The sequence below is a fragment of the Sphingomonas sp. IC-56 genome (assembly GCF_021043375.1).
Taxonomy (GTDB): domain Bacteria; phylum Pseudomonadota; class Alphaproteobacteria; order Sphingomonadales; family Sphingomonadaceae; genus Sphingomonas.
The window spans coordinates 1-230,686 of sequence record NZ_JAJNDV010000006.1 but is presented as its reverse complement, the minus strand read 5'-3'; the positions used below and the strand labels follow the sequence as shown (position 1 = coordinate 230,686).

Here is a 230,686-nt window from a genome sequence, read left to right as displayed (position 1 = left end):
GCCAAGAACTTCTGGCGGCTGCACGAGGCCGCGCACATATCGGCGCGGTTCAGACGGGCGAGGCCGATGGCCCCGCACGCTGATCCAGTCCTCTACAGCTTTCGCCGCTGTCCTTACGCCATGCGCGCTCGGCTGGCGCTGACGGTCAGCGGCACACGCTGCGAACTGCGCGAGGTGACGCTTCGCGCAAAGCCTGCCGCGATGCTCGCGGCGTCGCCCAAGGGGACGGTGCCGGTGCTTGTCCTGCCGGGTGACGTCGTGATCGACGAGAGCCTGGACATCATGCGCTGGGCGCTGGCGGCCTGCGACCCCGAAGAGTGGCTCAAACGCGACGATCCGGCGCTGATCGCAGAGAATGACGGCGCGTTTAAGTACGCGTTGGACCGGTACAAGTATCCGGAGCGGTACGCCGTTGATCCCCGTGAATACCGCCAACAGGGATTGGCATTCCTGCGACACATCGATCTACGGCTGGCAAAGGGCGGGCAGCTTTGCGGGCCCGTTGGAGGGCTGCCCGATGCGGCGATCGTGCCGTTCGTGCGCCAATTCGCCGCAGTGGATCGGCTATGGTTCGACCTGCAGCCTCTACCCCACCTTCGAGCCTGGCTCAGCGGCTATCTGGCATCCGACCTGTTCGAGACGATCATGATCCGGACCTCAGCCTGGACGCCCGGCGATCTTCCGGTCTTGCTGCCGAACCTGCGGGAACGCAGCCGGTCATGAGATGAATAAGGGGCGGGCTGGGTGATCAGGTCAGATAGACGGCCGAATTAGCCCAACGCTCTTTGGGGCATGCCGTCCATCCGGCGAGAGGCCACATGAGCTCTTTTTGGGCGGAAGGAAAGCGGGAACAGCCACTGGGAAGAGGTCTCCGTGAACGGCCGTTCGTTCCAGAAGCAGGGCCGGGGGGGCGGGGGCTCGTTGATCCATTCGTGCGGATAGCGCCCGCCCGCTTTCGAACGCGATCCGCGACAGCACTCCTCGTTTATGTGGCGGAGCGGCGGGCTGGAGTCCTGTCCACGATATACCCCGTCTTCGATCACAAGGCGTGTGGCGATGTAATGCCTTTGGAGCGGTCAGCTGCGTTGTGACCGCCCGGCTAAGAGGAAACCGCGCGGCGAATGAGTTCGCCGCCGGCCGCGTCCTTGTTTACAGCCGAAAAGGCTGCAGCCGCTTGAAGAGCGCCTCTCGCGAGGTCACGTTCAGCTTTCGATAAATATTGCGAATATGGCTCCGCGTCGTCGCCATGGAGACGTTCAGCTTCTGGGTGATGTCCTCGGCCGTATCGCCGCTCAGCAGATGGTTCACCACCTGATGCTCTGTTCCCGTCAGCTTGAATGCCACTCCCACATCCATGTAGCGGCCTAGGAAATCTGCCGAGTCTTCGTAGAAGATGAGGCCGACCATAGGGAGTCCGTCAGCCTCGTCGATCAGGCGACCGCGCAGCACCATGTGCGCCCGGCTGGTCTCATCGGCCAGGAAAAAGCCACGGATGTGATCGTCACACTCGGAGACGAACCGCGTCAGCAAAGGAGTCCTCGTCGACTCGGCACAGACGAGCATGCCATTGTGGATCACAAGACCCGTTCGCGCTGCGAGCATATTCCGCGCGGCAGCATTCGCCCATATCAGCCGACATGTCTTCGACACGATGGCACGCGGAAGATGATCGGTGTCGATCCATCTTTCGAGCGCGCGGCCATATGTCTGCTCGTACTCGCCCCCCCCGATCATCCAGCCCCTGCTCACTTCATTATTAGTTGCGGTCTAGCACCGCCGTGCCCCCACGATAGCGTCTATGCCTAAAGACGTTATCCTAACGCAACAAACTCATGTACCATAATATAACAAGGGTTGAGTTTTGTAATGCCGTCGTGAAATACTAGGCGGTAAAAGTGTGCCGATTTGCAACTTTTAATCAATGTTGATGATAGCCCAATTCTCCGAATCGGTTTACGGAAATTTAACCGGCGGGTCGGCCCGCTGAGTTATAAAGGCGCCTTGGGGGGCGGCCGCGTAAACGGGGGAAAGTAGATGCGACGCTTTTTGCGTGTCGGCATGGTCGGGTTCGGGTTGTTCGGAATGAGCAATGCCGCTTCCGCACAAGAAATCGTGCAGCGTTTTGTTAATCCTGGATTTGGCGGCAATCCGTTCAACTCGGATTATCTGCTGGGAACAGCGACGCCGCAGCGTCCCGAACGTAAGACCGAAGGTTCCGCAGCCGAGGAACTGACGGAGGCGCAACTCTTCGCCCGCCAGATCCAGAGCCGTCTTCTTTCGGCACTGTCGTCGAGCTTGGTTGAGGCGATCACCGGGTCGCAACCAGGCACGTCGGGCGAGTTCATCGTTGGCGATCAGACGATCGGGTTCGAGCGTACGCTCACTGAAATCCGACTGACGATCCGCGACAACACCACCGGCGAAGTCACCACGATCGCGGTGCCGACGCTCAACTTCAACAACAATGCCGGTGGCGCTAGCGCCGCGGCGCCGGGGGGGCAGCCTGGCCGGTCGGCGGAATCGCTGATCGCCGGCATGTCGGCTCCGGGAACGGGCGCGTCGTTCGACACGCCATTGACGGGAAAAACCGGGTCGCTTGAGACGCCACTGACCGGCGGCTTCTAAGCGCACTTTCGGGGGGGATTACTGATGGGTATGTTCAAGAACGCCATTCTGGCGGGTGTGGGCGCGTGTGCGCTTACCGGCTGCACGGCGCCGAAGATGACGGAGGCCTTTAGCGGCCCGGCCACCCTGGCACGCGTCACGGAGGTCCAGCGCGACCTCATCTATCTGCCGCCACCGCCCGCTCCGGTCGCGATCGCCGTCTATGGCTTCAACGACCAGACCGGCCAGCTCAAGCCCTCGGAGAACCTGCAGAGCCTGTCACGTGCGGTGACGCAGGGTGCCACTTCGATGCTCGTCCAGGCGCTGCGCGACGCCGGCAACGGCAACTGGTTTACCGTGGTGGAGCGCGAGCGGCTCGACAACATCCTCAAGGAACGCCAGATCATCCGCGAGATGCGCGGCCGCTATCTGGGCGAGGAGCAGACGCCCACCAGCGTGCTTCCCTCGCTCCTGTTCGCCGGCATCCTGCTGGAAGGCGGCATCATCGGCTACGACACCAATGTCGAGACCGGTGGCATCGGCGCCCGCATGCTGGCGATCGGCAGCTCAGCCCAATATCGCACCAACACGGTCACGGTGTATCTCCGCGCGATCAGCGTGAAGACCGGTGAAGTCCTGTCGAACGTCGTGACTCACAAGACTGTCGCGTCGGTGGCGCTCAACTCGAACGTCTTCAAGTTCGTGACGTTTGACGAGCTGCTCGAGTTCGAAGCGGGCGTATCGTCGAACGAGCCCACGACCATCGCCGTGCAGGCCGCGATCGAAAAGGCGGTGTACGCCCTGGTCATGGAAGGCGCCAAGCCCGGCCAGCGCCAGCTTTGGAACTTCAACGACAAGACCGCCGGCGAATTGCTGCTCGCCAAGTACTCGGACGAAAAGCGCCGGATCATGGCGGCCACCTATGCCAAGCATGATGGGCCCCATGGCGGCGCGCTTCCTGCCTATGATCCCAAGGGCAAAGGAGCAAAGCGCCGAGCACAGGCAAGCAAGCGGGCTTCGGGGACGCCGAAGCCGGCCGTACCTGTGAGCACGTCGCAAATGGCGCCGATGCCCGCGCAGAATGCGCCGGTGCAGCAGGTCGCCGCACGGCCTGCGCCTACCCTGCCGATCAAGCCGCAGCGGCCCCAGGCTGCTCCGGTTCCAGCTTCAGGCGCTGCCACCAGCACCGCCAAACCAGCTTCCGCGCCGGCGCTTGTGCCCGCGCGGTCAACCAACTCGCCCAATTAGGGGCGAGCAGAACGACGGACGTGCCCCACTCAGTGGCCAAACCTAGAGGGACACGCCCGCCGACCCCAGCGGCTTTGACGCCGCCGAACCAAGCACTGATCCAGCATCAGTGTGATCGGAGAAGAACGCAATGATGAAGTCTCTTCTGCTCGGCGCCTCGGCGCTAGCATTTTCCGCTACGGCAGCCAACGCCCAGGTTGTTGCGCCGCTTCCTGCAAATCCTGCCGAAGCCTCGGTCAAGGAGAACAACACCACTCCGGTGACCGAGGCGGGCAAGGCCACGCTCGGTACTGCCCTCAACGCACGGGATCGTAACGCCTCCAACTCGTTCGGCACCTGGGAAGGCGCCGCTGGCTCGAAGGTCATCAGCACCGTCGCAGCCGGGTCGCTCGCGCTCAAAGAGACCGGCAACAAGTCGGTTGTTGATCAAGACGGAGACTACAACAACGCCGACGTGAACCAGCAGGACGGCTGGAAGGGTTGGGCCGTCGTAAAGCAGGACGGTGACTACAACAACGCCGCCATTGATCAGGAAGATGCGAAGTCCGGTGCGGTTGGCGCCTCAACCATGAACGCGGCCTTCATCCAGCAGGTCGGCGGCGCGCAGGCGACTAAACAGAGCGCCAAGGTTTATCAGTCGGGTTCCAACCTGACTACCGCTGTGCTGCAGGGCGGGTTCGTTGGCGATGCCGGCGGGAGCAACACCGCAGTGGTCGATCAGAAGGGCACCCGCAACGACGTCTTCATCGCGCAGGGCGTCGGCTCGTCGGCGACGAACCAGAACAACTATGCATATGTCGAGCAGGTCTTCCCCCCGGTGAACCACAATGTCGACAACCGCGTCGGCATTCAGCAGGAAGCCAATGGCGACGCTCGCGTGTACCAGCAGGGTTCGAGCACGTCCGGCGCGTACATCGTCCAGGGCAAGGGCTCTGATCTGGACAGCAAGATCGTGCAGGGCGGCTACCTGAACTATGCCTACACCTATCAGGAAGTTGGTGCGCTCGGCACGGCCGAATCGTTCATCAAGCAGTACGGCGGCGGCAACGAGGCTTTCGTGAACCAGTCAGGAACGCTGACCGACGGAACCTCAGTGGCATACCAGATCGGAGATAATAACAGCCTGCTGGTCCAGCAGACCGCAGCACCGGTATCGGTCTCGCACATCTCGCAGAACGGCAACTTCAACGTCTCGACGGTGCGTCAGTAACCGCTGCTTCGGGAGCGATGCACGCGTCGCTCCCGTCCGGCACAACCACAGATCGCAGCCGAGTCCCTGGAACATCTGAGGGGCTGCGTTTCCAGCTGCACGCACGTGGTTCAGCCAAAACTTAGCCCCTCAATACCAGGGGCAACCTACCAAATAGGGGAAACTACAATGATCAAGTATCTGATCGGCGCTTCGGCGCTGGCTGTCACTGCAACCGCTGCTCAAGCCCAAGTTGGCCCGACCGCGAACCCCGACAGCGTCTCGGAAGTTAGCGTCAAGAAGACGGCTAGCGCACCGGTGTCCAGCTCGTTCCGCAGCAGCGTGAACGACGGCGACAAAGCCGCAACTGCCGCCACCGTCACCGGCGCTGACGCTGTGATCAACAGCGTCAGCGGCACCAACCTCCCTACCCTGAACGCAACCGGCAACAAGTCGGTCGTCGATCAGGACGGCAACGAGAACGACGCTTTTGTCGATCAGCAGGGCGGCACGCGCGGCTGGTCGGTTATCAAGCAGAACGGCAGTGAGAACGTGGCCGACGTCGATCAGGACAACGGCACCGCCAACAGCCTGAACACGCACAACGCCGCTTTCGTTCAGCAGATCGGTAGCGAGCAGACGGCTCAAATCAACCAGGCTCGCGACGGCTCGGGCACCGTTGCTATGAACCGTGCAACGATCCAGCAGGGTGGCTTCACGACCCAAGTTCTCGGGCCTCTCACTTCGACGCCTAGCGGCTTCAATAATGAAGCGCGTATCGATCAGACCGGCAACGGCAATAGCGCAAACATCGCTCAAGGCGTCGGCGCAATCGTCGTAGGCGGTAGCAACGACGCGTTCATTGAGCAGGTTCGCCTGACCATCAACGGCGTTAACTCGGAGAATAAGGCGACAGTTCAGCAACGCTTCAATGGAGATGCCGCCATCTTCCAGCGCGGCGCAGTCAACTCGCAGGCTGTGATCGTTCAGGGCCTCGGCCTGGCCGGTCGTATCGATAGCGACATCGTTCAAACGGGTAACGGCAACCTCGCGGCCAACTATCAGAATGTCGAGCTAGGCAGCGCCGACTCGTTCATCAAGCAGAACGGCAACAACAACGAAGCATTTGTTAATCAGTCGGGCACGGCTTATGGCAACCGTGTCTCGGAATTGTTCCAGACCGGCAACGACAACTTCGCTCAGGTCCAGCAGACGGTCGCTCCCGACTCGCTCTCGCTGGTTTCGCAGAACGGGAACAACAACGTCGCTATCGTGAAGCAGTAAGCTTTGACTGTGTGGGGCGGCTCCGGCCGCCCCACCTTTCTCGGCCGGCAAAGCCGGTTCCTTCGCCTGGGTATCAAGCGAGCCGCACATAGGCGGTAACAGTTTTCCTCTGTCACGGGACAGTTCAATGAAGCGCATCAAGCACATCGCCGGGATCGCAGCGCTCGCCGGAGCCGCTCTCCTTGCACCTTCGATGACGCACGCACAGTCCGCGCCGGATTGTGCCAACAGCGCCGCGTGCATTGTCCAGGTCGGCAACAACAATCGCGCGACGATCGATCAAGTCGGCGCCGTGGACAGCAGCGCGCTGGTGCGGATCGACGGCAACCGCAACGGCGCCGGTACGATCGAGGGCCGCGACAGCGGCATGCTGACGTCGTCGACGAACAGCCGCTTGCGCGTCCGCGGCTTCAGCAGCGATCGCCTGGAATCGGGCCTTGTGTCGCAGCGCGGACGCAACAACGACGCGGTGGTAACAGTCGCCGGCAACAACAACGGCTTCCACATCGCCCAAGACGGCAACAGCAACCAGGCGGTGCAGGCGATCGGCGGAAATCGAAACGCGGCCGCCGCGATCCAGTCGGGCAACCGCAATGAACTGAGCCAAGTTCAACTCGGCACCGACAATTTCGCCTATGCCCGTCAGACCGGGAACAACAACACGGCGGTGCAGACTCAGCTGGGAAGCGCCGAGTCGGCGCTCCTCGGCTACAATGCCGGCGCGATTGCCGCGCGCAACGGCACCGGCACGAACAACTCGATCCTGCTGGAGCAGAATGGCGGCGGCAACACTGCCGCGCTCGCTCAGGTGGGCAGCGATCACATGATTGCGCTGCGTCAGGGTGGCGACGTCACTGCGTCGATTACGCAGCTCGGCGCCAACCGCAGCATCGCCATCGATCAGACCCGCGGGGCGCCGCCGGTGGTTGTGGTACAGGCTGGCCGCTGAGCGCAGGCTGATTTGCGCGCACGCACGATAAGGGAGCAGAGCGTATGAAGCCTGTCATCGCAGCGATCCTGGTGTCGGCTACGCTGCCGACGTGCCTGGCCCTGCCTGCGTTCGCCCAGACAGCGCGGCCGGACGGTCAGGGGCCGAACGGCTCGGCCACGATCATCGACATCATCGTCGTCGACCAGCCAACGGTGGTGGTGGACGAAGGTGTGCTCGAACAAGGCATGCGCCGTTCCAGCAGCTTCGATCCGGCGAAGCAGGACAGTGCAAGCCGCAACGTTACAAAGGGCATGGTTGCGCGCGAGGGCTTTCGACTCCAGGCTCGCGCCATTGTCGAGGAGACGCTCGGCCTGGACGCAGTGCCACAGCTCCAATTCACCGCGCCCGGTAACAAGGCTGCCGCCGAGCAGGATGGTACCCGCAACGCCGCTCGGATCAATCAGTCGCGTGGGTCAGCGGGCTGGGCGGTCGGCAACCAGTTGGGCGAGGACAACCGCATCGACATCGAGCAGGCCGATGCTGCGCGCCCCGGCCAGTATTCGCGTAACCGCGCCTATGTGGGCCAAGTGTCGTTCGGCACGGCGTCCGGCCGGCCCGAATACCGGCAGACCGCGATCATCAATCAGGTTCATCGGGTCGTTCGGCGCGACGTCACGCCGAACAATGCCGCGATCCAGCAGGGCGGCATCCGCGGGCCGCAGGCCGGCAACGAGGTCGCGACGCTCCAGGCCATTGGCGAAAACAATGTCGCGCAGATCAAGCAGAACGGGTCGGGCAACGACGGGCTGATCCAGCAGGGCGCAGAGGATGCGCGGCTCTTCTCGGTCGAATATGGCGACACGGTGGGGCGCAACAACCGCGCGATCCTGATGCAGGTGGGCCTGGGCAATCGGGCCGTGACCTCGCAGGAGGACGACAGCGACGCGATCACACATCAGACCGGTGACGACAACCAGGCGTTCGTCCACCAGGACGGCGATGTCGACAATGCCGCGCAGTTCAGTGAAATCCAGCAGGGCACGTTGGAAAAACCCGGCAACGGCAACTTCGCCGCCGTGCTCCAGCGCGGTCTCGGCCAGCAGTCGCGCATCTATCAGCGTAACAACGACAATACCGCGTTTGTCGAACAGAGCGAAACCGCGCTCTACGCCCGTTCCGAGATCAGCCAATCGGGATCGAGCAACTTCGCGACGGTGCTGCAGGACAATCCTGGCGCGTACACCTCTGATGGCGTATTCAGTGCGGTGTCGCAGGCGGGACAAGGCAATCAATCCTGGACCATCCAGCGGACCGACAGCAGCCGGAGCTTCACCAACCAAGCCGGGCAAGCCAATCTTTCGCGGGTGCAGCAGTGATGATAATGAGTGCGGCGACGATCCTGCTACTGGCTTCGGCACTCGCCATTGCGCAGGACGTGCCGCAGATCAGTGCGCCACCGACCGCCGGCATTGAGCAAATCGCCGCCGGCACCCGTCCGGTTGTGCAGCAAGTCACGCCTGAACGTACATCACCTCAGCTGCGCCAGGTGACCCGACCCGATCAGTCGCGTACCGCTACTGGCCAGCTCTCGGCGCGTGACCGCAATCCTCGGCTAGCCGCCATCCCGCAGGCCATGGTCGACGCGTGCGACGAGGCTGCGCGTAGCAAGCGCCCGGCGCCGGAAGGCGTGGATTGCGCGTCAGTGCTCGAGGCGATTGTTCAGCCCGCGCCCCGCCGCTCGGCGGAGGAAGTGCTGCTGCTCGGCGGCTCGGAGGATGGAGATCCGACCCGGCTCGCGGCCCAGCCGCTGCTGGTGCCGAACGCCGATCAGGTCGCCGAACAGCTCCGCAACGGCGATGTCAGCAATGCCCCCATCGCGCAGGCAGTCGGCAATGCCTTCCAGGCCCCCAACGGCGCGTCGCCGGGTGGCGCGGGCGCGCCGCCCCCGACGATCATTCCGGGCGGCTCGGGTGGCGTGGTCGTCCCACCAGGCGCCGTGAACCCGTAAAATGCCGAAGCGCGCGCAAACGCTAAGTTAAACATTTGTGCCCTACTTCCACAGCGACAGACACATGTTGGTCGCAATGGGAAGAACGGGACATGAAGACTGCTGGCCTACGCGCGCTTTACCTCACGGCTTCGGCGCTGATCACCGCGTCTGTCCCCGGCAGCGCGATGGCTAGTGGCGAGGACGTTGTGATGGAGCAGATCACGCCGGTCGGCGCGGCATTCTCCACGAGGCTCGATCTGCCTCGCGCTTCGATCTCGCTCGATGTCGGCCAGGTCGCTACCCGCTACAACAGCTTCGGACTGGTCAGTGCGTTCGCCGACACGGTCTCGCTTCAGGTTGATCACATTGCGCTTGCATCGGGCTATGTCAGCCACCGCATCGACAATTTGAGCAATGTCGCACAGGTCGTCCAGATGGCGCAGGTTCCTGCTGCCGCATCCGACAGCGGTGCGCCGATTGAACTGGCGCTGTTCGGTTCTCAGCTGAACCTGGGCGGCTTCACGGGCGTTTATGGCGTGGCCGACAACGTCGCCGAGCAGGTCCAGAGCGGCACTGCCAACTTCGTCCGCGCAATGCAGTTCGGCACCAGGAACGCTGCGCGCCAGGTTCAGGATGGCTCGCAACTCGCCTCGGCCATCATTCAGGCTGGGCAGAACAATCGCGCTGAAACGCTGCAGACCGGCCTGCTGAACCAGGCTGCGATCTTGCAATCTGGTCGTGATAATCTCGCCGCGATTGATCAGCGCGGAAGCAATGGCTTTGCGGTCGTCTCCCAAACGGGTGTCGGCAATGTCGCGTTGGTCCGCCAGTAGGCGCCCGATACTCCCCGATGAATAGCCAACGGGTGCGATGAAGGTCGGACGTCGGCAAAGAACAGCTTTGCGCGGCTGTCAGCAAACACTGCGGCGGAGCAGGGGGGCGATCCAAGCTGTTCGAGCGCAGGCTCCAGATCTCCTCAGTAGTCGATAATTCAGATGAACGGGTATCGGGGATCGGTGAGCAGCTCAGCTGTGCTGAACGTCCGCAACTGCGTCTTTAGCGTCTCGGCTACTTAGCTGAGGAGAGCCGGCCTCCTAGCCGCTAAGCGGCGTCTGAAGCAGCGACTGCTACTAGGGGGCGCCATCGCGAATGCCCGGTTGTCGGTCAGCATGGACGCGCTCTGTCCCGAAAGTCTGCCAGTCTGAGCTAGAGCCTAACCTCGTCAGTAACCTGACCTGAGGCAAGCTGTGCATGGGCCGGCGACCCCGAACCCTGTGCCTTGGCAGTGTTGGCCTGCTAGAGTTATCCATATGTCAAACTCCCGACCCAGTGCAGGCGCCGTCAATGTCGATGGCGTCACTTACGACTGGCACCTCCAGCGCGAACCGCATCTGTCGGATGACGAGGGTTGGAAGGGAATGACGGTTTCCCTTCTCCAGCGGGATGCCAAGCGCGAAGCGTTGCTTGAATTTCCGCCGCCCAAGCGGCTATTGAAGGGGTTGCCGCACGGTCGTCTCCAACTCGACGACGCGACGATTTCAAGGTGCGTGCGTGCCGCTTTATCGGCCGGCTGGGAGCCGATGTCGCGCGGCAAGCCGGTGGTGTTCACGGTCGATGCCGAAGGCAATTGAGGCTCCCGACGCGGAGGGGGGTCGAGATCGGCGTGGACACAGTTACGCTGAACTGAAAGCTGAACGTACGTCCGAGGATGAGCCTGAGCGACAACGCACGGGAATCGCAACAACTTGTCCGGATGTGACGGCAGCGGACCACAAGGACGACGTCGCCATTCGCGTTGTGGGCGGGGGCACGATCACGAGATGAGGCGGAAAGCAGTCTTTTGTTCACAGCGCCCCGCGACTTCCGCAAGCCGTGGCTCACTTGCCTTATGTGGTGGCCGGACGATGTGATCCTCGGCGCCGGAGGAAAGGCAGTACTGGTTTCGGCATTAGAAGTCTGCCTTCATTCCGAGAGCAGTCGGAGGGCCTGCAGTGATCGTTCGTCGCATAGCTCTGAGTTCCTCCGAGGTGCAGCGGAGGAACTGCTCGTCAACACGGAAGTGCAAACGAACGATGTCGGCTTGAACCGCTTCGCGTGGGACCGGCACAGGCGCTGTCGCAAGTGAGCCCGGCGATTGCTCGCCGAGCTCCACCAACAGCCGGCGCTCAGCGGCAGACCACCTGACCTTTGTCGATCGCGCGACCTAGCGCAGCGCCTGCCCCAAGGCCGATCAGCGCGCCCAAGGTGTCCGAACCGCCGTTCGCCAGCAGCCCGCCGATCAAGCTTCCGGTGAGGCTGCCGACGATCAGCCCCGTCGTCCCGTCGCTGCGCCGGCAATAATAGCGCCCGTTAGATCCGCGATAGATGCGATCACCCCGTCCAAGGCGGCGGGGCCGATAATAGCGGCCATCACGATAAAATTGATCGGCATAATACCATGATTGACCGGGTGGCGGTCGATTATAGTTCCAGCGGTGCCATTGGTTCCAGTTCCTGGACCAGCTTGGCGGTGGCGGGGGAGGCGGCCGCGTCGAGGTGGGCCGCCTCCAGCCCGTCCCGCTGGGTGGGCGGCCCACGCCAGCGTTTGGCGGCCGCGCCGGTGGGCGCGCCTGGGGCGGCCGGTTCACATTAGGGCTGGGCGGGCGACCGAGTCCTGGACGCGGCGGACTTGCCTGAGTGCCGCCCGGCCTACCCGGTCCACCAGGCGGCGACCCGGAAGGGTTCTGCGCCATCAACGGCGCGGTGGTGAAGGTTATCGCGACTAGTGCGGCAGGGGCGAACATACGCATATTCTTCTCCCGTCTTGCGTGCGGAAGAACATCAGGGTTCTTGTCGTCTTCGCCAATACGGCAACTTACCTATCATCTTTATGTAAGGTGGCGATCACTTCGATTTTAAGTAAGCCGACACCGCGCGATATGCCGGCAGGGAGGTCGGATCGTTGAGGGAGTTCGCCGCGTTGGGCATCGAAGCGAACCGCACGAGGACCATGTCCGAGCCCCAGTCCACATAGATGGTCTGACCATAGACACCGCGCGCGGCCACCACTCGGTTGGCGCCCGGATAGATCCACCACAAGCCGGTATAGCTGCCGCCGATCAGCGCCTGATATTCGGTTCCGAACTTCTTCGGATCACCCCCAGCGCGAAGCTGCTGCACTGCCTTGGCTGGGAAGAGCCGCTTCCCGTTTATCACGCCCTCGTTGAGGACCAGCAGCCCAATCCGGCCCACGTCGCGCAAGCTCGCGCTAAGCCCCCCGCCGGCAAATGCCGTTCCGAGAGAATCCACCGTCATATAGGCGTCCTGCTCGGCGCCCATTGGCCGCCACAGCCGCTCGGAGGCCAGCTCGGGGATCGACTTGTTACTGACCCGCGACACAAGCCATCCCACCATGTCGGCATTCGGTGTCCTGTAGTGAAAGGCGTCGCCGTTGCGCCCTTGCGCCTGGATCTGCTCCAGGAACTCATAATAGCCGACCGGCCCCGTGTACCCGGTAGGCTTTGGCAATGGGCTGGCCGCGGTGGAATATTTCCACACGCCGGCATTGGGGTCGCTGTAATCCTCCGAATAGTCGAGCCCGGTTGTCATATCCATCACTTCCCGGACGGTTGCCGTGCCAAAGGCGCTGTTCGCCACTTCGGGAACATAGCGGGTGACGGGTGCGCTGGGATCCAGCTTGCCCTCTGCAACCATGATTTCCGCCAGCAATCCGGTCAGCGACTTCGTCATCGACATGGCGGCGTGCTTCCCGGCCTGATCAAGGCAGCCGGAGTAATGTTCATATACCACCCGCCCCTTGTGGATGATCAGCATGCCGTCGGTGTAATTCGCGGAAAGCGACTGTTTCCAGGTCATCGTCTGGCTGGAGTTCAGGGGAGTAAAGGTGAGCGCATCGATCTCGCGGGCGGTCCGCTCCAGCTCTGGCGCCGACAGATATCGAAGGGGAACCGCTGGCTCCAGGCCCCGGCTGATCTGGATCGTCGGCAGCAGCTGGCGGATGTGACAGACTGACCAGCGCAGCTTGGGAAAGCTGAAATAATCCGACTCCGGCTGCATGATGCGCTTGTCCCTGGGAGGCGGGAACCCCTGCATCCAGCCCATCACCCTCGGATCGGAGGCTTCCGCAGACAGCGGATTCTTCTGCAGGGCGCCAACCGTCGAGGGGGTCTCCTGCTGGTGGGCGGCCACGGTGGTGCCCAGCATCAACGCGAAGGTGGAGGCTGCGATCGGACGCGATGCCCTAATAATTGACCACGACATTGACGAATGCTCCTGTCCATGTGGGCGCCTTCCCAGGAAATGACGCCTTGATTCCGGCACCGGGGAAAGAAGCGCTGACCCCCGCGGTTAAAAAAACATGCTGGCTGAAGATGTGATTGTATTCGAGGAACAGATCATCGGAGAGATGATGCTTCGTCACCCCGGCGATCAAGTTGAACCCGCTGGGCGTCGAAATCAGGCGCGTTGCCTGTCCGAACTGTATCGGACTGGCGAGCTTGTCCGCCCGGATATGCGCATAGCGCAGGGTGAACGCGTCCTTCCTGGACGGCTGCACGGCGAGCGCCAACTCCATGGCCTGAAGGTTCGAGTTGATGAAGACCATCGACGACTTCGAGCCCGTCGCCCACGCCCCCGGCGATCCTTCGTAGTAAAGCGGGTCAAACCGCTCGAGCCGCGCCGTGGTCGGGTCGTCGCCGGAGAAGATCTTGAATGTGGAGGTAAGCGAAGGCCGCCACCCCGTTTCCGAGATTAGGTAACCGATCTGGGCGCGGGCGCCCCACGCCGACAGGTCGACGGGGTTGTTCCATTCATAGGCAAGGTCTCCGGTCGCAAACAGATTGCGGAGCGGGCCTTCGCTGGCGCTGGCGCGAAAATACAGGTTGACCACGTTCGTCTTGTCGCGGCCGTCCGGAATGATCGTCGGTGGTCCTAGACCCCCGGCGGCGGCGCGAGCGTAGGGAGAGTGGGAACGCAGGACGTTGATGTACGTGAAACCGAGATAATCCCCCGACTTGGCGTCGTACCTCATATCGAAGCCGGCCAGCTGATTGTCGCCATCGTTGGAGCGTAATTCCCTGGGCTGGACGAAGTAGCCCGTGAACGTCGCCTCCCCAGTAGTCATGCGCCCGATCACCGCCTGCTCCCAGGCCTTGCGCGGTCCGAACTTCAGCGCGCCGCGCTCGAAGCCGCTGACGCCGCCGTTCGCGATGAGCATGCCGGTGCCAAGCTTCAACTCACGTGGACCGGCTGAGAAGTCGTAATTGGCGGGACGATCGGTGGTGCGAAGGCCGAGATAACCTTCGTCCAGTGTGACAGCGCCCTCGTCGCGCGCGTCGAACGCGTCGGTGCCAAAGGTGCGCGACGCCACCCCGGAGAGCCGTCCATAAAGAACACGACCGCTCTCGAAGCGCTGATCGAAGGAAACGCCCGGCTTTGCATAGGCTTCCAGCCAGGTCTCATCGGAATTGAAGCCGGCGGTCGGCGCGTAGACCGATGCGAAGTTCCAGAACAGGTCCTCTTCGCTGACAAGGTTGAGGCCTCCCTGGAAGCTCCAGTGAACGGTCAATCCACCCTTGTCGTAGATGGTGGTGACATCCCGCTGGTTCGCGGATGTGGAGGGCCCCGACAGTTGCGCATCGCTCGCTGACGATGGGCCTCCTTCAGGCAGACTTCGCCTTGTGTCGCCGCCGGCGGTGCCACTCGGCGTTGCGCCTCCGCTTTGCTGAGCCGAGGCGGTCTGGCGACGTGGCGCTTGTTCGCGTACCCCTTCGACCTGAACCAGGGGAGGAGGTTCGGGCATGTCGAGCACGTTCGTTCTCCACTCGCGTGTCTGGCGTGGCGCCGCATCGACGACAGCAATCGCCTTCTGCGGCGCCGGCCGCCATCCGCGACACTAAGCCCGCCTCGCAATCTACGGCATAGGTAGATAAACTGACGCAGCTTCTGCAGTCCGGTGGCAGGCGTCTGGCGAGGTTCGGATGTCGAATGCCGACATTCGTCGCTTGGCGACAGATTGTTCGAAGTTGGCTGTGAGTAGGCGACGTGGAGTGTTCGTACCGTCGCGGTGAGGCACGCGCCTGCCAGCAAGGCATGCCCATCAATTCTATATCTGCATTTTTAGATTAGGCGCTATGGCGATGAATGACAGAGAAGTACCCCTAGGTACGTCTACGGATTGTTTCATCTATATCAAACAACCGACATTTAAAGCGAAATTGAACCGCGCATGATCGTCGTGGCCTCAGTTTTGTTAGGCGGGACTTTGTGATGTGCAGCCGGTGTGTTCTTTACTTCATCGGTGTCCCATGTTCCGGACATGCAGCTTCGCAGCCGATCACTACGGGTGAGCTGGAGACCAGCCTCCCCGGTGCCGGGCCGTGTGGGGTCTCGGGCTCCGCAACCGGGGCAATTGACACCGCGCTCCTCGATGCCGGCGCCGCATCGCTCCTGTTGAACGCAATGGATGCGGATCTCGGAACTTCGAGCGTTGACGTGTCTGAGGTCCATTGTAACCCCGCTGTCGCCTACGCGGTCGTATCCGACGTGGGTCAGAACGCGCCCGTAGTCGCCGACTGGGCGATGAAGCGCACCGGCGAGCTCGAACCTGTCGCCTGCCAGATCTATTCCGATGCCCGGCGCGCCAGGATGCTGACCAGCGTCGCCGGGACAGGAACCAGCACGCCATCGGCCAGTCGTATGTACGGCCGGGTGCCGCCCCAGGCCGCGCCCCAATTCGGCGCATACCGGGATGTGGTGACTGCCACGGTCGGCGTCTGAGGGAGAGATGTCGACCCGCGCTTGCTTGATGCTGCCGGATCACACGCCTCGTCTGGCCAACCGACCAAGCCCCTGCTGGAAGGAGAGTTAAGCCAATGAATTTGATGAAAGCAGCTGTCGCACGGAGTTTCGGAACGCCGTTGCAGATTCAGGAGTGTGCCATCCCCACACCTGGGCCGGACGATGTGTTGGTCAAGATCGAGGCAACTGGCGTCTGCCATACAGATCTCCATGCCGTCGATGGCGACTGGCCGGTCAAGCCGGTGATGCCCTTGATCCCCGGGCATGAGGGCGTCGGCTATGTCGCCGCGCTCGGTTCGCGGGTCGCCGGGATCAAGGAGGGCGATGCCGTCGGCATTCCGTGGCTCTATGATGCTTGCGGGCGCTGCGAATATTGCCAGACCGGATGGGAAACGCTGTGCGAGAGGCAGCACAACAGCGGTTATTCCGTAAACGGCACCTTTGCGGAATATGCGGTGGGCAGCGCGAAGTACGTCGGACTTCTTCCGCCCAAACCGGATTTCGACGCGCTCGCCCCGATTCTATGCGCCGGCGTCACCACCTACAAGGGCCTTAAGGAAACCGAGGCGAAGCCGGGAGAATGGGTCGTTGTTTCCGGAGTTGGCGGGCTGGGCCACGTAGCGCTCCAGTACGCCAAGGCCATGGGTCTGCACGTCGTGGCGATCGACGTCGCCGACGCAAAGCTGGAGCTTGCCCGGTCGCTCGGCGCCGATGTGGCCGTCGACGGATCGAGCGGTGATGCTGTGGCGCAGGTGATCGCGGCGACCGGGGGCGGCGCTCATGGCGTGCTCGTGACAGCGGTTTCCCCAATGGCCTTTTCCCAAGCGATCGCGTGCGCGCGGCGGCGCGGAACGGTTGCCCTGGTGGGCCTGCCGCCAGGGCACTTCCCGACGCCTATTTTCGATGTCGTGCTCAAGCGCATCTCCGTCCGGGGGTCGATCGTCGGCACGCGCCGGGATCTGGCCGAGGCGCTGGCGTTCGCCGCCGAGGGAAAGATCCGCACAACCATTTCGGTGGAGCCGCTGGAGTCGGTGAACGACGTGTTCGACCGGCTGCGGCGCGGCCAGGTGAACGGACGCATCGTGCTGCGGCCGTGACGCCGCCTTTTCGGACGGCGAACTAAGGGATCCATGACCCGATGTCCGGTGACGATGGCTATCCACTGCTGGGAAGTGCGAACCTAGCACTGCGTACGGAGTTGATCTTCCGCGGCGATCCTTCGCGCGTCGTGCTGCGTCCGTTCACGCCGGCGGATAATCCGTTTCCGACCGAGAACGCGCCCCGATCCCGCATCGGCGGGCTGGTGGCCAGAATCTGCGCACTGGACGCGGAAACGACCAGTCGTCGGCTTGCCGCGATCATGAAGCGGCTCGACCACCGGCATGACGATTGTGCGATGCTGCTTTCCAGGCGTTACCATGAGGCGATTGCGCCGCGTGGCGGTGCGGATACCCTGACCGATGATCAGATCAAGCTGATCGGAAGCTATCTTCTGGAAGAATATGCGGTCGAGGCGGCGGCGCTGTTCAACCCCAGTATCGTGGCGCACCACGATCAGGCGGGGGTAGCGGAAGGGGATTTGCGTGTCCTGCTTTCGCTACGCGCGGTAGGGGAGGGGCACGTGTCGTCGATCGTCTTCCGGGTGGGGACGGTCCATGCCGGCGGCAGCGTGGCGTTCGGGGCGCCGGCACCCCGGCTCATCTCGGGCAAGGCGACCTGGACACCCGGTGGAGGCGAAGGCGACGCAGCGGTCCGGCTGGATTTCGGTAAAGACCGCGATCTTTCGAGCCTGGTGCTGTTTCCGGTGGCGGAGCGTCACCGCAACGGCCTGGAGGATCTCAGGCTGACGCGGTTCACCGAGGACGACGGCGCGATTACCTATTTGGGCACCTATACCGGTGTCGGGCGCGAGCGGGTGCGGGAGGAACTCCTGCGGACCACCGACTTCCGAACATTCGATCTGATCGCGCTGCAGGGGCGATACGCGGGCGGCAAGGGGATGGCGCTCTTTCCACGGCGGATCGGCGGTTATTACGCCATGCTGGGGCGCCAAGATCACGAAAATATCTGGCTGCTGACTTCCAATGATCTCAACCGCTGGGACTCGGGCGAGGTGATCATCCGCCCGCGCTGGCCCTGGGAGTTCGTGCAATTGGGCACCTGCGGCCCCCCGATCGAACTCGAGGAGGGATGGCTGGTCATCACGCATGGGGTGGGCGCCATCCGCAGCTATTGCCTGGGCGCTTGCCTGCTGGACAAGGCCGATCCGACGAAACTCCTCGCGCGGACCCGCAATCCCATCGTCATGCCGGCCGAAGGCATGCGCGACGGATATGTTCCCAATGTCGTCTATAGCTGCGGCGCGCTTGTTCACGACGGTTGGCTGATCCTGCCCCATGGTGTGGCGGACAGCTATGTCACCGTGGCGAGCGTAAAGATCGCTGAACTGCTCCGCGCAATGGAGTGATGCTCGGTATGCGTACGGATGCCAGCGGCCGTGGCGACGGTTAATCTGCGGCAAGGAGCCTGAACACGATCGTCCGGCCTTCGCGGAGCGAAACCTGCGAGGGTTGTCGGGTCCGGACACGCAACTCCCCACGTGGCTCGGGCCCCGTAGAAGGGCTTGCCGGTAAACAAGCGGAGCGATCCACTCGCCATGATGTTATCTTCGTGAGGCCTGATCCGGCGAACCCCCACCAGCTGCCGTGGCACGTTCTTTCACCGTCGGAATGCCTGGCTCGGCTTGAAGCGAGCGATCATGGTCTGAACGCGAATCAAGTCGCCGAGCGGCGCGAACGCTGGGGACGCAATGCGTTACCGCAGGGGGCGCCCCCCAGCTGGCTGACCTTGCTCATCCGTCAGTTCCAGAACCCGATGATCTATTTGCTGCTGGTCGCGGCAGGGATATCGCTGTGGATGGGGGAGCGAACCGATGCGCTGTTCATCGCCGTCGTCCTCGTGCTCAATGCCGTGGTTGGGGCGGTTCAGGAGGGGAAGGCCGCGGCGAGCGCGGAAGGGCTGCAGCAGTTGGTGAAGCGTGTCGCCCGGGTGGAGCGCGCCGGCCTTGTCGCGGATATCGACGCCGAGGAACTGGTGCCCGGCGACGTGGTGCTGCTCGAGTCCGGGTCGGGCGTTCCCGCCGATCTCAGGCTGTTGTCGGCCATGGACGCAGAAGTGGACGAGTCGCTGCTCACCGGGGAGGCGATGCCGGTCGCCAAGGACGTGCATGCCCGGGTCCCTGAGGACGCCGCAATCGCCGACCGGCAGACCATGGTCTACGCCGGCTCGACGTTTCTTTCGGGCCGGGCGAGCGGCGTCGTGGTCGCCACCGGAAAGTGGACGGAGCTTGGCAGGATCAACAGCGCCGTGCGCCACGCGCCCGCGGCGCCAGCGCCGCTTATCCTCTATCTTGCCAGGCTATCGAAACAGATTGCGCTCGGCATGGCGCTGCTCGTGGCTGCACTTGCTTTGATCCTTTTGCTTCGCGGAACGGCGCCGGCCGAGATCTTGTTGATGGCAGCCGCCCTTGCCGTATCGGCGATACCGGAAGGTCTGCCGGTCGCCGTTACCGTCGGGCTGGCCGTCGCCACGAGGCGAATGGCCGCCCGCCAGGTGCTGGTGCGCAACCTGCCGGCGGTCGAGGGGCTGGGAGCCTGCACGGTCATTGCCACCGACAAGACCGGTACGCTGACGATTAACCAGCTCTCGGTCGAGGCGATTCTGACGCCTTCCGGCGAGCGTCTGCGCGAAGAGTCCTGGTCACCAGTCGACACACGGCTCACCATGCTCGCCCAAGCGGCGGTGGCTTGCAACGAAGCGAACTGGGCGTCCGATGACGAAGCCGTGGGGGACAGCGTCGACGTCGCCTTGTTGCACTTTGGCAGAAAGCATGGCGTCGATGCCGCGCCCGAGCGCGTCGCTCAGTTCCCCTATGAATCCGTCAACTGCTTCGCCAGCGTTCTGGTGCGGGGCGAGGACGAGTTCGTTCTCATCGTCAAGGGCGCGGTCGAGACGGTTGCGGCAATGTGCGATGCGCCGACCGGTACACTCGTTCGGGCCGCCGACGCGCTGGCGGCGGATGGCTATCGCGTGCTGGCGGTGGCCCATCGCCGTGTCTCGTCGCCGGGGGAAATCGATCTGGCACGCCCGCTGGGCCTGACTCCGCTGGGATGTGTCGGACTGATCGACCCCCTGCGCCCGGAGGCCGCGCCGGCGGTGGCCGCGTGCCACGCCGCCGGGGTTCGGGTGTGCATGATCACCGGGGATCACCCGGCGACCGCACTCACCATCGCGCGGCAACTCGGCCTTGCAGAGAGCAGCGACCAGGTGCTGACCGGCGCGCAGATCGCCGAGGTGGAACGCCAGAACGCGCTTGTCCCGGCGATTGACCGTGCCACTGTCTTTGCCCGTACCGATCCGCTGCAGAAGCTGCGGATCGTCGAGGCGTTCCGCGCGATGGGCCATTTTGTCGCCGTCACCGGCGACGGGGTGAACGATGGGCCCGCGCTCCATGCCGCCAACATCGGCATCGCGATGGGAAAAGGGGGCACCGATGTCGCCCGCGGGGCCGCCGACCTGATCCTGGTCGACGACAATTTCGCCTCGATCGTCGCGCGCATCGAGGAAGGCCGCGTCACGTTCGGCAACCTGCGCAAGATCACGATCTTCATGCTTGCCACTGGCCTGGCAGAGATCGCGCTGTTCACCGTCACTATCGCCATCGGCCTTCCTGCGCCGCTGACCGCCGTGCAACTGCTGTGGGGCAACATCATTACCGAGACACCGCAAGCCGTGACCCTTGCGATGGGGCGCGGTTCTGGCGCCGAACTCGATCGCCCCCCGAGCGCGACCGACAGGCAGCTGATCAACCGGTCGGCATTGATACTGATGGCGGTTCCCGCACTGGCAATGGCGCTTTTCGCAACCGGCCTGTTCGGTTGGGAGTTGGGGCGCGGGAAGGCGATCGATGAGGCAAGGAGCAGCGTGCTGCTGGCGCTGGTCCTGTTCGAGAACGCCTTCGTCCTTGCCGTGTCTCGCAAAGTCGGTTCTACCTGGCTGCGATCGTTCGCGCGAAATCGATGGCTTCTGGTGGGTGTCGGCGGCGCGCTGTTCCTGCACCTCGTCGCGATGGCCTATGCGCCCCTGCGCGAGATCCTGGGGCTGACGCCGCTCGATGCGTACAGCATTCTGGCTTGCGTTGCGGGCGCGGCGATCACGCTGATCGGCACGATCCTGGCACAGCGCTGGATCGCGCGACAGGGAGGTGGCCAGAGCGGGGGGTAGCGCGAGGTCGGCTCGGCAATCGCCGCGGACGTCCCGCTTCCGCCATCCGCAGAGGCTTGGATCTGGGGCAAGCAACAAAAGTCGTCCGCATTCGCCGGCGCTCGCACAATCTACGAAGATCGCTGGTGCCGCAGCGAAGTAGGCTGCGTCCTCGTCTCCGTCGTCGACGGCCAGGCCACCAATGTTCCAGGCGTACTCAGGGCGGTTCCGTATACAAACGCGCAAGGAGCGGGCGCATTCAACTGGCTTGTCGCACTGGGAGCTGGCGAAAATGCGATCAATTCTGCTCTATGCAAATGAAGATGCCTGGACGTTGCAGCGCCTTGAAGCGGCGTTGAGAATTGCGACAACCTGCGACAGTCACGTCCATTGCCTGCAACTCACCTCCGCCGACGAATATGTCTTCGCCGACTCGTTCGGAGGCGTTTATCCGATGCTCGACCTGCTTCGCGATGTACGCGCGCAGGAGGAGGCGTTTCAGCAGCAGATCGAGGCGCGCTTGTCGAGGGAAGGGGCGCGTTGGACCTGGATCAATGAGGCCCGTGTTCCCAGCGGCGCGCCGCTCAAGAGGCTGAACCTGATCGATCTGTCGATCGTGAGCTTGGTGAACGAACCCGAAACGTCGGGATCGACACCGGCACCGGCCCGGCTCGCCATGCAATCCGACACGCCGATCCTGGCCATTCTTCCGCATGGTCGGCCTTTCGATACCCGGGGCGATGTAATGGTCGCCTGGAACGGCTCGCCCGAGGCAGCCCGTGCGCTGCGCGCGGCCGTGCCGCTGATCCGGTTCGCGTCGAGCGTCACGATCGTCGAGGTGATCGAACATCGCGGGCAGCGAAGTGCGATCGATGCAGCGGAGTATCTAGGCTATCATGACATAAAGGCCGAGGTTCGTGAGCATTTGATCGACCAAGAGGCCGTCGCCGACGCCCTGCGACGAGCCGCGATCGAAACAGCCGCTTCGTACATTGTGATGGGTGCTTACGGAAAGTCGCGTTTGCGCGAGCGCGTTCTCGGCGGTGTCACGGCCAGTCTCACGAAGGATAGCCCATGCAGCCTTCTGATGAGCCACTGATAATGAGAAGGAGCAAGTCGATGACGAGCACTTGTAAAAGGCAAATGGGCCAGGCCGCCATTATAGTGGTGCTATTTGCACTGACGAGCTGCGCCACGCCGACGCCCTATCAGCCGCTTGGTAGTGGCGCCAGTCGCGCAAGCGGCGGCTATTCGGATCAGCAGCTTTCTCCCGACCGGTTCCGCGTCACGTTCACAGGCAATACATTGACGTCGCGACAGACGGTCGAGAATTACCTGCTCTATCGTGCGGCCGAGCTCACGCTTCAGGAGGGATTTGACAGCTTCACGATCGTTAATCGTGCGACCGACCGGGATGTGCAGACGCGGGTCAACGCCGACCCCACCTTTGCTGGCCCGTATGGCTGGTGGCGCCCGTCATGGCGCTATTACGGCGGTGGGGCCTGGCGCAGTTGGAATCCTTGGTATGGCGATCCGTTCTGGGCGGACAGGATCGATATCAGCACTGTGAGCCGCTACGAGGCGACGGCCGAGATTTTCATGAGCAAGGGCGCGAAGCCCAGCGAACGATCGACATTTGACGCACGGCAGGTGATCGCGAGCCTCCGCAGCACGGTGCGATACCCGCGCAACTGACACGCGAAACGTGGGGGCCGCACCGGCGGTCCTCACCCGCACCACCGCAAATGGTTCACTTCAGGCCTAACAGCCGCTGGCAATGGCGCGCGATCACCGCCTCTTCGTCGGCCGCGATGATGCGCACGACGACCTTGCTGTCGCCGGCGTTGATTAGCGCTCGCGGTGCGCCCGCGCCGCAGCAATAAGCTGGTGATATGCGGCGCGAAGACGGGCTATGGTGTCTCCGATCGGCGACAGGTCGGTGGGCGATTGGCCGGCGGACGATGCGTCCGATCGCATCGCCACGCTCGGCTAATCGTGCTTGCGGGGCTTGGCCCGCGCGGGTTCAGCCGGCCTCCACCGGGATTTGCTGCTTGCGGCCTTCGGCTGACTTGTCCTTGGGCATGGTGATCGCAAGAACGCCCTTGGTCACACGGGCCTTGATCGCGCTGGTGTCGGCATCGTGGGGCAGCGCGATCTCACGCTCGAAACGGCCATAGGAGCGCTCCGAATAACTGTAGTCGGACGCCGACTCGGCTCGTTCCTCACGCTTCTCGCCAGCGATTTTCAGCATGCCATCGGTCACCGAGATTTCGACATCCTCTGCGTCGATGCCAGGCACCTCGGCGGTCAATTGGTAGCCGTCATCCGTTTCGGTCATGTCGATCGCTGGAGACGACATAGGAAAGCGGATCTGGCCCGCCTGGAGTTGTTGAAGCCTGGCTGGGATATCCTCGAACCAGCGATCCATTTCCGCACGCAGCCGCCCGAGGGGTGCGAGTCGTTGCGAAAAGGGCGAGTGGCGCCCCGAGCTGGATTGCAGAGCTACGTCACGCGTCATGTTAACCTCCGTCTTTCAACTTCGGTGGAAGCTACTTCCGTGCTGGGTTGAAGTGCATAAGTGACACCCCCATCGGGGTTGCCCCGCAGTTGAGCCTTGTCGCCGCAGGGCGAGGGCGCACTTGCGACCTTGCATTGCTGGTGAGGGCCAAGTGCTTTACCCACAGGCACTCTGAGGCGGGACGACTGGCCGCTGTGTTCCTCGAACACATAAAATGCATGAACAGTATTTGTAGGTTTTTCTGCGTATCCACAGCCCCTTGCGGCGCGGGTTACAAGCGCAGTGTAGCCGGGAAAGACCTTCTGAGCGCCGGATACTTGAAATCGCAAGAATCTGGTCGGCTCGGCCGGGTGATTCAACAACAACGTCTGCACCGCTGCGGCGGTGCCGGCACGGCCGAGCCGCCGGCACGCAGGACTCAGGGCAGAGATGGAGGACAGCGGTCTCTGTCATGACGAACGCTCCCGGACACTTGATGACCCGCCGGAACTCTTCCCGCCGCTTGGGAAGAACCGGTCGGAACCTGCACCCCGCCGTTATCCTTCCCCAAATGGCGGGGTGCACTTTTTCGACGCGGCACCCGGGCCTGCTGAGGTCAGACGGGGAACCGGTCGCCCGCAGCGCCATCGAGTGTAGGGCGGGGCCAACAATGGATGCCGCGCCTCCAGGTTAGATGGAACAGAGGAGTAGGAAGATGGCCGAGTTGATTTCAGTCGGATTCGACGACCTGAAGGAAGCCGATAACGTCCTGGCGAGGCTGAATCGCCTGCAGAAAGAGTATCTCATCGACCTGGAAGACGCCGTGGTCGCCATCCGTCAGCCGGACGGCAAGGTGAACCTGAAACAAAGCGTCAATTTGGTTGGCGCGGGGGCAGCGTCGGGCGGGGTTTCCGGCATGCTGTGGGGTACGCTGGTTGGCCTGCTGTTCTTGAATCCGCTCGCCGGCATGGCGGTAGGTGGCGCGGTGGGGCTCGGCGCCGGCGCGCTGTCGGGCTCGCTCGTGGATTATGGGGTCGATGACTCGTTCGTGCGCGAACTGGCTGAGACGTTGAAACCCGACTCGTCTGCGCTGTTCATCCTGGTTCGCCGCGTTCAGCCTGAACGCGTGCTCGCAGAGCTTCGGGATGTTCGCGGACACATTCTGCGCACGTCACTGTCGCACGAGCAGGAGGCGAATCTCGCGGCAGCCTTGGCTGCCCACAACGACGACGTGGCGAGCGCGGCGCGCGAGAATGAAAACGAAGCGGTTCTGTGATCTTCCTCGTCGGGAGGCGCTGATCAGACCAGCGTCTGCCGACACCTACGGCCGGTCGATCGTCCCGGGCGTATCGGATGAGAGGATGCAGCACGTACTGTTCGATGGTCTCGGCACGGCATCATGCCTGGGTGCTCACGCTTGATTCAGTGCAGACTGCGCTTGGTTCCAGCTGGCGGCATAGGCAGCACCTAGCTGGCGGGCACCGCGGTGACGACACAGGGTGGCCAGGAGACATGATGACAGCCTGTGCGACCCGCCGCGCCCTACAGACACGTCAGGGGGCGTGGGCTGCGCAGATACTGGGGCCTGATTAGGAGGGCAGCCGCAATTGCTAGCTCGCCATGCTTTGCATTTGCTGGTGGCAGCGTAGCCAAAGCTCAAAGCGCAGCCGACGCATCTCCTTGCGACATTCCTGACTTACTGCTCAAGCGCCGCAACTGTGCTTCCAACGACTCCCGTCTGTCAGTGTCCCCGAAAGGGGTGGGCGCGTGGCATTCTACCGCTCCCGTAAGAACAGCTACGCCGCCAAGGGACCCGAATTTTGGCCCCGACAGGGTCCCAAAGGAGCGAGCATTATGCGCCGCGCTGATGTCGACTTGGGCTGCCGCAACGCCATAGGTACAGATACTCATTCCATTGATAAGTTAGCGGAAATAACCTGTCCAGATTGGGCAAGCGTGAATCGCGCCAGGCAAACTAATCGAAGATCTGGAGGGCCTGCTTGAGAACGGATTTGGAGTATGTGCGCGCCCGGATTCGAGCCGAGTTGAACGCTGCCGCCTGCGCCAAGTGCGTTGAGGCTCGCGTAATCCATCTCGAAATGGCCAAGCGCTACCGCATGATTGTAGAGGAGGCCGAGGAGGATGGAGGAGTGGCATGAACTATTAACCACCAGATAATGATTACTTGTAAATCAACCAAATTAGGCCTGGCGTGCATGCTTGGCAGGGGGAAGGCATCTTGTTCAGCGAATTTTCAGTAAACGATGGCGCTTCCAGGAGGGTTCACAATCGTGCAATAATTGCGCTGTATTCCGGATTGTGCGGTCCTACCCCTCTGTTTTCCGCGATTTCGCCTAAGTTTGCCGCTGTCGTTTTCTCGCCAGCTGAAAGCATCAACGCTGATTGAATGAGCCCGAGTGCATAGTGCGCGGCGGGACGGTAGTTGGTTTGTGTTTAGTAACCCCTCTGCGCCTGACGCCCGGCATCAACAATGATGCGAGCGATCAGGTCGAAAATGGGAGCGTAGCATGCAGGTACATGTGGTCGATGAAGAGATTGCAAGCCGGCGATCCTTGGGACTGATCCTTCAGCGACTTGGTCACAGAGTCAGGTTTTTTGTATCGGGACATGCTCTGGTGACCGCTCAAGATGTCGAGCCTGGCTGCGTCTTGCTCGATCTGTGCACATCAGATCTCGCCGCTCTGGATGTGCTCAACGAACTGAGCGATCGCCGAGATACCTTGCCGGCTATCATCATCGCGCGACTTGATGATTTCGGTACTGCGGTGAGCGCTATGAAGATGGGGGCGATCGATGTGCTTGCGAAACCCGTGCAGCCGAACGAATTGGCTACGTCAATCGAGCTTGCAGAATCCACATTGCAGCGTGCGTCCCGCCGCCAGGATCTCGCCAAGCGGGCCGAAACGCGGCTGCAGCGGCTAACACGGCGCGAGCGCGAAGTGCTAGCGGGAGTCGCTCGAGGGCAGACCAACAAGACCATCGGGGTGGACCTAGGAATAAGTCCGCGGACCGTGGAGATCCATCGCGCGCATCTCACCGAGAAGCTGGACGTTCACAATCTCTCCGAGCTTTTACGCCTGGTCTATGAGTCCGAACTCGGTGACGACGACGCTGCGGCGTGAGTATGCGGTTTGGTCGCGCCCCAACAGCGAATGCTGCTCTACGGCAAGCTTTCGCTATTCGCCCGATGATGCTCTGCTCACGGTCATTGACCAAAACGCAGGGCTATTCTCGCCCGCGGTTTGGGGCAGGGATTATGCGGCAATGTCTTGATATCAGCGCAACTTATCTGTTTATCGACGTGTTAGGTACGACTGATCTATTGTCGAAGTAATCTGCGGAACACGCTCAACGAGATGGTTGTTCTAATGCGGACAGACCGCTTTCCGCTCACAAGCCGACCCTGGCTCAGGCTCCCTTCGGAGCGGATGAGAATCGTGAGTTCGACCCAGGGCGGTGACAGAGAACTCAGATTGCGCGGTGGCTCTTGTTTCGCCGGAGCGGAGGCGGCAGCTGCGCGCCCAATAGATGGTGCCTCAAGCGGCTGACCTGGGAGCTTCCGCGCCGGCCGGCGTTCCGCACCGGCCGGGAAAGCGTTGCGAACACACGGCGGTTCAAACGCTTGCCTGGTGAGCGCGGTGATCGCCCCTAGAAGGGACTATAGCACCTGACACGATATCGCGTATCCAACGGTGTATTTGCCCGTATGCGCTTAGTATGTTGACGGCGGCGGGGAGGGACGTGCCAACGCTGTCCCTCCTGCTGGCTTGTGCGTCCTAAGAACAGGTCTAGGGCCGATGGGAGATGGACGCGTGCAGCAGGAAAGGGTCAGTGAACAGACGCATCTGCATCACCGCTGGCGTCCGGCCCTGATGGCGTTCTTTCTGCGCCGCGTGCGCGACCATGGTGAAGCCGAGGACCTGACGCAGGAGGTGTTCGTACGGCTGCTCGATATCGATGCGCAGGCCCGATCCGCCGATGCCTATGTCTTCCAGATCGCGGCGAACCTCATCATCGATCGCGCGCGCCGTGCGCGGGTCCGTGCGGAATTCCGCGAAGCAGCCGGTAGGCATGACGACCGCCATGTCGAGCCGCTCGATCCCCATCGCATCGCGGCCGCACGCGGGCAACTCGCCACGATCACTGCTGCCCTCGACAGTCTGCCGGAGCGAACCCGCACGATCTTCATGCTCTATCGCCTTGAGAATATGAGCCAGCAGATGATCGCCGACAGCTTCGGCATCAGCCCGAGCGGGGTGAAGAAGCATGTCGCCAAGGCGATGGCATGCCTGATGGCGCGTCAGCGGGATCTGTCATGAGCGTGTCCGAGAGCAGCCACGCGCCGACCCGCGACGAACAGGCGGCCTATTGGTGCATCACCCTTGCAGAGGGCGAGCTTGAGGCCGCCGAACGTGCCGAGTTCGGTGTCTGGATCGACGACCTGGCCAATGCGCGGGCGCTGGACGAGGCGACTGCGGTGTGGAACGCCACGGCGGAACTGGGCGAGACGCCCGAACTGATCGGGCATCGGGCTGCTGCGCTGGAAAGCCTCCAACGCGTCAATGGCCGCCGCTGGGCGCGACCGATCTCCGGAGGATGGCGATGGGCCGCCGGAATGGCGGCCATGCTGGCGGTCGTGCTGCTTGGCACCCTGTTTCTGCGCACGGCGACGACCGAGTACCGCACCGGAATCGGCGAACGCCGGGTCGCGATCCTGGCGGACGGATCGAGGCTGTCACTGGACGCGGACAGCGTGGTGCGGGTGCGGCTGCTGAAGGAACGACGGGAGCTGACGCTGGTGCGCGGGCGCGCCAAGTTTGACGTGGCGAAGGACCCGCTGCGGCCGTTCGCCGTCACCGTGGGTCCCCGGATGGTCGTCGCCACCGGCACGTCCTTCAGTGTCGAAATGCGCCGCGAGCAGATGCGCGTGGTCTTGTACGAGGGGCGGGTGGCCGTGCTCGACACGGCCGGAGAACGGCCACGGCCCGACCATAAGCGGGTTAACGCGTTGGCGCAGGGCTCGGCTGAGATGATCCTGACCCCAGGTCGCGAACTCGTCGCACCGCTAAGGCGGATCGGCGATGCTCGGGTGACGAGCGCAGATCCGGTGCGGTCGCTTGCTTGGGAATCCGGCCAGTTGAGCTTTGACGATGAGCCGCTCGCCTCTGCGGTGGCCCAGGTCAATCGCTATGCGCGCGAGCGGATCGTGATAGGGGATCCGCGGCTCGCCGATGTTCGGATCAGCGGCTTCTTCACCGCGGGCGACACCGGAGCCTTTCTCGATGCACTCGCTGAACTGTCGCCGGCCCGGGCACGGCGGCAGGGATCGGAGATCGTCCTGCGGCACGAATGACCCGGCCGGGTTGCCGCTGATCCTTCGCCCGTGCGAGTCCGGATAGGAAATCGCAAACCGTAACGAACTTTTCTGCTGTCCCGTCGCGGCTCCCGTGCGTCCTACATCAACGGCAGGGGGTGCCGGAAGAAGGGGGCAGAATGTTCGATCGAGTGCTTCGCAGCCAATTCGCGTCCGTGGCCATGGTCGCGCTGTCGGTCGCTATGGTGGGCGGACACGCAGCGCCAGCCATGGCGCAGGAGCAGAACTTCGCGCTGGACATGCGCGCGCAGGACCTCGCCGACGCACTGCGCGATTTCGCCAGGAACACTCGCCAGCAGGTCGCTTTCGACGCGCGCACGGTAGCAGGCAAGCGTGCGCCCGCAGTGCGCGGCCGCTATTCGACCGGCACGGCTCTGGAACTGCTTCTGCGCGGCTCTGGGCTGCGATTTCGAAAAGCCGCGTCGGGCGTGATCATTATCAGTGCTCCGGCGCGGCGTGACGCAGCGAGCGACCTCGAAGCAGAGTCAGCACCGGCGCAAGCGCCGGCCGTGCCGGTCGGCGCGGACGATAACCCCGATGCTCCCGCGGTGATCGTCGTCACCGGCACGCGCATCGCCTCGGGCGTCGCGAATACCCCCAATCCCGTCGTGTCGCTCGATCGCAGGGTGATCGAGGCGTCTGGGACGACAAACATCACCGACGTCCTGGCCGGCTATCCCGCGCTCCAGGGATCGTCCACCTCGGCGCAGAACAGCGGACAACGCGCCCTCGCCAACGGGCAGACCGGGCTCAACCTCCTCAACCTCCGCAACCTGGGTGCCGAGCGCACCCTCGTCCTGGTGAACGGGAGGCGCCATGTCGCGTCGGTTCCCGGCAGCCAGGCGGTCGACATCAATACCATCCCAAGCGATCTGGTCGAGCGGGTCGACATCCTCACCGGTGGCGCCTCCGCCGTCTACGGCGCCGACGGCGTGACCGGCGTGGTGAACTTCATCATGCGACAGGACTTCGACGGCATCTCGGCGCGTGGGCAGGCCGGCATTTCGGAGCGCGGCGACGCAGGACAGCGCCTGTTTGCCCTCACGGCCGGCAAGAATTTCGCCGAAGGCCGGGGCAACATCGTCCTCGCCTATGAACATGGCGAGGAAGACCGGCTGCTGAATGCCGACCGACGGCAGTTGAGCGGGCCGGGAAAGCGCACCTTCTTCCTGAACCCCGACGATCCGGAAAACGCCTTCGACTATGCCGGCCCGAACGACAACGGCATCCCGGACAATGTTCCGCTGGCCAATGTCCGCTACATCGATAGCGCGCGCGAGGGCGGCATCGACGTCGATTTCGACGGCATGCCCGATTATCTGGTGGACGGCACCGGTGCCGTGCTTCCGTTCCGGTCCGGAACATTCGTCCCCTATTCGTTCACCCAGGGTGGCAGCGGCACGCTTGTGGCCGACTTCGGTGACGATCTTCTACCCGGAAACCGCCGCGACATCCTGTCCGCCAATGCACGGTTCGAGGTGTCGCCCGCGCTGACCCTGTTCGCCGAGGCCAAGGTCGCACAGACCAAGGCCTTTTCCCTTTCGCAGCCGACCTACGACATCTACCTGTTCCTTCCAGCAGATAACGCCTTTATTCCCGACGCCATCCGGCCCCTGATCAGCCCGGACATCGGCGGAGTCCTGCTGAACCGCGACGAGTTCGGCCTCGGGCGGCCGGATCAGGATATCCGCCGCCGCACCTATCGGTCCGTAGTCGGCGCGCGTGGAGCGATCAGCGATCACGCCCGCTACGAGGCGTCCTATACCTTCGGACGAACCGACATCCGCAGCCGGTCGCGCAATGCCGTGCTCAGCGACCGGTTCTACGCCGCAATCGATGCCGTCACCGATCCCGTCACGGGCCAGCCGACATGCCGGGTCAATCTTGATCCCAGCTGGACGCCCGACCAGCCGATGGCCTTCCCGCGCGTGGCGCTCCCCCCCACGACTTTCCGACCCGGCGAATGCGTACCGCTCAACCTGTTTGGTGAGAATGCCGCGTCCAGCGAGGCGCTCAACTTCATTCGCCAGACCACCGACGACCGCGCGCGGCTCGAACAGCATGTCGCAACCGCATCGGTGTCCGGCGACTTCGGCCAGCTCTTCACCCTGCCCGGCGGAGCGGTCGGCTTCGCCATCGGCGCGGAATATCGGAAGGAAAGCAGCCGCTACGCGCCCGACGCGCAGAAGGTGGGCGGCAACACTTTCGGCGGCGTGGTGACGGCCAACCGCGGCGCGTTTGACGTGAAGGAAGCCTTTGCCGAGCTTCGCGCGCCATTGCTCAAGGACGTGCCCTTCGCCGATCGCCTGGAGTTCGGCGCGGCGCTTCGCGTCTCGGATTATTCGACGATCGGCACCGCCACGACCTGGAAGGTTGACGGTCTCTATTCACCGATCCGGGACATCGCGCTGACCGGCACCTATTCCGTGGCGATCCGCGCGCCCAATGTCGGGGAACTGTTCGCCGGGCAATCGCAGACCTCGGCGGCGATCGCCGATCCGTGCAACGCCAACGAGATCCAGAACGGTACCGCCAATCGCGCCGCGAATTGCGCAACCCTGCTGCAATCCCTCGGCGTCGCCGATCCGACCCGCTATCGCGACGCCCGCGGCGTCGTGCTGCCCGGGCTGACGCAGGGCAATCCCGACCTCAGCGAGGAAACCGCAAAGACTTGGACCGCAGGTATCGTCCTGTCGCCCAGCTTCGTGCCCCGGCTCACGCTGCGGGCGGACTGGTATGACATCAGGCTGAAGCAGGCGATCAACACTGCCGACCCGGCGACCATCGCGCAGCTCTGCGTCGATCAGCCTTCGCTGGCCAATCCGTTCTGCGCCGCGATCATCCGCCAGAACGGCACGGGCGGGGGTGCTGGCCCGGGCAACATCGTCGGGTTCTCGGTCCAGCCGTTCAACGTCTCGCAGTTCAGTACCGCTGGGCTGGACGTCGCACTCAACTATCGCCTGCCGACCTCCCGCCTGGGCACCTTCAGCCTGAACGTCGTCGGCAATTACCTCGATCGCCTCCAGGGCATCGAGACCCCGGGGGCGGAGACCACCGACCAGCGGGGCGAACGCTTCGCGCCGAAATTCTCTGCGAACGCCGACCTTTCTTGGACCCAGGGCCCGGTCACTGTGAACTACGGTCTGAACTGGATCGACAAGACCTCGCGCTTCACCAACCGCCAGATGGCGGGCAATCCGGACATCGTCGACCCCAAGTATCGCTACCTGAAGCAGCGGTGGCAGCATGACCTTTACGTCGCAGTCGACGTCGAGCAGCGCCTGGAGGTGTATGCGGGCGCGAACAATCTGTTCGACCAGAAACCGGAACTGGATACGCTGATCTACCCGGTCAGCCCCGTGGGACGCTTCCTGTATGCCGGGTTCCGCATGAAGCTGGACTGACCTATCCTCCGGCGCCCGATGGACGTTGATGTCTTCTCGGGCGCTTCCGACGCTCTGTGCTTCGGCTCAAGCCGCTAATCGTGCTGGCGATGATGCTCGTCATCGCCGGTAGGGGACTTGGTGGTGGGAGCGGCGGATGCTGCGGCAAACTCACCCGAATGCTTGCACTACCCCAAATCGACAGTTGCGCCGCTCGTATGTAGGCTGGGCAAGCCGCCCCAGGTCACCCGAGCGGTAAAACGCTACGCAAATGCTATGGCGGACGGCCTTCCCCTGTCTCGAATTGCTATGCGGAAGGGCATAATTCCGCTTGTGCATGAACAACGGCCATTCTCGTGCGAGCAGCCCTGATGCTGACGGCTCCTGGCTCGGTCGATCCGTCCATGCTGGTGCAACACTATCAGGAGCGTCCCAAGTGGCGTCGATCAGCGATCCGGAGCCCGACCAACGCGGCTCGATCTTCTTTGTAGGTCAGGATGAGGCCGGCCATTGGCTGGTTCAGGAAAGTACGGGGCAGATGGAGGGCCGCTTCGTGTCCTTCGCCGCCGCGATGGGGTTCGCGCGCGCCGAGCGGTATGCGTTCCATGCCGAGGTGGTGGTCTCCACCGCACCGCTCGTGCCGCACGTCCCTTTCATGCCGGCCGGCGCGGACGAACGCGCAACCGCCCGCGCCGCCTGAGTCTGCCGGCAGCCCTCCACGAGGAAAACCAGTCATGATCGCCAAGCCATCCCGCACAGCGCGCGCGCCGCGCCGTGCATCACCGCCTGCAAATTCCCATGGCATCGGACAGGGGGGCCGCGCCGCGCACGATAGCCGCTGGACAGCGCTCGCCCAGCTGCTCGAAGAACTGCGCGATGCGGGTCGCCGCAGCATCCGGATCATCGACGCGGACTGCGGCGCCGGCTGCCTGCTGATCCATGCCGCACACCATGCGCGGGCGTTCGGGTTCACTGCGGTCGAAGGGCGCGGCATCGATGGCGTGCCGCAGCTCGTCGGCCGCGCGCGTGCCGCTGCGGCACGGCTTGCCAATCCCGGGGTCGGCCTGCGCTTCGAAATGGCGGACCTGCTTGTCGCGCTGGATCAGGAGGCCGAATTCCCGGCCGACATCGCGCTTTGGCGCGGCAAGCCGGCGGGGTTGGAAGAAGCCCGGGTCGTTGAGGCACTGCACCGCGCGGCACGTCGGGTGATCACCGATCGCAGCGTCGACGCGGAGACGTACGCATGACCGGCCGAGACTTGCACTGGCGGCTGGGCGGGCTTGCGCTTTTCGCTGCCGCGGCGGGCCTCGTGCTCGTCTCCAATGTGGACGCCGTGAAATCCAATGCCGGTCTGAGCGCGCCGCTCGGGCTGGTCGCGTTCCTCCTGTACCTGGCCGGCGCGGTGCTGGTGATCCAGGGCGAGCGCCTGCCGCGTGCCTGGGCTGCCCGGCACCTGGCGCGGCCGCAGCGCCCTGCGGCCCGGCCAAGGGTCAAGTCCAGGGTGGGCGGTCGCACCCGCCCCTGATCGCCTGCGGCCAGCAAGAGCTATCCAAGACATCTGGAGAGATCATGTCGTTCTTCGAACATCGCCAGGGCGTGTTGCACGCCGAAGACGTTTCGCTTGCCGCGATCGGGCGGGAGGTCGGTACGCCGGTCTATGTCTATTCCGCCGCGGCGATCCGTTCCGCGGCACGCGCCTTCCGCGACGGCCTGCACGGCATCGCCCGCAAGCACATCGCCTTCGCGGTAAAGGCCAATCCCAACGTCGCGATCCTGCGGCTGCTCGCTGACGAGCGCTATGGCGCCGACATCGTCTCCGAGGGCGAGCTGCGCCAAGCGCTTGCCGGGGGCATGCGGCCCCAGGACGTGCTGTTCTCCGGCGTCGGCAAATCCAATGGTGAGATGATCGCCGCGCTCGACGCGGGCATCTGCCAGTTCAACATCGAGCTTGAGGAAGAAGGTGTCTTCCTGTCCTCGCTTGCGCAGGCGCAGGGAACGCGCGCCTGTGCCGTGCTGCGGATCAATCCCGATGTCGCGGCCGGAACCCATCCGAAAATCTCCACCGGCCAGAGCGCCAACAAGTTCGGGGTGCCCATCGCCGACGCCCGATCGATGTACCACCGCCTGTCGCGGCTGCAGGGTCTCCGGCTTCGAGGCATCGCACTCCATATCGGCAGCCAGATCAGCGATCTCGGCCGCCTTGAGGAAGCCTATGTGGCAGCCGGTGCGCTGGTCGCCGCGCTGCGGGCGGACGGTCATGCCATCACCCATGTCGATCTCGGCGGCGGGCTCGGCATTCCTTATCGGCAGGAGGATCAGTTTCCCTCACCGGCTGCCTATGGCGCAATGGTCGAGCGGGTCACGCGTACCTGGGACGTGACCCTGATGTTCGAGCCCGGCCGCCTGATCGCGGGCGCAGCCGGCGTGCTGCTCACCCGCGTGCTGTGGGTCAAGCCGGGGGTCGAGCACCCGCACGTTATCGTCGATGCGGCAATGAACGACCTCGCACGTCCGGCGATGTACGACGCCTATCACCGTTTCGCCGCCGTCGCCCCGGACGGAGAGCGGTTGGTCGCCAATATCGTCGGCCCAGTCTGCGAAAGTGGCGACACCTTTGCCAAGGCGCGCGAAATCGATGCCGTGTCCCGTGGGGACCTCGCGGTGTTCCACACCGCTGGTGCCTATGGCGCCTCGATGGCCTCGACCTACAACAGCCGCGCGCTGGTGCCAGAGGTACTCGTCGACGGCGGCCGCTATAGCGTCGTCGCGGATCGCGGAGACGGGAGCCAGTCGCTTTCGCGGCAGCATGTGCCGGCATGGCTGGACGCGCCTTTGCCGGCACTCGCCCGTGCCTGAAACCGATTGGACAGCATCGAGGCGCGCGATGATCAGGCCTCGATTGGGGGCTGTATTTTTATTGCATTCTCACAGTGTCCGAACCTGCCAAACACGCTTGAGACTCAACGCTCCGGATCGGTCATGAGGCGGTAACCGACGCCGAGCTCGTTGAGCACAATCGATGGGCGCGCGGGATCGGGTTCGACCTTCTGGCGCAGGTTGCGCACAACGATGCGAAGATAATCGACGCGGCGGTCATGTTCGAGTGGCCACGCAGCTTCCAAGATCCGCTGATGGGTCACCACGCGGCCTGGGGTGAGCGCGAGTTGCCGAAGCACCTCATACTCCTTGCGCGTAAGGCGGATCTCTTCGCTATCGCGCGTGATCGTTCGATTGACGAGATCGATCCTGAGCCCGTGCGTATGAAGAACTGGCGAACCGCCCTGGGCAGCGACATAGTGGCGCAGAGACGCGCGCACTCGCGCGAGCACTTCCTCGCTGTCGAACGGCTTGGTGACATAGTCGTTTGCGCCAAGGTCGAGGGCCGTAACCTTCTGGTCGGTCCCGTCCCGCGCAGAAACCACGAGGATCGGCGCCTGAGTGTACTTGCGGAGCAGCGGTACGATTTCGAGCCCGTCGCGATCCGGCAAACCCAGGTCCAGCAGGATCACGTCTGGCGATGCCGTCTTTGCCTGCTCGATCGCTTCCGCCGCGGTGGTCGCCTCAATTGGCTGATAGCCGCCGCGCACCAGCGTTGCCTGCAGCAGCCTGCGAATGTGCAGGTCGTCGTCCACCACCAGGACGCGCTGGCCGCTCATAATTCAATCCCTTGATCGGTTCCGCGCACCAGCAGGCGCTCGGGGAAGTGAATGCTGAACCGCGCGCCTGCGCAATCCTCGCGATTGGCGGCTTCCACCGTCATGCCCATCGCTTCGGCAAAAGCCTTGATGATCGCAAGCCCGAGGCCCGTGCCGCTGATGGCGCGGTCCGACCCCTCGAGCCGCTTGAACGTCTCGAAGACCTCGGCCTCGCGTCCAAGGGGCAGGCCGGGCCCCTGGTCGATCACGGATAGCAGGAGCGCGCCAGGCTTTCGCTCGGCACGTACGATGATCGGCGTGCCTGGGTCGCCATAGCGGCCGGCATTGTCGAGCAAGTTGAGCAGGCAGTGGTGGAAGAGCTGCGGGTCCACTTTGACCAACGGGAGGTCGGGGAGGACCTCGAGCTGGATCTCATGGCCCTCCAGCGAACGCCTTGTGTCATGCACTGCAGCCGCAACGGCGTCGGTGAGGTCGGCGGCCTCAAGGTTGAGCCGCAGCGCGCCGGCCTCCACACGTGCCATGTCGAGCAGGTTGGCGACAAAGCGGTTGAGCCGCATCGCCTCGCTCTCGATCGTGCCCAGCAGGGGGTTGTCAACGCTGCGGCGCAGTTCGCTGGCGGCTGCGAGCACGGAGGTGAGCGGGGTGCGAAGATCGTGGCTGACAGAGGAGAGCAGGGCCGCGCGCAGTCGATCGCGCTCGCGCACGGCGTCGACATCGCGCATCTCCGCCTGAAGCCTTAGCCGTTCTAGCGCGAGCGACGTCTGGTCGAGCAGGCTGCCGAGCAGCGCCAGCTGGTCCGGGCGGACCGGATCGCGGCCATCATCGCGCGCAACGCCCAGTACCGCGAGTACGCGCTTCCCGCCGAGCAGCGGCTGGAACTGCCAGTCCGATGCCGTCAGGGTACCGGTGCCGCGGCCAGCGGGCTGGGCGGTGTCCCACACCCATTGGGCGGCGGCGAGCTCCATTATTTCCAGCCGGGTGCCCGTTTCGCTCGCCGCCAGCACCGACAGCCCCGTATCAGCCTCCTGGAGCAACGCTACCCGAACCCCGAGAAGGTCAGCGATCTCGCCACATGCGGCGCGAGCGACTTCAGTGACGTCATTGAGCCGGGTAAGCTGGCGGAGGTAACCGGCGAGCGCGGCATTGCTCCGCGCGCTGATTGCCGCGATGTCAGCCTGTGCCCGGACGCGTGCGGTCAGCTGGCTGGTCGCGACTGCAACACCGAGCAGCACGAAGACCGAGATGATGTTCTCCGGGTTGCTGACGGTAAGCGTGCCGGTCGGCGGTAGGAAGAAGAAGTTATAGCCCAGGCTTGAGACCAGCCCCGCATAAAGCCCGGTGCGCAGCCCGAACAGGCTGGCGGCGGTCATCACCGGCAGCAAGTAGAGCAACGCCACGTTGCCGAGGTCGAGCACGTGGAACAACGCCAATCCGAGCGCGGTAATGGCGGCGACCATCAAGGTCGTCCAGACATAGCCGCTGGGCCGCCCCCAGCTCCCGCGTAGCCTCGCGCGGCGAGCCTCACCAACCGATGTAGCGCCTAGTGGCAGGACATGCACCGCGACGCCGGGCGTCTCGCGGGTTAGCCGGTCAACAACCGACCCATGGCGCAATTCGAACCAACGCGAGCGCGCAGACTTGCCGACCACCAGCTGGGTCGCGCGGGCATCGGCGGCGTAGCTCTTGAGGCCCTCGACCACGGAACCTGCGGGAACCGAGGCGACGGCTGCACCCAAGGTCGAAGCAAGGTTGAGCGCCGCCGCGATGCGGCGCAGCGCCGGTTCGTCGAGGGTGCGCGTCCGGGGCGTCTCAATGTGGATTGCTGTCCAGCTTGCATGGGCGGCGTCGGCGATGCGCTTGGCCGCACGCACCAGCTCCTCAGACCCTGGAAGCTCGCTTACCGCCACTAGGATGCGCTCACTGCCTGCCCAGGTGCCACCCAGCGCATTGGCGCGCAGATGGTCGAGCATCTGCGCGTCGACCGCCTGCGCGGCGCGGCGCAGCGCCAATTCGCGCAACGCCGACAGGTTGGACTTGGAGAAGAAGTGGGAGAGCGCTCGCGTCGCTTCCTGGGGCAGGTAGACTTTGCCCTCCTTGAGCCGCTCGATCAGCTCGTCGGGCGGAATGTCGACGACTTCGATCTCGGCGCGCTCAAGGATGCTGTCGGGCACGGTCTCGCGCACGCGCACGCGCGTAAAAGAGGCGACGACGTCGTTGAGACTTTCGACGTGCTGGATGTTGATCGTGGAGTAGACGTCGATACCGGCGTCGAGCAGTTCCTCGACATCCTGATAGCGTTTGGGATGGCGGCTGCCCGGCGCGTTGGTGTGAGCGAGCTCGTCGACCAGCGCGAGAGCGGGGCGCCGCTCAAGCAGCGCGTCGAGGTCCATCTCGGTGAGGGTTCGCCCCTGATAGTCGATCGCGCGCCGCGGCAGGATCTCGAGGCCGCGGGTAAGCGCCTCCGTCTCGGCGCGGCCATGGGTCTCGACCACGCCAACAACGACATCGGCGCCCGCTTTCTGCCGCGCGGCGCCTTCGGAAAGCATCTCGAACGTCTTGCCGACCCCCGGCGCCGCGCCGAGGAATATCTTCAGGCGTCCTCTGCCTTCCTCCGCAGCGGCGCGGAGGAAGGCTTCAGGTGTCGGTCGCCCATCACTATTGACGCGATCGTTCAACGGCCCGCGCCGAGCCGATCAAGCTGTTGGTTCAGTGCAAGCACGTTGACGCGGGGCTCGCCCAGAAAACCCAGAAACGGGCGCTCGATATTGTCGTCGACCAGCTTGGCGAGGCGGGTCGTGGGGATGCCCCGCACCCTGGCGACCCGTGCCACCTGAGCGCGTGCCGCTTCTGGCGAGAGGTCGGGGTCGAGCCCAGAACCGCTTGCCGTCACCAGGTCGGCCGGAACCGGCCCGGCGACACCTTCCGACTGCCGCTTGTCAACATCGGGTTTTACCCGATCGACGAGCGCCTGCGAAGTTGGCCCCAGGTTCGAGCCGGACGAGGCGAGCCCGTCATAGCCCTTGCCGGCTGCCGAGGGACGCGTCTGAAAGTAGCGATCCGAGGTGAAGGCCTCGCCGACCACGGTGGAGCCGATCACGCGGCCCGCGGCGTCGCGGACGAGGCTGCCATTGGCCTGGGAGGGGAAGATCGCCTGTCCGATACCGGTCATTGCAAACGGATATACCAGTCCTAGCAAGAGTGCGAACAGGATCGTGAGCACGATTGCCGGTCGCAGCGAAGTGATGAAGTCTTTGCCCATCGAAGATGCTCCTCAGGCGAGACCCAGGCCGTTTACGGCCAGGTCGATCAATTTGATGCCGATGAACGGCGCGACGAGGCCACCCAGGCCATAGATGGCCAAGTTGCGGGCGAGCAGCGGGCCTGCCCCCATCGGCTTGTACGTCACGCCCCGAAGCGCGAGTGGCACCAGCAGCGGGATGATCAGCGCGTTGAAGATGATCGCCGACAGGATCGCGCTTTCGGGTGTCCCGAGCCCCATGACGTTGAGCACGCCAAGGCCGGGGTAGAGCGCCACGAACATCGCCGGGATGATGGCGAAATATTTAGCGACGTCGTTGGCAACCGAGAAGGTCGTCAGTGCCCCGCGGGTCATCAGCAGCTGCTTGCCCAGACCGACCACTTCGATCAGCTTGGTCGGGTCGCTGTCGAGGTCGACCATGTTGCCGGCCTCGCGCGCGGCCTGGGTGCCGGTGTTCATCGCCACGCCGACATCTGCTTGCGCGAGAGCGGGCGCGTCGTTGGTGCCGTCGCCACACATCGCCACCAGCTTGCCGCCCTGCTGCTCGCTGCGGATCAGCGCCAGCTTGTCCTCCGGAGTCGCCTGGGCGAGGAAGTCGTCGACGCCGGCTTCGGCGGCGATGGCGGCGGCGGTGAGCGGATTGTCGCCGGTGATCATCACCGTGCGGATGCCCATTTCGCGAAGCTCCCCGAAGCGCTCGCGGATGCCTGCCTTCACCACATCCTTGAGGAAGATCGCCCCGAGCAGCTTGCCGTCCTGCGCCACCGCCAGCGGGGTGCCACCGGCGCGGGCGATCTCGTCAGTGATCCGGCGCAGCTCGGTGGCGGCGGCGGTTTCGCCCAGGCCGGGATTGGCTCGGAGGATCGAATCCACCGCGCCCTTCTGGATCGTGCTGCCGCCGATGGTGACGCCCGAGATGCGGGTCTGGGCAGTGAACGGGATCACCTGCGCATCGGTGGGCAGGGAAGTGGTCGCGACACCGAACTTCTCGCGCGCCAGCACCACGACCGAGCGGCCTTCGGGCGTTTCGTCGGCCAGGCTGGCGAGCAGCGCGGCTTCGGCAAGCTGGGCGTCGGACGTGCCCGCAACGGTGCGGAACTCGCTCGCCTGACGGTCGCCGATGGTGATGGTGCCGGTCTTGTCGAGCAGCAGCACGTCGATGTCGCCCGCAGCCTCGACCGCGCGTCCCGACTTGGCGAGCACGTTGAAGCGCACCAGCCGGTCCATGCCCGCGATACCGATCGCCGACAGCAAGGCGGCGATGGTGGTGGGGATGAGCGTGATGAGCAAGGCCGCAAGGATCGCCACCGGGATGCTGCCGCCGGCATAGCTGGCGAAAGCGGGGATGGTGGCGACGGCGATCAGGAAGATGATCGTCAGGCCGACGAGCAGCAGGGTGAGTGCGATCTCGTTCGGGGTCTTCTGCCGCTCGGCGCCTTCCACCAGCGCGATCATGCGGTCGAGAAAGCCCTGGCCCGGATCGGCGGTCACGCGGACCTTGATCTGGTCGGAGATCACCCGCGTGCCTGCGGTCACCGCAGAGCGGTCGCCGCCGGCCTCGCGGATCACCGGCGCGGATTCGCCGGTGATGGCGGCTTCGTTGACCGAGGCGACACCCTCGATCACTTCGCCATCGGCCGGGATCAGATCGCCGGTTTCCACCAGCACCACGTCACCGGCGCGAAGCTGGCTGGCGGCGACCTGGCTGGTGCGGCCGTCCTTGAGCTTCTTGGCGGTGAGTTCGGCCTTTGTCGCGCGCAGCGAGGCGGCCTGCGCCTTGCCCCGACCCTCCGCCAGCGCCTCTGCAAAGGTGCCGAACAGCACGGTCAGCCACAGCCAGACGACCAATTGGACCTTGAAGTCGAGCGACAATCCATCGCCACCGACATTGATAAGGATGGTGAGCAGCAGCGCCACGCACGCGGTGACGAACATCACCGGGTTGCGGACGAGCTCACTGGGTTTGAGTTTCTTGAAGGCATCCTTGATCGCCGGAACGATCAAGTCTGCCGTGAACAGCGATTTTGTCGCGGTGCGAGCCATGGTGGCGCTCCCGTCAGAACGATTGGCCGCGGATCATCGCGAGATGATCGGCGATGGGACCGAGCGCGAGGCTCGGCAGGAAGGTGAGGCCGCCCAGGATCAGGATGATGCCGACAAGCAGGCCCACCCAAAGTCCGCCGGTGGTCGGGAATGACCCGGCGCTGGCGGGCGTGTACTTCTTCGCTGCGAGCGAGCCGGCGATCGCCAGCATCGGCACGATGATGAAGAAGCGGCCGAGCCACATCGCGACACCCAGCAAGCCGTTATACCAAGGGGTGTTGGCGGTCAGGCCGGCAAAGGCCGAGCCGTTGTTCGCAACGCCGCTGGTAAAGGCATAGAGGATCTCGCTGAACCCATGCGGCCCCTTGTTGAGCGGGCCGGCCAAGCCTTGTTCCGTGACCGCCGACAGCGCGGTGAAGCCCAGGATGATCAGCGGCAGGATGGCGATGGCAAGCACCGCCAGCTTGACCTCGCGCGCCTCGATCTTCTTGCCGACATATTCCGGCGTGCGCCCGACCATCAGCCCGGCGACGAACACCGCGAGAATGGCGAACAGCAGGAAGCCATAGATGCCCGCGCCGACGCCGCCGATCACGACTTCGCCCAGCTGCATGTTGAGCAGCGGGATCATGCCGCCCAGCGCCGTGAAGCTGTCGTGCATCGCGTTGACCGCGCCGCACGAGGCAGCAGTGGTGACGACCGAGAAGAGCGCGCTGGCGGCGATGCCGAAGCGGACTTCCTTGCCCTCCATGTTGCCGCCCGCGACGCCGAGATTGTGGAGCACCGGGTTGCCTGCGGCTTCCTGCCAGTATGCGACGGTGGTGCCGGCCAGGAACAGGATCATCATGGCCGCGAGGATCGCCCAACCCTGGCGTGTGTTGCCGACGGCCTTGCCGAAGCACCAGGTGAGGCCGACGCCGATCAGGAAAATCGAAAGCATCTGGATGAAGTTGGTAAGCGCGTTCGGATTTTCGAACGGATGCGCGGAATTGGCGTTGAAGAAGCCGCCACCGTTGGTGCCGAGCATCTTGATCGCTTCCTGGCTGGCGACAGGCCCGAGCAGGATCGATTGCTGCGCGCCTTCCAGCGTGTTGACGCTCACGGCGCCGGCCATCGTCTGCGGCACGCCGCTGGCGATGTAGAAGACGCTGAGGACCACGCAGAGGGGCAGGAGGAGGTACAGCGTGACGCGGGTGCAGTCCGCCCAGAAATTGCCGATCGTCGCCGCCGAGCGCCGGGCGAAGCCGCGGAACAGCGCGAACGCTAGTGCGATGCCGGTTGCCGCCGAGAGGAAGTTGTGGATGGTCAGCCCCAGCATCTGGCTGAGGTTCGACATGGTCGATTCACCGCCATAGCTCTGCCAGTTGGTGTTAGCGCCGAAGCTGATGGTGGTGTTGAACGCCAGATGCTCGCCGACGCCGGCCAGCCCCTGCGGGTTGCCGGGCAGCATGCCCTGAAGGCGCAGCACCGCGTAGGTGAAGAGCATCAGCACTGCGTTGAAGATCAGCATGTGCACCGCATAGCGGCGCCAGCTCTGCTCGGCGGTGGGATCGATGCCGGCCAGCTTGTAGAAGCCGCGTTCGACGGGGCCGAGCACCACGTGCAGCGGCGTGCGGCGGCCTTCGTACAGCGCGAACAGCCAAGTGCCGACGGGCTTGGCCAGTGCCAGTAGGATGCCGACAAAGGCGAGTATCAGGATCCAGCCCTGGATAGTCATGGTTCCGCTCCCCTCAGAAGCGTTCGGGGCGGATCAGAACCGCCACGAGATAAAGGAGAAGGCCGATCGCCGTCAGGGCAGCCAGCCAGAGGTCGATGGTCATGCTCGCCTCCCTATGCCTTGTCACACAGGCGGACATAGGCCAGCGTCAGCGCCAGCAGCCCCCCCATGATCGCGATCCAGAGCAGGTCCTGCATCGGGGTTCTCCTTGGTCAGAAGGCTGCGGTCAGCGAGATCAGGCCGGTACCTTTGGCAATGCTGCCGGTGCCGTCCTGACCGTTGCTGAAGCTGGGCTGGAGATAGGCCGCATCGCGGTCGCTGATGTCGGTGTCGACATAGGAGATGCCGAGCGTCAGGTTACGCCAGGTCGCGTCGACGCCAATCGACCAGTCCCAGTATTTGCCGGTCGGTGCCACGCTCGTCGCGTTGGGGCCAAGGCCAGGATTGCCGTCCGAATAGCCGATATGCGCTTTGGCGGTGAACGGCGTGCCCGCGATGCCGACGGCGGCGTCACCCCAGAGGTAGAGATTGTCTTCCTTGTCGCCAGGGTTGTTGTAGACGCCCGCTGCGGCATCGGCGCCGGTATTGTACCAGCGGCCGAGCGCTTCCTGCTTGGGCGCATAGGCGACGCCGGCGACCAGGGTAGCGGGGCCGGCGGTGCCCGACAGCTTTACATAGGGCTCGGCGAAATCGGTTTTGTCCGCGCCGCCCGGGTACATGTACCAGGTCACGCCGACGTCCAGCGTGCCGCTGCCCAGATCCACCTTGTAGCCACCGACAAGATCGAGTTCCATGTTGGCGCCGCCGAAGGTGCCCCACCCGGCAAGGTTCGATCCCCAGACGCCCGCATAAAAGCCGCTCTCATGCGCGAGCGTGACGCCGCCCTGCACGGCCATCTCGTTATTGCTCTGCGACACGCCGCGAAACCGATAGTCAGATGCGATCGTCGCAGATCCGCTGACGGTGACCGCTGGCGTTGGCTCGCTTTCGGACGCGCTATCCTGCGCAAAGGCCGGCGCAGCGGTTGCGGAAACAAGCATTGCGGCCGCAAGGGCCGTTACGGACTTCATCTTGATGCTCCCCACGATGATCGCCTGGGCAGGAGCGCCCGGCAGGATCATCAGGGCTGCTCATTAGGCAGAGGCCGCATTGGGATTCGAGACAGGAAACCGGCTATTGCCATAGTATTTGCATAGTGCGCCTAAGCGGGGGCACTCGACGGACGACCGGTTAGCTTCGGCTACCAGCGTCCTCTGCCGGATTGATCAACGATGGCCTTCTGGGTCGCTCAAAAGCGGGTGCAACGACAGCTATGGGGCGCGGAGATGCCTGCCGGGGCGCGATGAATGAACGTCCGAGCTTAATAAGCGGGCAGGGGCCGATTGTCCGCTCTAGGTCGAGGTTTGCCTTGGACCCGTCCAGCACACTTGGCAGGTCACAATGACGCAGAACCTTCGGGTTGATAGTCGGCGCCGGGGGCGCTCACAGCCGCCGACCCGTTCGTGCTGGACGGCACCTGGCGATCACCACATTCCGGGACCGCGCGAACCATCGGAATAAATGGCTGCGCTGCGGATCACTTGTTGGCTTGGGGCCGGCGCGTGAATTGCGGTCGGCCCCAAGCATCGGGTTACTTGGCCGGCTTGATCCAGCCGTGCATGGTCATCCAGCTTGCAAAGGCATCGAACCAGCCAGTGCTGGTGGTCGTCTTGGGATACATGCCGAAGCCATGTCCGCCCTGCTCATAGAGGTGGAACTCGACCGGCTTCTTGGCAGCCTTCCAGGCGTCGATCAGGCCGAACCCGCTATTGGCAAAGAAGGGGTCGTCGGATGCCAGCGCGACGAAGAGCGGCGGTGCGTCGGCAGGTACGGTGACGCTGGCGAGCGGACCGTAGATGTTGGCGATGAACGCGGGCTTGGCATCCTGTCCGGCCATTGCAGTGGCCATGGTAAGCATCGCACCGGCCGAGAAGCCGACCATGCCGACGCGGTTCGGGTCAACGCGCCATTCGCCCGCACGCTTGCGGATCAGAGCGAACGCGGCGCGCGCGTCGGTGATCTGCGGCGCGAGGCCGGCCATCATCTGGTCAGGGTTGGGCCGCGGCGGGTGCGCTGCGGTGGTCGAGTACATCTCTGCCATCGACTTCTCAAAGGCGGCCATCTCACGCGGCGTCTGGTTCAGGCGGTATTTGAGGACGAAGGCAGCGACGCCCCTGGCGGCGAGCGCCTTGGCGACGTCCCACCCTTCATTCTCCATCGACAAGGTGCGGAAGCCGCCACCGGGCGCGACCACGACCGCAGTGCCGTTCGCCTTGGCGGGATCGGGCAGGAAGGGGGTGAGCGTCGCGACCACCACATTGCGGGCGAAGACACTGCCATATTGGCTGTGCCAGGATTCGGGCGTGTTGCCGCCGGGGAGCGGGCCGGTGCCGAGCTCGATGGCAGTGGGCTGCGACGGGATCGCGATCGGGCGCATCTGATCGTCCTGCGCATAGGCCGGGACCGACAGGGCGCAGGCGAGTGCCGCACCGATCAGGGCAGCACGCCGCCCGAGGAAGCTGCGCGAGCGGCCCGTTGCTCGCTGGTTCATTCTGTTCGCCATTCGACCTCTCCTGTTGTTAAGACTTGTTCTTGTTGAAGCTGTTGCGGGGTTGCCGGATCACTTGCCGCCCTGCGCCAGACGCGCTCCCGCGTTGGCGAGCGAGATGTACATGGCGCCTTCCGGCACGACATATTCGTTCTCGCCCCAGAAGAAGGGCCAGTCGTCGCGGTTCTCCGGATAATCGGGCTTGAGCAGCAGGACGCCGGGCACGACCCCTCCAGGGATGAAGGAGAAGTCGGCGCGGTTGCTGCCATAGGCCACTTCCTTCGACAGAGCGCCGACGCCTGAGACGAACGAGCGATCTGACGCCGGATGGTGCCCGTGCAGGAAGTCGAGCGCGCGCGTGACTGGAGCGGTGTCGACCAAGTCCGGGAAGGCCTGGTGCAGGGCATAGGCAGTGAGGCCGAAGTTCAGCACTGCGCCGCTGCCGGCCCAGCCGCCGGCGGTGATCGGCACACCAAAGGGGTTCTCCTTCAGCGCCGCCTGGGCCTTGGTCGCCCAGTCGCGCGCCGCGGGTTCGAGCGCGGCACGGTAGCTTGCCGGCATGTGCGGGATGGCCTTTGCCATGGTCGCCGCCGTGAAGCCGAAGGCACGCAGCATGGCCGGGGTCAGCGCCTGAACCCGGTCGGCATAGCGATTGTCGCCGGTCGACACGAGCAGTTCGACCGCGGCGGTGAACTCCTCCACCTCGAGCGGGCCGCCCGTCGTATTGCCGTGCTGGAATAGGTCGGGCGCGTGGCTGTGCTCGTCGGTCCAGATCTTCTGCGCGAGATCGAGGCAGCGCTTGGCGAAAGCCGCGTCGCGACCCTTCCACGCGCGATAGGTCGCGGCGAGCGCGGCGGCCGAGCCATAGTCGAGCGCCGAAGCCTTGCTGGTGAAGGCCCAGCGATCATCGGGCGTGCCGCTACGCCCGCCCTGCTTGTCATAGGCGCGCTCATAGGGCCTGAGCTTGGGATCGTAGATCAGCCCGTCGGTCTTGCTCGCGGCGTCGCCGAGATGGGTGTACTGGCCGACGTCGGGCTCGACGATGCCGTGAATGGCATGACCAACCGCGTCATACTGCGCGATCAACTGCATGCTGCCGTGGCGGATCTGCTGCAGGATGTCTGGCGTGCCGTCGGGCACATGCATCTCGACCCGGCGCGATGGCCAGTCGACCGACACCGTGTCGCGGTCGATCGCGAAATTCTCCCACGCGTCGACCAGCTGGCGGATGACCTGATATTGCGTCTGGGTGCGGATGTCGAAATCGCCCGCGTCGAGCCAGCCGCCGACCGCGAGGCCAGGGATATGCTCGCCCGGCTTGAACGGCGTGTCGGTGGTCGGCCCCTGGCGATAGAGGTCGATATGCTCGTGGTTGAGCGGGGCCTGGCGCGCGTCGTCGCGATGCGGGTCGCCGTGCCAGACGCGATAGGCTTCGTTCACCGCCATATGGTCCATGGCAATGGGGAAGTAGACGTCGTTGGTCAGCTTCCAGCCATTGTTCAGCACGCCGGCTTCGATCGGGAAGGGCGCGGTGCGGGTGTCGCCATATTCGAGAGCATAGGTACCTGGCGCCGTGACCTTGCTGAAATCCAGCTGCACATAGCGGTAGCGCAGATAGTTGCCCCATTCGCGCGCTGGCAGCGTGCTGACCGGCGTGAAGGTGCCGGCGGCGTTCAGCTTGAGCAGGCGCGGCTGGAGCTTGCGGCGATCGTCTCGGTCCAGTTCGACAGTGGCGATCTTCGCGCCCTCAGGCGAATAGCCGACCTGCGAATGGCCGATCACCGGCGGCCGAAGCCAGCCCGGCACGCTGCTGGCGTCGAGCGTCCATTCGAGCACGCGGCCGGTACGGCCGCCGGGCAGCAGCTGGCGCACCACGAACCAGCCATTCTGTGCCTGGTTGCGGCCGTCGAAGATCGCAAGGCTGCCCTCCTTGGTGGCGATGCTGACACGGCGCGCCGGGTCCTCCGGCGCGAGCACCAGGCTGCGGCCGCTGGCGAAGGGGAGCGGCTCGGCGCCCGGTCCGTCGCTGCGCCCGCTCGCCAGGTTGCGCTCCGGCGTCAGCGCCATCAGGTCGGCGGGATAGCGCGGGAACAGCGCCGCCTTGCCATCGGTGGTGTAGCTGCGGTGGAAATAGGCCGAGGGCACGAATTCAAGGTTGAGGCCGGCCTTGCCGACCTGGGTCGCGGGCAGCGGCTGGTTGAGCAGGACCGACAGCACGATCGATCCGCCGCGGCGCTCCGCGCGGACCGTGTACTGGAAGTCCGGATACTTCATGACCGCTTCGATCACGCCGTTGGCCTTGTCGACGCGCCGGCTTACAAAGGCACCGGCCGGATCCCATTGGCCCGGGGTGGCGGCAAGGCGCACATCGCCGTTGGTGGCGGTGCGGATGCCCTGCTGGATCAGCTCGACGCCACTGATCTTGGCGTCGGCGAACAACCCTTCGTTGACGTTCGAGAAGACAAGCCAGTTTACGCCCGGAGCCTCGAAATAGTCCGACCTATCCAGGCGCAGCGTGGTCTGGGCAAATGCCGGCATGGCCGACGACAAAAGCGCGGCAACAACCACGGCCTTACGATGCAGGGGCATCGGCTATCCTCTCTGATATTCTTCTTATGTGAGCGGTACCATACCCGGCATTTTCACGATGGCAACGGCCTGAATCTGGTGGGACCGGTTAAACCGACGCTGTGTAGCCGCCACTGGGGTGTACCGCCTCGCGTCTCGATCGTCCTCCGGAATGGATCGTTACATGAAAGCATTGACGCGCTGCTCCAGCGTCCATTACTCCTATTAAAAAGCACATGTTCGCCAAGTCAGAGGCAGAACAGCGGGAGAGAGATGTAGCGGTTCAGCTCCTGAAGGTTGCTGAATGTTGTGGCTCGGCCACAGTCCGGCCCTGGGCACCGGGCGCACTTTCCAATCCGCTGTTCCGCTCGCGCGTGGCGACCAATGTTCAAGCACGTGTTCTAGAAAAGGGGTTCAGCATGCGTCGACTGTTCTACTCGTTCGTCCTGGCTGGCACGGCGATGGTCCTTCCCGCCTATGCGCAGGACAGCGACACGCCGCCCGCTGCTGCGACGGTCCGCGCCGACCGCCCAGGCCCGCAGGTGCATCCCGACGTATTCGGCCAGTTCGCCGAACATCTGGGCACCGGCATCTATGGCGGCATCTGGGTGGGACAGGGTTCCAAGATCCCCAATGACGGAGGCTATCGGCGCGACGTTCTGGAGGCGCTGAAAGCGATCAAGGTGCCGATGGTGCGCTGGCCCGGCGGCTGCTTTGCCGACGAGTATCACTGGCGCGACGGCATCGGGCCGCGCGGCAAGCGCCCGGTGAAGATCAACACCAACTGGGGCGGCGTGAACGAGGACAACAGCTTCGGCACGCACGAGTTCATGGGTTTCGTTGAGCGGCTGGGCGCCCGTGCTTATGTCGCAGCCAACCTTGGCAGCGGCTCGCCGGCGGAAACTACCCAGTGGCTCGATTACATGACCAGCCCGCAGGGTTCCACCGTGCTGGCCAAGGAGCGTGCGACTAACGGCCATGCCGCTCCGTGGAACGTCCACTATTTGGGAATCGGCAACGAGCTGTGGGGCTGTGGCGGCAACATGCGCGCAGAATATGCTGCCGATCTCACCAACCAGTTCTCGACCTTTGCTAAGACGGGCAAGCCGCCGATGCTGAAGATCGCTAGTGGTCCGTCCGACGCGAACTACGAGTGGACCGAGGAGATGATGAAGCTGTCGGCCAAGCACATCGATGGGCTGGCGCTGCACTTCTACACGCGGCCGCGCGACGAGAAGTGGGAAGACAAGGGCGCAGCGCTGGGCTTCCCCGAGCGGGAATGGGCGAGCACCCTGGCGCACACGCTGGAGATGGACGAATATATCACCAAGCATTCGGCGATCATGGACAAGTACGATCCCGAAAAGCGCGTGATGCTGGCGGTCGATGAATGGGGCACCTGGTATGATCCGGCGCCGGGGTCTAACCCCGGCTTCCTGCAGCAGCAGAACAGCCTGCGCGACGCGATGGTGGCGGCGCTCAACATCCATATCTTCACCCGCCATGCCGAGCGGGTGAAGATGGCCGCCATCGCCCAGATGGTGAACGTGCTGCAGGCGATGCTGCTGACGGACGGCGCCAGGATGGTGAAGACGCCGACCTATTGGGTGTTCGACCTGTACAAGCCTTGGCAGGGCGCGACCTCCCTGCCGGTGGAGCTGACCTCGCCCTGGTACCACAAGGACGAAGTGGCGATCCCGGCGATCAGCGCCTCGGCGGTGCGGGACACGGCAGGCCAGGTGCATGTCGCGCTAGTCAATGTCGACCCTAACCGAGCGCTGCCGATAACGGTCAACCTGGCGGGCGTACAGGCCGGCAGTGTCGAGGGCCGTATCGTGACGGCCGCGGCAATGGACGCGCATAACAGCTTCGACGCGCCCGAGGTGGTGAAGCCCGCGGCGTTCACGGGCGCCACGGTGTCGGGCGGTACGCTCAGCGTGACGCTGCCCGCCAAGTCGGTCGTCGTGCTGCAGCTGCGCTGACGCTGGATCGTGCTGTCGCGGCGTGCCGTGCTGGAGGGGGGCGCCGCGATGGCGGTGGCCCTCACCCATTCAGACGTCCTGGCGGCGTCGGCTGCCGGGCCGGGCCCGCGCAAGCGGCTTTGGTATCGGCAGCCGGCGTCCGTCTGGACCGAGGCACTGCCCGTCGGCAACGGGCGGCTTGGGGCGATGGTGTTCGGCGGCGCTGGCACCGAGACGCTGCAACTGAACGAGGATACGCTCTGGACGGGTGGGCCCTATGATCCCACCAACCCACTGGCGAATGATGCCTTGCCGGAGGTCCGGCGGCTGATCGCGGCGGAGAAGTTCGCGCAGGCGGAGGCGCTGGCGAACGCCCGGCTGATGGGCACGCCGAAGACCCAGATGGCCTATCAGTCCCTCGGAGAGCTGACCCTGACCCTGGGCGACGCAGGGGCGGGGCAGGCGATCGACTACGAGCGCGAACTGGACCTGGACAGCGCGGTCGCGACGACGTGGTTCACGCTGGACGGGGTGCGCCATCGGCGGGAGGTGTTCGCATCGGCGGTGGACCAGGTGATCGCTGTCCGCATGTCTGCGGACCAGCCGTTCGACATGAGCGTGGCGTTGCAGTCCGCCCAGCCGGGGCTGGCGCGGTCGGCCTCGGGCACTTCGCTGCTCATGATGGGGCGCAATGCCGGACGGGCCGGGGTGGAGGGTGCGCTGCGCTTCGCCGCCCGTGCGAGTGTGGCAACGGAGGGCGGCGCGGTGCGCGCCGAGGCCACGCTGTTGCGGGTGCGCGGCGCCCGCAGTGTGACCGTATTGCTGGCGATGGCTACCAGCTACCGGCGCTTCGACGATGTGGGCGGGGATCCAGAGCGACTGACGCTCGCCACGCTCGACCAGGCGGTGAGCCAGTCCTTCGACCGGCTGCACGCCAGGGCGGTTGCCGACCATCAGGCGCTGTTCCGGCGAGTGAACCTTGATTTGGGGCAGGGGCCGGGATCGGATCAGCCGACTGATCTGCGCATTCGAGCCAATCAGGGGCAGGACGATCCGGGGCTTGCCGCGCTCTACTTTGACTATGGACGCTACCTGCTGATCGCGTCTTCGCGACCGGGCAGCCAGCCCGCTAACCTCCAGGGCATCTGGAACGATTCCAACAAGCCGGCCTGGGAATCCAAGTACACGGTCAACATCAATACCGAGATGAACTACTGGCCGGCGCAGGTCGCGGCGCTGCCCGAGTGCGTCGATCCGCTGATCGCGACGGTGCGCGACCTGGCGGTCACGGGCGAGAAGGTGGCGCGGACGATGTACGGCGCGCGCGGCTGGGTGTGCCATCACAATACCGACCTGTGGCGTGTGGCGGCGCCGATCGACGGGGCGCAATGGGGCCTGTGGCCGACCGGCGGCGCCTGGCTGTGCACCCATCTGTGGGAGCATTACGACTATTCGCGTGACCTGGGCTTTCTGCGTCAGGCTTATCCGCTGATGAAGGGTGCGGTGCTGTTCTTCATCGACACGCTGCAACGCGATCCCGCGAGCGGGAAGCTGGTGACCAGCCCGTCACTGTCGCCGGAGAATGTGCATCCGTTCGGTGCGTCCATCTGTGCCGGGCCAGCGATGGACCAGCAGATCCTGCGCGACCTGTTCGACCAAGTGGCGCGGGCGGCTGGGATCCTAGGCGAGGATGCGAGCTTCGCGGCGATCGTCCGGGAGACGCGGGCGCAGCTCGCGCCGGACCAGATCGGGGCGGACGGGCGGCTTCAGGAATGGCAGGGCGACTGGGATGCAAAGGCGCCCGAGCCGAACCATCGGCATGTGTCGCATCTTTATGGCCTGTTTCCCAGCAACCAGATCGATGTCGATCGCACGCCCGCGCTGGCCGAGGCTGCGCAGCGGTCGCTGGTAACGCGCGGCGACGAGTCCACCGGCTGGGCGACGGCGTGGCGGGCGAATCTGTGGGCGCGGTTGCGCGATGGCGCGCATGCCCACCGCATCCTGACCTTCCTGCTCGGGCCTGAGCGGACCTACCCGAACATGTTCGACGCGCATCCGCCGTTCCAAATCGACGGGAATTTCGGCGGCACCCGCGCGATCGCCGAGATGCTGATGCAGAGTCGGGAGGACGAACTGCTGCTGCTGCCCGCCTTGCCGCGCGCATGGGCGAGCGGATCGGTGTCGGGGCTGCGCGCGCGCGGCGCCTGCACGGTCGACCTGCGCTGGCGCGACGGCGGCCTGGAAGAGGCGGTGCTTGTCGGCCGAATTGCGGGGAAGCGACGAGTTCGGCTGGGCAGCCGGCGGGTCGACGTGGAACTGGTGCCCGGCCGCCCCGTGCGGCTGCGCGGGGCGGATTTCGTCCGGGGCTGAGGTTCCAGGCTCAGCGCGTGAAGGCAGCGTCGGCCCAGCTTGCCGGTTGAGGCGCGGTCTTGCCGGTGCTGTCGCGGGTCACCAGCTCGACGATCCGGATACCGACGATGTTGGCGCGCAGCGGCTCGGCGGGGTCGCCGAACGCCTTGGCGGGCGAGCGAGTGAGCAGCTTGCCGTCGCCCCAGACTTCGAACGTCACCGCGCCCTGTTGCCGCCGGCCGGTGTCATTGACGCCGACCATCGCGGTGAAGGTCGAGAAGCCGGTATTGCGTACCTCCAGCCGCGAATTGGCGAGAACGCCGATGCCGGTGTCGAAGGCGGTGCCTGCGATCCGGAGCGGCAGGCCATAAGGCGCGCGGTCGGGCTCGGCGCCGCCCCAGCCGCCATATTGGGGATGATCGCCGGGGCCGCGGGTCGAGGTCCAAGGGGTGACGGAGTGGTGAATGGTGGGATCGGCCTGCGGCATGGGAATGCCGTCCTCGGCCGGGTTCACGGCGCCGGGCTGTTCCGAGAGATAGAGGCCATTCGGCAGCCGGCGGGTGCCGCTCGCGCGGAAGACAAGCGTTTCGTGTGGGGCGAGTTCGAGTGGCAGTTCCTTGCGGAAGCTGCGCTCCTGCTTGCTCCACAGGTCGCGCAGGCGAATGTCGGCGTCGGCCAGCATCTTGAGCTGCTCGGCGGTGAGCACGACCTTCATCGGGACGGCGGAGCGATTGAACAGCGCGACTGCCTTGTCGCCGCTGGCCAGGGTCTTCACAAAGGTCTGAACGTCGTCGGAGTCATAGGCGAGCACCGCCTGGTTGCCGGCAGGGTCCTGGTTCAGCGCGACGAGGTCGGCGTTGCCGAAGATCGCGAGCAGCTCGGGCGTCAGCTTGCGCAGGTCATAGCCGATGATCAGCGGCGCGTTGAGCATGGCCCAGAGGGTGAAGTGCGAGCGCGCCTCCACCAGATGAGCCTGGTCGAAGTCGCCGGTGCCGACGAACAGCATGTCCGGATCGTTCCAGCTGCCGGGATGAGCATAGAGCGCGCGGTGAGTGACCGTGTCGAGGTTGGTGAGCATCCGCGCCCAGACCGGCTGGATGTCATCGCTGGTTCGCGACAGGTTGCCGACATCCTTGCCCCAGGTGCGGACATCGCCGGCGCCCCAGAGGCAGAGCGAGAAGACATAGTCGCGGCCGGCGGCACGGGTCTTCAAAGCCGCGCCAACTTCTTCATAGAGCTTGCGCACGCCGGCAACGTCGGAGCCGCCGAGCGAGGCCATGTCGACCAGCGGGTTGAGTGTCCTGTAGAGGCCCGAGCGTACTCGTGGAGCATCCTCGGGCAGGCCGCGAATGCCGCAGGCGTCGACCTTGATATAGTCGAAGTTCCACTCGGCGAAGTAGAGGCGGATGTCCTTGTCGACATGGCCGTAGAGGCCCACCTCACGCTCCGCGACGCTGCCCTCGGGCTGGTTCTTGAAGTCGGGCGTGTAGATCTGGCCGCAGCTGTTGCGGCCGATGTCGGAATAGATGCCCGCCTTCAGCCCCATGGCGTGAAGGCGATCGGTGAGCGGGCGAAAGCTGGGGTTCCTGCCGGTCTTGGCAGAGGGAAAGTGGCTGGTGCGGATCAGCATCCGCCCGTCCGGTTGGCGACGCTTGAGCCACCAGCCATCGTCGATGTTGACGTAGCGATAGCCCAGACGGGCCAGCCCCTTGTCGACCAGTGCCTCGGCCGAGGCGAGTACCTTCACTTCGTCGACGTCGCTGTTGAACGCGTTCCAGCTATTCCAGCCCATGGGCGGGGTGGGCGCGTTGCCATCGGTGTTGGCGCTCCACCGGCCAGTGGGAGCGAGCGGATCGTCGGAGGCGCTTGCCGGGCTGGCGAGGGCGAGCAGGGCGCAGGCGGAGAGGAACAGGCGCTTCACTTGGGCAACTCTGCTGATTGATTGGCGGTGAAGGCGGCACTCTGGCCCGCCACGCCGGTTCCGGGCTGACCCGAGCCTACTGTGACGCGATAGGCGCCCTGCATCACCAGCCGCCGACCCTCTGGCGATACGCTGCTGACATCGCGGGGCGACAGGTCGAAGGTCAGCTGCCGCTTCTCGCCGGCCTTCAGCGACACGCGCTGGAAACCGCGCAGCGCAAGGCGCGGGAGGCCCGGCCGGTCGGGGAAGGAGAGGTAGAGCTGCGCCACTTCCTCACCGGCGCGGCCGCCGCTGTTGGTCACGGTGGTGGTCACGCGCAGGCCCTTTTCCGCGCCACCCCGTGCGGGGGTGAGCTTCAGCGGCGCATAGTCGAAGCGCGTGTAGCTGAGCCCATGGCCGAACGGGTAGACCGGGGTGCCCGTGAAATAGCGATAGGTGCGGCCCTTCATCGAATAGTCGCCGAACGGCGGCAGATCGTCGACGCTGCGGTAGAAGGTGAGGGGCAGGCGCCCGGCGGGATTGGTGCGGCCTGACAGGATGTTGGCCACTGCCTGTCCGCCGACTTCACCGGGGTACCAGGCTTCGAGAATGGCGGCGGCGTTGTCCTTGCCCCAGGCGAGGTTGATCGGGCTGCCGTTCATCGCGACGAGCACGATTGGCTTGCCCGTGGCGCGCGCCTGTTCGAGCAGCGCGCGCTGGTCGCTGGGGATGTCGAGCGAGGTCTTGTCGCCGCCCTCGAACCCCTCGACCTTCACGCCATTTTCCTCGGTTTCGAGATCCGAAGTGAGGCCCACCACAGCGACGAGCACGTCGGCGGACGCCGCGGCGCGCTTCAGTTCGGCGGCAGGATTGGGCGAGACGCGCTTCCAGACCAGATCGATGCCGCTGCCTGCAACGCGAATGGCGTAGCGCCGCCCGGCGGTGAGGGTGAGTGTCGTCATGCCGGGCAAGTCGTTCCAGCGCGCCTTGCGCCGGTCCGAGATCATGCGGCCGTCCAGCGTCAGGGTGCCCCCCGCGCCGGAAAGGCCGACGCGGTAGGTGCCGGTCTCGGGCGGGGTGAGGAAGCCGGTCCAGACCGTCTTGTGCACATCGGCGACGGGCGCGAGTTCAAGGTTGCGATTGCCGACATCGGGCTCGACCCGCGTGACGACGGGATCGCTCTGGTACACGACGCTTTCGATGCGCTTCTCGCGGGTGCCCGGGGCGAACAGCGTGGGAAGCGGCGTGGTCGGGTTGTAGTAGCGGGCGAGCACGCCGGGCTTGCCGTCGGGCGTGGTCAGCGCCGAAGTCGGCACGCGGTCACCATCGGTGACGGACTCGCCGAACGGGACCAGGGTGACGTTCGGGGTACCCAGGGTCGAGCGCAGGCCCTCCAGCACAGACACCGGCGGGCCGGACAGTGCCGAGGAGTAGTTGCCGCGCAGCACGCGGGTGGCGTCGCCGAGCGGGCCGATCACCGCCACGCGCAGGCCGGGCTTGAGCGGCAACACGCCGTCGTTCTTCAGCAGCACCATGGTCTTTTCCGCCGCAGTCAACGCCAGGCGACGATGCTCGGGATTGCCGACAGCGCTGGGCGGGATTGCGGCTGGCGCATCCTTCAGCCCGGCAAGGTCGCCGGTGCGGAAGCGGGCGGTGAACAAGCGGATAAGGGCGGTGTCGACATCGGCCTGGGTGATCAGGCCGCGGCCCAGCGCCTCGCGATAGCGGTTTTCCAGGCCGGTGGTGTCGGACAGCGTCTCGCCATTGCACTCGCTGTCGACGCCCGCGCGCATCGCTGCGGCGACGGCGGCAGCGCCGTCGGGGGCGTATTTGTGGTTGTCGGCGATGTCCTTCACGGCGTCGCAATCGGACACGACATAGCCGCGAAAGCCCCAGGCTTCGCGGAGATGGTCCTTCAGCAGCAGATCGCTCGCGCAGGCGGGCTGCCCGTCAATGCGGTTATAGGCGCACATGACCGAGCCGGCGCGCGCATCGACGATCGCGGCACGGAAGGCGGGGAGATAGGTATCCTCCAGGTCGTAGGCGGAAACGAAAACATTGGCTTCGTGCCGCGTGGACTCAGGGCCACTGTGGACGGCGAAATGCTTGGGCGTGGCGATCACGTGCGGGCGATCGGGGTTCGGGCCCTGCATGCCGCGAATGAAGGCTGAGCCCAGGCCGCCGGCGAGGAAGGGATCCTCGCCATAGGTTTCCTGGCCGCGTCCCCAGCGCGGATCGCGGAAGATGTTGATGTTGGGCGACCAGGTGTCGAGCCCGCTGCCCATCCGGCCGGTGCGCCCGGTCTGGCGGGCAAGGGTGTGGAGCGCCCGGACTTCCACGCTGATCGCGGCGGCGACGTCGTGGACGATCGGCGCGTCGAAGCTGGCGGCGAGCGCGATCGGTTCGGGGAAGTTGGTCGCGGGAAGCGGGCCCAGCGCGCCGTGAAGCGATTCCGTCCACCAGTTATAGGCCGGGACGTTGAGGCGCGGGATAGCCGGGGCGACGTTGAGCAGCTGGGGAAGCTTCTCCTCCAGCTTCATGCGCGCAACGAGTGCCTTGGCCTTCGCGATCGCCGGATCGGCATCGACGCTTGCAGCCGGCGCGGCGTCATCGCGCCCGCCGGCGAGCGCCGGAACGAGGGGAAGGGCGAGGGCAAGCGCTGCCGCCGACACCATCAGGCGGCTTGCTTTGCTGGTCATGAATCTGTGCTCCGCAGTGAAGTGGCGTGCCCGGTTGCGTGCACGCCGTGATGGGGCGTTCAGGGGACGGCGATCTCGAACGTGCCGACCGGCAGGTGCGCCTCGTCCCACAGGTTGGTGGCCGGCGCGTCGGCCCAGGCATAGCGCACCCGGGTGACCGGCTTGCCGTCGCCGGTGACGGTCACGTCGCTGCCCGCAGCCCGCGCCGCCGCATAGCGGCAGCTGCCCGGTGCGCTGCCGCAAAGTTCGAAGCCGATCGCCTGGTCCGAGCTGGTGGTGCGCAGCGCACCCTTCACCCCGGAGAAATGCAGCACGATGTTCGTGCCCTGGCGCTCGGCCGAGGCGATGGCAGGGCCTGCCCGGCCACCGGGCGTGCCGGCAATCGCCGCGCGCATCGCCTGGGCAAGCCGCTGGCCGACGAGGCGCTTTTCGCCCGGATGGATGTCCTGTGCGTCGCCGATGTCGAGCGTGACGGCCAGGCCGACATGCGGGTCGGTCGCGGCGACGCGGCGCTGCGCGTCGCGCACATCGCCCCAGCCGCTTTCGGAAGGTGCGGTCGCGGGCCCGCCATAATTGGCGAGCTGCGCGATCGCGAAGGCGGTCGTCGGCGTGCCGAAGCGGGTGCGCCAATCCTCGATCAAGGCGCGCAGGCGCCGGTCATAGCCAGGGATGCCGGTGTCGGACTCGCCCTGGTACCAGGCGAAGCCGGCGAGGCGGATCGGCCCGAGCGGCGCGATCATCGCGTTGAACAAGGTACCCGCGCCGTTGATGTCGTCCCACGGCACGCGCGGCGCGCTGCCGGCCACGCGCTTGGCGATCGCATAGCGCCAGTCGGTGCTGAGTGGCACGCTGGTGCCGTCGGCGAAGGTCAATCGCATCGCTTCCACCGGACCCAGCATGCCGCCGAACGCATACACGTCGTCGTCATTGACGGTGATGACGTTGCGGCCCGGCTTGAGCGTGCCGGCGGGGAGGACATAGACGCGTGGCGCGCCGGCCAGGCTGGTGCCGCCGACGCCCATGCCGTTCACCCAGGTGCGGTCGGCATCGTCGATCATGCCGAGCGACAGAGTCGCGGCGCCGCGAGCCTGCGCATCGGTGAGCTCGACCGTGCGCTGATACCAGAGCATGCCGTTATAATCGGCGAGTTCGGGAACGCCCCAGCTTTCGAAGTTGGTGAAGGCGGGGACGGGCCGCCATTCGAGCGCGGCGCCCGGCTGCCAGGGTTCCTTACCGGCCGCGTCGCCGCTGCCGGCGCGCCACCAGCCTTCCCAGATGCTCGAGGTTCGCCGCGTCGCCGCGACGGGATCGCGGGCATAGAGAGCGAGCAGGTCGGCTTGATCGCCGAGGCCACCCTTGCGCAGGGCGGCGTCGCTCATCCACGCACTAATCCGTGAGCCACCCCAGCTGGAATGGATCGCCCCGACCGGCACGTCGGTATCGCGGCGCAGCGACTGGACCATGTACAGGCAGGCGGCGGAGAAATTGTACGCGGCTTCGGGACTGGCGATTTCCCAGGCGGGCACGGTGTCGAACTTGCTGGCCGGCGTTACCGCGGTCTTCTTGGCGACGGTCAGGAGGCGCAGGCGGGTGTCGAGGGGCGGATGCGCCTCTGGAAACAAGCTCTGCGCTTCGCGGACCTTCATCTCCATGTTGCTCTGGCCCGAGCACAGGAAGACGTCGCCGATCAGGATGTCGTTGAGGATAGTGGCGCCGCTGGGCGCCGCCAGGGTAAGCGTGTAGGGGCCGCCGGCGGGGAGGGCCGGAAGCTGCGCCTTGAACCGGCCGTCGCGGTCGGCGGCGATGCTGACGCTGCGGCCAGCCAGGCTGATCATCACCGTTTCGCCCGGGCTGGCGCTGCCGGCCAGCGTGATCGGCTGGTTGCGCTGAAGGATCGCATGATCGCCGATCGCGCCGTCAAGCCGGGGCCGGGCATAGGCACCCGAGGCTGTGAACAGTCCGGCCAGCAATGCGGTAAGCGCAGTGGTTCGGTTAAGCATCAATTCGCTCCGCGGTTCAGATTGGCTGAAGGCCATGTTGGACGATCTTGTCGATCAGCGCACGGTGCTGGGGCAGGCCGTGCAGCAGGCGATCGGTATAGGCCTTGTTCTCACGGCGGAGGCGCGCGGCCTGTTCGGCATCGGCTTCGAAGCTGCCCGAGGGCACCATGGTGCGATGACCCATGCCGTAGAGGACATATTGGTAGCTGGCGGAGGGAAACACTTCCTCGGCGCGGTCGAACTCGTCGTGGAGCCAGGGCGCGTGATATTCCCACAGCGACATCAGCTCGCGCAGGCGGTCGGGGATCGTCTCGGCACGCTGATTGTCGCGCCAGAAGTCGGTGTCCGTCCGCTTCGTCAGCGAATAGTGCAGCTTCAAAAAGTCGATGATCCGGCCCCAGCGATAATGGGTCGTGTCGTTGTAACGACGCGCGACGGGGTCCATCACTTCCCGGCAGGCGGGAAGCTGCTCGGCGATGATCTTGGCCGAGAGTTCGATCAGGACGATCGCAGAGGCTTCCAGCGGCTCGAGGAACCCCGCGGCAAGGCCCACTGCGACGCAGTTGTTCTTCCAGAAGACCTCACGGTGGCCGGAGCGGATGGCGAGGCGTCGGACCGGCAGGTCGCGCGCAGCGGGGCCGACATACTCGCGTAGTGCCCGTTCGGCTTCGTCCACGCTGGTGTGGCTGCTGGAGAAGACATGGCCGGTGCCACGCCTGGTGGGCAGGCCGATATCCCAGATCCAGCCTGCCGATTGGGCAGTGGAGATGGTGTGGCTGGCGATCGGGTCGTCGGGATGGTCGTAGGGGACCTGCATTGCGAGCGCGGTGTCGCAGAACAGCACGTCGTTGCAGTCGCGGAAGCCGACGCCCAGCGTCTTGCCAATCAGCAGGGCGGCAAAGCCGGTGCAGTCGACGAACAGGTCGCCGGCGATGGTGACGCCCTGCTGCGTCTCGAGGCGGTCGATGTCTCCGCTCTCGGTCAGGTGCACATCGGTGACGTCGGCAAGCACGTGCCTGACGCCCAGCTTCTCGCAGCAATGGCGTTGAAGAAAGGAGGAGAATTTACCGGCATCGAGGTGATAGGCGTAGTTCGCCGGGCCCTCGAACTCCGCAGTGGCGACGGTCTTCGGTGCAAGGCCCGCGTCGCAAATCCGCCCCTGTGGGGTAACGGCGTCGCAGAAGCTTTCGCCGTCCTCGGCCGCCAGCCAGTGCGGGACCAGGTTGGTCTGGGCAAAGCCCTGGGGCAGCATCAGCGGGTGGTAATAGCCGTCGTCGGCTGCGCCCGTGGTCCAGCGATTGAAACGCGCGCCCTGCTTGAAGGCGGCGTCGCACTGGCGGAAGAATTCGGTTTCCGACACGCCGATCTTGCGCAGCGTGGTGCGCAGCGTTGGCCAGGTGCCTTCGCCGACGCCGATGATCGGCACGTTCGGCGACTCCACCAGCGTGACGGTGAAACCCTGCGCACGCCTGCCCTGATGGCGAGCGGCGATGACGCCGGCGGTCAGCCAGCCGGCCGTGCCGCCACCCACGATCACGATATTCTTGATCTCGTGCATAGGCCTGCCCGATGCGAAACAAGGGGCAGGGCGCACCGATGCGCACCCTGCCCAGGTAAGATCAGTACTGGGAAGGATCAGTACCGATAACGCAAGCCCAGCGTGTAGCGCCGGCCATAGTCGAACACGTCGAGCAGCTGGTTGCTGTAGCGGCCATGCGTGCTCTGCTGGTTGTTGTTGAGGTTCAGCGCCTCGGCGAAAACGCTTAAGTTATTCGTGACGTCGTAGCTGGTGGTCAGATCGACCTGGAAGCTCTGGTTCACGAAGGTCGGCTCCGCACCGAACGAACCGGTATTCTGGTTCTGGCCGAACTGGAGCAGGTACTTGTCGCGCCAGTTCACTGCGGCCCGGATCTGGAAACCGGACTTGTCATAGAAGCCGACGAAGTTCGCCGAATTGGCGAGCCCGGTTACCGCAAAGCCGGTCTGCGAGATGTTGGTGTCATCATAGGGCCGGTTGGTGTCGACCAGCGTAGCGTTGGCCTGGAAGCCAAAGCCCGAATTGCCGAACACGTGCTGCCAGGCGAGTTCGATACCCCGTACGGTTGCATCAGGCCCATTGACCTGCTGCGACACTGCGAAGCTTGCTGCCGCCCCCGTGGTCGGATCGACCACGCCGTTGACTGCCTGACGCGTGACGCCGCCAACGATGAAGTTGCTGACGTTCTTCAGGAACAGGCCGGCCGACAGGTAGGAGTTGCGCTGATAATACCACTCCGCACCGATGTCGAAGTTGTCCGCCAGATACGGCCGCAGGTTCGGATTGCCGCCGCTGGCGGACAAGGCGCCGACGCGCTGGCCGCTGCCCACGTTCAACACCGGGTTCAGCAGGTTGAGCGTGGGACGTGTCAGAGTCCGCGATGCGCTGACGCGCAGGACCACGTCGTCTGTGAGTTCCAGTTTCGCATCAAGGCTTGGCAGCAGATACGAATAGGAGCTCTTGTTCGTGACGCCTTGGACGTCGGTATAGGCCGACACGGTGAGCAGCGTCGGATCCGCCGCGCTGGTCACGATTTGCGTCGGGAGTCGGCCCTGTCCGGTCGCAGAGAGGTTCGTGGTCTCGTTGCGAACGCCTGCGTTAACGGTGAACGGCAGGCCGCCGACATCCGTCTGGAAGCTGGCCCGGAGGAACAGCGACCAGGTCTTTTCGCGGACGCGCAGGATGCTGCCGGGATCGACAGCTTCATCGAACGTGCCGGTGAACCCGTTCACGCTGCCATAGTTGAAGCCGGGGACGTTCTGCGCCTGCGGATTGCCGAGACCGGTCAGGAAGTTCTGATACGCCACCGGGCTGAACACGAACACCGACGGCGGCAGGCTGCCGTCGAAGCCGGGTATGAAGTTATCGAGGCTGATCGAGCCCTGGTACAGATTGGCCGGAAGCGGCGCGACGCCGCTGCCGCGTCCAGAGGGTGCACCATAGCCGGCATAGGCCTGCCAAAAATTGTTGGTGAAGGTGCTCTGGTTGCGGAAGTTGAACGTGTCCTGGTAATATTGGCCGCCCGCCTTCAGCGTCAGATTGTCCTGCTTCCAGGTCGCGGATCCGCGGAACTGGACAAGATCATCGGTATTCTTCTGCGTCTGGTTGACCGTGACGTGCGATCCGATCAGCGCCTGGTTCGCCCAGTTCGCGCCATTGCCCGCAGGCCCAAAGTTGCTGATCGTCGGGAAGGCGCTCTTGCTGTCGCCATCGACGGTGAAGCGCAGCGTGTTGCTCAGATCGCCGCCATAACCGATATCGCCATTTTGGCTGCCGATGGTGTCGCCCGGGTTCAGCCAGCTCTTGGCATAGGCAACATCGGCCTCAAGCGTCAGGTTTTCCGAGGCTTTGTACTCGATGTTCAGGCCGGTCTGGTTGGTCTGAAGGATCTGCGTGTTCAGCGCGGCGGTGAAGTCGGTCGGCGTGCCGGCCTGCGTAAAGTCGACGGCGGTGCCGTTCTCATCCAGCGTCACATTGCGCAGGTCGCCCTGGTTGAACCAGACGCCGAACGCGTAATTGTCCTGCGTGACATTCTGACGCGAGAAGTTGTTGTCCAGCGTGACCATCAGGTCCTCGGACGGATGGTATTGCAGCGAGATGCGGGCGTCGACGCGCTCGTCGCGCACGCGCTGCTGCTCAGCACCATATTGCTGCGGGAACCAGCCCGGCAGGGTTCTGTTAGCAGCCTGCGCCGGCGTGCATGCCGCGGTGAGCTGGCACGGGGCGAAGTTGCCGCCCGGCCAACCCGACACATAGACGCGATTGGTGTCGGTGTCGCGGCGGGTGTAGATCACGTCGGCCAGCACGCCGATCGTATCGTCGGCGAAGGTGTTGCTGATCAGCAGCCCGCCGGTTGGAACGATCTTGTCGGCGCGGTCCTGGATTGATCCCGATCCGGTCGCCGCCAGGCGGAAGCCGGGGTGATCGAAGGCGTTCGGGAACTGGATGTCGACGGTGGCGCCGATCGAGCTGGAAGAAAGCGAAACGTCCGGCGTCTTCATCACGCTCAGCTGGCCGATGAAGTCGACGCCCACGGTGCTGAAGTCGATCTGACGTCCGCCAGTCGCGGTCGAGATGCGGCGACCATCATAGAGCGTGGTGTTGAAGTCGCCGCCAAAGCCGCGAACGGTGATGCCGGTGGGCTCGCCGCGCGAGCCAGAGCGTTGAATGGAGACACCCGGCAGGCGCTGGAGCGACGCCGCGACGTTGGAATCGGGGAACTTGCCGATGTCCTCGGCGGAGATCACATCGACCACGCCCGAGGATTCGCGCTTGATATCGAGGTTGCGCTGAAGCGAGCCGCGAAGGCCGGTTACGATGATTTCTTCGGTGCCGCTGTCCGGCCCGGCATCCTGCATCGCGCCGGTCGCCGACGGATCGGTTTGAACCTGCGCATAGGCCGGCGAAGCCGCGGCCAAGGCCAGGAGGCTGGTCGCGCCGGCAAGTGCAGGCAGCGCTCCCGCCCACCCCTGAGTACGCGCACGACTCGAGATCAATAAAGCCATTCCATCATCCCCTCTCTCAGTCGCGCCCCTTCTGCGGTGAGGGATCACGACGGTGAACTTGCCGGCGATTCAGAGCTGATCCCCATCATCTCCGGAGCAAGTTAGCGGTAACAGTATCAAAGCTGCCGGGGGATGCAAGTTTATAGTCTGAGCAATGATCCACCCTTGGCGAGGGCGTAGGGGCGGTGCATGACGTCGCACGCCAGGAGCAAAGTCCGGTCGGAGGGGAAGCGCATTGGAAAACTGGGAAACTTTGAACGTCGAGCAGCACGCCGGGCTTCGCGTCTCGCAGGCTCCGGACGCGAGTCGCCATTTTGCCCAGATCGTGGCCGACGAGTTCATCGCCGCTTCGCACGACTTCCCGATCTTCTTTACCAAACATGCCGAAACCGGTGGCTTCTACGCGGGCGTCGTCCTGGGCTTGAACCCGGGCGAGAATCTCAGTTGCGTTGACGGCCGGCTTCCCGGCTATCGGCCAGCCGATCTGGAACGTCAGGGGTTTTACCTGGTGGAGGACCGGATCGTGATCAATCGTGACCATCCGGTCTTTGCAGGTTCTGACGGAGAGCGCTTGTTCGACGATGCCGGCGAGCCAGGTGCGGCGCTCCGGCGCGTCCAGCAGGCGCTTGGCAGGTTGCAGACAGGTCTTCCCGCGACCGACGCGGTGATCCAGCGGCTTCTTCATCACAAGCTGTTGGAGCCGATCGACGTCAACCTACGCTTCGACGATGGCAGCCACATAGACCTGGACGGGCTCTACACGGTGAGCCTGGACCGCTTGCACGCGCTGCCGGATGCCGCCGTGCTCGACCTGTTCAGGCAGGGGGACCTGCAGCTTGCCTATGCCCAGGCATCGTCCATCATCCATGTTCGCCGGCTTGCCCGGCGGTACAACGACCAGCTGACGAGCGCTCCGGCGTGAACCCGGTCCCGAGCCAGGTTGATGCGTCCGCGCTCCTCGATCCGGCGGCGTTCCAGGCAGCCGTGATGGAACGATGCGAGCCCGTCGTCGTGCGGGGGGCGGCCCGGCATTGGCCGATCGTCTCCTGTGGGGATGTCGGGTCGGCAGCGGAGCAGCTTCTAGCCTTCGACGCGGGCAAGGATGCCGATCTGTTCGTCGGCAAAGCGGAGATCAAGGGAAGCTATGGTCACGCCGATGCCGAGCTTCGCAGGTTCAACTTCGATCACCAGACGCTGCCGTTCAGGGACGCGCTGCGGCGCATCCTTGAGACTGCGGACACGCCGGGCCACGACACCTTGTACATGGGGTCGCTGACCTCAGAGACCTATTTGCCCGGTGTCGAATGCCTGACGCCGCTTCCCTTCATACCGCCACCGGTGCGGCCGCGTTTCTGGATCGGCCATGTGTCGTCGATCCCGTGTCACTATGACACCATGGACAATGTTGCTTGCGTGGTTGCGGGGAAGCGGCGCTTCACCCTGTTTCCGCCAGGCGCAATCAGCGATCTTTATGTCGGACCAATCGACCACACCATGGCTGGCCAGCCGATCAGCCTGGCGGCAGCGAGTAGCGCTCGGGATGAACGATATCCCCGCTTCGAGCAGGCGCGCTACCGGGCGCTGGTAGCCGAACTGGAGCCAGGGGACGCGATCTACATTCCAAAGCTGTGGTGGCACCAGGTGGACGCGGCGGGCAGCGTCAACATGCTGGTGAACTTCTGGTGGGACGGCTTCGCTGCGGGGCCAGACCAACCCTACACGACCATGTTGCTGGCGATGATTGCAATAGCCGAACGGCCGGCGGCCGAGCGCGCGGCATGGAGTGCGTGGTTCGACCACTATGTCTTCCGCCCAAAGGGGCATCCCCTCGCGTTCCTCGACGCCAACCAGCACGGCGTCCTCGGCCCCCTGCGCGAGGGCAATTACGGTCGCATCCGCGCCATGGTGATGCGGCTCCTGCGAGGCGGGTAGGGGCTGCTCTGAAGGTCAGCCTACAGACGCTATTTGATCACGTAAGGCAGCGTCACGCTGAACGAAGATCTGGGCGCGAATGTGCCGCGGGGTTTTAGGCGGATCTTGGTGACCATGGACTGCGAGGCGGCGTCGCCTGGCGTGGGCACGTAGGCCCAGCCCACTCCGGCGCTGAAGAAATCCACATCGTCGCTCATGTCACCGGGGCCGACATAGCTGAAGGCCAGGTTCGAGGCAGTCGCGCCGTCTGCGAACCTGATTGCGCTGCCGCTGCTTGCCCCGTCACCTTCCAGTGCGACCGCCGTGCCCGCCTGCACCGGAAGTTCGATCCGCACCGTGTTCGGGTCTGCCGGGATGATGTCGGGGTTGGTCACGACGATCGTGATGCGCTGCTTCGCGCCGACGATCGCCTTGGGGTTGGTGGTCTGGGTGACGGGGTCCCAGGTGGTGATCGAACTTATCGCGACGGTCAGTGGCTTGGGCGCAACGGTGACGGTGAAGGCGATGTTGGCGCTTTGCGTGCCTTCGGTGCGCGTGCCCAGGGTGCAGCTGTTACCCACCCATACGCCCGAGCAGAACTTCCACGCCCAGGTGACCCGGAAGGCGCCCTGATAGACGCCGGGCATCAGCGCGGTCGTGCTGGTCGGCTTGATGTAGAGCGGGATGCTGCTGGGGCTGTTGCCCAGCAGACCGAGCAGGTCGATCACTTGTGGGTTGAGGAAGTTCACGGCCACATTCTCGGCGAACACCGTCTGGCTCGTGGCGCTGGGATAGACCTGGAACGCCCCGTCGGGCTTGTTCGCCGATGTGAGCTTGAAGCTGTTGGTGTTGCTGATCGTCGCCGTCAGCACGTTGCCGCCGAGCACGGACAGCACGGTGCCGCTGCAATCGATCCCGCCGGACTTGCCGACCCGCGTGACGGCAAGGTCCTTGATCGCGCCGGGAGAATAGCTGCCCAGGTCCGAGGTCGGGGGCGACGCAACGGTGCATGCCGAAGCCGGCATTGCCCAAAGAGCGAGGACGAGCGACAGCAGCCCCAGGCGCTGGAAAAGGGCGATCACAGGCAGAGCTCCCGGAGAGGCGCCCCGCCGCGGCGCATGCAGGTTATTGGCCGGCGGGCTGGCGCAGATGCGTGAAATAGGCGTCTACGGTATTCGTTCCGATTTCCGTCAGCGAGACAAAGGTGCGGCGCTGATCGCGCTCGCAGCGGCGGCGGCTGATCCAGCCGCGCGAGAACAACACGTCCAGCCAACGATTGGTGGTGGCAGGCGACGTGTTCGCAAAGCTGCCAAGGTCGCCAACCGTGCGCTCGACGCCATCGAGATGCGCCTCGTAGAGGTGAAGCAGGATATCCCAGGCCGGATCGGAGAACCAGTTCTCCGGCATGAACTGCGCCCGTGCCTGGCGGCCTTGGATAACCGTTGCGACGCTGGCGCGGTGAGTCATTGCGTCCTTCGCCCGGAGCATCTGTTCCAGACTGCCCTCGGATAAGGCGCGCACGGCCTCGTCGCAAGTCTGCTGCGTTTCGAGGACGCGCGACGTCAGCGCCGGCAGCATCGCATGCAATTGCATGAGACGCTGCGCCAGCACGCCGGAATTCATGTCCAGATCGACCTGACTCATCTTGCCTCACGGTATCGACTTGGCCGCTTCCTTGCACCCCTGCCCGGAAGTATGGCCATTCATCGCCGTGACTTGACGCGATATTTGCGCAGTTCACAATCAGGTAAAAACCCTTATTACTGCAAGTTCCTGTAGTGTTGATGGAGTCATCCGCGGCGATCACTTGCGACCTCCTGCAAACATGTCTCGAATGTTTCCAAGAATAGAGCGGTCGAACTTGGCACGTAGAGTCACGTAGGCCCCGTGCCGCGTGTAACGGTCTTCCTCGAAGTCGCGGTCGCGATAGCCGGCGACGTTATAGCCTGCGCCGACCCACAGGTCCTTGCCGGGTGACACGCCGACCGTGGGGCCGAACGAGAAGGCCGCGGTGCCTTCGGTCCAGCTGTGCTGGACGCTGCCCTGCAAGCCGATGTCGAGATTGCGGCGGATGTCCTTGCGGATCTCCAAACCGACTACGTCGATGAACCCATCCAGCGTCTCGTTGGCATAGCGGCCGCGGACATACTTCGCGCCGTAATAGAGGCTCGCCTCGATCCCGTGCGCGCCGCCCTCGTCGCCCGAGCGATAGCTCACGGCCAGGCTGTTGATCGCACGGAAAGTGGCGAGCGTGCCCTGGGCGAAGGTCGGCACGTCGAGCACGTTGTTGCTGGTGACGCCCTGGTCGGCGCTTTCGTTGCGCAGCGTGACGCGTTCCAGCAGTGACCAGCGGCTGTCGATCGGGCGCAGCGCCAACGCGAGATCGCCGGTGACCGACGAGACCGAGCGGCCGCGTTGGTCGGTGGTGCGATAGGCGCGCAGCGATGAGGCCAGCGTCTTGCCCTCGCCCAGCGGGCGCAGCAGGTTGCTTGTGAAGCCCAGACGCTTCGACACCTCGGACGTGCGGTATTCGGCGCGGCCGTTCCACGACCAGCTCTCGCTGCGATAGCCGGCACCCGCGGTGAGTGCGATGAAGTCGCCTTCGCGGACTTCCTGGCCCAGGATCGAGCTGCCGATCACCGGACGCGCCAGGGTGGTGTCGGGCACCTGACCCGAAACGGTGCGGGCACCGTCCAGCGTGGCGTCGATCGTCCAGTGCTTGCCAAGGGGAAGCGACTGGGCGAGGCCGTACTGCGCAAAGGCGCGGGTGCCGTTCTCGCCGCTGCCGGTCCGGGTCGCCTGGTTGTTGATCGTGGAGAGCAGGCGGGCCCCCGTCCAGGGCGATACCTCGAAGCCGACCCGGGCGTTGTGCGCCGTGTAATCCTGGCCCTGCGCGACTTCGTAGCCGCCGATCAGGCGCACGCCCGGGCGCACGCGCCAGCTCGCAGTGAGCTGCTGGCGGGCAGGGAAGTCCGTGCTGTCATTCTGGCCGCCCAGTGCGAGCTGTGCCTGGCCGGTGAGCTCGAGCTTGTTGTCGAGCAGCGACTGGGTGCCGCCCAGCGTGAGCAGGGTCGACTTGTGATCCTCGCCATCGGCAGTGCGGTCGCCCGCGAGCTGCGCGCCGGCGAACAACATGCTGGAGTCGCGGCGATATTCGATGCGAGCCTCGCCTGCGATGCGACTGGCGTTGCTGGTGAGGTCGTCCTGGTGCCACGCCGAGACGACGGTCGACAGGCCGTTGCCGAGCTGGACGCGCGCGTCGCCGCCGACCTTCTGCGTGCCGGCCTCGCCGCCATTCTGCTGGCCGACGCCGAAGCCGACATCCTGCCGTCGGGCATAGGCGAGCACATCGACTCCGTTCCCGTGATGCTCGACCTCGGCCAGCATGGCCTGTGCCGAGCGGATGCCGTCGCGGCCACCTGTGGCGACTTCAGCGCGGATCTCGACATTGTCGATCGGCTTGGCGCGCAGGTCGATGCCGGCAACGGTCGCGTTCGACTGCGCTTCGTCGTGAAGCACGCTGGCGCCGACTTCGACCCTGCCATCGGCAAGCTTGACCGCACCGCGGCCGCCCGCCGCCAGCTTCTTGCCACGGCCCAGCGTTTCATAGTCGACGACGATGTAGACCGGGTTCAGATCAGCGTCGCGGCTGAGGATCGGCTGGCGGAAGGTGAGGGTGCCCGACAGCGGATCGATGTCATAGTCGATGTGGCGGGTGAGCGACTGGCTGTCGACGATCCGGTCCGAGCGCAGGCGGTCGCGGGTCTCGATCAGCACCTTGTCGCTGTTCGGCACGATATCGCGGGCGCTAAGTCGGTACGGGCCCGACAGGCCGTTGCCGCGGATCTCGTCACGGCCATAGCGGTCCTCGTCATGCGCGGCGAAGGCGCTGAACATCACCGTGTTGCCGGCGGCTTCGGCCTTCACGCCGTTCAGCGTGCGGCTGTAGCGAGTCAGCTGCGTGTCGACGAGGCCGCTCTCAAAGTCGCCGAACAGCGCATAGAATGCCTTGCGCTCAAGCCGCAGGTACAGCTTGCCGCTGGTCGGGGCGTCATAGGCCTGGGCGCTGTTGTCGCCGTACACGGTGTAATAGCGGTTCGGGTCGATCGTGCCGAGCAGGCCGCGATCGGCGTCATAGGCGCGGTCGCTGTCATAGGCCATGGTCATCAGCCACGAACCCTTGATGCGGCCCTTGGCATAGAGCGCGATCTGGCCGTCGCTGGTCAGGCGGTTGCGGTCGCCGCGCGCCAGGCCGCGGCTCTTGGAGCGCAGCATGTCGAAGCCGGCGGTGCCGCGCGCGAAGCCGACCACCATCCAGTCGCGCGCCGGGGCGGCGAGGAATGCCTTGATGTCGCTGATCTTGGTCAGGCCCTCATCGGCCAGCTTGATCGTGATGTGCGCGGTGCCCGCGTGGGTGGTGGGCTGGAGCGCGACAAAGGCGATGCCGTCGTCACCGATCACCCGCGCAGTGGCCTCGGCACGGTTCATGCCGGCAAGCGCGCGGCCCTGCTGTGCTTCGGTTTCCTGCGCGGCGCTATAGGGCTGGTCGACGCGGAAGGGGACCAGCGTGCCGGCGCGCACGGGGCGGCCGTCGCGGTCGGTGACGCGGATCGCCACCAGCGGGCGGGTGAGGCCATCCGCGACGAGGCGCGACTTGCCGGCGGCGTGCTCGGCGTGGAGCGGCACGTTGCCGTAATGGACCGTGCGGTGGAGCGTGGTGACGAGCTTGCCATCGGCATCGAGCACGCGCGCCTGGAGGCGGTTGTCGCGCTCGTCGAGCGGAATACCGGTCCAGCGCGAGATCGCGACGCCGCGTGCGGCATCGGCATCGCTGCCGTCGAAGCTCAGCGTGTCGACCGGCTTGCCGTTGACGGTGAGCGCGACGCGCTGACCGGGGGCGTGACGGATCACGACGCGGACGGCGGGCGAGCGCGGGTTGTGGTCGACCTGCGGGAACAGCCAGTCGGTGCCCGGCGTCGCCTGGTCCAGCCAGTCGCTGCGGTTGCCCGCGGCGGCGGCATCGTCGGCAGCGGTGATCGGCAGGGCATCGGCAGCCTCAGCCTTCACGCCGGTGGGCACCAGCTGGAAGTCGGCACGCTGAAGGCTGCCGCCGCTGCCCTCGACGAAGCGCGAGATGTCGCTGCCGGCGCTGCGGGTGTCGGTGTCGCAGGTGGCGGGCTTGTGCGTCGCCGGAATGCTGGCGGTGTCGAGCTGGACGACATGGGTGCCCGGGCGGACGCCCTCGAAATGGTACAGACCATCGGCGTCGGTGACGGTGAAGCTTCCGTCCTCGAGCACGATGCGGATGCCCCGCACGCCCTTGCGCCCACGCAGCGGATCGCCGCAGCCGCCTTCGGTCACGCGGCCGGTGAGCGTCATTGCGTCGGTCATCAGCAGCGGGCGGATGCGCACGGAGGCACTCGCTTCATTGCCGCGGCCGGCCATGGTGCGGGCGACCGCACGGTTCACTGCCTCGCCCTGACGCGCGCCGGGGGTGACCGACAGGACATAGCTGATCGCCGCCGCCGCCTTGCCGCCCATGCGCGGCAGGGTGAAGCTTAGGGTGCGGCCATCGGCGGAGAGCACGGGCTCGGGTGCGCCGCGGGTGGTACCGGCGCGGTAGCGCAGGCCAGAGGGAAGCGTGTCGTCGATCCGCACTTCGCTGATGGTAGGAGCGTCGAGATTGTTGCTGACGTCCAGACGGTACTGGATGAACTCACCAGGCGACGCTTCGCGCACCGAAGCGGTCTTCTGCAGCACCGGATTGCCGACCAAGCTCCCGGCGCTTGCCGTGGAATCGAGCGGAATGTCGATATAGACTGGGTTGGGATCGACCAGATCGAAGGTGCCGCCATAGGACGCATCGCTGATGCGGAACAGCCCGGGAGGACCGCTGAGCTTGCCAACGACATCGGGCGTCACGATCGAAGGACCGCGATACCCTGCGGGCGGCGTGAACTTCAGGCGATAGGTGCCCTTGGGCGCCAGGGGAAAGCGATAGTTCCCCTTCGAGAACTTGTAGACCTCACCGCTCGCATCGGTGGCGCTGGTTCCCGACACGACCGTGTTGGGATATTCGCTGACGCCATCATCGCCGAACACATGCTCGGCCGGCTTGCCGGTGGCTTCGTCGATCATCGTCACGATGACGCCGTCGATCAACTCGCCGGTGAGCGAGTCGAAGAAATAGCCTTCCGGATCGACCAGGATGAAGGCATCGGAGGTGAAGCTGTCTTCGCTTCCGCTGAACGAAATGCGAATTCTGCCTTTCGCACGCGCTGGAATGTCGCAGGCGCGGTTCGACACGTTCGTTCCAGAAGCCGGGATGGCGCCTGCAAAGATGCCGGTGTTCTCGCCCGTCTCGGTCAACGCCACCTTGATCTGCTCGGAGTCAGACGCGGCGTCGACTAGTGCGACTTCCCGCTTCGTAGGGTCGTGGTTTTCACCGTCAGCGTCGAGTTCCATGATGAACTCCTGCCCTTGCTCGACCGCCACGAGGGGTGACGAGGCGGCGAGCTGGGCAGGCGAGACAAGGCCTGGGGTGAATTGGAGAAACGGGTCGGTCTGACAGGCCATGTTGGCCGAGTAGGTGTAGCCGGGCGGGGTTTCGCGAAAACGCATCTGCGTCGGGCGCTTCGCGCGATCGAGCGTCACGGTATTGGACGCGATCTGCTGCGGGCCGGCGGCGCTTTGAAAATTGAGGGTGGCAGTGTTGCGAATCGTCTGCGCCCCCGCTGTCGGGATCGACAGCGCGGCGATGGCTAGGGCCAGGGCGCGGCCAAAGGCGCGCGAAGGGGCAGGGGTTCGCAGCATGCAGGTTCCCATTCCGGCACGCAGGGGTTTCCTGCGTGCCGGTGGTGGAGGGGGGTAGTTGAAAGACGCGGGCGCTTAGTTGACGGTCACGCGGAACGCGACCGACATGGACGTGCCCGCTGCCACCGTCGGCAGCATCGCCCGCACGGTCGTGCCGTCGAACGAACCGCCATAAAGGTCGGTCTCGTCAGCGCCGGTGTTGTTGTCGTCTTCCGAGGTGCCGAGCAGAATGCAGGCGCCGAGCAAGCCCGATGTGCCGACGGCGATCGAGCCGGGCACGAACGTGCTGTTGGCCGGGACAGCGTCGGCCAGTGCGATATTGCTGGCGGCGCCTGGACCGGCGTTGTTCACGCGCATGCAGTACTCGATCACTGCGCCGGGGATCGGATGCGGGTTGACCAGCAGGTTGACTGGATCGCTGATCGTAGTCGCGCTCTTCACCAGCGACATGACGGCAGTGGAAATCCGGAACGAGTCGAACGCGCGCTGCTGGCCGTTGCGCAGGCTGTCGAGCAGGCCCGTGTCGTCGGCGAACACCGTTTCCACCGTGGTGGGCGAGTCAGCGACCAGCGTGGAACTGGCTGTCACATCGGCGCCGAGCGTGCCGCGATTGCCGCCGGTGGCGACGATGGCGTTCAGCGAGACGATGGCGGTGTCCGCACCCGGCTGGTTGGGCGTGTCGCCAACGATGAAGACGGTGACCACGCCTTCGGGCGCGAGTTCGTCGATGAAGGTCGCAGTGTCGACGCCGGCTTCATAGGTGCCGTTGCCGTTGCTGTCGACGAACGCCCGCAGGTTGTTCATGTCGAAATTATCGGTGCCGAGCAGGGGAATCGACACGAGCTGCTGGTCCGCCTGAAGACGGAAATCCTGCACCGCGTTGGTGAGGTTGGTGACGGTGAAGGTCGTCACCTGATCGCTGGCGTTGATCGACGTCTGCGTCGGCGCGCCGCCGACTTCGGCCACGGTCAAGTTGACCTTCTTATCGACCACGAAGCTGGCGACGTTCGACGACACCGATGCCGATGCGCCGCCGACTTCGTAAGTGACAGTCGCCTGGTTGTTGACGCTAGTGCCGGCGGCGGTCTGCTGTGCCTGAGCGGCATTGGCGGTGATGCTGGCGGCAAATACGACGCCGCCGAGCAGGGTGGTGCGCAAGTTAGGCTTATACATGACGAACGGGACTTTCTTCGTTGCTGGTTAGGGAAATCACTTGAGGACGGCGCGGAAGGCGACCGACCCCCGGGCACCGGGCGCGACCGGCTGGGCGATGCGCCAGCGGACCACGCGGACATCAGCGGCAACGGCGGGACGAACCGCACCGCGATCGCGGACCTTGAGCGTCGAGAGCGGACCAAAGGTGGTGCCGTCGACGGACAGTTCCGGCGCGAGGGAACCCTCGGCCGGGCTGACATATTGCATCGCCGCCGGAACCGGATTGGCGATCACGAGACCGCCAGCGGCTTGCTTGCCGTTGTTGCGGTATTCGATCTGATAAACGACCCGGTCGCCCGGCGTGACGCGGCCGGCGGGGACGAGGCTGACGCGTGTGGTGCCGTCAGCGGCGGCGGCGCGCTTTTCGGCGAGCACCGTGGACTGAATTTCGACCGGACCGGCGATAGCCGGGGCCGCGGCGACCAAGCCGACAAGCAACAGGGACATGCGCATGGAACTACTCCTCACTGGATCGTGACCTTGAATTGGATGGTGCGGGTCTGCGGGGTGGCGATGTCGCCAAGGGCGACGGCAATCCGCGTGCCGTCGAAGCTGCCGGCGTCGCCGTCAGACGCGTCGCTGAGCGCGGCGCCATCAAGGGTCAGGCTGCCGGGAACAAAGGCAGTGCCGGCCGGGATCGGATCCACAACCGAAGCACCGCGGGCAGTGCCGCCGCCGTTGAACTTGGCGGCGAGCGAATAGGTGATGATCGAGCCGCGCATGCCCGTGGTCGCGCCCGTCGACTCCAGCGTCTGCGACTTGACCAGCGTCGCTTCAGGCGAGGCGCCGCGCGCCAGCGCGAACCGGATCGTCGCCTCGGCCGTCGTTGGGCCGACTATCGCATCGGTGCTGCCGTCGCCGCGTCCGGGATAGATGGTGCCGGGGGCGCCCGATCCGGTCTGCGCGCGTGAGAAGATGCTGAGCGCAGCGTTCGCCGGCACGCTCTGCAGCGGCGCCAGCACGGCGAGCAGCCGGATCGCTTCGCCCGGCGCAAGGACCGGCGTGAGGGCGGTGCCGAGCACCGTCTCGCCAGCGTCGAACACGCCGTTGCCGTTGCCATCGATCGCGAAGCCGACCACGGTGCCCGCAACGCCCTCAAGCGTGGCGGCAAGTACGAAGCGCTCAACGCCATTGCCAGCGTTGGTGATGACGAAGGGTGCTGCAAAACCGGCACCTTCAACCGCGATCGCGTTCGTCGATGCCAGCAGGGTGATGCCGAGCAGTTCGTCGATCCGCAGCGTTGCGGCGTTGGAAGCAATCCGTGCCGGACCGCTGTCCATGATCGCGTCGGCGACCGCGACGTTGACGATGGGCGTGCCCGCCCGCTGCTGGGCGAGCGCGGGGGGGGCTCCCGCCAGCACGGCGCAAACGGCGGCGCGCAGCAGCGGGCAGCTGCTACGAGTGCGCTGCGAAGTCCGTGCGTTGGAGATCATGAAGCAAGCCTGTGGTTGGGACGCGGGGGGCCATTCGTGTGAAGCGGAAGCTTCACACGGGGCATTTTCGAGCCGAGAGTTGGGGATCAGTGGAGGGCGTAGGCCCGCGTCGGAGCGGGACGCGCCTGCCAGGCAGGCGCGTGATCGCCGCCGGTTCTGAAGCGCTGCGACTGGCGGGTAAGCGTCGCAATCTCAGCGTCTAGGTTGCGCGCCGCGGCTGACGTTTCCTCGACCATCGCCGCGTTCTGTTGGGTCGAATGATCCATGGTCGAAACGGCTTGGCTGACCTGGCTGATCGCAAGCGCCTGCGCCCGGTTGTCGGTAGCCATGGTGCTGAGCAGCGCATGGACTTCGTCCACGTCGCTCGAAATGGCGGCGAGCGCGCCGTCCACCTTTTCGACCATGCCGACGGCGGTCACGACTTCGCTTTGGGTGACGGTGAGCTGGTCCCGCGCGCGCTTGGCCTCTTCCTCGGCGCGCATCGCGAGGGCAGAGACGAGGTCGGCGACGACCGCGAAGCCCCGGCCCGCCTCACCGGCGCGCCCAGCCTCCACCGCCGCGTTCATCGCGAGAACGCGGGTCTGGAAGGCGATCTTGTCGAGCCCCTCGATCACGCTGTCGATGCCCTTGGCGCTTTCGCTGACGCGGTGCATCGCCTGGACCGCCTCGGCAGTGACGGTGCGGCCGGCACCCACTGAAGTGATGGCACCATCTGCGCGCTCGACGGTACGGGTTGCGGCGGCGGCGGTGGTCTTCAGCCGCCCGTCGATCTGGGCGATCGCGGCGGAGGTCTGCTCAAGGCTCGCGGCATTGGCTTCGGTGCGCCGGGCAAGCGATTCCGACGCTTGCGCGATCTCGCTCGAGCCGTTGCGGATCGTTCCCGCGCTTGCCGTCACCGAACCGATGAGGGTGCGCAGGCTCGACACCGCTTCGTTGAAGTTCAGCTTCAGCTCGGCATACTCGGCCGGGTACTCCGCCGTGATCTCCGCGGTCAGGTTGCCGGCTGCGAGCTCCTTCAGGTTGGCGCCCATGCCGCAGACCAGCGCGCCATGCTTCTGCGCTTCGGCGTTGAGGGCGATCTGCACCTTGGCGGCATCGCGGAAGGCGAACATCGCCTTGGTCATGCGGCCGACACAGTCGCTATGCTCGGTATGAGCGATCGGGCTGTCGAGGTCACCGGCGGCCAGTGCCTCCATGCGCAGCACGGTGCTGACATACGGGTCGGCGATTGCGCGGCGGAACATGAAGCCCAGCACCGCGGCAACACCCGCGGCGCCGAAGCCCAGCCATTGCACGCTCGAGGGTGCGATTAACCAGGCCGCGACTGGCTGCACCGCAACCAGCGCGAACAGGATGCCGAACGCGATCAGCAGCTTCAATCGGATCGGCGCGTCAGCCACGAACCAGGACATGCTTTCACTCGCAAAAAACTGAGGTCCAACCCCGGGATGGGGAGGATCTTCACTCAGATTTTTAGATCAGGCGAAGAAGCTGCATCGCCGATATTGCGCCCAGTGTGATGCCTATTTGCTTTCACGATCGGAGGACTGTCGTTTCACGCTGGCGTGACGGCCCTCAACCGCGGCCCAACGGACCGCGGCTGTGAAGATATTGGTTCTGAAAGCAGAAGGAGGTCGTATCGACCGTCACCCCTTGGAGCACCCCTCCCTGCAAGGGAGGGGGCTAGGGTGGTGCGAGTGCAGCGAGCCCGACGCTAGGCTCGGAAGGGAGCGCTAAGCGCAGCCGAGTGCGGCATAGTCGCCCACTTGAGCGAAATAGTGGTGGTCAGCATCTACGGTAACGGGTGCAAGCAAGTGGCCGAGTGACAGGAGAATCAGACCTCCGGCCAAGCCAGTGCTCGAATTAGGCGATTGCGAACGCGTCCGCTGCAAACCGCTCGCGTCGCCGCCCCTTGGTGGAAGCCAGGCGAGAAGCTTCTTCTTCTACCGCAAACTGGCGCGCCTGCACGGTCAGCTCGCTCACCTGGTGCGCCAGGTTGCGGGCAGCGGCGGAGGTTTCCTCGACCATGGCGGCATTCTGCTGGGTCGCGCGGTCCATAGAATTGATGGCGGTACTGATCTCGGTGATCGCCGAGGCCTGACCCTTGTTGTCGCTCGCGATGTTGCGCAGCAAGGCGTGAACCTCTGTCACGTCGGTGTCGATCTCGGCCAGCGCGCCGTCGACCTTGCCGACCATCTCCACCGCAACCGCGATCTCGCTCTGGGTGGTGGTCAGTTGTTCGCGGGCGCGCTGCGCTTCTTCCTCGGCGCGCATCGCCAGCGAAGCCACCAGATCCGCGACGACGGCAAAGCCGCGCCCAGCCTCTCCGGCGCGGCCTGATTCAACCGCTGCATTCATGGCAAGCACGCGCGTCTGGAAGGCGATCTTGTCTAGCCCCTCGATCACGTCGTCGATCTTCTTGGCGCTGTCCGACACGCTGCTCATCGCGCGGGCGGCGCCGCTCGCGATCGAGCGGCCATTGCCGACCATGGTGAGCGTCCGGTCGGCGCGCTGCACGGTGGCTTCCGCGGCGCTGGCGCCCTTGCGCAGCCGGCCGTCCATCTCGCCGATCGCCGCCGTGCTCATTTGGAGGTCGCTCGCATTCGCCTCAGTACGGCGGGCCAGGTCCTCGGACGCCTGGGCGATCTCGCGTGAGCCCGCATCGATCGTCGCGGCAGTGTGCGTGAGCATGCGGATCAGGTCGGAAAGCGACGTGACCGCGCCATTGAAGTCGCTGCGCAGCTTCTCAAAGGCCGGAGGAAAGGCAACATCGATCGGCCGCGTCAGATCGCCCTCGGCTAGCCGGGTGAGGCCGCATTCCAGGTTGGCGATCACGGTCTTGAGCTCTTCGGTGGTCCGCGTGCGTTCCGCATCGGTTTCGGCCTGAAGCGCCACGCGCTGGCGCTCGCCCGCTTCCATGGTGGCGATCAGGGACACCACGCCTTGCGCGATCCAGGCGAGCGTGCCGGCCTCTGCGAGGAGAATGACCGCATGCATGAGGATGCGCCCGAACGAGCCGCCGTTCAGGAACACCCAGTTCGGCATCGCTAGTCCGACGGTCAGATGGTGCACGGCGACCACCCCGGTGGCGAGCGCAATGGCGCGCCAGTCGCACAGGATCGTCACCATCGCGAGTGCGGCGAAGAAGACCAGGTGGAGGTCCGTCTGCCATGCCGTGCCCTCGAACACGAACAGCATGAGCGCGGGAAGCGCCACGATGCTGGCTGCGACCGAAAGGCGCGCGGTCTGATCGACGCGGCCGCCAAGGGCTGCCAGCACGGGATAGATCGTGAGGCCGATCGCCAGGGCAGCCGCGATCGTCGCGCCGTCGTGGCCGGTCACAACCCCGCCAATGACGGTGATCAGCGCAAGCAGCGCCGTGGTTGCGGAAAGAACCCGCACACCCATCAGGCGCAGCGTGTTCAAGTTCATGGCCGTCATTTCAACTCTCCACTCGATCCGCACCCGGCGAACCCTGCTCGTACGATAACCGCCCGGTTGCGCAGCGCCGCGGCCCATAAGGACGCCGAGGATGCTTCCACCACCAGGCTGCCCGGCACCGGACCTTGCCCGATCAGCCTCGCGCCCGACCGGGTTGCCCAGATGATGGCTGCCTCGGCCCCGGGGGCAACGGGCAGGATCATCATGGTTCCCTGGGCAGGGGGCAGGATCAGCGCGAACGGAACGATGGCGAGAAGCGCAAAGTGGAGCTTTGCGCTCCAGCGCCCGACGCGACCGTCTTGGAGGTAACGCTTCATGCCCGGTCGAACCCATCACTCTCTGATCGGCCGCCGCTCGGAAGCGAGCAGTGCCATCGGATATCCTCCTTTCCGTTATAGAAGGATAAGGTGACGTCTCTCGGGGGGTCAGGAATCGTACGGAGTGACCCGGCGGCTGCGGGGCTGCTTCGCTACACCAGGTGACCGTCGAGCAATTCCACCTGGCGGCGGCACCGCGCGGATATGTGTTCGTCGTGGGTCGAGATCAGGAAGCAGCACCCCGTTTCCGCGTTCATCCTGCTGATCAGGGTCATCACCTGGTCGGCGGACTGGCGGTCCAGGTTCCCGGTCGGCTCGTCGGCCAGGACCAGCTCGGGCTGGTTCATCAACGCCCGCGCCACCGCCACGCGCTGGCGCTGCCCGCCCGACATGGCCGCCGGGCGGTACCCCCTGCGGTCCGCAAGACCGACCGCGTCGAGCAGCTCGGCGGCACGCGATCGCATCGCCCCAGTCTCGCGCCCGGCACTGGCGGCGGCGGGCATCATCACATTCTCGAGCGCGGTAAGGTCGGGGAGCAGATGATGGAACTGGAAGACGAAGCCGATATGCTCGTTGCGAAAGCGCGTCCGCTCGGTGTCGCTGGCCGCGGCAAGATCGACGCCCAGCATCTCGTGCGTGCCGCCGCTGGGCTTCAGCAGGGTGCCCAATATGGTCAGCAACGTGCTCTTGCCCGATCCCGACGGCCCGAGCAGCGCGGCCAGTTCGCCGGGCCGGAAGTCCAGGTCGATCCCGTGGAGTACGGTGGCGCTCGCCTCGCCTTCGCCAAAGGTCTTGGTCAAGTTGCGGACGGTAAGGAGCGCTTCCTGGCTCATTGTCCGATCGCCTCCACGGGATCGATCCCCGCCGCGCGCCGCGCCGGAAGGATCGAGGCGAGCGCCGCAGCGCCGGTGGTCAGCAGCACGGCGAGCAGGAACTGCCCCTGGCCGGTATCGATCGGCAGCCCGCCCTGTGCGACCTCGCTGACCGGCGGGAACGGCGCCAGCGCGGCCCAGGCGAGCAGCGCACCGCCGATCGCCCCGGTGGCCCCGATCAGCGTTCCCTCAAGCACGAAGACGGTCGTCACCAGGCCTTTGCTCGCTCCCATCGCCCGTAGGATGCCGATCTCGGCCCGCCGCCGCACGATCGAGAGCAGCATCGCGCTGGAGATGCCGACGATGATGGTGATCAGGGCAAAGACCTTGATGATCGTGCCCGTGCGCCCCTGCGCGTCCAGCGCATCGAAGAGTTGTGCATTCTCCTGCGTCCAAGGCGTCACCTTTAGCCCCGTCGCCCGGCGCAGCGTCTCGGCGATTGCGGGGGCGTCGTTGACCGGCTCGACCTTCACTTCGATGCGCGAGACGCCCGTGGGCAGATCGAACAGCGCGCGTGCCGCGGTGAAGTTCATGTAGACCGCCTGGCGGTCCGCGCTGGCGATACCCAGGGCAAAGATCCCACCGATCCTGAAGCTGCGCTCGCGCCCACGGTCCGACACCACCCGCAGCACCTGACCCACGCGCACGCCCAGCTCCTCGGCCAGTGTCCGTCCGATCAGGATACCGTCGGCGGGCAACTGCGCCTCGCCACTGACTAGCGCGGCTTCAATATCGGCAATCACCGACGGCTTGCCGGGGGTGACGCCCGTCACCCCCACGGGTGCGACGGCCTGGCCGCGCTCGATGAATGCGCTCCCACGGATTTGCGGCGACACGCCGGTGACGCCCTGGGTCTGTTCGATCACGGGCACGAAGGGCTGCCACACGGCAATCTGTTCGCGGCGGCTGAGGTCCTTCTGGACCACCGTCTGCTGGGTACCGGGCACCGGCAGGACGCGGGGGTCACGATCGCGCATCTCGATGGTGATGTGCGGGATGCTGCCCACCGTGCGCTGGGTGAGCAGGGTCGCAAGGCCGCCGATCAATGCGCTCATGAAGATGAACACCGTCACCCCCAGCGCCACGCCCACCGCAAGCAACGCCGACTGCCCGGGGCTGGACAGCAAGTGGCGCACCGCCAATTTGGTGGCATAGCGCATCGTTCAGCTGCGCGAGCGGACGCGGGTTCCAGGCGTGGCCGCTTGCGGATCGGCCAGCACGCGCGCGCCCGGCTCCAGCCCCTGGGTCACCGTCACGCTCTCCGCCGGCCAGTCGATAAAGCGGATGCTGCGTTCGGCCACTTTCCCATCGGCGTCGACCACGCGCACGCTGGGATTGCTGTCGGGCCGCAGGATCGCGCTGCGCGGGATACTGATCGCCGCGACCTCGCGCTCGATGATGAGGTTGACCGAAATGGTCAGCCCCGACGGCAGCCCGTCGAGCGGCTGCGACGCGCGCAGGCGAACCTCGCGCGCGCCGGTCGAGGGATCCACCCGAGGCTCGACATGCACCACCGTCGCGCGCAGCGGCTGCGAGCGGCCGGGCAGGGCGATCCGTGCCTCGCCCCCGACCGCAATCGCGGCGGCATAGGTTTCGTCGACCTCCGCCGCGATCTCCGGCGCCGACAGGTCCGCCAGGCGATACAGAACCGTGCTCACCCCGATCGTCTGCCCCGGATCCACAGGCCGCTCAAGGATCACCCCGGCAAAGGGCGCGCGTACCGCGTAGCGCTGCTGCACTTCGCGCGCCTGGACCACCACGGCCCGGCGGCGGTTGAGCTCCTGAACACCCTGGTCGACCGCCAGCCGCGCTTCTTCGCGGCGCTGGCGCGTCACGAACTCGCCAAGCGCGACATATCGGGCAAGATCGCGCCGCGCCTGGGCGAGGACCGCCTCCTGCGCAGACACTGCGGCCACCGCCTCGGCAATCGCCGCGCGCTGCGGCGCATCGTCGACCCGGGCCAGCAACTCGCCCGCACGCACCCGTGCGCCTACGTCGAAGGGCAGGGCAGTGAGCGTCCCCGCAACCGGTGCCTGCACCTCCACCGACAGCCGCGGCCGGACCGTCCCGTTGACGGCCAGCATCCGCACCGCGGGCGCGCGCTTCACCTCGATGATCTGGACGGCGACGGCACGGGGCCAGAACAGCCATGCCGCCAGTGAGATCACCCCCAGCAGCACCGCGCCGATCAGCGCAACCCTACGCACCTTCATCTACCGCCGAACCCCTCTCGCATCCTTTTGGGTCCATGTACGGGAGCAACTCCCGAACCGCCCGTCCGGACCGGCATCTGCAACGAATGGCAGCTTCCGGGAATAGCAGCAACCCGTGGCCATCCCCGCTTCAGTTCGGCCTGCTTAGCCGCTAGACAACCGCCGTGACCGTATCCGGTGAGCAATCCACCAGCAGATCCAGCCTCTGGCGGCTGGTGCTCTTCGCGTCGGGCGACTTCGCGTTCAACCTGTACTGGCAGAGCGTCATGCTCTTCCTCCTGTTCTACTATACCGAGGCGCTGGGGCTGCCGGTCGGCTGGGCGGCGGCGACCTACATGGCCGCGCTGGTCTGGGACGGACTGGTGAGCCTCGCCGTCGGTGTGCTGGCTGACCGGCATCGGGAACAGGGCTATCGCCGCTATCTGAGCCTTGGCGCAATCCCACTGGGGCTCTGCTTCGTGCTAGCCTATCTCCCACCGATAGGCAGTGGCAGCTGGGCGCCTGCCATCGTGTTCGTCACGCACCTGCTGTTCCGGACCGCCTACGCGGCCGTCAACGTGCCCTATCTGGCGATGACCGCGCGGGTCAGTTCCCACGCTGGCGACCGCGCGCTCGTGGCCGGGCTGCGCATGCTGTTCGGCACGGCGGCGATGGTGACGGTAAGTCTGGGAACCGTGTCGCTCGGCCGCTGGCTGACCGGCGGCACCGGAGCGAGCGCCTATTTCGCGGCGGCCGCGGTGTTCGGGGCGGTTGGATCGCTTATCCTGTTGCTGGTCGCCTGGCTGGTGCCCGAGCGCGAGGCACCCGCCGCACAAGCGCCGGTCTCGCTCCGCGCCGCGCTCACGGCTCTCGCCGCCAACCGCGCCTTTGTGACGCTGAACGCGGCAATGGCGGCGATCACCATCGCCTCGACCTTTCTGTCCAAGTCGGTGCTCTATTACTACAAGTACGAACTCAGCAACGAAGAGGCCGGGCAAGTGGCACTGGCGGCAATGGGGCTGATCGGCGCGGCGGCGGTGCCGGTATGGACGATCATCTGCCGCAAGGCGGGCGGGCGCGTGACCTGGTTCCTCGCCGCAGCCCCGGCGGTGCTGCTGCTGGGCTTGTTCGCACTGGTGGCGGTGCGGGACATCGGCACCATGCGACTGTTCCTGGTGGCGATCCAGCTGCTGCTGACCGGCGTGCACATCGTGTTCTGGGCCATGCTGCCCAACACGGTCGAGTGGGGCGAGCGAGCGACCGGCGCGCGGCTGGAAGGCGCCGTGTTCGGGCTGGCGGCATTGCTGCAAAGAACCGCCATCGGCGCGGCGACCGGCCTGTTCGGCCTCACGCTCGGGGTGATCGGTTATGAGGCGAACCTCCGGCAGTCCGCGGAAGCGCTGGAAGGATTGCGGCTGGCGATCGCGTTCGTGCCGCTGGCCTGCGTCGCGCTGTCCATCGTCCTGATGATGGCGAACCCGCTGCGCCGCCGGGCCCATGCCGAGATCGTCGCGGAGCTGGCGCAGCGGAGGCGGTAAAGGCCCCCGCTGCGCACGGCCCGCTCCCGTCAGGCGTGCTTACGTACGGGTGAGCTCGAAGCGCCCGGCCAACCCCTCAGCCTCGGCGGAGGGGGCTATCCAAAGGTCGAACGTGCCGGGCTCGGTCGTCCAGCGATTGTCCTGACCTACGAACCTCAGGTCCGAAGCCCGGATGGTAAAGTCCACCTGCCGCGTCTCGCCGGGCTTGAGCGCGATCTTCTGGAACGCCTTCAGCTCGCGGACGGGGCGCGTGATGCTGGCCGTACGGTCGCGCACGTACAGCTGAACCACTTCCTCGCACGCGCGGCTGCCGGTGTTGCGTACCGTCGCACGCACGTTGAGCGCGCCGTTCCAGCCAAGAACCGGATCGTGGCGGAGATCGGCATAGTCCACTTGGCCGTAGGTAAGGCCATGTCCGAAGGGATACAGCGCCGAATTGGGCACGCCGCGATAGTGGGTCTTGTATTCCTGAAGCGCGCCTTCGGGGTTCGGGCGGCCGGTGGATTTGTGGTTATAGTAGTAGGGGACCTGCCCGGCCGCACGCGGGAAGCTGACCGGCAGGCGGCCCGAGGGGCTGTAGGCGCCGTACAGCACGTCCGCCAGCGCCGGCCCGGTCTCGGTGCCCAGGAACCAGCTGACCAGGATTGCCGGCGCAGCCGCCACGGCGCCTTCCAGCGCAAGCGCGCGGCCGTTCTTGAGCAGCACGACGATCGGCTTGCCCGTGGCGGCGACAGCCTCGGCCAGCGCCATCTGCGGCGCGGGCACGACGATGTCGGTCACCGACTGCGCTTCGCCGGACATGCGCGTGCCTTCGCCGATCGCGAGCACCACCACGTCAGCAGCCCTCGCCGCGGCAACTGCGGCGTCGATCCCACCGGCAAGCGGCTCCTCCACGCCTGAACCCGCAGCAATGGTGATCAGCGCCGGATCGGTCGCGGCGGCGCGCATGCCAGTCGCCAGGTCCACCGCCTGCTTGTCGTCGCCATAGACGCACCACGGGCCGACCAAGTCATGCTGTCCGGCGGCGAAGGGGCCGATCAGCGCGATCTTCTGGTTCTTCCTGAGCGGGAGGAGATTGCCGTCATTCTTGAGCAGCACCACCGATCGGCGGGCGGCCTCGCGCGCCAGTGCGCGGTGCGGCTTGGACAGCACCAGCGTCTTTTCACGCCGGGGATCGATGCGGCGGAAGGGATCGTCGAAGAGCCCAAGCTGCGCCTTCACCGCCAGCACGCGGCGAACCGCCTGGTCCAGCCGCGCCAGGGGCACCTCGCCAGCCTGCACCAACGCGGGCAGGTGCTTCATGTAGAGGCCGCTCTGCATGCACATGTCGACCCCCGCCAGGAACGCCAGGCGCGCGGCATCGCGGCCGTCCTTGGCATAGCCATGTGCGATCAGTTCCTCGTCACCGGTGTAATCGGACACGACCAGCCCGCCGAACTCCCATTCGCCGTGCAGGATGTCGTCGAGCAGCCATTTGTTGGCGGTCGCGGGAACGCCCGACAGTTCGTTGAACGAAGCCATGGCCGACAGCGCGCCCGCGCCGAACGCAGCCCGGAAAGGCGGGAAATACACTTCCCGCAGCGTGCGCTCGGAAATGTCGACGCTGTTATAGTCCAGCCCGGCTTCGGCAGCGCCATAGGCGACGAAATGCTTCGCGCAGGCGAGCACGGCGTCGCGGTCGGTCAGGCGCTTGCCCTGGAAGCCGCGCACCCGCGCGGCGGCGAAAAGGTTGCCAAGGTGCACGTCTTCGCCAGCACCCTCTACGCCGCGACCCCAGCGCGCGTCGCGGGCGATGTCGACCATCGGCGCAAAGGTCCAGTCGATGCCGGCCGCCGCTGCTTCGACGGCGGCTATATGGGCGGTGCGCTCGGCAAGCTCGGGCTCCCAACTCGCGGCCTCGCCCAGCGGCACCGGGAAGACGGTACGGTGGCCGTGGATGATGTCGGCGGCGAAGATCAGCGGAACCTTAAGCCGCGACTCCTCCATCGCGACCTTCTGCATCCGGCGCGACATCTCAGCGCCGTTGCCGTTGAAGACGCCGGTGAGTTGCCCGGCGCGAACCTGTTGCAGCTGCTCTTCGAAGCTCGCGCCGGCTGACGGCGGATTGAGTGCGGTTGCGGCGGAGCCGGCCCATGCCGCGGCGTTCAAGGTCAGCTGACCCGCCTTTTCCTCCACGGTCATCCGCGCGATCAGCGCGTCGACAAAGGCAGGAATCCGCTGCGTGTCGGCTGCCTGGATGAGCGCGCGTGCCGGGCTCGCTGCCCAGGCAGCGACCGCACCGGCGCCCAACAGCGCCGCGCGCCGCGAGATCCGTGCATCCACCATGATATTCTCCTCCTAGAACCTTTTTCCGCCTGCGACCGAAGCGGCTGGGGCCCGCAAGCAAATTTCGCTTGGGTCCTTCGATGTAACCGGTTACATAGTATGGCGCACCGTGAGCAACGCAACCGGTTTCATCAGGTGCAACCACATTTAGCCAAAGCGCGGGCACATGCGCGGGCAGGGAGAACGAGTTTCCATGGCGCAAGCCACCATTCGCGATGTCGCACGGGAGGCGGAGGTTTCCGTCGCCTCGGTGTCGCGCGCGCTGAACGGTGCGGAGAACATCCGTGCCGATACGCGCGCCCGCGTCGTCGCGGCTGCCGAAAAGCTCGGCTATGTTCCCCATGCCGGTGCCCGCAGCCTCAGCATGGCGCGCGCGCACGCCATCGGCGTCGTTCTGCCCGACCTGCATGGCGAGTTCTTTTCCGAAATCGTGCGCGGCATGGACAAGGAAGCCAGCGCACGCGGCTTTCACTTGCTCCTGTCCAACATGCATGCCGACCTGAACGACGCCGTCCATGCGCTGCGCGCGATGCGCGGCCGGGTCGACGGACTGGTGGTGATGGCGCCGCATCTCGATGCCGCGGAACTGATGCGCAACATGCCGCAGAACGTGCCGGCAGTGCTGGTGAACTGCCGCGCCGACCAGGGCACGCCCGCGCTGTTGGTCGACAATGTCGGCGGGGCGGACACCATGGTTCGCCATTTGCTGGCGACCGGGCGGCGCGCGATCGCGCATGTGACCGGTCCCTCCGGCAACCTTGATGCCGAGGAACGCTTGGCGGGGTTCCGGCTGTCGATGCGGCGGCACGCGGGCGTGGACGATCCGCTGGTGCTGCCGGGCGACTTCAGCGAAGAAGCCGGTGCCGCGGCGGCCCGGGCGCTGATCGCTGGCGGCCAGCGCGTCGACGCCATCTTTGCCGCCAACGACATGATGGCGATCGGCTGCATGCTGGCCCTGCGCGAGGCGGGGGTGTCGGTGCCCGAACAGATCGCCGTCGCCGGCTTCGACGACATTCCGGTCGCCCGATACCTCCATCTGACCACGATGCGCGTGCCCATTGCTGGCATCGGCGCCCTCGCGGTCACCAGGCTCACCGACCAGCTTAGCGGACGGGGCAACCCCGCCGCGACCGAACTGCACGCGCCCGAGCTCGAGGTGCGCGCCACCACCACTGCACATAAAAAAGAAGAAGGGACCAGAACATGATCGCAAAGGGAAGGGCACTGCGCGCCTATCTGGCCGCAGCCACGATGTTGAGCGCTGGGGCCGTGGTGCTGCCGGCGCCGGCAAGCGCACAGGTCACCACGTCGCAGCTGCGCGGCCAGGTGGTGAACGCCGACGGCACGCCGGCCGCCGGCGCGACGCTCACCGCGCGCAGCACCGCCACCAATCAGACCAGCCGTGGAACCACGCAGGCAGACGGCAGCTACACGCTCTCGGGCCTGCGCGCCGGCGAATATGAAGTCATCGCCACCCTGAACGGCGAAACCGCCAGCCAGGTGATCCGCATCGGCGTGGCCCAGTCCGCCTCGCTCGACCTGACCATCGGGGCGGCAGCGCAAGTGGCAGCCGAAGAGACCGCCGGCGGCGACGAAGTCGTGATCACCGGTTCGCGTCTGCGCGAAACCCGCACCAGCGAAGTCGCGACCAACGTCAGCCAGGAGCAGATCCGCACCCTGCCACAGACCGACCGCAACTTCCTCTCCTTCGCCGCACTCGCGCCGGGCGTCCGCTACAATGACAGCGAGACCGACAAGGGCATCCAGTCCGGCGCCTCGACCGCCAGCCAGGTGAATGTGTTCATCGACGGCGTCAGCCTGAAGAACAAGCTGCGCGAAGGCGGCATCGCCGGCCAGCAGAACAGCCGCGGAAACCCCTTCGGCCAGCTCGCCGTCCAGGAATTCCGCGTCCTGACCCAGAACTACAAGGCCGAATATGAGCAGGCCGGCTCGGCCATCATCACTGCCATCACCAAGTCGGGCACCAACGAGTTCCACGGCGAGGTCTTCGGCCAGTACACCGACAAGGGCCTGACCCAGAAGGGGTATTTCGACAAGCGCGAGAACCGGCCCGAGCCGGCTTTCGAGCGCAAGCAGTACGGCGTCTCGCTCGGCGGCCCGATCGTCAAGGACAAGCTGTTCTTCTTCGCCGCCTATGAAGGCAACGACCAGAACCGCGCGTTCAACGTCGACAGCACTGGCTCGGCCGCGGCCGTCAGCGAGTTTGAGCAGTTCTCCGGCCGCCGCCTCGCCGATTTCGAAGGCGCATTCGTCAGCCCGTTCCGCGGCGACTTCTACTTCGGCAAGCTGACGCTCACCCCCGATGATCGCCAGACCTTCGACCTGTCCTTCAGCCGCCGCGAAGAAACCGACATCCAGGGTTTCGGCGGCAATACCTCGTACGAGGCTGCCGAGAACAAGATCAACCGCGTCGACACCTATCTGTTCAAATGGACCTATAGCGGCGACAACTTCACCAACGAGTTCAACGCCAACTATCTCGACTACACGTTCAACCCGACGTCGCTGAACCCGAACCTTCCCACCTTCGATTATGACTCGGTCATCATCTTCGGCGGCAAGGATTCGACCCGGCGCGAGGTCCAAAAGGGCCACACGCTGCGCAATGACTTCACCTATACCGGCTTCGACGGCCACGCGATCAAGGTCGGCGGTCGCGTCGAGGTGACCGACATCGAGTTCGCCAACCAGGCATACATCCAGCCGCGCTTCACCTTCCGCCGCGAGCCGCAGAACAACCTCAACTTCGCCTTCCCGGCAGAAGCGCGTCTCGGCCTCGGCAACGGCCTGATCCAGGGTTCCAACACCCAGGTCGGCCTGTATGTGCAGGACGACTGGGACATCACCAGCCGGTTGCAGCTGAACCTTGGCGTCCGCTGGGACTACGAGACCAACGGCTTCAACAACGATTACCGCACGCCCGCCAATGCCGCGGCGGCGCTGCGCTCGCTGCCCGCCACCGATTACTTCAACCCCGAAGACTACATCTCGGACGGCAACAATCGGCAGCCGTTCGGCGGCGCCATCGCCCCGCGCTTCGGCTTCTCCTGGGATCTGGCCGGCAACCGTTCCACCGTGCTCTTCGGCGGCTTCGGGCGCTATTATGACCGCAACAGCTTCAACAACACGGTCGACGAGCTGTCGCGCACGATCAATCCGATCGGCGTGTTCCGCTTCTCGCCCGACGGCGCGCCGCGCGGCGGGCTGCCGACGGTCGCCTGGAACAACAGCTATCTGAGCCGCGAGGGGCTGCTTGCCCTGCGCGCCAGCTCGCAAAGCGCCGGCCTGCCGGAACTGTTCGCGGTAAAGAACAACGCGCGCCCGCCGGTGAACGACCAGATCAGCCTGGGCGTGCGCCAGCAGATCGGCGTGTTCCAGGCCTCGGTCACCGGCTCCTATCAGCGCGGCCGCAACGGCTATACCAACCTGTTCGCTACCCGGAACAACAACGGGCTGGGCACGTGCTGCAACACCGCACCCCTCGCGCCCTTCGGCTATGCGAACGCGCTGATCGGCTATGACGGGCTCGATACCCGGTACAAGGCGCTCTTCGTCACGCTGGACAAGAACTATACCGAAGCCTCGGGCTGGGGCCTGAACATCGCCTACACGCTCTCCAAGGGCGAGCAGAATGGCGGCGACCTGTTCAGCCTCGATGCAGTGACGCCGGACGATTATGGCTGGCGTCCCCGCAGCGGCGACGAGCGGCACCGGCTGGTGATCTCGGGCATCGTCGACTTGCCGCTGGGCTTCCAGTTCTCGACGTTGACGACGCTCGGCAGCGGCCAGGCCTTCCGCGTCACCGATGGCACCAACGGCGCGGACTCCGGCTTCAACAGCTTCTCGGCGCGCTATCCGGCGAAGAACTGCATCGAGGGGCTGTTCGCCTTCTGCGAAGTCAACATGACCCTCGCCAAGAACTTCGAAGTGTTCGGCGGTGACCGCGTCCAGGCTGCGGTCGACGTGCTCAACGTGTTCAACAACAAGAACTTCGAAGGGTTCGACGAGTTCTTCAACAACACCATCAACCCGGCAACGGGTGCCGTGACCGATCCGCTCGACCCAGCCGAGATCGGGCGCAACACCATCACCCTGCCGCGCCGTATCCAGTTCCGGCTGGGCTACCGCTTCTAACCAGACCCTCCCCTGGGCGGGGCCGCTCCCCTTGGCGGTCTCGCCTCCTTTTTGGAGATTGATGTTGATCACGCGCCGTTCGCTTCTCGCCTGCACCTCCCTTCTGGTTGCCGGCGGCGCGGCCGGTGCCTGCACCCGTCCGGGCGTGCTTCCGGCGGTACCGGCGCCCAGTTCCGCCCCCGGGCTGATCGACGACGTGTCGGAGCGGACGTTCCGCTTCTTCTGGGAAACCACCAATCCGGCAAACGGGCTGGCGCCCGATCGCTGGCCCAGTGCCGGCTTTTGCAGCATCGCGGCGGTCGGCTTTGCGCTCACTGCCTATCCGATCGGCGTCGAACGCGGCTGGGTGAGCCATCAGGCCGCCGTACAGCGTACACTGACCACCCTGCGCTTCTTCTGGAACGCGCCCCAGGGCCCCAGCGCCTCTGGCACCACCGGGCATAAGGGGTTCTTCTACCACTTTCTCGACATGCAGCAGGGGCTGCGCTTCGGGCGGACCGAGCTGTCCTCCGTCGACACCTGCCTGTTGCTGGGCGGCATCCTGTTCGCCGCCGAATTCTTCGACGGAACCGCCGCGGCGGAGCGCGAGATCCGCGACCTGGCCAGGAAGATCTACAACCGCGTCGACTGGCGCTGGATGCAGGCCCGAGCGCCCCTGGTGTCGATGGGCTGGCACCCGGAAAGCGGCTTCATCCCGTCCGACTGGAAGGGCTATAACGAGGCGATGCTCGTCTATGTGCTGGGCCTAGGCGCACCCGACCCGGCCCGTCGCCTCAGCCGCGACGCCTGGCAGGCCTGGACCGCCACCTATCCCCATAGCTGGCGCGGCGAGGGGCAGGGGAGGCACTTGGCCTTCGGACCGCACTTCGGACACCAGTACAGCCATGTCTGGGTCGACTTTCGCGGCGTTCGCGACGCCACCATGCGCGCCGAAGGCTTCGATTATTTCGAGAACAGCCGCCGCGCCACCTACGCCCAGCGGGATTATGCGATCCGCAACCCTGAAGGGTGGAAGGGCTATGCCGCCGACATCTGGGGCCTGACCGCCTGTGACGGCCCGCTCGGCGGCACGCACCAGGTGAACGGAAAGCCGCGCCAGTTCCGCACCTATTCCGCACGCGGCCCGCTGGGCATGCCCGACGAGTTCGACGACGGCACCCTGGCGCCTACCGCCGCGCTCGGCTCAATCGCCTTTGCCCCGGAAATCGTGATCCCCTGCGCCCAGGCCATGCATGTGCGCTACGGAGGCAGGCTGTATGGGAAATACGGCTTCCTCGACAGCTTCAACCCGACGCTAGCTGGCGCGGGCCTGAAGGTCGAAAAGGGGATGGTCGATCCCGAACTCGGCTGGTTCAACGACGAATATCTCGGCATCGATCAGGGCCCCATCCTGGCGATGATCGCCAACCACCAGGCCGATTTCGTCTGGGGCTATATGCGCAACGCCCGCCCCATCCGCGACGGCCTGCTCCGCGCCGGCTTCAGCGGCGGATGGCTGGCCTGAGGTAGCCGCCACCTAGAACTCCTCTCCCTGAGAGGTCATCTTAATCGAACCTCCCCGGAACGGGGAGGTACTAGGCTGTGTCCACATTCTCCCTCTCAACTCCCCTCCCTGCAAGGGAGGGGCAGGGAGCAACAGGTCGGCCATGCCCCCGGCATGGCCTGAACAGCGCGAGGCGCTGTTCACCTGATGCTGGTGCGAGCGCAGCGAGCCCAGCGAGTTGCTCGGAAGAAAGGGACAAGGCCGGGCATCGAGCCCGCCCTTGCCCGAACCCACCCCTGGCCCCTCCCTGATAGGGAGGGGGAGCCTGCAACCCCGCCCGCGGCGTTGTCGGGCGCTGCGATCAGGAGCGCCGTGTCAGCCCGCCCAAGCGTGGGCGCCTACAGCCTGTCTACGGCCCCCAACCGCTACTGCCGCGGCGCAGGACAGTACCGCGCCAGCGCATCGGCATGCGAAGGCATCTCCCGCGCCGCATGCGCCACGCTGGCGCGTATCCCGGACAGCGCCTGGTCCAGCTCCCCCGCCTGCATCATCCGCGCAAGCTGATGGTGTCCGCGCGGCGCCACGCCCTGGCCTAGCAACACCTGCACCCAGCTATCGACCCGGAACAGGTCGTCCGATGCCTGATATGCCTGTGCGCTCTCCTGGAACAGCGCGATGCGCGCCGCCAGACTGTCGGGGATCGCCATGGTCCGGCACCGCTCCCAGAATGGCCCGTCGCGCGCGTTCAGGTGATAATGGAGGATGATGAAGTCGCGCACGCCTTCCATCTCGTGCCGGAACTGCGCGTTGAAGCGCTCCACCTGCGCGCCGCCGATCCCGGCAAAGGGGAAGGTCTGGATCAGCCGCGTCACCGCCGTCTTGATCAGGTGGATGCTGGTGGACTCCAGCGGCTCGATGAACCCGCTCGACAGCCCCAGGGCGATGCAGTTCCCGTTCCACGCCTTGCGCCGCTGCCCGGTCCGATAGCGGATCAGCCGCGGCTCGGTCAGCGGCTTGCCCTCGACGGCGTCCAGCAATTGCTGCCGCGCGGCGTCGGGGGACAGGAACTCGCTGCAGAATACCAGCCCGTTTCCGACGCGGTGCTGCAACGGGATCTTCCAACGCCAGCCTGCCTGGTGGGCGATGGCGCGCGTATAGGGGACGGGCGGGGCAGTGGCCTCGGTCTGCACGGCAAAGGCGCTGTCGGTGCTGATCCACTGGCCCCAATCCTCAAAGCCGGTTTCCAGCGTCTGCTCGATCAGCAACGCGCGGAAGCCGGTGCAGTCGAGAAACAGGTCCCCTTCGATCCGCTCCCCGGATTCGAGCACCAGCGCGGTCAGGAAGCCGGTCTCGGGTGCCTGCTCGACCCGGGCGATCTTGCCTTCGACCCGGCGGACGCCCGCGGGCTCGCTCAATCGGCGCAGGAACCGCGCGTACAGCGTCGCGTCCAGGTGATAGGCGTATTGCGTGCGCGCGTCCGCGCCAGCCTCGACCCGCCCGGCCTCTGCCGCCTGCGTCTCCAGGCTATATTCGCCAAGCGAGCCGCCAAAGTCCTGCGCCTGCGCCTCCAGCCAGAAATGGTGGAAGTCGGCCATCCAGCTCGCCTGCCGCCCCGTCTGGCCGAAGGAGTGGAAATAGCGATCGCCTTCGCGGGTCCAGTTCTCGAACGAAATGCCCAGTTTTAAGCTGGACTGCGTCTCGCGCATGAAGGTCGGCTCGTCGAGCCCCAGCAACTGGTGAAACCGCCGGGAGGTGGGGATGGTCGACTCCCCCACGCCGACGGTACCGATCTCGTCCGACTCCACCAGCGTGATGTCGAGCAACGGCCCCAGCTGCTTGACCAGCGCCGCCGCCGCGATCCACCCCGCCGTGCCGCCCCCGGCGATCACCACCCGCTTCACTGCCTGCGCGCTCATCGGTTCAACTTGCTCAACAGCTGCGCGCGAAGCCGCCGCGCGGCCAGTTCATCCAGCGTCCCGAGCGGCCCGCGCGCATGTTCCGGCAGGTGCGCGCCGGCCAACTCTGCGGGTCCGAACACATAATAGTCGAACAGCGCCTTCCAAGCCTGCTTCTCCGGCTCGGGCCGGTCGCGCAGGCTGAGCAGCGCGTGCAGCAGCGTGTTCTGCGGCGTGTCCATGAACGCCGGCGAGGTATTCCACCAGTAATTGACGAGCACGTTGAAGGCGTCGAGCGCCTCGACATGGTGCCACCAAAGGGCGGGGTAGAACAGCACGTCCCCCGGCTCCAATTCGGCGATCTCCGCCACCTCCAGTGCCGCGCGGAAGTTGGGGTGCGCGTCGAAATCCGGCGCGACGAAATCCACCATGCTGATCACTTGGCCGCCCGGCGTGGGTTCCAGCGGTCCGGGGTACAGGTTAGCGACCTGATCGGGCGGAAACAGCGTAAAACGCCGCTTCCCGACCGCACAACAGGCTAAATTATGCGACATATCGTAGTGCGCGGAGGCCTTAGTGCGGTTGCCGATCCAGATGCTCGCGATCGGCGGATGCGCGGCAAACATCGGGTGGTTCAACGCCAGGTCGTTCCCCGCCTCGCGAAGGCCAGGCAAGTAGATCCCAAGGTCCGTCGACCCAATGTAGAAGGAAGGCGTTTCCGCGTCGACAAGATGCTGGCCAATCCGCTCGAGCGTAGCACCCAACCCAACCCGCGCACCCTCGAAATTGAACCCGGTCAGTTCGTCATTGTAGAAAAACCGCCCCTTGATATCGGGCTTGCCGGTGAAGCCAACCACCGGCCGCCCAGCATCGAAACCCTGGATATAGGCGATCGCATCGCGCGGTGATTTCAGCCCCTCACCAACGATCGGCCAATGCCGCGCAACGCCCTTCAGGATCGTCGGCCGCTGCTCCGCCATCAGCTGGTCAAAGGGGATCGCGTCTGCAGCCACATCCTCGATCACCCGCGTCCGCCGCGCAACAAGTGCGACGTGGCTCATGCGGCCCTGCGGCGGGCGTTCTTGCGCTCGATCAGCCCGCTGATGTTGCCCAGCGACGCCGCGATGAGGAACGCGCTCGCCAGGAACCCTTCGCGATGCAGCGCCTCCAACTCGGTTCCGCTCAGCGCAGCAAGGCGTTCGCGCGACAACACTTCATGCCCGGTGATCGCGTAGCGCGTCTCGGCGTCCAGCGTCACTTCCAGCGCGATCGGCTGGATGAGACCCGCCGCGTCCAACGCCCCATACATTGCCTGAGCGGTTTCTGCTCCGGCATGGATCAGCCGTAGGACCTGGCTCACATGCTCCAGATACGGCCCGTTCCCGCCATGCGGCAGGAATAGCGGGGCGCCATCGGGCGATCCGACTCTTGGGTCCTCCAGATCGACATGGAGCATCGGCTCGCCCCCATCCGACAGGCCGATTGAGAAGGGGCCGCGCTGCTGCAAGAGCGGGATATGTCGGCTGCTCCAGCGATCTCCGTCCAGGAACAGGTTCTCGTCACGATCCAGCCCCAGCAGGGCCACGGCTTCGATGCCGCCAGCCCGGCGATGGAAGAGGATCGGAAACTCGCGCTGGGCTTCTTCCAGTTCGGTCGGAAGGATCGGCACCTGGTTGACGGCGTCGTCGAAAGCCGCGCCATGGCGGATCGCCACGGTCAGTTCACCATGGTCGATGTTATTGAGCACGACCCTGTTGGGCATCGCTGTCTTTATCCAAGCCTTATCGGGAGCAGCATGGCGCAAAGCCCATCGCTGCTAAACATGCGTGAGGAAGAGGGGCGCCGCTTGCCTCGCCCCTCCACCTCTTCAACGGCCGTTCAGAAGCGGAAGCGTGCGCCCAGCAGGAAGCGACGATCGAGCTCTTGCGCGAACCACAGCTGCTGTTCGTCGCGAGCGTAGGTGCGGACGCTCTCTTCCAACAGGTTGATGCCTTCCAGCGTGATCGCGATCTGCGGCGTGATCTCATAGCTGAGCGTCGCGTCGAGCTGGCCGAACGGAGCCGTGAACTCGGGATTGCGCGATCCCTGGCGATTGATCCCCGACAGGAACTTGTCGCGCCAGTTATACGCAACCCGCGCCGACAACCCGTTCTTCTCGTAGATCAGCGTGCCGCTCACCGTGTCGCTGAGTCCCAGCAGCGCGAACTGATCCTCGCTGGGGCTTGCGCCGATGTTGAAGCCAACGTCGCCGCGCACCAGCGTGTACGCCGCGGCGACACCGAAGCCGGTGGTGCCGAGGAAATACTGGCCCGCGATTTCCAGACCGTAGATCTCCGCGTCGCGGTTGTTGATCGGGCGTGTCACCTGGAACTGGTACAGCGGATCGGAGGGCAGGCCCGCCACGTCGAGCGAGTTGTTGATGCTTTGGACAAAGGCATCGTTCAGCGAGCGGGTGCCGGGGTTGTAGTTGGCGCTGAACTGCGTGGTGGCGGCACCGACCGATCCGGTGGACTGGATCAGCGCGGTCATCACGAACAAATTGGCGTCGCTGATATCGGCGCCGAGGCCCGTGAGTGCCGCGCGGGCATCGCCGGACCGGCTACCCGCCGCGCCCGAGCTCGGGTCCCGCAGACCGTACAGGTCGGAAGTGAACTGGCCGTTGCCGATGAAGTTGCGCACGCGCTTGTCGAACAATGCTACCGACACATAGCTGTCGGGCTTGAAATACCATTCCAGCGAGGCGTCGAAATTGTCCGAGATCAGCGGCCGCAGCCGGGCGTTGCCGGTATTCGCCGTGGCGATGCCGCCATTGTTGATCGGGCGCGGCGGACCGCCCACCGTGGTTGCGGTAAACAGATTGCCGTAGTTCGGGCGTGCGATCGTCTTGCTGTACGACACGCGGCCGATCAGGTTGCGCGCCACTTCGACCTGGAAGTCGATCTGCGGCAGGATGTTGTCATAGCTGCCGCCGTCGGTGACGTAGCGGGTCTGGTCGGAGATCGAAACCGTGAAGTCGTTGTCCGACACCCAGGTGATCGCGCCGGGCACCGCCTCAAGCGAGGTGGTCGTCGACTTGGTGTGCTCGTAGCGGACACCCGCGACGAGCCGCGCATCCGCGCCGCCCAGGTCGCCCTTCCAGGTGACCTGGCCATAGGCGGCCCAGATCTCTTCCTTGACGCGGTTGTCCTGGTTGCCGGTCACGCCGACCGCTCGGCCAAGGCCGGCATAATAGGGCGACAGGATCGAATAGATCGAAGCTGCATTGCCCCGATACGCCGTCTGCAATTCGGGGTCGCCGCCCGGATTATATTGATCGAACTTGCATTCAAGGCAGAAGCCCTGAAGGGCACCGGGGGCAAGCCGCTCGACATCGCCGGGGCTGGTGATGCCCCAGTCGCCCAGCGTCTGCTGCGTCGAGACGGAAGTCTGGCGCATGTCGGCGGTGCGATAATTGCCGCCAAAGTCGAACCGGCTGCCTGCACCCAGGTCCCAGGCGAAGTCGGCGCGGACTTCCTTGACTTCCTGCTGCTGCGTGTTGGTGTAGGTTCGCCCGATCTGCGAACCGACGTCGTTGACGTCCAGCGGCCCGCTCGGGCCGAAGGTGACGTCCTCGCGTGGGATCCCGTTGCTGTAGTCGACCGAGTGCTGCGCGATGACGTTCGCGCCCATACCGACCAGCGTCGACGACACGCCATTGGGATTGTTCGGACGGCTCGACGACTTGGACCAGTGGCCGTCCAGGTTCAGCGAGAAGTTGCTCGCCATCTCCCACTTGGCGTTCAGGCCATAGTCCTCAAGCTTGCCCTTTTGCCCGCGCGACTGCGCTTCGAAGCCGATGTCTTTTTGACCGTTGATGGTTTCGCGAAGATAATTCGCGGTCGCGACCGTCGGGTTGCCGTCGAAGGTCACCACGTCGAAGGGACGGCTGAACCAGTTGGACAGGTCCGACCGGGTCTCCTGCTGGGTGTTCTGCGCATAGAGCGCGTCGGCGGTCAGGGTCAGCGAATCCGTCGGCTTGAACTGCAGCACCGCCTGGCCGTTGATGCGCTCGCGGCTGCCCTCGGCATAGTGGTAGCGGCTGTCGTTCGGGATCGCGACCAGCTGGTTGAGGTCGGTCGGCGCGTTGTTCACCACCGTGCAGGTCGGGGAGGGGGTGCCGCCCACGCACGCGCCCCCGCTGCGGGCGAATCCGCCCGTCAGGAAGGTGCTGTACGGAATGATGTTCCAGTCGTTGGACGTGGCGGCGATCGAAGTGAAGTTGCGCTTCTGATAACTTCCGAACAGCGAGACACCGAACCGCTGCTCGTCATCGCTCCAGCTCAGCACGCCCGAGAATTCCGGCGTGACCTTCGACCCGCAATCGAGGCAGTCGTTGACGCTGGTGTCGTACACCGCCTTGGCGCCGATGCTGCCGTTCAAGCCAGCGTCGCGGTTGTCGAGCGGGCGACGGGTGACGACATTGATGGTCGCGCCAATGCCGCCCGAGGGGATTGCCGCACGGCCGGTTTTGTAGACTTCCAGCGTGCGGACGCCTTCGGTCGCCAAGTTGGAGAAGTCGAAGGAACGGCTGGTGCCTTGCGCGCCGTCGGCGTTCTGGTCGCCGCCGACTACAGAGACGTTGGACGTGGCGAGCTGCCGCCCATTGAGCGTCACAAGGTTGTAGGTCGGGCCAAAGCCGCGAACGGTGACCAGCGAGCCTTCGCCGTTGGTGCGGTTGATCGACACGCCAGGAATGCGCTGGAGCGATTCGGCCAGGTTAGTATCGGGGAACTTGCCGATGTCTTCGGCGGAGATCGCATCGACGATGCCGGACGCGTCGCGCTTGATAGCGATGGAGCGCTCAAGCGCCGCTCGGATGCCGGTAACCACGACTTCGTCGGTGGTTTCTTCTTCTTGCGAGATAGGCGATGCCGCTTCTGGTCCTGCATCCTGTGCAGCCGCCAAGCTGGGCAGCAAGAGCCCTGCCGTCATTGCAAGAATAGAAGCCGAGCGCGCGAACGTCGGCGCCAGTCGTGAACCGTTCATCTTCCTCTCCTGATCTGGCGGCCGCTTCGAGATGCCACCACTGCGCGTGCACCTTTGTGCATCGTCATGACAACGCTAGACTGCTCGAAGAAACTGTCAAGCTGACATTTTCAAAAAGACATCGTGGCGCAAATTGTAATATTTATGCGGACAGTAGGGCGAGCGACGAGCATTTCGGCAGCAAAGTACGGGCCAAGCACACTCTACATCCCCAACTCCGCCGCGCTTCGCACACCGGCGTTGCGCGGCAGGAGGGCGTATCCCTAGCCTGGCATGCAGGCTGATGCCCGCTTCATGCCCGTGTTAGCTGCCGCACAGCATGATCCGCCGCACGGGCAGTCAGCGCCATGAAGGTGAGCGAAGGATTCACGCAGGATGCCGATGCCATCTGTGCGCCATCGGTGACGTACAGGTTCGACGCATCATGTGCCTGGCTCCACCCATTGAGCACCGAGGTGCGCGGATCCGCGCCCATGCGTGCGCCACCCATTTCGTGGATCGCGTCGCCAGGCACGTGTTCCCCTTCCCAGCTCCGAACGTTGGTAAGCCCGGCGCCCTTCAGCATCGCCTCGCCCTGAACCTTGGCGTCGGCCATCATCTTGAGCTCGTTGTCGCGGAAGCGCACGTCGAAGCGCATCAACGGCACGCCGAAGCGGTCGACCTTGCTGGTGTGCAGCGAAACGCGGTTGTCCTTGTAGGGGAGGCATTCGCCAAACGCGCCCATGCTGAACTTCCAGGGTGTATAGCCGCGCATGCCCTGCTTCATCGATGCGCCAAAGCCCACCGGCGCCGCAGGGTCGCGTCGCGCGCTGCCCTGATAGCCATAGCCGCGCTTGAAGCCGACGCCTTCGTCGCCGCCGATGTTGCGGAAGCGCGGTACATAGACGCCCCCCGGGCGCCGGCCATATTCGATATACTCGCTCATGCCGGGGATATCGCCCTCGACGCCCACGCGGAAGATATGGTCCATGACATAGCGGCCAAGCGTACCGCTGCTGTCGAAATGGCTGCGCTCGCTGCCCGGCGCGCGTGAGTTCATCAGGATCTGAGTCGACGCGATCGCCGATGCGCACACAAAGACGAGGTCGGCATTGACCACCTGGGCCTGGCCGGTCTTCGCATCCACATAGCGCACGCCCGTGACGCGCTTTCGGCCTGCGTCATATTCCAGGTTGGTGACCACCGCGTCCGATTGCAGCGTCAGCCGCCCGGTAGCGAGCGCCGCCGGCAGCGTGACTGCCTGGGTGGAGAAATACGCGCCGAACGAGCAGCCATTGCTGCACTGGTTGCGGAACTGGCACTTGGTGCGGCCCTGTTCGGGCTTGTCTTCGGTGATGTTGGACAGCCGCGTGTTGATCAGCTTGCGGCCTGGGAACTTGGTTTCGAGCCGCTCCTTGAGCCACTTCTCGGCCACGTTCATCGGCACCGGCGGCTGGAACTCGCTGTCGGGCAGATAGGGCAGGTTCTCGCGCGAACCCGACACGCCGATATATTTCTCGACATAGCTGTACCACGGCGCAACGTCGTCATAGCCGATCGGCCAGACGCCATCGATCCCGTCGCGCTTGTTCGCCTCGAAGTCCTCGGGCGCCCAGCGGAAGCTCCAGCGGCCCCAGATCAGCGACTTGCCGCCGACCGCGCCCGGACGAATCCAAAAGAACTTGCTGCCTTCGTCATAGGCATACGGATTCTGCTGGTCGTCATTGTAGAAGCGCTGGTTGCTCGGCTGGATATAGCCATGCTTGGCAATGAAATAGTTGCTGTCGACAAGTGCCTTGGGCATGACGTTGCGCGCCGGAACTTCATAGGCGGGCTTGCCGTCATACGGATACCCTTCGCCATGCTCCACCATGACGCCACGGTCCAGCATCAGCACGCGCAGGCCTTTTTCGGTAAGCTCCTTGGCAGCAAAGCCGCCGCTCACGCCTGAGCCGATGACGATTGCGTCGAACCTGTTGGTCGAAGCCATGATCTTCCCCTCCCGGTATTCTTGTCAGAAACGCAGCGCGCGCAGCGTCTTGAAGCTGGTCGTGATGTCCGGAAGATAGGGCGCCGGCGCCTGATCATTCTCGACATAGAAGTGACGCACGCCTGCGCTGGCCTTGCGCTTGAACAGCGCAGCGAAATCGGTCGTCCCGGCGCCTACTGCGGCCATGCTGCGGTCCGCGCGCATGTCCTTGACGTGATAGGCATAGATGCGGCTGCCCAGCCGATCGATCAGTGCCGCGGCGCTTTCGCCCGCATGCGCCGCCCAGTAGAGATCGAGTTCGATCTTCACCAGCGCAGGATCGGTCTCCTTCAGGAACCGCTCGTACAGGCTCACGCCGCCGGGCTTCACCGTGAATTCGAAATCGTGGTTGTGATACGCAAAGCCCAACCCGGCCTTGTTCAGCCCGTCGGCGAAGCGGTTGAAGTTGGGAAGCGCCACCTGCCAGGCCTGCTCGTTGCGGTGCTCGTCCGTCATGTAAGGAAGCACCACCGTGTCGGCGCCCAGCGTCTTGGCCATCGCCACGGACTTGTCGAACTGCCCGAGCAGCGCATCATAGCCAATGTGGATCGAAGGGGAGCGCAGGCCGAGCCGGTCCATGGTCCGGCGCAGCAGCGCGTGATCCATGGCGTCATAGCCGCCACCACCGAACTCGACTTCGCGGTAGCCGATGCGCGCCACCTGTTCGAGCGTGCCGACCGGATCCTTCTGGAAGATGTCGCGCACGGTATAGAGCTGCAGCCCGATCGCGTTGATCTGCGCCGCAGCGGCGGGGGGAGCGACACGTCCGGCAAAGGCGAGCGCCGCGACGCCGCCTGCGCCGCCGAGCAAAGTTCTACGGCTGATCATGCGCTGTACACCTTGTTGACCTGCGAATAGGGGAAGGCACCATTATATTCACCCGGCACGGGCAGATATTCGCGCTCCTGCGTGATGCCCACTTCCGACGTGTAATAGCCGGTGACGACCAGCTGCCGGAACGCCTCGAAGAACGCAGCGCCCGATGGGATCTGCCCGTTCATCGCCAGCGTGAGCAGCGCGTCCTGCTGTTCGGGCGTGGCCTTCGCCGCGGGCACCCGATAGTCCTGAAGGCTGCGCGCCTCGACGGCCTGAAGTCCCGCCAGGATCGGCTTGCGCTCTTCGGGCACCGCCCAGTCGGCCAGCATCTTCTCGATAAATTCCGGCACACCGGCGGCAATGGCACCCGGGGTATCGGTAGTGGGGATCACCCGCTCGCTGAGCGCGCTCACCAGCGCCCGTTGGGCGGGAGTGAATACGGGGGCGCTAGGCGGTCCCTCGCTGATCACGGGGATACGCGAAGCCTTGGCGGCATCGGCAGCGCGGGCGATCGGGGCAAACAGCCCCGCGCCGAACATGCCGACCACGCCGGCGAGCGCAGTTCTACGATCGATCACTTAGCCTCTCCTCCAAGGTCCTGTGCAATCGCTGTCTCTGGCAGCGGCCGGACCCAGATGTTTCGGAACGATACGGGGGAATCATGATCCTGCAACTGGATCGGTGCGGCGTCGGGATGCGCCTGGTATTTCGCGATCTGGCGCCAGGCGGTGGTGCCCAGCATCGCCTGATGGTTCTGGACCAGTACGCCGTTGAGAAACGCGGTGATATAGGCCGGTCGCAACAGCTTGCCGTCCGCCGAAAAGCAGGGCCGCTCGAAGATCACGTCATAGCTCTGCCATTCGCCCGGACGCCGCGCGGCGTTCACCAGCGGCGGCTTCCAGCCATAGACCGCGCCCACCATGCCATCGGCATAGGTCGGGTTCTGATACCCATCCAGGATCTGCAACTCGTAGCGCTGCATGAACCAGATGCCGCTATTGCCGCGATCCTGCGAGGTCTTGGTCGGCGGGTTGGGCGAGCGGAACTCCAGGTGCAGCTGAACGTCGCCAAAGCTCCGCTTGGAGATCAGGTTGTTCTCTCCACCGCTGCTGGCACGCGATGGCACGGTGAAAGCACCATTCGCGATCGGCCAGAGCGTCCGCTCGGCCCGCCATGCATCCAGCGAACGCCCGTCGAACAGCACCACGGCATCGGCCGGCGCACCGCCCGGCTGAGCCGCAGGAGCGACAGCCGCCGGGGCAGGGCGGTCTGCATCATGCACGCGCCAGGTGCCGCCGGGCAGCACTGGCGTATCCTTGAAGCCGGGCTTCTCCTGCGCGGCGGCGGGCAGCGCCAGGATCGAGGCGATGCCGCCGATCAGGACTGCGCTTGTACGGATGAGCGTCATTCTTCTTCCCTCAACCCTTGTCGATGGCGCGGTAGGCGGCAATCAGGCGTTCCTCGCCGGCGCGGCCTTGAACCGAATTGCCATGTTCCATCCCGATCACGCCCGAATAGCGGCGCGCGCGCAGCCATTTGACGATCGGGGCATAGTTGATCTCGCCCGTGCCCGGCTCGTTGCGCCCTGGATTGTCGCCGAACTGAAGATAGCCGATCTCGCTCCAGCAGGTCTCCAGCGTCGGGATCAGGTTCCCGGACTGAATCTGCTCATGGTAGACATCGGCCAGGATCTTCACGCCCGGGCTGTTCGCGCCGCGTGCGACGGCAAAGCCCTGCGCGATGCTCTGCATATAGACGCCCGGATGGTTCGTGCGCGTGTTGAGCGGCTCCATCACCATCGCGATCCCGTGCGGCGCGACAATGTCGCCCGCGCGGCGCATCACGTCGATGACGCGCGCCGTCTGGATGTCCACCGGCACCTTGAGATCGAGAAACCCGGTGACCACGGTCATGTGCCTGGCGTTCAGGCGCTTGGCGACGTCGATCGAGGTGCGGATGTCGGCCAGGAACGCCTCCCGATCGGCATCATCCGCCGCGCCGAGCAACGGCCGCGACTGTGACCATTTGGGCATGCTCGCGACGAACACACCCATGGTCATGTTGCGGTCGGCCAGCGCCTTGGCCATCCGCGCCTGTTCGGCCACGCTGCGGTTACGCGCTTCATTGTCTTCCCAGGCGGTAAAGCCCTGGTCGGCGGCATAGGCGATCTGCTCGATCAGCCCGCCGCGGCTGGCGAAGCTGCCTTCGTGCGGGGCATAAGCGAGCGAGAAGCGCGCCGCGTTGGATGCCGCTCCCTGCGCACCTGCCATACCGGCGGCCAGCGGCGTGACGGCTCCCGCGGCAAGCAGCGTCCGGCGCGAGATCGTCATGCCCGCACCGCCATCACTTCGCGCTTTCCGCCTTGAGATAGGCGATGATCGCGGCGCGCTTGGCGGGATCGGCCATGCCGATTGGCATGCGAGTGCCGGGCACCTTCTTGGTCGGTGCGGCAATATACTGGTTCAGCGTCGCATCGTCCCAGCGCAACTTCGACGCCTTTAGCGCGGCCGAATAGTTGAAGCCGGGGACCGACGCCGCCGGTCGGCCGGGCACGCCATACAGATTGGGACCCACCCCGTTCTTGCCGCCCTTCTGAACCGTGTGGCACGCCTTGCACGCGGCAAAGGCGGGCGGGGGCGTTGTCTGCGCGACCGTGGGTGCGGACGTGACGAAAAGCGCCGCCGCGGCAACCGTTCCTGCCGCCAGGCACATGAGAAGCTTCAACTTTTCTCTCCCGATTCAATTTTGGTCCACTTCTGGTCCGCTGCCGCGTTGGTGACAACAGCCTCGACGAATTTCATGGTGCGCAGCCCATCGGGCACGCCCGGGAACCAGCCCTCGCCATCGCCGCGAATGGCGGCGGCAAAGGCGCGGTAGAGGTTCGCAAACGCCTCGACATAGCCCTCGGGATGCCCGGCCGGAATGCGCAGCAGCCCCGTGGTGCTTTGCTGAAGGCCGGGGCCGTTGGCGCGCACGATCTCGGCCGGGCGATCCAGCCAGCGCAGCGTGAGTGTGTTCGGCTCCATCTGCGACCATTCCAGGCCGCCGCGCTCGCCATGGACGCGCAGTTTCAGGCCATTTTCCTCGCCGGCCGCGACCTGGCTGGCCTTGAGTGTGCCACGCGCACCGCCGTCGAAGCGGAGCAGCGCGCTGACATCGTCGTCGAGCCGCCTGCCGGGCACATGGATAGACAGCTCGGCGGAAAGCGCCTCTGTGCGCAGGCCCGAGACATGCTCGGCCAGGTGAAAGGCATGAGTGCCGATATCGCCCAGGCAGCCGCCAAGTCCGGCGCGCGCGGGATCGGTGCGCCACTCGGCCTGCTTGTTGCCGTCGGTGTCGATCGGCTGGCTCAGCCAGCCTTGCAGATATTCGACCTGCACCAGCCGGACCGCGCCGAAATCGCCGCGGGCGACGCGGGCGCGTGCTTCCTCAACCAGGGGGTAGCCGCTGTAGGTGAAGGCCAGGGCGAAGCGGCGGCCGCTGGCCTGTGCCGCCTCGGCAATTGCCTCTGCCTCGGCGACGCTCATCGCCATCGGCTTTTCGCAGAACACATGGAAACCGGCGCGCAGGGCGGCGATCGCCATCGATGCGTGCAGGTGGTTGGGCGTCACGATCGCGACGGCATCAATGCGCGCCGCGGCGGGGAGGGCGGCTTCCGCGGCCAGCATCTTGTCGACGCTGCCATAGACGCGTTGCGGGTCCAGCCCCAGTTGTTCGCCGGTGCGCCCGTTGCGGCCAATGTCGGTGCTGAACGCGCCGGCGGTCAGGCGCCACTCGCCGTCGAGCGCGGCGGCCATGCGGTGCACGGCGCCGATGAACGCACCTTCGCCGCCGCCGATCATGCCCAGACGAAGCGGTTGGCGGCTCATGCCTCGCCAGCCTCCACAGAAAGCCCGAGCAACTTGCGGATCGCGCCCTTGTCGACGCCGCTGGCGGCGAAATCGTCAAAAGCGCGCTCGGTCACGCGGATCATGTGGTGCTCGATAAAGGGCGCACCCTCGCGCGCGCCATCCTCGGCCCGCTTCAGCGCGCATTCCCATTCGAGCACGGCCCAGCCATCATAGCCATATTGCGCCATCTTGCTGAAAATCGCGCCGAAATCGACCTGACCATCCCCCGTCGAGCGGAAGCGGCCGGCGCGGTTCACCCAGCTTTCATAGCCGCCATAGACCCCCGAGCGCCCGGTCGGGTTGAACTCGGCATCCTTGACGTGGAAGCAGGAGATCCGGTCGTGATAGCGGTCGATAAAGTCGAGATAGTCGAGCTGTTGCAGCACGTAATGCGACGGATCGAACAGGATGCGCGCGCGGGGATGGTTGTCCACCGCCGCCAGGAAGCGCTCCCATGATGCGCCGTCGTGCAGATCCTCGCCTGCATGGATCTCGAACGCGCAATCGACGCCGACGTCGTCGAACACGTCCAGGATCGGCGTCCAGCGCCGCGCCAGCTCCGCAAAGGCCTCTTCCACCAGGCCGGCGGGCCGCTGCGGCCAGGGATAGACATAGGGCCAGGCGAGCGCGCCCGAGAAGGTGGCATGCGCCGACAGGCCGAGATTGGCGCTGGCCCTGGCCGCGAGCTTCACCTGCTCGACGGCCCAGGCCTGGCGCTCGGCCGGCTTGCCGTGCAATTCGGCGGGCGCGAACCCGTCGAACAGCGTGTCATAGGCGGGGTGCACCGCGACCAGCTGCCCCTGTAGGTGCGTCGACAGCTCGGTAGGCTCGATGCCGAACTTGGCCAGCCGCCCGCGCAGATCGTCGCAATAATCCTTGCTCTCCGCCGCCAGCTTCACGTCGATCAGCCGGGTGTCGCACGGGATCTGCACGCCGACAAAGCCCAGGCCCGCCGCCCATTCGGCCAGATTGTCGAGCGTGTCGAACGGGGCGGCATCGCCCAGAAACTGGGCGAGGAAGATCCCCGGGCCCTTCATGCTGGTCATGCGCGTGCCTCTCTGGTGTCGTCGCGGAAGCTGAGCTGGAACAGGATGGCGACCACCGCCGCGGCGATCGCGGGATACCACCACATGCCCTGCCAGTCGGCGATCGTCGCGTTGGCGGGTAGCTGCGCATAAAGCAGGCCGCCGATCTGCGAGCCAAGCAGCATGCCGACGCCATAGGTGAACAGCGTGAGCATCCCCTGTGCCTGTGCGTTCACGCCCTTGGGCGAGGCGATGGTCTGCGTGTAGATCGCACCGGCGACGAAGAAGAAGTCATAGCACACGCCGTGCAGCGCCACGCCCAGATAGATCGCCCACAGCGAGTCACCGCCATCGCCGATCGCGAACAGCGCATAACGCAGCGCCCAGGCGACCATGCCGACCAGCAGCAGCGGCTTCACACCGAAGCGCCTATACAGCCAGGGCATCGAGAACATGAAGGCGAGCTCGGACATCTGCCCGATCGACATGGTGCCGCCGACATTCTCGATCCCCGCCGTGCCGATATAGGCCGAGGCATAGGCGTAATACATCGCCAGCGGGATCGAGATCAGCGTCGCAGCGACGATGAAGATCAGGAAGGAGCGGTTGCGCATCAGGCCGAACGCCTCGACGCACAGCACCTGCCGGAGCACGCTCTCATCGCGCGGCGCATCGGCTGCGACATTGGGGAGCGTGATGCTGTAGAGCCCCAGCGCGATCGAGACGACGGCGGCGATGATGAAGATCTGCGGGCTGGCCGACAGCCCCGCCCAGCCGATGATCAGCCCCGCCGCGATCCAGCCCAGCGTGCCGAACGCGCGCACGAAGGGGAAGCGGTCGACACGTTCGCCAAAGCTCTTGAGCGCGATGGTGTTCGCCAGCCCGACGGTCGGCATGTAGAGGATCATGTAGCCCAGCAGCAGCCACACGAAGCTGTTGCCATGTTCCGGGGTGATCAGGGACGGCAGCACGAACAGCAGCACGCCGCCGACCAGATGCAGGATCACCATCAGCATCTTGGGGCTCAAATAGCGGGCAGCCGCCATGCCGAGCAGGAAGGAGCCGACGATCGAAGCGATCGGCCCGACCGAAAAGGCGTTGGCGATCAGGTTGCCGATGCCGACGGTCTGCATCACCAGGCCGAGCGTGACGTTCCACGCGCCCCAGATGAAGAACTGCATGAACATCAGTGCGCTCAGGCGCCCTGTCAGCAATCCGGACTCCGGACGCGCCGAGCCTGTGAGCGTCCCTTCAGCAGCGACCATGCGCATATCCTCCCCGAGCGCATTTGCTGCGCTTCATTGGGCAAGCCTATGCAGCGGCATTGTCGATGTAAAGGATTACATCGCGCCCTATCGACACGGTTCGTCGCAGCCCACATGAAGGCGCCATGACGACGATCATCCAAGTCGCGGCCGAGGCCGGCGTCTCCACCGCGACGGTGTCGCGGGTGCTGAGCCAACCCGACCGGGTGTCCGCGCCGACTCGCGAACGGGTGCTCGAAGTCGTGGAAGCGCTCGGCTACCGTCCCAATGTCGCCGCGCGCAGCCTGCGCACGCTGCGCGCCGCGAAAATTCTGCTGACGGTGCCCGACATCGCCAATCCCTTCTTCGCCAGCGTGATCCACGGTGCGGAAGAGGCGGCGCGCGATGCCGGCTATGCGGTCGTGGTCGGCGACACCCGCCACGATCCCGAAGTGGAGGACCAATATGCCGACATGCTGTTGCGCCGCGAAGTCGATGGCCTGATCTTTCTGGGCCACCGAATGCCGGAAAGCCTCGCCCCGTTGGCTGGCGGCGGGAGCACGGTGGCGCCGATCGTCAATGGATGCGAATTCAGCGCGGACCTGCAAGTGCCCAGCGTCCATATCGACAATGCCGCGGCGAGCAGCGACGCGGTGGAGCATCTGATCGGCCTGGGCCATCGGCGGATCGGCATCATCACCGGCCCGCCGGTCAGCCCGATCAGCCGCGACCGCCTGGCCGGCGCCATGGCGATGGCAGTGCGGCACGGCCTGGCGGAGATGCTGGAGGTGCGCGTCGGCGACTATTCCGCTCAGTCCGCCTTCGAGCAGGCCCGCGACCTGATCGACCGCGGCGTTACCGCGATCTTCTGCTTCAGCGACGAGATGGCGGTGGGCGCCATGAGCGCGCTGGGCGCGGCCGGTATCGCCTGCCCGGACCAGGTTTCGGTCATCGGCTTCGACGACCTGCCGCTGGCCAGGTTCTTCCATCCGCCGCTGACCACGGTTGCCCAGCCCAAGGGGCTGATCGGCAGGCGCGCGGTGGAGCTGCTGGTGGACATCCTGCGCGGGGTTCAGCATCCGGTCCGGCAGGTGACGCTCGCGCACGAGCTGATCGTGCGCGGCAGCACCGCGCCGGTCCGGCCTGCTTTCCCCTAACTCAGCCCGCGGCCTTCAGGCGTGGAAGGCTGCGGATCGGCTCGACCGTGATACGCCGGAACCAGGTTTCGGCGCCTTCGGACTGGAGCTGGATCTGACCATGGGTCAGCGGCGTGCGGCTGCCATCCGGTCCGATCGTCGCCATGCCCCGCACTTCGGCCACGGGCACACCGTTCACGACGTGAATGGCACGGTCACCAACCACATACAGGTCCAGCGTGTTCCACTCGCCTATCGGACGCTCGGCGTCATTGGCGGCTTCGACGTTCCAGGTGCCGGTGCCGTTCACCATTTCGACGTCGCGGCCGCCGGCCCGGAAGCGAAGATGCGGGGCGATGATCGAGGGATCGGACGCCGCCGAAGTCGTCGCGCGAACCTTCGATCCGACCATGACGATCATGCCGGTCGATCCCTTCATGATCTCGAACTCGACCGAGGGCTGCCACGTCCCGAACACTTCTCCGGGCTTGCCGTGGGTGTGGTAGAGCAGCCCGTTGTTGGGCGGATCGGTCAGGCGCGGCGCCCAGGTCTTGGCGCCCCATTTATACTCCAGCCGAAGATGATAGTCGCGAAGGTCGGCATGGTGGACCAGGCTCCCCCAGGTCTCGCCCTTGATCCAGATTGCCGGCTCGCCATCCGCCTGCCGCACCGCAAAGTCGCCAGAAGTGTCGCGCGTCGTGCCGACCGGCACGCTCGCCGCATCGGCTCTGTAGGTGATGGCGGGATCGGCATAGCCCAGCCACGGCTTCCAACCCTGAAGGCTGCGGCCGTCGAACAGCTGCACGGGCTTGCCCGCAGGAGCGGGGAGGTCGCTCAGCACCAGCTGCTGCGGTCCAGCCGGCGGCTTGCCCGCAATCGCGACGGCCTGGCGAACCGAGTCCTGCGCCGACGCTCCGGCTGGCAGCACAAGCAAGGCCGCTGCGGCTTTGAATGCCTTCATCATCTCTCCCTTGTCCCGCATCTCTCTGCGTTGCGCGACGGATCGAACATACCGCCTGCTTCGGCGCAACCCGGAATTTCGTTCTCGGCCTTGTTTGTTTCGCCTAACCGGGGTGCGCCGCTCATGCGGATAGCGCGCTTGCCATAGACCCCGCCGCCGCCTGACCGATTTGACAAGTCGCTTTGGTTATTGTTGAACAGGTCCAACATAGGACCATCTTAGATCCAACACCGGCATTAAGACCGATGAAGATGGTGGGATCGAGTCGGACGGGCGGCACGCCAGTTGTCAGGCTAAGGGAGGAAGCTGCATGCGCGCTCTACATCTGCACACGTCGCTCCGCGCCCGCCGTGGCGCCCTCGCATCCACGCTGCTGCTATCCACAAGCATGCGCGCCGGCCTGGCTCCCGCAGCATGACGGTAGACCCTATTCGAGCGATCGGGCACCGCCATCGGTCTGGGCCAAAGGGTTTGCCCAGGACCCCAAGCGCACGGATATCGCTGCAACGCTGCGCACCAAGCCGTTCGGCAACGGCACCGTCGCGGCGAATTGGTAGGTGGACTTCAGTCGGGGTTGAGCACGTACGCCGATCCGTACGAGCAATGGACCGCAACGCGTCCTGCCCCAGCACTGAAAAGCGGATGCGCACTGGCTTGATCATCGATCTGGTCAAGTCGGAGGAAAGCCGCCGTCTCGGCATCGAAACCAAGGACCGGTTCACCTACCGGAACTGCTTCGGCCGCCGGACCAATGTTGGTTCTTCCTAGAAATCCTGATCGCGGTCGGCCCCCCCAACCGCGTACTTGGGTGGCTCCTTCGGGAGCCACCTCTTTTTTTCTCGAAAGGCGGTTTCAGATGATGAAGCGGCTCATGCGCCTTGGGCTCGGCACCACCGCGCTGCTCGCCTGCGGTCTTGCGACTGCATCCAACCCGGTCGTCCCCGGCTGGTATGCCGATCCCGAAATCCGGGTGTTCGGTGGACGCTATTGGATCTACCCGACCTATTCGGATCACGCGGAAACGCCCGACGTGACGCCGACTTTCTCTGCCGAGCAGCAGGAGGCCCGCAAGCGCCAGACGGTGCGTCCGTCCTACGGCATGCAGACCTTCTTCAATGCCTTTTCCTCGCCCGACCTGGTCAACTGGACCAAGCACAGCCACGTGTTCGACGTCCGCAACGCCGCCTGGGCCGCTTACGCAATCTGGGCGCCTTCGGTGATCGAGGCGAACGGGCGCTACTACATGTTCTTCAGCGCCAACGACATTCAGAGCGACGCCGAACTCGGCGGCATCGGCCTGGCAGTCAGCGACAAGCCGGGCGGCCCGTTCAAGGACGCAATCGGCAAGCCGCTGATCGACAAGTTCCACAATGGCGCGCAGCCGATCGACCCCTTCGCCTTTCGCGACAAGGACGGGCAGGTCTATCTCTATTATGGCGGGTGGAAGCACTGCAACGTGGTGCGCCTCAGCCGCGACTTGAAGTCGGTGGTGCCGTTCCCGGACGGCTCGACGTACAAGGAGATCACGCCGCCCGGCTATGTCGAGGGGTCGTTCATGATCGAGCGCAAGGGCGTCTATTACCTGATGTGGTCGGAAGGGGGCTGGACCGGTCCGGATTACAGCGTCGCCTATGCGATGGGGCCGGGGCCTACGGGGCCGTTCAAGCCGATGGGCAAGATCCTCAGCCAGGATTTCGCCATCGCGCGCGGGGCAGGGCACCATTCGGTGGTGCAGGTGCCGGGCACCGATGACTGGTACATCGCCTATCATCGCCGCCCGCTCGACACCGACCGCGGCGAGCATCGTCAGGTCGCGATCGACAGGATGACCTTCAACGCGGACGGTACCATCGCGCCGGTCGTCATGACCCGCGAAGGCGTCGCGCCGCGGCCGATCGCGCGCAAGAACTGAACAGGGGAGAGTCAGGGTGAAGAACGCTTGGGGAAAGCGGCTGCGCGCCGGGACCGCGATGTTGGTGACGCTCGGACTGGCGACGCCGGCACCCCTGCTCGCGCAAGCGGCGCAGCGCGAGGCGCTGGTCGATCTGGTCAACCCGCTGATGGGCACGGATTCCGACTACACTTTGTCGTACGGCAACACCTATCCCGCGGTGGCGGTGCCCTGGGGCATGAACTTCTGGTCGCCGGTGACGGGCAAGATGGGCAGCGGCTGGGGCTATACCTATGACGCGAACAAGATCAGCGGCATCAAGCAGACCCACCAGCCCAGCCCCTGGATGAACGATTACGCCGCGTTCGAGCTGATGGCGGTGACGGGTCCGCTGCGGATCAAGCAGGACGAGCGCGCCTCCTGGTTCAGCCACAAGGCGGAAGAGGCTAAGCCCTACAAGTACAAGGTGTATTTCGCCGATCACGATGTGACCGCGGAGGTCGTCCCCACCAGCCGCGCCGCCCAGTTCCGCTTCACCTTTCCGGAAAGCGATGACGCCCATATCGTCCTGGACGCATACAACGAAGGCTCGATGGTCAACATCGACGCCAAAAATCGGCGGATTACCGGCTATGCCCGCAACAACAGCGGCGGCGTTCCGCACAACTTTCACAACTTTTTCGTCCTCCAGTTCGACCACGATTTCACCGTCACCAGAACCTGGGATCAGAACTGGAAACTGAGCGCTTCCGCCAAAAGCGAAGGCGCGCATGTCGGCGCAGTGGTCAGCTTCAAGACCAGGCGCGGCGAGCGGGTGGGCGTAAAGGTCGCCTCCTCCTTCATCAGCCCCGAACAGGCGCAGCAGAACCTGGCCCAAGAGGTCGGCCGCGACAGCTTCTCGCAGACTGAGGCCAAGGCGCGTGCGATCTGGGAGGGCGAATTGTCCCGCATCCGCGTCACCGATCCTGACATCGACGCGCGCCGAACCTTCTATTCGGCCCTCTACAGGATGCTCCAGTTCCCCCGCACGTTCCACGAGGTCGATGCCAAGGGGCAGACGGTCCACTACAGCCCCTATGACGGCAAGGTGCATCCCGGACCGATGTTCACCGACAACGGCTTTTGGGACACATGGCGCGCGGTGTTCCCGTTCTTCGCGCTGATGTACCCTGAGGTGGACGGCCAGATCATGCAGGGGCTGGTCAACACCTACAAGGAATCCGGCTGGCTGCCCGAATGGGCGAGCCCGGGGCACCGCAACGTCATGATCGGATCCAACTCGGCCAACCTAATCGCCGACGCCTATCTCAGCGGCGTGCGCGGCTTCGATGTCGAGACGCTGTATGAGGCTATGGTCAAGAACGCGACCACCTCTCAAGGCCGCCCGCGCGACGAGCGAGGTAGGGTGGTGAATGCGGTCGGGCGCGAGGGCGTCGAATACTATAACAAGCTCGGCTATGTGCCGTATGATGTGGGCATCAACGAGAATGCCGCACGCACCCTTGAATATGCGACCGCCGACTTCTCGCTGTCGCGGCTGGCAGCGGCGCTGGGCAAGACTGAGGATGCGGCCAAGTACGCCCAGCAGGCGCAGAACTATCGCAAGCTCTATGACCCGCAGTCTGGCTGGATGCGCGGGCGCAATCAGGATGGGAGCTGGGCGACGCCGTTCAACTCGCTGAAATGGGGTGACGCTTTTACAGAGGGCAACTCGCTGCATTACAGCTGGTCGGTGATGCAGGACGTGCAGGGCCTGATCGACCTGATGGGTGGCGAGGCCAAGTTCGTCGAGCGGCTGGATAGCATCTTCTATACGCCGCCATTGTTCGACGACAGCTATTACGGGCAGACGATCCACGAGATCCGCGAAATGCAGATCGTCAATATGGGCAATTACGCCCATGGCAATCAGCCGATCCAGCACATGATCTATCTGTATAACTGGGCTGGGGCACCGTGGAAGGCGCAGTATCACGTCAGAAACGTGATGAAAAAGCTCTATGCGCCGACGCCGGACGGCTATCCGGGTGACGAGGATAACGGACAAACTTCTGCCTGGTACGTGTTCTCGGCACTCGGCTTCTATCCCGTCACGCCGACGGTCGGGCAATATGCCATCGGCAGCCCGCTGTTCCGCAACGTCGAGATGACGCTGCCCAATGGCAAGCGGCTGTCGATCGAAGCAACGAACAACGGCCCCGACAACGTCTACATCCAGTCCGTGACCATTAACGGGAAGCGGCACGACAAGAGCTGGCTTTCGCGCGAACAACTTATGGGCGGTGGCAAGATACGGTTCGTGATGGGCAGCAAGTCGAACACGGCCTGGGCGAGCAGCAAGGCGGCGGCGCCATTTTCGATGAGCGCGCCGGCGAAGTAAGGAAAATAGTGATGCGTATGACTCGTCGTGACCTGGTCACGGGTACCGGGGCGATCGCCCTTTCATCGCTGATGCCTGCGCCTGCATCCGCCGCGCCGCTCGTGTCGAAACGGCCGCCGCCGGAGAAGCGGGCGTTCACCAGCCCCGCGGTGGAGGCCGAGATCAAGCGGGTGAAGGCGAAGATCGCCGATCCGGAACTCGGATGGCTGTTTGAGAACTGCTACCCCAACACGCTCGACACGACCGTCCAGCCGGGCACGGTGGACGGCAAGCCCGATACGTTCGTCATCACCGGCGACATCGATGCGATGTGGCTGCGCGACAGTTCGGCGCAGCTGCAAACCTATGTGCACCTGGCGCCCAAGGACGCCGGGCTGCGGCGGCTGTTCCATGGCGCGCTTCAGCGGCAGGCGCGGTGTATCCTGATTGATCCCTATGCCAACGCGTTCCTGAAGGACACCAGCGCCAAGTCGAACCTGGGCGCTGCCGCCGACATGACCGAGATGAAGCCGGGCGTCGCCGAGCGGAAATGGGAGATCGACTCCCTCTGCTACCCGATGCGGCTGGCGCATGCATACTGGACGGCTACGCGGGACAAGGCGCCCTTCGACGACCTATGGGCGCGCGGCATGCAGCAGGCGGTGGCGACGCTGAAGGAACAGCAGCGGATCGATGGGCCGGGACCGTACCGGTTCCAGCGGCGCGAAGTGACGCCGACCGAGACGGTGATGTTCGGCGGACTGGGTTCGCCAACCAGGAAGGTGGGGCTGATCCATTCGGCGTTCCGCCCTTCGGACGATGCGTGCGTGTTGCCGTTCCTGATCCCGTCGAACCTGTTTGCGGTGTCGGCGCTGCGGATGGTGGCGGCGGTGCTGCGCGAGGCGCGGGGCGATGTTGAGGGTGCGCTAGAGGCCGAAGCATTGGCCGCGAGTGTGTCGGCGGCGCTGGAGAAGCACGGCAAGATGCCGGACGGCCAGAGCTGGGCATTCGAGGTAAATGGTTATGGCGACGCGATTTTCATGGACGACGCCAATGTCCCGAGCCTGTCCGCGCTGCCGCTGCTAGGTGCCGCGGACCGCAACGATCCCCTCTATCGCCGCACCGCCGCACTCGCCTGGAGCGACCGCAATCCGTACTTCTTTGCCGGATCGGCCGCGCAGGGGATCGGTGGCCCACATGTCGGCATGGATATGATCTGGCCGATGTCGATCATCACCCGCGCGCTGATGAGCGATGACGACGCGGTGATCCGCCAGTGCCTGAGTTGGCTGAAGAAGACGCATGGCGGTACGGGCTTCATGCACGAGAGCTTCCACAAGGATAATCCCGCCAAGTTCACCCGCAGCTGGTTCGCCTGGGCCAATGGCCTGTTCGGCGACCTGATCCTCGACCTCGAGCGGCGCAAGCCCGCACTGCTCGCCCTCACTTACTGACCTGTACCGGAAGGCCCTGTTCCCATGATTACCGCCAATCGCCGCCAATTGCTGTCCGGAACGGGACTTGCGATCGTCGGCAGCACCGTTCCCGGCACCGCCTGGGCCCAAGGTCCCGTCGCGGCCAAGCCCGACCTGTTCGTTGGCACCGGCGGGCATGGCCACACCTTTCCAGGGCCATCGCTGCCCTTCGGCATGGTGCAGCTGGGGCCGGACACCGACAATGCGCGCTGGGACGCATGCTCGGGCTATCATCGTACCGACGGGTCGATCATGGGGTTCAGCCACACCCACCTGTCGGGCACCGGCATTGGCGACATGCTCGACGTGCTGGTGGTGCCGACGCGCGGCAAGCTGGAACTGAGAGCCGGACCGCTCGACAATGCCGATGCCGGGTACCGGCAGCGCTTCTCCGACGAGCATGCCGAGCCCGGTTACTACCGCGTGAAGCTGGAGTCCGGGGTACTTGCCGAGCTGACCGTGACCGAGCGGGTCGGGCTGCACCGCTACCGCTTTCCGCAGGGTGCCGGGCACATCCTGATCGACTTTGAGCACATGATCCTGGACAAGTGGGATACGGGCGCGCTGATCGCGGGGGCGTCGCTGGCGCTTGGTGCCGACGGCATGCTGACCGGCAGTCGCAAGGTGAACCGCTGGGCCAAGGGGCGCGACATCCACTTCGCGATGCAGCTGTCGCGCAAGCCAGATCGCGTGGAGTTCTTCGACGGCGACGAGCCGGCGGCAAAGGGCGCCCGGAGCATCACCGGCAAGGGGCTGAAGGTAGCGCTGTTCTTTGACGAGGCCGGCGGCGAGCCGATCCTGATCAAGACCGGTATGTCGGGCGTGTCGGTGGACGGCGCGCGGGCTGCTCTGGCGGGTGAAGCGCCGGGCTGGAACTTCGATGGCGCGGTTGCGGCTGCGCGGAAGGTCTGGGCGCGCGAGTTGCAGAGCGTCCGCGTGAAGGGCGGCACCGAAGACCAGCGCACGATCATGGGCAGCGCGCTCTACCACACGCTGCTGGCGCCGACGCTCTTCACCGATCGCGATGGCCGCTACATGGGCATGGACCGGCAGGTGCACCAGGCGCCCAAGGACGCGCCGGCGTTCAGCACTTATTCGACCTGGGATACGTATCGCGCGCTGCACCCGCTGCTGACGCTGATCCGGCCAGAGCATGCCGCGATGTTCACCCGCGACCTGATCCGCCAGACGCAGCAAAGCCCCTATGGCCCGCCGGTCTGGCCGCTTCAGGGGATCGAGACGGGCTGTATGATTGGCTGGCACTCGGTCGTCATCATGGCCGAGGCGCGGGTGAAGGGGATCGAGGCCGACTATGCCGCGGCCTGGCCCAACATCCGCCGCCGCGCGTTCGATCCGAAGTACAAGGACAGCGAAAGCTCGCTGGGCCGCGACCATTACTACACGCTCGGCTACATCCCCGCCGACAAGGTATGGGAGTCGGTCAGCCGTACCCAGGAATATGCCTATGACGACTGGGCGATGGCGGTACTGGCGGAGGCTGCGGGGGCGCATGACGATGCCGCGGTGCTGCGCAAGCGGAGCCTGAACTATCGCAACGTCATCGACCCGCAGGTCGGCTTTGCACGCCCGCGCTTCTCGGACGGGAAATGGTGGGGGGCGCCGTTCGATCCGGTGCAGATCGGGCACATGCCCAAGCCCTGGTGGCGCGACTATACCGAGGCGAATGGCTGGCAGGCGACGTTCTTGAACCAGCACGACACCTATGGATTGATCGAGCATTTCGGTGGCGAGGCGAAGTTCGAGGCGAAGCTGGACGGGTTCTTCAATGCGCCCTCCACGCTGCCCGACAACGCGCCGCCCGACATCACCGGCCTGGTCGGGCAGTATGCCCATGGCAACGAGCCCGATCAGCACGCGGCCTATCTCTATGCTTTCTGCGGCAAGCCGTGGAAGACGCAGGCGATGATCCGCCGGCTGCTGACCGAAATGTACAAGGCCGATCCGGACGGCGTGATCGGCAACGACGATTGCGGGCAGATGAGCGCGTGGTTCGTGCTGAGCGCGCTGGGCTTCTATCCGGTCGATCCGGTGAGCGCGGTATATGTGTTCGGATCGCCGCTGTTCGACGAAGCGGAGATGGACCTGGGACAGGGCAAGACACTGCGGGTCCGCGCGCCGGGGAATGGACCCGACAGCCCCTATGTCCAGTCGGTGCGGTGGAACGGGCGTCCGTGGACCCGCAACTGGATTTCGCATGCCGAACTGGCGAAGGGCGGCGAGCTGGTGTTCCAGATGGGGCGCAAGCCTTCGAAGTTCGGGACGAAGATGGCGGATCGGCCGCCTTCCTTTGGGAAGGTGCCGGGGTGAGGGGGGAGATCTCCTAGCGCTTCCTGGTTCCCCGGCGGAGGCCGGGGCCTAGCTGCAATGCTTTCGCGGCAAGGTTTCTGCGCCGTCGACAGACCACCGCAACTGGGCCCCGGCCTTCGCCGGGGAACTGGGGGGGGCTGGGCGCTTCAGGCTGAGCGGCTGAGCGGCTCAGCGGGTGCGGCGTGGTCGGGAATGCTGCTTATGGTGGCGACAGATTGCCGTCAGCGAGGCTGTCGTCGGCGACATCCTCATGCGGGACATAGCGGGTCACCCATTCGGGATGCCCCTCCGGCGACAGCTCGATATCGGGAAAGCCGATGGGGTCGCTGCCGGTTTCGACCCAGCCGGCGCCGTGACAGCGTTCGCAGATGGCGCGCTTGCAGCGGAAGCTGACCAGGTCGAGTTCGGTGTTCCATTCGCCATGGCCGCGGCAGACCGGGCAGCGGGCATCCAGCGTGCCGTTGCGGGGCTTCAACGGGATGATATCGAACGCGTGCGGGGAGTCCGGACCGGCGGGGTGAACGAGGTTGCTGGCGTGAGGCATGGGGGCCTTAACGTGCGGCGGGGGGGCCGGGTTCTTCGCCGCGTGCCTTGGCCACGACGCCCCGGTGCATGACGAAGTCCACCCGCTCCAGGCGGCGTACGTCCTGCAGCGGGGAGCCGGATACGGCGATGATGTCGGCGGTCTTGCCCGGCGCCAGCGTGCCGAGGTCGTCGCGGCCGAGCAGATCGGCGGCGCTGGTCGTGGCGGCGACGATGGCCTGGTCCGGGGTGAGCCCGTTTCTGACCATGAGCGCGAATTCGGTGGCGTTGTCGCCGTGCTTGGACACGCCAGTGTCGGTGCCGAACGCCACCTTCACGCCGGCGGCATAGGCGCGGCGGTGATTGGCGGCCATGGCTGCGGCGGCTTCCTCTGCCTTGACGATGGTGGCGGGCGGCAGGGCGCCGCCGCGTGCCTGGGCGAGGGCGGCGACGGGGGCGATCTCGGTCGGGACCAGGTAGGCGCCCTTGGCCTTGAACAGCCGGATCGTCTCGTCGTCGAGGAAGGTGCCGTGTTCGATCGAGTCGACGCCTGCCTCCAGCGCGGCGCGGGTGCCTTCGGTCGCGTGGCTGTGCGCGGCGACCTTGCGGCCGAGCGCATGCGCGGTGTCGATGATCGCGCGCATTTCCTCTGGCGTCATGGCGCGGCCCAGGCCGCCGCTGACGTTGGAGAGCACGCCGCCCGTCGCCGCGAACTTGATGACGCGGGCGCCGAGTGCGACCTGCGCGCGCACTGCCCGGCGGCAGTCGTCCGGGCCGTCGCACAGGTTGATTTCCTTGGCATGGACCATGTCGGCGAAATCCTCGGCCAGGCCGTTGCCGTCGTCCCCGTGGCCGCCGGTGACCGACACCATCTCGCCGGCATTGATGATCGTGGGACCATCGACCACGCCGGCGTCGATCGCGTCGCGCAGTGCACGGATGCCGCGCGGATCGCCGCCGAGATCGCGCACGGTGGTGAAGCCTGCAGCCAGCGTGGTCTTGGCGTTGGCGACCGCCGTCATCTGGTTGTCGAAGCGGTCACGCGTCATCGCCTCCAGCCGCGCCCGCATCGGATCGCCGCCGATGCCCCAGAGATGGACGTGCATGTCGATCAGGCCCGGAAGGACGAACGCGTCGCGCAGGTCGATCAGGGTGGCGCCAGGCTCGGGCGTAGCGAAGCCGTCGCGGATCTCGGCTACCTTGCCATCGCGCACGACGATCGTGCTGTTGCCGCGCGGCGGGCGGCCCGGGCGGTCGAGCAGCGTGCCGGCCTGGATATAGGTCGTCTTGGGCGCGGGCGGTTGAACCGGGGCGGTCTGCGCCAGCGCGGGCATGGCGATGGTCGTGGCGAGCGCCACCCAGAACGGCTTGGTCATCGAAATCTCCCCTTTGCCCCATGCTTGCCCAGGCGGGGCGCTTGCGCAAGCCTGGCGTAGCGGAACGAAGCCGATGGCACCCGGTTGTGTAGGCATGCAAACAGGAACCGTGATGCCCAATCGCAAGGAACGGCGGCGCCAGGCGGCGTTGACCAGACAGCCCGCGGCGCCGTCCTGTTCCTGCTGCGGTGGTGGCGAGCGGGCGAAGTCCCAGCGCCCTTCAGATGAAAGCAAGCCGGCGGGCTGATCCAGGCGGCAGCGTCAATCTAATCGTCAGCATTTTGGCGCACCACTGCACCCGTGAAGAGGGTGAGCAGCAACTTCGTTTCGAGAATCGCGGCGGCGGATGATTCCGCTTTGGCGCAGGAATGGGATGCGTTGGCGCGAGAGGCCGGGACGGCGAACCCGTTTTACGGCCGGGCGGCGGTTTTAGCCTGTCTGGCGCTGCCCGAAGCGGGGGTGCCCCGGCTGTTGCTGGTTCGGGAGGCGGGTAGCGGTCAGCTGGCCGGGCTGATGCCGGTGGCGACGCGGCGCAAGCGGGGGCTGGCGCTGTGCGTGGAGAATTGGGACCAGCGGGTGCGGGCGCTTGGCGAGCCCCTGGTGCGGGCAGGGGCGGAGCAGGGCTTCTGGCGCGCGGCGCTGCCGCTGCTGGCGCGGCAGCCGGGATGGTATCTGCGGCTGTCGGGGCTGGATGCGGACAGTGCCTCGACCCGCGCCTTGCTGGACGTGCTGCGTGAGGCGGGGCGCCGGTATTATCTGACGCGCGATTATGGGCGGGCGGTGCTGAACCGAGGCTTGTCGAGCGAGGCGCATGCGGCCGCGCATGTGCGGTCCAAGGTGCTGAAGGAGCATCGCCGCCTTCGTTCTCGGCTGAATGAACATGGGGCGCTGCGGTTCGAGCGGCTGGCGGCCGACGATGCGGTCGATCCGTGGATCGATGCGCTGTTCGCCCTGGAGGCTACGGGATGGAAGGGGCGCGAAGGGGTGGCGGCGAGCGCGGATCCGGCGACCGAGCAGTGCTTTCGCACCATTTTGCGCGCGGCGCATTGCGAGGGGACGCTGGACTTTCATCGCATGATTGTGGGCGACACGGTGGTGGCGATGCTGGCAAATCTGGAGCGAGGGGACGAGGCGTTCCAGCTCAAGATCGCCTATGACGAGGATTGGGCGCGCTATTCGCCGGGCGTGCTGATCGAGATGGCGTATCTGGCGCATGCGCTGGATGTGCGGAACCTGCGGCGGGTGGATAGCTGCGCCCGCGCGGATCACCCGATGATCGACCGGATCTGGCCCGATCGGCGGCGTATCGTGTCCCTGGCTATCCCACATGCGAGCCTTGCGTCGGGACTGGTGTGCGCGGGCGTGGCGCGCGCGCAGGCGGCTCCCGCAGACTCGCTTAACCCTTCGACGGCAGGATGAGCGCCATGACCAGTGAACCATGCTTTGCAGACGATGGGCTTTCGGAGTTCGCGTCGGCCTATCCCGGATCACCCGCGGCGGTGCGACACCGGCTGCACCACCACCCCCTGTTCGGGATCGAGGAACTTGCGCGGCTGGCCGAGCGGCTGCCGGCGAGCCATGTCGAGCACAGCTTCGGCAATCTGAGCGTCGACCAGGATCCAACCGCCATCCGCCAGGCGGAAATGCCGGTGGGCGAGATCGTGCGGACGATCGACCAGAACGGGTGCTGGATGGTGCTGAAGAAGGTGGATGTCGATCCGGCCTATGCCGCGCTGATCGACGCGTGCCTGGGCGAGATAGCGCCGGTGGTGATGCCGGCAACGGGCGCGTATCAGCGGCGCGAGGCGTTCATCTTCCTATCCTCGCCCAACGCCGTGACGCCATTTCACATGGACCCGGAGCACAACATCCTGCTCCAGATCGCGGGCAGCAAGCGGATGCGGGTCTATCCGGCCGGTGATGCCTCGATCGTCCCGCAGGCGACGCATGAGGCGTTCCATCGCGGCGGCGTGCACCGCAACATGCGGCATGACCCCGCATTCGACGCCAAGGCGCGCGACTTCGACATGGCTCCGGGCGACGCGGTGCATGTGCCGGTAAAGGCGCCGCACTGGGTGCAGAACGGGCCCGAACGGTCGATCTCGTTCAGCATCACCTGGCGTTCGCGGGCGAGCGATGGGGAGGCGCGGCTGCACCGGGTGAACCGCCGGCTGCGCGGGTTCGGCATGTCGCCGGCTATGCCCGGAGCGCATCCCGCTGCCGACGCTGCCAAGGTAGCGGGGCACCGGCTGGTCAAGGGCGCCGTGCGAAGCGTCCGGCGCCTGACGGGCAGGCAGGACAGCCGCGAAGCTTATTGAGCCGAAGCGGCGCTTCCGAAGAACAGATCGAGTTGGCGGCGGGTGTTCGCCGCAAGATCGAATTCGCGCTCGACATGGGCGCGGCCACGCTTCGCCATTGCGAGCGCGGCTTGCGGATCTGCGTGGACGCGCAGCAGCGCTTGGGACAGCGCGGCGGGATCGCCGGGAGGAATGAGCAGGCCGGTGTCGCCGTCGCGGATGAGTTCGGGGATCCCGGAAATGGCGGTGGTGATGGCGGGGCGCTGATAGGCCAACGCTTCGATCATCACGTTCGGAATTCCCTCTTGCCGGCCATTGGGACCGATGACGCTGGGCGCGACGCAGACGCTGGCGGTGCGATACGCCTCGGCCACCGTCTCGAAAGGCTGCATGCCGAGGAAGCGGGCGCGTTCGCCAAGACCAAGCGCGTATGCGCGGGCTTGTAGCGATTGCGCGTCGGGTCCGTGGCCGATCAGATCGCAGGTCCAGTCGCCTAGCTGCGGGCCGGCAAGCACCAGCGCATCGAGCAAATGGCTGACGCCTTTCTTGGGTTCGAGCGCGCCGACATAGAGGATGCGAAACGGCGCGGTCGACGGAGCGGCGTCGACGGGGGCGATGCGGCCAACGTCGACGCTGGAATGGATCACGTCGATCTTGCGGCCGGCAAGAGCAGGAACCTTTTCGCGCAGGAAGTTGCGGCCGAAGTCGCTGACGGTGCGGATGGCAGCGGCCTCGCCCAGCTTTTCGGCGAGCAAGGCCTGGGTGCGGAAGATGTCGTGGGCGCGGCAGCTGACCGAATAGGGCAGACCGCCGGCGCGCTGGCCGAGCCATGCGGCAGTGGCGGGATGCCCCGCGAATTCCGCATGGACATGGGTGGCGCCGGCGGCGCGGGCATGTTCAGCGATTGCGAGCGCCTTGGGCAGCAAGGCGAGGGACTTGGCGGCGAGTTTAGGGTGGCGGCGATAGGCCCAGAGCATGCGGGCGATCCCGCAGGCCAGCGCGCGGGGGTGGCGCAGCAGCCCGCGAAGGGAGGGGCCCGGCTGCCAGAAGGAGAGGTCCACTGCGCGATCCTTCAGCGGAGCGGCGAAGCCGTGGAGCGTCTGGCCGCGCCGGAACGGCGTCAGGTGGTACAGGCGGACATCGACACCGGTCTCGAGGAACTTCACCAGATCGCGGTAGATGAAGGTTTCGGTCGATTTGGGGAATTCGGTGACGACGACGGCGAGCTTCACGGAGCAGTTCCTTTGACGGCGCGCAGCCGTCCGGATTGAATGGCGAGGCCGAGGACCAGCCAGAGATAGCGCAGATCCTTGTGCGGCATGAAGAAGCAGGCGACCAGCAACCCAGCAAGCGCGATCCCGAGCGCATAGCCGCACTGGGCAAGGGTCGGATCGGACGAGGCCGCAGCGCGGCGCGCGGAGAGCAGTGCATAGGCGAGCAGGGCGGCGAAGATCAGGAAGCCGACCAGGCCATATTCGGTGGCGGCATCGAGATAGGTGTTGTGAAGTTCACGCGGAAACGGCTCACGTCCCGGCATCCAGCGATAGGGGTCGGTGACATAGTAGAGGGGAAAATTGCCTGGGCCGACACCCCAAATGGGGGAGTGTTCGAGCAGGTCGGCGCCGATGCGGAGGTAGCTGATCCGGCGATAAAGTGTCTGATCCTGTCCGAAGTTGCCAATCGCTGCGAAACGGTCGAGCAACGTGGGGGGCAGGAACGGGATCGCCGCCACGACGGCGACGAGGCCGCCGACAACCAGCAGGGGAAAGATCGGGCGGTGCCGGAAGCGCCAGACCATTAGCGCGACGGCCGCACCCAGGCCCAGCACCGCGCTGCGCGCGCCGCCGAGCACCAAAGCTGCGGCACCGATGGCGAGGACCGCCGCCAGCGCAGGGCGGTATCGGGACTGTCCCGCGAACAGGAGCCCGGCGGCGAGTCCGACCGAGACCAGCAGCATCTGCGCGGCGGTGGTGGGGTTCTCGTCCGACCCGCCCGCGGAGCGTGCGACCCCTTCGAACCCGGCGGTGGTGGCGGCGATGGAGGTGGAGACGATGCGGGTGCCGGTGCGCGATTCGATCAGCACGATCGCGGCCGACACGGCGCCGGCGCCGATGATGGCCCAGAGAAGAAGGCGGAGACGCTCGGGCCGATCGACGATGACCAGCGTGCAGAGCGCGGGCAGGATCGCGATAGCAAGCTGGATCAGATAGGCGAGCCCGGCATCCTTGTGCCGCGACAGGGTCCAGCTGAACACCGCCCAGCAGAACAGCATCGCGATAAGCCGTGCACCGGTGGTGCCGCGCGCGCGCAGCGGCGCGGTGTCGGGGAGGAGGCAGACGAGCAGGGTGGTGCCGAGCAGGGCGGCAAGCGTCAGCTCGGTCGTGCCGATCGGAAGTCCCGCGGAGATGCGGTTGCCGACCGCGTCGAGCTGGCCGAGCACCGCATAGACGAGCAGCGGCACCATCGCGAGCGCGCGCATCGCGTCTGCTTCGGGCGCGCGGATGGCGGGCTCAGCGCTCGAAAGCGACGACATAGGCGCCCTGGGCCGGCGCGTCTTCGGCGCGGGTGCGCCAGTCCGGGTGCGCAGCCTCGTCACCGGCGAGCACGAGGTGCCCGTCGGCGGGCAGATGCGACAGCAGCTCGGGCCGGGCGCTGCCGTCCAGACCGCCGAGATAGACAAAGGGCTTGCCCGCCCCCTCCCAGTGGACGTCGCTTTGCGTCGCATCGATGATCTGCAGCACGGCGCCCGCGCGGCGCAGCAGGCCGTGGAGCAGCTGGGAGAGATATTTGGCGTCGAGGTCGCCGCCGACGCCGCCGACGAACAATGCGCGGCCGTCCGGCGCCAGCGGTTCGGCGAGCCAGGCTTTCAGCGGCTCCATCAGGCCAGCGATTTCGTCGGGCGTGTAGGAGACGCCATTTGCGGGGCGCGGCAGGCGGAAGGGCGAAGGGTGGTCGGCCGGTAGCTGGCGGACCGGCGCTGGCTCCTCCGCGAGCGGGGCTTCGACCAGCGGTGGCGGCGCGGTCGCCGCGAGGGGGAGCGGCTCGGCTTCTGCAGCCTCCGGGCGGGGTTTGCGGGGGCCGAGCAGCAGCAGCATGCAGGCGGCAAGCGCGCAGCCGGCGATGAAGCCGAGCACCGTGTTGAAGAAGATCTTGGGCGAGCTGCGCACCAGCGGCGGGGTCGCGCGTTCGATCAGCTGGATGCGCGGGCCGTTGACCAGGTTCTCGGTGCGGCTGAAACTCACCCGCTCGGTCAAGGCGGCGACTTCCGCCTGGAGCGCGGTGGCGCGGTCGTCGAGCGCCTTGATGCGGTCCTCCGAGCCGCCGAGACCCGCGATCTGCTTGTCGATCTGGCCGATGCGCGCGGTGCGGACCGCGACGCTGCGGGCCAGGCCGGCGGCGCGGGGTCCTTCGACGGCGATCGTCTGTTCCAGCGTCTGCTGGGCGCTCGACAGCTTGCCATTCGCCTGGCTGCGCAGGGCCGCGACCTGGCTGCGGGCGGAATCCAGCGTGGCCTGATCGGTGGTCAACTGCGCCTGTTCGAGCAGGCGTGCCTCGAGCAGGGATTGCTTCTGGCGGTCGATGTCGACCACGCCGATGCCCGACTTCAGATCGCGCGACTGCTTGAGCACGGTTGCGAGCTCGGCACGCTTCTCGTCCAGGCGGTTTTCGAGCGTGCCGGCGAGCTGCTGGCCGGTTTTGCGCGATGCTTCCTCGGCATGGGCGATGATCGCGCCGGAGAGTGCGTTGGCGAACCAGGCGGCGGACTTGGGATCGTCCCATTCCACCGTCAGCCGGACGAGGTAGGTACCCTCTACATTCTCGATCTTCGTATCCTCGACGACCGCCTGGATCATGTCCTCGCGCAGCGGGACGGTCGGCGCCTGGCCATAGTTGAGGATCGAGAGGATGCGGCCGGGCGAGAAGCCAGGCGCACCGGTGTTCGCGGCGATCCAGCGCTCGGCGCTCATGCCCGAGGCGGCGGCCTGTTCGGCGATATAGCGGTCGACGATCGGCTCCACGACCGGGCGCGTACGGGCATATTCGGCATAGGTGCCTAGCAGGACGCTGCCGCCGTCGAAGGTGGAGCCGCGCACGAAGCGGGTGGCGTAGCCGAGCTCTTCGGAGGTCGGCACGATGTTGAGCCTGGCCGCGGCCTCGAACTTGGGCTTTTGCGCGAGATAGAAGGTGCTGAAGGCCCAGGCCGTCACCGTGCACAGCACCACGCTGGCGAGGACCATGCGCCAGCGCGAGAGCACGATGTGCAGATAGGTGAGGCCGAGGCTCATCAGGGCTGGATCAGCGTGACGGACGAGCCGAGGTTGACGCCGTTGAAGCCGATGATCTGGCGGATCTGCCGGGCGCGGTCGACGTCGCGCGCGATGCCGGTCGGGGGCACGATCAGGATGGTGTAGGGCGGCAGATAGTCAATCGGGCGCTGGCTGCCGTGCAGCGTGGCGGACAAGTCGAGCATGCGCGCTTCGAGCTTGTCGCCCACTGGCGTGAGTGCGACCACGCGCGAGAGATCGGCGTCGCGGTTTCCGCCGCCGGCGCGGGCGATGCCTTCGAAGGGCGTGGTGCCGTCGCGATAGGGGAAATTGCCCGGCTTCACGACCTCGCCGAGCACGAAGATCTCGGGTGGGGGTGGCGGGCGGTTATATTCGAGCAGAGAGACGGAGACTTCGGGCCGCGCGAGCTTGGCACGGTATAGCGTCTTTAGCTGCGCCTGGAGCTGCGCCGCGGTGGTGCCGCGGATCGATATGGGGGCAAGCAGCGGCGGGCTGATCGAACCGGAGAGCTGGACCCGCTGATCGGTGTTGAGCTGCGGCATATAGGGGAAGTTCAGCCGTACCAGGTCACCGGGATGGAAGTCGCCATCCTGGTCCAGCCGAGCCTCGACCATGCGGGTAGCCTCACGCGCGAGATCGAGCGAGCCGGAGGTGAGCGCCACCTCGGGCGCGGGCGCATAGCGCACCGGCCCGGCACAGCCGGTAATGAACAGCACGGCGCAAGTCGCGCATAGGAAACGGCGGCGCATCAGTGCCTCACGGGTAAATAGTCGGATCTGTGTATGCACGGCCTACGTAACTTTACTCTTAAGGCGCTGTTGACGGTGTGAGGATCGCGTCGAGCAGGGCGGTGAAAGCGCGGGTGGATTCTTCCACGCCATAGCCGCGTGCAGTTTCGAGCGCGGCGGCGCGCACCGAGAGCCTGCGGTGGGGATGGGACAGCAGGGCCTGGATCGCCTGGGCAAGGGCCGGCGCGTCGTCGGGTTGAACTAGGAAGCCGTTCACGTCGGAGTTGATGAAGGTTTCGGGGCCTCCGGCACGGGTGGCCAGGACGGGCAGTCCTTCGGCCATGGCCTCGATCAGGACGTTGCCGAAGCCTTCGCGGCGGGAGGATGAGACGAGCAGGTCTGCTTCGCGGAAGGCGGCGGGCAGGTCGGCGGTCTGACCGGGGAGGGTTACGCGGTCTTCCAGGCCGTGGGTGGCGATGCGTTGCTGGAGGTCTTCGCGCAGGGGCCCTTCGCCATGGATGGCGAGCGTGAACGGGACACCCTGCCGCGCGAGCAAAGCGGCGGCTTCGATCAGGGTGTCGAAGCCCTTGGCCGGGACGAGGCGACCCGCGGCGACCAGCCTGATGCCCTCGGGCACTCGCGGCGGAAGGTGATCGGGGACAGTGCGCAGCACAGGGTTGGGGAGGACCTGGACGCGAGGGGCGGCGACTTCGGCGGCGATGGCCTGGGTCGGTACGGCGATAGCGGCGGCGCGGCGGTACAGCAGGCTAGTGGCGGCGCGGCGGAGGCGGGGCCACTTCTTTTCGCGGCGAAAGGCGCCGGGCGAGGTATGCTCCGAGACGATGCGCGGCACGCGCGTGGGTGCGGCGAGGAGCGCGAGGTTCATCGCGCTGGTGGCGGAATAGGCGATGTCGATGCGGTGGCGGGCGAGTGCGCGGGCGATACGCAGCGGACGGAGCAGGGCGCGGCGGCCGCCCAAGGCGATCCGCGAAACGTCTGCGGGAAGCAGGTCGAGGAACGCACCTTCCTGGCGGCCAAGCATGAGGACCGGTTGGTAGCGGGTGCGGTCCAGCGCTTCTATCCAGTTAAGCACGACGCGCTCGGCGCCGCCGGTGCGGAAATGGGGGAGGAGAAAGGCGATGCGGCGCGGGGTCATGCGCGGCGGCGGAACTTGGTGGTGAGTGCCTGGGCGATGTCGCGGAGGTTTGCGACTTCGGGGACGCGCAGCATCAAGGCGGCGCCGAGATAAACGAGGACCACGAGCGCGCCTAAGGCGGTGAGCAGGGCGAGTTCGGTCACGACTAACTTCGGGACCGGGACGAGGTGGAGCAGGGCCCAGCCGGCCATGCCTGCAACGGCGGCGCACAGCGCGTTGCGCGCCAGATCGGTGAGCTGGGCGGACAAGTGGAAATGGTGGAAGCGGCGGACGGCGACGATCTGGGCGACGCCGAAGATGATAGCGGTTGCCGCCGCTGCCGCCCAGGCGATGCCGGCTGCGCCCCATAAAGGCGCGGCGACTGCGAGAAGGGCGCTCCGGATTGTCAGACCGAGAATGGCGATGATGCTGAGGTCACGCAGCGAGGGCGCGTGGGGATCGGCATAGATGGCCGAGGTGATCGCACTCATAGGGGCGAGGAAGATTGCTGCTGCGGCGTAGCCGGCGGTGCAGGCGGCGGCGGTGGCGATCGCGGTGGCATCGAAGGCGCCGTGGCCGAACAGCGCGCTGACCATCAGCGGGGCGCCAAGCATCATGCCCACCGACACCGGCAGCTGGGCGAACAGGGCGATGCGCTGGAAACGCTGTATACCCGCCGCGGCTTCGGCCCGGTTGGCGTGCTGAACGGCGCGGATGAGTTCGGGCGCGAGCACGGTAGCGAGGCTGGACATGACGAGTCCAGGCACCAGCGACACCAGGCGCGAGCCATACTCGAGCGCGGCGACGCCGCCGTCCTGGGTGGTAGAGGCGAAGCCGAAATCGAGCAGATTCGATGCTTGGAAGTACAGGTTGATAACGATTGCGGCGGCGAGGCCTTGACTCTTGACCGGGGCGGGCGTGTCTTCGGTCGAGCCGCTGCGCGCCGGTGAACCGCGCGGCCGGACGATCGTCCAGGCACCGGCGAGCAGGATCAGGAAGCCGACCACGCCGCTGACCAGCATGGTCCATGCGCCCGCGACGATGCCGAGCGGCGGCACGAACAGAGCGAGGACGAGGACCAGGATCGCGCGCTGGACCAGGTTGGTGCCCTCGCTGAGCAGATACTTGCGGCGGGCCTGCAGAATGGCAGCGAGCAGCGAGGCGACCACGGCGATGGGGAGCAGCGGCATCATGATGCGCATCATCTGCTCGGTGAGGCTATGCTGCGCGCCTTTGAAGCCCGGCGCGAACAGGGAAACGAGCACGCCCGGAACGAGCATGCCGGCGAGCATCACCAGCGCGAAGGTGGCGAGGAACCAGGCCGAGCGGCGGGGGAGAAGGTGGACGCTGGGAGCGATGCCGCGGTCGACTGCGGCGATCACCGGCGGCAGCACCACTTGGCCGACCAGCTTGCGGATGGTGTCGGCGATGCCGACGGTGGTGCGGCGGGCGAGGAAGAAGGCGTCGAGCTGTCCCGAGGCTCCAAAGCGATTGGCGAGCAGTACCGACACGAGAAACGACAGGCCGAAATCGAGGCCGCGGATGAGGGCCACGACGCCGGCGGAGCGGACCAGCGTCCGTTTCGCGCTGCTGGCCGGCGGGGCGCCGGCGGCCTGGACCGTCATGCGCGCTTGTCCGTCCGCTGTCCGCGGAGCCCCAGCGTGCCCGCATAGCGCGACACGCGAGTCCAGCGTGTGTGGAGGATGCTGAAGTGGCGCACCAGCATGCCGCACTCACGATACCCGAAATAGCGCATCACCTGGTACGAGGCGCGGTTCTGGCGGTCGACGACCCCGAAAAGGCGGTGGATGCCCAGCTCGCGCATCGCCGTCAGTCCAAAGCGCCCGAGCGCGAGGGTCGTGCCGCGCCGGCGTTCGCTTGGCTCGGTGAGCGCGCAGAATTGATACGCCTCCCCGGGGGCGACGGGATAATGTTCGCGCGACCTGGGGTCGTGATGATCCTTCAGCGACAGCCACACACAGCCGACCGCCTGCCCGTCGCGCAGAGCGAACAGGCCGACCTTTCCGCGGGCGAGCATCTGCTGGAAGTCGGCATGTCGCGGGGCAAGCCAGGGGCATAAGGGTGGCAGCGCATCGGTCTGGCGCACCACCAGGAAGTCTAGGCCGGGCACAGGGCGGGCGGGCGCAGCGTTCTGCCATTCGGAGCGGCATTCCAACACCACGCTGGCGCTATGGCGGAAGACGTGATCGCCGAGCAGCTTGCGCACGGTGCGCCCGAGCCCTTGCTCGGCCACGCGCCGGCGCAGCTTGGCGGGGAGCGAGTCAGCCATTGGCCGAATGCCGCAGCCGCTGAAACGTGCGATAGGCGCGGCGCGCGCCGAGCAGCACCGATTGGGGCACCGGGCCAAAGGACGCGCCCTGGGTCGGCGGCATGATGCGCCGGTGTGGGGCGAAGCCGTTCTTGAACTGGACGCGGCCAGCCTCGCCGGGGTCCTGCGGCTCGTCCTCGGGCAGGCCGGCGAGATCATAGCCGACACAGCCCAGCGCGCGGGCGCGGCGCATGCCCTCCCATAGCAGCGGATAGCCTGGCGAGGCGCCGCCGCGGTCTAGCGTGGCGAGCGACAGCCAGATTGCCTCGTCGGCCTGGCGCACAAAGGCATGGGCGCCGACCGCCACGCCGTCGCGCTCGGCGAGCAGCAGGGCGCCGCCGAGGCTTTCCACCAAGGCGGCCTGGCCGCGGGCGTCGGGCTGACCGCGCATGTCATAGTCGGGACGCGCGGCGGCGAAGGCGTCGAGCAGCTGCTGATAGGTGTCGAGATCGGCAGGGCTATCGACCGGCCGCACGGTGATCCCGGCTTTCTCCGCAGCGCGCAGGGCGCGGCGGGCGCGTTGCTTGAAGCCAGCGAGAATGTCGGCTTCGGGCTTGTCGAGCCAGACGATGCCGGTGACATTGTGCAGCGCTTGGTCGCGGGCGTCCACGGGTGCAAAGCCGTGGCTGCGCATTGCCTCTGCCATGGCGGGAAGCGCGCGCCCGCGCACCCGCGGGCCGAGATGGACTAGACAGCAGCCGCTGCGGCGCAGTGCCTGCTTTAGTTCGCCGAGGACGGCGGCGAGGTGGTCGGGGTCGTGAACCATGGGGCCGCGCTGGAGGCTAGCCATCCAGAAGCCCATAGGCAGCTTGGTGCAGCGGATCACTGCGGCGCCGATCATCGTGCCGTTCTGGCGGCAGAGGAAATACCGCCATTGCCGCCGGTCATGGCCCGGCGCGGCCAGTGGCCAGGCGCGCGACTGTTGATAGGCGCTAAAAGGCCCCGCGCGCATGAAGTCGTCGAACGCCGCGGCGTCGCCAGCCTCAAGCATGGATGCGAGATGTGAGACGATCGTCATGTCGGCGACGGGTACCCCAATCCTTGCATTCACGAATTCTTGGTCAACGGCGGTGTAGGTCCTGACTAGCGGCAGCCGATTTCAGAGTGGTTAAATGTTGGCAACGGGAACGGGTGATTGTTTTCACCTGACAGATGGTTGGTTCGACGCGTGGAACGCTGCCTTTGGCGGTGCTTTCCAGCGCGAAGGGCTGACGCTGGTTGCCAAGCGGGAGCGGCTGGGGCCGATCGGCTATTGCGTGCTGGCCAGCGCGACCAACCCGCACAGCGTGAACTATGATGCGGCGCCCGGGGCGATGCTTGGCCCCGACTTGCCCGAGCGGCTGCTGGACGGCGCCGCGATGGTGCGGCTGGAATATCTGCGCGAGGATGCGCGGCTGCTGGAGGCGGCACGCGGCTGGTCGGGGCACCGCGTCCTGATCGCGCCGCATGCGCTGACGCCCGTGGTCGACTGCCGGGGCAGCTATTCAACCTGGCTGGCCGCGCGGAGCAAGCGAATACGGCATCGGCTGCGTCGCGACAGTGGCAAGGCGATGGACGCGATGGGTATGCATTTCGAAGTGACGGCGCAGGACCCTACGGAGGACGGGCTGCTCGAGCGGATGTTCGAACTGGAGCGAGCCGGCTGGAAGGGGCGGGGCGGTACGGCGATCCTGGACGACTCGGTTACCACCAAATTCTACACCGAACTGGCGCGCAATGCGGCTGCGGCGGGGGCGCTTCGCACCGCGCTGCTGTGGCATGGCGAGCAGCTGGTGGCATTTGAATATGGCGTTCTGGGCGGGCGGCGGTTGTTCGTGCTGAAAGTGGCCTATGAAGAGGATTTCGCTGACCTGTCGCTCGGTTATGTCGCCGCTGCACTGCATATTCGCCATTGTTTCGAGGACCCTGCCATCGATTGCTATGACAAGATGGGAAATGGGATGACACCCGCGGCGTACAAGCTGCGCTTTGCCGATTACTGCAAGCCGCTGTTCCGCGTGTCCTTGTTTGCGCCGGGGCTGCTGGGCACGATGCTCTACCTGCGCGAGCGGGCGAAGGCGCGGGCGAAAGCCTGGCGCGACGCGCGGCGAGCGGGAGCTGAGGCGTGACGCGCAAGGCGGAGCGGCGGGCGCGGGTGGTGCGCTGGCTGGCGACGCTTGCCGCAGGCGGCGTGGTCGGACTGGGTGGGCTGATGTTGCTGCCCGCCGCTGCTGGGGTAGCGGTGGCGGTAGGAGCCGTGGGCGTGGCGGCGGCGATCGGTCACCGCTGGATGATCGCCCCGCCCGGCGTGGCGATCCTGACCTATCATTCGGTGAGCCCGGCGCCGGGTTGGCTGCCCTGGTCGCGCGAGATTGCGGTACATCCCGACACTTTTGCGCGGCATTTGCGCACGCTGCGCGCAATGGGGGTGCATGTGGTGGGCAGCCGGGCGCTGGTCGCGCGGCGCCGAGCAGGGTTGGAGGTGCCGCGGGGTAGCGTGGCGCTGCACTTCGACGACGGGTATCTCGACAATCATCTCTATGCTGCGCCGCTGCTGCGGGCGCATGGCTTTGCGGCGACGTTTTTCGCTTCGCTCGATTTTATCGAGCAGGGGGATGCGGTGAGGACTGGCGGCCCACCCGAAGGCTATATGCGCTGGCCAGAGTTGGCCGCGTTGGAGGCTAAGGCGGGGTTCGAGGTCGAGCCGCACGGCGTGGCGCATGCGCGGGTGCCGGTGTCGGAAGCCGTGGTGGGTACGTTGGATGCTAACAACTGGCGGCGCCATGCCTGGCTTCAATGGCATGCGACGCCTGGGCCAAAGCATGACTGGTTCCGGATGACGGTGCCTGCTGCCGTGCCGCTGGGCAGCGCGATCCCGGCTTCGGGCTTGGCGCTGGCGGAGCGGGCGTGGCTGGGCGAACGGCGCGAGAGCGAGGCGGAGCTTGCCGCGCGGATCGAGCGGGATCTGTCGGCGTGCCGCACCGCATTTAGCGAGCGACTGGGTATCGAGCCGCAGATCTTTTGCTGGCCGGAGAACAAGCGTTGCTCTCGGGGGCAGGCGATTGCTGCCGAACTGGGCTATCTCGCCACGACCGGGGGCAAGCGCCGCAATACTTCCAAGGAGCCCGTCGACACGCTGTCGCGCATCCATGTCGGCGATCGGGCGATGGGGTTCCGCTGGCTGGCGGCCGAGGCGCTGCACCTGCGCGCATCGGTGCGGCTGATGCAGGGTAATCATTACTGGTATCTGGTGGTGGCACCCATGAACCTGACGCGGCGGGTGGTGTTTGCGCTCCGTGCCGCTTTGGGACAGCGGTTCGACTGAGCGATGGTAACCATCAATTAAGCAGCTTTTCGCGCGATCAGGCCGCAAGAGCATGGGCCGAGTGCAGCATGTGAGTCGCGTATGACCGACAGCCTTTCTCCGCAGCAGGAGCGCCGCAGCGACCTGGCCCGCCGGGTGCGTTTCGAATGCGACATGCGCGGCGTGCCGCTGCACCTGGAGGTGAAGCGGGGCGCCTATGCGCGCTGGCTGAAGCCGCTGATCGACGGGGTGCTGGCGCTGATCGCGACGATCCTGTTCCTGCCGGTGTTTCTAGCCGTCGCGCTGGCGATCAAGCTGGACGACGGCGGGCCGGTGCTGTTCGTGCAGGACCGCACCGGCTATCTTGGGAAACGGTTCCGGCTGTTCAAGTTCCGCACCATGGTGGTGGAGGCCGAGGCGCTGAAGGAGGCATTGCGGGTCCACAACGTGCATGCCGCGGACTCGCCCGATTTCAAGCTGGCCGACGATCCGCGGGTGACGCGGGTGGGCAAGTTCCTGCGCAAGACCAGCCTGGATGAGCTGCCCAATCTGTGGAACGTCGTTCGCGGTGAAATGGCGCTGGTGGGGCCGCGGCCGACCTCGTTCTCGGCCACGACCTATCGCATGGCGCATCTGCCGAGGCTGGCGGTGAAGCCGGGGCTGACCGGGCTATGGCAGGTGTCGGGGCGGGCGAATATCGACTTTGACGAACGCGCCGAACTGGACGTGCGCTATATCCGCTCGCTGGGGGTGAAGCAGGACATCGGGTTGCTCGTGAAGACGGTCGAGGCGGTGCGCAAGGGCAACGGCGCCTGCTGAGCTAACGGCTGACGGTTACGCGTACATTGTCGAACCAGGCTGTCGCGGGCACGGGGTTGGAGTTGGCGGTGATGCCGATTTGCACGCGGTCGACCGCGAGGCGGGGAAGGCTGGCGAGCGTGGCTCCGCGGGCGGCGAGGACTTCGTTGCCGTCGAGCGTGACGCGGGTCTGGCCGTCGTCCCCGGCGCCTAGGCGGACCTGCCACACGATGCGGTGCCAGCGGTCGTGGATGAGGGCCTGTGCGTCGTCGCGGGTCCAGGCGTGCTGGATCCCGATCTTTGAGCGGTCGATGCGCAGGCGGCCTCTGCGCAAGTAAAGGCGGATGCCGGGATTACCGCCTTCGCCGCAGCTGGCGCATTCCAGGTCGACGAGTTGGAGCGAGTCGAGCGGCGTGCCCGTGGGGACGCGCAGATCGAAGGCAATCGTCATGCGAGTGCCGGCGGAAAGCGGCGTGAGGCGGGCGACCACGTCGGCCTTGGCGACGCCCCCGGACTTGGGTGCGGCGCGGGCGAGCAGTGCCTGGCCGGGGCGGCCCGGCGCGGGAGCGGTGCGGACCGTGCCGCGAACTTCCTGTTTGATCGCCCAGGGACCGCCGCAACTGCCGACGCAGAGGCCGGCGTCGAAATTATCTGCGAAGCTGCCGCGCTGGGGCTGCGCCTGCGAGCGGGCCAGGGTGGCCGCTCCCGCCGCGAGGCCCACCACCACGACCGCGGCGAGCGCGCGCTTCACGCCCCCTGCCTTTGGGGCGTCCACTGCGCGTAGCGGCGGCCGGCGGCGAAGAACAAGGTGCCGAGCGCCAGGCCGGCGAGGTGCAGCATGACGCCGTGGACGAGCTTCAGGGGGCCGCGCAGGCGCATGCCCGCCGCACCGGCAATGGCGATCAGCACGGCGGCCGTGATGCCGGCGGCGACCAGCGCCCACCAGCGACCGCCCTGTGCCGCCAGGATGCCGCTGACCAACCAGAGCGGCAGCAGGGTGAGCGGCGCCAAGCGGCGGGCGACCTTGTGGAACAGCAGGGCAGGCGCATACCAGCCGGTGCGCAGCGGGTTCATCAGCGCGCGGCGGCGCCACAGCGCGGTCAGGCCCCGCACGGTGATGCGGATCCGGCGGCGGAATTGCTGGCGGCCGCCGGGGATGCTGTGCTCCCAGACGCGCGCCTGGTCGGCGAACGCGATGCGGTATCCTGCCGCGACCGCGGCGGTGCTGATGAAGAAGTCGTCGGTCACGTCGGCAGGGACATGGGGGGCGAGGCTCCGGCGGATGGCGTAGACCCCGCCATCGGCGGAGACGCAGCCGAACAGCGTGTCCTCGGCACTGCGCAATGCGGACTCGTAGCGGCGGAACCAGCGATCGGACGTGGCGAAGCGGCCCGGTTTGGTGGAGAGCGTCTCCACTCGACCGGCGACGGCGCCGATGCGCGGGTCGGAAAAGGGGGCGAGCAGGGCGGGAAGCGTTTCTGCGTCGAACAAGGGGTCGGCGTCGGTCATCACCAGCACGTCGCCGCGGCACTGAGGGATTGCCTGGTTGAGCGCGGCAGCCTTGCCGCCGCGCGGGAGGCGGAGGACGCGGGCGCCCGCCTGTTCGGCGAGCGCGGCGGTATCGTCGGCGGAGCCATCGTCGGCGACGAGCAGCTCAATCTGGCCCGACCAGTTTGCGGTGGCGGCGCGTACCGAGGCGAGCTTTTCGGCGATGGTGGCGGCTTCGTTGTGTGCGCAGATCAGGATGGTGGCGGAGGGCGGCGCCTGAAGGGCAGCGATTGCTCGGCGCGGGCGCAGCGCCGCGACGGCGATTACCAGCGCGGGATAGCCGAGGAACACCGCGACGGGGAGGAGGAGCAGGAGCCAGGCGGTGAACTGCATGGCGATGTCCTAGCGCGGGGGCAGTTAGCAGAAGCCTAAGCTGCGGGCTTGTTCCTGCGCCCGTGCGGCCATAGCCTGCGCTTCATGAAGATCCGCACCCTGCTGCTCGGCGCAGCGTTCGCCGCTTTCGCTTCCCCCGCATCCGCGCAGGACAGCGGCGCGGCTGGACGGATCACCGAGACGGTACAGACGCTGGCGTCCGACGCGTTCGAGGGGCGGGCGCCAGGTACCGCGGGCGAGACCAAGACGGTTGCGTATCTGGTGGACCGCTTCAAGGCGCTGGGGCTGGAGCCGGCCGGGCCGAATGGCCAATGGGTGCAACCGGTGCCGTTGCTGCATACCCGATTGGGAGCGGCCACGCGCATGGCGTTTCAGGGACCGAAAGGCTCCATGCCGGTGGTCACGGGGCAGGACCTGTATGTCTCGACGATCCGCCCCGACGAGGTGGCGCGGATCGATGCGCCGGTGGTGTTCGTCGGCTATGGTGTCAACGCGCCCGAACGGGGCTGGGACGATTTCAAGAATACCGACGTACGCGGCAAGGTCGTCGTGTTCCTGATCAACGATCCCGACTTCTACGCCAAGCCGGGTGAGCCCGCAGCGGGCAAGTTCGGCGACCGGACGATGACCTATTATGGCCGCTGGACCTACAAGTTCGAGGAAGCCGCGCGGCAGGGCGCGGTGGGCGCGCTGATCGTGCATGACACGGCGGGCGTAGGCTATGGCTGGAACGTGGTGGTGAGCCCGGGCGGCGAGAACTACGACATCGTCCGCAAACCCGAAGACATCACCAGCGTGCGGCTGCAGGGCTGGCTGGCCGAAGCCGCGGCAAAGCGGCTGTTTGCTTCCGCTTCGCTGGATCTGGACGCGATGAAGGTCGCGGCGCGGTCGCCGGGTTTCCGGCCGGTGGAGCTCAAGGGCGTGCGCTTCCAGGCCGAGGTGCCGGTGACGCAGGAGGTGGTCACCAGCCACAACGTGCTGGCTCGGATCCCGGGCACCAGCCGCGCCGACGAAGTGGTGATGTTCGGCGGGCATTGGGACGCCTATGGCAAGGGCAAACCGGACGCGCAGGGCCGCGTGTATCGTGCCGGCGCCAATGATGATGCGCTCGGCATCGCCGGGCTGCTGGAGATTGCGCGGGGCATGAAGGCAGGGCCGCCGCCGGCGCGTAGCGTGGTGTTCGCGGCATGGACCGCCGAAGAGCGCGGTCTGCTCGGGTCGGAATATTACGCCGCCAATCCAGTCTTCCCCATGAACAAGACCGTGGCCAATCTGACGCTGGACATCCTCCAGACCGGCGGCTTCGCGAACGATGTGGTGCTGGTTGGCAAGGGGCAGAACACGCTGGAAGACGACATGGGGCGCGTGGCTGCGGGCCAGGGGCGGCGGGTTACGCCCGAGGGGCTGCCCGAGCGCGGGTTGTTCTATCGCGCCGACCATTTCTCGTTTGCCAAGCGCGGCGTGCCGGTGCTGCTGATCATGGGCATTGCCGGGGCGTCGGACCTGAAGCAGGGCGGCGTGGCTGCGGGGCAGGCGTGGATCGATGCCTATACTGGGTCGTGCTATCACCAGGCGTGTGATGCATGGAGCCCTGACTGGAAGCTGGACGGGGCGTTGCAGGACATCGCGCTCGTTGGGGCGATTGGCGGGGAGCTTGCCGGGTCCGGGAAATGGCCGGCCTGGAAGGTTGGGTCCGAGTTTCGGAAGCTGCGGCCTGTGCCGGGTTCGTCGAAGAAGTGAGTTAGCTCTAAACGCTATGTTTCCCGGCGGAGGCCGGGGCCCAGTTGCACCGGATTGGCGACGGCGTGGTGTCGTTTCCGAATTTGTTGCAGCTGGGCCCCGGCCTCCGCCGGGGAACATGTTGGGTGGAAGGGCGTGGATTACGCCTTGGGCGTGACCCAGACGAACACCGGGGTCACCACCTTCCCCGGTGCCGGCTTGCCGACTTCGACGCGGTCGGCCTTTACCAGCTCGCCGGTCTCGAGGTTGAAGGACGCCCAAGGCTTGGGCATGCGGCCAAAGCTCATCTTCTGAATCGGCGCGCCGGTGGTCGTGTTCATGATCGTTGCAATAATACCCATGGCGCGAGCGATAGGGGCCGCGCGCAGCCGATGTCCAGACGCTCGCGCCACCAAAGCTGTGGACGACAGGGCGCAGCAAAAAGGGCCGGAAACCCCGCGGTCTCCGGCCCTTTTAGAGAGTGTGGAAAGGAAGGTGCGGCGTCAGTCGAGCCGGCGGGCCAGTTCCTTGTTGAGGCCCAGCGCGATCAGCGTCGCAATTGCGCCGGACAGCAGATAGGCACCGGCCGCGATCAGCCCAAAATGCTGGGCAAGTAGCAACGCGGCCAGCGGAGCGAAGCCGGCGCCGAAAAGCCAGGCCAGGTCCGACGTCAAGGCCGCGCCGGTGTAGCGCGCGCGCTTGGGGAAGTTGCTGGTCACGGCACCCGAGGATTGGCCGAACGACAGGCCGAGCAGCACGAAGCCGCCGACCATGAACAGCGTCTCACCGACCTGTCCACCGTTCAGCAGCTGCGGCGCGAAGCCGGAGAACACCGCGATGGCGGCAGCGGTGTAGCCGAGCAGCGAGCGGCGGCCGATCCGGTCGGCAAGCAGGCCCGATGCGATGATCGCCAGCACGCCGACGACAGCACCAACCATCTCGATCAGCAGGAAGCGCGTGATGCTTTCGCCGGTGAATACCGCCACCCAGGAAAGCGGGAACACGGTGATCATGTGGAACAGCGCGAAGCTGGCGAGCGGGGCGAACGCACCGATGATGATGTTGCGCCACTGCGCCTTCAGCGTTGCCCCGACGGGCGAGGGGGTCAGCTCGCGGCTCTTGAACAGTTCGGTATATTCCGGCGTCACCACGATGCGCAGGCGAGCGAACAGTGCCACCACGTTCACGGCGAAGGCGACGAAGAAGGGGTAGCGCCAGCCCCAGGACAGGAAGTCCTCAGGCGAGAGCGTGCCGAGGAAGAAGGCGAACAAGCCCGCAGCCAGCAGCAGGCCGAGCGGTGCGCCAAGCTGTGGCACCATTGCCCACCAGCCGCGACGCTTGGGCGGTGCGTTCAGCGCCAGCAGCGAGGCAAGGCCGTCCCAGGCGCCGCCCCAGGCAAGGCCCTGACCGATGCGGCCAATGGCGAGCAGCACCGCCGAGGCCGTGCCGACCTGCGCATAGCCGGGCAGGAACGCGATCGCCACGGTGGAGGTGCCGAGCAGGAAGAGGGAAATGGTCAGCTTCGTGCCGCGCCCATGCTTGCGGTCCACCGCCATGAAGATCTGCGAACCGATCGGGCGGGCGATAAAGGCCAGCGGGAAGAGCGCGAACGACAGGATCGTGCCGCCCAGCGGGTCCAGATACGGGAACACCAGCGCCGGAAACACCAGCACCGACGCGAGCGCATAGACAAAGAAGTCGAAGAATTCCGACGTGCGGCCGATGATCACGCCGATGGCGATCTCACCGGGGTGCACGTCATGGTGGCCGCGCGTGTTCACGGTGCGGGCATCACGCTCTAGGGATGCGGAATGGGCGACGGCCTCAGCCATGATTTGTTTTTTCCAACATGTCGAACCTTTGGGACGGGCTGTAGTGCGAGGGGGCGGGCGGTGGGATAGGACAAATTGTCCTATTTCGCAGCCGCACAATCGGGCATAGCTCGCGCCCGTGATGTATCGAGTTTTCCGCTTAACGCCGTTTCTGGCGCTTCCGCTCCTTGGTGGCTGCGATACCGTGGTCATGAACCCAGCCGGGGATGTTGCACGCCAGCAGGCGGACCTTATCCTATGGTCCACCGGGTTGATGCTGCTCATCATCGTGCCGGTGATGATCCTGACGGTGCTGTTCGCCTGGAAATACCGCGCGTCCAACAAGGATGCCGAATATCTGCCCGATTGGGACCACTCGACGGGCCTGGAGCTTATCATCTGGTCCGCGCCGCTGCTGATCATCATCGCGCTGGGCGCGCTGACCTGGGTCGCGACTCACACGCTGGACCCATACCGCCCGCTCGGCCGGATTGCGGCCGGCAAGGCGGTTCCCGCCGAGCAGCGCCCGCTTGAGGTGCAAGTGGTATCACTCGACTGGAAGTGGCTGTTCATCTACCCCGAACAGGGCATCGCCACGGTCAACGAACTGGTCGTGCCGGCGAACCGCCAGGTCCGCTTTCGCCTGACCTCGTCGTCGGTGATGAACACCTTTTACGTGCCCGCAATGGCCGGCATGATCTACACCATGGCCGGCATGGAGACGAAGCTCCACGCAGTGCTGAACCGCACCGGCAGCTTTGACGGCATGAGCGCCAATTATTCGGGCGCCGGCTTCTCCTACATGAACTTCAAGACGCACTCGCTGGACGATGCCGGCTTCGACCGCTGGGTCGCAGGCGTGCGCGGCAGCGGCATGCAGCTGCGCCGCGACGAGTATCTCAAGCTCGAAAGGCCGAGCGAAAAGGTGCCGGTGATGCGTTTTGCCGCAGTGGAGTCGGGCCTGTTCGACCGCGTCGTGCAGATGTGCGTCCGTCCGGGCGAGACCTGCATGGGTGCCACCATGCACCATGGCGGGGACCAGCCGGGCAGCCACCCGCCGGTCAACAACCGTGCGCCAGACGGCAAGACCGAAGGCGCGCTGCAGAAGGACCCGGGCGAGAAGCAGACCAGCCCGCACATCACCGCGCCGCACGGCAGGCCCCAGGGCAACGCCGCACCGGGTGAAGAAAGCAACCGCAACATGACCCGCCTGGAGCTGCCGGCACTGCCCGGCACCGCGCGAAACGCCCAAGGCTGAGACCCAGACCATGTCCGATACGCTTATCAAGACGATCTTCGGGCGGCTTTCGCTCGAAAGCTTCCCGATCCACGAGCCGATCATCCTCGCCACCTTTGTCGCTGTGGCGCTGGGCGGCGCCGTGGTGCTGGGCGCGCTGACCTATTTCAAGCTCTGGGGCTATCTCTGGAAGGAATGGTTCACCAGCGTCGACCACAAGAAGATCGGCATCATGTACATGGTGCTGGGCCTGGTCATGCTGCTGCGCGGCTTTGCCGACGCGATCATGATGCGCCTTCAGCAGGCGATGGCGTTCGGCGCCAACGAAGGCTATCTCAACGCGCACCACTTCGATCAGATCTTCACCGCTCACGGCGTGATCATGATCTTCTTCGTGGCGATGCCGTTCGTCACCGGCCTGATGAACTATGTCGTGCCGCTGCAGATCGGCGCGCGTGACGTCAGCTTCCCGTTTCTCAATAATTTCAGCTTCTGGATGACGGCCGCAGGCGCGGTGATCGTCATGGCCAGCCTGTTCGTGGGCGAATTCGCCCGCACCGGATGGCTTGCCATGGCGCCGCTCTCGGGGCTCGATTACTCGCCCGATGTCGGCGTCGACTATTACATATGGGCCTTGCAGATCGCGGGCGTCGGCACCTTGCTCTCGGGCGTGAACCTGCTCGCGACCATCGTGAAGATGCGCGCGCCTGGCATGACGCTGATGAAGATGCCGGTGTTCACCTGGTCGTCGCTCGTCACCAACGTGCTGATCGTCGCGGCCTTCCCGATCCTGACGGCCGTGCTGGCGATGCTCAGCCTCGACCGCTATGTCGGTACGCACTTCTTCACGAACGACGGGGGCGGAAACCCCATGATGTACGTGAACATGATCTGGATCTGGGGTCACCCGGAGGTGTACATCCTGATCCTGCCGGCGTTCGGCATCTTCTCGGAAGTCGTCTCGACCTTCTCGGGCAAGCGCCTGTTCGGCTACACCTCGATGATCTATGCGCTGATCGTGATCTGCATCCTGGCCTATCTGGTCTGGCTGCACCACTTCTTCACCATGGGCTCGGGCGCCAGCGTCAACAGCTTCTTCGGCATCACCACGATGATCATCTCGATCCCGACCGGTGCGAAGATCTTCAACTGGTTGTTCACCATGTACAAGGGGCGCATTCGCTTCGAACTGCCGATGCTGTGGTCGATCGCGTTCATGCTGACCTTCGTGATCGGCGGCATGACGGGCGTGCTGCTGGCAGTGCCGCCGGCCGACTTCGTGCTCCACAACTCGCTGTTCCTGATCGCGCACTTCCACAACGTGATCATCGGCGGCGTGCTGTTCGGCCTGTTCGCGGGCATCAACTACTGGTGGCCTAAGGCGTTCGGCTTCAAGCTGGACAAGAAGTGGGGTCTGGTCAGCTTCTGGTGCTGGGTGGTCGGGTTCTGGGTGGCGTTCACGCCGCTCTACATCCTGGGCCTGATGGGCGTGACGCGCCGCCTGCGCCACTTCGACGATCCGTCGCTCCAGATCTGGTTCATCATCGCGGGCATCGGTGCTGCGATCATCGCGGTGGGCATCGCTGCGTTCCTGATCCAGATCGTCGTCAGCGTCCGCAACCGCGAGCAGCTGCGCGACTTCACGGGCGATCCGTGGGACGGCCGCAGCCTGGAATGGGCGACCTCTTCGCCGCCGCCGGAGTACAACTTCGCCTTCACGCCGGTGATCCACGACCTCGACGCGTGGTACGACATGAAGAACCGCGAGGCGGCACGCCCGACCGAAGGGTTCCGCGACATCCACATGCCCAAGGGCACGGGGGCAGGCATCATCCTGGCCGGACTGTCGGTGGTCTTTGGCCTGGCGATGATCTGGTACATCTGGTGGCTGGCCGCAGTATCGTTCCTGGGGCTGCTGGTCGTCGCGATCGGACACACCTTCAACTATGACCGGGACTTCCACATCCCGGCCGAGGAAGTAACCCGCGTCGAGAATGCGCGCACGCAGGCGCTGGCGGCGAGGGGCTGAACCATGGCAACCACGATGACGCAAACCACGCCGCCGGGCACGCAAGCGCCCGCTTTCTGGGACACGGACCCGCACGAGCACCCGCCGGGGTCCAGCACCATGCTGGGCTTCTGGCTCTACCTGATGAGCGACTGCCTCATCTTCGCGATGCTGTTCGCGGCATGGGGCGTGTACGGCGCGGCCTATGCCGGCGGCCCGACGCCCAAGGAATTGTTCGACCTGAAGCTGGTGGCGATCAACACCGCCATGCTGCTGTTCTCGTCGATCACCTATGGCTTCGCCATGATCGCGAGCGACGAGAAGCGGCGGAGCGCGGTGCTCGGCTGGTTGGCAGCGACAGGCCTGTTCGGCGCGGCCTTCCTTGCCATCGAGCTCTACGAGTTCTCGCACCTGCTGCATGAAGGGGCGGGGCCGCAGCGTTCGGCCTTCCTGTCCGCGTTCTTCACGCTGGTCGGCACGCACGGGCTGCACGTTACCTTCGGCCTGATCTGGCTGGTGACGCTGATGGTCCAGATCGTTCGTCGCGGGCTGGAGCCTGCCAATCTGCGCCGCCTGCAGTGCCTGTCGCTGTTCTGGCACTTCCTGGACGTGATCTGGATCGGCGTGTTCACCTTTGTCTATCTTCTCGGAGTGATGCGATGAGCGCGGATCCCCATCACGCAGCCGCGCACGGCCATGACGCGCACGGGCATGACGATCATGGCGGCGCCCCGCACGGGACCCGCCGCAGCTACCTGACCGGCTTTGCCCTGTCGGTGGTGCTGACCGCGATCCCGTTCGGGTTGGTCATGGGCGGCTGGCTGTCCAGCGTTGAATGGACGATCGGTATCTGCATGGCGCTCGCCTTTGTGCAGATCATCGTCCACATGATCTACTTCCTGCACATGAACAGCAAGTCCGAGCAGGGCTGGACCATGATGGCGCTGATCTTCACCGCGATCATCATCGTCATCGCCCTCGCGGGCACGCTGTGGGTGATGTACCACATGAACGTGAACATGATGCCGGACATGGGAATGTCCGGCGGCATGTAGGATGCGCGCCCGCCGCCTCGTCGGCGGGGTGCTGGCGCTCGCCACCATCCTGGCGCTGCTTGCGCTCGGCGTGTGGCAGATCGAGCGGCGCACGTGGAAGCTTGCGCTGATCGAACAGGTGGAGCGGCGGCTTGCCGCTTCGCCGGTCCCGGCACCCGGGCCCGCCGCCTGGGGTGGGATCGGCCCTGATACCGCCTATACGCGCGTCACCGTGCGCGGGCGCTTCGTTCCCAATGGCGACAGCTATGTTCAGGCGGTGACCGACCTTGGCGGCGGCTATTGGCTAGTAACCCCGCTGCGCACCGACGCCGGTTGGACCGTGCTGGTCAACCGTGGCTTCGTACCCGCCGACCGCCGCGGCGCCATCCCTGCGCCGCAAGATGTGCCAGCCGCCGTTTCGGGCTTGTTGCGACTTACCGAGCCGGGCGGCGGTTTCCTGCGTCGCAACGATCCCGCGCAGAACCGCTGGTATTCGCGCGACGTCCAGGCGATCGCCACGCGGCAGGGGCTGACCAACGTCGCGCCCTACTTCATCGACGCTGACCGGAGCGGCGACGCCTGGCCGCGCGGCGGACTGACGGTGGTGCGCTTCAAGAACAACCATCTGGTCTATGCGCTGACCTGGTTCGGGCTTGCCGCCCTGGTTGTCGTGTTCGTGTTCATCGCGCGCCGCCGGGTGGCATGACGCCGCTGGTCGCTGGGGACGAGGCCGCCCGCCGCAACCTGCTGCTGCTGACCCATTTGCGATGGCTCGCGGTGGGGGGGCAACTCGCCACGATCCTAGCAGTGCAGATGCTGCTCAGCGTCCGGCTGCCGATGACGCCGATGCTGCTCACGCTGTTCGTGTTGGTGATGGTCAACCTGCTGGCGCTGACCATGTATCTGCGCGGGCCGGTGAGCAATATGACGCTGTTAGCCACGCTCGTGATGGATGTGAGCTGCCTATCGGTGCAGCTGTATCTCAGCGGCGGCGCGACTAACCCGTTCCTCGCGCTGTACCTGCTTCAGGTCGTGCTCGGCGCCGTGCTGCTCGAGGCCTGGTCCAGCTGGCTGCTCGTGGCGCTGACCAGTGGGGCGCTGGCGCTGCTCGCTTTGCATGCGCCGCCGCTGGATCTGCCGAGCGCGCTGCGCATCCGCTTGCCGCAGCCCTATGTGCTGGCACTGTGGATCAACTACACGCTCGCCGCGGTGCTGCTCGAGCTGTTCGTCACGCGGGTGATGCGCAACCTGCGCGCGCGGGACGACTACCTTGCCACGCTGCGCCAGCGTGCGGCGGAGGAGGAGCATGTGGTCCGCATCGGCCTGCTAGCCAGCGGTGCTGCGCATGAGCTCGGCACCCCGCTAGCGTCGCTGTCAGTCGCTCTGGGGGACTGGCGGGGGGATCCGGCAGTCAGCGCCGATCCGCGCCTGTCGGAAGAAGTAGCGGAAATGCAGGCGGAGGTTGCGCGCTGCAAGGACATCGTGGCGGGCATCCTGTTTGCCGCCGGCGAAGTGACCGGCCACGCGCCCGAACGAACCACGTTGCGCCGGTTCCTTAACGGCATTGTCGCAACATCGGTGGCGCGCGATGCCATTCGCATCGAGGACCTGCTTGGCCGCGACGTGCCGATCGTGTCGGACAAGGCATTGGGGCAGGCGCTGCTCAATTTGCTCGATAATGCCGCGGAAGCCGATGCGTCGAACATCCTGCTCTCCGCCGCGTTGAGTGGGGATATGCTGATGCTCACCGTTCAAGACGATGGCCGCGGCTTCCCGGCCCATATTCTGTCGGGGATCGGTCAGCCCTATCAGAGCACCAAGGATCGACAGGGCGCCGGGCTGGGGCTGTTCCTTACCAACAATGTCCTGCGTACGCTTGGCGGCACGCTGGAGGCGCGCAATCGCCCCGGCCGCGGCGCGCAGGTTGCGCTTCGCCTGCCGCTCGAGGCGCTTGCGATCGCGAAACCGCGGGCATGAGCGATCGCCGGCTGCTGATCATCGAGGATGATGCCGTGCTTGCCCGCACGCTGGCGCGCTCATTCGAGCGGCGGGGCTATCAGGCGGTGGTGCTCGGCAGCCCCACCGGCCTTGCCGAAGCGGCCGAGCAGCTGCAGCCCACCCATGCGATCATCGACCTGCGCCTGGGCGGCGCCTCTGGCCTGGGATGTATCCGCACTCTGCACGAGCATGATGAGGGCACCCGGATCGTCGTGCTGACCGGCTTTGCCAGCATCGCCACTGCGGTGGAGGCGATCAAGCTTGGGGCGACCAACTACCTGACCAAGCCGGCGAATACCGACGACATCGAAGCCGCGTTCGACAAGGTGGACGGCGACGAAGACGCCAACATCACCACACGCCCGACGTCGATCAAGACGCTGGAATGGGAGCATATCCACCAGGTGCTGGTGGAAACCGACTTCAACATTTCCGAAGCCGCACGCCGGCTGGGGCTTCATCGGCGGACGCTGGTCCGCAAGCTCGAGAAGCGCCACATCTGACCAGCGCGAGCAGGCGCCATGAACCCTGGCGCGGCGCGGTTCGTTGACCGGAGATGCTGGATGTTCCCGCTTCCCGTGCCGTCGTGTGGCGGCCGCGCCGCGTGCTTGCCACCCGGTCGGCGCAGGCGCTGCCGCATGGACGGTCGATCCTGGAGCGCGCCGCCGGGCAGGGGATCGAGGTGGTCGAGCTGTCATCCGACCGTGTGACGCTATCCTTCCCGGACGACCCGCGCCGCGCCTATGCCGAGGCCAAGTCGACGCTGGCGGTAGTCGTGGCGCCCCCATCGAAGCGGCGGCTGCAGCCGATCGCACCGAGCGCCGACTGGCGGGTGGACCTAGCCGAAGGGTGCCCGGCGCATTGCAGCTATTGCTATCTGGCCGGATCGCTGAAGGGGCCGCCGATCACGCGGGTCTATGCGAACCTGGAGGAGATACTCGACGGGCTGCCCGCCTATCTGGGTCAGGGCACCATCACCTCGCGCAGCGCCGCTCGGGCGCATGAGGGGACGACGTTCGAGGCGTCGTGCTACACCGATCCGCTGGCGTTGGAGCCGCTGACCGGATCGCTGTCAGCGGCGATCGCCTGGTTCGGGCAATGGGATGCTGCGGCGCAGCTGCGCTTCACCAGCAAGTTCGCGGATGTCGAGCCGCTGCTGGGGCTGGCACATGGCGGGCGCACCCGGATGCGCGCTTCGGTGAACCCGCGCGCCTTTGCCCGCTTCGAAGGCGGCACATCACGGGTGGCGGAGCGGCTTGCCGCGCTCCGGCGCATGGCACTGGCGGGCTATCCGGTCGGGCTGACGATCGCGCCGATCATCGCCGCGCCGGGATGGGAACAGGCCTATGGAACGCTGATCGACGATGCGGCGGCGGCGCTGGGCGGTGTCGCCGGCATCGACCTGACGATCGAGCTGATCACCCATCGCTTCACCGCAGGGTCGAAGGCGGTGCTCGACAGCTGGTATCCTGGGTCCGCGCTCGACATGAGCGGGGAGAAGCGCAGTACCAAACGCACCAAGTTCGGTACCGAGAAGCAGGTGTACGACGCGGAGACCATGCGGGCACTGCGGCGCTTTTTCGAAACCCGACTGGGCGAGGCACTGCCGGCCGGACGGATCCTCTACTGGACGTGAGGCTTGGCGCCGCCGGGTTCGCACGGTTACACTGACGCTTGGGGAACCTAGCCACGGTCGGACGGTTCCGAAATGATCCAAGTGGCTGGGCAGGGGATTGGTACGCGATGGAGCCGGCGATCTGGACACCCTATTGCGGCGCGGCGCCTGGGCCGGGCGAGTTGCTGGCGCGGTGGAACTTCGATCCGTTGGTGCTTGTCGGGTTGATCGGCGCGACTGCGGCGTTCCTGCGTTGGGCGCCGGCTGACCGGGCGCAGCGGCGCTGTTTCCTGGCCGCGATGGCGCTGTGCGTGCTGCTGTTCGTTTCACCCTTCTGTGCGCTCACCTCCGCACTGTTCTCCGCGCGCGTCGTCCATCATCTGGTGCTCACCACTGCGGTGGCGCCGCTGCTTGCCTGGTCTTGGTCGAGACGCGTGCCCGGCAGCCTTGGCACCTGGGTCGGCATCCACGCAGTCATCTTCTGGGGGTGGCATTCCCCGCCGGTCTATGGCTGGGCGCTGTCCCACGACGCTCTCTACTGGCTGATGCAGGCCACGTTGCTCGGCAGCGGCTTTGCGCTGTGGAGCGCAGTGCGCCGCGCGACCATTCCGGGCGCCATCGCTGCGTTGCTCGGATCGATGGTGCTGATGGGATTGCTCGGCGCGCTGATCACCTTTGCCGGGGTGCCGCTCTACGCGCCGCATCTGGTCGGGCCGATCGCCTGGGGTTTGACACCGCTGGAGGACCAGCAGCTTGCCGGGCTGATCATGTGGGTGCCAGGCGGCGGCATTTATCTGCTTGCGGCGATGCGCATGCTGGCGCTGTGGTTCGCCCGCGAACAGGCCGTGGCGTGAGCGAACAGCTTCGGGCTTGGGCACGTACCTATAGCGATCGGGGGCGGTACAGCCCGGTCGGCATCGCCTTTCATTGGATCATGGCGTTTCTGGTGCTGTTCCAGATCGGGTGGGGCTATTACACCAGCTGGCTGCCAGCCGGCGGCGACAAGCTGTTCGGCTATCAGGTGCACAGCGCGGTGGGGCTGCCGATCCTGCTGTTGGCGCTGGCGCGGTTCGGGTGGCGGCTGATGATCCCGGGTCCGCACAACGATGCCGACACGCAAGGGTGGCAGACCCAGGCCGCCTATGCGATCCACTATGTGTTCTACATCGCCTTTTTCGGCCTGCCGCTGAGCGGCTGGGCGATGTGGTCGTCGATCGCCGAGCCCGGGCCGCTATATCTGGCCGGCGTGATCCCGTGGCCGCAGCTTCCTTTTGATCAGATGCCGCTTACGCTGCGCTGGAAGATCATGGACGTGGCCGAAGACGTACATTACATCCTGGTTCTCACTTTGCTGGCTGCGATACCGCTTCATATAGGGGCTGCGCTGAAGCATCATTTTTGGGATCGGCACGATGTGCTCCGGGGAATGCTTCCGGAGATCCCGGACGCGGAGGACCCCCGCGGAGGCCCGCAGCATAGCGCGAAAGGGCCGCAGATTCAGTCTGAGACAGCTGCCGGCTGATCGCCAGCATCACATTGCCCCCATCGCTGCGGCGTGCGCTGCGGCGCCATTGATCGAGCTGTTCGGCGAGATAGGGCGCGGGCTGCGCGGCGAGGGGCGGGTTGCCCGCGCCGTTTCCTTCTCCCTGCGCTCCGTGGCACGATGCGCAGGACGGCATGCCCCGCGCCGGGTCGCCTCGGTGATAGAGCGACGCTGCGCGGGGATCATCCACTGGCGTGGTGGTGACCGCCGGGACCGGCAGGGCGGCGTAATACACCGATACTGCCTGGCGCTGTTCGGGACGTAGCTTCTTGGCAATCGACTGCATCTCAGGATGCTGGCGGCGGCCATCGGCATAGGCTTCAAGCTGCGCTTCGAGATAACCCTGGTTCAATCCAGCCAGCCGCGGCGATCCTGCGCCGTTGCCGCGTCCATCGACGTCGTGGCAGCCGATGCAGGCATAGGCTGCCCCCGCATCGCCGCCGCTCATCGCCACCAGTTCGCCGGTCGCGGCAAGCCGGTCGGCACTGGTACGGTCGGCCACGCCGCAGCCGGCGAGCAGCAGGGGCAGGGCGGCTGCGAGCGGGCGTCTGTGAAAAACCATTGCCGGGGGGAACCTGCACCAGACCCAAGTGGTTCCGGAGGTGTAACGCCTAATCTGGGCTGCCAAGGGGGAAGCTTGTCGACTGTCCGCGTCTTGCTGCCGCTGATGCTGGTCGCGTCCTGCAAGCCGCCGCCCGACGAGGAACACCATATGCCCCAGGCTGATCCCGCGCGCGGCGCCCAGGCGATCGAGCGGATCGGCTGTGCGGCGTGTCACCAGATCCCTGGTATCCGCTGGCCAAAGGGGGCTTCCGGCCCCTCGCTTCAGGACTTCGCTAAACAAGGGCTGATTGCCGGGCGGTTGCCCAATCGGCCCGATGTTCTGACCAGCTTCGTTCGCAACGCGCCGGCCACGCTGCCGGGAACCACCATGCCGGCGATGCCGCTCACGAAGGAGGAGGCACGCGACGTGGCAGCCTATCTATATGCAACCGGCAGCCGCTAACACCGGGCCGGGCTGGCCCGCTTCGATCTTCGATCCCGCAGGCCCCTATGCGGGCTCGATCACCACCCTGAGCTGGCTGCTGCTCGCCATGGCGGCCGGCGTGTTCCTGGTCGTGATGGTGGCGCTGTGGGTCGCCTTGTTCGGCAAGGAGCGGCTGCAGAAGCGGCTGGGCGGCACCCGCACCATCTGGATCGGTGGGATCGTCTTTCCCGTCATCGTGCTCTCGGGCCTGCTAGTCTATGGCTTGAGCCTGACCCGCAACCTGGCCGAACCAGTGCCTGCCGACGCGATGCGGGTGCGTATCACCGGCGAGATGTGGTGGTGGCGGGTCGCTTATCTGGATGGCGCCGGACAGGCGTTCCTGACCGACGCCAACGAATTGCACATCCCGGTAGGTCAGCCCGTGGTGCTGGAGCTTGAATCGAGCGACGTCATCCACAGCTTCTGGGTGCCGCAGCTTTCGGGCAAGCTCGACATGATCCCCGGCCGCCGCAACATCCTGCCGATCCAGGCTGACCGCGCCGGCACCTTTGGCGGGCAGTGTGCCGAATATTGCGGCGGGCCGCACGCGCTGATGGGCTTCGTCGTGATCGCGCACGAGCCCGCCGCGTTCCAGCGGCTGATCGCCGCGCGGCGTGCCCCGCGCCAGCAGGTTGCAGGCGATGGCGCGGCGTTGTTCCGCTCAACCGGCTGTGCCGCGTGCCACCGCGTCGCGGGCACCGATGCCAATGGCGTTGCCGGGCCCGACCTTACCCATGTCGGCTCGCGCAGTTCGATCGGCGCGGGCATCCTGCCCAACAATCGCGGGACGCTGACCGGATGGATCGGTGACAGCCAGTCGATCAAGCCGGGCAATCGCATGCCGTCGTACAAGATGCTGTCCGCGCAGGAGCTTTCCGCCATCGCCACCTATCTGGAAGCGCAGAAGTGAAGTCGGAAACCGGCTTCGATCCCGCGCTCTACGATCGTTTTCCCACGCAAGGCGAACGTCCCAAGGAAGAGCTTGAAGAACTGGAGCGGATCTGGTGCGCGCCCAAGGGGTGGCAGCTGCTGGCGGCGGTCAACAACAACTATGTCGGCACCTTCTATGTCGGCACCGCCTTTCTGTTCTTCGTGCTGGCCGGCATCCTCGCGCTGGTGATGCGCGTCCAACTTGCGCTGCCGCTTCAGGGCATATTGCCGCAGGAAACCTACAACCAGTTCTTCACCATGCACGGCACGGTGATGATGTTCCTGTTCGCGGTGCCGATGATGGAGGCGCTGGGCGTGCTGCTGCTGCCCCAGATGCTGGCGGCGCGCGATTTGCCGTTCCCCCGGCTCTCGGCCTATGCCTTCTGGGCGTACTTCGTCGGCGGTCTGTGCTTCTTCGCGTCGATCTTCTTCGGGCTTGCGCCGAACGGCGGCTGGTTCATGTACCCGCCGCTGACCGGGATGGCCTATTCGCCCGGCATCAACGCCGATTTCTGGCTCCTCGGCATCGGCTTCATCGAGATTTCGGCGATCGCCGGCGCGATCGAGATCATCGTCGGCGTGCTGCGCACCCGCGCGCCCGGCATGACGCTCGACAAGATGCCGATCTATGCCTGGGCGATGCTGGTCTTCGCGGCGATGATCGTGATCGGCTTCCCTTCGATCATCCTGGGCACGCTGCTGCTGGAACTCGAGCGCGCGTTCAATTGGCCGTTCTTCGATCCCACCCGCGGCGGCGATGCGCTGCTGTGGCAGCATTTGTTCTGGTTCTTCGGCCATCCGGAGGTCTACATCATCTTCCTGCCCGCCTCGGGCCTGGTGTCGATGATGGTGCCTACGCTCGCGCGCGCCAAGCTGGTGGGGCAAAACCTGATCGTGATGGCGTTCCTTGCCACCGGCTTCATCAGCTTCGGCGTGTGGTCGCACCACATGTTCACCACCGGCATGCCGCGCCTCTCGATCGGCTTCTTCTCCGCCGCCAGCATGGCGGTCAGCGTGCCGGCGGGAATCCAGGTCTTCTCCTGGATTTCCACCTTCGCCGTCGGCAAGCCGAGCTTCAACACCCCGACCCTGTTTGCGCTGGGCGGCCTCATCACCTTTGTGATCGGCGGGTTGACCGGCGTGATGGTAGCGATGGTGCCGTTCGACTGGCAGGCGCATGACAGTTATTTCATCGTTGCCCACCTCCATTACGTCCTGATCGGCGGCATGGTCTTCCCGTTGTTCGCCGCGCTCTACTACTGGACGCCGATGATGAGCCGCCGGGCACTGTCCGAGCGGCTGGGCAAGTGGGTGTTCTGGCTGATGTTCGTCGGCATGCAGGTCACCTTCTGGCCGATGCACATCCTCGGTCTCATGGGCATGCCGCGCCGGGTGTATACCTATCTGCCCGGGCGCGACTGGGACACGATCAACTTCATCTCGACGGTGGGCGCCTTCACCATCGGCATCGGCGTGCTGTTGTTCGTGATCGATCTCGCCCGCAATTTCCGCTTCACCCCCGATGACGATGCCGGCAACGTCTATGGTGGCGGCACGCTCGAATGGCTGCCGACGGGGCTTTACTCAACGCGCAGCATCCCGGTGGTGAAGAGCCGCGAGCCGCTCTGGGACGACCCCGATCTGGCGAAGAATGTGGAGGAGGGCCGCTACTTCCTTCCCAACTCCGCCACCGGCCTGCGCGAGACCATCGTCACCAGCCCGTTGCGTGCCGAGCCGCAATATCTTCAGATCATGCCCGGACCATCGGTCTGGCCGCTGCTCGCGGCGATCTTCACCGCCGGGTTCTTCATCATCATGACGATCCAGGCGTACAAGTTCAGCTTCGCCTGCGGCATCCTCGCGATCGTGTGTGTGCTGCGCTGGTTGTGGGATACCGACCGGCTGGTGAAGGAAGAAACGGTGGACGTCGGCGCGGGCATCCGCCTGCCAACCTACCGCACCGGCCCGTCCAGCCATGGCTGGTGGGCGACGATGGTGCTGCTCACCGTCGTTTTCATGATCTTCGTCATGGCGATGTTCAGCTTCGTCTACCTGTACGGGGTACAGCCGCGCTTCTGGGTGCCTGGCGCCGACAAGCTGTCGCTGCTCGCAATCCTTCCGGCCTATGCCGCCGCGGCTGGGCTCGCGCTGTTCTCCCGCTACATGCTCGCGCGCGAGAAGACGCAGCATTGGACGCCGGGCGTGCTGTTTGTTCTCGCGGCCTGTGCGCTGGTGGCGGCTAACGGCATCGACTTTTGGAGCTGGCTGCGATCCGGGCTGATGCCCACCGCCAGCGGGCAGGGGGCGACCGTTTATGGACTGCTCTCGCTCGAGGGCATTCTCGTGTTCATCGTCGTGCTGATGGCGGGGTACATCTCTGCCCGCAATGGTCGCGCGCTGATCGTCCGCCCGCGCAACAACAGCCTGGACCTGTGCGTGCTCTTCACTGTCTATGCGGCAGGGCAGGGGGCGGTGACTGCCGTTCTCACGCGCCTGTTTCCCTGGACCTGATGATGCGCGGCTGGACCTTCCTGCTCGCCGGACCGATCGTGTGGACGGTGCATTTCTTCGCGCTCTACGGGATCGCGAGCATCTTCCTCACCAGCACCATTTCGCGCGTGCTGACGGTGCTGGTGTCGGTCGCCTGCCTTGCCGCGATTGCGCTGCTGTTCGTGCGGGTTCAGGCTTCGCAGCCGGTGGATGACCCAGACGCATGGACGCATCGGGTCTCGCTGCTGGGGATCGGATTGTCCGGGGTGGCGATCTTCTGGCAGACGCTGCCGCCGCTGCTTGGCTGAGTTACCTTAGGGCGCCCCGGCCACGAGGGTTCCGCGGCCAGAGGCGTCTCGCGGCGCCTAGTGTTGGGGCTGCGCGCCGAAAGCCAGCGCGTCGGCCGAGCCCAGTTCCTGCTCGCCCGCGAACAGCCGGTCCAGCCGTGCCTTGATGTCGTGACGGTAGCTCTGGCAGGAAACCGCACGCGGTGCCGCGACCGAGACTTCGTCGGCGATGGCGCTCTTGATGCGGTCCATGGCGTGTTCGTCGAGCACCTTGGCCCGCTGGAGTTCGATGCACAGCTGCACCAGGCCGACCGCGGTCGCATGGGCGCGCAGGCCGACATTGGTCACGTCGAAATGAAGCCGTTTCTGCTTATCAAACGGGGTGGTCATCATTCCTCTCCTTGTTTTTTTCTCCAAGCACATCAAGCGCCTAGAATGACCTACGGTCAAGGAGCAGGATGTATCCAGCGCATGTCTGCGCCAAGGCGCCTCAGCCCGGCGTGACGAGATAATAGAGATTGTAGCCCACGAAGATGGCTACGATGATGAACAGCACGATCAGGGCAACTCTGCCCATCCCCTTGCGTGCATTGTTGTCGACCGGGTCGGAATTGCGATCCACTGTAACGTGCCCCATTCATCGTTGCTGATGAAGGAAAGACGCGCAGGCGGGCAGATCGTTGCGCGGGGCGTACGATCGTAGCTGGCGCGTTAAGGGAGCAGCGTTCCACCCGCGCCACTTGATCCATTGCGTCGATCAAGCATTAGAGGGGCATGACCACCACAACTACGCTCCCGCGCTTGCTTCAGCGCTGCGCGGGCCTGGCTTTGATCCTCGCACCCTTTGCGAACAACGCCGTGCAAGCCGCGGACCCGGCGCCGTTTGACTTGCCAGGGCCTGGGCTGCGCGTGACCGTGACGCGGGGCGGCGTCACGCTCCCGATTGGCGAGGTTCCCGATCTGGCGAGCGGCGACCGAGTGGTGGTGCAGGCCGATCTGCCCGAGGATCAGCGTGCGCGGTTCCTGCTCGTATCGGCCTTTCTGAGCGGCGCCACGAATCCGCCGCCGAAGAAATGGTTCGCCTCCGCCGAAACCTGGAAGCGCAAGGACAAGGACCGTGTCCTCACCCTTACCGTGCCCGAAGGTGCCAAGCAGCTTGTCCTGTTCCTGATCCCGGAAACCGGGGGAGCGGCTGGCACGATTGAGGATGCCGTTCGCGGCAAGCCGGGAGAATTCGTCCGCGCCAGCCAGTCGATCAACCAGGCCTCGCTCGACCGCTCGCGCTTGAATGCCTTCATCGCCGCGATACGCGCGCAGGAGAACAGCCATCCGGAGTTCCTGAAGAACCTCGCCCCGGTGCTCGCCCGCAGCCTGGCGATCAAGCTGAACGCTGATTGCCTTGCCAAGGTGGTCGAGTTCCAGGCCGCGTGCCTGCTGGAGGACCGGGAGTCGCTGGTGCTGGCCGATGTGCACAGCAGTTCGGTGGCGGAAACGCTGGCGGGTGCGCCGACCGATCTGGCGCTGCAACTGAGCTACACGCGCGAAGGCGGGCTGGGCTATTACAGCCCTTACATTGCCGTGGTGCGCGACATTGCGCGCGTGTTCGGCGCGTTCAGCAACCCGCAGTTTAACTATCTGCCGGCGCTCAGCCTGCGCGAGCGGTACCGCGTGTCACTGGTGCTGAACACCGCGCCTTCCTTTGCCAAGCCCAAGTCGGTGCTGGTGGCCTCCATGCCGGCGATCGGCAGCGACAGTCCGCCGCGACTGCGCGCCGCCAGCGACGCGCCGCTGTGCGGAGCCAATCCTAACTTCGTGCTCCCTGTGGAGGGAGCGCCGCTGATCTATTCCACTGACTATGCCCGCAACATGGTGCTGCGCGTGGGAGCAACCGAAGTGCCGGTCGAGGCGCGGGCGGAGCGGGGCGGCTATGTGCTGAAACGGCCGCTGAGCCCCAGCCCCGCCAGTGGTAGCATCGAAGGACAATTGACGGGCTATTGGGGTTATCAGCCTTTCACCGGGCCGCGGTTCAAGCTGCAATTCCCAACCGCTGAAGCATGGAAGGCTGGAGCCGATGCAACCAGCCTGGTTATAGGCCGGGACAATGGGCTGACCCTTACCGGCCCTGCACCGGCATGCGTGTCTAGCGTTTCCATGCGCATGGGCGACGCTGCCCCACAGCCGGTGGCGTACACCGTCGAAGGCGACAAGGGGCTGGCGCTCACCCTGCCGCTCAAGGACGCGCGTCCGGGCGAGGTGACCATCGAGGTGCGTCAGATGGGCCAGGCAGCGCCCGCGACGATCACGCTGCGCGCCTATCGCCAGGCGAGCAAAGTGATCGAGCTGAGCGTCCACGCCGGCGACAGCACGGCGCAGCTGACCGGCCAGCGGCTCGATCAGGTCGCCGCCGTGCAGCTTGGTGGTCTGATCCTCAAGCCCGACGGCCTAACGCGAGAAGGCGATGTCGACCGGCTGCGGCTGTCCGGCACCGGGGAAGCGCCGCGTGCGGGAGAACTGAGCGCACGGGTGACCCTTACCGACGGACGCACGCTCAACCTGCCGGTCACCGTACGTGCGCCGCGCGTCCAGGTGTCGATCCTCGACAAAAGCGTTCAGCCGAAGGACGTAACCGCGCCCCAGCGGCTCAGCGTGCCCCAAACCGTTCTGCCAGATACGGCGCGACTGGTTTTCTCGCTCCGGGCTGCCGCGGGCGGGCTGAGCGCCAGCGACGCTCTGGAAATTGCCGCCGCCGGGGGGCCGTCGGTTCGCCTGGCCGCAGGACTCGATCTCCAGTTGCAGGGGCAGGACGTGCTGGTCGCCAGGCTGGACCCCTCCGCGCTCGGCCCCTCGGCGTTCGGCCCCCTGCGCGTGCGGCTGGTCCGTGGCGCGGAGGCCAGCGACTGGCAGCCGCTGACTACCTTGGCACGTTTGCCCAAAGTCGAAGGGGTAGTGTGCAAGCAAGAGGACTGCACGCTGTCAGGAAACTCGCTGTTCCTCATCGAGAGCGTTGCGACGACGCCTGCGTTCGAGAAGCCGGCGCTGGTGCCGCAGGGCTTCACCGGCAGCACGCTCAAGGTACCAGTGCCGCAGGACGGCAGGCTGTACCTTAAGCTCCGCGATGCGCCGGATCAGGTCGTCTCGCTCGCGACGACCTGATCGTATGTACTACGCGGTCCGCCGTCTCCCCCCTGAAGCGAGGGAGACAGTAGACCGTCATGCTATCGGGGGCAGGCGGGTCAGGTGCTTGTCCAGCGTGGTCGGATAGTCGCGCACGCGGACGCCAGTGGCGTTGTAGATCGCGTTGGCCACCGCACCGCCGACGCCGCACAGGCCCAGTTCGCCGACGCCCTTGGCCTTCATCGGCGAAGACATCGGGTCGACTTCGTCCAGGAAGATCACGTCTTGGTGCGGGATGTCGGCGTGCACGGGCACTTCGTATCCAGCGAGATCGTGGTTCACGAAGAAGCCGAAGCGCTTGTCGACCGCGAGTTCCTCCATGATCGCCGCGCCAACGCCCATGGTCATCGCGCCGATCACCTGGCTGCGCGCGGCCTTGGGGTTGAGGATGCGGCCGGCGGCGCAGACCGCCAACATGCGCCGCACGCGGATCTCGCCGGTGAAGCTGTCTACTGCGGCTTCGACGAAGTGGCTGGCAAAGGTGGATTGCTGGTACTTTTTGCCCAAGTCGCCATATTCGATCTGGTCCTCGGCGACGAGTTCGCCGGCCGTGGCCGCATCGGCCAACCTGGCCCGGCGATTGCCCGAACGCACTTCGCCATCGGCAAAGGCTGCATCGGCCGAGTTGAAGCCCAGCTTCGCCGCCACCGCTTCGCGCAACTTGACGCAGGCCGCGTAAACGCCGGCCGTCGCGTTGTTGGCGCCCCACTGGCCGCCCGAGCCTGCCGAGGCTGGCATGTCGGAATCACCCAGCTTCACCACCACATAGCTGAGCGGCACGCCCATCATCTCCGCCGCGGTCTGGGCGATGATGGTGTAGCTGCCGGTGCCGATGTCGGTCATGTCGGTTTCGACGGTCACCACGCCACGCCCGTCGAGCCGCACCCGCGCTGCCGACTTCATCAGCAGGTTGTTGCGGAAGCCCGCCGCCACGCCCATGCCGACCAGCCAGCGCCCGTCGCGGACCTGGCCGGGCTTGGGGTTGCGCTTGCTCCAGCCGAAACGCTCCGCACCCAGGCGCAGGCATTCGTTCAGCTGGCGCTGCGAATAACGGCGCTCGGGCTTTTCGGGGTCGAACTGGATGTCGTTGACGATGCGGAACTCGACGGGGTCCATGCCCAGCTTTTCCGCCATCTCGTCCATCGCGACTTCCAGCGCCATCATCCCCGGCGCTTCGCCCGGCGCACGCATCGCATTGCCTTCGGGCAAGTCGAGCACCGCCAGCCGCATGGCGGTCATCCGGTTCTCGCCAGCGTAGAGCAGCCGGGTCTGCGATACCGCCGTTTCCGGACCGCCGCCGGGCAGATCGCCCGACGTGCTTTCATGCGCTATGGCCGTGATGCGCCCGTCGCGATCGGCGCCGAGGCGGATGCGCTGGATCGTCGCTGGGCGGTGCGTGGTGTTGTTGGCGATCAGCGGGCGTTGCAGCGCCAGCTTGACCGGGCGGCCCGCCGCCCTGGCGCCCAGTGCCGCCAAGATCGCGTCGGCGCGCACGAACAGCTTTCCGCCAAAGCCGCCGCCCACATAGGGGGAGTCCAGCCGGACATTCTCCTTGGGAATGCCCAGCGTGCGGGCGACTTCGCTCTTGCCCCAGGCGATCATCTGGTTGGACGTCCACAGCGTCAGCTTGTCGCCGTTCCATGCCGCGATGGTCGCATGCGGCTCCATCATCGCATGGGTGTGATCGGGCGTGGTGTAGGTGGCGTCGAGCGTCACCGGCGCGGCCTTGAACGCGCCCTCGAAATTGCCGACCCGCGCGATGGGCGGGGCGGCACTGCCTTCGCCGCTATTCTCGCCGTCCAGCGGCGCGCGCTTGGCTTCCTCGGCCAGGTCGAACCGTCCTTCGGCACGGGCATAGTCCACCCGCACCAGTTGCGCTGCCGCCCGCGCCTGTTCGAAGGTCTCGGCCACCACCACGGCGACTGCCTGGTGATAATGCTGGATGTCGGGTCCGCCGAGCAGCTTGGCGGTGTTCATGTTGCCCTTGCCCAGCTTGCCAGCGTTTTCGGCCGTCACGATGGCGAGGACCCCCGGCGCGGCCTTTGCCGCGCGCAGGTCCATCGAACGGATGCTGCCCTTGGCGATCGCCGCGCCCACCACATAGCCATAGGCGGGGTTCGCGACCACATCGTGCCGTTCATAGGCATAGGGCGCGCGGCCGGTGGTCTTGAGCGGGCCGTCGATCCGGTCAGTGGGCTTGCCGATCACCTTGAGCTGGTCGATCGGGTTGGTGCCTGCGGGCGTGTCGAACTTCATCGGATCAGCCCCTTGCTTCGTGCATCACCGCTGCGAGCGTGCGCTCCACCAGCGGAACTTTGAAGGCATTGTCGTGCGTCGGACGCGCGCCCGCCATCAGCCCGGCGGCGACCGCGCGGGAGCCCTGCTTCATGTTTGCCTCCGCAGCCTCCACGCGCCACGGCTTGTGCGCGACGCCCCCCACGGCAACCCGGCCGCTGCCATCCTTTTGGATCACCGCCGCGATCGAGACGACCGCAAAGGCATAGGAGGCGCGGTCGCGCACCTTATGGTAGAAATGCTGGCCGCCGATCGGCTTGGGCAGCGTTACCGCGGTGATCAGCTCGCCTGGCGCCAGCACCGTGTCGAGGTGCGGCGCGTCGCCCGGCAGGCGGTGGAATTCGGCCATGGGGATTGATCGGCCGGCGCCGGCAGCGGTTACCGTCTCCACCTTCGCATCGAGCACGCGCATCGCCACCGCCATGTCGCTGGGGTTGGTCGCAATGCAATGGTCACTGACCCCGACCACGCCCAGCTGACGGCTGTAGCCCCCGATCGCCGCGCAGCCCGAGCCTGGCCGGCGCTTGTTACATGGCTGGTTGGTGTCGTAAAAATAAGGGCAGCGCGTCCGCTGGAGCAGGTTGCCCGCGGTAGTCGCCTTGTTGCGCAGCTGGCCCGAAGCACCGGCAAGCAGCGCCCGCGACAGCACGGCATAATCCTTGCGCACGCGCTTGTCGGCGGCAAGATCGGTATTGCGCACCAGCGCGCCGATGCGCAGCCCACCCTCGTTGGTCTTCTCGATCTTGTCGAGGCCAAGCCCGTTCACGTCGATCAGGTGCCGTGGCGCTTCGATCTGCAGCTTCATCAGGTCTAGCAGGTTGGTGCCGCCGGCGATGAACTTGGCGCCGGGCGTGCGGCTTGCGGCGGCGGCAGCCTCGGCGGGCGAACTGGCGCGCTCATAGGTAAAGGGCTTCATGCCTTCTTCCTTCCCACCGCGACTTCGGCAATCGCCTCGGCGATATTCGAATAAGCGCCGCAGCGGCAGATATTGCCGCTCATCCGTTCGCGCACCTCAAGGTTGGTTGCCGCCGGGCGGCCCTCCAGGTCCTGCGTCACATGGCTAGGAACTCCGGCCTTGATCTCGTCGAGCACGGCAACTGCCGAGCAGATCTGCCCAGGCGTGCAGTAACCGCACTGGTAACCATCATGCTTGACGAACGCCGCCTGCATCGGGTGCAGCTTGTCGGGCGTGCCCAGGCCCTCGATGGTGGTGATCGCATCGCCCTGGTGCATCACCGCCAGGCTGAGGCAGCTGTTGATCCGCCGCCCATTCACGATCACCGTGCACGCGCCGCACTGACCATGGTCGCAACCCTTCTTGCTGCCGGTCAGGTGCAGATGCTCGCGCAGTGCGTCGAGCAGCGTCGTGCGGGTGTCGACCTCCAGCGTCTGGCCGCGGCCGTTCACTTCGAAAGCGACGCGCATCATGCTCGGCTGATCCTCTGGGGCAAGCGCCATGGTCTGGGCCTCTGCTGTAGGAACGGCGGTCACCGCCGCCGACGCCGCGCCGCCAATCAGCAGGTCGCGACGGCTGAGTTCAAGCTCGCCAGCATCAGGCATTGGCGGGTCGCTCCATTGTGGGTTGATCCTGAGCATAACGCCGCGGGCGACGCTTCGCTAGCCTGCGTCAGTTCGCCATCTCGCTCAGCAACGCTTCAACACGCTGCAACCGTTCGGCCGGCGCTTCGATTGCTTCGCTCAGCAGCAGCCGCCCGTTCTTCTCGATCAGCCCGAACGCATCGGGATCGCCCCCGAAGCTGCTGTCCGGCGTGAGCGCGAGCGCCGCCGGCCCCGCGTCGATCCGCCTTATTCCCGCCGAGCGCGCCAGCAACCGCGCGCGGGCAAGCGCGATCAGCGTCTGCACTTCGTCCGGCAGTTCGCCGAAACGGTCCTCCAGCTCGGCCTCGAAACTGTCCATCCCGCCAACGCTGTCGATCCGGGCGAGGCGGGCGTAGAGGGTGACGCGCAGCTCCTCCTCCGGGACCCAACCCTCGGGCAGGCGCCCGTGCAACCCCAGGTTGAGCTGCGCGGTCCAGCGCTCGACTTCCTCCCCGCGGGTGCGGCGTACCGCGATCTCCAGCAGGTGCTGGTACAGGTCGATGCCGATCAGCTTCATATGCCCGGCTTGCGCCTCACCCAGCAGGTCGCCGGCGCCACGCATATCGAGATCGCGCGCGCTGATCGCAAAGCCGGCGCCCAGCCGATCGAACGCCTGGAGCGTGCGCAGCCGGGTAAGCGTGCGCGGCGCAATCTCTGCGTCGGGATCGGTGACCAGCAGCACCTGGCCGCGTCGGCTGCCGCGCCCCACGCGTCCGCGCAGCTGGTGGAGCTGTGACAGCCCGAAGCGATCGGCGCGCCACACGATCATGGTGTTCGCGCGCGGTACGTCCAGCCCGGCCTCGATGATGTTGGTGGCGAGCAGCACGTCGCCTTGACCTGCGCCGAAGCGGACCATCACGTCATCAATGTCTTGTGCCGGCAACTTGCCATGCGCTTCGAAGATCTTGAGCTCGGGCACCAGCTTGCCCAACCGCTCGGCAAGCGGTGCCATGTCCTCGATGCGCGGCACGACGACGAAGCTCTGCCCGCCGCGGCTGCGCTCGCGCAGCAGGGCGGTGCGCAGCACCTGCGGATCGAAGCTCAGCACGGCGGTGCGGATCGGCTGGCGGCGGGCAGGCGGCGTGGCGATCACCGACAGTTGCTGGAGGCCCACCAGCGCCATTTGCAGCGTGCGCGGGATCGGCGTGGCGCTCAGCGTCAGTACATGGCCTTCGCCCATGGTCCGCAGCCGGTTCTTGTCAGCGGCGCCGAAACGCTGCTCCTCGTCGATAACGACTAGCGCCAAGTCCTTGTACTCAATGCCCTTGCCAGCAACCGCGCCGGTGCCGATCACGACCCCCACCGACCCATCCGCGAGGCCTGCCTTGACCGCCTTCTTCTCGGCGGCGGTAGAAAGGCGGGAGAGCCCGGCCACCTGGATGCCAGTACCTTCGAAGCGATTGGCGAAGCTCTCCAGATGCTGGCGGGCGAGTACCGTGGTCGGCGCCGCTACCGCCACTTGCCGCCCGGCCAGTGCCGCCAGCGCCGCGGCGCGCAGCGCCACTTCGGTCTTGCCATAGCCGACATCGCCAACCACCAACCGGTCCATCGGCTTGCCCGAGGCGAGGTCGTCGCGCACCGCCGCGATCGCCTTGGCCTGGTCGGCGGTTTCGATGAAAGGGAAGCCGCTGGCGAAGCGCTCATAGGCGGCAGGATCGGGCTCGATCACTGCGGCGGTGCGCTTCTCACGCTCGGCAGTGAGCGCCAGCAGCGCGCGTGCGCTTTCCTCGACCGCCTCGTTGATCGCCCCACGACGCTTCTGCCAACTCGATCCGTCGAGCCGGTCGAGCGTCACTGCTTCCTCGTCCGCGCCATAGCGCCAGATCCGGTCGGCCTCCGCCACCGGCACCAGCCGCCGGCCATCCTCGGCATAGCGCAGCTGGATGCCATCGCCGGCGGGTTCGCCTTCGGCAACGGGAAGCGGCGCCAAACCCTCGACGACGCCGATACCATGATCCTCGTGCACCACCACGTCGCCGACCCGGATGTCGCCCAGGTCGAACAGCTCCGCACCCGACGCCACGCTCTGGCTGTCATCCAGCTTCGCGCGGCTGCCGAGCAAGTCCGCTGCCGCGACGGCAAGCACGCCTTCGGCGCGGAAGCCGCGGTCGACCGGCATCGCCAGCGTCACCAGACTGCCGGAAGGCGCTGCCAGAACCGCCGCCCAGCTATCCGCTTCCACTGCCTCGCAGTTTAGCACCTTGGTCGCCCGCCGCTTGATGAAGCGTAGGTCGCGCGGGCTGCCGAGCAAAACGACGCGGTTGCCTTCTGCAAACGCCGCTCGCGCAGCCTTGGCAAAGCCGCGCATCGGCGCGCGGCTCTCGACGAAGCGCGCCGGCGGCTCGCTAGGCTCCGGAAGCGTCAGCGCCTCGCGGGCGGTGAGTGCCTCGCTCCAGCGTGTCTCCTCGCACACGCCGCGCCCGGATCCGGGCCGCTGTCGCTCGGCATCGGCGGCAAGCGCCAGGAAGCGCTTCCGGCGCTTGTCCGCACCCGGCTCAACAACCACCACGGCGCCGGGCACATGGTCGAGCAGCGGCACTGCGTCATCCAATTCGGGTTCGGTCACCCGACCCATTTCCAGCACTTCGGCTTCGCCGACCGTGAGTTGGCTGGCGGCGTCATAGGGCCGTACCCAGGCGACGCGCCCATCCTGTGCCTCGATGCGATAGGGCTGGCCGGCATCGGCGGGGAAGACGTCGATCACTTGGCCGCGCAGGGCCACCTCGCCGGGTTCGTCGACCCGCTCGTCATGGACATAGCCGATCTCGACCAGCTTCTCGGCGAAGGCGGCAAGGTCGATCTCCTGGCCCACCGCGACGAGCGGCGGCGCCGTGTCGAAGGCCGGCGGAGCAGGGTAGAGCCGCGCTGCCGCTTCGCCCGTGCTGACCAGCGCCACGCGTTTTCCATCCGCCTTCGCGACCCGCAGCCGCCGCAATGCCGCCACGCGCTGCCCGACATTGGCGGGAGAGGCCGGCGCGCCGTCGCCTGGGAGCGCGTCGCTGCCTGGGGCGAAGATGACCGCCACGTCCGGCACCGCCGCGGCGAGGGCGCGCTCTATTGCGGCGGCGCGGGGTTCGTCGGGGGCTAGGAAGATTATGTCGTTGGTTTGCAGGGCTTGCGCGAGATGTACTGCGACTTCACCGACGCTTGGATATTCGCTCACTTGTTCATTGCCCCACGCTAGCACAGGCCAGCCGAACGAGTGCGGGTGCGGGACGTTCCGGTGGCACTATCGGATCAGGGCGTAGGGCTTGTTGGCCAGCATCTGGTCGACGCGGAAATCATGTACCTTGGTGTCGCCCCACCAAGCGGGATCTAGGGACAGGTCCCCCCTTACTGCTGGTGCGCAACGGATTGGAACAACGACCAGCAAGTCGTTCACTCGAAAGGTGAATAGATTCTCGGCTCGTGCGCCGGTGGCGTCCACGCGAGTGAAGCTGGCGTCCGTCGACTTGAGTGCGAGGCACTCGGCAATGGCGGTTTGCTTGATCTGGCCGGTGCGCCAGTCGCCAGCGGTGTCGTTCTGGCGGGCGGCATAGTCGACGGGGCGGCGATTGTCGGGATCCACCAGGCTGAAATCCCAGAAATCCGTGCCCTGGTAGCAGTCGGGCACGCCGGGCAGGGTGGAGCGCAGTACCGCCTGGACGATGCCGTTTACCGCGCCCGCGGGGCCGATCTGGTCGACGAAATCGGTAAGTTCGCGGCGTAATTCCGCGCTTCTGAGGAAGTTTCGCACGAAATCGGCGATACGCGCTTCATAGGCTTCGTCGGGGAGCGTCCAGGACGAGCGCAGTTTTGCCTCGCGCAGCGCCTTTTGCGACCATTGCACCACCCGCTCGGCAAAACCTTCGGGATCGTCCAGCACGAAGGGGCAGGCGCCGACCAGCGTCTGGAGCACCTGATAGCAGTCGCCGGCGTCGATGCCCTCGGCGATCGACAGTTCGCCCCAGCGGGTGGCGGTTTCGATCCATAGCTCGGGCATTTCGCTCAGCACCGCGAGGCGGGCGCGTACATCTTGGCCCCGCTTATGATCGTGGGTGGCGGTGGTGAGCATGGCGTGGGGATAAGCGGCGGCGCGCGCCTGTACCGTTTCGGCGAACTCGGCGGGGGAGAGCGAGAAGCGGTCGGCGTCGAAGCCCACATCGGTGCGCGAGAGCAGCCGGCCATAGCGATAGAAGGCGGTGTCCTCGACCGACTTGGCGGCGAGCGGGGCGCTCAGCTGTTCGAAGCGGCGGGTGGCGTCCTGGGCTTGCCCGCCCTGCATCCACGCAACGAGCTGATCGATGACCGCCGTCTCGGACGGCCGCACCGCTTCTTTGGCAGCCGCAGCGGCGCGGCCCAGTCTGTCGTCAAGGCTTTGGCCGCCATAGCTACGATAGGCTGTGAACTGCACCAGGATTGCGGCCAGGCCGCGGCGGATCATGCCGCGCGTGATGTCGCGCGTCGCGAGGTCGGCGCGGGCGATCCGGTGGAACGCGTCGGCGACGGCGTCGAGCTGGCCGGGGAAGGTGCGCTCGAGGATCTCGATGCGGGCGGCGTGTTCCTCCTCCAGGAAGTCGGCGGGGCGCCCGCTCAACTCATGCCAGTAGCGGGTGAGCGGGGCTTCGCCGGCGGGGTCGTGGAGCAGTCCGGCGACATGGTTCATGAAGTCATAGCCGCTGGTGCCGTCGGTCTGCCAATCGGTGGGCAGCGGTTCGCCGGCGGCGAGGATCTTCTCGACGATAAGATAGGCGGGGCCTTCGCGCTGTGCCTCCAGCGCCGCGCGCAGCCGCCGGCAATAGCCGCCGGGATCGGCGAGACCATCGACATGGTCGACGCGCACGCCGTCGATCAGGCCTTCGCGATACAGGCGCAGGGGGAGGACGTGGACGGCGTCGAACACCGCCTGCTCCTCGACCCGCAACCCGGCCAGTTCGGTGATGTCGAAGAAGCGCCGCCAGTTGATCTCGTCCGCAGCGGTGCGCCACCAGGCGAGGCGGTAATGCTGGCGTTCGAGCAGGGCGTGCAGGCGCTCGGCACCCTCGGGGGTATGCCCATCATAGCGGGTGGCGAGATCGGCTTCGCCGGCAAGGGCGGCGCGGTCTTCGGGGCGGAGCGGGAAGCGGTGGGTGCCGTGCGCCATGACGGCCGATCCATCGGCCTCCAGCGCCAGGGCGCCGCTGCGCAGCGCTTCGCCATAGCCGGTGCCGAGGAAGGGCGCGAGCAGCTTGCCCGCATCCCAGTCGATGTCGAAGAAGCGCGCGAACGCGCTGTCGGGCCCATGTTCGAGCACGTCCATCCACCAGCGATTGTCGGCGCCGCCCACCGCCATGTGGTTGGGCACGATATCGAGGATGATGCCGAGCCCCTCGGCTTTCAGTGCCGCCGCTAGCGCGCGGAAGCCGTCTTCGCCGCCCAGTTCCGGGTTGATCGTCGTGGCATCGACCACGTCATAGCCGTGCGTCGAGCCCGAGCGCGCCGTGCCGATCGGGGAGGCGTAGAGGTGGCTGACCCCCAGCGACTTGAGATAGCCTGCGAGCGGGACCGCCGCGTCGAAGGGAAAGTCGCGGTGGAACTGGATGCGGTAAGTGGCGCGCGGGATCATGATTTCCTGGCTTCACGAATAAGGGTCAGGCGGCGCGACACGTCGTCGCGCGCGAACAGCGCTTCCGCACGATCGGGCAGGCGGCGGCGCCAATTGGGGTGTTCGTCGACGGTGCCGGGCAGGTTGGGCGCCTCGTCGAGGCCGAACAGATCCTCCGCAGGGACGATCAGCAATTCGCAGGGCGCCTGGGCGGCGAAGGCGATGACGGCGTCGAGCGCCGGCTCGGGTTGGTCGGGCGCGGGTTCGAGACCTTTGGCTACACCAGCGTCGCTGCAAGCCTGCCACAGGCTGCTCCGTTCCGTGGCACGCTGGGTCCGGTCGGCTTCGCGGTCGCCGGCGGCGCCGAGCTTCTCGCGCCAGTCGATGTCGCGGCCCTGCCACCAACCGGCGATCGGCGTCAGGTCGTGGGTGCTCGTCATCGCCGCGGCCTGTTCGTCCCATCCCGACGACGGCGTGAAGTCACCCGCTTCGTCGCGTTCGAAGGGGAGCACGCGCATGCCCATCAGCCCCCGCTCGGCGATGGTGTCGCGGAAGCCGGGCGGCACGACGCCCAGATCCTCGCCGATCACCAGCGCACGGGCGCGATGCGATTCCAGCGCGATGAGGCGCAGGATGTCCTGTTCGGGGAAACGCAGATAGGCGCCGTCGAGCGGCTCCGCGCCGCTTGGCACCACCCACAGCCGCCGCAGTCCCAGAGCATGGTCAATGCGGATGCCGCCGGCATGGCGCATGGCGCTGCGGATCAGGCCGATAAAGGGGGCATATTCCAGCCTTTGCAGCGCGAAGGGCGAAAAGCTGGTGATGCCCCAATTCTGTCCGGCAGCCTGGAAGGCGTCGGGCGGGGCGCCGATGCCGATGCCCATCATCAGTTCCTCGCCCCGGCTCCAGGCATGGCTGCCGCCTGGGTCCAGCCCGACGGCCAGATCGGTCACCAGCCCGATCGCCATGCCGCTGGCGGGATCGCCGGCGCGCGACAGCGACTGGTCGGTCCACCATTGCAGGAACAGGTGGAAGTCGATCTCCCCGGCCTGGTCGCGTGCGAACTGCTCCACCGCTGGCGCATCCGGGCGGCGATAGACCTCAGGCCAGTCCTGCCACCCGCGCGCGCCTGTGCTTGCGAAGAAATGGGCGTGCAGCGCCTCGAACCGGGCATGGCCAATCAGCGCCGCGTCTGCGCCGGCAGCGAAGCTACGGAAGCCGGGATCGTCCCGCTTGGCGTCATAGAGCCTGCGGAGCGCCGCCAGCTTGGCAGGCACCGCCTGCTGCCAGTCGATCAGCCCGCCAGCTTCATCGTCGAACCAGCCCCGGCCGGCATCCGCGAACCAGGGATTGAGAAAGTGACGGCTGGACGGGGAATAGGGGCTGTAGCGGCTGGGATCGGTGGTGAAGAGCGCGTGCACGGGGCTCATCATCACCGCGTCGGCGCCGGCGTTGCGGGCCTGGCTCACGAAGTCGGCAAGGCTGCCAAAGTCACCGAACGGCTGTTCGTCGCGCAGCGAATAGATCTGGGCGGCAGTGCCCCAGGGGCGGGTGCCGGGCGCGATCTCGACGCAGCGCGGCGGCGCTACGATGATGGGAAGCACGCCGCCCGACCATTCCAGCCGGTGATAGCCGATGGCGGTCACCGGAGGCTCCGTCGCCAGGTCCAGGTCTAGGCGGGTGCCGTCTTCCAGCACCAGTTGCGCCGCACCGTAGAGCCCCGCGATCCGCTCGCCGGCCTGCAAGACCCGGCACGAGGGCCCCGCCGCGTCGCCGAGCATCGCCATGCTTTCCCGGCACTGCGCTTCGCCGTCGCACGCGAAGCCGAGACCCGACAACACCAGCCTCAGGCTCTCGGGCGATACGCGGCGGGCGGTGCTGTCGGCATCCTCCCACTCGATCGAAATGCCGGCAGCTTGCGCCAGTCGTTCGACGGCCTGATCGGTCATCCCTGCCACCACGCACAAAAGCTTGCCGGCATCAGTCCGCTCTCGGTCCGGCCGGCGCCGATCGTCACCACCGTGTCGCCCTGAACGGCTTCCATCGCGACGGGCGCCTCGCCGAGGTTCAGTGCCAGGGTGAGGGTGCCGCCGCCGAGTTGCCAGCGTGCCACCACCGCCTTGTCGCCGATCGCCTCGGCGCCTAGCGACTTGCTCGCCTCCAGATGCGGGATGATCCGCTCGCGCCGCAGCGCCAGCAGGTCCTTGTACAGCGTCCCCCAGGCCTGCGCATCGGGCCCGGGCGCGGCACGGGACGCGTCGAACGTTGCGCGCGCATTGGGATCGGGAATCCGCTCGCGCAGCGCTGGGTCCGAGAAGCCGGGAAAGTGCGCGAACTCGCCGCGTCGGCCTTCCCGCACGGCGTCTGCCAGTTCGTCATGGAAGTCGGTGAAGAACAGGAACGGCGTTTCCGAACCCTCCGCATCGCCCATGAAGGCGAGCGGGATTTGCGGGCAGAGCAGCAGCATGCCCGTGGCCGCGCGGAGCCGTTCGACGCTGGTGAGGACGGTCAGCCGTTCGCCGAGCGCGCGGTTGCCGATCTGGTCGTGGTTTTGGAGGAAGGAGACGAAGCGGAAGGGGGGCAGATGGCCGCTGGGGGTGCCGCGCGGCTTGCCCTTCTGGTTGGGCGAGCCCTGACCCTGATAGATGAAACCTTCGCTCAGACAGCGGGCGAGCTTTTTGGCAGGATCCTCCGCGAAGTCCTTGTAATAGCCATGATCTTCGCCGGTCAGCAGGACGTGCATGACGTTGTGGAAGTCGTCGTTCCACTGCGCGTCGTAGCTGCCCTTGAGCCGGGCGGCGTCGTTATGCTCGTTCTCCAGCACCAGGTGGATGTGGCGGTCCGGGGAGGCGGCGCGGATCTCACGCGCCATGCGATCGAGGAACGCGTTGTCGGCGATCGCATGCACCGCGTCGAAGCGCAGGCCGTCGAAGCGGAACTCGCGCAGCCAGTAGATTGCGTTGTCGATGAAGAAGCGAGCGACCGGCTCCTTGGCGAAGTCGATCGCGCCGCCCCAGGGCGTGTCCACATCGGCCTTGAAGAAGTCGGGCGCGTAGGCGGAGAGGTAATTCCCGTCGGGACCGAAATGGTTGTAGACCACGTCGAGGAATATCATCACGCCCTCGGCATGCGCCTGGTCGACCAACGCCTTGAGCGCGTCGGGATCGCCATACGCGGCTGCCGGGGCATAGGGCAGCACGCCGTCATAGCCCCAGTTGCGGGTGCCGCCGAACGCCGCGACCGGCATGAGTTCGAGCGCGGTGAAGCCAGTGTCGGCAGCGCTGGCCAGCATCTTGGCCACGCCCGCGAAGCCGCCCGCCACGCCGGCATGGCATTCCAGGATTACCGCCTCATTCCAGGGTCTTCCGCGCCAGTCCTGCGTTTTCCACTGAAAGCTTTGGGGGTCGGTTACGATGCTCCAGCCGTGGACGTCGCTGCCCTGCGCGCGGGCGGCGGGGTCGGGCACGGCGGTGCCGTCGGGCAGGCGGAAGCGGTAGCGGGCGCCCGCGCCGCACGGGGCTTCCACTGCGAACCAGCCATCGGCCTGAGGCTCCATGGCGCGGGGTTCCTGGCCGTCGACCTCCAGCGTCAACGTGTCGAGCGCGGGTGCCCAAAGCGCGAAACGGGTGCGGTCGGGCGCCAGCAGGACGGGACCCCAGTTCATTCGATGTTCCCCGTGGCGTAGAGGAGCACCGCGGCGCGATCCTCGACCCGCAGCGTCGTCTCGGTCAGGTCGCGTTCGCCAATGCCGGTGTCGGCGCTGTCGACCAGCAGGCGGCGATACACGTGCGGCTCGGGCAGGGTGAAGTCGAGCGAGACCTGCGACCCGTTCATCAGCAGCGTGATCGCCTCGTACTGGCCGTCCTCCAGCAGGCGCGCGCGGCGCATCACCAGCGCCTTGCCTTCCGGGTTCTGCCAGTCCTCAGGGGTGAGCGACTGGCCGCGCTCGTCGAACCAGTCGATGTTGCGGATGCCGGGCGCGATCTCCTCGCCGTAGAGGAAGGCGCTGGAGCGGACGAGGGGATAGTGCTTGCGGATGAGGATCAGGCGGCGGACGAAATGCGCCAGGCTCTGGCCCGCCTCGCTCGCGGCCTGCGCCCAGTCGAGCCAGCTGATCTCGTTGTCCTGGCAATAGGCGTTGTTGTTGCCACCCTGCGTGCGGCCGAACTCGTCGCCGGCGAGCAGCATCGGGGTGCCGAGCGAGCTGAGCACCGTGATCAGCATCGATCGGCGCACGCGCTCGCGCACCGCGTTGATCGCCGGATCGTCGGTCGGGCCCTCTACGCCCCAGTTGCAGGAATGGTTGTCCGAGTGCCCGTCGCGATTGTCCTCACCATTGGCCTCGTTGTGGCGCTCTTCGTACTGGGTCAGGTCGGCGAGCGTCTGGCCGTCATGGCTGGCGACGTAATTGACGCTGGCCCAGGGGCGACGAGCGCGGCGGTCGAACAGGTCGCCGGAGCCTGAAAGGCGCGCGGCGAATTCGGGGCGGACGCCGGCATCCCCCTTCCAGAAGCGGCGGGTGGAGTCGCGGAACTTGTCGTTCCATTCGGCAAAGCCGGGCGGGTGGTTGCCGAGCTGATAGCCGCCGGGCCCGATGTCCCAAGGCTCGGAGATCAGCTTGACGCGGCCGAGCACCGGGTCCTGGCGCAGCACGTCGAAGAAGGAGGCGCCGGGATCGAAGCCGCCATCGCCGGTGCGCCCCAGCGTCGAGCCGAGGTCGAAGCGGAAGCCGTCGATATGGTAGGATTCCACCCAGTGGCGCAGCGAATCCGTCACCATCTGGAGCACGCGCGGCTGATCGAGGTTGAAGGTGTTGCCCGTCCCGGTGTCGTTCACGCAATAGCGCGGATTGTCCTTTTGCAGCCGGTAGTAAGTCGCATTGTCGAGGCCGCGGAAGCACATGGTCTGGCCGAGCTCGGACCCTTCGGCGGTGTGGTTGTAGACCACGTCGAGCAGTACTTCGATGCCCGCGGCGTGGAAGCGTCGGACGGCCAGCCGCAGATCGTCGGCATCGCCGCCGCCCAGATAGCGCTGCTCGGGCGCGAAGAAGGAGAGGCTGTTATAGCCCCAATAGTTCACCAGTCCTTTTTCCTGCAGGAAGCGGTCCTGAACGAAGCCGTGCACCGGCATTAGCTCGATGGCGGTGATGCCCAGGCGCTGGAGATGGGCGATCACGTCGGGATGGCTGAGCGCACGGTAGGTGCCGCGCTCGGCATGTGGCACGCTTTCCATCAGCTGGGTGAGGCCCTTTACATGCGCCTCATAGATCACGGTTTCGGACCAGGGAGTGTTGGGCCGGCGGTCGTCGCCCCAGTCGAAAGCGTCCGTGACCACCACCGACTTGGGCATCGCCGCCGCGCTGTCGCGCCGGTCGAAGCTCAGGTCTGCGCGCGGCGAGTTGACGCGGTAGCCATGCAGCGCGTCGCTCCAGCGGATGCGGCCAAAGGTGCGGCGGGTATAGGGATCCAGCAGCAGCTTGTTCGGATTGAAGCGATGGCCCTGTTCGGGTGCATAGGGACCATGCGCGCGAAAACCGTAGAGCTGGCCCGGGCGCGCATCGGGCAGATAGCCGTGCCAGATCTCGTCGGTCCATTCGGGCAGCTCCAGCCGGGCGATCTCGCGCCGGCCATGTTCGTCGAACAGGCACAGTTCGATCTTTTCAGCGTGCGCGGAGAACACGGCGAAGTTGACGCCAAGGCCGTCAAAGGTCGCGCCGAGCGGGTAGGGGCGGCCCGCCTCGAGGCGATCGGGGATACGAGTCAAGCAGCAGTTCCTTCGTAACGCAGGATGATGGCCGCCAGCGGCGGAATGGTGAGGTCGAGCGATTGGGGTTGGCCGTGGCTGGGCACGTTGGCGCTGTGCAGCGCCTCACCATTGCTTAGGTTCCCGCCGCCATAGCCGGCGGCATCGCTGTTGAGGATTTCGGCCCAGCGCCCGGCATGGGGCACACCGACGCGGTAGCCGTGGCGCGGGACGGGGGTCAGGTTGACCGCGACCAGCAGGGGCGCGCCGCCATAGGCGGAGCGGCGCAGATAGACGAACACGCTGTTCGCCGCGTCGTCCCCGACGATCCAGTCGAACCCGCGCCAGTCCGCGTCGCTATGGTGCAGCGCGGGCTCGGTGCGATAGACGTGGTTCAGGTCGCGGACCAGCGCCTGCACGCCGGCATGATCAGGTGCCTGAAGCGCCTGCCAGTCGAGCTGGCCGTCATGGTTCCACTCGGCGGTCTGCGCCAGTTCGTCGCCCATGAACAACAGCTTCTTGCCCGGGTGCGTCCACATGAACGCGTAATAGGCACGCAAATTGGCGAAGCGCTGCCAGCGGTCGCCCGGCATCTTGGCGAGCATCGAATGCTTGCCATGGACGACCTCGTCATGGCTGAGCGGCAGGATGAACTTTTCGGTGAACGCATAGACCAGCCCGAAGCTCATATCGCCGTGATGCCATTGGCGGTGCAGCGGATCACGCTCCAAGTAGCGCAGGGTGTCGTTCATCCACCCCATGTTCCATTTAAAGGTGAAGCCCAGCCCGCCATGCTCGACCGGCGCGGTTACGCCGGGAAAGGCCGTGGATTCCTCGGCAATGGTGATCGCGCCGGGGCAGCGTTCCGCCACCACCTGGTTCATGCGCTGGAGGAAGGCGATCGACTCTAAATTCTCACGCCCGCCATGGCGGTTCGGTACCCATTCGCCCTCACGACGGCTGTAATCGCGGTAGAGCATCGAGGCGACGGCATCGACGCGCAGCCCGTCGATGTGGAAGCGCTCCAGCCACCACACGGCCGAGGCGATCAGCATGCCCGACACCTCCTGGCGCCCAAGATTGTAGATCAGGGTATTCCAGTCGGGGTGATAGCCCTCGCGTGGATCGGCATGTTCGTAGAGGGCGGTGCCGTCGAAGTTTGCCAAGCCGTGCGCGTCGGACGGAAAGTGGGCAGGTACCCAGTCGAGGATGACGCCGATGCCGACGGCGTGGCAGCGGTCGACGAAGCGGGCGAACTGTTCTGGGCTGCCATGGCGCGAAGTGGGCGCGAACTGCGACAGCGGCTGATAGCCCCAGGAGCCGCCGAACGGATGCTCCATGATCGGCATCAGCTCGACATGAGTAAAGCCCATGTCCTGAAGGTAGGGGATCAGCTGCTCGGCGATCTGGTCCCAGTCATGCTCGCCGCCATGCCAGGGCCGCCGCCAGGAGCCGGCGTGCATTTCATAGATCGAAACGGGCGCGCCGGGATGCTGGCGCTCGGCGCGCTTCGCCATCCAGTCGGCATCGCTCCACTGGAAATCGGGCGCCGGCGCGACGATTGAGGCGGTTGCGGGCGGGAGTTCGGTGGCGCGGGCGAGCGGATCGGCTTTCTCGCGACGCACGCCATCGGCACCGGTCACGGCGAACTTGTACCGCGCACTTGCACCGACGCCCGGCACGAAAATCTCCCACAGCCCAGCGCCATGGTGCAGCCGCATCGGCAGCCGCTGCGCGTCCCAGCCGGTGAAGTCGCCCGTTACGCTGACGGAACGCGCATTGGGCGCCCATACCGCGAAATGGGTACCCTCTACACCCGCATGCACGATCGGATTGGCACCCAGCCGAACGGGCAGGTCCCAATGGCTCCCAGAGCCGAACAGATAGAGGTCGAGATCGCCTAGGACTGGACCGAAGGCATAGGGGTCCGCTGCCTCGCTGACGCCGCCGTCGGGCCAGGTCACCCGCAGGCGATAAGGACCTTCGGGCGCTTTGCCGGTGAAGAGGCCGGGAACGCGGTGGTCAGCCTCTAGCGCACACTCAACATCATCGCCGATCGCCACAACGGACTGCGCGCCGGGCTGATAAGTCCGCACCACGCCGTCATGCCGGCCGAGAAACGAAAAAGGATCGTGCAGCCAGTCTTCGACGGAATTCACGCTGTGCTGCACCCCTTGCCCCTTCTTTGTACCGGCTGCCGAACGACCAAGCGTCAAGAAAGTGCCGATCGATCTTCAACATCATGGAACCGGAACGCCAACAAACCGCTTCCACTGCGGTTTCATCTAGACGGACACATCCTACATGCCCCCGAGCGCGACCTTGCGAGGCCTTGTCACCAGGCAGGCCATGGCCATTGTGTTGGCTGGCGGCCGCGGCAGCCGATTGATGGAATTGACCGATTTCCGCGCCAAGCCGGCGGTGTATTTCGGCGGTAAAACCCGCATCGTCGACTTCGCGCTGTCGAACGCACTGAACTCGGGCATTCCGCGCATCGGCGTGGCGACCCAGTACAAGGCGCACAGCCTGATCCGCCACTTGCAGCATGGCTGGAGCTTTTTCCGGCCCGAGCGCAACGAGAGCTTCGACATCCTGCCGGCCAGCCAGCGGGTGTCGGAGGAGAACTGGTATCTCGGCACCGCCGACGCGGTGTTCCAGAACCTCGACATCATCGAGAGCTATGCGCCCAAATACCTGCTGATCCTGGCTGGGGACCATGTCTACAAGCAGGATTATGGCGTGATGCTGGAAGAGCATTGCGAAAGCGGCGCGAGCGTTACCGTCGGCTGTGTCGAAGTGCCGCGCATGGAGGCCAGCGCATTCGGCGTTATGCATGTCGACGAGAATGATCGCATCATGGAATTCCTCGAAAAGCCCAAGAACCCGCCGGCGATGCCGGGGCATCCTAATCTGGCGCTGGCGAGCATGGGCATCTACGTCTTCGAGACCAAGTTCCTGTTCGAAGTGCTGCGCGAGGATGCCGAGGATCCGAACTCGTCGCACGATTTCGGCAAGGACATCATTCCCAAGATGGTGAAGGACGGCAACGCCCGTGCGCATCATTTCAGCCGGTCTGCACTGCGTTCGGGGCCGGAGGCCGAGCCCTATTGGCGCGACGTCGGCACGCTCGACGCCTATTTCGCAGCGAATATCGACCTGACCAACACCGTGCCGGACCTGGACCTGTACGATCGCGAATGGCCGATCTGGACCTATGCCGAGATGACGGCACCGGCCAAGTTCGTGCATGACGAGGATGGGCGCCGGGGCGAGGCGATCTCTTCGCTGGTGTCGGGCGATTGCATCGTGTCGGGCGCGGCGCTGCGCCATTCGCTCTTGTTCACGGGAGTGCGCGTGAACAGTTTCTCGACTATCGAGAACGCCGTGATCATGCCGCGGGTGAACATCGCACGGTCGGTGCGGCTGAAGAATGTCATCATCGACCGAGGCGTGCATATTCCCGACGGGCTTGTGGTCGGCGAGGATCCGGTGGAGGATGCCCGGCGGTTCCGGCGGACCGAGAATGGCGTCTGCCTGATCACCGCCAAGATGATCGCTGCTCTGGACAAATAATGCCGCTGCAACTCCTGTCGGTTACCTCCGAAGTCTATCCGCTGATCAAGACTGGCGGGCTGGCCGATGTGGCGGGCGCGCTGCCCGCCGCGTTGGCTCGGCAGGATATCACCGTCACCACGCTGATGCCGGGCTATCCGGCCGTCATGCAGGCGATCGGGGAGGGGGTGCCGGTGCGGCGCTATGCCAACCTGATGGGAGGGCCGGGCACGCTGCGCCGGGGGCGTGCCGGCGAGCTGGAGCTGCTGGTGCTTGACGCGCCGCACCTGTTCGCGCGGGAGGGCAACCCGTATCTGGGGCCGCACGGGCGCGACTGGCCCGACAACCCGCTGCGTTTCGCCGCACTGTCGCGCGTGGCGGCGGACATCGCCGAAGGGGCGCTCGGCAGCTATGCGCCCGATGTGGTGCAGGCGCATGACTGGCAGGCGGGGCTGACGCCGGCCTATCTCCATTACAACCGCCCGGCGCGACGGCCGCCGGTGGTAACGACGATCCACAATCTGGCATTCCAGGGGGTGTTTCCCGCTTATCTGCTCGGAACGCTTGGGCTGCCAGCGGAGGCGTTTTCGCTTGAGGGGCTGGAGTATTTCGGGGCGATCAGCTTCCTGAAGGGGGGCATCCTGTTCGCCGACCATGTGACCACCGTATCGCCCAGCTATGCGCGCGAGATCACCACCGCAGAGGGCGGTATGGGGCTGGAGGGGCTGCTTGGCGGACGGGCGCGGGATCTTTCCGGCATCCTGAACGGGATCGACACGGGCGTGTGGGACCCGGCGCACGATCCGCTGATCCCCTCGGCCTTTTCGGCGGACGATCTGAGCGGCCGGGCGGCGGACAAGGCGGCGCTTCAGGCGGTGTTCGGGCTGGACCCTGCGCCGGAAGCGTTCCTGGTCGCCTCGATCGGGCGATTGACCGAGCAGAAGGGGCTGGACCTTCTGCTGGGGGCGCTGCCCGACTTGCTGGGCGAAGGCGCGCAGTTCGTGCTGCTGGGCAGCGGCGATCCGGCGCTGGAGGCGGCCTTTACCGCCGCTGCCGAAAGCCATCCTGGGCAGGTCGGCTGCCGGATCGGCTATGATGAGGCGCTGGCGCATCTGCTCCAGGCGGGGGCGGACGCGCTGGTGGTTCCGTCGCGCTTCGAGCCGTGTGGCCTCACGCAGCTTTGTGCGTTGCGCTATGGCGCGGTGCCGGTGGTGTCGCGGGTCGGCGGGCTGGCGGACACGGTGATCGATGCGAGCCCGGTGGCGCTGCGCCAGGGCGTGGCGACGGGGTTCCAGTTCGTGCCGAGCTCCAGCGCGATGCTGAGCGACGCGCTGCGCCGTGCCGCCGCGCTGTTCCGCGAGCCCGAGGGCTGGGCGCGCGTGCAGCAGAACGGGATGGCGACCGATGTGTCCTGGGGCAGCGCGGCAAAGGAATATGCCGCGCTGTTCCGCAGGCTGGTCAGTTCGCCTTCGGCTTGAGCGTCCGGCGCTTGCGCGGGGCCGGGGTGGTGGCTTCCACGGCGGAGGGCGCTTCGGCGGCGGCGGGGCTGGCGGCTACCGGCTTGCGGCGCTTGGGCTTGGCGGCGGTCGGCACTGGCGCTTGGGCTGGCGAAGAAGCTTCCGGAAACTCGCTATTGGCCCGATGCCAATGTTCCTCATGGCGGCCGCTCGGGCGCCCTTCGGTTTCCCACAAAGCATAGGCACGCTCGCGCACCTTATGCTCCCGATCGTCACTCATTCACGCGCTCCCTGGCACCATGGGCGGATGCCGCCCGTGAGGCACAACTACACGCCGGGCGATCCTGTTCCTAGGCGGCAGCGGCCTACTTCTTGAGCGTGTAGAGATAGGCCGCGATGTCGCGCGCGTCGCGGTCGCTAACACCCTGGTCGGGCATGCCGTTGCCGGGCACCACATGCTGGGGTGCGCGCAGCCAGCGGATCATGTTGGCGGGATCGTTGGCGAGCACGCCCGCGATCTCTGCCCGCACGGCGATGCCGTTCAGCGGTGGGCCGACGCGCCCGACTGCGCTGGCGATGCCGGGGATCTGGTGACACGCGCCGCAGTTGTAGCGGCCGATCGCCTCTTGCCCGGCTTTGGCGCTGCCGCCGGTCATCACCTCTGCGCTGGTACGCGCCTGGGCGGCGTCCTGCCGGTACAGGACCGTGACGGAGGCCACACCGGCGAGGAAGGACAGCGCGAGCAGGGCCAGCACGAAGCGGAGGCTGGAGGGCATCGCGGCGAGCAGGGACTTCAGCCGATGCATGCGGGCACGATCAGGATGCCGAGCGTCTGGAACGCGATGGCCAGCGCGAAGATGCCGGCGAGCAGCATCGCCACGCGTGCCAGCCAGGCCCGCGGCGGCGTGTGCTCGCCGCTGCGATGGGCGAGCGGCCACGCGATGGCGGCGGCGCCGCCGCACAGGGACAGGCTGGCAAGGCCCCATGCCAAGCCGATCCAGCTGCTCGCTACCTGGCAGTCCGCCTTCAACAGGCTCGCGAGCCCCACCTCGAACCCGTACCAGACGGTCGGCGGCAGCAGCAGCGCGGCCCAGGGGCGCACGCGATCAACCCGGCCAAGCTTGCGCACCTCGCTCATCCCAGCCTCGGCGCCAGATAGATCAGACCGCCGATCGGCAACCAGGTGAGCACCACAAAGGTCCAGTAATTGGCGTTGTCCTCGACATCGGCGAACTGATCGTCGCCGACCTCATGGGTGTACAGCCACACCGCCTGCACCACCGTGTCGCCCAGGTCGGTGATCAGGTGACTGGTGTGGAGCACCATCAGCAGCCACAGCACCGAGCCATAGGCATTTTCGTGCCATGATATGTTCAAGTGGGCGAACTCGAACGCGCGCGGGATCAGCAGCGCCGCACCAATCAGCGACATTGCCAGCGCGCCGATCCGCACGCCGCGCTCGTTCTTGTTGCGCGCCATGCGCCGGGTCCACAGGTTCGGGATTTCGCTGAGCACCAGCCCACAGGTGAGGATCAACGCCCAGAACCAGTCCGGCGGGCGGTACCCTGCGGGTGGCCAACTGCCGCTCTGGCTCATCAGATAGAGATAGCTGCCAGCCGCCAGCGCGAAGGCTGTGCCCTCGATCGCCATGAAGCCGATATTGCCCCACCATACCAGGTTGCGTGCACCCGATGCGCTTTCGGGGAGACCCGAGATGTCCCCAACAATCTGGCTGTGGATCGCATCGCTCATCGGGAGCGCACCCGCAGCGGGCCGGTCTGCGAGCGCGCGCGCTGCGGCCAGAACCAGCAGGTGAGGGCGATCGCCACCGGCACCGCACCCCAGACCAGCGCCCAGGGTGTGAAGATGCTACCGATGAACAGGATGGTGACGGCGATGGCTGCCAGCAGCGGCGCGATCGACGGATCCGGGCTCTTCTGGCGATATTCAGGCTCGGCATCGATCACCGAGGTTACCAGTACCTGCCGGCGGTCAGTCACGAGGCCGGTGAGCGCGTGCAGGCCATCCTTGCGCGTCCACATCGGCGTCAGGCTGTCGACCACGGGGGTATAGTCGAAATTGTGCTGCGGCGGGGGCGAGGGGACCGCCCATTCCAGCGTCGATCCGCCCCAGGGATCGGCACCGGCGCGCTTGCCGCGGTAGAAGCTGACCAGCGCATTGGCGACGAACACCAACCCACCGGCGACCGCGATCGCTGAGCCGATCGTCGCGACCATGTTGAGCGCCCCCCAGCCCATGCCCTCGCCATAGGTGTAGATGCGCCGCGGCATGCCCTGCAGGCCGAGAATGTGCATCGGGAAGAAACCCAGGTTGAACCCGCCGACGATCAGCCAGAAGCTGACCTTGCCCCAGAATTCCGACAGCATCCGCCCGGTCGCCTTGGGATACCAATAGCTGAACGCGCCCAGCAGCGGGAACATCGCGCCGCCGACCAGCACGTAATGAAAGTGGGCGACGATGAAGTAGGTGTCGGTCAGCTGCTGGTCCAGCGGGGCGGAGGCGGTCATGATCCCCGACAGGCCGCCGATTACGAAGGTCGCGACGAAGCCGATAACCCAGAGCAGCGGCGTGTCGAAGCGCGGACGCCCGGTCCACATTGTCGCGATCCAGCAGAAGATCTGGATACCCGCGGGCAACGCCACCGCCATGCTGGCCGCGGTGTAGAAGTCGTTGCCGAGCCGCGGCAATCCCACCGCGAACATGTGGTGCACCCATAGGCCGAAGGCGAGCGCGGCGATCCCCAGCATCGAGAGCACCATCGCGACATGGCCAAAGATCGTGCGCCGGCAAAAGGTCTCGACGATCATCGAGACAAAGCCGGTCGCTGGCAGGAAGATGATGTACACCTCTGGGTGGCCGAACCACCAGAACAGATGCTGGAACAGCACCGAGTCTCCGCCCACTGCCGCGGTGAAGAACTGGGTAGCGACCATCCGGTCGGCGATCAGCATACTGGTCACCAGCATCACCGCGGGCAGCGCGAACACCGTCATCAGTGATCCCACCATCATCGCCCAGACGAACAGCGGCACGCGCGACAGCGTCATGCCAGGCGGCCGCATCTTGAGCACCGTCGCGACGATGTTCACCGACGCAGAGAGAGCCGCCACTTCGGTGAAGGTGATCATCTGTGCCCAGATATCGGCGCGGTGCCCGGGGGAGTAGGCCGGGCCCGAGAGCGGAGGATATTCGAACCAGCCGAGATCCGGGGTGATGCCCAGCGCATGGGGCACCCACAGCATCATCACGCCGCCCAGATATAGCCAATAGCTGAACGCCGCGAGCCGCGGAAAGGCGAGCGCGCGCTGCCCCAGCATCAGCGGCACCAGCCAGATCGCCATCGCCTCCATCACCGGCACCGACACCAGGAACAGCATGGTGGAGCCGTGCAGCGAGAAGCTTTCATTGTAGAGCTGTGGGCCCATGCGCTGCATGTCGGGCGCGGAGAGCTGAAGCCGCATGTCGAGCGCGAGCAGCCCCGCGAGGAACAGCATCGCGACCACCGTCAGGATGTAGCGCGCGGCGATCCGCTTGTGATCTACGGTGGTGAGGAAACCCCACAGTCCAGGCGAGTCGCGCCAGGTCTCGGCAAGCTGTTCTGCCTGCTCCGGAGAATGCGGGTTCATTTCAGCTCCAGCAGATAGCGCGATACCGCATCGGCGTCCGCCGGCGAGAGCGGCACCGCCGGCATCATCGATCCGGGCTTCAGCGCCTGGGGCTGCGCGACCCAACCCTGCACCGCGCCGCGGCTCATGGTCAGCGTTCCCGCAGCGACCGATCGCCGCGCGCCGAAATGGGTGAGGTCCGGGCCTGCCTTGCCGATTGCCGCAGTGCCGCGCACCACATGGCACATGGCGCAGGCGCCGCCCGTCACGATGGCCATGCCGCGCGCCGCTACCGGGTCGGCCGGTGCGGTGGCGGGCCGCGCCTGGGCCCCCAGCCATGCGTCAAAGGCTTGCGGGCTCTCGACCTTCACATCGAGCGCCATATGCGCGTGCTGCGCGCCGCAGAATTCGGCGCACTGGCCGCGATACCAGCCTGCGCGCGTTGGGGTCAGGTCGAGCAGGTTGAGCCGGCCGGGAATCATGTCGAGCTTCTGCGCCACATTGGGCACCCAGAAGCTGTGGACCACGTCCGCCGATCCCAGCGTCACGCGCGTCGTTCGGCCGAGCGGCAAGTGGAGTTCGTTTGCGGTCTCGATCCAGCGCCCGCTGACGGGATCGCGATACTGGATGCGCCACCACCATTGATGGCCGGTCACCCGCACCTCGAGCGCGTCGTGCGCACGTGCCTTGGCGATGGTGCGCTCGGCGAGGAAGCTGCCGACGATCAGGGTGGTGAGGCCAGTTACGATCAGTGCGACCCAGACCAGCAGCGTGCGGCTGGGGCCGCTATCCTTCGGGCTGATCGCCGGATCGGCAGTGACCGCGCGCCGACGGCGGCCCCGCAGCATGGCGATGACGAGACCGCCCATGACCAGCAGGTACATGAACCCGCACACCGCCATCATCAGCCAGAACAGCGTGGAAATGCTCGCTGCCTGCGCGCCGGCGGGCGCAAGCGGCGACTGCATGCCGGAACAGCCGCCCAGCGCCAGCAAGGGCGCGAGCCAGAGGCCGCGGCGGGTCACTGCACCGGCCCTGTCCAGTTGCCTGCCTGCGGCTCGCCGGTCTGGTCTAGGTCCTGCCGGCGCCGCCGTTCGGGCGTCAGCCGCGGCAGATTCCGCACATAGGCCGTGATCTGCCAAAGCTGTTCGGGCGGGATGCGCTCGCCATAGCGCGCGCCGGGATGGCCGTGGGCGATGAAGCCGTACACCTGGTCGAGGCCGCCGCCATGCTTCCAGCGGGTATCGCCCAGATCGCGCACGCCCTGCGCGCCGCCGCCATGGCATTGGCCACAACCGTACCAGGTGAAATAGCGTCCGCCCTGTGCGACCTGGTAGACGTTGCGCTCATAGCGCGCGGCGCGCGGATCGTGCGGCCCGGTCGGCGCAGTCACCGGAAGATCGGCGCCCAGCGTCCGGGACTCGCCGTTGCAGCCGGCAATCAGCAGGGCAGAAAAAGTGACGAAAAGGACAGGACGCAGCGCAGTCACAGTCCGATGCCTCGCCAATCGGCCACCCCGCGTCAAGCAGCAGATGCAACGAACCCGAAACCGGCGAGCTTTCGCTCAAGCCGGCCAAAGCTCCCTTCGTTTGCTTGGGTGTAATTGGTCCCGGGTCGCTGGACTTTTGGGAAAGCGCACGCAGTGGTTCGTGAGGGCGGAAGTACGGATCTACGTCAGCCGGCCCGGGAACTTCTGGCATGTCGAAGGAGAGGAGGGAGCAGCCATACCGCTGCGCCGCCGCTGTCGCGATCAAGCGTCTGAATGCTTGTAATCGCTGGTGACCCCTACGAGAATCGAACTCGTGTTTTCGCCGTGAGAGGGCGACGTCCTAACCGCTAGACGAAGGGGCCGTGCTGCGGAGCGCGGGCTTTAGAAGCCGGGGGCGACCTCGTCAAGCCCGCGTTCCGCCAGTTCTGGTTTCAGCCGGTTACTGGCAGGCGAAGGCTGCCATCGGGTTCGTAGTTCAGCTCGCTATAGGCGACCACGAAGTCGAGCGAGAGCTCGCGGTAGAGATGCGGGAACAGCGCGCCACCGCGCGACGGCTCCCACTTGACCGCGTCTGGCACCGCGGAGAGATCGACCGCCACCAGCCACAGATCCTCCTGGCCGGCGAAGTGCTTGTCGATGGTCTCCTGCAACTGCTCGGCGGTCGAGAGATGGATGTAGCCGTCCGCAAGGTCGACCGGTGCGCCCTCGAACACGCGGTCATGCTCCAGCGCTGACATCTGCTGCGCGGTCAGCACCTTGTAGGCGAGGCTGTCCTTCATGCTTGGGTCCTCCTGATGCTCACTGGCCGTCCGCCGGACCCTGCGCCGCGTCGTCGGCCGTGTCGGCGTCGGGCGTGGGCTCGGAAGCGGCCGGGCCATCGGCCAGGTTCACTTCGGCTTCTTCCTCGGTTTCCTCGATGCGGGCGGCTGAGACGACATGCTCGTCCTTGGCGACGCGGAAGAGGATCACGCCCTGGGTGTTGCGGCCGGTGACGCGGACCGAGCCGACGGTGGTGCGGATCAGCTTGGCCTGGTCAGTGACCAGCATCAGCTGTTCGCCATTATGCGCCGGGAAGCTGGCCACCACCGGGCCATTACGATCCGAGCTGACGATGTTGGTGATGCCCTGGCCACCGCGGTTCGTGCGGCGATATTCATAGGCCGAGGTGCGCTTGCCATAGCCATTGGCGGTGACGGTGAGGACGAATTCCTCCGCCGCTTCGAACTCGGCCATGCGCTCTGGGCTGAGCGTCATTTCACGCTCGCCTTCCTTCCACGGCGCGGCCTTGAGGTAATCCTCGCGCTCCTGAGGGGTGGCAGCGAAGCCGCGCAGGACCGACAGCGAAATCACTTCGTCACCTTCGGCCAGGCGCGCGCCGCGGACACCGGTGGAATCGCGGCTCTGGAACTCACGCACATCAGTGGCGGCAAAGCGGATCGCCTTGCCCTGCTTGGTCGCGAGCAGGACGTCATTGTCCTCGGTGAGCAGCGACACGCCGATCAGGCGGTCGTCCGACCCTTCTTCGAACTTCATCGCGATCTTGCCCGAGCTGCGGATATTCGCGAACGAATCCATCGAGTTGCGGCGGACATTGCCCTTGGCGGTGGCGAACATGACGTGGAGATCGCCCCAGGTCGCTTCGTCTTCCGGCAGCGGCAGCACCGTCGAGATGACTTCGCCATTGGCGAGCGGGAGCAGGTTGACCATCGGCCGGCCGCGAGTGGCGGGGCCACCCTCGGGCAGGCGCCAGACCTTCATGCGGTACACCTTGCCGTGATTCGAGAAGAACAGCACCGGCGTGTGCGTCGACGTGACGAACAGGTTGGTGACGGCGTCGGCGTCCTTGGTCGCCATGCCGGCGCGGCCCTTGCCGCCCTTGGCCTGCGCGCGGAAGGTGTCGAGCGGGGTGCGCTTGATATAGCCTTCCATGGTCACGGTGACGACCATGTCCTCGCGCTCGATAAGATCTTCGTCCTCGATCCCGTCGGCGGCGGCGGCGATCTCGGTGCGGCGCGGGGTCGCATAGGCGTCGCGGACCGCGGTGAGTTCCTCGATGATGACTTCGTAGAGCTTGGCGCGGTTGCTGAGAATTTCGAGCAGTTCGGCGATCGAGTCGGCCAGCTTCTTGAGCTCTTCGCCAATCTCGTCGCGACCGAGCGCCGTCAGGCGGTGCAGGCGGAGGTCGAGAATCGCGCGAACCTGCGCTTCGGACAGGCGATAGCTGTCGCCGGTGACCTCTGTATCGACCGCCTCGACCAGGCGAATGTACGGCGCGATCTCGGCGATCGGCCATTCGCGGGTAAGCAGCCGGTCGCGGGCGACCGCGGGGCTTGGCGACGAGCGGATGATCTTCACCACCTCGTCGAGATTGGTGACGGCGATCACCAGGCCGAGCAAGATGTGCGCGCGCTCGCGAGCCTTGGCCAGTTCGAACTTCGAGCGGCGGGTGATGACCTCCTCGCGGAACTTGACGAAGGCCTCGATGATGTCGCGCAGGTTGAGCAGTTCGGGGCGGCCGCCGCGGATCGCGAGCATGTTGGCCGGGAAGCTCGATTGCGCGGGCGTGTTGCGCCACAGCTGGTTGAGCACGACCTCCGGGGTGGCGTCGCGCTTCAGGTCGATGACGATGCGCACGCCTTCGCGTGAGGATTCGTCGCGGATGTCGCTGACGCCCTCGATCCGCTTTTCCTTGGCGGCCTCGGCGATCTTTTCGACCAGCGCGTTCTTGCCCTGCTGGTACGGGATTTCGGTGAGCACGATCGAACGGCGCTCGCCGCGCTGTTCGGTGATGTGGCGGCTGCGCACGATGATCGAGCCGCGGCCGGTCTGATAGGCCGAGCGGCAGCCGGCCCGGCCGAGGATGATTGCGCCGGTGGGGAAGTCGGGGCCGGGAACGATCTCGATCAGTTCCTCGGTCGTGATCGCGCCATTGGCGATGTACGCCAGGCAGGCGTCGATGACTTCGCCCAGATTGTGCGGCGGGATGTTGGTCGCCATGCCGACTGCGATGCCGCCAGCGCCGTTGACCAGCAGATTGGGATAGCGCGCGGGCAGGACCGTCGGCTCGCTTTCCGAGCCGTCATAATTGTCCTGGAAGTCGACGGTATCCTTGTCGATGTCGTCGAGCAGCGCCGAGGCGACGCGGGCGAGCCGCGCTTCGGTATAGCGCATGGCCGCGGGGGGATCGGGATCCATCGACCCGAAGTTACCCTGACCGTCGATGAGCGGGACCCGCATCGCCCAATCCTGAGCCATGCGCGCCATGGCGTCGTAGATCGAACTGTCGCCGTGCGGGTGGTACTTGCCCATCACGTCGCCGACGAGACGCGCCGACTTGCGATAGGCGCGGCCGGCAACATAGCCGCCTTCCTGCGCGGCGTAGAGGATACGGCGGTGAACCGGCTTCAGGCCGTCACGAACGTCGGGAAGCGCGCGCGCCACGATGACGCTCATCGCGTAATCGAGGTACGAGGTCTTCATCTCGTCTACGATCGAAATGGGCGTGATGTCGGAAGGGTCGGCGAGCACAGTCGCGTCGGTCAAAGGATGGTGCTTTCGGGTTTTTGTTACGTCTGAGTTGCTCTAGCCGCCGCAATACCTCCTGCCAACCCTGCGCGCCTGCGCGTACCCGTGCGCGCATCGGCCTGCGCGTGCCCGCGTCGGCGCGTGTTCCGTGCTGAAAAACGACTTTGCCGTGCGCTGCGAAATGACGACGGTATGAACGTCGGGAAGCGCTGTCACTGCGTTGCCGTGCACGAACGGCAGGTCAGAGACCTTGAAGAAGTCGGCCGACGCCTGTGATCGTCAGCCGCCGGAGCTGGCCCTTGTCCATGATGATTGGCTGACTGTTGGCGAGGTAGGTGTGCGCCGCGATCTGGGGGAAATCCTTGGCCAGCGCCTGCCCGGCGGCATAGGGCGACAGCTGGATGTTGGTGACTGTCCCGGTCTCGGTATCGGTCTGCGCCGTCTGGAGCTGGTAGATGCGGTCATGGTCCGGCATGAATCGATCGAACGACACCTGCTCGCGCACATAGAGCAGGATCAGCAGGCACGCGGCGAGCCCGATGGCGAGGCCTAGGATGTTGATCAACGCATAAGTGCGGTTCCTCGCCAGCGCACGGATGCCGACCGTCAGGTAATTGCGCCACATATCGGAGTTCCTATTCGTAGCGGAGCGCGTGGATGGGATTGGTGCGGGCGACGCGGAAGGACTGGCCGGCAACAGTCGCCAGCGCGACCGACAGCGCCAGCAGTCCGGCCAGGAGGAAGGGCGCGGGACTCAGGCCGATCCGCAGGTCGAAGCCGTTGAGCCAGGCGCGCATCGCCCACCAGGCGACAGGCCAGGCGATGACGTTCGCCAGCACCACCGGCTTGGAGAATTGCCAGGCGAGCAGTCGGACGATGTGGTGGACCTTGGCGCCGAGCACCTTGCGGACGCCGATCTCCCTGGTCCGCCGCTCGGTCGCGAACGACGCCAGACCGTACAGGCCGAGACAGGCGATCACGACCGCCAGCGCCGCGAACCCGGCGAACAGCACGCCGCGCGCCCGCTCGGCAGCATAGGTTTCGCGGACGATGTCCTCCGCAAAGCGTGCCTCGAACGGCAACTCGGGTTCGAACTGGCGCCAGACCTTGGCAAGTGCTGCCATGACCTCGCCCGGGCGAGCTGCGACGTAGCGGACCACCACCTGGTTGGTCTGTTCGGGCGCATAGACATAGACGATCGGATCGACGGCATCGCGGGCGGTGCCGAAGCGCGTATCATCGACCACGCCGACGATGGTCGAGGGCACGACGTCCAGCCCGGTGGCCGCGACCTGGATCACCTGGCCGACTGCCGCCCGGGGTGCCTTGAACCCCAAGCGGGCGGCCGCGGCACGATTGACGACCACGTTCAGGCCTCGGGCGGCGAGTTGCTTCGGATCCTCCGTCGATATCCGATCCTCCGCGAAGCGGTCACCCAGCAGCCGACCCGCCGCCACGCCGATGCCCATGGTTCGGATGAACTCGGCGTCCACGCTGTACAGCGTCATCGACAGATACTCGCTCGCGCCGGGCGCGCGCACCAGCCGGATTATCTTTTCGGGCGAGGCGAGCGCTGATCGGGTGCGGCCAACACCGGTCACTCCGGGAACCGCGAGCATGGCGGTACGCGCCGCGGCATATTCGCCGCCTTGGGTGAAGCGCCAGGCGTTGGCGATCTGCACCAGCCCGTCGCGGCGGTAGCCGGCATCGACGGTTTCGACGAAGCGGGTCTGGGCATAGATGATGGTGGTGCTCGCGATCAGCCCGATAGCGATGGCGAACTGAAGCACGATCAGGGTCGTGCGGACGCCCCCGCTGCCCGGCGTTTCGGCCAAGGCCCAACTGCCGCGCAGCACCTGCCCGGGCTTGAAACGGCTGAGGTAGAGGGCGGGATAGAGGCCGCCGACGATCGTGGTGATGGCGAACAGCGCGGCGGCGGGCAACAGCATGCCGCCCTCGCCCAGATAGGCGAAATGGAGGGCGACGCCGAGCAATCGTCCAATCCACGGCGTCGCCAGTTCGACCACCGACAGCGCTACCAGCATCGCCGCCAGCGACATCAGCGCGCTTTCGGTCAAGAACTGGACGACCAGCTGGCCGCGCGACGCGCCGAGCACCTTGCGCAGCGCCACTTCGCGCGCCCGCTGTACGGCTCGGGCCGAGGACAGGTTGACGAAGTTCATCACCGCCATGCCGAGCGTCAGCAGCGCGACGATCGCGAAGGTGGCGAGCGCGCGTCGGTCGCCGCCGGGTATCCACCCGCCCTCGCGCACCGGCCCCAGGTGAACGTCGCGGATCGGCGCCAGGCGGAAGTCGAACAGGTCCGACATCGCCGCCAGCTTGCCATCGATCATCTGGGGCGGGATCACGCGCGCTTCCCATCGCGGCAGGGCGGCATTCAAGCCAGCGGCATCGGCACCGGGGCGCAGCTTCACCCAGTGCTGCTGGTTCAAATTCCCCCAGCCGCGCTGATCGGAAGGAAAGGCGGCCTCGCTGAGGTCGCGGCGGAAGATGAGGCTAAGCCGGAGGTTGGTGTTGGGCGGCAGATCGCGCAGCACGCCGCTGACGCGATAATCGCGCTTGCCGGCGCCGGCCCCGAGGCTGATCAGCTTGCCCAGCGCATCGGCGGCGCCGAACTGGCGGATCGCCTCGCTTTCGGTCAGCACGACCGAATTAAGGTCGGGCAGCGCTCGGGACGGAGATCCTTGTGCGAACGGCAGCGCGAAAACCTGGAAGAAGCTCTCGTCGACGGTAGCGAGTTCCAGGAACAGCGGCTTGCCGTCGCGCTCAGTCACCGTCTTGCCGAGCGCGACCGACGTGACGGCCTCGACCTGGGGGAAGTCGGCCGGCAGCCGCTCATGGATGGGAAAAGGGCTCGTCTGCGTGAGGACCGGAGGCTGTCCGGGGGGATGGATCGTGGACTGGACCTGATAGACGTTGCCGCTGTCGGGCAACCAGGCATCATAGGTCTGCTCGAACCGCACATAGCCAAGGATCAGGAGGCATCCCGCGAGCCCGAGCGCCAGCCCGCCGATGCCGATCGCGGCATAGGCCGGACTCCGCGCCAGCTGGCGGAGTGCGATCACGAGATAGTTGCGCCACATCTTTTGCCCCCCCCTCAAACCAGCTTCACGCCGCGCGCCGCCGCTCCTGCAGGATGCGCCCATCGAGCATGCTGACGATGCGCCCTGCATAATCCGCGTGTGCGGGCGAGTGCGTGACCATGACGATGGTCGAGCCCTCCTGGTTCAGCGTCTGGAGCATGAGCATCACCTCCTCGCCATGCTGGGTGTCGAGGTTGCCGGTGGGTTCGTCGGCCAGGATCAGCTTCGGACTGGCGACCAGCGCGCGCGCCACGGCGACACGCTGCTGCTGTCCGCCCGACAACTGGCTGGGCCGGTGCTTGGCGCGGTGGGCGATGCCGACCCGGTCCATCACCGCGTCTACGCGGGCGCGGCGCTCGGCAGCTGGAACCTTGTGATAGAGCAGCGCGAGTTCGACATTGTCGCGGACGCTGAGTTCGTCGACCAGGTTGAAGCTCTGGAAGATGAAGCCGATGCTCTCCTTGCGGACATCGGCCAGCTTGCCCTCCGACAGCCCCGCCACTTCCTTGCCGTTGAAGTCGTAGGAGCCGCTCGACGGGCTATCGAGCATGCCGATCATGTTGAGCAGCGTCGACTTGCCGCACCCCGACGGCCCCATGATCGCTACGAACTCGCCGTCGGCGATGTCGAGGTCGATCGCATCCAGCGCAGTCGTCTGGACGGTGTCGGTGCGGTACACCTTGGAGAGTTCGCGCATCTTCAGCATCGGCGTTCCTTTTCTAGTTGGCCTTCCATCATTTGGTCAGGTCCAGGCGCGTCTTGTCGGCGTAGCCGGTATAGGGTGAGGTCAGCACCTTCTCCCCGTGATCGAGCCCTTCAAGGACTTCGATGAAGTCGGCGTTGCGGCGGCCGAGGCGCACCGGGCGCTTCACCGCCGAGCGGCCATCGGGCGCCACCACGAAGATCCAGCTGCCGCCGGTCTCGTTGTAGAAGGCGCCGTTCGGCACGAGCAGCGCAGGTGCGGGATCGCCGAGCGTGAGGCGGGCCTGCATCGTCTGGCCGCGCTGGAGCTGTTTGGGCTCGGCGCCAAGGAATTGCAGGTCGATCTGGAACTGGCCGTTCTGGACCTGGGGATAGATCTTGGTGATGCGGGCCTGGAAGCGGGTGCCGGCCCAGTCGATCGCGGCCGCCTGGCCAAGCTGGACGCGGCCGAGATAATATTCGTCGATGCCGGCGATAAGCTTGTTGCGGCCCGGGCTGTCGATCTGCCCCACCCGCTCCCCGCGCTGGAGCGACTGGCCGACCTGGACCGAGAAGCCCGAGAGCTGACCCGCGACCGGCGCGCGCAGTTGGAGTGCGTCGAGATTGGCGCGGGCGATGGCGAGGCCAGATTGCATCGATTGGGCCGCCGCCTGCTGCTGCGAGAGCTGGCTGGTCTGGAGGCGGGCGTCGGTCGACTGGCTGCGCTTGAGCGCGGCGAGGCGGCGCTGCTGGTAGCGATAGTCGGCGGCGGTGTCGTCGAACTGCTTGGCGGTGACGAAGCCGCGCGCGGCTAGCGGGCGCTCGCGGTCATATTGGCGGCGGGCCTTGTCGAGCGCGAGATCGGCCTCGAGTACGGCGCGTTCGTTGGTCAGGCGAGTCTGGGCGAGCGCCAGTTCCTGACTGCGCATATTGTTGATCTGCTGTTCGACCTCGGTCTGGCGGGCGAGCGTCGACAGCTGGAGCTCGGCGTTGGAGAGCAGCGCGATCGGCTGGTCCTTGGCAACCGTGGCGCCATCCTCGACCAGCATCTTTTCGACGCGCCCCCCCTCGACCGCGTCGATATACACGGTCAGCAGCGGGGTTACGCGAGCGCGCAAGGGGATGAAGTCGTCGAATGTGCCGCGTGTGACGGTGGAGATGGTGACGTGGTCGGCCCCGACCGTCTGGCTGTCGTTCGCGGGCGCGAACCACCAGAACAGCGCCGCAGCAAGCAACAGCGTAACACCGGCGATCGCCCCTCTGAGCCAGAGCGGCCAGCGAGTGGAAGCCACTGTCGCATCCATGCCGCTGCCGGTGACCGGTCGATCCCCGGTGCTCGTCTGATCCATGCGAACCACGCTCATGTTCATAGCTTCAGCAAACCGCGTGCCAGCCTGGCCGCCGAGACGCCGGCACTTTTCGAGGCGGCACAACTGTCCGAATCCGGGCAGCGCTGTTCGGAACCGAACACGATGCGGACCGAGGCGAAGCCGATGCGGAACATGGCGTGACCTTCGCGTCCGCCCTGCACGTCAATAGCCAGCACGAGTGGCGCGGAGGGTGCGAACGCCACCGCGGCGGCGAGCGCCAGCGGGACCAGCAACAGCCTTGCTTTGGAACTGGAAGACCAACCGTACATGCAAACAACCTCCTTGCCGGTCATCAGCACATGTCGTGCCAAGTCGAGCACGTGCGGCCCCACGCGCGCTTCCGATTGGCACGCAATTTGATTGGCCCCTCGCGGCGCTCGCAGTACGAGATGCGTCGGGAGCGGGGTGGATGATGGCGGACGGGCCGGAATACGGGTTCTGCGTGGTGATCGACGACGACGAGGACATCCTCGTCGCCGCGCAACTACTGCTGCGGCGGCTGTTCGCGGATGTGGCCACCGCGCGCAGCCCGGACGAGGCGCTACCGCTGATCCGGGCGCGGACCCCCGACGTGGTGCTGCTGGACGCCAATTTCGCACGGGGAGCGACCGATGCGGCGGAAGGGCTCGCCTGGCTCGACAAGCTGCTGGCCATCGATCCGGAGATGGTGGTGGTGATGATCACCGCGCATGCCGGTATCCAAGTGGCAGTGGCGGCGATGAAGCGCGGCGCGACCGATTTCGTCTCTAAGCCCTGGTCGAACGAGAAGCTGCTGGCGACGGTGCGCACCGCGGCGGCGCTACGCCGATCAAGGGTGGCGGCGGGACGCGGGGGCGCGACGCCACCGATCGCCGGGGCGGCGGGATCGACGCTGCTTGGGCGGTCTCCGGCAATGGCGAGGGTGCATTCGCTGATCGCGCGCGCGGGCCCTACCGACGCCAACGTGCTGGTGCTGGGGGAGAACGGGACCGGCAAGGAACTGGTTGCACGCGAGCTTCACCGCCAATCGCTGCGCGCGGACAAGGTGATGCTGACGGTCGACCTGGGCGCGGTATCGGAGGAACTGATCGACTCCGAACTGTTCGGGCATGTGAAGGGTGCCTTCACGGACGCGCGTGCCGACCGCGTCGGCCGCATTCAGGCGGCCGATGGCGGCACGCTGTTCCTGGATGAGATCGGCAACCTGCCGCTGCGGCTCCAGCCCAAGCTGCTGACCGCGCTGGAGCAGCGCCAGGTCACGCCGGTGGGCGCGAACAAGCCGGTGCCCGTCGACATCCGTGTGATCGCCGCCACCAACCTTCCTCCGGAAAAGCTGCGCGACGAGGCGCATTTCAGACAGGACCTGCTGTTCCGGCTCAACACGGTCGAGATCGACCTGCCGCCGCTGCGCGACCGGCCCGAGGACGTGCCCGAGCTGATCGGCCACTATCTTGGTCACTATGCCAAGCGATACGGGCGGGCGCTGCCACGGCTTGGTCCGGCGGCGGAACGGGCGCTGCTGGCGCATGACTGGCCCGGCAACGTTCGCGCGCTGCGCCATGCACTGGAGCGCGCGGTTATCCTGGCGCGCGAGGACCAGGCGCTGGAGCCCGAGGATTTCGCACTGGCATCGGCGGCTCCGCGCATCGCTCCCGTGGCCGCGCCTCCGCCGCTGGACGATCTCAACCTGGACCGGGTCGAGCGGCGGCTCGTCGAGGAAGCGCTACGCAAGCATGGCTACAACATCTCGCTGGCCGCGGGCGAACTCGGGCTTTCGCGGGCCGCGCTCTATCGGCGAATGGAGAAGCATGGGCTTTGACCGGCGCTTCACTGCAGGACTGATCGGCTGGATCGTCCTGCTGGGGCTGACGGTGCTCGCGCTGGTCGCCGCGCTGCTGACGCCGGGCCTAGGTGCGGCCCGGATCGTCGCGCTGGGGCTGACCGCAGGCGCCTTTGCCGGGCTGTGGCGGCACGTGACCCGCACGAACCGGGCCGTGGCGCTTTTCGTCGAGGCGCTGCGGTTCGGCGACACGTCGCTGCGGTTCGATGCAGCGGCCGGCGCGGGGTTCGGCCAACTTTCCAGCGCGCTCAATGGGGCAATGGCGCGGTTCCGGGCCGAGCAGGACCGCCTGACCGGCGAGTTACGCTACCTAGAAGCTTTGATTGACGACATGCCTGTGGCCGTGCTCACGATTGATCCGGAGGGGCATGTCAGCTTGGCCAACAAGGCCGCGCGGCGGCTGTTCGCGGCGGCCGGTACCACTGCCGAAGGCTTCGCCGATTATGGCGCGACCTTTGTCAAACGGTTGGCGGCAGAGGCCGGGCGGGACGAGTTGCTGATCACCGTCATCGACGGCCGTCCGCAGCGGGTGCTCGTCCGCTCGACGTCGCTCGATCGGTTGGGGCACCGCACTCGCGTGGTCACGGTGCAACCGCTCGGCGGGACGCTCGACACCGCGGAGGTGGCCGCGCAGACAGATCTGGTTCGTGTCCTGACTCACGAGATTCTCAATTCGCTCACCCCGGTGACCTCGCTGGCCGCTACCGCCGACGAACTGCTGGCGGGTGCCAGCCTGAACGATCCACGCATCAGCGATGCCCGGCTGGCTGTCGCGACGCTGGCGCGCCGGGCGGCCGGGTTGGGCAAGTTCATCGAAGCGTACCGCGCCGTCGCCCGCACGCCCGAGATCAAGCGCATCGCCTTTGCGGCGCATCCCTGGGTTGAGGAACTCGCCCGGTTGTTCGCAGCGCAATCGCCCGGCGTGCCGCTGCTGGTGGAGGTGGAGCCCGAGACGGTGGTGCTCGACGCGGACCCTGACCTGATGGCGCAGGTGCTGATTAACCTGTTGCGCAACGGCGCGCAGGCGGTGCGGGATGGCGACCGGACACCGCGCCTGGTGCTGCGCATCCTCGACGACCAGCACGGCACCGCAATCGAAGTTGAGGACAACGGCCCGGGGATCCCTGAGGGCCTGCGGCAGGACGTGTTTCTTCCGTTCTTCACGACGCGCGGGTCGGGAACCGGAGTCGGTCTGAACCTTGCCCGGCAGATCGTCGTCGCGCACGGCGGAACGATCGATGTACGCGATGCGCCGGGCGGCGGTGCTCTGTTCCGGATTCTGCTCTAGCCCGCCTCCGGCCAGTAGGAACGAGCGCGACTAACTACCTGATGCTTCGCTCGCTACCGAGCGAAAGCTTAAGCGAGGCTGTTGCTGCAGTTGGCCTTGCCGGCCGCAAAATCCGCTGCTGGTGGAAAGCGGAATGGCGGCTTTCGATCTAGCGGGAGGGGGCGGCAGACGTTGCTACTCAGCGATGCTGTGCGGAATGCAACGCACCAGCGAAGGGATCATGGCACTATTACCAACGCGGACTGAAGCTCGCTGATCTGAAACGTCGGCAAACATGTCGTGACTTACGTCGTAATCGAAGGAGACCTCGCGATTTACGACGGCTATGGCAAATTACCCCGCCTCCACATGATCGCTGCGGCGATCTTCTGGATCGTCTTGATCACCTTCTTGCCCAAAGCCCGGCAGAGGGCCGAATGATTGCGTGCGGCTGCCACCGAGCGTCAGCCGGTATGGCCGATCGGGCAGAAGCTGCCGTTCTGAGGGCGTCGGAGTTGACGACAGGCGACCTAGCTAGATCGGAAAGGCCGAGGCAAATAGTCACATTGACGGGTGAAATAGTTCTGTGGCGCTACTAAGCTGATCTGACACAGTGGGGAGGCGAGCCGTGAAGCGAACCTTGATCGCCATTATCCTCGCGGTGGCCACCCCCGCCACAGCGCAGAACACTCGCTCGCTCGGTGACGGTACCTCGCCGCCAGCGTCGATAGATCAACTAGCCTGGTTAGCAGGGAGTTGGGTCGGCACGGAAATGGGTGCCGACGTGACCGAAACCTACTCTGCGCCACTTGGGGCCGGATCACAGGCCATTTCGTGATGACAGACGGCAAGGATGGCGCCGCGTTCACAGAGATCGTCGATTACGTTCCGCTGCGGAGGTCGCTCGCCTATCGGGTCCGGCACTTCAACCCAGACATGAGTGGCTGGGAGGATAGGACGGGTAAGCCCGTAATCTTCCCGCTCGTGGCGGTAGAAAAAGACCGGTGGTTCTTCGACGGGGTGACGGTCGAACGCACGGGCCCGAATGCGCTCACGATGTGGGTGCGGATTAATGAGAACGGTACTACCAACGAGGTGGCATTCCGGTTAGTTCGGACGCGCTCGCCGGCTCGACAGCCGTAAGAAATCTCGTTTTTGCCGCGATTTAAGGTGCGGCGGCCTAGCCCAGGTCCGCAAACAGGCTTTTGCTGCAGTTGCAGCGCTGGCTGGACGGACGGACGGCGGCTTTGATTTGCGAGCAGGTCAATCGGAGAGGATTGGGGTGGAACGGGACCGTCTGCTCCTGGCGTAGCTTTCCGGTTTGCAGTGCCTCGACGGTGCGAAGCTCCCTTGCCGCTAAGCTCGAACAGTCACCTTGCGAGCTGCCCACACACCGAAAACGATGCCGAAGATCGAAAAAGCTGCCGAGAGCACAGGTGCCCACATCGTGAGCTCATAGCTCGCTTGAGAAGCAGCGAAGATGTTGAAACCGAGCAGGAGACCCGCGCCGACCCATAAGATTACTGCTCGCCGCATCACCATCACATTTGCGTTGCCCATGAGATGTCTCCATCTGGTGCGACGAGTGTCTCATGATTTGTAGACGTCCGCAACGGGTCGTCTGCTTGTACACCCGTAAGCTATCGGGCACAAAGTTGTATAAGCGGCCATGGAGCGGTTAGCTCTATTAGCCATGCGCAACGCGAAACGAAGGCCATGTGGAGTGGCTTCGTCGATGGCGAAGACTTCGCTTGGCGGCTGCATGGCGAGCCGCAGTAGTGTACAACAGACGGATAGCGCCGGCTAATGCTTGCCGTTGACATTATGATGGCAGCGCGAGGCGTCGGTGGAATGGCTGATGCCGCGGCGCGCCAGCAATGGCGTGCCATATCGACAGGGGCCGAAGACTGACGCTCCGCTTCTGAGTCAGGCCGTAGTGGCTGCCACCAAGTATAGCTGGGAGATTCTTTCCCGCGTCAGCGCGCCGGTGGAGTAAGTCTCGATTTAGGTGGGAGGGGCACTGGGAACGTTGGGGAGCGACAGGACAGGAAGCGGCCGCTCTGTTGAGCGTGGAACCACCAAGTCGCAGCACCGCCATCAGCATGTCGGGCGTGCGCTACGCTGTGGACATCGGCGTTCCGGCTAGTCGCTTTTTACTCCAGCTGTTGTAACTGTTGCGCGTTTCCGGAGGTCCGCAGAATGACGCTCGACCAGTCTGAGGGTTATGAGGAGGTCGCGGAGCAGTTTATGGCCGCTCGATCCGACATCGGAGCTACTTTCGTTCGGTCTTGGGCAAGAGCCAATCTGCCGCCATCGAGTTTAGTCGTAGATGTTGGTTGTGGGTCGGGGTTGCCGATCGCGCACGCACTGATCGAGGATGGCTTCTCTGTTTATGGGATCGACGCATCGCCTTCGTTGTTGTCGGCGTTTCGCCGCAGGTTTCCTAACGCGCACAGCGCCTGTGAGGCGGCGCAGGACAGCGTCTACTTTCACCAAGTTTTCGATGCGGCTGTGTCAATCGGTCTGGTGTTCCTGCTCTCCGCGAACGACCAGCGCCAAGTCATTCATCAGGTGGCGAATGCTCTCAGACCGGGAGGGCATTTTTTGTTCACTGCCCCCTGGCAGACTTGTAAATGGCAGGACGTGCTGACCAAGCGGCAATCGCAATCACTCGGCAAGCAGGAGTATCGTCGTCTTCTTGAGGAATCAGGATTGCGCCTGATCGGCTGCCATGAAGAAGAGAATCACTTCTATCATGCAGTCAAGCCGCTCCATTAGGAGTGCTGCGCGACCGGTGCGACCTTCTCAATCGAGAGTCTCTTCAGGCGCCGCAAGAATCGCGCTCAACGAAGATCGTCGGCCGTCAGTTGGGATCAGCCTGCAGTTTCGATGCTCGGCCTCTTCGGGATTACTCCAGCATCGTGCGAGCGGGGAGGGGGGGGCGGAAGCTGATCGGCAGCTACGCGGTCGCAAAGACCCACTTCTAGCCGGCCAGAGATATCAGGTCGTAGCTCAAGTTCGGCCGTACGTTCAGCTTCCGATTCAACGGCGCTGTGTCCACCCGATCTCGTCCCGCATCTGCGTTGGGGGCTCAGTTGCCTTCGGCATCGACCGTGAACACCACTGGCTTGCCGCGCGACATCGGCTCCCAGCCGGCCGATATAGCAGCACGCACGCACCTCCAAATTGTCGCGTCGTCGAGTTGGAGACGACCGTGCGGCAACCCCTTCAATAGCCGCTTGGGCGGCGGAACTTCCAGCAACGCTTCGCGCTTGGCATCCCGCTGGAGAAGGGAAATGCTCATTCCCTTCCAACCCTCGTCATCCGACAGATGCGGTTCCCGCTGGAGGTGCCAGTCATATGTGACGCCGTCGACGTTGACGGTGCCTGCATTGCGTCGGGAATTTGACATATGCATAACTCTAGCATGCCAACACTGCCAAGGCACAGGGGCGGGGTTGCCGGCCGATGCACAGCATGCCTCAGGGCAGCCTAAAGAAGGGGTGAGGCTGTAGCTCAGACTGGCAGACTTTCGGGACAGAGCGCGTCCATGCTGACCCACAGCCGGACATTCGCGATGGCTTCAGCGCTCCCTGATATCGGTCGTCGCTTCAGAAGCCGCTTACCGGCTGGATTGGGCCGCCAGCGGAGCGTCGGCTTGCGACTTGAAAACGTAGATAGCTGCTGTTCGCCTCGAATGACCTACGATGAGTGATGTCCGACCGCGAAGCTGGCGCTCCTTGTGCACGGCGAAGCGGTTCCTGAGAGCGGCCCTTCCGCCGTAATCTGGAGCGCCGACGCGGCTCCAAAGCGCTTAAAGACAGCCTGATTGCTGCCCGATATGAGAGCAGATCAACCCCGACCTCGCGCAGCAAAGCTTGTTGCAGCCAGCCACCCAATCAGCGCGGCGCCGCCCAGCCAGAGCATAAAGGTCGCGCTGTCGCCGAGCAGCAGGCTGACCAAACCCGGCGCACATGCCGCGATCATCAAAGGCCAACGTTGCCGGCTTGTCGAGCCGTCGCCCTCTCCCGATGCGCGCCGCCGCTTCGGATCGCCGGCGCAGAGCAGGAAGATGGGGAATGCCGAAAGAAGGAGCGCGCTCAACGTGAGATAGAAGGTCATGCCGCAACCGCGTCCATAGCCGGTCCGGCTGGGTACGAGCGGCGCGGCCATGCTTTCCGGGACTGAGCTACCAACCACGCACCACCAGTCGCGAAGGCAAGATCAAGCGCTGCAATAACGGGCTGTCCAGCCCCGACCGCTTCGCCCCAGCCAGGGCCATCAGCGACGAACAGCCGCAGCAGCGGAAGCACGAGCATGACAAGGCCGGTCGCCGCCTTGAGCCATGTCGCCAGCATGTCGTTGTTGCGCGCCACTATGCCGATCAGGATTGCCGCGCTCGCGGCGATTAGAAACGCTGCGGTCGTCCAGTAGACCGCCGAACCCAGCCGCGTCGTGACCAGAAACGCGGCGGCGGCGCTGACCAGTCCGAGAGGTAAACCGAGGCCGACGACCGTCAGCGTACGTTCGAGCCAGGTGAGGGAACGCGCTTGACCTTGCCGGCGCACAACCCACAACCGCATGCCCGTATATGTCACGTAGCACATGGCGAAGCCCAGCCCGAACCAGATCGCCTTTGACAGCATGCCCGCGAAATTTCCGAAGTGAAGTGGCCCCATGATTCCAACGAGCGTGCCGCCTGCCGATGGCTGGGCGCCGACCTGGGGCTTGGCTCGCACGAATTGGGCGGTGGCGCCGCTATACAGGAGGGCGACCGGCTCAAGATCGCCGCTCTTCGGGTTGTGGTAGCTTGTCACGGTCGCATCGGCCCGGACGAAGTTCTCGATGGCGACAAAGGTCGGCGTTTCGCCAGTGCGCGCGATCGCATCGGCGGTGATCCGGTCGAGATTGCCCATGTTGCTAGGGCGCGGATCGGGAGTGCCTGGATTTCCGAACACTGCGTGTTGCAGCGCTTCGACATCACCACTGAAGGCAGCCATTGCAACGACGGGAACGCCGATTGTGCCGTAGAAGGAGAAGAAGCTGCCTGTAAACGCCAGTACGAAGGCGAAAGGCAGGCTCCATGTGCCGGCGACGCTGTGTTTGTCGCGATTGACCAACACCGGGCTGCCGCGGCGTCGCAGCGTGAAAATGTCCTTGAACAGGTGGCGGTGGATCAACAGGCCCGAAATCGCCGCAACCAGCATTCCCAAGCCGACGATCCCTGTCAGCAGCAACCCCCAGGGGTTGGGCACGTGGAGCCGGACATGGGTGTCGATCAGGAAGGTGCTCAGCGCGTCGTCGTTGCGCGGACCAAACAGATTGTCGATGTTGCCCGTCGTCCGATTGAGGATGCGGCCGACATTGTCCAGCTGGTAGAAGACTCCAGCTTCGGTAGCTACCCCCGCGGCGTCAACCTCATGTCGATGGAAGAACACGCCGAGGCCGTGATCGCCTGTTTCCCAGAGATTGACCGCTTCGCGGTACTGCGCGGGAGTCTGCGCCGTCAGCCGGCGCAGAGTCTGATCGATCGGCTGTTCGAAGGCCGAGTGACTGGCGACATGGCCTGCCGACCAAGCCCCGATCTCGTGCGCGAAGACCGCGGCGGTTCCAGTCAAGACGACGGCATATAGCAGAAGGCCCAAAAGGATGCCGGACCATCCGTGCACCGCAACCATCGCCTTGGTTTGGGCCTTGTCGAGACGGATCATAGTGCTTTCTCCACGACAGGAGCGCTGCCCATGAAGCGTGCAGCGACCATGCCACCATGGATGAGGAGCAGGGTGCCCGCGATCAGCGCGACTCGCGCCAAGTTGCGATCCAGGCACGCGTGAAAGAACAGTAGCGCCCAGATCAGCGGCGCAAGGACGAGCGGCAAAGCGAGGTTATCGATCCCCGCCGCCCCTCCGGGCAGCCAAAGTGGCGTTCCCGCAAGCAGCACCAGGGTGACGAGAATTGCGCCAGGGCCAGCGAGCAGCACGCGCGTCCACTGGCGCTGAGGCGAGGGTGAGATGGAAGGGAGCGCAGCCATTTCGATGGCAATAAATTTTGCCAGCCGGCGGCGCAAGCAGAAATGCTATTGATAATCTTTCGCAACAAATTAGAGGGCGTCGGCAATCGCAGACGCTATCAAGAGGGCGCATAATGACAAAGTTGATCGCGGCAGTGGGGGTGGCGAGTGTTCTGCTTACGCAGGCCGCACAGGCGCAGGACAGCGCCCCCGTTACATCGGACGACGAGATCGTGATAACGGGCAATGCCGGCACCAAGACCGACACTCCGTTGACCGAAGTGCCCCAGCCGCTGACGATCATCCCGGCCGAAACCTACCTGTCGCAGGGCGCAATCAACATCAGCGACACGGTGAAATACGCAGCTGGCGTGCTCGCCAATCCCTATGGTCGCGATACGCGCGTCGACGGCTTCAACGTGCGGGGCATCAATGCGCTGCAGTTCCGCGACGGCATGCGGGATATCTTCTCCTACTACGCCAGCATCTCGTCGGACCCCTACAACTTCTCGCGTGTCGAGATCGTCCGCGGGCCAGCCTCGGTGTTGTTCGGCCAAGGTTCGATCGGCGGCCTGGTCAACCTGGTGTCCAAGACGCCGGAGTTTCGCACCGGCGGCGAGTTGAACCTCGTTTATGGCAGCTATGACCGCAAGGAGGTGCTGGGCGACGCGAACCTGGCGCTGAGCGACAATCTCGCAGTCCGCACGGTCGCGCGGGTGCGAGACGCCGATACCTACGTGGATCATGTGCCGGATGATCGCGTGATGATCGCGCCCTCGATCCGCTGGCAGCCGACGCCGGACACCGACATCGTCCTCACGGGCCTTTATCAAGAGGATGATACGGGATCGACCTCGCAGTTCCTCCCGATCGTCGGCACCTTTCGTCCCAACCCTGCCAATCCTGCCGGCCGGCTCGACCCCTACACCTTTGTCGGCAAGGCAGGATGGGACCGCTATGCCGGCCGGTCCCTTCAGGGCGGAGGGTCGATCCTTCACCATTTCTCTGACCAGGTCCGCTTGAGTCTGAAGTCGCGCTATATCGACAGCGACCTCGAATATGTCACGCATTATGCCGACAGTTACACCAATCCCACGAACCCGTTCGCAGTATACGGTACCAACGGGCGCACCATCGGTCTGTCTGCCGATGCTAGCGACGCACGAATGAACGTGTTCTCTAGCGACAACAATCTCCAGCTGAAGTTCGGCACGGGTTCGAACATCGAGCACACGCTGCTGGTCGGGCTGGACTATAGCTGGAACAAGGTCGCCAAACGCTACGCGGCCACGACACGGGAGGTCGTCGATCTCTACGACATCGATTATGATGCGCTCGCGACCTACGAGCCGACCGGCCCGTTCACCAGTGAGTCGCAAAAGCAACTCGGCGTCTATGTTCAGGATCAAGTTCGCCTGTTCGATCGCGCCTCGGTGATCGTCGGCGCACGCCGCGATCACGTGACCAATTCCTCAGGCCAGACCGACAACGCCACCACTTTCCGCGTGGGCATCATCGGTGAGATTGGTGCCGGCTTCTCGCCCTTCTTCAGCTATACTGAGAGCTTCCTGCCGATCGCGGGCCGCCTGACCGGTCCCGGAGGCGTGCCCGGCAATTCTTTTACGCCGCAGACCGGCACCCAGTACGAGGCGGGCGTGAAGTGGCAGCCGAGCCCCGCGACGCTCATGACCGTCACCGGCTTCCACATCAAGGAGCACAACCGCGTCCTTTACCTCGCCAACAACGTCACTTCGCAGTCGGGCGAGTTGACTACCAAGGGTGTCGAGTTTGAGGCGAGCCACACCCTGCCGGGCGATTTCGAGCTGCTGCTAAACTATGGTTACAGCGAGCTCGAGTCCGAGGTGAATACGAGCCTCGACTATATGCCGCGCCACACTGCGTCGGTCTGGTCAACCAAGACGGTGCAGACCAGCGGCGACGCGCAGCTGCGCCTTGGAGCGGGCGTCGTGTACAGCGGCAAAAGCAAATCCACCGGTCCTCTCGACCCCTATGCCCTCGACCCGACGGTAACGCCCGGCACGCTCTACACGATAGTCACGCCAGCCCGCACCACTGTGGACGCACTGGCCGAAATCACTTGGAACAAGTGGCGCCTCTCGCTCAACGCTACGAACCTGTTCAACAAGCAGGCCTTCGCTTCATGCCTCGCGCGAGGCGACTGCTTCATTGCAGCACCGCGCAATGTCATGGCCACGTTAGGTTTTCGCTTCTGACGCGTGTGAGGGCGTCTCACGCCTTCGCCATGACCGCGCTCTGCGCCGCTTCGGGCGGCGCCGAGGCGCTCTGCGGCCCTCAGCCCATTCGCGTGGTTTTCAGGAGTAGGAGCGATGACTGCCAGGATCGGGACGCCTCGGGTGAGCCTCTATGCCGAGGTGACTGCCCGCGTGATCGCCGAACTGGAACAGCGCCGCCGGAGAGCCGACGCTTACGACGGCCGGATGGAGCTAACGCTTGTCAGCGATACCGATACAATCGAACCCGATATACTTTCTTATCGGCGGCGTCCGTCGAGAACAGGCGGAGCGACTGCCCTTGGCCCGTCTCATCGCCGTTCAGACGGCGGCCTTTCACCATTCGGCCGTTGCTTAAAAACTGCTCGTCGATACTCTCGATACCGACGATCGGCGCGCCCGGGCGGTCGGTGGTAAACTGGAGTTGCGCATCGCCGCTGCCGACCACGATGTATTCGTCAGCCGCCGTTTGCAGGAACATGGCAGCGATGCGGCTCGTCGGGTCGACATCGCCTTTTGGACCGCTGGCTCGCGTCACATCTACGATGTAGTCGCCTATCCGACCGCGGCCGGCACGCTGGGCGCCGCCTTCCAGGATCACGGTCGCAATCCCTCCCTCAGCCTGCTTCTGGAGGATGACCGGAACGAGCGGCGTGAGCTGACCATAGAGTGCAGCCATTGCCGGATCGCCTTCGCCTGCTGCGCTAAGGCCGATGCTAGCATCACCCTGCAAGGCCACGCCCTGTCCGTCGATTCCGAAAGGAGAAAAGCCGATCGCACGAAGCGCCCCATAGCTGAAGAGCGCATTGGCAGCGCCGGGTGCTCCGCCGCGCGCCTCTGGCACAAACAAAGGATTGTCTCGCCGGGCATATCGTGACGCCCAATTCACGTAATCCTCAAAGTATATGTCGGGCGAGAGGAAGTCGAGCGAAGGGGCGCCTGCCTTGTAGACGTCGACCGCGAATGGCAACGGCCCGCCTGAATTATACTGACCAGGTTCGTAGTTTGGCCGGATCAGTGCTGCGTTAGTGAACATCGGCAGCGGATATTCGGCTTTTCCGGCGGCCGTCACCGTTTCGATGAACGTGGCATACGCCCACGACATGAACAAAGAATCGACCATGCTGGTCTCGCCGAATAATTCTTTCCACGTGCCCTGCGTTCGCCCGCCGCGGGCTTCCCACGCGGTTCGCAATTCGGGATGCAGGGTGGTTCGATGCTCGGCGAGGTAGCGCATCAGGGCTTCGGGGACGGCCGCGCTGAAGGCTGCTTCAGCTGCCGGCGAATGGTCTCGCGATTGGGGAATGACGCCGACTTCGTTTTCGACTTGCGCCATCAGGACAGTATGTTGCTTGCCATCAACGGCACGAATGTGGCCCATGAGCTGGGCGAAGGCGCGCGCATCAGCGTCACGCGCCGCAGCGGAAAACGGCGAGAGACGCTCGGTGCCGCGTCCGTCACTCATCTGGACGCGCGCGAACCGCGCCTGATCGCGCTTCACCCAACCCGGTACATAACTGGAATAGGTGTTCTTCCATGCCCCGAACCATAGAATGACGAGGCGCAGATCGTGCTCGCGCGCTCCCTTCAGCAGGCCATCAACGTTGCTGAAGTCGAAGCGCCCCTCTTCAGGCTCGATCGTTTCCCATGCAACGGGAACCAACACCGTATTCAGGTTCATCGCCTTCAGCTTTGGCCAAATCGGCGCCATGTAGGCCAGATCGCTGCTGCTGGAGTTACGAGTTTCGCCGCCCAGCACCAGGAATGGCTTGCCATCTACGATCAACTGAGTCGCCTCGCCACGACGCTCCAGATGCGGCGTCGGTGCTTGGGCATGGGCGATACCGCCGACGACAGGGACCAGAGCGATCAGCAACAAGACAAGTGCGGGTAGAACGCTGCGCATCATGAACTCTCGCCTGATCACGCAAGCCACCCTGCGGACCTTGATTGTGGCTTGTTGAGTCCTCAAGCGCAATTGTGCCGTTTTTCGGCTCGCGTGCGTAGCACGGCGGGAGGCGGTGCAGCATGAAGTCGCCAGATGCGGGTCCCATCGCGCACCCGCAACAGCGGCGCGATGGGACAATGATTGCTTGCCGTCGAGCACACAACGGCAATTGGTCGTAATCGTGAGCTAGCCGTCAGACCTTTTGAAGCGGCGAGCGGCGCTTCCCAGGCGCGGCGCGGTAGATCGCCACGACCTTGCGCTCGAACGGTCTGGTGAGGATCGTCGACACGGTCACAAACTCCGCGGTCGCGGCGTCAGGCGTCAAGGTGAGTAGCGTATAGCCCTTGTTATCCTGGTCACAAAAAGCGACTTCGGGGCTTCCTTCGGCAAGGACCGTGCCCAAGCCCGGCAGCAACGATCCGTAGGACGGACTGGTGATCGCCGTCGCGCCGAATTCTGAAGCTACCAACGTACCTGCGTCGTCATACAAGTCATTGGCCCAGGCGGCGTGGCTGTCGCCGGCCAGCACGATCGGCTTCGAACCTGCACGGCGGAAGGCGGCGTACAGCCGCTCGCGCGCCGCAGGATAGCCGTCCCAAGCGTCGAAGTTGAACGGCAATCCTGCCGTGAAGCCTGCCGCTGCCTGCTGGAGCCGGTCGCGGTACGCCGGCGGCAGCGTGGCAATACGAGACGTCAGGCGGGAGAGGTCCGGACCGGGGACCCGGGCCATCACCACTTGGTTGCCCAGGACCTGCCACGGCTTATTGGCGCGAACCGAACCGGCAAGCACAGTTTCAAGCCAGCGCTGCTGGTCCTCACCCAGCATCTCGCGATCGGGCCGCGCGCGTTCGGCCATGACCGTGGCGAACTGTTCGGGACCCGGCGTGCCGCCCTTCACCTCGGCCTGTTTCGATCGTGCAAGCAGCCGCGTTTCCACCATCGCCAGCGTTGCAAGGTTGCCGAATTCAAAGCTGCGGTTGATCGCTTCCCACGGACGACCGCGCTTGGGATCGCGGATCGGCATCCATTCGAAATAGGCCTGCATCGCTGCGGCTTTGCGTGCCTTCCAGTCGCCCTCCTTGGCTGGATCATGGTTCTCGGCGCCGCCGATCCATCCGTCATTCGCGACTTCGTGATCGTCCCACACGCAGATGAACGCGGCGCGGGCATGCGCAGCCTGCATGTCGGCATCACCCTTCACCTGGGCGTGGCGCCGGCGATAATCGGCAAGAGTGACGATCTCGTGCGGCGGATCGGGCAAGCGACCGAGCTTGCGGCCGACATCCGCGCCATACCCCTCGGCACCATATTCATAGATATAGTCGCCCAGGTGAAGCACCGCGTCGAGCCGTGGCAGCGCCGCCATGTCGGCATAGGCGTTGAACAACCCGCCCGGGTAAAGCTGGCATGAGGCCACTGCGAGCACCAGGCTGTCGACCGCACCGCTTGGCAGGGTGCGGAAGCGGCCGGTCGGCGAACGCTGGCCGCTCGCGGTGGCGAACCAGTACCAATAGTCACGACCGGGCTTCAGCCGCGTGACCTCCACCTTGACTGTGTGGTCCGCCGCAGCCCGCGCGGTCGCCTTGCCGCTGGTGATCGGCTTGCCGTCGGGGGACGTGGCGACATGCCAGGTCACCGGCAGATCGCCGGCGCCAGCTTCGGTGGTGATCCGGGTCCAGATCACTGCGCCGTCGCCCGCCGGATCGCCGCTGGCGATGCCATGGGCGAACCGCCCTTCTGCCGTCTGCCCGGTCGCCCGCGCCGCGCCCGGGATACCCATCGCCGCGCCACTGCCAAACAGCGCAAGCGCGCCGCGTCTATTGATGGTCATGTCGGGCGTCCTTAGAAACGTGCGGTGAGCTGCGCGCCATAGAAGCGCGGTTCGGCCGGGATGAAGGTGGGGGTGCGGAAGCTTCCGCCAGTATTGCCGGCGTCGAGCAGATAGCGCTCGTTGGTGGCGTTGCGGATGTAGCCGGACACTTCGAAGCGTTCGTCCATGAAGCTCACACCCGCGCGCGCGTTCACCAGCGTGACCGGCCCCTGCGAGAGGGCGATGTTGTTGGGCACTTCGAAGAAGATGCGGCTGCGATGCGTGACCGACGGCGTGGCGAAGAAGCGCATGCCATTGCCAAGCGGCGCATTGACGGTGAAACCGGCTGCTGCCTGCCATTCGGGCTGGAGGCGGAAGCGCGCGCCCGAGAAGGTAGAGGCGAAGCGGTCATTCTCGTCGATGCCGCCGTTGATGTAGCCGACATTGCCGAAAAGGTTGAGCCAAGACGCGGCGCGGACGTTCAGTTCGGCCTCGACGCCCAGATTGCTGGCGGTACCGGCGCTCTGCGTCAGCGAGGTGCCGTTGGGCTGGAGCACGCTCACCTGGAAGCCGTCATATTTCTGGTAGAAGACGCCAAGCGAACCCGAGACCGGCCCGACCCGTCCCTTGAGCCCGGCTTCGTAGTTCCAGACATTCTCTTCCGGTACGAGCTGGAGGTTGGATGCGGGGGCACCGGTAGCCAGCCGCCGCGCATTGAGCTGCACGACGGGCGAACGGCGTCCCTTCGAAATGGTCCCGAACACGTTCACATCGTCCGTGAGGCGGTACAGGACGTTTAAGCGTGGCAGCACCGCCGAATAGGATTGCCGCGCGGTGAAGGTCTGGCCGCGCGTATCGATCTGACCTGGCAGCAGCGACGGACCAATGCCCACTGCAAGCAGCGCTGCACGCTCGGCCGCGGGAAGCAGGGTAGGAAGCAGCGGCACGGGGACATCGGCGCGATAGCCCGACTCTCGCTGCTCGATCAGCACGCGGACGCCGGCGGTCAGTTCTAACGCCGGGGTGGGAATCCAGGTGGCATCCCCAAACATCGAATAGCTGTCGTTACGGCCCTGGTTCTCATAGACCGAACGGTACGGAACCTGCGTCAGCCTCCCGCCGGTTGCGCCAGCGGTCGCGCTCGCCGCGGTTACCACGCCAGCCGGGCTGATACACGGCAGGCTTGGGAGAGCAGGGCGGCCCTGCAGCGCGGTCAGGCACTGGATGAAGGTGCCTTCCTCGGTGGAGAAGGGTACGTTCTGTGAATTGTCTTCGACGAACACGTTCCAGCCGAACGACGCGCGCCACTGCGGATCGCTGTACGAGAAGCGGCCTTCATGGCTCGCCTGCCAGCCCTTCGCGATCTCGCCGAACTCGAGGAACCAGGCGGCCGAGCCGTCGGCATCGAACATTTCCTGGCTATCGAACTTGCGATAGCCGTTAACGGTGGTGAAAGTAACGCCGGACCCGAAATCGTAGCTCGCGGTCAGGTTGACGTCATACACTTCGCGGTTGAGACCCAGCTGGTCGGCGCCGAGCGCCTGCTCCGACAGCGGCGACCCGTCCAGATGCGCGCGGCCGAACGGATCGCCGGGGCCATCCTCGGTCGGCAACACGCGCGAGATGAACGGCGTGCCGCCGTTGCGCTGCTGGTCATAGGTACCGATCAGGTCCGCCGTTAGCGCATCGCTAGGGGTGAAGCGCAGTGAGGCGCGCACGCCGAGCTGGTCCTGCGAATACAGATCCTTTTCCTGCCGCGGCGACAGGTTCTCGACATAACCGTCGCGCTTCTTCCATTCGAACGCCACGCGCCCGGCGACCGTATCCGACCCGGCGTTGAGGAAGCCCGAGAGCAGCGTGGAATCGAAATTCCCATAGCCGGCGGTGAGCGCGCCGGAATAGCCTTCGCGCGGGCGCGCCGAGGTCAGGCTGATCGCACCCACGGCCGAGGCGGTGCCGAACAGCGTCGCCTGTGGTCCCTTGATTACTTCGACGCGCTCCAGGTCGTAGATCGCCTGGTACGATCCGCGCGAGCGCGAGATGTCGACGCCGTTATAATAGAGCGTGACGCGCGGGCCCTGCTGCGAGGATCCGGAATCTGACGTGATGCCGCGGATCACGACGCCGGGATTGTTGGCGCTCTGCTCCTGGATGTTGAGTCCCGGAATGTAGTTCGACAGTTCGTCCAGGTCGCTCACGCCGATCTCTGCCATGCGCTCGCCCGTGAGCGCCGAAATCGTGATCGGCACATCGACGGCGCGCTGCTCGATCTTCTGTGCGGTGACGATGATGTCGCCGCCATCTTGCTCAGAGACGGCGGGGTCCCCGATCGTGCTCTGCGCCATAGCGGGCGCGGCAAAAAAGGAAGTGGTGGCGAGCAGCGCCGCGAGCGAAATACGGTGTTTCATTTTGTCCCCCGAGTTGTTCTGGGGGGCTGCTGGACACCAAATATTAAGGGGGCACGGCAGAGCTATTACACTTGTGCGAAAAGGCCGCTTCTGGTGCTTTTCGGGCCGATCTGCGGCTGCCGGAGGTAAAGACGAACGACCGGCTTTGGGCGCTTAGCGGTCAAGGGGAGCCAAGATGGATGAGCGTCCGCTTCTGGGAAGCGGGAAGGGGAGCTGAAAGTCCATTTGTGGGTCTTAGACAGGTGTACGGGTGGGGCGGCTCCGCTCGTCGCGGGGCTCTCCGGACCGACCAGCAAAAAGACGGAACAGCCCGTACACGATTGCCCCCGCACCGGCGGTCAGGATCAGCGCGGGCCTGACACCAGTCCGTGCTGCAACCCGTTTGAGCGCGACTTCCACACTGCCTAGCGTATTCACACCTGCGGGCACGACCTTGGTGTCCAGGAACAGCTTGGGGGCCGACGGGCCCGAGGGTTTCTTCAGTAGGTAATCCCGGTCGACGAGCACGTTGGCCTCCATGGCGGGTCAGGACATTCCACACGAACAGATCGTCATGCCGCATGTTCCGGTGCAACCCACGCCGCAGCCGAGGAGTTTTCGCTACTCACCGTCGGCGGAGCATCTCTGTGAAAAAGCCCGAATATAAGCCGTACCGCCTTCCCGCCGGCGGGTGGGGTTCTGCCCGCTCCGTGGGGAACATCATACGGCGCGAGGGCGTGTTAGGCAGCGTGCCGCTTGCCTTGAGCCGCCACAACAAGGTGGATGGGTATCAGTGCAACAGCTGCGCCTGGGTGAAGCCTGCCAACCCGCTGCCGTTCGAATATTGTGAGAACGGCGTGAAGGCGGTCGCGTGGGAGCTGACGGCGAACCGCTGCACGCCGGAGTTTTTCGCGAAGCACACTGTGAGCGAACTCCGGGAATGGGATGAATACCAGTTGGAGCAACCCGGCCGGCTGACTCACCCCCTGCGCTACGATGCAGCAAGCGACAAATATGTCCCGGTTTCCTGGGGGCATGCAATGGATGAGATCGCGCGCGAGATGCGCGCCGTCGAGGACCGCAAGAAGGGTACGGTTTTCTATAGTTCCGGACGGCTGTCGAACGAGGGGAGCTACCTCTACCAGCTGTTCGCCCGGGCGTATGGCAACAACAATCTGCCCGACAGCTCCAACATGTGCCACGAAACGACTTCGGTGGCGCTTCCCATCAGCATTGGACAGGGCGTCGGCACCATCGATCTGGGCGATTTCGCCAAGACCGAGTGTATCATGTTTTTCGGGCAGAATCCTGGAAGCAATTCACCCCGCATGCTCCACCCGCTGCAGGAGGCGAGCCGGCGCGGCGTGCCGATCATCACCTACAATCCGTTGCGCGAGCGCGGTCTCGAGCGTTTCGTAAACCCGCAATCGCCCACGGAGATGCTGACGGGCAAGGAGACGCGGATCAGCTCGCAATATCATCAAGTCAGGACCGGCGGCGATCTCGCGGCGCTGGCCGGGATCTGCAAGGCGGTGCTGACGCTACACGACGAGGCGAAGGCATCCGGCGGCTCGGTGCTCGACGAGGCGTTCATCGCCGAACATACCGCCGGTTTCGAGAGCTTCGCCGACTGGGTCCGTGCGCAGGATTGGGACGAGCTGGAGCGCCGCTCGGGCTTGTTCCGCGCCGACATGGAAGCAACCGCCCAAGTCTATAGCCAGGCGCGCGCGACGATCGGCATATATGGCATGGGCCTCACCCAGCATCAGGCAGGGGTAGAAACCATCCAGATGCTGGTGAACCTCCTGCTGATGCGCGGCAACATCGGCCGCGAAGGCGCAGGCATCTGCCCGGTTCGCGGTCACTCCAACGTGCAGGGGCAACGCACGATGGGGGTCACGGAAAAGCCTGAACTGTTCCCGCTCGACCGTCTGGGCGAGCAGTTCGGCTTCGAGCCGCCGAGAGAGCGCGGCTACGACACGGTGGACACCTGCGAAGCGGTACTGCGGGGCGATGTCCGCGCGTTCATCATGCTGGGCGGCAACTTCGTCCGGGCCATCCCGGATCACGGCCAGATGGAGCCGGCCTGGCGCAAGATCCGGCTGACGGTGAACATTATCACCAAGCTCAATCGTAGCGCTCTGCTGCCCGGCGAGATCAGCTATATCCTGCCGGTGATTAGCCGCCTGGAGATCGACGAGACTCAGGCCGGACAACAAGTACTGTCGATGGAGGATACTTCAGGCTGCATCCACGGCAACCGGGGCCTGCGCACGCCTGCGTCGCCGCACCTGATAAGTGAGGTGCGGTTGATCTGCGAACTGGCCCAACGAGTGCTCGATCCTAACCCGCGCATGCGCTGGGATGCGTATATGTCGGACTACGCCGAGATTCGTCGCGAAATCGGTGGGACACTGCCGGACATCTTCTGGGATTATGAGCGCCGTATGTGGGAGCCCGGCGGCTTCCAGCGGCCCCTGCCGGCGAAGAAGCGGGAATGGCACACCGACACCGGTCGTGCCAAGTTCGTGACGCCCAAGGCCTTGGACGAAGATCTCGATATGCCTGCCCCGGGCCGCGACGTTCTCAGGCTGATGACGCTTAGGAGTAATGATCAGTTCAACACCACCGTATACGGGTATGACGACCGCTTCCGGGGCATCAAGAACACGCGCAAGGCAGTGCTGATGAACCGTTCGGATATCGATCGACTTGGATTGAAGGTAGGTCAGGCGGTCACATTAAGGACGGTCGCAGACGACGGGGTCGATCGGCATCTTTCCGGCATGCTAGTGGTTGCCTACGACATTCCGATCGGTTGCATCGGTGGCTATTATCCCGAATGCAACGTGCTGATGCCGGTCTGGCACTATGCCGCCGGAAGTAGGACGCCGGCGGCGAAGTCGATCCCGGTCACCGTTCATTCGGATGGTCCCGAAATACTTGAGCCGCAGCTGGAGTATGCCGAGGGATAGAACCGTTCTCTGGTTGGTCTGACGCGAGACTACGTCGGGCTGTTGTGATGCTTCGGGCTCGAAGCGACTGACCGCTTTCACCCTCTGCGCCACCCAAGGCGGCCTCGCTCCGGAGCAGCCAACAACTAACTCCATGTCCAGTTGCAGCCCTGAAAAACCGAACTCGGCTTCACAGGCAGGAGCTCAGGTCGGGAATGGCGTTCGGCTGCTGCTCGAGCCAAGGGATACATAGCCGACCTGACTGCCTGTTCCTCTGGAAAGGCAGGCTATGACGCCACATCATGATATAAAGATGTCTTTATATGGTGGTTGACAGCCCGGTGCTGATGGTGTTGAGAAGGGGCTGTCGAGGTTCCCCGCTTCAGGCATGACGGCGGGGCTAAGACGGGAAGCCGGTGGTGTCCTTTGGGGCAGAATCCGGCGCTGCCCCCGCAACTGTAAGCGGCGAGTGGCGGCTCCATTTCGTGTCACTGGGCGCTCGCAAGGCGCTCGGGAAGGCCGGAGCCACCGCGTTGACCCGTGAGCCAGGAGACCTGCCTTTCGACGCCATAACGTTCCTCGGACGGGGGTTCCTCCGGTGGATCGCGCTTGATGCGACGGTCCTTGGCTTCACGTTATTCGGGCCCGTCCGTGCCTCGCGCGCTTTCGCCTGACCTTCCGCCGCAAAGCCAGGTGAGTCATGACGAATAGCGGGTTCACATTCTCGATCAGCAGCATCCCATTTGACGAGCATTATCGTCCGGCTGACAACACGCGCATTACCACCAACTTCGCCAATCTCGCGCGCGGGGAAAGCCGGCAGGAGAATCTGCGCAACACGCTGATGATGATCGATCACCGTTTCAACGCGCTGATGCACTGGGACAACCCAAAAGGTGATCGCTACACGCTGGAGCTGAAGATCGTCTCGGCTGCGCTCACGCTTGGGGGCGGCGCGGATGACGAAGCGTTTCCGCTGATCGAGATCCTGCACACCACTGTCACCGACAGAACCAGCGGCGAGCGCAGCAATGGGATGATCGGCAACAACTTCTCGTCCTACGTGCGCGATTACGATTTCAGCGTCGTCCTGGCCGACCACCTCAAGGCCGGAGGTGGCGGGGCGCCGGAGGGCTTCGGCGATCTCCACGGCAATCTGTTCAAGCATTTCCTCAGGTCGAGCGCCTATCGCGACAACTTCCGCAAACCCCCGGTCATCTGCCTTAGCGTATCAAGCAAGGAGATCTATCACCGGACCGCCAACGTGCATCCGATCCTGGGTGTCGAGTATTGCAACGACAAGTTCTCACCCACCGATCAGTATTTTGCGAAGATGGGCATGAAGGTGCGCTACTTTATGCCGCCGCACAGTGTCGCTCCATTCGCCTTCTATCATATCGGCGATCTGGTCAGCGATTACACCAACCTCGAACTGGCCAGCACGATCGCCACGATGGAGACCTTCCAGAAGATCTACCGTCCGGAGATCTACAACGCCAATTCCGTCGCGGCGGAGCACTATCAGCCCAGCCTGAAGTATCAGGACTATTCGCTGACCCGCATCGTCTATGATCGCGAGGAGCGCAGCCGGCTCGCCGTCAAGCAGGGCAAATTCGCCGAAGAGCATTTCATCAAGCCGCACAGTGCCGCGCTCCAGCGCTGGTCTGCGACCTGCGGCCTCTGATCCCCACGCACTTGAAGGTATTGCCTATGACCACTCTGTTGCCGACAACCACTGCGGGCAGCCTGCCCAAGCCTTCCTGGCTCGCCACGCCCGAGACGCTGTGGTCGCCGTGGAAGCTAGAGGGCGAGGAGCTGCTTGCGGGCAAGCAGGACGCATTGCGCCTGGCTGTCGACGATCAGCGGCAGGCCGGCATCGACATCCTCGGTGACGGCGAACAGACGCGCCAGCACTTCGTCACCACGTTCATCGAGCATCTGGACGGCGTCGATTTCGAGAAGCGGGAGACGGTGCGCATCCGCAACCGCTATGACGCTAGTGTGCCGACGGTCGCTAGTGCCGTCTCGCGGGCGAAGTCGGTTTTCGTCGAGGACGCTCGTTTCCTGCGCGCGCAGACCGATCAGCCGATCAAGTGGACGCTGCCGGGGCCGATGACGATGATCGATACGCTTTATGACGCGCACTATCGGAGCCGCGAGAACCTGGCGTGGGAATTTGCCCGCATCCTCAACGAGGAAGCGCGGGACCTGGAAGCGGCCGGCGTCGACATCATCCAGTTCGACGAACCCGCGTTCAACGTATTCTTCGACGAGGCGAACGATTGGGGTATCGCGGCGCTGGAGCGCGCGGCCGACGGGCTGAAGGCCCAGACCGCGGTCCACATCTGCTACGGCTATGGCATCAAGGCCAACACCGACTGGAAGAAGACGCTCGGCTCCGAATGGCGCCAGTATGAAGAGACGTTCCCCAACCTCCAGAAGTCGAAGATCGATATCATTTCGCTGGAATGCCAGAACTCCCGCGTGCCGATGGACCTGATCGAGCTGATCCGAGGCAAGAAGGTGATGGTCGGCGCCATCGACGTCGCGACCGACACGATCGAGACGCCGGAACAGGTCGCCGAGACGCTGCGCAACGCGCTGCGCTTCGTTGATGCCGACAAGCTCTACCCGGCCACCAACTGCGGCATGGCGCCGCTGTCCCGTGAGATCGCACGCGGCAAGCTGAAGGCGCTGGCTGCCGGCGCCGAGATCGTTCGTCAGGAACTGGCGGCCTGAGCGGCAGCCGATATCGTGTGGCCTTTCCGTTAGAATGGCGCCCCTCACCTGAAGATTTCTCCGGTACCGCTGATCCCGCTCTTTCATGAAAAGGCGGGCGCGGTATCGGAGAGCCGTAAGCACAAGCGGTTCGCACGCGCCAACGTGTCATGGCGAACCGCAAGATCGGATTATCGTCTATGAAGGCCATTCTTAGTCGGCTTCGGATCGACGCCTACATCCTCGCGATCGTCGGAATGGTGGTGATCGCCGCGATCCTGCCCGCCCGGGGCGCGGGCAAGGACGTGCTCGACATTGTGGTGCACGCTGCCATCGCGCTCCTGTTCTTCATCTACGGGGCGCGGATTTCCCGGCAGGCGATCTGGACGGGCATCCTGCACTGGCGGCTGCAATCCTTGGTGTTCGCCACGACGTTCGTGGTATTTCCGCTGTTGGGCTTGGGGATCGCGAAACTCGCTGGCGGATATCTCGACAGCGGACTTGCCACCGGGCTGATCTTCGTCGCGCTGCTGCCCTCGACGGTCCAGTCCTCGATCGCCTTCACGTCGATCGCCCGGGGCAACGTGCCCGCCGCCCTGTGCTGCGCGTCCTTGTCGAACCTTGCCGGTGTGGTCATCACGCCGCTGCTGGCAACGATGTTTCTCAGCGTCGGGACGGGCGGCATGTCGCTTGACTCGGTGGGCGACATCGCGCTCCAGATCCTGTTGCCGTTCGTCGTCGGCCAGTTCGCACGACCACTCATCGGCGAATGGTTGAACCGGCAGAAGACGCTGACGATGCTCGTCGATCGCGGTTCGATCCTTCTCGTCGTCTATTCCGCGTTCAGTGCGGGCGTCGTGGCGGGCATATGGAGCAAGGTGACACCGCAAAGCCTCGGGCTCGTCATCGTCCTTGATCTCGTGATGCTGGCAGTCGTGCTGGTCGCCACCATGACGGCAAGCCGCTTCCTGCGCTTCACCACCGAGGACGAGATCGCCATCGTGTTCTGTGGATCGAAGAAGAGCATGGCGAGCGGCTTGCCGATGGCAAACATCATTTTCCCGGCCAGCTCGGTTGGGCTCATCGTTCTGCCGCTGATGCTGTTCCACCAGATGCAGTTGATGGTCTGTGCCGCGCTTGCGCGGCGCTACGCTAAGCGGGCCTCTAAAGCCGCTCCGATCGCCCCTACCCAAACATGATCCCATTCCCCGATGCCGATGCAACCGGTGACCCAGGACCGAGACCGATGAACGTGTCTAGCCATATCACCAAGAACAGTGACTTGCGCCGCGTGTTCAGTCGGTTTCCGACTGCATCACAGCGCTATGTGCGATAGATCAGGGCACGCCTGTCGGCATGACGGTTAGCGCGTTCACCGCTATCTCGATCATGGCTCAGCGACCTCGCGGGAACTGCGATCTTCGAGCGCATCAAGTCGATTAGCGTAAGAAGTTCCACCTTCAGAGGAACGAGCTTGCCACAAGGTCGGCCTCAGCCGGCCCAAAGCAAAGGTACTCCGGGGGCATCTCGGCTCAATAGCGACCCAAGTTGCTGTCGCGCCTTGAGTTTGGGGTGCAGAAGATCCCGTGCTCTTCCGATAATGCCAGACGAAGGATGAAGGAGGCGATACCGAACATCGAGACGGCCGAACTATGGGCCAGCCGGAACGGCTAACAGACTTGAACGGGCCGATCGTCGCGAGAAGCTGCCGATGGCTGAAGTGAACGAATGGCGGAAGTGGAGGAGCGGGCCGGCCGGTCTGAAAAGCTGTCCTTTCAGTCCTCGTCGGATCCAATCGGCATGCCGGGAGGGATCGTCACGTCGGCATCCTTGTCGCGCAGCGCCGCCGCCAGCGCCTCCCGATCTCGCAGCAGCCGAGCGGTTGCGAGCGCCCAACTGCGGTCGGCGCCGTTGGCAAAGGATCGAGCCTGCTGCCGGGCCGCCCAGTCGGCGAGCGCTTGGTCGATCAGGCTTGCGGCTTCCGCGCCACCGGCTGGATCGGCTGTTGCCTTTGCCAAATTGAGGACAACTCGCCTGCCGACGACCCGGCGGACCGCCGCCAGTCGGGGGTCCGCCGTGGGCGTGTCCGCAATCGCTAGCAGCCGAGTGGCGAGCAGCGCTGGGCTGGGTACCGCAGGATCGCGGCGGCTCTGGTCCGCGAGACGCGCGATGCGCTCTGGTGCCAGCAGCGCCCGCAAGCTGACTTCTGCAGCGACTTCGGCTGCCACCAGTGGGTCGAAGACGCTGCTGCCAGCAGTGCGCATGACCTCGATGTCGGTCTGCCGGTCGTTGTCGCCCGACCACCCGGCCGACAATTGCACGATCAGCCGCTCCGGCACATCCAGCTGGGTGGGAGCGAGCGTCGCCAGCACCGCATCGAGCGCGCGGTGCTGGACTACCCCATCCACCGCCACCGACGTTCCGCCAGTGCCGCCCGCGACCGCGTAGGTGGAGAAGACGCCACCTACCAGCTTGGTCGCTGCCTCCACCTGGTAGCGGTGGAGCAGCCAGATCGGAACGAATTTGCGCCGCAGCGCTGCTATCGGTTCGCCTGCGGCGAGCGCGTCTGGTCCGAAGCGAGCGACCGCGGCGGCGCGCACCTCCATCATGCGGTCGAGCTCTGCGACCGGATCGGCGCCATCGTCCCACAGGCTGCCCCATGGCTGCGATGCAGACGCGCTGCGAGCGTTCTCGTCGGTGACGAAACGCAGGCCGCGCTGGTCTGCCGCCGCTGCCTTGGCCCGTGCGGCCGTATCTGGGTTCGTGCCAGCGGAGTCCCCGTACAGCCAGTCGATCGCGTGCATGTCCCAGGCGCCGAGTCCGATGCCGTAGGCGTCCGACAGGTCGGGCGCGCCGTTCACCAGCCCGATGCGGGGTGCCGGATAGTCCATCACGGAGGCTCGGCCCTGCGTGCTGCCCGCGAAATTATGGAGCAGGCCAAGCGCATGACCGACTTCATGTGCGGCGAGCTGCCGGATGCGCGCGAGTGCCACTTGGGCCGGATCATTGGGTCCGCCCGTCCCCGTCTTGGCGGTGCCGACCAAGCCTTCGTAGATCAGCATATCCTGCCGGACGCGCAGCGACCCGAGCAGCACCGACCCCTTCAGGATTTCGCCCGTGCGCGGATCGGCGACGGCATAGCCGTATGACCAGCCCCGCGTCGCGCGGTTGACCCAGTTGACGACGTTGTAACGGATGTCGAGCGGATCCACTCCGTCGGGCAGGATCTTGACTTGGTAGGCGTCGATGAACCCGGCAGCCTCGAACGCCGTCTTCCACCATGATGCGCCTTCCAGCAGCGCGGTGCGGATCGGCTCGGGCGCCGCATTGTCGATGTAGAAGACGATCGGCTTCTTCACGCGAGAGCGCGGCGCGGCCGGATCGACCTTTTCCAGGCGGAATCGATTGGCGAGGTTCTGGACGATCTGCCCGCCGAGCGGCGCGCCGAAGTCGAGGATTTGGGTGGCGAAGCTTCCACCGCGGGGATCAAAGGCGCGGCTCACATAGCCTGCCTCAGGCAGCGCGATGAAGCTGTGGCGCACCACTAGCGTTACCTGCCGGGGATCGGGAGCGATGTTGCGCACCTCGGGCCCTGGCGTTTCGCTCGCGTAGGTCTGCCGCGCCTCGAACTCCAGGTTGCGCGGAAACGCACGTGCGCTGTTCGGATCGGCAGCGCTAAGCGCCTCGACCAGCTTCCAACCCTTCTCGCCGCTCGTGTTTAGCTGCGCGGCGATACCTTTGACGTCGCGAATGAGGAAAGGTGCGATATCGACCAGCAGCGCCCCGTGGGGACCATCTATCACGTCGCCGAGCCACAAGGTGGAGGTGGCGAAGGCATCCGCTGCTGCGGCCTGCTCCGCCGCCGACGCCCCCGTCGCACGAAAGCGCGGGTTCTCGAGCTCGAAGGCCACTTTCTTGCCCAGCCGACGGATGATCAGCACTTGCGCGGGCCTTGGTTGGGCGCGGTCGAGGCCGATGGGCGCCGAGCCGAGGCCGGTACGTAGCGAGGTGGTGTAGAGCAGGCGCGCCGCGACGCCGTCGCGACCAGGAGCCGGCAGCGACAGGAGGATCCGTCCCCCCTGCCGATCAACGTGGGTCGGGAGCAGTCCGTCGAGCCGCTCGGTCCCGTCAAGCGCACTCCGGTTTTGCGCCGTGCCCTCGTCCCTATGGGGTTCGGCTGCGACGGGAAGCGTGATCGTCATCAGGACGCCGGCGGCGATGGCATTGCGGATCATAGAACCCCCCGGTACTTTGGTGCCGGATCTCCCCGGTTCTCGCAAGTAGGGGCGCACTCAGGATCGAGGCGGCAACGTTCAGATGAGCATGTATACCGAGTTGGCCTGGTTCTCGACTTTCCTGCACGTGCGCTGATGCGACTATGAACAAGCGTCCGAAGTTGGGGGGAGCGGGCAGGCTGGTGTAAGCGGCCGCTTGTGGGTCGACGCGGAAGGGAACTTCTTTGCGGACCAATTTACGCGCTGATCCGGCGCCTCTGCCGGAGGCTTTCAAGGTGCTGCCCAGAGGACGTCCTTAGAAGAAAATCGCCGATCTGCTGACGGCCGCCTCCGCCCCGAAATGCGGTCGTTCGTCCCTGTCGCAACACTGCTTTCAAGCGGACCATAACCCATGCTGTAGAGTTACCCTAACTTGCGGACTTAGCGTTGCTTCCCCTGCCAGCGTGTTGTGTTCACAACCCCATGGTGCTTCCTCCATCAAGACGGGCCGAAGTAATGGTAAGTGCCATTTAGCGCGTAAAGCGTTACGGCTCCGGAGTGTAGAATGAGGGACGGCTCCGCCACATGCTCAATAGGCGAACCAGCGATATAGATGCGCCGAGTGTGCAGGTGCGCTACGGACGTTGGGCTATCGGCGCGGTCCTAATCGCAGGCCTGCTTGGCTCGGCACTTCTCTGGACGCTGGTTCTTCGACAAATCGAGTTCGAACGAGCGGAAGCGCTCCACGCCGCTGTCGCGCAGAATGAAGATCGATCGCTTGTTTTTCAGCAATATGTATCGCGAGTCCTTGGAACTGCTGATCTTGCCTGTCGCCATGTGGCAGCCTTACGCGCACTCGCAGCTATTCCTGTCGGAACTAAGAGATACCCGAGCCTGATAAATGATCCGATCGCTCAAGATCCGGGCTTCCTTGGTCTCAGCGTGGTGGATGCGCGGGGAGATCTTGTTGCCACCACTCGGGAGGGCTTGGTCGGCACCCCTAATGTTGCTCAACACGAAGCGTTCCTTGCCCACCGAGATCAAGACACTCGACGGCTGTTCGTGAGCAAACCAACTTACTCGCACACGCTGAACAACAAAGCCATTCTGCTGACCAGGCGTCTCAACCTTTCGAACGGAACCTTCGCTGGCGTGGTGACCGTCCATTTCGCCCCCGCACAGCTAACTGCAGTTTTCGGCGAGAAGGCGGTCAAGCCCTCAGAGTCGGCTTGGTTGGTGGGGCTAGACGGCACAGTCAGAGCTCGAGTGACAGCCGGTGTGGTCAATTCCGGTGACGATGTGACGGGTGGTGTCCTTTTTCGTGAACAACAGCGAACGGAGCGAGGACAACTTGTCGGACCTGGCACACTCGACGGAAAGGTCCGGCTCGTCAGCTATCGCCGGGTGCCGGGATATCCTTTGTTTGTGAGCTACAGCATCCTTCGCGACGACGCCCTGCTCGAAGCGGTGCAGCGCGCGAACCTTCTGCGTATCGGAGCGATGCTAGCTACCTTGATGGTGGCCGTTCTCAGTGCGATCGTTATCTACTTTATTCGTTTTCGTGAACGTCGATCCTGGGAGCTTGCGATCGCCAAATCGCGCTTGGAGGAAGCGCAGCGCGTGGCTGGAATTGGCGACTGGGCGTATAACTTACAGGAAAAAAGGATAACTTGGTCGCCACAGCTGTACAGGATGTACGAGCGCAGTTCGCCACTTAGCCCCCTCAGCGCCGATTTCGCGGAGGTGTTGCCCGAGGAGTCGGCGCATCGGCACCAGACAGAGATTATCCGTGTGCTAAAAAACGGCGTTCCTGCTTCGTGGGATTTACAAGTAAACCTTTCAAGCGGCGCGTCTCGCTTCCACCGCCTTTCATCAGTTCCCACAAAGGGCAGGCACGGAGAGATCGTCGGGTTCCATGGCACCATTCAAGATATAACTGAAATCAAGAAGCACGAGACACTACAAAACGAACTTGCGCATCTCTCTCGAAACGGAGCGTTGAACGCGCTCGCTGCTACTCTTTCACACGAACTAAATCAGCCGCTAACCGCCGCGAGCAATTACCTGAGCGCAGCAAGTTATATGGCTTCGCAACTCCCGGCTGCCGCTGGTGCTTCGACCGTTACAGCCCTGCGAGATGCTCGCGCACAAATCCTCCGCGCTGGAGAAATCATCAAACGAGTCCGCGGCTTGGCATCTGGTGCGGGCGAACGCGTGGTAGTCAGCATAGACGACCTTATCACCGAAGCTATGGCCACGATAGCTGTGACTAAGGTTTGCGCCGAACCTGTCGCCTTGGATCCCTCCAGTGAGGAAATCTTGGTGAACGTCGACACCGTTCAAATCCAGCAGGTCATCCTTAATCTCGTACGAAATGCGTGCCAAGCTCAGAACGCCGGCTCACCGCCACCTCTCGTCGAGGTTCATTCCGGATCGGACAGCAAGGTTCACGTATGCGTGACTGACCATGGCCCCGGATTCTCGAAGGAAATGCTCGAGAAGCTCGGGACACCGGTTGCCAGTTCGAAAAACGGGGGTCTGGGGTTGGGGCTCTCCATATCAAAGACAATCATCGAAGCACATGGAGGCGCTCTGCAGGCGAGAAACAATGCTCCGCGAGGAGCTACCGTGTGCTTTTCATTGCCGATACATAGCAGCGATTGATCCGGTGAAGCGCAGCAGGCTCGCACAGCCCAATCATCGCTCCAAAATCTCTTACTCGAGTTCAGGTCTACATAGGTGGGCTCGCAAGCGCTAAGAGGCTAGGCAGAATTGGAAGGATGGGCTCTCAGTGCCTGTCCGCATCCGGCCAATTGCAGATAATTCTCTGTAGTAAGAACGGCCGCGCCTGCTTTCTGTGAGGTTATGCCGTCGCTCCGCAAGATGCGTTGGCGATGGGCATAATTCGGCCTTCATCCTGAACCAAAAAATCAAGTGTTTCACACCTGACGTAAAGCTTGCATTGCAGTGCGAAAATATCACGCGAGTAACCGATGTTAGGAATTCGCAGAACAATGATGTTGATGGAAGCTCAGCTTGATGTTCAGCCTCGCTGCTTAAATCTTTCTGATCGTCAATGGGATCCCGATTGCGGCAGCTAAGGGGTCCTTTACAGACAGCCCGTGCTAGTGCGATCCTCCTTTCGCGTCCGCTGATCGGCTAGTGCGCCGCGCCCGGCCCGACCGCCCGGCGCGGCCTCGGAGTCAGCCAGATGATCATGGCGGAAAAGCCGAAGATCACCGCTGACAGCATGAAGATGTGCGTCGTCGCGACCGCGAACGCCTCCTTCTCGACGAGGTTCACGATCACGCCGCGAATCTGGTCGATCGAGAAGCCCTGCGCGCTCAGCGCCTGCGTCGCGCTCTGGTCGTTCAGTCGGCCTGCCATCTCCGCGCGCGCCACGCGTGCGCTGTTGTCCCACATGGTTGTGGATATCGACGTGCCGATCGCCCCGGCCATGGTGCGCAGGAAGCTCATCAAGCCCGCCGCCGATGCCGTCTCGTGGGGCTCTACTGCGCCCAGCGCAATCGTGGTCAGGGGGATGAAGAAGAACGGCATGCCGAAGCCTTGGAGCATCTGCGGGAAAGCGAGCGACCAGAAATCGGCCTGGCTGTTCCACCCGACCCGCAGCAGCGACGCCATGCCTAGCCACAGGATGCCGAAGCATACCAGCGCGCGCGGATCGACCTTGGTCGAAAGCTTGGCGACGATCGGCGACATGATCACCGCCGCCACGCCGGTGAACGCCGTGGCATAGCCGGCATAGGTCGCGGTGTAGCCCATGCTGGTCTGCAACCATTGCGGGATGATCACCGCCGAAGAGAAGAATGTCGCAAAGGCGAAGGACAGCGAGATCACGGCGACGGTGAAGCCGCGGTGGCGAAAGACGCGCAGGTCCACGATTGGCTGGTCCTCGGTCAGTTCCCAGGCAAGGAACACCAGCAGCCCGACCACGGCGATCACCGCAAGCCAGATGATCGTGCCGTCGTTGAACCAGTCATGCTCGCGGCCAAGATCGAGCATGATCTGCAGCGCGGCGATCCACAGCAGCATCAGCATCAGCCCGACCTTGTCGACCCGCAGCATCGCCGTTGGCGTTTCCGCGCGGGAGACGAGGCGGATCGACCCGAACACGCATAGCGCGGCGACCGGAATGTTGATGAAGAAGATCCAGTGCCAAGACCAGCTGTCCGAGATCGTGCCGCCCAGGATCGGACCTAGGATCGGCGCGACCACGGTGGTCATCGCCCAGATGCCCATCGCCTGGGCGCGCTGGTTGGGCGGGAAGATGCGCATCAGCAGCGTCTGACTGAGAGGCATCAGTGGGCCACCGCACAGCCCCTGCCCGATGCGGCAGGCGACGAGCATGCCGAGCGTCGTCGACAAGCCGCACAGAACCGAGAAGATGCCGAACCCGATCACGCCCCAGGTAAAGGTGCGCACCGTGCCGAACCTGCCCGCGAGCCAGCCGGTCAGCGGCACGCATACCGCCTCCGCCACGGCATAGGAGGTGATGATCCACGTCCCCTGACTGGCCGAAATGCCCAGGCTGCCGCCGATATGGGGCACCGAGACGTTCGCGATAGTGGTGTCGAGCACCACCATGAAGTTCGTAAGCGCGAGCACAGCGCCCGCCAGGATCAGCTTGAACCCGCTAAGGGGTGCCATGTCCTCGGCCTTGCCATTCATGGGCGAGGTTCCTTAGTTCTTGGAGACGTCGATCTCGGCGTCCATCGACAAACCTACGCGCAGCGGATGCGCCTGCAGCTCCTTGGGGTCGAGCGCCACGCGGACGGGCAGGCGCTGCACCACCTTGATCCAGTTGCCCGTGGCGTTCTGGGCCGGGATCAGCGCGAAAGACGAGCCGGTGCCGCCCGACAGCCCGACCACGCGGCCATGATATTCCACATCGCCGCCGTACAGGTCAGACGTGAGCGTAACCGGCTGGCCAACCTTGACCTTGGTCAGCTGGCCTTCCTTGAAGTTCGCATCGACATAGAGCTGGCCAACCGGGACGATCAGCATCAGCTGCGTGCCGGGTGCCACGCGCTGGCCGATAGCGACGTTACGGCGGGTGATCACGCCGTCCATCGGCGCACGAATGGTGGTGCGCTGAAGGTCGAGCTTCGCCTGGGCAAGCTTGGCCTGGGCGGCGAGCACTTCGGGCGCGGTAGCCGTGGTGGTGCCGCGGATCAGCGCGTCGTTGGCGGCGAGTTCGCCGGAGGCTGCGCCGCGGGTGGAGGTCGCCTGAGCGATGGCGGCGCGGGCAAGCTGGAGATTGGCCTGCGCGGTGGCGAATGCGTTGGTGGCCGAGCTCAGCTCCTCGCCCGACACGGCGCCGTTGGGCGCGAGGCGGCGGCGGCGTTCGAGATCGACGCGGGCGCGCTCATAATCGGCCTGCGCGGCAGTGAGCTGGGCGCGGGCGCGGGTGATGTCGGCCTCACGCGCCTGAACCTGCGCGGCGAGCGCGGCGCTGGTGGCCGAGGTCTGGCCGTACTGGCGCTGGGCTCGGGCAAGATCGGCCTCGGCCTGGGCGACGGCGATCCTGGCATCGCTGTCATCAAGGCGGACGAGCAAGTCGCCCTTCTTCACGGCCTGGGTGTCGGTGACTGCGACTTCGGCGACTTGGGCAGCGAGCATCGGGGTGATCGCGGCCGTGTCCGCGCCGACATAGGCATTATCGGTGCCAATATAGTGGCTGCCGATCATCGTGTACCACGCGCCATAGCCTGCGCCGCCGATGAGCACGAGCGCGCCGATGCCGCCCAGCAGCTTTTTACGCAGTCCACCGCGCGTCGGTGCCGGATCGGCGGCAAATTGCCCAGGAGCCTCCGGCGCCGGGGCTGCTTGCGAAGCCTGGTTACGGATCTGGGGATCGGCATCAGCCATGGATCTGGTCCTTGGAAGCGGCAGCAGCCGCGGAAGCAGGGGAGAAGCCGCCGCCCAGCGCGCGGACAAGCTGAATATCGAGTGTGAAGGCGCGGGTTTCGAGGTCGGCGACGATTTGTCGTGCCTGAAGCACGCGTTCCTCGGCCGTGAGCACGTCGAGGAAGGTCGACAAGCCACCCTCGTAGCGCTGACGCGCCACGCCATAGGCCTGTTCGGAGGAGGCGAGGGCCTGACGCGTTTCCGACAAGCGCGTGGCGAGTGCCCGCTGGCTCGTCACCGCGTCGGCGACTTCGCGATAAGCGGTGGCGACGGTGCCATCGTAGTTGGCGACGGCTTCGTCGAACGCCGCGCGGGCACCGCGATACTGGCCGGCAAGTTGCCCCCCGCGGAAGATCGGCAGGCTCACCGCTGGGCCAGCCTGGCCATAAGTCGAGCCGCCGTCGAACAGCTTATTAACGCCGAGCGTTTGGAAGCCGATCAGCGCGCTGAGATTCACTGCGGGATAGAAGTCGGCGCGCGCCACCTTGATGCGGGCGGCGGCAACCTCGACCCGCGCGCGCGCGGCAGCGATGTCGGGACGCCGGCCGATCAAATCGGTCGTGAGGCCGGCAGGCAGTCCGCGCGCGACCGCGGTGGCCGTCGGCAACGCGATCAAGAGGCCGCGATCGGGGCCCTGCCCGAGCAGCGCTGCAATCCGGTTGCGGGTAAGGCCGATCGCCTCGTCGGTCGCGGCGAGATCGGCACGGGCGGCGGGAACGCCGGCCTCCGCCTGCTTCTGTTCGGCCTGTGTGTCGAGGCCACTGGTCACGCGGTCGGTCACCAGCCTTTGCGTGCGGGTGCGGATTTCCAGCGCCTCAAACTGCACCGCACGCTGGCGGGAATAGCGCGCCAGGTCGGCATAAGCGCTGGCGATGTTGGTGGAGAGCACCAGCCGAGCCTGTTCCAGCTCAATGCGCGCGGCCTCCGCGTCCGAGGTGGCGGCGCGCAGTGCGGCGCGGTTACGGCCCCAAAGATCGAGGTCGAAGCTGAGCGTCGCCGCGACATGGCCGGTGTCGTTCCACCCCTGCGGTACAAACTCGGCGGGGATGCCATTGTTGTAGCTCTGCTTGGTTTCTAAGACGCTGGCCTCCGCGCCCACCGACGGCAGGCGAGCAGCGCCAGCCTGTTCGGCGTAGGCTCGGGCAGAGCGGAGGCGCGCGGCGGCGGCGGCGAGATCGGGTGTGCCGCGCAGACCCTCTTCGATCAGACCGGCAAGCTGGGCATCGCCATAGTCGGTCCACCAGCGGTCACCGGGCCAGGCGGCGACGGTTGCACCGGACGCGAGCAACTGAGTCGCAGCGAAGCTGGCCGCCGCACGCGGTTCGGGACGGACGCCGAGATCAGGGACGGTCGCGCAGCCCGAAAGGAGCGCCGCGCCCGCAGCCGCAGACAGAAGACGAGGAATGTGCATGAAAAAGCGCCGTACTGATTGGTACGGAAAGGCAGATGGCGATGGCTGCGCGCCTTGTCAACACGAAACTGTACTCTATAGTACGGCTATGGAAGGCTCCACCCCCGTCCCCGGCAAGCGTGAGGCGCGCAAGCAGGATCGCCGGTCGACGATCCTGTGCACGGCGCGGCGCGCGTTTCTCGAAAATGGCTATTCGGCCACGTCCATGTCCTCGATCGCGGTTGAGCTCGGTGGGTCCAAGGCGACGCTGTGGAACTACTTCTCGAACAAGGAAGAACTGTTTGCCGCGGTGCTTGATGAGGCGACGCGCGAATACCGCCAGCAGCTGACGGACCTGTTGAAGCCTTCCAACGATGTCCGGGCCACGCTGATGGAGTTCGCACGCGGCTTCCTGACCAAGCTTACGTCACCGGATGCGCTCAGGCTGCATCGTCTGGTGGCGGCGGAAGTGGGCCGCGCACCTGAAGTCGGCGAGATCTTCTATCGGCGCGCGCCGCAGCGGACCCGCGAACTGCTGACCGCCTTCATCGCCGAGGCAATGGCGGCGGGCCAGCTGCGCCAGGAGGATCCCGCCGAGGCGGCGCAGGTGATGATGGCCCTGTGCATGGGCGGGCTGCACCAGCGCATGCTGTGGGGCCAGGACGAAGGCGCCGCGGACAAGGTCGCCGCTGAGGCAGAGCGCGCCGCCGAAGTGTTCTTGCGGGCGTTCGTCATCTGAGTGCGCGATCTATCGAAGTTCGGATGCGCGGCTCCTGCCTCACATGTCGGTGAAGCATTTGCAGCCTTACGCAGACCAGCTGATTTTCGAGGGCAAATCAGGTCACACTGGCCCCTCAGGAGAAAGGCCGGGTCAAGGGCACAAAATAGGTCACAGTGGGGGCCAGCCACGGCTCAAGCTCGTCGCTGGAACCGACCTAACTAACTGATTGCAAAGAAGAAGGAATGGTGGACGCACTTGGGCTCGAACCAAGGACCCGCTGATTAAGAGTCAGCTGCTCTACCAACTGAGCTATGCGTCCATTCCGAGGCTGGTGAGGCGCTTGTTGGAAGAGCGCCACCGCGTTGGGAAGGCGCCTTTAGCGTCGCCTTCTGCCGCTTGTAAACCCCTTTTCTGGAAAAAATCACCAGCGGGTGACGCGGCGGTTCTCCCGATCGATCGACATCAGGATTCCTAAGCAGATCATGATCGTCATAACCGCGGTGCCGCCGAAGCTCACCAGCGGCAGCGGCACGCCGACGACCGGCGCCAGACCCATCACCATCGCCATGTTAATCGACGCGTAGAGGAAGATGGTGCCCGACAGCCCGGCGGCCGTCAGCCGGCCGAACTTGGTCTTGGCGCGCAGGCCGACACTGATCCCCCAGCCGATCAGCAGGCCGAAGGCCACGATCAGCAGCACGCCGCCCATCAGCCCCCACTCCTCCATCATCGTCGCAAGCGCGAAGTCGGTATGGCCTTCGGGCAGATAGTCGAGATGGCTCTGCGTGCCGTTCAGGAAGCCCTTGCCGAACCAGCCGCCCGACCCGATCGCGATCTTGGACTGGCTGATATGATAGCCGGTGCCGAGCGGGTCGCTTTCGGGGTCGAGGAAGATGAGAACGCGGTTGCGCTGATAGTCGTGCAGCAGAAAGTTGACCGCCAGCGGCGTCGAGACCGCCAGCAACAGCCCGCCGCCAATGAACAGCCGCAGCGGAATGCCCGCCAGGAACATCACGATCACGCCGCAGCCTGTGATCATAAGCGCCGTACCCAGGTCGGGCTGAAGCATCACCAGCCCGGCCGGGAGCCCGATCAGCACGGCGGCAGGCCAGAGCGCGCCGAACTTGCGGATGTCACCTGCCGGCAGCATCTCGTAGAAGCGAGCGATGGCAAGGACGATCACCGGCTTCATCAGCTCGGAGGGCTGGATCCGGATAAACCCGAGGTCGAGCCACCGCTGGCTGCCACCCGCTACCTTGCCCAGCAGCTCCACGCCGAACAACATCAGCAGGATGACGATATAGGCGGGAAAGGTGCCATGCGCCCACCAGCGTTCAGGCACCCGCGAGAGGGCGACCGCCATGCCGAGGAACACAAAGAATTTGAGGCCCTGGTTCCAGGCCCAGGGGTACAAATTGCCTCCGGCCGCCGAGAACAGCACCACCAGCCCGAAGGTGCCGATCGCCAGGACCAGCAGGATGACCTTCCATGGCAACTGGGCCAGCGGTTGCGGTACCAGCCCGGGCCCGAGCACGCTCATGGTTGGATCTCCGCGCTGCCGCGCTCAGCGGCTCTGGGGTCGATGGTGTTGGAGGTGGTGGCGTCCGCCGCCTCCGACGCGATGTTGCTGACCGCTCCCGCAGCATCCTCGGGCGCGGGGGGCGGGGGCGCACTCTGGGCTGCCTTGAACGCGTCGGCCTGCGCCTTCATGCGGGTGGTATAGTCGCCGCCCCAGGTCGGCTCGACTTCGTGCAGCGACTTGATTGCGCGCTCGCGGTCGAACAGGAACGTCATGATGTCGCGCCCGATCAGCGGGGTGTCGAGATTGCGGATCGTGTGGCCGTTATGCTCCAGCACGATGCCCGCGGCATATTTGGGTTTGTCGGCCGGCGCGAAGCACACCAGCAGCGCGTGGTCGCGCAGCTTGAAGGGCAGCTGCCCGTTCTTAAGCACACCGCCGCGCCGCTCGGCCATGGTAATGCGCCGCACCTGCGCGGTGCCGGTCTTGGCCGCCATCGCGACGCCGGGCACCAGCATCCGGGCCGCGCCACCGGTGCCGCCGGCATTCACGACCCCGAACATCGCGTCGCGGATGATCGCCAGCTGCTCGGGGCTGGCGTCCAGCGCTGGCGCGGGCTCCATGTGCGTCCCCGCGATCAGCCGCGGCACCAGCGCCCGGCCTGAGGCGAGCCGGCTGGTCATCACCGCCAGCTGGAGCGGGTTGGAGAGCACATAACCCTGGCCGATCGAGGCGTTCAGCCCGTCAGCCACTGTCCATTTGGTCTTGTAGCGTCGCAGCTTCCACGCGCTGTCCGGCACCGTGCCATAACGCTGGCTCGAAAAGGGCAGGTCGAACTTCTGCCCCAGCCCCAGCGCGCGGGCGACCGGCGCGATCGCGTCATAGCCGACGCGCCGGATCATCTCGTAGAAATAGATGTCGCAGCTCTGCATGATCGCCTGGCGCAGGTCGAGCGGCCCGTGCCCGCCGCGCTTGTGGCAGTGGAACACGCCGTTGCCGACGCGCATCGCGCCGCCACAGCTGATGCGCATATGCGGGTCGACTCCCGCCTGCATCAGCGCCAGCCCGTTCATCGGCTTCACGGTGGAACCCGGCGGATACAGCCCCTGAAGCACCTTGTTCATGAGCGGGACGTGGTCGTCCTCGGCCAGGATCTTCCACTCGCTCTGGCTGATCCCATCGGAAAAGGCGTTGGGATCATAAGAGGGCATCGACACCATCGACAGGATGTCACCATTCTCCACGTCGATCACCACCGCCGAGCCCGAATTGGTGCCCAGCCGCCGCGCGACATATTCCTGGAGCAGCGCGTCGATGGTCAGCTTGATGTTCTTGCCCGGCACGTCGGGCCGGGTCTCAAGCTCGCGCACCAAGCGGCCATGCGCAGTCACTTCGACGCGCTTGGCCCCGGCCCTGCCGCGCAGCTCGCCCTCCATTGCGCGCTCCAGCCCGTCCTTGCCCAGCTTGAAGCCGGGGGTGACGAGCAGCGGGTCCTTTTCCTTTTTGTACTGCTCGGCCGATGCGGTGCCGACATAGCCGACCAGATGCCCGACACCGGCGCCCAGCGGATAGTTGCGGGCAAAACCGCGGGTAGGGGAGACGCCCGGCAGTTCGGGCAGCCGCACGCTGATGGCGGCGAACCGCTCCCAGTCCAGATTCTCCTTCACCGCCACAGGCTGGAATCCGGCCGCGCGCTTCAGGTCCGTCTGGATGCGCTCCATCTCCTCGGGCGTGAGACCCAGGATCTGTTGCAGCGTGGCAAGCACCCGCTCCCGGTCGACCAGCCGGTCGGGGATGATGTCGACGCGGAAATCGGTGCGGTTGTTGGCGATCGGCACGCCGTTGCGGTCGACGATCCAGCCGCGCCGCGGGGGCGACAGCGTCATGTTGACGCGGTTGCTCTCGGCTAGCAGGTTGTAATGCTCGTTCTCGAACACCGCCAACCAGGTCATGCGTCCGGCGAGCACCAGGCCCACGGCGGCCTGCCCCCCGCCGAGCAGCAGCGCGCGGCGTGAAAAACTATAGGCCTGGCTTGCCTCGGTGATACGCGCCATCAGACTTTCTTAGCATCCCGGTCCAGCCAGGCACACAGGCGGAAGATAACCGGCATGAACGCCGCCGCAGTGACCAGCTGGAACAACAAGGCAGTGTCGACATGGGCGCCGAAGGGGACCGCAAGCAACCGGCCCGCAATCAGGCAGAAGCCGACAGCCCCGGTCGCGATAACCCAATCCTGCCAGAAATCACGCCATACCAGCCGCGTGTCTAGCACATCGATCGCCAGCACGCACAGCGTCCAGAGCAGCATCGCGCTGCCAAGTGGCTGCCCGCTCAGCAGGTCGTCGAAGAAGCCGAGCGGCACGGGCGCCCACACCCGCATCGAATTGCCCCGGATCATCCGCCATCCCAGCAGCATCATCAGCCCAAAGGGCGGCAGTATCGGCACCGTCGCGATCAGCGGAACCAGCGTCACCGCCGATCCGAGCGCGACGGACAAGGGTGCCAGCCATCGTGCTCGGGGCGGGCGCTCGCTCTGCCCGAAGGGAAGGATCTCGACGCCGCTCACTGTGCAGCCGGCGTGGCTGCAGGCGCTGGGGAGGGGGTGGCACCCGGCGTCGAGATCCTTCC

177 protein-coding genes, 2 tRNA genes, 1 pseudogene and 1 riboswitch (1 of these 181 cut by a window edge) are annotated in these 230,686 nt (G+C 65.5%); of the genes and pseudogenes, 75 read left to right on the top strand and 105 right to left on the bottom strand.

The window, feature by feature from the left end:
- Together trhO and LQ953_RS10480 are read left to right on the top strand one after the other, a co-directional pair.
- On the top strand, positions 1-83 hold the end of the coding sequence (gene trhO / locus LQ953_RS10485; protein WP_231030860.1) for an oxygen-dependent tRNA uridine(34) hydroxylase TrhO. It extends 889 nt beyond the left edge of the window; only the last 83 of its 972 coding nucleotides appear in the window; its start codon lies beyond the left edge, outside the window; its stop codon occupies positions 81-83.
- Positions 67-723, top strand: a complete 657-nt coding sequence (locus LQ953_RS10480; RefSeq protein WP_231030785.1) for a glutathione S-transferase — start codon at positions 67-69, stop codon at positions 721-723. The genes trhO and LQ953_RS10480 overlap by 17 nt, the downstream gene beginning before the upstream one ends.
- A 426-nt stretch (positions 724-1,149) precedes the next feature.
- Here the strand turns inward: LQ953_RS10480 and LQ953_RS10475 are convergent, their stop codons facing one another.
- Positions 1,150-1,734, bottom strand: a complete 585-nt coding sequence (locus tag LQ953_RS10475; protein WP_231030783.1) for a helix-turn-helix transcriptional regulator — start codon at positions 1,732-1,734, stop codon at positions 1,150-1,152.
- 300 nt (positions 1,735-2,034) lie between these two features.
- Between LQ953_RS10475 and LQ953_RS10470 the strand changes: the two genes are divergently transcribed.
- The 9 genes from LQ953_RS10470 to LQ953_RS10430 all read left to right on the top strand — a co-directional run bounded on the left by LQ953_RS10470 (position 2,035) and on the right by LQ953_RS10430 (position 10,877).
- Complete coding sequence (locus LQ953_RS10470; protein ID WP_231030781.1) at positions 2,035-2,625, top strand: curli assembly protein CsgF; 591 nt, start codon at positions 2,035-2,037, stop codon at positions 2,623-2,625.
- 24 nt (positions 2,626-2,649) lie between these two features.
- Positions 2,650-3,852 (top strand): CsgG/HfaB family protein, encoded by a 1,203-nt coding sequence (locus tag LQ953_RS10465; protein WP_231030780.1) that lies wholly within the window; start codon positions 2,650-2,652, stop codon positions 3,850-3,852.
- A 133-nt stretch (positions 3,853-3,985) separates the two neighbouring features.
- On the top strand, positions 3,986-5,062 hold the full coding sequence (locus LQ953_RS10460; protein WP_231030778.1) for a hypothetical protein: 1,077 nt from the start codon (positions 3,986-3,988) through the stop codon (positions 5,060-5,062).
- Between the two features lie 168 nt (positions 5,063-5,230).
- Positions 5,231-6,325 carry a hypothetical protein gene (locus LQ953_RS10455; protein WP_231030776.1) on the top strand — a complete coding sequence of 365 codons (1,095 nt, stop codon included), beginning with the start codon at positions 5,231-5,233 and terminating at the stop codon, positions 6,323-6,325.
- A gap of 127 nt (positions 6,326-6,452) precedes the next feature.
- Positions 6,453-7,274, top strand: coding sequence for a hypothetical protein (locus LQ953_RS10450; RefSeq protein ID WP_231030774.1), 822 nt, complete (start codon positions 6,453-6,455; stop codon positions 7,272-7,274).
- A 44-nt stretch (positions 7,275-7,318) separates the two neighbouring features.
- A complete protein-coding gene (locus LQ953_RS10445) occupies positions 7,319-8,632 on the top strand; it encodes a hypothetical protein (protein ID WP_231030772.1) in 1,314 nt (437 codons plus the stop codon).
- A gap of 5 nt (positions 8,633-8,637) precedes the next feature.
- Positions 8,638-9,264 carry a hypothetical protein gene (locus LQ953_RS10440; protein ID WP_231030769.1) on the top strand — a complete coding sequence of 209 codons (627 nt, stop codon included), beginning with the start codon at positions 8,638-8,640 and terminating at the stop codon, positions 9,262-9,264.
- A gap of 92 nt (positions 9,265-9,356) precedes the next feature.
- On the top strand, positions 9,357-10,079 hold the full coding sequence (locus tag LQ953_RS10435; RefSeq protein ID WP_231030767.1) for a hypothetical protein: 723 nt from the start codon (positions 9,357-9,359) through the stop codon (positions 10,077-10,079).
- 477 nt (positions 10,080-10,556) lie between these two features.
- Positions 10,557-10,877, top strand: a complete 321-nt coding sequence (locus LQ953_RS10430) for a hypothetical protein (RefSeq protein ID WP_231030766.1) — start codon at positions 10,557-10,559, stop codon at positions 10,875-10,877.
- A gap of 534 nt (positions 10,878-11,411) precedes the next feature.
- Here the strand turns inward: LQ953_RS10430 and LQ953_RS10425 are convergent.
- The 3 genes from LQ953_RS10425 to LQ953_RS10415 form a co-directional block, all read right to left on the bottom strand.
- Positions 11,412-11,822 (bottom strand): hypothetical protein, encoded by a 411-nt coding sequence (locus LQ953_RS10425; RefSeq protein WP_330999408.1) that lies wholly within the window; start codon positions 11,820-11,822, stop codon positions 11,412-11,414.
- A 307-nt stretch (positions 11,823-12,129) separates the two neighbouring features.
- Positions 12,130-13,449, bottom strand: a complete 1,320-nt coding sequence (locus tag LQ953_RS10420) for a serine hydrolase domain-containing protein (protein WP_231030762.1) — start codon at positions 13,447-13,449, stop codon at positions 12,130-12,132.
- 37 nt (positions 13,450-13,486) lie between these two features.
- On the bottom strand, positions 13,487-15,046 hold the full coding sequence (locus LQ953_RS10415) for an alginate export family protein (RefSeq protein WP_330999412.1): 1,560 nt from the start codon (positions 15,044-15,046) through the stop codon (positions 13,487-13,489).
- A 659-nt stretch (positions 15,047-15,705) separates the two neighbouring features.
- Between LQ953_RS10415 and LQ953_RS10410 the strand changes: the two genes are divergently transcribed.
- The 6 genes from LQ953_RS10410 to LQ953_RS10385 all read left to right on the top strand — a co-directional run bounded on the left by LQ953_RS10410 (position 15,706) and on the right by LQ953_RS10385 (position 23,001).
- The gene (locus LQ953_RS10410) at positions 15,706-16,023 is read left to right on the top strand and encodes a spore coat protein U domain-containing protein (protein WP_231030858.1); all 318 of its coding nucleotides are present in this window, start codon (positions 15,706-15,708) and stop codon (positions 16,021-16,023) included.
- A 104-nt stretch (positions 16,024-16,127) separates the two neighbouring features.
- The gene (adhP, locus tag LQ953_RS10405) at positions 16,128-17,141 is read left to right on the top strand and encodes an alcohol dehydrogenase AdhP (protein ID WP_443026566.1); all 1,014 of its coding nucleotides are present in this window, start codon (positions 16,128-16,130) and stop codon (positions 17,139-17,141) included.
- Between the two features lie 101 nt (positions 17,142-17,242).
- On the top strand, positions 17,243-18,511 hold the full coding sequence (locus tag LQ953_RS10400; RefSeq protein WP_231030756.1) for a glycoside hydrolase family 130 protein: 1,269 nt from the start codon (positions 17,243-17,245) through the stop codon (positions 18,509-18,511).
- Positions 18,512-18,714: 203 nt separating this feature from the next.
- Entirely contained in the window at positions 18,715-21,327 is a 2,613-nt protein-coding gene (locus tag LQ953_RS10395; RefSeq protein WP_330999406.1) for a cation-translocating P-type ATPase, read from the top strand.
- 271 nt (positions 21,328-21,598) lie between these two features.
- Positions 21,599-22,405 (top strand): universal stress protein, encoded by an 807-nt coding sequence (locus tag LQ953_RS10390; RefSeq protein WP_231030752.1) that lies wholly within the window; start codon positions 21,599-21,601, stop codon positions 22,403-22,405.
- Positions 22,406-22,449: 44 nt separating this feature from the next.
- Positions 22,450-23,001, top strand: coding sequence for a CC0125/CC1285 family lipoprotein (locus LQ953_RS10385; RefSeq protein WP_231030749.1), 552 nt, complete (start codon positions 22,450-22,452; stop codon positions 22,999-23,001).
- A gap of 328 nt (positions 23,002-23,329) precedes the next feature.
- On the opposite strand, the gene LQ953_RS10380 is transcribed toward LQ953_RS10385, so the two are convergent.
- Positions 23,330-23,824, bottom strand: coding sequence for an Hsp20/alpha crystallin family protein (locus LQ953_RS10380; RefSeq protein ID WP_231030747.1), 495 nt, complete (start codon positions 23,822-23,824; stop codon positions 23,330-23,332).
- Positions 23,825-24,518: 694 nt separating this feature from the next.
- Here LQ953_RS10380 and LQ953_RS10375 point away from each other — a divergent pair.
- The 9 genes from LQ953_RS10375 to lysA all read left to right on the top strand — a co-directional run bounded on the left by LQ953_RS10375 (position 24,519) and on the right by lysA (position 35,437).
- Positions 24,519-25,079, top strand: a complete 561-nt coding sequence (locus LQ953_RS10375; RefSeq protein WP_231030746.1) for a DUF1269 domain-containing protein — start codon at positions 24,519-24,521, stop codon at positions 25,077-25,079.
- Between the two features lie 1,252 nt (positions 25,080-26,331).
- Positions 26,332-26,946 (top strand): response regulator transcription factor, encoded by a 615-nt coding sequence (locus LQ953_RS10370; RefSeq protein ID WP_231030743.1) that lies wholly within the window; start codon positions 26,332-26,334, stop codon positions 26,944-26,946.
- Positions 26,947-27,621: 675 nt separating this feature from the next.
- Complete coding sequence (locus LQ953_RS10365; RefSeq protein WP_269141432.1) at positions 27,622-28,143, top strand: RNA polymerase sigma factor; 522 nt, start codon at positions 27,622-27,624, stop codon at positions 28,141-28,143.
- Positions 28,140-29,177 (top strand): FecR family protein, encoded by a 1,038-nt coding sequence (locus LQ953_RS10360; protein WP_231030740.1) that lies wholly within the window; start codon positions 28,140-28,142, stop codon positions 29,175-29,177. The genes LQ953_RS10365 and LQ953_RS10360 overlap by 4 nt, the downstream gene beginning before the upstream one ends.
- Before the next feature lie 140 nt (positions 29,178-29,317).
- Positions 29,318-32,602 carry a TonB-dependent receptor gene (locus LQ953_RS10355; RefSeq protein WP_231030738.1) on the top strand — a complete coding sequence of 1,095 codons (3,285 nt, stop codon included), beginning with the start codon at positions 29,318-29,320 and terminating at the stop codon, positions 32,600-32,602.
- Between the two features lie 415 nt (positions 32,603-33,017).
- Complete coding sequence (locus tag LQ953_RS10350; RefSeq protein ID WP_231030737.1) at positions 33,018-33,281, top strand: hypothetical protein; 264 nt, start codon at positions 33,018-33,020, stop codon at positions 33,279-33,281.
- 34 nt (positions 33,282-33,315) lie between these two features.
- Positions 33,316-33,828, top strand: coding sequence for an SAM-dependent methyltransferase (locus tag LQ953_RS10345; protein WP_231030735.1), 513 nt, complete (start codon positions 33,316-33,318; stop codon positions 33,826-33,828).
- Complete coding sequence (locus LQ953_RS10340) at positions 33,825-34,106, top strand: hypothetical protein (RefSeq protein WP_231030733.1); 282 nt, start codon at positions 33,825-33,827, stop codon at positions 34,104-34,106. The genes LQ953_RS10345 and LQ953_RS10340 overlap by 4 nt, the downstream gene beginning before the upstream one ends.
- Positions 34,107-34,150: 44 nt before the next feature.
- Complete coding sequence (gene lysA / locus LQ953_RS10335; protein WP_231030731.1) at positions 34,151-35,437, top strand: diaminopimelate decarboxylase; 1,287 nt, start codon at positions 34,151-34,153, stop codon at positions 35,435-35,437.
- 104 nt (positions 35,438-35,541) lie between these two features.
- Here lysA and LQ953_RS10330 read toward each other — a convergent pair whose 3' ends face one another.
- The 9 genes from LQ953_RS10330 to LQ953_RS10290 form a co-directional block, all read right to left on the bottom strand.
- Entirely contained in the window at positions 35,542-36,237 is a 696-nt protein-coding gene (locus tag LQ953_RS10330; RefSeq protein WP_231030729.1) for a response regulator, read from the bottom strand.
- A complete protein-coding gene (locus LQ953_RS10325) occupies positions 36,234-38,912 on the bottom strand; it encodes a sensor histidine kinase (protein WP_231030727.1) in 2,679 nt (892 codons plus the stop codon). Before LQ953_RS10325 ends, LQ953_RS10330 begins: the two co-directional genes overlap by 4 nt.
- Positions 38,909-39,496, bottom strand: a complete 588-nt coding sequence (gene kdpC, locus LQ953_RS10320) for a potassium-transporting ATPase subunit KdpC (protein ID WP_231030724.1) — start codon at positions 39,494-39,496, stop codon at positions 38,909-38,911. Before kdpC ends, LQ953_RS10325 begins: the two co-directional genes overlap by 4 nt.
- A gap of 12 nt (positions 39,497-39,508) precedes the next feature.
- Positions 39,509-41,539 (bottom strand): potassium-transporting ATPase subunit KdpB, encoded by a 2,031-nt coding sequence (kdpB, locus tag LQ953_RS10315; RefSeq protein ID WP_231030721.1) that lies wholly within the window; start codon positions 41,537-41,539, stop codon positions 39,509-39,511.
- Between the two features lie 13 nt (positions 41,540-41,552).
- Entirely contained in the window at positions 41,553-43,256 is a 1,704-nt protein-coding gene (gene kdpA, locus LQ953_RS10310) for a potassium-transporting ATPase subunit KdpA (RefSeq protein ID WP_231030720.1), read from the bottom strand.
- A 13-nt stretch (positions 43,257-43,269) separates the two neighbouring features.
- Positions 43,270-43,359 (bottom strand): K(+)-transporting ATPase subunit F, encoded by a 90-nt coding sequence (gene kdpF, locus LQ953_RS10305; protein ID WP_231030718.1) that lies wholly within the window; start codon positions 43,357-43,359, stop codon positions 43,270-43,272.
- A gap of 109 nt (positions 43,360-43,468) precedes the next feature.
- A complete protein-coding gene (locus LQ953_RS10300; protein WP_231030856.1) occupies positions 43,469-44,326 on the bottom strand; it encodes a TorF family putative porin in 858 nt (285 codons plus the stop codon).
- Between the two features lie 560 nt (positions 44,327-44,886).
- Positions 44,887-45,846 carry an alpha/beta hydrolase gene (locus tag LQ953_RS10295; protein ID WP_443026565.1) on the bottom strand — a complete coding sequence of 320 codons (960 nt, stop codon included), beginning with the start codon at positions 45,844-45,846 and terminating at the stop codon, positions 44,887-44,889.
- A gap of 69 nt (positions 45,847-45,915) precedes the next feature.
- Positions 45,916-48,432, bottom strand: a complete 2,517-nt coding sequence (locus tag LQ953_RS10290) for a glycoside hydrolase family 9 protein (RefSeq protein WP_231030715.1) — start codon at positions 48,430-48,432, stop codon at positions 45,916-45,918.
- A 398-nt stretch (positions 48,433-48,830) separates the two neighbouring features.
- On the opposite strand from LQ953_RS10290, the gene LQ953_RS10285 reads away from it, so the two are divergent.
- Positions 48,831-50,393, top strand: a complete 1,563-nt coding sequence (locus LQ953_RS10285) for an alpha-N-arabinofuranosidase (RefSeq protein ID WP_231030713.1) — start codon at positions 48,831-48,833, stop codon at positions 50,391-50,393.
- Positions 50,394-50,402: 9 nt separating this feature from the next.
- Positions 50,403-52,742: a glycoside hydrolase family 95 protein gene (locus LQ953_RS10280; protein ID WP_231030711.1), complete on the top strand. Its 2,340-nt coding sequence runs from the start codon at positions 50,403-50,405 to the stop codon at positions 52,740-52,742.
- A gap of 10 nt (positions 52,743-52,752) precedes the next feature.
- Here LQ953_RS10280 and LQ953_RS10275 read toward each other — a convergent pair whose 3' ends face one another.
- From LQ953_RS10275 to LQ953_RS10255, 5 genes are all read right to left on the bottom strand, one after another.
- The gene (locus LQ953_RS10275) at positions 52,753-54,642 is read right to left on the bottom strand and encodes an NPCBM/NEW2 domain-containing protein (protein ID WP_231030710.1); all 1,890 of its coding nucleotides are present in this window, start codon (positions 54,640-54,642) and stop codon (positions 52,753-52,755) included.
- Positions 54,639-57,320, bottom strand: coding sequence for a glycoside hydrolase family 3 C-terminal domain-containing protein (locus tag LQ953_RS10270; protein WP_231030708.1), 2,682 nt, complete (start codon positions 57,318-57,320; stop codon positions 54,639-54,641). The genes LQ953_RS10275 and LQ953_RS10270 overlap by 4 nt, the downstream gene beginning before the upstream one ends.
- Positions 57,321-57,379: 59 nt before the next feature.
- Positions 57,380-59,320, bottom strand: a complete 1,941-nt coding sequence (locus LQ953_RS10265; RefSeq protein ID WP_231030706.1) for a sialate O-acetylesterase — start codon at positions 59,318-59,320, stop codon at positions 57,380-57,382.
- Positions 59,321-59,336: 16 nt separating this feature from the next.
- Positions 59,337-60,878: a tryptophan halogenase family protein gene (locus tag LQ953_RS10260; RefSeq protein ID WP_231030704.1), complete on the bottom strand. Its 1,542-nt coding sequence runs from the start codon at positions 60,876-60,878 to the stop codon at positions 59,337-59,339.
- Positions 60,879-60,955: 77 nt separating this feature from the next.
- Positions 60,956-63,862 (bottom strand): TonB-dependent receptor, encoded by a 2,907-nt coding sequence (locus tag LQ953_RS10255; protein WP_231030702.1) that lies wholly within the window; start codon positions 63,860-63,862, stop codon positions 60,956-60,958.
- A gap of 253 nt (positions 63,863-64,115) precedes the next feature.
- On the opposite strand from LQ953_RS10255, the gene LQ953_RS10250 reads away from it, so the two are divergent.
- Together LQ953_RS10250 and LQ953_RS10245 are read left to right on the top strand one after the other, a co-directional pair.
- Complete coding sequence (locus LQ953_RS10250; protein WP_231030700.1) at positions 64,116-64,784, top strand: SapC family protein; 669 nt, start codon at positions 64,116-64,118, stop codon at positions 64,782-64,784.
- Positions 64,781-65,794: a cupin-like domain-containing protein gene (locus LQ953_RS10245; RefSeq protein WP_231030699.1), complete on the top strand. Its 1,014-nt coding sequence runs from the start codon at positions 64,781-64,783 to the stop codon at positions 65,792-65,794. The genes LQ953_RS10250 and LQ953_RS10245 overlap by 4 nt, the downstream gene beginning before the upstream one ends.
- A 29-nt stretch (positions 65,795-65,823) precedes the next feature.
- Here LQ953_RS10245 and LQ953_RS10240 read toward each other — a convergent pair whose 3' ends face one another.
- From LQ953_RS10240 to LQ953_RS10185, 12 genes are all read right to left on the bottom strand, one after another.
- On the bottom strand, positions 65,824-66,855 hold the full coding sequence (locus LQ953_RS10240) for a spore coat protein U domain-containing protein (RefSeq protein WP_231030698.1): 1,032 nt from the start codon (positions 66,853-66,855) through the stop codon (positions 65,824-65,826).
- Positions 66,856-66,898: 43 nt separating this feature from the next.
- The gene (locus LQ953_RS10235; protein ID WP_231030696.1) at positions 66,899-67,417 is read right to left on the bottom strand and encodes a MarR family transcriptional regulator; all 519 of its coding nucleotides are present in this window, start codon (positions 67,415-67,417) and stop codon (positions 66,899-66,901) included.
- A gap of 159 nt (positions 67,418-67,576) precedes the next feature.
- Entirely contained in the window at positions 67,577-72,586 is a 5,010-nt protein-coding gene (locus tag LQ953_RS10230; protein WP_231030694.1) for a DUF11 domain-containing protein, read from the bottom strand.
- A gap of 75 nt (positions 72,587-72,661) precedes the next feature.
- A complete protein-coding gene (locus tag LQ953_RS10225; RefSeq protein WP_231030693.1) occupies positions 72,662-73,759 on the bottom strand; it encodes a DUF11 domain-containing protein in 1,098 nt (365 codons plus the stop codon).
- A gap of 36 nt (positions 73,760-73,795) precedes the next feature.
- A complete protein-coding gene (locus LQ953_RS10220; protein WP_231030691.1) occupies positions 73,796-74,254 on the bottom strand; it encodes a DUF11 domain-containing protein in 459 nt (152 codons plus the stop codon).
- Positions 74,255-74,265: 11 nt separating this feature from the next.
- Positions 74,266-75,234, bottom strand: coding sequence for a DUF11 domain-containing protein (locus LQ953_RS10215; protein ID WP_231030690.1), 969 nt, complete (start codon positions 75,232-75,234; stop codon positions 74,266-74,268).
- An 86-nt stretch (positions 75,235-75,320) separates the two neighbouring features.
- Positions 75,321-76,646: a methyl-accepting chemotaxis protein gene (locus tag LQ953_RS10210; protein WP_231030688.1), complete on the bottom strand. Its 1,326-nt coding sequence runs from the start codon at positions 76,644-76,646 to the stop codon at positions 75,321-75,323.
- Positions 76,647-77,097: 451 nt separating this feature from the next.
- Positions 77,098-78,675 carry a methyl-accepting chemotaxis protein gene (locus LQ953_RS10205; RefSeq protein ID WP_231030686.1) on the bottom strand — a complete coding sequence of 526 codons (1,578 nt, stop codon included), beginning with the start codon at positions 78,673-78,675 and terminating at the stop codon, positions 77,098-77,100.
- Complete coding sequence (locus LQ953_RS10200) at positions 78,672-78,992, bottom strand: hypothetical protein (RefSeq protein WP_231030684.1); 321 nt, start codon at positions 78,990-78,992, stop codon at positions 78,672-78,674. The genes LQ953_RS10205 and LQ953_RS10200 overlap by 4 nt, the downstream gene beginning before the upstream one ends.
- A 152-nt stretch (positions 78,993-79,144) precedes the next feature.
- Positions 79,145-79,825: an ABC transporter ATP-binding protein gene (locus LQ953_RS10195; protein WP_231030683.1), complete on the bottom strand. Its 681-nt coding sequence runs from the start codon at positions 79,823-79,825 to the stop codon at positions 79,145-79,147.
- Complete coding sequence (locus LQ953_RS10190; RefSeq protein WP_231030681.1) at positions 79,822-81,024, bottom strand: ABC transporter permease; 1,203 nt, start codon at positions 81,022-81,024, stop codon at positions 79,822-79,824. Before LQ953_RS10190 ends, LQ953_RS10195 begins: the two co-directional genes overlap by 4 nt.
- A 3-nt stretch (positions 81,025-81,027) precedes the next feature.
- Positions 81,028-82,077 carry an efflux RND transporter periplasmic adaptor subunit gene (locus tag LQ953_RS10185; protein WP_231030680.1) on the bottom strand — a complete coding sequence of 350 codons (1,050 nt, stop codon included), beginning with the start codon at positions 82,075-82,077 and terminating at the stop codon, positions 81,028-81,030.
- Positions 82,078-82,241: 164 nt separating this feature from the next.
- Here LQ953_RS10185 and LQ953_RS10180 point away from each other — a divergent pair, with 164 nt between their 5' ends.
- Complete coding sequence (locus tag LQ953_RS10180) at positions 82,242-83,594, top strand: MFS transporter (RefSeq protein WP_231030677.1); 1,353 nt, start codon at positions 82,242-82,244, stop codon at positions 83,592-83,594.
- Between the two features lie 39 nt (positions 83,595-83,633).
- Here the strand turns inward: LQ953_RS10180 and bglX are convergent, their stop codons facing one another.
- The gene (gene bglX, locus LQ953_RS10175) at positions 83,634-85,919 is read right to left on the bottom strand and encodes a beta-glucosidase BglX (RefSeq protein ID WP_231030676.1); all 2,286 of its coding nucleotides are present in this window, start codon (positions 85,917-85,919) and stop codon (positions 83,634-83,636) included.
- Between the two features lie 193 nt (positions 85,920-86,112).
- On the opposite strand from bglX, the gene LQ953_RS10170 reads away from it, so the two are divergent.
- From LQ953_RS10170 to LQ953_RS10160, 3 genes are all read left to right on the top strand, one after another.
- Complete coding sequence (locus LQ953_RS10170; protein ID WP_231030674.1) at positions 86,113-87,126, top strand: LacI family DNA-binding transcriptional regulator; 1,014 nt, start codon at positions 86,113-86,115, stop codon at positions 87,124-87,126.
- Positions 87,123-90,074 (top strand): TonB-dependent receptor, encoded by a 2,952-nt coding sequence (locus tag LQ953_RS10165; protein ID WP_231030672.1) that lies wholly within the window; start codon positions 87,123-87,125, stop codon positions 90,072-90,074. Before LQ953_RS10170 ends, LQ953_RS10165 begins: the two co-directional genes overlap by 4 nt.
- A gap of 61 nt (positions 90,075-90,135) precedes the next feature.
- A complete protein-coding gene (locus LQ953_RS10160) occupies positions 90,136-91,578 on the top strand; it encodes a glucoamylase family protein (protein ID WP_231030670.1) in 1,443 nt (480 codons plus the stop codon).
- Between the two features lie 404 nt (positions 91,579-91,982).
- Here LQ953_RS10160 and LQ953_RS10155 read toward each other — a convergent pair whose 3' ends face one another.
- The 13 genes from LQ953_RS10155 to LQ953_RS10095 all read right to left on the bottom strand — a co-directional run bounded on the left by LQ953_RS10155 (position 91,983) and on the right by LQ953_RS10095 (position 107,481).
- On the bottom strand, positions 91,983-93,473 hold the full coding sequence (locus tag LQ953_RS10155) for a tryptophan halogenase family protein (RefSeq protein ID WP_231030668.1): 1,491 nt from the start codon (positions 93,471-93,473) through the stop codon (positions 91,983-91,985).
- The gene (locus LQ953_RS10150) at positions 93,470-94,513 is read right to left on the bottom strand and encodes a cupin-like domain-containing protein (RefSeq protein WP_231030667.1); all 1,044 of its coding nucleotides are present in this window, start codon (positions 94,511-94,513) and stop codon (positions 93,470-93,472) included. The genes LQ953_RS10155 and LQ953_RS10150 overlap by 4 nt, the downstream gene beginning before the upstream one ends.
- Entirely contained in the window at positions 94,510-95,214 is a 705-nt protein-coding gene (locus LQ953_RS10145; protein WP_231030665.1) for a SapC family protein, read from the bottom strand. The genes LQ953_RS10150 and LQ953_RS10145 overlap by 4 nt, the downstream gene beginning before the upstream one ends.
- A gap of 116 nt (positions 95,215-95,330) precedes the next feature.
- Positions 95,331-98,477: a TonB-dependent receptor gene (locus LQ953_RS10140; protein WP_231030664.1), complete on the bottom strand. Its 3,147-nt coding sequence runs from the start codon at positions 98,475-98,477 to the stop codon at positions 95,331-95,333.
- Positions 98,478-98,769: 292 nt separating this feature from the next.
- Positions 98,770-100,446, bottom strand: coding sequence for a GMC family oxidoreductase (locus LQ953_RS10135; RefSeq protein ID WP_231030661.1), 1,677 nt, complete (start codon positions 100,444-100,446; stop codon positions 98,770-98,772).
- Positions 100,447-100,470: 24 nt separating this feature from the next.
- Positions 100,471-101,313: a sugar phosphate isomerase/epimerase family protein gene (locus tag LQ953_RS10130; protein ID WP_231030659.1), complete on the bottom strand. Its 843-nt coding sequence runs from the start codon at positions 101,311-101,313 to the stop codon at positions 100,471-100,473.
- Positions 101,310-101,879, bottom strand: a complete 570-nt coding sequence (locus LQ953_RS10125) for a gluconate 2-dehydrogenase subunit 3 family protein (RefSeq protein WP_231030657.1) — start codon at positions 101,877-101,879, stop codon at positions 101,310-101,312. Before LQ953_RS10125 ends, LQ953_RS10130 begins: the two co-directional genes overlap by 4 nt.
- Positions 101,876-102,709 (bottom strand): 3-keto-disaccharide hydrolase, encoded by an 834-nt coding sequence (locus LQ953_RS10120; protein ID WP_231030655.1) that lies wholly within the window; start codon positions 102,707-102,709, stop codon positions 101,876-101,878. Before LQ953_RS10120 ends, LQ953_RS10125 begins: the two co-directional genes overlap by 4 nt.
- Before the next feature lie 10 nt (positions 102,710-102,719).
- On the bottom strand, positions 102,720-103,631 hold the full coding sequence (locus LQ953_RS10115) for a hydroxypyruvate isomerase family protein (protein WP_231030653.1): 912 nt from the start codon (positions 103,629-103,631) through the stop codon (positions 102,720-102,722).
- A 13-nt stretch (positions 103,632-103,644) separates the two neighbouring features.
- Positions 103,645-104,025 (bottom strand): c-type cytochrome, encoded by a 381-nt coding sequence (locus LQ953_RS10110; RefSeq protein ID WP_443026564.1) that lies wholly within the window; start codon positions 104,023-104,025, stop codon positions 103,645-103,647.
- Positions 104,022-105,170: a Gfo/Idh/MocA family protein gene (locus tag LQ953_RS10105; protein ID WP_231030652.1), complete on the bottom strand. Its 1,149-nt coding sequence runs from the start codon at positions 105,168-105,170 to the stop codon at positions 104,022-104,024. Before LQ953_RS10105 ends, LQ953_RS10110 begins: the two co-directional genes overlap by 4 nt.
- Positions 105,167-106,237 (bottom strand): sugar phosphate isomerase/epimerase family protein, encoded by a 1,071-nt coding sequence (locus LQ953_RS10100; protein ID WP_231030650.1) that lies wholly within the window; start codon positions 106,235-106,237, stop codon positions 105,167-105,169. The genes LQ953_RS10105 and LQ953_RS10100 overlap by 4 nt, the downstream gene beginning before the upstream one ends.
- Positions 106,234-107,481 (bottom strand): MFS transporter, encoded by a 1,248-nt coding sequence (locus LQ953_RS10095; protein ID WP_231030647.1) that lies wholly within the window; start codon positions 107,479-107,481, stop codon positions 106,234-106,236. Before LQ953_RS10095 ends, LQ953_RS10100 begins: the two co-directional genes overlap by 4 nt.
- A gap of 125 nt (positions 107,482-107,606) precedes the next feature.
- Here LQ953_RS10095 and LQ953_RS10090 point away from each other — a divergent pair, with 125 nt between their 5' ends.
- Complete coding sequence (locus LQ953_RS10090; protein WP_231030645.1) at positions 107,607-108,617, top strand: LacI family DNA-binding transcriptional regulator; 1,011 nt, start codon at positions 107,607-107,609, stop codon at positions 108,615-108,617.
- A gap of 1 nt (position 108,618) precedes the next feature.
- Here the strand turns inward: LQ953_RS10090 and LQ953_RS10085 are convergent, their stop codons facing one another.
- Both LQ953_RS10085 and LQ953_RS10080 read right to left on the bottom strand, forming a co-directional pair.
- Positions 108,619-109,557 carry a 3-keto-disaccharide hydrolase gene (locus LQ953_RS10085; protein ID WP_231030643.1) on the bottom strand — a complete coding sequence of 313 codons (939 nt, stop codon included), beginning with the start codon at positions 109,555-109,557 and terminating at the stop codon, positions 108,619-108,621.
- Positions 109,557-109,766, bottom strand: a complete 210-nt coding sequence (locus LQ953_RS10080; RefSeq protein WP_231030641.1) for a hypothetical protein — start codon at positions 109,764-109,766, stop codon at positions 109,557-109,559. Before LQ953_RS10080 ends, LQ953_RS10085 begins: the two co-directional genes overlap by 1 nt.
- A gap of 394 nt (positions 109,767-110,160) precedes the next feature.
- On the opposite strand from LQ953_RS10080, the gene LQ953_RS10075 reads away from it, so the two are divergent.
- The 5 genes from LQ953_RS10075 to LQ953_RS10055 all read left to right on the top strand — a co-directional run bounded on the left by LQ953_RS10075 (position 110,161) and on the right by LQ953_RS10055 (position 117,610).
- On the top strand, positions 110,161-110,325 hold the full coding sequence (locus LQ953_RS10075; protein WP_231030640.1) for a hypothetical protein: 165 nt from the start codon (positions 110,161-110,163) through the stop codon (positions 110,323-110,325).
- Positions 110,326-110,413: 88 nt separating this feature from the next.
- Positions 110,414-111,469 (top strand): glycoside hydrolase family 43 protein, encoded by a 1,056-nt coding sequence (locus LQ953_RS10070; protein WP_231030639.1) that lies wholly within the window; start codon positions 110,414-110,416, stop codon positions 111,467-111,469.
- 58 nt (positions 111,470-111,527) lie between these two features.
- The gene (locus LQ953_RS10065) at positions 111,528-113,828 is read left to right on the top strand and encodes a GH92 family glycosyl hydrolase (RefSeq protein WP_231030853.1); all 2,301 of its coding nucleotides are present in this window, start codon (positions 111,528-111,530) and stop codon (positions 113,826-113,828) included.
- Positions 113,829-113,839: 11 nt separating this feature from the next.
- Positions 113,840-115,261: a glycoside hydrolase family 125 protein gene (locus LQ953_RS10060; RefSeq protein ID WP_231030637.1), complete on the top strand. Its 1,422-nt coding sequence runs from the start codon at positions 113,840-113,842 to the stop codon at positions 115,259-115,261.
- 24 nt (positions 115,262-115,285) lie between these two features.
- The gene (locus LQ953_RS10055) at positions 115,286-117,610 is read left to right on the top strand and encodes a GH92 family glycosyl hydrolase (RefSeq protein WP_231030635.1); all 2,325 of its coding nucleotides are present in this window, start codon (positions 115,286-115,288) and stop codon (positions 117,608-117,610) included.
- A 199-nt stretch (positions 117,611-117,809) separates the two neighbouring features.
- Here the strand turns inward: LQ953_RS10055 and LQ953_RS10050 are convergent, their stop codons facing one another.
- Positions 117,810-118,154: a hypothetical protein gene (locus LQ953_RS10050; protein ID WP_231030634.1), complete on the bottom strand. Its 345-nt coding sequence runs from the start codon at positions 118,152-118,154 to the stop codon at positions 117,810-117,812.
- Between the two features lie 7 nt (positions 118,155-118,161).
- Positions 118,162-119,508: a metal-dependent hydrolase family protein gene (locus LQ953_RS10045; protein WP_231030632.1), complete on the bottom strand. Its 1,347-nt coding sequence runs from the start codon at positions 119,506-119,508 to the stop codon at positions 118,162-118,164.
- A gap of 309 nt (positions 119,509-119,817) precedes the next feature.
- Here LQ953_RS10045 and LQ953_RS10040 point away from each other — a divergent pair, with 309 nt between their 5' ends.
- Both LQ953_RS10040 and LQ953_RS10035 read left to right on the top strand, forming a co-directional pair.
- The gene (locus tag LQ953_RS10040) at positions 119,818-120,927 is read left to right on the top strand and encodes a GNAT family N-acetyltransferase (RefSeq protein WP_231030631.1); all 1,110 of its coding nucleotides are present in this window, start codon (positions 119,818-119,820) and stop codon (positions 120,925-120,927) included.
- Positions 120,928-120,932: 5 nt separating this feature from the next.
- Positions 120,933-121,826: a cupin-like domain-containing protein gene (locus LQ953_RS10035; protein WP_231030629.1), complete on the top strand. Its 894-nt coding sequence runs from the start codon at positions 120,933-120,935 to the stop codon at positions 121,824-121,826.
- Here LQ953_RS10035 and LQ953_RS10030 read toward each other — a convergent pair.
- The 8 genes from LQ953_RS10030 to LQ953_RS09995 are packed head-to-tail and all read right to left on the bottom strand — an operon-like array spanning position 121,820 to position 131,334.
- Positions 121,820-123,037: a glycosyltransferase family 4 protein gene (locus LQ953_RS10030; RefSeq protein WP_231030627.1), complete on the bottom strand. Its 1,218-nt coding sequence runs from the start codon at positions 123,035-123,037 to the stop codon at positions 121,820-121,822. The two genes, LQ953_RS10035 and LQ953_RS10030, sit on opposite strands and share 7 nt — an antisense overlap.
- Positions 123,034-124,338: an O-antigen ligase family protein gene (locus tag LQ953_RS10025; protein WP_231030626.1), complete on the bottom strand. Its 1,305-nt coding sequence runs from the start codon at positions 124,336-124,338 to the stop codon at positions 123,034-123,036. The genes LQ953_RS10030 and LQ953_RS10025 overlap by 4 nt, the downstream gene beginning before the upstream one ends.
- Positions 124,316-126,091 carry a hypothetical protein gene (locus tag LQ953_RS10020; RefSeq protein WP_231030623.1) on the bottom strand — a complete coding sequence of 592 codons (1,776 nt, stop codon included), beginning with the start codon at positions 126,089-126,091 and terminating at the stop codon, positions 124,316-124,318. Before LQ953_RS10020 ends, LQ953_RS10025 begins: the two co-directional genes overlap by 23 nt.
- Positions 126,091-126,840, bottom strand: coding sequence for a polysaccharide biosynthesis/export family protein (locus LQ953_RS10015; RefSeq protein WP_231030621.1), 750 nt, complete (start codon positions 126,838-126,840; stop codon positions 126,091-126,093). Before LQ953_RS10015 ends, LQ953_RS10020 begins: the two co-directional genes overlap by 1 nt.
- A 58-nt stretch (positions 126,841-126,898) precedes the next feature.
- The gene (locus LQ953_RS10010; RefSeq protein WP_231030618.1) at positions 126,899-127,975 is read right to left on the bottom strand and encodes a glycosyltransferase; all 1,077 of its coding nucleotides are present in this window, start codon (positions 127,973-127,975) and stop codon (positions 126,899-126,901) included.
- Positions 127,972-129,579, bottom strand: a complete 1,608-nt coding sequence (locus tag LQ953_RS10005) for a lipid II flippase MurJ (protein ID WP_231030616.1) — start codon at positions 129,577-129,579, stop codon at positions 127,972-127,974. The genes LQ953_RS10010 and LQ953_RS10005 overlap by 4 nt, the downstream gene beginning before the upstream one ends.
- Entirely contained in the window at positions 129,576-130,244 is a 669-nt protein-coding gene (locus LQ953_RS10000; protein ID WP_231030614.1) for a GNAT family N-acetyltransferase, read from the bottom strand. The genes LQ953_RS10005 and LQ953_RS10000 overlap by 4 nt, the downstream gene beginning before the upstream one ends.
- Positions 130,237-131,334, bottom strand: a complete 1,098-nt coding sequence (locus LQ953_RS09995; RefSeq protein WP_231030613.1) for a lipid II:glycine glycyltransferase FemX — start codon at positions 131,332-131,334, stop codon at positions 130,237-130,239. Before LQ953_RS09995 ends, LQ953_RS10000 begins: the two co-directional genes overlap by 8 nt.
- A 61-nt stretch (positions 131,335-131,395) precedes the next feature.
- Between LQ953_RS09995 and LQ953_RS09990 the strand changes: the two genes are divergently transcribed.
- The 3 genes from LQ953_RS09990 (at position 131,396) to LQ953_RS09980 (ending at position 134,385) form a co-directional block, all read left to right on the top strand.
- Entirely contained in the window at positions 131,396-132,391 is a 996-nt protein-coding gene (locus tag LQ953_RS09990; RefSeq protein ID WP_231030611.1) for a GNAT family N-acetyltransferase, read from the top strand.
- Positions 132,388-133,587, top strand: coding sequence for a polysaccharide deacetylase family protein (locus tag LQ953_RS09985; protein WP_231030609.1), 1,200 nt, complete (start codon positions 132,388-132,390; stop codon positions 133,585-133,587). Before LQ953_RS09990 ends, LQ953_RS09985 begins: the two co-directional genes overlap by 4 nt.
- An 81-nt stretch (positions 133,588-133,668) precedes the next feature.
- Positions 133,669-134,385, top strand: a complete 717-nt coding sequence (locus LQ953_RS09980; protein WP_231030608.1) for a sugar transferase — start codon at positions 133,669-133,671, stop codon at positions 134,383-134,385.
- 1 nt (position 134,386) lies between these two features.
- Here the strand turns inward: LQ953_RS09980 and LQ953_RS09975 are convergent, their stop codons facing one another.
- Entirely contained in the window at positions 134,387-135,115 is a 729-nt protein-coding gene (locus LQ953_RS09975; RefSeq protein ID WP_231030606.1) for a heparin lyase I family protein, read from the bottom strand.
- Positions 135,112-136,245, bottom strand: coding sequence for a glycosyltransferase (locus LQ953_RS09970; RefSeq protein ID WP_231030604.1), 1,134 nt, complete (start codon positions 136,243-136,245; stop codon positions 135,112-135,114). The genes LQ953_RS09975 and LQ953_RS09970 overlap by 4 nt, the downstream gene beginning before the upstream one ends.
- A gap of 84 nt (positions 136,246-136,329) precedes the next feature.
- Here LQ953_RS09970 and LQ953_RS09965 point away from each other — a divergent pair, with 84 nt between their 5' ends.
- A complete protein-coding gene (locus tag LQ953_RS09965; protein ID WP_231030602.1) occupies positions 136,330-137,985 on the top strand; it encodes a M20/M25/M40 family metallo-hydrolase in 1,656 nt (551 codons plus the stop codon).
- A 140-nt stretch (positions 137,986-138,125) separates the two neighbouring features.
- Here the strand turns inward: LQ953_RS09965 and LQ953_RS09960 are convergent, their stop codons facing one another.
- Both LQ953_RS09960 and LQ953_RS09955 read right to left on the bottom strand, forming a co-directional pair.
- Entirely contained in the window at positions 138,126-138,326 is a 201-nt protein-coding gene (locus tag LQ953_RS09960) for a hypothetical protein (protein WP_231030600.1), read from the bottom strand.
- A 141-nt stretch (positions 138,327-138,467) separates the two neighbouring features.
- A complete protein-coding gene (locus LQ953_RS09955) occupies positions 138,468-139,796 on the bottom strand; it encodes an MFS transporter (RefSeq protein ID WP_231030599.1) in 1,329 nt (442 codons plus the stop codon).
- Between the two features lie 121 nt (positions 139,797-139,917).
- On the opposite strand from LQ953_RS09955, the gene cyoA reads away from it, so the two are divergent.
- From cyoA to LQ953_RS09905, 10 genes are all read left to right on the top strand, one after another.
- Positions 139,918-141,033 carry a ubiquinol oxidase subunit II gene (gene cyoA / locus LQ953_RS09950; RefSeq protein ID WP_231030851.1) on the top strand — a complete coding sequence of 372 codons (1,116 nt, stop codon included), beginning with the start codon at positions 139,918-139,920 and terminating at the stop codon, positions 141,031-141,033.
- A gap of 10 nt (positions 141,034-141,043) precedes the next feature.
- On the top strand, positions 141,044-143,041 hold the full coding sequence (gene cyoB / locus LQ953_RS09945; protein ID WP_231030597.1) for a cytochrome o ubiquinol oxidase subunit I: 1,998 nt from the start codon (positions 141,044-141,046) through the stop codon (positions 143,039-143,041).
- Positions 143,042-143,056: 15 nt separating this feature from the next.
- Positions 143,057-143,683: a cytochrome o ubiquinol oxidase subunit III gene (gene cyoC, locus LQ953_RS09940; RefSeq protein ID WP_231030849.1), complete on the top strand. Its 627-nt coding sequence runs from the start codon at positions 143,057-143,059 to the stop codon at positions 143,681-143,683.
- Positions 143,680-144,075 carry a cytochrome o ubiquinol oxidase subunit IV gene (gene cyoD / locus LQ953_RS09935; RefSeq protein WP_231030595.1) on the top strand — a complete coding sequence of 132 codons (396 nt, stop codon included), beginning with the start codon at positions 143,680-143,682 and terminating at the stop codon, positions 144,073-144,075. Before cyoC ends, cyoD begins: the two co-directional genes overlap by 4 nt.
- A gap of 1 nt (position 144,076) precedes the next feature.
- Positions 144,077-144,760 carry an SURF1 family protein gene (locus tag LQ953_RS09930; protein WP_231030593.1) on the top strand — a complete coding sequence of 228 codons (684 nt, stop codon included), beginning with the start codon at positions 144,077-144,079 and terminating at the stop codon, positions 144,758-144,760.
- On the top strand, positions 144,757-146,031 hold the full coding sequence (locus LQ953_RS09925; RefSeq protein ID WP_231030592.1) for an ATP-binding protein: 1,275 nt from the start codon (positions 144,757-144,759) through the stop codon (positions 146,029-146,031). The genes LQ953_RS09930 and LQ953_RS09925 overlap by 4 nt, the downstream gene beginning before the upstream one ends.
- Positions 146,028-146,555, top strand: a complete 528-nt coding sequence (locus LQ953_RS09920) for a response regulator transcription factor (RefSeq protein WP_231030590.1) — start codon at positions 146,028-146,030, stop codon at positions 146,553-146,555. Before LQ953_RS09925 ends, LQ953_RS09920 begins: the two co-directional genes overlap by 4 nt.
- Positions 146,556-146,608: 53 nt before the next feature.
- Entirely contained in the window at positions 146,609-147,688 is a 1,080-nt protein-coding gene (locus tag LQ953_RS09915) for an SPL family radical SAM protein (RefSeq protein WP_231030588.1), read from the top strand.
- Between the two features lie 107 nt (positions 147,689-147,795).
- Positions 147,796-148,521 (top strand): cytochrome c oxidase assembly protein, encoded by a 726-nt coding sequence (locus LQ953_RS09910; RefSeq protein ID WP_231030587.1) that lies wholly within the window; start codon positions 147,796-147,798, stop codon positions 148,519-148,521.
- Positions 148,518-149,189, top strand: coding sequence for a cytochrome b (locus LQ953_RS09905; protein WP_231030585.1), 672 nt, complete (start codon positions 148,518-148,520; stop codon positions 149,187-149,189). Before LQ953_RS09910 ends, LQ953_RS09905 begins: the two co-directional genes overlap by 4 nt.
- Before the next feature lie 28 nt (positions 149,190-149,217).
- Here LQ953_RS09905 and LQ953_RS16350 read toward each other — a convergent pair.
- Positions 149,218-149,658: pseudogene (locus tag LQ953_RS16350) on the bottom strand (c-type cytochrome); the annotation flags it as partial.
- Between the two features lie 189 nt (positions 149,659-149,847).
- Between LQ953_RS16350 and LQ953_RS09895 the strand changes: the two are divergent.
- Genes LQ953_RS09895 through LQ953_RS09880 form a run of 4 tightly spaced genes read left to right on the top strand, consistent with a single transcriptional unit; the run spans position 149,848 to position 153,965 of the window.
- Positions 149,848-150,216, top strand: a complete 369-nt coding sequence (locus LQ953_RS09895) for a c-type cytochrome (protein WP_231030582.1) — start codon at positions 149,848-149,850, stop codon at positions 150,214-150,216.
- The gene (gene coxB, locus LQ953_RS09890; RefSeq protein ID WP_231030580.1) at positions 150,197-151,147 is read left to right on the top strand and encodes a cytochrome c oxidase subunit II; all 951 of its coding nucleotides are present in this window, start codon (positions 150,197-150,199) and stop codon (positions 151,145-151,147) included. The genes LQ953_RS09895 and coxB (LQ953_RS09890) overlap by 20 nt, the downstream gene beginning before the upstream one ends.
- Positions 151,144-153,678 carry a cbb3-type cytochrome c oxidase subunit I gene (locus tag LQ953_RS09885; RefSeq protein ID WP_231030579.1) on the top strand — a complete coding sequence of 845 codons (2,535 nt, stop codon included), beginning with the start codon at positions 151,144-151,146 and terminating at the stop codon, positions 153,676-153,678. Before coxB (LQ953_RS09890) ends, LQ953_RS09885 begins: the two co-directional genes overlap by 4 nt.
- A 2-nt stretch (positions 153,679-153,680) precedes the next feature.
- Positions 153,681-153,965, top strand: a complete 285-nt coding sequence (locus LQ953_RS09880) for a hypothetical protein (protein ID WP_231030577.1) — start codon at positions 153,681-153,683, stop codon at positions 153,963-153,965.
- Positions 153,966-154,022: 57 nt separating this feature from the next.
- Here LQ953_RS09880 and LQ953_RS09875 read toward each other — a convergent pair whose 3' ends face one another.
- Both LQ953_RS09875 and LQ953_RS09870 read right to left on the bottom strand, forming a co-directional pair.
- A complete protein-coding gene (locus LQ953_RS09875; RefSeq protein ID WP_231030575.1) occupies positions 154,023-154,334 on the bottom strand; it encodes a hypothetical protein in 312 nt (103 codons plus the stop codon).
- A gap of 100 nt (positions 154,335-154,434) precedes the next feature.
- Positions 154,435-154,581 carry a hypothetical protein gene (locus tag LQ953_RS09870; RefSeq protein ID WP_231030573.1) on the bottom strand — a complete coding sequence of 49 codons (147 nt, stop codon included), beginning with the start codon at positions 154,579-154,581 and terminating at the stop codon, positions 154,435-154,437.
- A gap of 137 nt (positions 154,582-154,718) precedes the next feature.
- On the opposite strand from LQ953_RS09870, the gene LQ953_RS09865 reads away from it, so the two are divergent.
- A complete protein-coding gene (locus LQ953_RS09865; protein WP_231030571.1) occupies positions 154,719-157,097 on the top strand; it encodes a hypothetical protein in 2,379 nt (792 codons plus the stop codon).
- A 57-nt stretch (positions 157,098-157,154) separates the two neighbouring features.
- On the opposite strand, the gene paoC is transcribed toward LQ953_RS09865, so the two are convergent.
- The 9 genes from paoC to glgB all read right to left on the bottom strand — a co-directional run bounded on the left by paoC (position 157,155) and on the right by glgB (position 174,476).
- A complete protein-coding gene (paoC, locus tag LQ953_RS09860) occupies positions 157,155-159,374 on the bottom strand; it encodes an aldehyde oxidoreductase molybdenum-binding subunit PaoC (RefSeq protein ID WP_231030570.1) in 2,220 nt (739 codons plus the stop codon).
- 4 nt (positions 159,375-159,378) lie between these two features.
- Entirely contained in the window at positions 159,379-160,329 is a 951-nt protein-coding gene (locus LQ953_RS09855) for an FAD binding domain-containing protein (protein WP_231030569.1), read from the bottom strand.
- On the bottom strand, positions 160,326-160,973 hold the full coding sequence (gene paoA / locus LQ953_RS09850) for an aldehyde dehydrogenase iron-sulfur subunit PaoA (RefSeq protein ID WP_231030568.1): 648 nt from the start codon (positions 160,971-160,973) through the stop codon (positions 160,326-160,328). Before paoA ends, LQ953_RS09855 begins: the two co-directional genes overlap by 4 nt.
- A gap of 67 nt (positions 160,974-161,040) precedes the next feature.
- Entirely contained in the window at positions 161,041-164,175 is a 3,135-nt protein-coding gene (locus LQ953_RS09845) for a helicase-related protein (RefSeq protein WP_231030567.1), read from the bottom strand.
- A 66-nt stretch (positions 164,176-164,241) separates the two neighbouring features.
- Positions 164,242-166,596, bottom strand: a complete 2,355-nt coding sequence (treY, locus tag LQ953_RS09840; protein ID WP_231030566.1) for a malto-oligosyltrehalose synthase — start codon at positions 166,594-166,596, stop codon at positions 164,242-164,244.
- The gene (gene malQ / locus LQ953_RS09835; RefSeq protein ID WP_231030565.1) at positions 166,593-168,524 is read right to left on the bottom strand and encodes a 4-alpha-glucanotransferase; all 1,932 of its coding nucleotides are present in this window, start codon (positions 168,522-168,524) and stop codon (positions 166,593-166,595) included. Before malQ ends, treY begins: the two co-directional genes overlap by 4 nt.
- Entirely contained in the window at positions 168,521-170,239 is a 1,719-nt protein-coding gene (treZ, locus tag LQ953_RS09830) for a malto-oligosyltrehalose trehalohydrolase (RefSeq protein WP_231030564.1), read from the bottom strand. Before treZ ends, malQ begins: the two co-directional genes overlap by 4 nt.
- Positions 170,236-172,338, bottom strand: a complete 2,103-nt coding sequence (gene glgX, locus LQ953_RS09825; protein WP_231030563.1) for a glycogen debranching protein GlgX — start codon at positions 172,336-172,338, stop codon at positions 170,236-170,238. Before glgX ends, treZ begins: the two co-directional genes overlap by 4 nt.
- The gene (gene glgB / locus LQ953_RS09820) at positions 172,335-174,476 is read right to left on the bottom strand and encodes a 1,4-alpha-glucan branching protein GlgB (protein WP_231030562.1); all 2,142 of its coding nucleotides are present in this window, start codon (positions 174,474-174,476) and stop codon (positions 172,335-172,337) included. Before glgB ends, glgX begins: the two co-directional genes overlap by 4 nt.
- A 145-nt stretch (positions 174,477-174,621) precedes the next feature.
- Here glgB and glgC point away from each other — a divergent pair, with 145 nt between their 5' ends.
- Together glgC and glgA are read left to right on the top strand one after the other, a co-directional pair.
- Positions 174,622-175,890, top strand: a complete 1,269-nt coding sequence (gene glgC / locus LQ953_RS09815; protein ID WP_269141422.1) for a glucose-1-phosphate adenylyltransferase — start codon at positions 174,622-174,624, stop codon at positions 175,888-175,890.
- Positions 175,890-177,347, top strand: a complete 1,458-nt coding sequence (gene glgA / locus LQ953_RS09810) for a glycogen synthase GlgA (RefSeq protein WP_231030560.1) — start codon at positions 175,890-175,892, stop codon at positions 177,345-177,347. Before glgC ends, glgA begins: the two co-directional genes overlap by 1 nt.
- Here the strand turns inward: glgA and LQ953_RS09805 are convergent.
- The 15 genes from LQ953_RS09805 to LQ953_RS09735 form a co-directional block, all read right to left on the bottom strand.
- Entirely contained in the window at positions 177,328-177,606 is a 279-nt protein-coding gene (locus tag LQ953_RS09805) for a DUF2934 domain-containing protein (RefSeq protein ID WP_231030559.1), read from the bottom strand. The two genes, glgA and LQ953_RS09805, sit on opposite strands and share 20 nt — an antisense overlap.
- A gap of 85 nt (positions 177,607-177,691) precedes the next feature.
- A complete protein-coding gene (locus tag LQ953_RS09800; RefSeq protein ID WP_231030558.1) occupies positions 177,692-178,132 on the bottom strand; it encodes a c-type cytochrome in 441 nt (146 codons plus the stop codon).
- On the bottom strand, positions 178,120-178,464 hold the full coding sequence (locus LQ953_RS09795) for a hypothetical protein (protein WP_231030557.1): 345 nt from the start codon (positions 178,462-178,464) through the stop codon (positions 178,120-178,122). The genes LQ953_RS09800 and LQ953_RS09795 overlap by 13 nt, the downstream gene beginning before the upstream one ends.
- A complete protein-coding gene (locus LQ953_RS09790; protein WP_231030556.1) occupies positions 178,461-179,078 on the bottom strand; it encodes a cytochrome c oxidase subunit 3 in 618 nt (205 codons plus the stop codon). The genes LQ953_RS09795 and LQ953_RS09790 overlap by 4 nt, the downstream gene beginning before the upstream one ends.
- On the bottom strand, positions 179,075-180,973 hold the full coding sequence (locus LQ953_RS09785) for a cbb3-type cytochrome c oxidase subunit I (protein ID WP_231030555.1): 1,899 nt from the start codon (positions 180,971-180,973) through the stop codon (positions 179,075-179,077). The genes LQ953_RS09790 and LQ953_RS09785 overlap by 4 nt, the downstream gene beginning before the upstream one ends.
- A complete protein-coding gene (coxB, locus tag LQ953_RS09780; RefSeq protein ID WP_231030554.1) occupies positions 180,970-181,977 on the bottom strand; it encodes a cytochrome c oxidase subunit II in 1,008 nt (335 codons plus the stop codon). The genes LQ953_RS09785 and coxB (LQ953_RS09780) overlap by 4 nt, the downstream gene beginning before the upstream one ends.
- Positions 181,974-182,441: a c-type cytochrome gene (locus LQ953_RS09775; protein ID WP_231030553.1), complete on the bottom strand. Its 468-nt coding sequence runs from the start codon at positions 182,439-182,441 to the stop codon at positions 181,974-181,976. Before LQ953_RS09775 ends, coxB (LQ953_RS09780) begins: the two co-directional genes overlap by 4 nt.
- A gap of 287 nt (positions 182,442-182,728) precedes the next feature.
- Positions 182,729-182,803 (bottom strand) — tRNA-Glu (locus LQ953_RS09770).
- A 69-nt stretch (positions 182,804-182,872) separates the two neighbouring features.
- On the bottom strand, positions 182,873-183,220 hold the full coding sequence (locus tag LQ953_RS09765) for a DUF952 domain-containing protein (protein WP_231030552.1): 348 nt from the start codon (positions 183,218-183,220) through the stop codon (positions 182,873-182,875).
- A 19-nt stretch (positions 183,221-183,239) separates the two neighbouring features.
- On the bottom strand, positions 183,240-185,984 hold the full coding sequence (gene gyrA, locus LQ953_RS09760) for a DNA gyrase subunit A (protein WP_269141420.1): 2,745 nt from the start codon (positions 185,982-185,984) through the stop codon (positions 183,240-183,242).
- 223 nt (positions 185,985-186,207) lie between these two features.
- Positions 186,208-186,591: an ABC transporter permease gene (locus tag LQ953_RS09755; protein ID WP_231030551.1), complete on the bottom strand. Its 384-nt coding sequence runs from the start codon at positions 186,589-186,591 to the stop codon at positions 186,208-186,210.
- Between the two features lie 10 nt (positions 186,592-186,601).
- The gene (locus LQ953_RS09750) at positions 186,602-189,070 is read right to left on the bottom strand and encodes an ABC transporter permease (protein ID WP_231030550.1); all 2,469 of its coding nucleotides are present in this window, start codon (positions 189,068-189,070) and stop codon (positions 186,602-186,604) included.
- A gap of 25 nt (positions 189,071-189,095) precedes the next feature.
- Positions 189,096-189,776: an ABC transporter ATP-binding protein gene (locus LQ953_RS09745; RefSeq protein ID WP_231030549.1), complete on the bottom strand. Its 681-nt coding sequence runs from the start codon at positions 189,774-189,776 to the stop codon at positions 189,096-189,098.
- 28 nt (positions 189,777-189,804) lie between these two features.
- On the bottom strand, positions 189,805-191,100 hold the full coding sequence (locus LQ953_RS09740) for an efflux RND transporter periplasmic adaptor subunit (RefSeq protein ID WP_231030548.1): 1,296 nt from the start codon (positions 191,098-191,100) through the stop codon (positions 189,805-189,807).
- Between the two features lie 17 nt (positions 191,101-191,117).
- On the bottom strand, positions 191,118-191,441 hold the full coding sequence (locus tag LQ953_RS09735) for a hypothetical protein (RefSeq protein ID WP_231030547.1): 324 nt from the start codon (positions 191,439-191,441) through the stop codon (positions 191,118-191,120).
- 92 nt (positions 191,442-191,533) lie between these two features.
- Here LQ953_RS09735 and LQ953_RS09730 point away from each other — a divergent pair, with 92 nt between their 5' ends.
- The 4 genes from LQ953_RS09730 to LQ953_RS09715 all read left to right on the top strand — a co-directional run bounded on the left by LQ953_RS09730 (position 191,534) and on the right by LQ953_RS09715 (position 195,350).
- Complete coding sequence (locus tag LQ953_RS09730) at positions 191,534-192,919, top strand: sigma-54-dependent transcriptional regulator (RefSeq protein WP_443026570.1); 1,386 nt, start codon at positions 191,534-191,536, stop codon at positions 192,917-192,919.
- Positions 192,909-194,228 carry a sensor histidine kinase gene (locus LQ953_RS09725; protein ID WP_231030545.1) on the top strand — a complete coding sequence of 440 codons (1,320 nt, stop codon included), beginning with the start codon at positions 192,909-192,911 and terminating at the stop codon, positions 194,226-194,228. The genes LQ953_RS09730 and LQ953_RS09725 overlap by 11 nt, the downstream gene beginning before the upstream one ends.
- Before the next feature lie 279 nt (positions 194,229-194,507).
- Positions 194,508-194,648 (top strand): hypothetical protein, encoded by a 141-nt coding sequence (locus tag LQ953_RS09720; protein ID WP_231030544.1) that lies wholly within the window; start codon positions 194,508-194,510, stop codon positions 194,646-194,648.
- Between the two features lie 315 nt (positions 194,649-194,963).
- A complete protein-coding gene (locus tag LQ953_RS09715) occupies positions 194,964-195,350 on the top strand; it encodes a DUF6265 family protein (protein ID WP_269141418.1) in 387 nt (128 codons plus the stop codon).
- Between the two features lie 213 nt (positions 195,351-195,563).
- Here the strand turns inward: LQ953_RS09715 and LQ953_RS09710 are convergent, their stop codons facing one another.
- Positions 195,564-195,767 carry a hypothetical protein gene (locus LQ953_RS09710; protein ID WP_231030542.1) on the bottom strand — a complete coding sequence of 68 codons (204 nt, stop codon included), beginning with the start codon at positions 195,765-195,767 and terminating at the stop codon, positions 195,564-195,566.
- Positions 195,768-196,406: 639 nt separating this feature from the next.
- Here LQ953_RS09710 and LQ953_RS09705 point away from each other — a divergent pair.
- Positions 196,407-196,985 carry a class I SAM-dependent methyltransferase gene (locus LQ953_RS09705; protein ID WP_231030541.1) on the top strand — a complete coding sequence of 193 codons (579 nt, stop codon included), beginning with the start codon at positions 196,407-196,409 and terminating at the stop codon, positions 196,983-196,985.
- Positions 196,986-197,298: 313 nt separating this feature from the next.
- Here LQ953_RS09705 and LQ953_RS09700 read toward each other — a convergent pair whose 3' ends face one another.
- From LQ953_RS09700 to LQ953_RS09685, 4 genes are all read right to left on the bottom strand, one after another.
- Positions 197,299-197,619 carry a hypothetical protein gene (locus LQ953_RS09700; RefSeq protein ID WP_231030540.1) on the bottom strand — a complete coding sequence of 107 codons (321 nt, stop codon included), beginning with the start codon at positions 197,617-197,619 and terminating at the stop codon, positions 197,299-197,301.
- 440 nt (positions 197,620-198,059) lie between these two features.
- Positions 198,060-198,380, bottom strand: coding sequence for a hypothetical protein (locus LQ953_RS09695; RefSeq protein ID WP_231030539.1), 321 nt, complete (start codon positions 198,378-198,380; stop codon positions 198,060-198,062).
- Positions 198,326-199,918, bottom strand: a complete 1,593-nt coding sequence (locus tag LQ953_RS09690) for a PepSY-associated TM helix domain-containing protein (RefSeq protein WP_231030538.1) — start codon at positions 199,916-199,918, stop codon at positions 198,326-198,328. Before LQ953_RS09690 ends, LQ953_RS09695 begins: the two co-directional genes overlap by 55 nt.
- On the bottom strand, positions 199,915-200,274 hold the full coding sequence (locus LQ953_RS09685; RefSeq protein WP_231030537.1) for a hypothetical protein: 360 nt from the start codon (positions 200,272-200,274) through the stop codon (positions 199,915-199,917). The genes LQ953_RS09690 and LQ953_RS09685 overlap by 4 nt, the downstream gene beginning before the upstream one ends.
- Before the next feature lie 77 nt (positions 200,275-200,351).
- Here LQ953_RS09685 and LQ953_RS09680 point away from each other — a divergent pair, with 77 nt between their 5' ends.
- Positions 200,352-202,451: a TonB-dependent siderophore receptor gene (locus tag LQ953_RS09680; RefSeq protein WP_231030536.1), complete on the top strand. Its 2,100-nt coding sequence runs from the start codon at positions 200,352-200,354 to the stop codon at positions 202,449-202,451.
- 241 nt (positions 202,452-202,692) lie between these two features.
- Here the strand turns inward: LQ953_RS09680 and LQ953_RS09675 are convergent, their stop codons facing one another.
- The 4 genes from LQ953_RS09675 to LQ953_RS09660 all read right to left on the bottom strand — a co-directional run bounded on the left by LQ953_RS09675 (position 202,693) and on the right by LQ953_RS09660 (position 209,142).
- Positions 202,693-204,378 carry a GH35 family beta-galactosidase gene (locus tag LQ953_RS09675; RefSeq protein ID WP_231030535.1) on the bottom strand — a complete coding sequence of 562 codons (1,686 nt, stop codon included), beginning with the start codon at positions 204,376-204,378 and terminating at the stop codon, positions 202,693-202,695.
- Between the two features lie 232 nt (positions 204,379-204,610).
- Positions 204,611-206,248, bottom strand: a complete 1,638-nt coding sequence (locus LQ953_RS09670; protein ID WP_231030534.1) for an alkaline phosphatase D family protein — start codon at positions 206,246-206,248, stop codon at positions 204,611-204,613.
- 11 nt (positions 206,249-206,259) lie between these two features.
- Complete coding sequence (locus LQ953_RS09665) at positions 206,260-208,635, bottom strand: TonB-dependent receptor (protein ID WP_231030533.1); 2,376 nt, start codon at positions 208,633-208,635, stop codon at positions 206,260-206,262.
- Between the two features lie 234 nt (positions 208,636-208,869).
- Complete coding sequence (locus LQ953_RS09660; protein WP_231030532.1) at positions 208,870-209,142, bottom strand: hypothetical protein; 273 nt, start codon at positions 209,140-209,142, stop codon at positions 208,870-208,872.
- A gap of 53 nt (positions 209,143-209,195) precedes the next feature.
- Between LQ953_RS09660 and LQ953_RS09655 the strand changes: the two genes are divergently transcribed.
- The 4 genes from LQ953_RS09655 to LQ953_RS09640 all read left to right on the top strand — a co-directional run bounded on the left by LQ953_RS09655 (position 209,196) and on the right by LQ953_RS09640 (position 215,485).
- The gene (locus LQ953_RS09655; protein ID WP_443026563.1) at positions 209,196-211,589 is read left to right on the top strand and encodes an FdhF/YdeP family oxidoreductase; all 2,394 of its coding nucleotides are present in this window, start codon (positions 209,196-209,198) and stop codon (positions 211,587-211,589) included.
- A gap of 332 nt (positions 211,590-211,921) precedes the next feature.
- A riboswitch (cobalamin riboswitch) is annotated at positions 211,922-212,144 on the top strand.
- A 124-nt stretch (positions 212,145-212,268) separates the two neighbouring features.
- The gene (locus LQ953_RS09650) at positions 212,269-213,252 is read left to right on the top strand and encodes a DUF1852 domain-containing protein (protein ID WP_231030530.1); all 984 of its coding nucleotides are present in this window, start codon (positions 212,269-212,271) and stop codon (positions 213,250-213,252) included.
- A 26-nt stretch (positions 213,253-213,278) separates the two neighbouring features.
- Positions 213,279-214,307 carry a methionine synthase gene (locus tag LQ953_RS09645; RefSeq protein WP_231030529.1) on the top strand — a complete coding sequence of 343 codons (1,029 nt, stop codon included), beginning with the start codon at positions 213,279-213,281 and terminating at the stop codon, positions 214,305-214,307.
- A gap of 179 nt (positions 214,308-214,486) precedes the next feature.
- Entirely contained in the window at positions 214,487-215,485 is a 999-nt protein-coding gene (locus tag LQ953_RS09640) for a bile acid:sodium symporter family protein (protein WP_231030528.1), read from the top strand.
- A gap of 576 nt (positions 215,486-216,061) precedes the next feature.
- On the opposite strand, the gene LQ953_RS09635 is transcribed toward LQ953_RS09640, so the two are convergent.
- A complete protein-coding gene (locus tag LQ953_RS09635; protein ID WP_231030527.1) occupies positions 216,062-218,521 on the bottom strand; it encodes a zinc-dependent metalloprotease in 2,460 nt (819 codons plus the stop codon).
- 603 nt (positions 218,522-219,124) lie between these two features.
- On the opposite strand from LQ953_RS09635, the gene LQ953_RS16345 reads away from it, so the two are divergent.
- Positions 219,125-221,164, top strand: a complete 2,040-nt coding sequence (locus LQ953_RS16345; protein WP_231030526.1) for an ATP-binding protein — start codon at positions 219,125-219,127, stop codon at positions 221,162-221,164.
- A gap of 495 nt (positions 221,165-221,659) precedes the next feature.
- On the opposite strand, the gene LQ953_RS09625 is transcribed toward LQ953_RS16345, so the two are convergent.
- From LQ953_RS09625 to LQ953_RS09615, 3 genes are read right to left on the bottom strand one after another with little or no spacing between them, the layout of a single operon-like run.
- Positions 221,660-223,189 (bottom strand): DHA2 family efflux MFS transporter permease subunit, encoded by a 1,530-nt coding sequence (locus tag LQ953_RS09625; protein WP_231030525.1) that lies wholly within the window; start codon positions 223,187-223,189, stop codon positions 221,660-221,662.
- 12 nt (positions 223,190-223,201) lie between these two features.
- The gene (locus LQ953_RS09620) at positions 223,202-224,389 is read right to left on the bottom strand and encodes an HlyD family secretion protein (protein WP_231030524.1); all 1,188 of its coding nucleotides are present in this window, start codon (positions 224,387-224,389) and stop codon (positions 223,202-223,204) included.
- The gene (locus tag LQ953_RS09615) at positions 224,382-225,839 is read right to left on the bottom strand and encodes an efflux transporter outer membrane subunit (protein WP_231030523.1); all 1,458 of its coding nucleotides are present in this window, start codon (positions 225,837-225,839) and stop codon (positions 224,382-224,384) included. Before LQ953_RS09615 ends, LQ953_RS09620 begins: the two co-directional genes overlap by 8 nt.
- An 88-nt stretch (positions 225,840-225,927) precedes the next feature.
- Here LQ953_RS09615 and LQ953_RS09610 point away from each other — a divergent pair, with 88 nt between their 5' ends.
- Positions 225,928-226,557: a TetR/AcrR family transcriptional regulator gene (locus LQ953_RS09610; protein WP_231030522.1), complete on the top strand. Its 630-nt coding sequence runs from the start codon at positions 225,928-225,930 to the stop codon at positions 226,555-226,557.
- Between the two features lie 225 nt (positions 226,558-226,782).
- On the opposite strand, the gene LQ953_RS09605 is transcribed toward LQ953_RS09610, so the two are convergent.
- The 4 genes from LQ953_RS09605 to mreD form a co-directional block, all read right to left on the bottom strand.
- Positions 226,783-226,858: transfer RNA gene (locus tag LQ953_RS09605), tRNA-Lys, on the bottom strand.
- A gap of 102 nt (positions 226,859-226,960) precedes the next feature.
- Positions 226,961-228,079, bottom strand: a complete 1,119-nt coding sequence (gene rodA, locus LQ953_RS09600) for a rod shape-determining protein RodA (protein WP_231030521.1) — start codon at positions 228,077-228,079, stop codon at positions 226,961-226,963.
- Positions 228,076-230,112 (bottom strand): penicillin-binding protein 2, encoded by a 2,037-nt coding sequence (gene mrdA, locus LQ953_RS09595; RefSeq protein WP_231030520.1) that lies wholly within the window; start codon positions 230,110-230,112, stop codon positions 228,076-228,078. Before mrdA ends, rodA begins: the two co-directional genes overlap by 4 nt.
- Positions 230,112-230,624, bottom strand: coding sequence for a rod shape-determining protein MreD (mreD, locus tag LQ953_RS09590; protein WP_330999411.1), 513 nt, complete (start codon positions 230,622-230,624; stop codon positions 230,112-230,114). The genes mrdA and mreD overlap by 1 nt, the downstream gene beginning before the upstream one ends.
- Positions 230,625-230,686 lie beyond the last annotated feature (62 nt).

Excerpts from the sequence above, each read along its gene's own strand:
- LQ953_RS10145 (WP_231030665.1), bottom strand. The coding sequence starts at position 95,214 with ATGCCCAACAGGGTCGTGCTCAATAACATCGACCATGGTGAACTGACC.
- LQ953_RS09990 (WP_231030611.1), top strand. The coding sequence starts at position 131,396 with ATGTTGGCAACGGGAACGGGTGATTGTTTTCACCTGACAGATGGTTGG.
- LQ953_RS10385 (WP_231030749.1), top strand. The coding sequence starts at position 22,450 with ATGGGCCAGGCCGCCATTATAGTGGTGCTATTTGCACTGACGAGCTGC.
- LQ953_RS09965 (WP_231030602.1), top strand. The coding sequence starts at position 136,330 with ATGAAGATCCGCACCCTGCTGCTCGGCGCAGCGTTCGCCGCTTTCGCT.
- LQ953_RS10160 (WP_231030670.1), top strand. The coding sequence starts at position 90,136 with ATGTTGATCACGCGCCGTTCGCTTCTCGCCTGCACCTCCCTTCTGGTT.
- LQ953_RS09640 (WP_231030528.1), top strand. The coding sequence starts at position 214,487 with ATGAAGGCCATTCTTAGTCGGCTTCGGATCGACGCCTACATCCTCGCG.
- LQ953_RS10285 (WP_231030713.1), top strand. The coding sequence starts at position 48,831 with ATGCGTCGACTGTTCTACTCGTTCGTCCTGGCTGGCACGGCGATGGTC.
- bglX (WP_231030676.1), bottom strand. The coding sequence starts at position 85,919 with ATGGTGGATGCACGGATCTCGCGGCGCGCGGCGCTGTTGGGCGCCGGT.
- LQ953_RS09655 (WP_443026563.1), top strand. The coding sequence starts at position 209,196 with ATGTTCCGGTGCAACCCACGCCGCAGCCGAGGAGTTTTCGCTACTCAC.
- kdpA (WP_231030720.1), bottom strand. The coding sequence starts at position 43,256 with ATGACTATCCAGGGCTGGATCCTGATACTCGCCTTTGTCGGCATCCTA.
- LQ953_RS10225 (WP_231030693.1), bottom strand. The coding sequence starts at position 73,759 with ATGTATAAGCCTAACTTGCGCACCACCCTGCTCGGCGGCGTCGTATTT.
- LQ953_RS09650 (WP_231030530.1), top strand. The coding sequence starts at position 212,269 with ATGACGAATAGCGGGTTCACATTCTCGATCAGCAGCATCCCATTTGAC.
- coxB (WP_231030580.1), top strand. The coding sequence starts at position 150,197 with ATGCAACCGGCAGCCGCTAACACCGGGCCGGGCTGGCCCGCTTCGATC.
- LQ953_RS10265 (WP_231030706.1), bottom strand. The coding sequence starts at position 59,320 with ATGCTTAACCGAACCACTGCGCTTACCGCATTGCTGGCCGGACTGTTC.
- glgA (WP_231030560.1), top strand. The coding sequence starts at position 175,890 with ATGCCGCTGCAACTCCTGTCGGTTACCTCCGAAGTCTATCCGCTGATC.
- paoA (WP_231030568.1), bottom strand. The coding sequence starts at position 160,973 with ATGCCTGATGCTGGCGAGCTTGAACTCAGCCGTCGCGACCTGCTGATT.
- LQ953_RS10255 (WP_231030702.1), bottom strand. The coding sequence starts at position 63,862 with ATGGCTTTATTGATCTCGAGTCGTGCGCGTACTCAGGGGTGGGCGGGA.
- LQ953_RS09750 (WP_231030550.1), bottom strand. The coding sequence starts at position 189,070 with ATGTGGCGCAACTATCTCGTGATCGCACTCCGCCAGCTGGCGCGGAGT.
- LQ953_RS10020 (WP_231030623.1), bottom strand. The coding sequence starts at position 126,091 with ATGAGCCTCGGCCTCACCTATCTGCACATCGTGCTCTCGCGCTGGCGC.
- LQ953_RS10475 (WP_231030783.1), bottom strand. The coding sequence starts at position 1,734 with ATGATCGGGGGGGGCGAGTACGAGCAGACATATGGCCGCGCGCTCGAA.
- LQ953_RS10380 (WP_231030747.1), bottom strand. The coding sequence starts at position 23,824 with ATGACGCGTGACGTAGCTCTGCAATCCAGCTCGGGGCGCCACTCGCCC.
- LQ953_RS10185 (WP_231030680.1), bottom strand. The coding sequence starts at position 82,077 with ATGAAGGTGCGTAGGGTTGCGCTGATCGGCGCGGTGCTGCTGGGGGTG.
- LQ953_RS10100 (WP_231030650.1), bottom strand. The coding sequence starts at position 106,237 with ATGACCAGCATGAAGGGCCCGGGGATCTTCCTCGCCCAGTTTCTGGGC.
- LQ953_RS10360 (WP_231030740.1), top strand. The coding sequence starts at position 28,140 with ATGAGCGTGTCCGAGAGCAGCCACGCGCCGACCCGCGACGAACAGGCG.
- LQ953_RS10010 (WP_231030618.1), bottom strand. The coding sequence starts at position 127,975 with ATGACCCCGCGCCGCATCGCCTTTCTCCTCCCCCATTTCCGCACCGGC.
- LQ953_RS10235 (WP_231030696.1), bottom strand. The coding sequence starts at position 67,417 with ATGAGTCAGGTCGATCTGGACATGAATTCCGGCGTGCTGGCGCAGCGT.
- LQ953_RS10140 (WP_231030664.1), bottom strand. The coding sequence starts at position 98,477 with ATGAACGGTTCACGACTGGCGCCGACGTTCGCGCGCTCGGCTTCTATT.
- LQ953_RS10190 (WP_231030681.1), bottom strand. The coding sequence starts at position 81,024 with ATGCGCTATGCCACCAAATTGGCGGTGCGCCACTTGCTGTCCAGCCCC.
- LQ953_RS09910 (WP_231030587.1), top strand. The coding sequence starts at position 147,796 with ATGGAGCCGGCGATCTGGACACCCTATTGCGGCGCGGCGCCTGGGCCG.
- LQ953_RS10465 (WP_231030780.1), top strand. The coding sequence starts at position 2,650 with ATGGGTATGTTCAAGAACGCCATTCTGGCGGGTGTGGGCGCGTGTGCG.
- LQ953_RS10455 (WP_231030776.1), top strand. The coding sequence starts at position 5,231 with ATGATCAAGTATCTGATCGGCGCTTCGGCGCTGGCTGTCACTGCAACC.
- LQ953_RS09675 (WP_231030535.1), bottom strand. The coding sequence starts at position 204,378 with ATGATGCGCAGCGTTCTACCCGCACTTGTCTTGTTGCTGATCGCTCTG.
- LQ953_RS10415 (WP_330999412.1), bottom strand. The coding sequence starts at position 15,046 with ATGCCCGAACCTCCTCCCCTGGTTCAGGTCGAAGGGGTACGCGAACAA.
- mrdA (WP_231030520.1), bottom strand. The coding sequence starts at position 230,112 with ATGGCGCGTATCACCGAGGCAAGCCAGGCCTATAGTTTTTCACGCCGC.
- LQ953_RS10130 (WP_231030659.1), bottom strand. The coding sequence starts at position 101,313 with ATGATCAGCCGTAGAACTTTGCTCGGCGGCGCAGGCGGCGTCGCGGCG.
- LQ953_RS10065 (WP_231030853.1), top strand. The coding sequence starts at position 111,528 with ATGTTGGTGACGCTCGGACTGGCGACGCCGGCACCCCTGCTCGCGCAA.
- paoC (WP_231030570.1), bottom strand. The coding sequence starts at position 159,374 with ATGAAGTTCGACACGCCCGCAGGCACCAACCCGATCGACCAGCTCAAG.
- LQ953_RS09695 (WP_231030539.1), bottom strand. The coding sequence starts at position 198,380 with ATGGCCGCGCCGCTCGTACCCAGCCGGACCGGCTATGGACGCGGTTGC.
- LQ953_RS09855 (WP_231030569.1), bottom strand. The coding sequence starts at position 160,329 with ATGAAGCCCTTTACCTATGAGCGCGCCAGTTCGCCCGCCGAGGCTGCC.
- adhP (WP_443026566.1), top strand. The coding sequence starts at position 16,128 with ATGAAAGCAGCTGTCGCACGGAGTTTCGGAACGCCGTTGCAGATTCAG.
- lysA (WP_231030731.1), top strand. The coding sequence starts at position 34,151 with ATGTCGTTCTTCGAACATCGCCAGGGCGTGTTGCACGCCGAAGACGTT.
- cyoB (WP_231030597.1), top strand. The coding sequence starts at position 141,044 with ATGTCCGATACGCTTATCAAGACGATCTTCGGGCGGCTTTCGCTCGAA.
- LQ953_RS10435 (WP_231030767.1), top strand. The coding sequence starts at position 9,357 with ATGAAGACTGCTGGCCTACGCGCGCTTTACCTCACGGCTTCGGCGCTG.
- LQ953_RS10470 (WP_231030781.1), top strand. The coding sequence starts at position 2,035 with ATGCGACGCTTTTTGCGTGTCGGCATGGTCGGGTTCGGGTTGTTCGGA.
- LQ953_RS09615 (WP_231030523.1), bottom strand. The coding sequence starts at position 225,839 with ATGCACATTCCTCGTCTTCTGTCTGCGGCTGCGGGCGCGGCGCTCCTT.
- LQ953_RS10420 (WP_231030762.1), bottom strand. The coding sequence starts at position 13,449 with ATGCTGGGCACCACCGTGGCCGCCCACCAGCAGGAGACCCCCTCGACG.
- LQ953_RS10000 (WP_231030614.1), bottom strand. The coding sequence starts at position 130,244 with ATGGCTGACTCGCTCCCCGCCAAGCTGCGCCGGCGCGTGGCCGAGCAA.
- LQ953_RS09765 (WP_231030552.1), bottom strand. The coding sequence starts at position 183,220 with ATGAAGGACAGCCTCGCCTACAAGGTGCTGACCGCGCAGCAGATGTCA.
- LQ953_RS09620 (WP_231030524.1), bottom strand. The coding sequence starts at position 224,389 with ATGGCTGATGCCGATCCCCAGATCCGTAACCAGGCTTCGCAAGCAGCC.
- LQ953_RS10080 (WP_231030641.1), bottom strand. The coding sequence starts at position 109,766 with ATGTTGGACCTGTTCAACAATAACCAAAGCGACTTGTCAAATCGGTCA.
- LQ953_RS09800 (WP_231030558.1), bottom strand. The coding sequence starts at position 178,132 with ATGCATCGGCTGAAGTCCCTGCTCGCCGCGATGCCCTCCAGCCTCCGC.
- cyoA (WP_231030851.1), top strand. The coding sequence starts at position 139,918 with ATGTATCGAGTTTTCCGCTTAACGCCGTTTCTGGCGCTTCCGCTCCTT.
- LQ953_RS09725 (WP_231030545.1), top strand. The coding sequence starts at position 192,909 with ATGGGCTTTGACCGGCGCTTCACTGCAGGACTGATCGGCTGGATCGTC.
- LQ953_RS10300 (WP_231030856.1), bottom strand. The coding sequence starts at position 44,326 with ATGAAGTCCGTAACGGCCCTTGCGGCCGCAATGCTTGTTTCCGCAACC.
- LQ953_RS10005 (WP_231030616.1), bottom strand. The coding sequence starts at position 129,579 with ATGACGGTCCAGGCCGCCGGCGCCCCGCCGGCCAGCAGCGCGAAACGG.
- LQ953_RS09635 (WP_231030527.1), bottom strand. The coding sequence starts at position 218,521 with ATGATCCGCAATGCCATCGCCGCCGGCGTCCTGATGACGATCACGCTT.
- LQ953_RS09980 (WP_231030608.1), top strand. The coding sequence starts at position 133,669 with ATGACCGACAGCCTTTCTCCGCAGCAGGAGCGCCGCAGCGACCTGGCC.
- LQ953_RS10055 (WP_231030635.1), top strand. The coding sequence starts at position 115,286 with ATGATTACCGCCAATCGCCGCCAATTGCTGTCCGGAACGGGACTTGCG.
- LQ953_RS09865 (WP_231030571.1), top strand. The coding sequence starts at position 154,719 with ATGACCACCACAACTACGCTCCCGCGCTTGCTTCAGCGCTGCGCGGGC.
- LQ953_RS10115 (WP_231030653.1), bottom strand. The coding sequence starts at position 103,631 with ATGACGATCTCGCGCCGGACGCTGCTTGCCGCGGGAGCCGTCACGCCG.
- LQ953_RS09880 (WP_231030577.1), top strand. The coding sequence starts at position 153,681 with ATGCGCGGCTGGACCTTCCTGCTCGCCGGACCGATCGTGTGGACGGTG.
- LQ953_RS09680 (WP_231030536.1), top strand. The coding sequence starts at position 200,352 with ATGACAAAGTTGATCGCGGCAGTGGGGGTGGCGAGTGTTCTGCTTACG.
- LQ953_RS09875 (WP_231030575.1), bottom strand. The coding sequence starts at position 154,334 with ATGACCACCCCGTTTGATAAGCAGAAACGGCTTCATTTCGACGTGACC.
- LQ953_RS10095 (WP_231030647.1), bottom strand. The coding sequence starts at position 107,481 with ATGGTCGCTGCTGAAGGGACGCTCACAGGCTCGGCGCGTCCGGAGTCC.
- LQ953_RS10120 (WP_231030655.1), bottom strand. The coding sequence starts at position 102,709 with ATGACGCTCATCCGTACAAGCGCAGTCCTGATCGGCGGCATCGCCTCG.
- LQ953_RS10230 (WP_231030694.1), bottom strand. The coding sequence starts at position 72,586 with ATGCTGCGAACCCCTGCCCCTTCGCGCGCCTTTGGCCGCGCCCTGGCC.
- LQ953_RS10085 (WP_231030643.1), bottom strand. The coding sequence starts at position 109,557 with ATGAAGGCATTCAAAGCCGCAGCGGCCTTGCTTGTGCTGCCAGCCGGA.
- LQ953_RS10370 (WP_231030743.1), top strand. The coding sequence starts at position 26,332 with ATGCAGGTACATGTGGTCGATGAAGAGATTGCAAGCCGGCGATCCTTG.
- LQ953_RS10205 (WP_231030686.1), bottom strand. The coding sequence starts at position 78,675 with ATGACGGCCATGAACTTGAACACGCTGCGCCTGATGGGTGTGCGGGTT.
- LQ953_RS10045 (WP_231030632.1), bottom strand. The coding sequence starts at position 119,508 with ATGACCAAGCCGTTCTGGGTGGCGCTCGCCACGACCATCGCCATGCCC.
- cyoD (WP_231030595.1), top strand. The coding sequence starts at position 143,680 with ATGAGCGCGGATCCCCATCACGCAGCCGCGCACGGCCATGACGCGCAC.
- LQ953_RS09920 (WP_231030590.1), top strand. The coding sequence starts at position 146,028 with ATGAGCGATCGCCGGCTGCTGATCATCGAGGATGATGCCGTGCTTGCC.
- LQ953_RS10480 (WP_231030785.1), top strand. The coding sequence starts at position 67 with ATGGCCCCGCACGCTGATCCAGTCCTCTACAGCTTTCGCCGCTGTCCT.
- LQ953_RS10155 (WP_231030668.1), bottom strand. The coding sequence starts at position 93,473 with ATGAGCGCGCAGGCAGTGAAGCGGGTGGTGATCGCCGGGGGCGGCACG.
- LQ953_RS10330 (WP_231030729.1), bottom strand. The coding sequence starts at position 36,237 with ATGAGCGGCCAGCGCGTCCTGGTGGTGGACGACGACCTGCACATTCGC.
- LQ953_RS09755 (WP_231030551.1), bottom strand. The coding sequence starts at position 186,591 with ATGTGGCGCAATTACCTGACGGTCGGCATCCGTGCGCTGGCGAGGAAC.
- LQ953_RS10070 (WP_231030639.1), top strand. The coding sequence starts at position 110,414 with ATGATGAAGCGGCTCATGCGCCTTGGGCTCGGCACCACCGCGCTGCTC.
- LQ953_RS10270 (WP_231030708.1), bottom strand. The coding sequence starts at position 57,320 with ATGACCAGCAAAGCAAGCCGCCTGATGGTGTCGGCGGCAGCGCTTGCC.
- malQ (WP_231030565.1), bottom strand. The coding sequence starts at position 168,524 with ATGACCGATCAGGCCGTCGAACGACTGGCGCAAGCTGCCGGCATTTCG.
- LQ953_RS09915 (WP_231030588.1), top strand. The coding sequence starts at position 146,609 with ATGCTGGATGTTCCCGCTTCCCGTGCCGTCGTGTGGCGGCCGCGCCGC.
- LQ953_RS09790 (WP_231030556.1), bottom strand. The coding sequence starts at position 179,078 with ATGAGCGATGCGATCCACAGCCAGATTGTTGGGGACATCTCGGGTCTC.
- LQ953_RS09970 (WP_231030604.1), bottom strand. The coding sequence starts at position 136,245 with ATGCAGTTCACCGCCTGGCTCCTGCTCCTCCTCCCCGTCGCGGTGTTC.
- LQ953_RS10290 (WP_231030715.1), bottom strand. The coding sequence starts at position 48,432 with ATGCCCCTGCATCGTAAGGCCGTGGTTGTTGCCGCGCTTTTGTCGTCG.
- LQ953_RS10295 (WP_443026565.1), bottom strand. The coding sequence starts at position 45,846 with ATGAACCAGCGAGCAACGGGCCGCTCGCGCAGCTTCCTCGGGCGGCGT.
- LQ953_RS09955 (WP_231030599.1), bottom strand. The coding sequence starts at position 139,796 with ATGGCTGAGGCCGTCGCCCATTCCGCATCCCTAGAGCGTGATGCCCGC.
- LQ953_RS10340 (WP_231030733.1), top strand. The coding sequence starts at position 33,825 with ATGACCGGCCGAGACTTGCACTGGCGGCTGGGCGGGCTTGCGCTTTTC.
- glgC (WP_269141422.1), top strand. The coding sequence starts at position 174,622 with ATGCCCCCGAGCGCGACCTTGCGAGGCCTTGTCACCAGGCAGGCCATG.
- LQ953_RS09930 (WP_231030593.1), top strand. The coding sequence starts at position 144,077 with ATGCGCGCCCGCCGCCTCGTCGGCGGGGTGCTGGCGCTCGCCACCATC.
- LQ953_RS10060 (WP_231030637.1), top strand. The coding sequence starts at position 113,840 with ATGCGTATGACTCGTCGTGACCTGGTCACGGGTACCGGGGCGATCGCC.
- LQ953_RS10375 (WP_231030746.1), top strand. The coding sequence starts at position 24,519 with ATGGCCGAGTTGATTTCAGTCGGATTCGACGACCTGAAGGAAGCCGAT.
- LQ953_RS09645 (WP_231030529.1), top strand. The coding sequence starts at position 213,279 with ATGACCACTCTGTTGCCGACAACCACTGCGGGCAGCCTGCCCAAGCCT.
- LQ953_RS09730 (WP_443026570.1), top strand. The coding sequence starts at position 191,534 with ATGGCGGACGGGCCGGAATACGGGTTCTGCGTGGTGATCGACGACGAC.
- LQ953_RS09805 (WP_231030559.1), bottom strand. The coding sequence starts at position 177,606 with ATGAGTGACGATCGGGAGCATAAGGTGCGCGAGCGTGCCTATGCTTTG.
- LQ953_RS10460 (WP_231030778.1), top strand. The coding sequence starts at position 3,986 with ATGAAGTCTCTTCTGCTCGGCGCCTCGGCGCTAGCATTTTCCGCTACG.
- LQ953_RS10345 (WP_231030735.1), top strand. The coding sequence starts at position 33,316 with ATGATCGCCAAGCCATCCCGCACAGCGCGCGCGCCGCGCCGTGCATCA.
- LQ953_RS09610 (WP_231030522.1), top strand. The coding sequence starts at position 225,928 with ATGGAAGGCTCCACCCCCGTCCCCGGCAAGCGTGAGGCGCGCAAGCAG.
- LQ953_RS10200 (WP_231030684.1), bottom strand. The coding sequence starts at position 78,992 with ATGAAGCGTTACCTCCAAGACGGTCGCGTCGGGCGCTGGAGCGCAAAG.
- LQ953_RS10365 (WP_269141432.1), top strand. The coding sequence starts at position 27,622 with ATGGGAGATGGACGCGTGCAGCAGGAAAGGGTCAGTGAACAGACGCAT.
- LQ953_RS10430 (WP_231030766.1), top strand. The coding sequence starts at position 10,557 with ATGTCAAACTCCCGACCCAGTGCAGGCGCCGTCAATGTCGATGGCGTC.
- LQ953_RS10025 (WP_231030626.1), bottom strand. The coding sequence starts at position 124,338 with ATGTCGTCGCTTTCGAGCGCTGAGCCCGCCATCCGCGCGCCCGAAGCA.
- LQ953_RS09785 (WP_231030555.1), bottom strand. The coding sequence starts at position 180,973 with ATGAACCCGCATTCTCCGGAGCAGGCAGAACAGCTTGCCGAGACCTGG.
- LQ953_RS10220 (WP_231030691.1), bottom strand. The coding sequence starts at position 74,254 with ATGCGCATGTCCCTGTTGCTTGTCGGCTTGGTCGCCGCGGCCCCGGCT.
- LQ953_RS10445 (WP_231030772.1), top strand. The coding sequence starts at position 7,319 with ATGAAGCCTGTCATCGCAGCGATCCTGGTGTCGGCTACGCTGCCGACG.
- LQ953_RS09925 (WP_231030592.1), top strand. The coding sequence starts at position 144,757 with ATGACGCCGCTGGTCGCTGGGGACGAGGCCGCCCGCCGCAACCTGCTG.
- LQ953_RS09745 (WP_231030549.1), bottom strand. The coding sequence starts at position 189,776 with ATGCTGAAGATGCGCGAACTCTCCAAGGTGTACCGCACCGACACCGTC.
- LQ953_RS10105 (WP_231030652.1), bottom strand. The coding sequence starts at position 105,170 with ATGAGCCGCCAACCGCTTCGTCTGGGCATGATCGGCGGCGGCGAAGGT.
- kdpB (WP_231030721.1), bottom strand. The coding sequence starts at position 41,539 with ATGGCTCGCACCGCGACAAAATCGCTGTTCACGGCAGACTTGATCGTT.
- LQ953_RS10355 (WP_231030738.1), top strand. The coding sequence starts at position 29,318 with ATGTTCGATCGAGTGCTTCGCAGCCAATTCGCGTCCGTGGCCATGGTC.
- LQ953_RS09625 (WP_231030525.1), bottom strand. The coding sequence starts at position 223,189 with ATGAATGGCAAGGCCGAGGACATGGCACCCCTTAGCGGGTTCAAGCTG.
- rodA (WP_231030521.1), bottom strand. The coding sequence starts at position 228,079 with ATGAGCGTGCTCGGGCCCGGGCTGGTACCGCAACCGCTGGCCCAGTTG.
- LQ953_RS10260 (WP_231030704.1), bottom strand. The coding sequence starts at position 60,878 with ATGCACGAGATCAAGAATATCGTGATCGTGGGTGGCGGCACGGCCGGC.
- LQ953_RS10210 (WP_231030688.1), bottom strand. The coding sequence starts at position 76,646 with ATGTCCTGGTTCGTGGCTGACGCGCCGATCCGATTGAAGCTGCTGATC.
- LQ953_RS09710 (WP_231030542.1), bottom strand. The coding sequence starts at position 195,767 with ATGGGCAACGCAAATGTGATGGTGATGCGGCGAGCAGTAATCTTATGG.
- LQ953_RS10150 (WP_231030667.1), bottom strand. The coding sequence starts at position 94,513 with ATGAGCCACGTCGCACTTGTTGCGCGGCGGACGCGGGTGATCGAGGAT.
- LQ953_RS10090 (WP_231030645.1), top strand. The coding sequence starts at position 107,607 with ATGACGACGATCATCCAAGTCGCGGCCGAGGCCGGCGTCTCCACCGCG.
- LQ953_RS10050 (WP_231030634.1), bottom strand. The coding sequence starts at position 118,154 with ATGCCTCACGCCAGCAACCTCGTTCACCCCGCCGGTCCGGACTCCCCG.
- treY (WP_231030566.1), bottom strand. The coding sequence starts at position 166,596 with ATGATCCCGCGCGCCACTTACCGCATCCAGTTCCACCGCGACTTTCCC.
- LQ953_RS10165 (WP_231030672.1), top strand. The coding sequence starts at position 87,123 with ATGATCGCAAAGGGAAGGGCACTGCGCGCCTATCTGGCCGCAGCCACG.
- LQ953_RS10440 (WP_231030769.1), top strand. The coding sequence starts at position 8,638 with ATGAGTGCGGCGACGATCCTGCTACTGGCTTCGGCACTCGCCATTGCG.
- LQ953_RS10075 (WP_231030640.1), top strand. The coding sequence starts at position 110,161 with ATGGACCGCAACGCGTCCTGCCCCAGCACTGAAAAGCGGATGCGCACT.
- LQ953_RS09795 (WP_231030557.1), bottom strand. The coding sequence starts at position 178,464 with ATGAGCGAGGTGCGCAAGCTTGGCCGGGTTGATCGCGTGCGCCCCTGG.
- LQ953_RS10215 (WP_231030690.1), bottom strand. The coding sequence starts at position 75,234 with ATGATCTCCAACGCACGGACTTCGCAGCGCACTCGTAGCAGCTGCCCG.
- LQ953_RS09870 (WP_231030573.1), bottom strand. The coding sequence starts at position 154,581 with ATGGGGCACGTTACAGTGGATCGCAATTCCGACCCGGTCGACAACAAT.
- LQ953_RS10035 (WP_231030629.1), top strand. The coding sequence starts at position 120,933 with ATGACCAGTGAACCATGCTTTGCAGACGATGGGCTTTCGGAGTTCGCG.
- LQ953_RS10390 (WP_231030752.1), top strand. The coding sequence starts at position 21,599 with ATGCGATCAATTCTGCTCTATGCAAATGAAGATGCCTGGACGTTGCAG.
- kdpF (WP_231030718.1), bottom strand. The coding sequence starts at position 43,359 with ATGACCATCGACCTCTGGCTGGCTGCCCTGACGGCGATCGGCCTTCTC.
- LQ953_RS10450 (WP_231030774.1), top strand. The coding sequence starts at position 6,453 with ATGAAGCGCATCAAGCACATCGCCGGGATCGCAGCGCTCGCCGGAGCC.
- LQ953_RS10170 (WP_231030674.1), top strand. The coding sequence starts at position 86,113 with ATGGCGCAAGCCACCATTCGCGATGTCGCACGGGAGGCGGAGGTTTCC.
- LQ953_RS09665 (WP_231030533.1), bottom strand. The coding sequence starts at position 208,635 with ATGAAACACCGTATTTCGCTCGCGGCGCTGCTCGCCACCACTTCCTTT.
- LQ953_RS09705 (WP_231030541.1), top strand. The coding sequence starts at position 196,407 with ATGACGCTCGACCAGTCTGAGGGTTATGAGGAGGTCGCGGAGCAGTTT.
- LQ953_RS09960 (WP_231030600.1), bottom strand. The coding sequence starts at position 138,326 with ATGGGTATTATTGCAACGATCATGAACACGACCACCGGCGCGCCGATT.
- LQ953_RS09670 (WP_231030534.1), bottom strand. The coding sequence starts at position 206,248 with ATGACCATCAATAGACGCGGCGCGCTTGCGCTGTTTGGCAGTGGCGCG.
- LQ953_RS09700 (WP_231030540.1), bottom strand. The coding sequence starts at position 197,619 with ATGTCAAATTCCCGACGCAATGCAGGCACCGTCAACGTCGACGGCGTC.
- LQ953_RS10410 (WP_231030858.1), top strand. The coding sequence starts at position 15,706 with ATGGATGCGGATCTCGGAACTTCGAGCGTTGACGTGTCTGAGGTCCAT.
- LQ953_RS10015 (WP_231030621.1), bottom strand. The coding sequence starts at position 126,840 with ATGCGCCGCCGTTTCCTATGCGCGACTTGCGCCGTGCTGTTCATTACC.
- LQ953_RS10195 (WP_231030683.1), bottom strand. The coding sequence starts at position 79,825 with ATGAGCCAGGAAGCGCTCCTTACCGTCCGCAACTTGACCAAGACCTTT.
- cyoC (WP_231030849.1), top strand. The coding sequence starts at position 143,057 with ATGACGCAAACCACGCCGCCGGGCACGCAAGCGCCCGCTTTCTGGGAC.
- LQ953_RS09690 (WP_231030538.1), bottom strand. The coding sequence starts at position 199,918 with ATGATCCGTCTCGACAAGGCCCAAACCAAGGCGATGGTTGCGGTGCAC.
- LQ953_RS09740 (WP_231030548.1), bottom strand. The coding sequence starts at position 191,100 with ATGGATCAGACGAGCACCGGGGATCGACCGGTCACCGGCAGCGGCATG.
- kdpC (WP_231030724.1), bottom strand. The coding sequence starts at position 39,496 with ATGGGCAAAGACTTCATCACTTCGCTGCGACCGGCAATCGTGCTCACG.
- LQ953_RS10135 (WP_231030661.1), bottom strand. The coding sequence starts at position 100,446 with ATGGCTTCGACCAACAGGTTCGACGCAATCGTCATCGGCTCAGGCGTG.
- treZ (WP_231030564.1), bottom strand. The coding sequence starts at position 170,239 with ATGAACTGGGGTCCCGTCCTGCTGGCGCCCGACCGCACCCGTTTCGCG.